152 protein-coding genes, 7 tRNA genes, 2 rRNA genes and 1 pseudogene are annotated in these 166950 nt (G+C 41.2%); 86 read left to right on the top strand and 76 right to left on the bottom strand.

All coding sequences use genetic code 11. The features are described from left to right. Positions 1-361: 361 nt before the first annotated feature. Both NSE_RS03965 and coaD read left to right on the top strand, forming a co-directional pair. Positions 362-979, top strand: coding sequence for a hypothetical protein (locus NSE_RS03965; RefSeq protein WP_227028956.1), 618 nt, complete (start codon positions 362-364; stop codon positions 977-979). 3 nt (positions 980-982) lie between these two features. Further along, positions 983-1468 (top strand): pantetheine-phosphate adenylyltransferase, encoded by a 486-nt coding sequence (coaD, locus tag NSE_RS03960; protein ID WP_011452340.1) that lies wholly within the window; start codon positions 983-985, stop codon positions 1466-1468. A gap of 25 nt (positions 1469-1493) precedes the next feature. Here the strand turns inward: coaD and nadA are convergent, their stop codons facing one another. The 3 genes from nadA to terL all read right to left on the bottom strand — a co-directional run bounded on the left by nadA (position 1494) and on the right by terL (position 5269). Continuing rightward, on the bottom strand, positions 1494-2441 hold the full coding sequence (gene nadA / locus NSE_RS03955) for a quinolinate synthase NadA (RefSeq protein WP_011452339.1): 948 nt from the start codon (positions 2439-2441) through the stop codon (positions 1494-1496). Positions 2442-2490: 49 nt separating this feature from the next. Continuing rightward, positions 2491-3465 carry a uroporphyrinogen decarboxylase gene (gene hemE / locus NSE_RS03950; RefSeq protein ID WP_011452338.1) on the bottom strand — a complete coding sequence of 325 codons (975 nt, stop codon included), beginning with the start codon at positions 3463-3465 and terminating at the stop codon, positions 2491-2493. 406 nt (positions 3466-3871) lie between these two features. After that, positions 3872-5269, bottom strand: a complete 1398-nt coding sequence (gene terL, locus NSE_RS03945; protein WP_011452337.1) for a phage terminase large subunit — start codon at positions 5267-5269, stop codon at positions 3872-3874. A gap of 78 nt (positions 5270-5347) precedes the next feature. Between terL and NSE_RS03940 the strand changes: the two genes are divergently transcribed. Beyond that, a complete protein-coding gene (locus tag NSE_RS03940; protein ID WP_011452336.1) occupies positions 5348-5983 on the top strand; it encodes an SDR family NAD(P)-dependent oxidoreductase in 636 nt (211 codons plus the stop codon). 79 nt (positions 5984-6062) lie between these two features. Here NSE_RS03940 and NSE_RS03935 read toward each other — a convergent pair whose 3' ends face one another. Next, positions 6063-7112 (bottom strand): 5-(carboxyamino)imidazole ribonucleotide synthase, encoded by a 1050-nt coding sequence (locus tag NSE_RS03935; protein ID WP_011452335.1) that lies wholly within the window; start codon positions 7110-7112, stop codon positions 6063-6065. Between the two features lie 397 nt (positions 7113-7509). Here NSE_RS03935 and dcd point away from each other — a divergent pair, with 397 nt between their 5' ends. Continuing rightward, entirely contained in the window at positions 7510-8067 is a 558-nt protein-coding gene (gene dcd, locus NSE_RS03930) for a dCTP deaminase (RefSeq protein WP_011452334.1), read from the top strand. Positions 8068-8220: 153 nt separating this feature from the next. Here the strand turns inward: dcd and NSE_RS03925 are convergent, their stop codons facing one another. Next, positions 8221-9393, bottom strand: a complete 1173-nt coding sequence (locus tag NSE_RS03925) for a hypothetical protein (protein WP_041917537.1) — start codon at positions 9391-9393, stop codon at positions 8221-8223. 164 nt (positions 9394-9557) lie between these two features. Between NSE_RS03925 and acpS the strand changes: the two genes are divergently transcribed. The 4 genes from acpS to era all read left to right on the top strand — a co-directional run bounded on the left by acpS (position 9558) and on the right by era (position 13703). Beyond that, the gene (acpS, locus tag NSE_RS03920; RefSeq protein WP_011452332.1) at positions 9558-9923 is read left to right on the top strand and encodes a holo-ACP synthase; all 366 of its coding nucleotides are present in this window, start codon (positions 9558-9560) and stop codon (positions 9921-9923) included. A gap of 40 nt (positions 9924-9963) precedes the next feature. Then, positions 9964-11703, top strand: coding sequence for a DNA primase (gene dnaG, locus NSE_RS03915; protein ID WP_011452331.1), 1740 nt, complete (start codon positions 9964-9966; stop codon positions 11701-11703). Positions 11704-11786: 83 nt separating this feature from the next. After that, positions 11787-12710, top strand: a complete 924-nt coding sequence (fabD, locus tag NSE_RS03910; protein WP_227028955.1) for an ACP S-malonyltransferase — start codon at positions 11787-11789, stop codon at positions 12708-12710. A gap of 66 nt (positions 12711-12776) precedes the next feature. Then, the gene (gene era / locus NSE_RS03905) at positions 12777-13703 is read left to right on the top strand and encodes a GTPase Era (RefSeq protein WP_011452329.1); all 927 of its coding nucleotides are present in this window, start codon (positions 12777-12779) and stop codon (positions 13701-13703) included. Between the two features lie 196 nt (positions 13704-13899). Here era and gyrA read toward each other — a convergent pair whose 3' ends face one another. Then, positions 13900-16509, bottom strand: coding sequence for a DNA gyrase subunit A (gene gyrA / locus NSE_RS03900; RefSeq protein WP_011452328.1), 2610 nt, complete (start codon positions 16507-16509; stop codon positions 13900-13902). A 294-nt stretch (positions 16510-16803) separates the two neighbouring features. Then, positions 16804-17253, bottom strand: a complete 450-nt coding sequence (dut, locus tag NSE_RS03895; protein ID WP_011452327.1) for a dUTP diphosphatase — start codon at positions 17251-17253, stop codon at positions 16804-16806. 342 nt (positions 17254-17595) lie between these two features. Between dut and NSE_RS03890 the strand changes: the two genes are divergently transcribed. Further along, positions 17596-18543 (top strand): malate dehydrogenase, encoded by a 948-nt coding sequence (locus tag NSE_RS03890; protein WP_011452326.1) that lies wholly within the window; start codon positions 17596-17598, stop codon positions 18541-18543. Positions 18544-18632: 89 nt separating this feature from the next. Continuing rightward, a complete protein-coding gene (locus NSE_RS03885; RefSeq protein ID WP_011452325.1) occupies positions 18633-19133 on the top strand; it encodes a crossover junction endodeoxyribonuclease RuvC in 501 nt (166 codons plus the stop codon). 8 nt (positions 19134-19141) lie between these two features. Here the strand turns inward: NSE_RS03885 and NSE_RS03880 are convergent, their stop codons facing one another. The 3 genes from NSE_RS03880 to ubiE all read right to left on the bottom strand — a co-directional run bounded on the left by NSE_RS03880 (position 19142) and on the right by ubiE (position 22595). After that, on the bottom strand, positions 19142-19912 hold the full coding sequence (locus NSE_RS03880; protein ID WP_011452324.1) for a bifunctional hydroxymethylpyrimidine kinase/phosphomethylpyrimidine kinase: 771 nt from the start codon (positions 19910-19912) through the stop codon (positions 19142-19144). 196 nt (positions 19913-20108) lie between these two features. Further along, entirely contained in the window at positions 20109-21443 is a 1335-nt protein-coding gene (locus NSE_RS03875) for a pyruvate dehydrogenase complex dihydrolipoamide acetyltransferase (protein ID WP_338037079.1), read from the bottom strand. A gap of 459 nt (positions 21444-21902) precedes the next feature. Beyond that, positions 21903-22595 (bottom strand): bifunctional demethylmenaquinone methyltransferase/2-methoxy-6-polyprenyl-1,4-benzoquinol methylase UbiE, encoded by a 693-nt coding sequence (gene ubiE / locus NSE_RS03870; RefSeq protein ID WP_011452320.1) that lies wholly within the window; start codon positions 22593-22595, stop codon positions 21903-21905. A 183-nt stretch (positions 22596-22778) separates the two neighbouring features. On the opposite strand from ubiE, the gene rpsB reads away from it, so the two are divergent. The 6 genes from rpsB (at position 22779) to NSE_RS03840 (ending at position 27351) form a co-directional block, all read left to right on the top strand. Further along, positions 22779-23675, top strand: a complete 897-nt coding sequence (rpsB, locus tag NSE_RS03865; protein ID WP_011452318.1) for a 30S ribosomal protein S2 — start codon at positions 22779-22781, stop codon at positions 23673-23675. Between the two features lie 22 nt (positions 23676-23697). Next, complete coding sequence (gene tsf / locus NSE_RS03860; protein ID WP_011452317.1) at positions 23698-24570, top strand: translation elongation factor Ts; 873 nt, start codon at positions 23698-23700, stop codon at positions 24568-24570. Between the two features lie 6 nt (positions 24571-24576). Next, a complete protein-coding gene (gene pyrH, locus NSE_RS03855; protein WP_011452316.1) occupies positions 24577-25278 on the top strand; it encodes a UMP kinase in 702 nt (233 codons plus the stop codon). A 12-nt stretch (positions 25279-25290) separates the two neighbouring features. Then, positions 25291-25848, top strand: coding sequence for a ribosome recycling factor (gene frr / locus NSE_RS03850; protein ID WP_011452315.1), 558 nt, complete (start codon positions 25291-25293; stop codon positions 25846-25848). Beyond that, the gene (uppS, locus tag NSE_RS03845) at positions 25845-26537 is read left to right on the top strand and encodes a polyprenyl diphosphate synthase (protein ID WP_011452314.1); all 693 of its coding nucleotides are present in this window, start codon (positions 25845-25847) and stop codon (positions 26535-26537) included. The genes frr and uppS overlap by 4 nt, the downstream gene beginning before the upstream one ends. 196 nt (positions 26538-26733) lie before the next feature. Then, a complete protein-coding gene (locus NSE_RS03840; protein ID WP_011452312.1) occupies positions 26734-27351 on the top strand; it encodes a phosphatidate cytidylyltransferase in 618 nt (205 codons plus the stop codon). 77 nt (positions 27352-27428) lie between these two features. Here NSE_RS03840 and NSE_RS03835 read toward each other — a convergent pair whose 3' ends face one another. From NSE_RS03835 to NSE_RS03825, 3 genes are all read right to left on the bottom strand, one after another. Continuing rightward, complete coding sequence (locus tag NSE_RS03835; protein WP_011452311.1) at positions 27429-27677, bottom strand: succinate dehydrogenase assembly factor 2; 249 nt, start codon at positions 27675-27677, stop codon at positions 27429-27431. Positions 27678-27681: 4 nt separating this feature from the next. Continuing rightward, positions 27682-28812, bottom strand: coding sequence for an iron-containing alcohol dehydrogenase (locus NSE_RS03830; RefSeq protein ID WP_157858692.1), 1131 nt, complete (start codon positions 28810-28812; stop codon positions 27682-27684). A gap of 146 nt (positions 28813-28958) precedes the next feature. Then, on the bottom strand, positions 28959-30443 hold the full coding sequence (locus tag NSE_RS03825; RefSeq protein WP_011452309.1) for an HlyD family type I secretion periplasmic adaptor subunit: 1485 nt from the start codon (positions 30441-30443) through the stop codon (positions 28959-28961). A 513-nt stretch (positions 30444-30956) separates the two neighbouring features. On the opposite strand from NSE_RS03825, the gene NSE_RS03820 reads away from it, so the two are divergent. Then, a complete protein-coding gene (locus tag NSE_RS03820) occupies positions 30957-31259 on the top strand; it encodes a DUF2610 domain-containing protein (protein ID WP_011452308.1) in 303 nt (100 codons plus the stop codon). A gap of 54 nt (positions 31260-31313) precedes the next feature. Here NSE_RS03820 and NSE_RS03815 read toward each other — a convergent pair whose 3' ends face one another. The 6 genes from NSE_RS03815 to dapA all read right to left on the bottom strand — a co-directional run bounded on the left by NSE_RS03815 (position 31314) and on the right by dapA (position 36634). Beyond that, positions 31314-31922 carry an MlaC/ttg2D family ABC transporter substrate-binding protein gene (locus tag NSE_RS03815; RefSeq protein ID WP_011452307.1) on the bottom strand — a complete coding sequence of 203 codons (609 nt, stop codon included), beginning with the start codon at positions 31920-31922 and terminating at the stop codon, positions 31314-31316. Then, a complete protein-coding gene (locus tag NSE_RS03810) occupies positions 31906-32673 on the bottom strand; it encodes an MlaA family lipoprotein (protein WP_081430827.1) in 768 nt (255 codons plus the stop codon). Before NSE_RS03810 ends, NSE_RS03815 begins: the two co-directional genes overlap by 17 nt. After that, positions 32663-33406 carry a uracil-DNA glycosylase gene (locus NSE_RS03805; RefSeq protein ID WP_157858732.1) on the bottom strand — a complete coding sequence of 248 codons (744 nt, stop codon included), beginning with the start codon at positions 33404-33406 and terminating at the stop codon, positions 32663-32665. The genes NSE_RS03810 and NSE_RS03805 overlap by 11 nt, the downstream gene beginning before the upstream one ends. Positions 33407-33500: 94 nt before the next feature. Further along, the gene (locus NSE_RS03800; protein ID WP_011452304.1) at positions 33501-34145 is read right to left on the bottom strand and encodes an HAD family hydrolase; all 645 of its coding nucleotides are present in this window, start codon (positions 34143-34145) and stop codon (positions 33501-33503) included. 296 nt (positions 34146-34441) lie between these two features. Continuing rightward, positions 34442-34963 carry a cytochrome b gene (locus NSE_RS03790; protein ID WP_011452302.1) on the bottom strand — a complete coding sequence of 174 codons (522 nt, stop codon included), beginning with the start codon at positions 34961-34963 and terminating at the stop codon, positions 34442-34444. Positions 34964-35707: 744 nt separating this feature from the next. Beyond that, the gene (gene dapA / locus NSE_RS03785) at positions 35708-36634 is read right to left on the bottom strand and encodes a 4-hydroxy-tetrahydrodipicolinate synthase (RefSeq protein ID WP_011452299.1); all 927 of its coding nucleotides are present in this window, start codon (positions 36632-36634) and stop codon (positions 35708-35710) included. A 240-nt stretch (positions 36635-36874) separates the two neighbouring features. On the opposite strand from dapA, the gene NSE_RS04070 reads away from it, so the two are divergent. The 3 genes from NSE_RS04070 to NSE_RS03775 are packed head-to-tail and all read left to right on the top strand — an operon-like array spanning position 36875 to position 38590. Further along, the gene (locus tag NSE_RS04070) at positions 36875-37009 is read left to right on the top strand and encodes a ribosomal protein bL36 (protein WP_011452297.1); all 135 of its coding nucleotides are present in this window, start codon (positions 36875-36877) and stop codon (positions 37007-37009) included. 49 nt (positions 37010-37058) lie between these two features. Beyond that, positions 37059-37802: a hypothetical protein gene (locus tag NSE_RS03780; RefSeq protein WP_011452296.1), complete on the top strand. Its 744-nt coding sequence runs from the start codon at positions 37059-37061 to the stop codon at positions 37800-37802. A 23-nt stretch (positions 37803-37825) separates the two neighbouring features. Continuing rightward, on the top strand, positions 37826-38590 hold the full coding sequence (locus NSE_RS03775) for a hypothetical protein (RefSeq protein WP_049821618.1): 765 nt from the start codon (positions 37826-37828) through the stop codon (positions 38588-38590). 153 nt (positions 38591-38743) lie between these two features. On the opposite strand, the gene purD is transcribed toward NSE_RS03775, so the two are convergent. Beyond that, a complete protein-coding gene (gene purD, locus NSE_RS03770; protein ID WP_227028954.1) occupies positions 38744-40048 on the bottom strand; it encodes a phosphoribosylamine--glycine ligase in 1305 nt (434 codons plus the stop codon). A gap of 7 nt (positions 40049-40055) precedes the next feature. On the opposite strand from purD, the gene NSE_RS03765 reads away from it, so the two are divergent. The 5 genes from NSE_RS03765 (at position 40056) to rnc (ending at position 43874) form a co-directional block, all read left to right on the top strand. Further along, positions 40056-40739, top strand: coding sequence for an outer membrane protein assembly factor BamD (locus NSE_RS03765; RefSeq protein WP_041917535.1), 684 nt, complete (start codon positions 40056-40058; stop codon positions 40737-40739). A gap of 94 nt (positions 40740-40833) precedes the next feature. Continuing rightward, positions 40834-41487, top strand: coding sequence for a tRNA (guanosine(46)-N7)-methyltransferase TrmB (gene trmB / locus NSE_RS03760; protein ID WP_011452292.1), 654 nt, complete (start codon positions 40834-40836; stop codon positions 41485-41487). A 130-nt stretch (positions 41488-41617) separates the two neighbouring features. Then, positions 41618-42508: a 16S rRNA (cytosine(1402)-N(4))-methyltransferase RsmH gene (rsmH, locus tag NSE_RS03755; RefSeq protein WP_011452291.1), complete on the top strand. Its 891-nt coding sequence runs from the start codon at positions 41618-41620 to the stop codon at positions 42506-42508. A 404-nt stretch (positions 42509-42912) separates the two neighbouring features. Continuing rightward, on the top strand, positions 42913-43215 hold the full coding sequence (rsfS, locus tag NSE_RS03750; RefSeq protein WP_041917589.1) for a ribosome silencing factor: 303 nt from the start codon (positions 42913-42915) through the stop codon (positions 43213-43215). Further along, on the top strand, positions 43206-43874 hold the full coding sequence (gene rnc / locus NSE_RS03745) for a ribonuclease III (RefSeq protein WP_011452288.1): 669 nt from the start codon (positions 43206-43208) through the stop codon (positions 43872-43874). The genes rsfS and rnc overlap by 10 nt, the downstream gene beginning before the upstream one ends. Positions 43875-43912: 38 nt before the next feature. Here rnc and NSE_RS03740 read toward each other — a convergent pair whose 3' ends face one another. Continuing rightward, positions 43913-44602, bottom strand: a complete 690-nt coding sequence (locus NSE_RS03740) for a hypothetical protein (protein WP_041917534.1) — start codon at positions 44600-44602, stop codon at positions 43913-43915. Between the two features lie 260 nt (positions 44603-44862). Here NSE_RS03740 and NSE_RS03735 point away from each other — a divergent pair, with 260 nt between their 5' ends. From NSE_RS03735 to NSE_RS03715, 5 genes are all read left to right on the top strand, one after another. Further along, entirely contained in the window at positions 44863-46218 is a 1356-nt protein-coding gene (locus NSE_RS03735) for a carboxypeptidase (protein ID WP_011452286.1), read from the top strand. After that, on the top strand, positions 46175-46774 hold the full coding sequence (lspA, locus tag NSE_RS03730) for a signal peptidase II (protein WP_338037078.1): 600 nt from the start codon (positions 46175-46177) through the stop codon (positions 46772-46774). The genes NSE_RS03735 and lspA overlap by 44 nt, the downstream gene beginning before the upstream one ends. Before the next feature lie 12 nt (positions 46775-46786). Next, positions 46787-48100, top strand: coding sequence for a M16 family metallopeptidase (locus NSE_RS03725; protein WP_011452284.1), 1314 nt, complete (start codon positions 46787-46789; stop codon positions 48098-48100). Between the two features lie 2 nt (positions 48101-48102). Continuing rightward, a complete protein-coding gene (locus NSE_RS03720; RefSeq protein ID WP_011452283.1) occupies positions 48103-49449 on the top strand; it encodes a M16 family metallopeptidase in 1347 nt (448 codons plus the stop codon). Positions 49450-49588: 139 nt separating this feature from the next. After that, positions 49589-49662, top strand: a tRNA-Arg gene (locus tag NSE_RS03715). Positions 49663-49874: 212 nt separating this feature from the next. Here NSE_RS03715 and ychF read toward each other — a convergent pair. The 7 genes from ychF to NSE_RS03675 all read right to left on the bottom strand — a co-directional run bounded on the left by ychF (position 49875) and on the right by NSE_RS03675 (position 57004). Further along, positions 49875-50927, bottom strand: coding sequence for a redox-regulated ATPase YchF (gene ychF / locus NSE_RS03705; protein ID WP_011452281.1), 1053 nt, complete (start codon positions 50925-50927; stop codon positions 49875-49877). A gap of 413 nt (positions 50928-51340) precedes the next feature. Continuing rightward, positions 51341-52339, bottom strand: a complete 999-nt coding sequence (locus tag NSE_RS03700) for a hypothetical protein (protein WP_011452279.1) — start codon at positions 52337-52339, stop codon at positions 51341-51343. A 674-nt stretch (positions 52340-53013) separates the two neighbouring features. Then, the gene (locus NSE_RS03695) at positions 53014-53214 is read right to left on the bottom strand and encodes a hypothetical protein (protein WP_041917532.1); all 201 of its coding nucleotides are present in this window, start codon (positions 53212-53214) and stop codon (positions 53014-53016) included. 291 nt (positions 53215-53505) lie between these two features. After that, positions 53506-54303, bottom strand: a complete 798-nt coding sequence (locus NSE_RS03690; protein WP_011452276.1) for a hypothetical protein — start codon at positions 54301-54303, stop codon at positions 53506-53508. A 241-nt stretch (positions 54304-54544) separates the two neighbouring features. Then, positions 54545-54856: a hypothetical protein gene (locus tag NSE_RS03685; RefSeq protein ID WP_227028953.1), complete on the bottom strand. Its 312-nt coding sequence runs from the start codon at positions 54854-54856 to the stop codon at positions 54545-54547. A 416-nt stretch (positions 54857-55272) separates the two neighbouring features. Further along, on the bottom strand, positions 55273-56046 hold the full coding sequence (locus NSE_RS03680) for a DsbA family protein (protein WP_011452273.1): 774 nt from the start codon (positions 56044-56046) through the stop codon (positions 55273-55275). 271 nt (positions 56047-56317) lie between these two features. Then, positions 56318-57004 (bottom strand): thioredoxin domain-containing protein, encoded by a 687-nt coding sequence (locus NSE_RS03675; RefSeq protein ID WP_041917531.1) that lies wholly within the window; start codon positions 57002-57004, stop codon positions 56318-56320. A gap of 70 nt (positions 57005-57074) precedes the next feature. Here NSE_RS03675 and recR point away from each other — a divergent pair, with 70 nt between their 5' ends. From recR to trxA, 6 genes are all read left to right on the top strand, one after another. Then, a complete protein-coding gene (gene recR / locus NSE_RS03670) occupies positions 57075-57665 on the top strand; it encodes a recombination mediator RecR (protein ID WP_011452271.1) in 591 nt (196 codons plus the stop codon). 111 nt (positions 57666-57776) lie between these two features. After that, positions 57777-58076 carry a 50S ribosomal protein L21 gene (rplU, locus tag NSE_RS03665; protein ID WP_011452270.1) on the top strand — a complete coding sequence of 100 codons (300 nt, stop codon included), beginning with the start codon at positions 57777-57779 and terminating at the stop codon, positions 58074-58076. 48 nt (positions 58077-58124) lie between these two features. Next, complete coding sequence (gene rpmA / locus NSE_RS03660; protein ID WP_011452269.1) at positions 58125-58373, top strand: 50S ribosomal protein L27; 249 nt, start codon at positions 58125-58127, stop codon at positions 58371-58373. 15 nt (positions 58374-58388) lie between these two features. Further along, positions 58389-59066 (top strand): tRNA (guanosine(37)-N1)-methyltransferase TrmD, encoded by a 678-nt coding sequence (trmD, locus tag NSE_RS03655; protein ID WP_011452268.1) that lies wholly within the window; start codon positions 58389-58391, stop codon positions 59064-59066. Positions 59067-59089: 23 nt separating this feature from the next. Continuing rightward, positions 59090-59452 (top strand): 50S ribosomal protein L19, encoded by a 363-nt coding sequence (rplS, locus tag NSE_RS03650; RefSeq protein ID WP_011452267.1) that lies wholly within the window; start codon positions 59090-59092, stop codon positions 59450-59452. 9 nt (positions 59453-59461) lie between these two features. Further along, the gene (trxA, locus tag NSE_RS03645) at positions 59462-59770 is read left to right on the top strand and encodes a thioredoxin (protein ID WP_011452266.1); all 309 of its coding nucleotides are present in this window, start codon (positions 59462-59464) and stop codon (positions 59768-59770) included. 35 nt (positions 59771-59805) lie between these two features. On the opposite strand, the gene metG is transcribed toward trxA, so the two are convergent. Continuing rightward, positions 59806-61317 (bottom strand): methionine--tRNA ligase, encoded by a 1512-nt coding sequence (gene metG / locus NSE_RS03640; RefSeq protein WP_011452265.1) that lies wholly within the window; start codon positions 61315-61317, stop codon positions 59806-59808. Positions 61318-61567: 250 nt separating this feature from the next. Between metG and NSE_RS03635 the strand changes: the two genes are divergently transcribed. Then, positions 61568-62308, top strand: a complete 741-nt coding sequence (locus NSE_RS03635; RefSeq protein WP_011452264.1) for an alpha/beta hydrolase — start codon at positions 61568-61570, stop codon at positions 62306-62308. Positions 62309-62322: 14 nt separating this feature from the next. On the opposite strand, the gene gpmI is transcribed toward NSE_RS03635, so the two are convergent. The 3 genes from gpmI to NSE_RS03620 form a co-directional block, all read right to left on the bottom strand. Further along, positions 62323-63795 (bottom strand): 2,3-bisphosphoglycerate-independent phosphoglycerate mutase, encoded by a 1473-nt coding sequence (gene gpmI / locus NSE_RS03630; protein WP_011452263.1) that lies wholly within the window; start codon positions 63793-63795, stop codon positions 62323-62325. A 68-nt stretch (positions 63796-63863) separates the two neighbouring features. Next, positions 63864-64604 (bottom strand): tetratricopeptide repeat protein, encoded by a 741-nt coding sequence (locus tag NSE_RS03625; protein WP_227028951.1) that lies wholly within the window; start codon positions 64602-64604, stop codon positions 63864-63866. A gap of 120 nt (positions 64605-64724) precedes the next feature. Then, a complete protein-coding gene (locus NSE_RS03620) occupies positions 64725-65351 on the bottom strand; it encodes an OmpA family protein (RefSeq protein ID WP_011452261.1) in 627 nt (208 codons plus the stop codon). 396 nt (positions 65352-65747) lie between these two features. On the opposite strand from NSE_RS03620, the gene NSE_RS03615 reads away from it, so the two are divergent. Both NSE_RS03615 and guaA read left to right on the top strand, forming a co-directional pair. Further along, on the top strand, positions 65748-66488 hold the full coding sequence (locus tag NSE_RS03615) for an Mrp/NBP35 family ATP-binding protein (RefSeq protein WP_011452260.1): 741 nt from the start codon (positions 65748-65750) through the stop codon (positions 66486-66488). 134 nt (positions 66489-66622) lie between these two features. Continuing rightward, a complete protein-coding gene (gene guaA / locus NSE_RS03610) occupies positions 66623-68179 on the top strand; it encodes a glutamine-hydrolyzing GMP synthase (protein ID WP_041917529.1) in 1557 nt (518 codons plus the stop codon). A gap of 62 nt (positions 68180-68241) precedes the next feature. On the opposite strand, the gene NSE_RS03605 is transcribed toward guaA, so the two are convergent. Further along, on the bottom strand, positions 68242-69978 hold the full coding sequence (locus tag NSE_RS03605; RefSeq protein ID WP_011452257.1) for a monovalent cation:proton antiporter-2 (CPA2) family protein: 1737 nt from the start codon (positions 69976-69978) through the stop codon (positions 68242-68244). A gap of 21 nt (positions 69979-69999) precedes the next feature. Next, complete coding sequence (locus tag NSE_RS03600) at positions 70000-70530, bottom strand: thioredoxin family protein (RefSeq protein ID WP_011452256.1); 531 nt, start codon at positions 70528-70530, stop codon at positions 70000-70002. 380 nt (positions 70531-70910) lie between these two features. On the opposite strand from NSE_RS03600, the gene infA reads away from it, so the two are divergent. The 3 genes from infA to NSE_RS03585 are packed head-to-tail and all read left to right on the top strand — an operon-like array spanning position 70911 to position 72270. After that, positions 70911-71192 carry a translation initiation factor IF-1 gene (infA, locus tag NSE_RS03595; protein ID WP_011452254.1) on the top strand — a complete coding sequence of 94 codons (282 nt, stop codon included), beginning with the start codon at positions 70911-70913 and terminating at the stop codon, positions 71190-71192. Positions 71193-71234: 42 nt separating this feature from the next. Continuing rightward, the gene (locus NSE_RS03590) at positions 71235-71855 is read left to right on the top strand and encodes a Maf family protein (RefSeq protein WP_041917528.1); all 621 of its coding nucleotides are present in this window, start codon (positions 71235-71237) and stop codon (positions 71853-71855) included. Continuing rightward, entirely contained in the window at positions 71845-72270 is a 426-nt protein-coding gene (locus NSE_RS03585; protein WP_011452252.1) for a transcription antitermination protein NusB, read from the top strand. Before NSE_RS03590 ends, NSE_RS03585 begins: the two co-directional genes overlap by 11 nt. 8 nt (positions 72271-72278) lie before the next feature. On the opposite strand, the gene NSE_RS03580 is transcribed toward NSE_RS03585, so the two are convergent. After that, positions 72279-74222: a hypothetical protein gene (locus tag NSE_RS03580; protein WP_157858685.1), complete on the bottom strand. Its 1944-nt coding sequence runs from the start codon at positions 74220-74222 to the stop codon at positions 72279-72281. A gap of 190 nt (positions 74223-74412) precedes the next feature. Here NSE_RS03580 and NSE_RS03575 point away from each other — a divergent pair. Beyond that, a tRNA-Ala gene (locus NSE_RS03575) sits at positions 74413-74485 on the top strand. An 81-nt stretch (positions 74486-74566) separates the two neighbouring features. Here the strand turns inward: NSE_RS03575 and NSE_RS03570 are convergent. The 7 genes from NSE_RS03570 to NSE_RS03540 all read right to left on the bottom strand — a co-directional run bounded on the left by NSE_RS03570 (position 74567) and on the right by NSE_RS03540 (position 81673). Next, complete coding sequence (locus tag NSE_RS03570) at positions 74567-76213, bottom strand: CTP synthase (RefSeq protein WP_011452250.1); 1647 nt, start codon at positions 76211-76213, stop codon at positions 74567-74569. Beyond that, positions 76206-76529, bottom strand: a complete 324-nt coding sequence (secG, locus tag NSE_RS03565; protein ID WP_011452249.1) for a preprotein translocase subunit SecG — start codon at positions 76527-76529, stop codon at positions 76206-76208. The genes NSE_RS03570 and secG overlap by 8 nt, the downstream gene beginning before the upstream one ends. A gap of 60 nt (positions 76530-76589) precedes the next feature. Further along, on the bottom strand, positions 76590-77330 hold the full coding sequence (locus NSE_RS03560; RefSeq protein WP_011452248.1) for a P44/Msp2 family outer membrane protein: 741 nt from the start codon (positions 77328-77330) through the stop codon (positions 76590-76592). Between the two features lie 365 nt (positions 77331-77695). Further along, the gene (locus tag NSE_RS03555; protein WP_011452246.1) at positions 77696-78610 is read right to left on the bottom strand and encodes a P44/Msp2 family outer membrane protein; all 915 of its coding nucleotides are present in this window, start codon (positions 78608-78610) and stop codon (positions 77696-77698) included. A gap of 323 nt (positions 78611-78933) precedes the next feature. Continuing rightward, complete coding sequence (locus NSE_RS03550; protein ID WP_011452245.1) at positions 78934-79719, bottom strand: hypothetical protein; 786 nt, start codon at positions 79717-79719, stop codon at positions 78934-78936. Between the two features lie 125 nt (positions 79720-79844). After that, on the bottom strand, positions 79845-80702 hold the full coding sequence (locus NSE_RS03545) for an alpha/beta fold hydrolase (RefSeq protein WP_011452244.1): 858 nt from the start codon (positions 80700-80702) through the stop codon (positions 79845-79847). A 104-nt stretch (positions 80703-80806) separates the two neighbouring features. Beyond that, positions 80807-81673: a hypothetical protein gene (locus NSE_RS03540; RefSeq protein ID WP_011452242.1), complete on the bottom strand. Its 867-nt coding sequence runs from the start codon at positions 81671-81673 to the stop codon at positions 80807-80809. A 360-nt stretch (positions 81674-82033) separates the two neighbouring features. Between NSE_RS03540 and NSE_RS03535 the strand changes: the two genes are divergently transcribed. From NSE_RS03535 to NSE_RS03500, 8 genes are all read left to right on the top strand, one after another. Further along, complete coding sequence (locus tag NSE_RS03535; protein WP_227028950.1) at positions 82034-83146, top strand: patatin-like phospholipase family protein; 1113 nt, start codon at positions 82034-82036, stop codon at positions 83144-83146. A 128-nt stretch (positions 83147-83274) separates the two neighbouring features. After that, positions 83275-85038: an ABCB family ABC transporter ATP-binding protein/permease gene (locus NSE_RS03530; protein WP_011452238.1), complete on the top strand. Its 1764-nt coding sequence runs from the start codon at positions 83275-83277 to the stop codon at positions 85036-85038. 332 nt (positions 85039-85370) lie between these two features. Continuing rightward, positions 85371-85667 carry a type IV secretion system protein VirB3 gene (locus NSE_RS03525; protein ID WP_011452237.1) on the top strand — a complete coding sequence of 99 codons (297 nt, stop codon included), beginning with the start codon at positions 85371-85373 and terminating at the stop codon, positions 85665-85667. A gap of 2 nt (positions 85668-85669) precedes the next feature. Beyond that, a complete protein-coding gene (locus NSE_RS03520; protein ID WP_011452236.1) occupies positions 85670-88081 on the top strand; it encodes a VirB4 family type IV secretion/conjugal transfer ATPase in 2412 nt (803 codons plus the stop codon). Further along, positions 88078-90699 (top strand): type IV secretion system protein, encoded by a 2622-nt coding sequence (locus NSE_RS03515; RefSeq protein WP_011452235.1) that lies wholly within the window; start codon positions 88078-88080, stop codon positions 90697-90699. The genes NSE_RS03520 and NSE_RS03515 overlap by 4 nt, the downstream gene beginning before the upstream one ends. Then, positions 90689-93235 (top strand): type IV secretion system protein, encoded by a 2547-nt coding sequence (locus NSE_RS03510; RefSeq protein WP_227028949.1) that lies wholly within the window; start codon positions 90689-90691, stop codon positions 93233-93235. The genes NSE_RS03515 and NSE_RS03510 overlap by 11 nt, the downstream gene beginning before the upstream one ends. 10 nt (positions 93236-93245) lie before the next feature. Beyond that, a complete protein-coding gene (locus NSE_RS03505) occupies positions 93246-96755 on the top strand; it encodes a type IV secretion system protein (RefSeq protein WP_011452233.1) in 3510 nt (1169 codons plus the stop codon). Next, complete coding sequence (locus NSE_RS03500) at positions 96709-100134, top strand: type IV secretion system protein (protein ID WP_227028948.1); 3426 nt, start codon at positions 96709-96711, stop codon at positions 100132-100134. The genes NSE_RS03505 and NSE_RS03500 overlap by 47 nt, the downstream gene beginning before the upstream one ends. Positions 100135-100146: 12 nt before the next feature. Here the strand turns inward: NSE_RS03500 and yidD are convergent, their stop codons facing one another. From yidD to rpmH, 3 genes are read right to left on the bottom strand one after another with little or no spacing between them, the layout of a single operon-like run. Beyond that, positions 100147-100455 carry a membrane protein insertion efficiency factor YidD gene (gene yidD / locus NSE_RS04065; RefSeq protein WP_011452231.1) on the bottom strand — a complete coding sequence of 103 codons (309 nt, stop codon included), beginning with the start codon at positions 100453-100455 and terminating at the stop codon, positions 100147-100149. Positions 100456-100460: 5 nt separating this feature from the next. Then, on the bottom strand, positions 100461-100802 hold the full coding sequence (gene rnpA, locus NSE_RS03495; RefSeq protein WP_011452230.1) for a ribonuclease P protein component: 342 nt from the start codon (positions 100800-100802) through the stop codon (positions 100461-100463). Beyond that, positions 100793-100927, bottom strand: a complete 135-nt coding sequence (gene rpmH, locus NSE_RS04060) for a 50S ribosomal protein L34 (RefSeq protein WP_011452229.1) — start codon at positions 100925-100927, stop codon at positions 100793-100795. The genes rnpA and rpmH overlap by 10 nt, the downstream gene beginning before the upstream one ends. 181 nt (positions 100928-101108) lie before the next feature. Here rpmH and NSE_RS03490 point away from each other — a divergent pair, with 181 nt between their 5' ends. Beyond that, positions 101109-102128 carry a COX15/CtaA family protein gene (locus tag NSE_RS03490; RefSeq protein WP_227028947.1) on the top strand — a complete coding sequence of 340 codons (1020 nt, stop codon included), beginning with the start codon at positions 101109-101111 and terminating at the stop codon, positions 102126-102128. Between the two features lie 42 nt (positions 102129-102170). Here NSE_RS03490 and lgt read toward each other — a convergent pair whose 3' ends face one another. Together lgt and NSE_RS03480 are read right to left on the bottom strand one after the other, a co-directional pair. Then, positions 102171-102971 (bottom strand): prolipoprotein diacylglyceryl transferase, encoded by an 801-nt coding sequence (gene lgt / locus NSE_RS03485; protein ID WP_011452227.1) that lies wholly within the window; start codon positions 102969-102971, stop codon positions 102171-102173. Positions 102972-103073: 102 nt separating this feature from the next. Further along, positions 103074-103691 carry a riboflavin synthase gene (locus tag NSE_RS03480; protein WP_227028946.1) on the bottom strand — a complete coding sequence of 206 codons (618 nt, stop codon included), beginning with the start codon at positions 103689-103691 and terminating at the stop codon, positions 103074-103076. Positions 103692-103989: 298 nt separating this feature from the next. Here NSE_RS03480 and purC point away from each other — a divergent pair, with 298 nt between their 5' ends. Both purC and NSE_RS03470 read left to right on the top strand, forming a co-directional pair. Continuing rightward, complete coding sequence (gene purC / locus NSE_RS03475; protein WP_011452225.1) at positions 103990-104712, top strand: phosphoribosylaminoimidazolesuccinocarboxamide synthase; 723 nt, start codon at positions 103990-103992, stop codon at positions 104710-104712. A gap of 285 nt (positions 104713-104997) precedes the next feature. Beyond that, the gene (locus tag NSE_RS03470) at positions 104998-105510 is read left to right on the top strand and encodes a peptidylprolyl isomerase (protein ID WP_275450025.1); all 513 of its coding nucleotides are present in this window, start codon (positions 104998-105000) and stop codon (positions 105508-105510) included. A 62-nt stretch (positions 105511-105572) separates the two neighbouring features. Here NSE_RS03470 and NSE_RS03465 read toward each other — a convergent pair whose 3' ends face one another. The 3 genes from NSE_RS03465 to NSE_RS03455 form a co-directional block, all read right to left on the bottom strand. Further along, positions 105573-106742, bottom strand: coding sequence for an aspartate aminotransferase family protein (locus NSE_RS03465; protein ID WP_011452223.1), 1170 nt, complete (start codon positions 106740-106742; stop codon positions 105573-105575). Beyond that, a complete protein-coding gene (locus tag NSE_RS03460; RefSeq protein ID WP_011452222.1) occupies positions 106727-107461 on the bottom strand; it encodes a class II aldolase/adducin family protein in 735 nt (244 codons plus the stop codon). Before NSE_RS03460 ends, NSE_RS03465 begins: the two co-directional genes overlap by 16 nt. A gap of 153 nt (positions 107462-107614) precedes the next feature. Then, positions 107615-107691: transfer RNA gene (locus NSE_RS03455), tRNA-Asp, on the bottom strand. Between the two features lie 92 nt (positions 107692-107783). Between NSE_RS03455 and NSE_RS03450 the strand changes: the two genes are divergently transcribed. Further along, positions 107784-108833, top strand: a complete 1050-nt coding sequence (locus tag NSE_RS03450; RefSeq protein ID WP_227028945.1) for a mechanosensitive ion channel family protein — start codon at positions 107784-107786, stop codon at positions 108831-108833. A gap of 9 nt (positions 108834-108842) precedes the next feature. Here NSE_RS03450 and NSE_RS03445 read toward each other — a convergent pair whose 3' ends face one another. The 3 genes from NSE_RS03445 to tsaB form a co-directional block, all read right to left on the bottom strand. Beyond that, on the bottom strand, positions 108843-110042 hold the full coding sequence (locus NSE_RS03445) for an MFS transporter (RefSeq protein ID WP_011452220.1): 1200 nt from the start codon (positions 110040-110042) through the stop codon (positions 108843-108845). 188 nt (positions 110043-110230) lie between these two features. Further along, on the bottom strand, positions 110231-111373 hold the full coding sequence (locus NSE_RS03440; RefSeq protein ID WP_011452219.1) for a branched-chain amino acid transport system II carrier protein: 1143 nt from the start codon (positions 111371-111373) through the stop codon (positions 110231-110233). Between the two features lie 18 nt (positions 111374-111391). Then, the gene (gene tsaB / locus NSE_RS03435) at positions 111392-111982 is read right to left on the bottom strand and encodes a tRNA (adenosine(37)-N6)-threonylcarbamoyltransferase complex dimerization subunit type 1 TsaB (protein ID WP_011452218.1); all 591 of its coding nucleotides are present in this window, start codon (positions 111980-111982) and stop codon (positions 111392-111394) included. A 181-nt stretch (positions 111983-112163) separates the two neighbouring features. Between tsaB and NSE_RS03430 the strand changes: the two genes are divergently transcribed. The 7 genes from NSE_RS03430 (at position 112164) to NSE_RS04140 (ending at position 117707) form a co-directional block, all read left to right on the top strand. After that, complete coding sequence (locus tag NSE_RS03430) at positions 112164-112781, top strand: superoxide dismutase (RefSeq protein ID WP_011452217.1); 618 nt, start codon at positions 112164-112166, stop codon at positions 112779-112781. A 35-nt stretch (positions 112782-112816) separates the two neighbouring features. After that, positions 112817-115384 (top strand): TRAP transporter permease, encoded by a 2568-nt coding sequence (locus NSE_RS03425; protein WP_011452216.1) that lies wholly within the window; start codon positions 112817-112819, stop codon positions 115382-115384. Then, on the top strand, positions 115385-116056 hold the full coding sequence (locus NSE_RS03420; protein WP_011452215.1) for a CvpA family protein: 672 nt from the start codon (positions 115385-115387) through the stop codon (positions 116054-116056). It begins immediately after the preceding gene. A gap of 32 nt (positions 116057-116088) precedes the next feature. Further along, positions 116089-116547: a 50S ribosomal protein L13 gene (gene rplM / locus NSE_RS03415; RefSeq protein ID WP_011452214.1), complete on the top strand. Its 459-nt coding sequence runs from the start codon at positions 116089-116091 to the stop codon at positions 116545-116547. Between the two features lie 2 nt (positions 116548-116549). Next, complete coding sequence (gene rpsI, locus NSE_RS03410; protein WP_011452213.1) at positions 116550-116987, top strand: 30S ribosomal protein S9; 438 nt, start codon at positions 116550-116552, stop codon at positions 116985-116987. A 96-nt stretch (positions 116988-117083) separates the two neighbouring features. Further along, entirely contained in the window at positions 117084-117320 is a 237-nt protein-coding gene (locus NSE_RS03405; protein WP_011452212.1) for a hypothetical protein, read from the top strand. A 93-nt stretch (positions 117321-117413) separates the two neighbouring features. Then, positions 117414-117707 carry a hypothetical protein gene (locus NSE_RS04140; RefSeq protein WP_011452211.1) on the top strand — a complete coding sequence of 98 codons (294 nt, stop codon included), beginning with the start codon at positions 117414-117416 and terminating at the stop codon, positions 117705-117707. Between the two features lie 62 nt (positions 117708-117769). Here the strand turns inward: NSE_RS04140 and NSE_RS04000 are convergent. The 4 genes and pseudogenes from NSE_RS04000 to miaB form a co-directional block, all read right to left on the bottom strand. After that, positions 117770-118351, bottom strand: a pseudogene (locus NSE_RS04000) (FAD-binding domain-containing protein); the annotation flags it as partial. A gap of 12 nt (positions 118352-118363) precedes the next feature. Then, positions 118364-119179 carry a deoxyribodipyrimidine photo-lyase gene (locus tag NSE_RS03995; RefSeq protein WP_049821612.1) on the bottom strand — a complete coding sequence of 272 codons (816 nt, stop codon included), beginning with the start codon at positions 119177-119179 and terminating at the stop codon, positions 118364-118366. 568 nt (positions 119180-119747) lie between these two features. Then, positions 119748-119837, bottom strand: a tRNA-Ser gene (locus NSE_RS03395). A 362-nt stretch (positions 119838-120199) separates the two neighbouring features. Then, the gene (gene miaB, locus NSE_RS03390; protein ID WP_041917583.1) at positions 120200-121534 is read right to left on the bottom strand and encodes a tRNA (N6-isopentenyl adenosine(37)-C2)-methylthiotransferase MiaB; all 1335 of its coding nucleotides are present in this window, start codon (positions 121532-121534) and stop codon (positions 120200-120202) included. Between the two features lie 445 nt (positions 121535-121979). On the opposite strand from miaB, the gene NSE_RS03380 reads away from it, so the two are divergent. From NSE_RS03380 to rpsU, 3 genes are all read left to right on the top strand, one after another. Next, positions 121980-123608, top strand: coding sequence for a ribonuclease J (locus tag NSE_RS03380; RefSeq protein WP_011452205.1), 1629 nt, complete (start codon positions 121980-121982; stop codon positions 123606-123608). Position 123609: 1 nt separating this feature from the next. Beyond that, entirely contained in the window at positions 123610-124017 is a 408-nt protein-coding gene (locus tag NSE_RS03375; RefSeq protein ID WP_011452204.1) for a cytochrome c maturation protein CcmE, read from the top strand. Positions 124018-124093: 76 nt separating this feature from the next. Further along, entirely contained in the window at positions 124094-124288 is a 195-nt protein-coding gene (rpsU, locus tag NSE_RS03370; protein ID WP_011452203.1) for a 30S ribosomal protein S21, read from the top strand. Between the two features lie 28 nt (positions 124289-124316). On the opposite strand, the gene hemA is transcribed toward rpsU, so the two are convergent. Both hemA and NSE_RS03360 read right to left on the bottom strand, forming a co-directional pair. Next, entirely contained in the window at positions 124317-125537 is a 1221-nt protein-coding gene (gene hemA, locus NSE_RS03365; RefSeq protein ID WP_011452202.1) for a 5-aminolevulinate synthase, read from the bottom strand. A 14-nt stretch (positions 125538-125551) separates the two neighbouring features. Continuing rightward, a tRNA-Gly gene (locus NSE_RS03360) sits at positions 125552-125624 on the bottom strand. A 394-nt stretch (positions 125625-126018) separates the two neighbouring features. Here NSE_RS03360 and NSE_RS03355 point away from each other — a divergent pair. After that, positions 126019-127263 carry a metallophosphoesterase family protein gene (locus NSE_RS03355; RefSeq protein WP_227028944.1) on the top strand — a complete coding sequence of 415 codons (1245 nt, stop codon included), beginning with the start codon at positions 126019-126021 and terminating at the stop codon, positions 127261-127263. Between the two features lie 118 nt (positions 127264-127381). On the opposite strand, the gene NSE_RS04105 is transcribed toward NSE_RS03355, so the two are convergent. Continuing rightward, positions 127382-128074 (bottom strand): hypothetical protein, encoded by a 693-nt coding sequence (locus tag NSE_RS04105; protein WP_011452200.1) that lies wholly within the window; start codon positions 128072-128074, stop codon positions 127382-127384. 159 nt (positions 128075-128233) lie between these two features. On the opposite strand from NSE_RS04105, the gene NSE_RS03345 reads away from it, so the two are divergent. Next, positions 128234-128320: transfer RNA gene (locus NSE_RS03345), tRNA-Ser, on the top strand. 47 nt (positions 128321-128367) lie between these two features. On the opposite strand, the gene NSE_RS03340 is transcribed toward NSE_RS03345, so the two are convergent. From NSE_RS03340 to NSE_RS04055, 3 genes are all read right to left on the bottom strand, one after another. Continuing rightward, positions 128368-129264, bottom strand: coding sequence for a bifunctional 5,10-methylenetetrahydrofolate dehydrogenase/5,10-methenyltetrahydrofolate cyclohydrolase (locus tag NSE_RS03340; protein ID WP_011452199.1), 897 nt, complete (start codon positions 129262-129264; stop codon positions 128368-128370). Continuing rightward, the gene (nuoI, locus tag NSE_RS03335) at positions 129248-129730 is read right to left on the bottom strand and encodes an NADH-quinone oxidoreductase subunit NuoI (protein ID WP_011452198.1); all 483 of its coding nucleotides are present in this window, start codon (positions 129728-129730) and stop codon (positions 129248-129250) included. The genes NSE_RS03340 and nuoI overlap by 17 nt, the downstream gene beginning before the upstream one ends. 210 nt (positions 129731-129940) lie before the next feature. After that, complete coding sequence (locus NSE_RS04055; protein WP_011452196.1) at positions 129941-130327, bottom strand: J domain-containing protein; 387 nt, start codon at positions 130325-130327, stop codon at positions 129941-129943. Between the two features lie 80 nt (positions 130328-130407). Between NSE_RS04055 and NSE_RS03325 the strand changes: the two genes are divergently transcribed. From NSE_RS03325 to NSE_RS03310, 4 genes are all read left to right on the top strand, one after another. Further along, on the top strand, positions 130408-130950 hold the full coding sequence (locus tag NSE_RS03325) for a NifU family protein (RefSeq protein WP_011452195.1): 543 nt from the start codon (positions 130408-130410) through the stop codon (positions 130948-130950). A gap of 165 nt (positions 130951-131115) precedes the next feature. Continuing rightward, positions 131116-132033, top strand: coding sequence for a ribose-phosphate diphosphokinase (locus NSE_RS03320; RefSeq protein WP_011452194.1), 918 nt, complete (start codon positions 131116-131118; stop codon positions 132031-132033). Next, entirely contained in the window at positions 132005-133963 is a 1959-nt protein-coding gene (locus NSE_RS03315; RefSeq protein ID WP_011452193.1) for a biotin carboxylase N-terminal domain-containing protein, read from the top strand. The genes NSE_RS03320 and NSE_RS03315 overlap by 29 nt, the downstream gene beginning before the upstream one ends. 104 nt (positions 133964-134067) lie before the next feature. Beyond that, positions 134068-135375 carry an AmpG family muropeptide MFS transporter gene (locus NSE_RS03310; protein ID WP_227028943.1) on the top strand — a complete coding sequence of 436 codons (1308 nt, stop codon included), beginning with the start codon at positions 134068-134070 and terminating at the stop codon, positions 135373-135375. 559 nt (positions 135376-135934) lie between these two features. Here NSE_RS03310 and NSE_RS03300 read toward each other — a convergent pair. After that, on the bottom strand, positions 135935-138775 hold the full coding sequence (locus NSE_RS03300; protein WP_011452190.1) for an AIR synthase-related protein: 2841 nt from the start codon (positions 138773-138775) through the stop codon (positions 135935-135937). A 246-nt stretch (positions 138776-139021) separates the two neighbouring features. On the opposite strand from NSE_RS03300, the gene smpB reads away from it, so the two are divergent. Together smpB and NSE_RS03290 are read left to right on the top strand one after the other, a co-directional pair. Then, positions 139022-139465: an SsrA-binding protein SmpB gene (gene smpB / locus NSE_RS03295; RefSeq protein WP_011452189.1), complete on the top strand. Its 444-nt coding sequence runs from the start codon at positions 139022-139024 to the stop codon at positions 139463-139465. Between the two features lie 446 nt (positions 139466-139911). Next, positions 139912-139987: transfer RNA gene (locus NSE_RS03290), tRNA-Arg, on the top strand. 96 nt (positions 139988-140083) lie between these two features. Here the strand turns inward: NSE_RS03290 and pstB are convergent. The 3 genes from pstB to NSE_RS03275 all read right to left on the bottom strand — a co-directional run bounded on the left by pstB (position 140084) and on the right by NSE_RS03275 (position 142250). Beyond that, positions 140084-140851 (bottom strand): phosphate ABC transporter ATP-binding protein PstB, encoded by a 768-nt coding sequence (pstB, locus tag NSE_RS03285; RefSeq protein WP_011452187.1) that lies wholly within the window; start codon positions 140849-140851, stop codon positions 140084-140086. A gap of 101 nt (positions 140852-140952) precedes the next feature. Next, the gene (locus NSE_RS03280) at positions 140953-141411 is read right to left on the bottom strand and encodes a flavin reductase family protein (protein WP_011452186.1); all 459 of its coding nucleotides are present in this window, start codon (positions 141409-141411) and stop codon (positions 140953-140955) included. Next, positions 141408-142250, bottom strand: coding sequence for a 4-hydroxybenzoate octaprenyltransferase (locus tag NSE_RS03275; RefSeq protein ID WP_011452185.1), 843 nt, complete (start codon positions 142248-142250; stop codon positions 141408-141410). The genes NSE_RS03280 and NSE_RS03275 overlap by 4 nt, the downstream gene beginning before the upstream one ends. Positions 142251-142613: 363 nt before the next feature. Here NSE_RS03275 and NSE_RS03265 point away from each other — a divergent pair. From NSE_RS03265 to ispG, 5 genes are all read left to right on the top strand, one after another. Beyond that, a 23S ribosomal RNA gene (locus NSE_RS03265) occupies positions 142614-145391 on the top strand. Positions 145392-145444: 53 nt separating this feature from the next. Continuing rightward, positions 145445-145553 (top strand): 5S ribosomal RNA (rrf, locus tag NSE_RS03260). 55 nt (positions 145554-145608) lie between these two features. After that, positions 145609-146577 carry a pyruvate dehydrogenase (acetyl-transferring) E1 component subunit alpha gene (gene pdhA / locus NSE_RS03255; RefSeq protein ID WP_041917525.1) on the top strand — a complete coding sequence of 323 codons (969 nt, stop codon included), beginning with the start codon at positions 145609-145611 and terminating at the stop codon, positions 146575-146577. Positions 146578-146678: 101 nt separating this feature from the next. Further along, on the top strand, positions 146679-147377 hold the full coding sequence (locus NSE_RS03250) for an inositol monophosphatase family protein (RefSeq protein WP_227028942.1): 699 nt from the start codon (positions 146679-146681) through the stop codon (positions 147375-147377). Positions 147378-147428: 51 nt separating this feature from the next. Continuing rightward, positions 147429-148673 carry a flavodoxin-dependent (E)-4-hydroxy-3-methylbut-2-enyl-diphosphate synthase gene (gene ispG, locus NSE_RS03245; protein ID WP_011452180.1) on the top strand — a complete coding sequence of 415 codons (1245 nt, stop codon included), beginning with the start codon at positions 147429-147431 and terminating at the stop codon, positions 148671-148673. Positions 148674-148768: 95 nt separating this feature from the next. Here the strand turns inward: ispG and NSE_RS03240 are convergent, their stop codons facing one another. From NSE_RS03240 to NSE_RS03230, 3 genes are all read right to left on the bottom strand, one after another. Further along, the gene (locus tag NSE_RS03240) at positions 148769-150079 is read right to left on the bottom strand and encodes a TolC family protein (RefSeq protein ID WP_011452179.1); all 1311 of its coding nucleotides are present in this window, start codon (positions 150077-150079) and stop codon (positions 148769-148771) included. 177 nt (positions 150080-150256) lie between these two features. Further along, a complete protein-coding gene (locus NSE_RS03235; RefSeq protein WP_081430829.1) occupies positions 150257-150805 on the bottom strand; it encodes a hypothetical protein in 549 nt (182 codons plus the stop codon). A 122-nt stretch (positions 150806-150927) separates the two neighbouring features. Further along, positions 150928-152427, bottom strand: coding sequence for a carboxyl transferase domain-containing protein (locus NSE_RS03230; RefSeq protein WP_049821611.1), 1500 nt, complete (start codon positions 152425-152427; stop codon positions 150928-150930). A gap of 486 nt (positions 152428-152913) precedes the next feature. Between NSE_RS03230 and NSE_RS03220 the strand changes: the two genes are divergently transcribed. Then, entirely contained in the window at positions 152914-153636 is a 723-nt protein-coding gene (locus tag NSE_RS03220) for a TerC family protein (RefSeq protein WP_227028941.1), read from the top strand. A 44-nt stretch (positions 153637-153680) separates the two neighbouring features. Here NSE_RS03220 and pyrF read toward each other — a convergent pair whose 3' ends face one another. Next, entirely contained in the window at positions 153681-154367 is a 687-nt protein-coding gene (gene pyrF / locus NSE_RS03215) for an orotidine-5'-phosphate decarboxylase (RefSeq protein ID WP_011452174.1), read from the bottom strand. A gap of 454 nt (positions 154368-154821) precedes the next feature. Here pyrF and rpsT point away from each other — a divergent pair, with 454 nt between their 5' ends. The 3 genes from rpsT to hemH all read left to right on the top strand — a co-directional run bounded on the left by rpsT (position 154822) and on the right by hemH (position 157247). Next, on the top strand, positions 154822-155085 hold the full coding sequence (gene rpsT, locus NSE_RS03210) for a 30S ribosomal protein S20 (RefSeq protein ID WP_011452173.1): 264 nt from the start codon (positions 154822-154824) through the stop codon (positions 155083-155085). 104 nt (positions 155086-155189) lie between these two features. After that, positions 155190-156134, top strand: coding sequence for a hypothetical protein (locus tag NSE_RS03205; protein ID WP_227028940.1), 945 nt, complete (start codon positions 155190-155192; stop codon positions 156132-156134). Positions 156135-156269: 135 nt separating this feature from the next. Next, the gene (gene hemH, locus NSE_RS03200) at positions 156270-157247 is read left to right on the top strand and encodes a ferrochelatase (RefSeq protein ID WP_011452171.1); all 978 of its coding nucleotides are present in this window, start codon (positions 156270-156272) and stop codon (positions 157245-157247) included. Between the two features lie 17 nt (positions 157248-157264). Here hemH and NSE_RS03195 read toward each other — a convergent pair whose 3' ends face one another. The 3 genes from NSE_RS03195 to NSE_RS03185 all read right to left on the bottom strand — a co-directional run bounded on the left by NSE_RS03195 (position 157265) and on the right by NSE_RS03185 (position 160116). After that, positions 157265-158086: a hypothetical protein gene (locus tag NSE_RS03195; RefSeq protein ID WP_011452170.1), complete on the bottom strand. Its 822-nt coding sequence runs from the start codon at positions 158084-158086 to the stop codon at positions 157265-157267. 162 nt (positions 158087-158248) lie between these two features. After that, positions 158249-158785, bottom strand: a complete 537-nt coding sequence (locus tag NSE_RS03190; protein WP_011452169.1) for a hypothetical protein — start codon at positions 158783-158785, stop codon at positions 158249-158251. Between the two features lie 14 nt (positions 158786-158799). Beyond that, positions 158800-160116, bottom strand: a complete 1317-nt coding sequence (locus NSE_RS03185) for a hypothetical protein (protein ID WP_227028985.1) — start codon at positions 160114-160116, stop codon at positions 158800-158802. 295 nt (positions 160117-160411) lie between these two features. On the opposite strand from NSE_RS03185, the gene mtaB reads away from it, so the two are divergent. Then, positions 160412-161662 (top strand): tRNA (N(6)-L-threonylcarbamoyladenosine(37)-C(2))-methylthiotransferase MtaB, encoded by a 1251-nt coding sequence (gene mtaB / locus NSE_RS03180; protein WP_041917521.1) that lies wholly within the window; start codon positions 160412-160414, stop codon positions 161660-161662. A 122-nt stretch (positions 161663-161784) separates the two neighbouring features. Here the strand turns inward: mtaB and lepB are convergent, their stop codons facing one another. Then, positions 161785-162543: a signal peptidase I gene (gene lepB / locus NSE_RS03175; protein ID WP_011452165.1), complete on the bottom strand. Its 759-nt coding sequence runs from the start codon at positions 162541-162543 to the stop codon at positions 161785-161787. A 319-nt stretch (positions 162544-162862) separates the two neighbouring features. On the opposite strand from lepB, the gene NSE_RS03170 reads away from it, so the two are divergent. From NSE_RS03170 to hisS, 3 genes are all read left to right on the top strand, one after another. Continuing rightward, a complete protein-coding gene (locus NSE_RS03170) occupies positions 162863-164110 on the top strand; it encodes an MFS transporter (RefSeq protein WP_011452164.1) in 1248 nt (415 codons plus the stop codon). Between the two features lie 82 nt (positions 164111-164192). After that, positions 164193-164480, top strand: coding sequence for a BolA family protein (locus tag NSE_RS03165; protein ID WP_011452163.1), 288 nt, complete (start codon positions 164193-164195; stop codon positions 164478-164480). Then, positions 164461-165702 (top strand): histidine--tRNA ligase, encoded by a 1242-nt coding sequence (gene hisS / locus NSE_RS03160; RefSeq protein ID WP_011452162.1) that lies wholly within the window; start codon positions 164461-164463, stop codon positions 165700-165702. The genes NSE_RS03165 and hisS overlap by 20 nt, the downstream gene beginning before the upstream one ends. A gap of 186 nt (positions 165703-165888) precedes the next feature. Here the strand turns inward: hisS and NSE_RS03155 are convergent, their stop codons facing one another. Beyond that, positions 165889-166890 (bottom strand): NAD(P)/FAD-dependent oxidoreductase, encoded by a 1002-nt coding sequence (locus NSE_RS03155; protein ID WP_011452160.1) that lies wholly within the window; start codon positions 166888-166890, stop codon positions 165889-165891. Positions 166891-166950: the final 60 nt, after the last annotated feature.

Below are 166950 nucleotides of genomic sequence, written 5' to 3'. Positions count from 1 at the left end.
GTTCTATTCATAGAAAAACCTACTTGTGTCATATACAATTATATACGCAGTACGTGTAGATTCTAATACATATGAAGAGTAGTTCTTTGAAATTCAAAATATTGTTCCACGTGGAACATTGTGGAATTTTCTTTTGTAATTACACATCAAACAGATGAAGAGATTATTAAAAATCATATTTTTCTTACTCCTACTATTCATATCATCTCTTTCTTTGGCTGTTTACCTAAAAAACTCAGATAAAGAGAATAAATACGAATTGCAGTTAAACAATCGAAATAATATATTTGTCTCTATTGGTTATTACATTGTTAAACCAATAATAGAACTGTATATAGACTCGCGGTTAGATAATTATGGATTGTTCGATGGTATAAGAAGTAGACTTTTCTATGACCGACTAATTACAAAATCGTTATTAAAAGCGGGAGAAGGAAATGAAATAAAATGTGGTGATAAAGTCAAAATCAATGCTTACGGAGGTACGATAGGAAAATTAGAGCAGCTTGAATATATTGTAGGAAAAAATCATCTTCCTATATTAAACATGATTCCAATAGGTATGAAAAAAGGAGAAGAAGCACAGATTGGAGTACCGGGTTCGATAGTAAATGAGGTCTTTTTAGATAAAAAAAACAACGACTTTACCTCGTTCAAAGTTGAAATTCTAGATGTAGAAAATAAAAATGTCCCGGACTTTGAACTGAATCCTATAATACTGAATGGAAGGATAACAAATAAAAAGCCAAAGTTTTGTGGTGATAATGCACACATAAACTATGAGATATATGATATCCGGGGAAATAAAATTATCTCAAAACGGATTGAGATAAAGATTGGCAGCGGGTTGTCACCAATTGAGAATTTTGTAATAGATATGCAACCACTTACTAGGAAAATAGTCATAGCAAATGGTAGTTTTCTAGATAAGAAACTGGATGATGAATTAAAAATCTTAGTAATAGAATTAATTGAGTAACATATGAGGATCGGAGTATACGCTGGAACATTTGATCCAGTAACACTAGGTCACTTAGATATAATAAAGAAGGCACTCTTAGTGGTGGACAAGCTTATAATAGCTGTTGCGGAGTGTACATCAAAAGCTCCGACATTTTCAAGTGAAAAGAGAAAGAGCTTCATTCAAAATTCTATAGCAGAAATTAAAGGAAAACTTGAGATAAAAACTTTCAAAGGTCTTTTAGTTGATTTTGTTAGGCAAGAAAAAGGTAACACCATAGTACGAGGCCTAAGAGCCGTATCAGACTTCGAATATGAGTTCCAAATGAGTTGGGTAAATCATAAATTGGACGATAGAATAATAACAATATTCCTTCCAGCCTCACACGAAACACAATTTCTCTCATCAACTTTTGTCAAACAAGTAGCAATCCTTGGAGGAGACCTTTCTCAATTTTTACCGCATCAAATAATAAATGATGTAAGATCACATCTATTTAAACAATAAACACAAATCATTGGATTTGTGTCCTCTATTTATTCAGGTAAAAAAACATGTTCTCAACAGCAGATCTTGCAGCATCAAAGATTGATGGATCTATTTCTATTGATGGTTCTTCCTTGTCTAAGCAGTGATACAACTTCTCCATTGTGTTTAGTCTCATGTGGGGACACTTGTTACACATAGCACATGTCCCAGATGAATTAACTGATTCCACTGGAAAAAAAATACCGTGTGGAAGAATCTTTTTTGCCTGGTGTATTATTCCAGGCTCAGTCAGAACTATAAACTTTAGGAAGCCCGATTTTTTTATATATGAAAGTATTTGCGATGTTGATCCAACAAAATCCGCGTATTTGATAAGCACATCAGGACATTCTGGGTGAGCAACAACTTTTGCATCTGGATTTTCTAATTTAAGTGAGATAGCATGCTTCTCAGAGAAACTTTCGTGAACGATGCAGGTTCCTTGCCAAATTTTCATTTTTCTGCCTGTTCTTTTCTGTAAATAGCTCCCTAAAAACTTGTCCGGAGCAAAAACGATATTTTTCTCTTTTGGTATACTGTTTATTATTTTTTCAGCACTAGACGAGGTACATATTGAATCTGATATTGCCTTAACATGAACTGAAGAATTTATATATGTCAAAACAAACGGGTTCTCAACAGGACTTATAAATTTTTTCAAATGTTCAACTTTGCAGGAATCCTCTAAAGAACAACCAGCTGCCATATCTGGCACAATAACTTTTTTTCCTGGGCTTAGCAGCTTTGCAACTTCACCCATGAATGTCACTCCACAGAAAACAATGATTTCAGCATCCGTATTCGAAGCCTTTTTAGATAAATCAAGAGAATCACCGACAAAATCGGCTATATCCTGTAATTCATCATCTTGGTAGTAGTGTGCAAGTATTACAGCATTTTTCTTTTTCTTTAGCTCCACAATCTCTCTCTCAAGATTTTTAAGGAAGCCCACTTTTAGGTAATTACAAGAGACACGGGTGTAGTTGTAACAAATTTACTTATTAATTCCTAGCTCTTATAAAATCTAATACTGCTTCCACTGAGGAAAGCGGAGTTTCCTTGTAAATACCATGACCAAGATTGAAGATAAAATTCTTTTCTGAGAAAGCATCTACTATTCTCTCTGTTTGCAGAAGTGCTTCTTTTTTATTAAATGCCAGAAGATAAGGATCAAGGTTTCCCTGTACAACAGCATGAGTTTGAAGATTGTCTGCTATCCAATCGAGTGGTAGAGAATGGTCAGTACTTATTACGTCAACTGAAGTTTCTTTCACATATTGAAGATAAGACACCCCAGCTCCTTTAGGGAACCCTATAACTGGAACATCAATAGATGAAACTATTCTTCTCGTCGGTTCCACTATGAACTCTTTAAACTCGTTTGATGATGCTGCCCAAGCAAAACTTTCAAATATTTGTATAAAGTCCGCACCGTGTTTGAGTTGTTTATTTAAGTATTGAATTGTTGCATCAGTCAAAATCGATATTATTTCTTTGAACTCATGGTACCTTTTGTTAATGAATTCTTTTGTTCTTAAAAAAGTCTTATCCCATCCACCTTCAATGATATAGAGCGCTACTGTCCACGGTCCTCCAGCAAAACCTATTAGGCTCTTATTTTGTGGAAGAGATTTTCTTGTTATAGCAATCGTATTTAGTGTTGGAGAAATTTTCTCCTCGAACGCATCATATGTTAACCAATTTGGGTTATTTATCCTCTCTATTACGGGACCAGTACTTTTTTTGATATCTATATTACAACCAAGAGCTCTTGGTAGGACAAGAATATCAGAAAATACTATTGCGGCGTCAAGGTCAAATCTTTTGATAGGTTGTAGTGTTATTTCTGATGCTATTTCAGGTGATTCACACATCTGAAAAAAAGTCATTTCTTTTGATATTTTGAGATATTCAGGGAGATACCTTCCTGCTTGTCTCATAAACCATGTGGATATTTTTTTATCTAGCAGTGACACAATCGCTTTGAAACTTATAGGTAAGTTACTGTAACGTAAGTTCTAATTCTACTACATACTTACTTTATAGATATATATTTTATTATTAATGTGATTTTAGGGGAAAGTGTTTATCAAATCTTTTTCACAGTTTTTTGAACAAAGTCGGAGTTTGTTAATTGCAGTAAAAATATAGACTCTAGTGTTGCATAGATTGGCGTATCTTGGGCATAGTAATATATTAACAGTTTGCATTAACGAGAAAAATTTCAACTAAAAAAGGGATAAGACACTCACTCAAACAAATTTGTTGAAATTCTCTTAAAAATCCTGAACGATTTTAAAAACAACCGGATCTATTAAAGATTTCAATAAACAATAAACCCTGTATAAACAGGTTTTACACGTACTTATCAACATTGTGATTCTAGAGAAATCTTATACTCAATTGGGGATAACTTTTCGTAATTTCGTAGTTCAAATACTGTGTAAGACTGTCTATTTGGTCATCGTAAATCGATCCTGGAAAGCTAAAAAGCTCCAGTTCGAAATTTGTCAGCCATTCACTGGAATACGGTAAATAGAACTTCCCTGATTCAAATATTGAAACGACACTGTAGAGTCTTTCTATTTTTTTTCTAACTGGGGTAACAGAAACTATTGGTAGAGCTGTTGAGCTTCTGAGCTCTTGTACTAAAGCTTGTCCACTTGATTTGTTCTCAATAAGAACGTAATTTGCTTTCCATTTCTCTGCGTTTTCAACAATTGCTCTTTTTATTTCAGGATAATCTAGTTTTTCTCTATACACGTCTAAAACATAAAATGCTGTTTTCGATCTCGCAAATGTAATGCAGACTGTATAATCACTCTGTTGAGTATTAAAAGCTGCTGTATCCCAGCTTTGAGATATATATAATATTTCACTTATCTCTTCTTTTTCTAAGTAACGCTTTATCCACTCTCTTCTAATAATCGAGTTTATATTTGAAATTGGATTTTGTTGGTACTGTGAGGCAAAAACGTATGTGCCTATCTCTGCTTTCAGTTTTGGTATATTTTCGTGTTTTAAATAGTTTCTATTTAAAATTTCGCCTTCCTTCCTTTTTAAAAGAATCTTTTTTGAGTTTATAGAAGTAATTTTTTCTTTCCTCTCTGCAATAAGTGGAAGTGATATAACATGCCACTTGTCCGAAGTTCTTGTTAAGTGACCACATATATCATCGTAATGAAGCCTCTGCATAACAATGATTACTATACTCTTTTTACTATGATTTAGGCGTGTCATAAATGTGTTTAGGAACCAAGTCTTTGTCCTTTCTCTAAATGTGTTACTGTTTGCCTGTAGTGCATTTATTGGATCATCAGCTACTATGATGTCTGCTCCTTCTCCAGTAAGTGTTCCTGAAATTGATGTTGCAAGCCGGAATCCTAACTTGGTAGTTAAAAATTTATTTTTTGTGTTGTGATGTTTTGATATGACAGTGTCTTTGAACTTTTTTTTGTACCACTCAGAAGACATAACGAGTTTTGTTTCGAGTGAATGTTTAGTGCTTAGTAGGCTCGAATAACTTGCTACTATTATTCCTTTTGAGGGTTCTTTTGAAAGAACAAAAGCTGGGAACACAACACTAACTAAGGTGGATTTCATATGTCTAGGAGGAATGTTGATTATCAACCTATTGATTTTCCCGTTTAAGCAGGCAACCAATCTGTCTGATATGACATTTATGTATCCACACTTTACGAACTTTTTGGCAGGGAAAAGAGTTTTAAATGATTCTTTAAAGAATTTTAGAAACTCCTCCGTGGAATACTGTCTTTTCACCTACACGTTTTGTAGAGTATTAGAAAGTAGAAAATTCTATTTGTATTTTGTCTTTTAAAGAAGCAAAATTTACTTACTTTGGAAAGGAAAGCGGCTTTAATAACGGGCTCAGCAAGAAGGTTGGGAGCTTTTATTTCTGAAATTCTTGCAAGTTATGGATATGACCTGATCCTACACTACAACAAGTCCTATGGTGATGTAGTTTTATTAAAAAATAGATTAGAGGAAACATACAAAATACGAACTCATATATATCAGGAAGATCTAATTCTTTCCGGGCATCTCGGGGGAATAATAGATGAGTCATTTGCCTTTTTTCCGTATCTTAATCTACTTGTAAATAACGCATCGTTTTTTGTACAAGATAGTGTAGAGACATCTAGTCAAGATCTGTTTGATAGCTATTACCGGATACATGTTCTTGCACCACTTATTCTGATGCAAAGATTTATTTCTCATAATCCTAAAGGTGGGAAAGTCATCAATATCGTCGATGCACTAGTTAAGAACCGCGGAAGCAAAAAGTATTTCTCCTACTTATTTTCGAAAAAGTGTCTATATGAACTTACGCTTATGATTAATGCTTCGGTCCAAAGTGGTGGAATCAGATTCTACTCAGTGAATCCGGAGATCGTAATAAAGGACGATGGAAATTTCGAAGAGAAAAATCTAACAAAATTTAAAGATGACCTTGAGAATATCTTGCGGACGTAAAATGTTTGTAAGTTACATCTTTCTTAGGATGCTTGTTCTCTCTTACATGAATCAAGTAAAACAAACACTTGAGGATGTCTTACGGATGCAGAATGTTTATATGCCCCATTTTCCTTAGGATTTTAGGCTGTTCTTTACCATAGTTGTAGAGTTTTACATTTTTTTGTAGGAATAAATCTTTCCAAGTATTTATTTCATTGCCAAGAATATTCTTCATTGTGCACGGAACTACGAGATTAGGCTTTTTGAGTTTATTACCTGTAATTGCAAGAACCAGTTCTTCAAATTGGTCAATGTCGCAGCAATCCATGCTCCAGTGACCAGAATTGTGTGGTCTAGGAGCGATTTCATTCACAACTAGCTTGTTATCTTCGTCGAGAAAAAATTCTACACACAAGAGACCCTTTATTTCTAATAGATCTGCTATTTGAAATCCTATGTTTTTTATTTCAAGTGCGACATGATGAGGAAGTACAGCTGGCACGCTGGATGTTTTGAGTATTCCATTAACATGAACATTTTCTGCTATCGGAAAACACACACTTCCAGTTTCATTTCTCGAAACTATTATGGAGAATTCTTTACTTATCCTAAATAACTTTTCTGCTATTAGAGGGAATTTGAGGTTTCCGGCTTCTCTTCTTACATAATCATGATCCTCTAGGAGGAATTGTCCTTTTCCATCATAGCCACCATTGATTGTTTTTAATATTGCTGGAAAATCTACACTATCAAGGTCCTCCTCCTTTTCGATGTACCAATATTCGGTAGTTGGTATTCCATTTTTCCTTAAGAATTCTTTTTCTAAGAACCTGTCCTGTGCTACCTTAATCGCTTTAGTATTTGGAACGTCGAACTTATCGTGGAGTAGATCAAGCGTCTCTGTTGGTATGTTTTCGCTCTCAAATGTTATAGCGTCTACATGTTCTACAAAGTTAAGAATCCCTGACCTGTCGAGGAAAGGTGAAACAACATAATCTCTGGCTACATCTATAGCTGGGGAGTTCTCCTTCTCTGCTAGGACACAAACTTTAAAACCCAGGTTATATGCAGCTATGGCTGTCATTTTTCCTAGCTGTCCGCCTCCGATTATTCCAATGCGCTGCATTTTCCTACTATAAAGGTCCATCTATTTTATTTATAGTTACACCAAAACTAATCTGAATACGAACTACCTTAATGCAAAAGGATAGCTACTTGTTTTCAGGTCATTGAAACTTACTAGTTCAGAGTCTTGATAAACGTGCATGAAAGGGATGCTGTTTTTTATAGTACCTTGGTTTCGTAATGTGGGATTATTTTTCCTCGTGTATTGGGCATTTTTAGAAAAAAGTCATGGATCCAATACTCTGTTGTTGAACACAATGTGTTTTTCTTTTTCTACTAATGCTTAGAATTGATCAAAGAGAGTTACTTTTACCTACAAAATAAAATTTGTGTGAGTCACATAAAGCCAGTTTGTATGGAGGTTTTAGTCATATTGATGTATAAGAGTTAGGTTACTTCTAGGAACTTCAAACCTTAAAATGCCCGTAATGCCTGATCAATGGATAAAGTCCAAGGCTTTAGAATCTAGGATGATAGAGCCGTTTGTGTCGTCCAAAATCTCTACTGGTGTTATTTCTTATGGGCTTTCCTCATACGGATACGATGCGAGAGTATCAAATAAATTCAAGATTTTTACGAATCTTGCAGTTTCGCAGGTCGATCCAAAAAACTTTGACGAATCAATGCTCATAGAGAGGACAGGAGATTTCTGTATTATTCCACCGAACAGCTTTGCACTAGGGTGTACGATCGAATATTTTAGAGTTCCTCGTGGTGTCATAGTCATCTGTTTGGGGAAGTCTACATATGCTAGGTGCGGAATAATAGTAAATGTAACGCCCCTTGAGCCTGAATGGGAAGGTCATGTTACCCTTGAGTTTTCCAACACTACACCATTACCGGCAAAGATTTACTCAAACGAGGGTGTGTGTCAGATGATTTTTCTAAAGGGTAGCACTAATTGTGATGTTTCATATAAAGATGCAAAAGGCAAATATATGGGTCAAGCTGGCATTACGCTTCCTATAGTAAAATAATACTCATTCTTTTTAATTTCTGCATGGACTTCTTTTCGAAAGCTATGAGAGTGCTAGACTTTTGTGGCTGTGATTACACACTCCTCTCTTGTAAAGTGAGTTAGAGTTAATCTCTGCATCACTGGTATTCCATCTCCAAGCACAGAAAAACTACTAGATCTGCACCTGCACTTGCGTTCTTGCAGCTAGGTTACAACGCGCTGAAGAGAGGATATCACTTGGTCCTCCTAATCTTATAGCGGACTGTGAGTAAGAGAATTGTAATGATTGACTTGTCTCAAGTACACTACTACAACAAGGACATCCACTCCCATGGCGATGGGAACGGTGTTCGAAAATATGCCCATGTTGAATATGAGAATCTTGACCAAAAGGATTTTCTGCTCTCCTGCTACTAGAAGCTGTCGCTGTTTGCATCTGCATGCCAACTGTAGCTGTGCCTAAAACCTCCGCGGAAAAAGCCGCGATTATCCTGTTCTTGACTTCAGAGAAGAGATTTTTCAGGGTGGCCGGCATATTTATCCCCTTCAGAATCTGTAGGTCATCTATCCATGTATGAGACTGAGACTCACTAAATACATAATACGCCGGAAAGAAACTAGGAGGACATTCACTTCTTGGGTCATATGGTTTGGTTTGGCTTTGTGTAGCTGAATGCGAAACCTGTACATCTTTAACAAGCTGTGTAGTAAGGAACTTCGACTGTGCTGAAGCCTGGTGCTGATAGCCCAAAAGCTTTTGTAGATCTGTCTTTCCAGAACTCTCCCTAACTGCCGTACTGAGACTTGAAATCAAGCTACTTTGGATAGCCGAAATTCTATTCAAGGACTCTCTACCTATGTTTCTACTGAGCCTGATTTCCCTTAATAAAGCTGCTATCCTAATCTGCAAGGAAAGTTTTTCCTTGTGCTTCAGAAGAGCAAGAAGAGACTTGATCGTCTTGTTTCCAGCCTTTATTTCTAAAAGAAGCTGATCAACGGACTTTCCACCGAACAAACTCCTAAGGCTAGATATGACTTTTGCCCAATTGGATGGACGAACAACAAAAGAGAATTTATCAGCGATTACTCTGAAAAGTCCCTTTCTTCTAGATACTTCTACTTTTTTTTCAGCTTTTAATTCGTCTTCCTCGTTGATATCAGATGCAAAGTCTCCACGAAACTCGATGTCGCTTATGCCTTCGGTCTTTTCTTTGAAACTCTCTTGTAACTTTTTTAACTCTTCTAAATGATTCTGTTGCTGTTCGGTCATCCTTGCCCTGTACCGGGCATCCGAAGAACTTTCATCAGTTTTATTTTCTAGTTTGTCATTTATCAACTTTTTCATGCGTGTTAGTATTTTGGCTAAGTCTAACAAAGAGTTTTAAATCTGCAAAATGCTAGGACAATTATCTTCCCTTTTAACAATCATCGGGATTTTAATTTCCGTGTTTTGGGCACAACAGTATAGTCACAGCAAAAAGTATTATGGATTCAGGTAATTCTCAATAGATGAGGAGAAAAATCAGCATAGGAGTCGATATTGTGAAACTATCTCGCATCGAGAAAGTGCTAGAACTTTACCAGCAGAAATTTCTTTCGAGATTTTTCGACATGAACGAAATAAAAGAAGCCGAAACCCACCGTGGGAAGGGTATGATCTCGTATTTGGCAAAACGTTTTGCTGCAAAAGAAGCCATAATAAAAGCCCGAGGACACGCTATAGGCCTAGCAATTAAACAGATCTCGATAAGGAATAATTATAAAGGAAAACCATTCATTTACTTTAAAGACAGGATGCTTCGGAATTCCCAAATTTCTCTTAGTGATGATGGGGACTATGCAATAGCCTTTGTTGTTCTTGGTGATAGAATATGAGGAACTTCCTCTTTTTTCTTAGGTCGCGTGTTTTGTCTCTGTGTTAAAAAAATACATAGAACTAATTAAAGAAAGGATTCCTGTTTCCGAGGTTGTAAGTAGGACGGTTAAACTCAAAAGAGTTGGATCTAGACTTATTGGAAGATGTCCATTCCATCAAGAAAAGACGCCTTCGTTCTCGGTGAATGATAAAGGTAAATTCTTTTATTGTTTTGGTTGTGGTAAAAGTGGCGACGTTATAGATTTTGTTTCCCTAACAAAACGATTAGATCTGAGCGAAGCTGTTGAAGAGTTAGCTTCCAGCATAGGCATAAAAATAGACAAGAAAAATTCTGGGACAGAAAGTTTTATCCAAGTATTCCAATTTTTAGAAGAGTTAAGAGATTGGTTTTGTAGTAATTTGAACTCTAGAGTCGGTCAAGAAGCAAGTTACTACATAAGAAACCGTCTAGATGATGATGTGATTTCTGAATTTAAGTTGGGTTATTGTCCTTCTAATTTGACCTCCTTCATCAACAAAACTAAGAATTTTCCTAGCACTGTGATTAAAAATTCTGGAGTCCTTGATAAACTGGGTAGATGTTACTTCAGAGATAGACTGGTTTTTCCAATACACAATATACAGGGAAAAGTAATTGGATTTGGAAGTAGGGTTGTAAAGGAGGGTATTTTCCCAAAGTACATAAACTCTTGTGAAACGGAATTTTTCAAAAAGAGTGAACTGCTTTATAACATTGATAAGATTCCGAAGAATTCTGAAGAACCCATTATATTAGTAGAGGGATATATGGATGTTATATCTCTCTGCCAATTTGGGTATAAAAGTGTTTTGGGTATCTTAGGAACGTCTATAACGTCACATCATCTTAAACTACTCAACCGATTAAGGAGAAACCTAATATTTTGTTTTGATGGTGACAATGCTGGAATAAAAGCTGCTGGTAGAGTAGTGGAGCTCATCATGGATGAGTTCATAAATTCTCTAGAGATAAAAACTACTTTCTCTTTCTTACCCATAGGTAAAGATCCCGATGATCTTGTGAGAAGTGATAGAGCTGCGTTTCAGCGTGTTTTAGATGGTGCCAGAAGTTTATCTGATACAATATTCTTTTTAGCTAAATACGGGAGGCAATGCAGTTCGCCAGAGGACTTTATAGAGTTGGAAAAGATCTTAGAAAAATATCTGATAAACGTGAAGGACTATAAAATTAGAAAACATTTCCAAGATTTTTTTCAGCAGCAAATCTTTTTACTTAAAAGGAGTCTTCGTCAGCGTAATTTTATTCCTGCGTATAGGGGTGGCGAAGACGCCACGCATTTTGTAGATGTTAAAAAACTTTCTTCCTCCGCCAGTATACACGTAGATAAGAAAGTCTTATTGCTGAAGATAGTTATAAAATTTCCAGAAATTCTGCGGAATGGTGATCGTGAAGAATACTTTTCTTTGTTAAAATTGAGCGATCCACGACATGTAAAACTCCAATCCTCCATAGTGCAATTGCTCAACACCTCAATCGATATTAGTGGTGCATCTCTTGAAAGGGCATTGCTTGCAGACAGCGAGACAGAAGCGTCTTATAAGCTTCTGAGTGATTTAGCTTCGCTTCCGGATGATATAGAAAAAGCAACCTTTTTATGGGATAGACTGCAGAAACAATTATGGCGCGACGAACTCCGAGAAGAGTATCGACGAATGATTCATTCATCTGATCTAGATGAGAACAAAATGGAAGAAGCTCAAAGAATCTTGGTAAAGATTCGGGAGGCAGAAAAAGAATGAAGTTCATCTAAATTTGACTGCCATTTCTGTAGGGTATAAGTTTTGGTATTGCAGATCAGATCCTATTTAAAGTCTCTATGAATATGTTTTTATTTCCCGGACAAGGTTCCCAGCGTGTCGGTATGGGCAAAAGTTTGTACGAGAATTTCTCTGTTGCCCGTGAGGTTTTTTCCGAAGTCGATGAATCTCTGGGTATGAAGTTATCAAAAGTAATATTTGAGGGACCGGAACTTTCGAATACTGAGAATGCTCAGCCTGCCCTTATGGCAACCTCTATGGCGGCACTTAAGGTTCTTTTATCAGAGTCTGGAAAAAGTGTTTCGGAATTGTCCAAGTACTTAGCTGGACATTCACTTGGGGAATACACAGCACTGTGTGCGTCTGGTGCCATTACGATCTCTCAAGTTGCCAGAATCTTAAAAATTAGAGGAAAGTCGATGCAAGAAGCTGTGCCTATGGGTGAAGGTGGCATGCTTGCTCTGCTTAAAGTAACTTTTGAGGAAGTACAGGATCTCATAGTGGAGTCAAAGGCAAACTGTGAGATTTCGAATGACAATAGTAATGAGCAGGTTGTTGTTAGCGGTTTGACTACTGAGATAGAAAAGATTGAACAGTATGCAAAACAAAAAGGTATAAAGCGCGTGGTGCGGTTGAATGTGAGTGCGCCGTTTCACTGCAAGTTAATGCAGCCCGCTGTTATGCCAGTGAAAGATGCCCTCGATACTGCAGAAATTGTCACACCTTCTGTTCCAATCGTGTCGAATGTTACAGCAAGTCCAGTAACGGAGGTTCAAAAAATAAAGGAGCTTCTAGTGCAGCAAATCACAGGCTGCGTACGATGGAGGGAGAGCATGCTTTTTGCAATAGGAGCAGGTGTAAAAACTTTCATAGAAGTGGGATCAGGCAATGTTTTGAGCAAAATGCTCTCTCGAATGAATCCAAATGTAACAACATTAAATCTCGAAGGGGTAGATGATCTAGACAGAATTATTGCTACAATTGGATGAGCTAAGTCGGAGATCTACCGATTTGCATGTATTCTGTTATGAAAGTCCCCTTTTCAAAAAGTCTCAATGAGTAGTCCCGAGTATAATAGCAGCGATTGCCTGCAGACTGGAGAAAATTTTAGTACTCGCTCCGCTTTTGTTTCTCTCATTGGGAACAGTAATGTTGGCAAGTCCACATTGTTGAATGCCCTTATTGGAAGCAAGATATCTGCGGTTACACATAAAGTACAGACCACAAGAACGAGAATCAGAGGTATATACACAAAAGATGATGTTCAATTGGTTTTCGTTGATACTCCTGGAATTTTTATTCCGCGATGTCAGCTCGAAAGGGTCATAGTGAAAAACGCCTGGAGAGCATTCGCTGGAACAGATATTTTTTGTTTTATAATTGATCCAAGGCGCCCTATCTCGGACAGTACAAAGGATATACTCAGGAAAGCTAATGGCAAGTTGGTACTGGTAATAAACAAAATAGATCTTGTGGAAAAACCAAGGCTGCTAGAAGTTGCTCAAGAACTAAACAGCTTGGGCCATTTTGAGAAGACATTCATGATTTCGGCTCTCAAAGGTAATGGAGTTGCTGACCTTATGAACTACCTTCTTAAATCTGCTCAACCGGGACCCTGGTATTTTGATAAAGAAGATGAAACCGATATGCCGCTTGGCTTTAATCTTTCTGAAATTCTCCGGGAAAAGTTGTTTATCAGACTACATCAGGAACTTCCTTACTCACTGACCGTAGAAACCGAAAATATTGAAATCCTTGATAGGAGCGTGAAGATCAGACAAGTACTCCACGTAATGAGTGAATCGCATAAAATGATCGTAATAGGTTCGTGTGGAAAAACAATTGGTACGATCAGAAAATCCGCTGAGAGAGAAATGGCAAATCTTTTTTCTGGGAGAAAAGTGTACTTGTCAATATTTGTAAGGGTGAGTCCAAACTGGGGGGAAAAATCTGATATTTTAAATACGATAAATTACATCTAGCCAGATCTAGCCGATAAAACAAAGCTTTCATGAATTTCAGCGGTTTCCAGTTATCTCGTAATCTCTGCCTTCTGCTCTATGTACAAAACTGAAGAATAAATATAAGCCCCCAATGCGTTTCAACAACTTTTAGCTATCTTTTAATCCTCAGTTTCCATTTCTTCTGTGCAGACAGCTGGTGAAGTAAGGATTCAGCCTAATTATTGTCTTGGCAATTTTCAGTTGTTTCAGAGTCATCATCTTCCACCTCTTCTACTTCTGTCACCGAAGCAACCCTTTCCTCAGCCCTGATGGAAAATAGACGTACTCCTTGTGTGTTACGACCAAGGACCGGGATGTTGTTTGCTTCTATCCTTATGACCTGTCCTCTATTTGTAACAAGCATTATATGGTTACTAAGTGTCACCTTGAAGCTCGAGACCACCTTACCGTTGCGCTCGGAAGTCGATATATTGATTATCCCAACGCCTCCTCGGTTTGTTATCCTATACTCATAACTCGACGTGATTTTGCCATAACCATTTTCGGTAACTGTAAGAACAAACTGTTCTTCATGATTTTCTGGATTTTGGATTCTCTCGAAGAACTTAGTTTTCATGTACTCAGCTTTGTCCTCTGGTGAAAGAACCTGCTTATTCAGTATTGAGAGGGAAATAGCGTTATCATCTTTTCCTAGGGTTATTGCTTTTACACCTTCAGAACTTCTACTCTTAAGGACTCTCAAATCCCCAACCAAGAACCTTATACATTTTCCATCCCTGGTGGAAATAAAAACGCAGTCTTCATTTTGAGCAGTTTTGACAGATATTAATGCGTCGTTATCGTTGAGCCTTATAGCTACCTTTCCATTTGCTGGGACATAGGCAAAGTCACTCATAGAATTGCGTTTGACCTTTCCTTGAGCAGTCAAGAATATTAAGTTCTCAGCATCGGAGCTTTTCAAAGGAAGAATGCTCGTAATAGACTCATCATCAGCAAGATCAAAAATGTTCACCAAAGCTCTTCCGCGCGATTGAGGTTCACCTATAGGCAACTTGTACGCTTTTAACTTATAGACTTTACCTCTACTGGAAAAGAAGAGGATCTCATCATGCGTACTGAGAACGAAAATCTGTGCCAACTGATCCTCAGATTTTATGTTTTGTGCGATACGCCCCTTACCTCCTCTTCTCTGAACCCTGTAATTTGAGATGTGGACACGCTTTATATACCCAGAATATGTCGCTGTAACGACGACTTGCTCACGCTCGATAAGATCCTCTTCTGCGTACACGGCGTTGACATTTTTTAAAATTATACTCTTCCGTGCTTGTGGGTACTTTGCCTTTATTTCATTTAGTTCCCGCACTATCACATTTGTCAAAACAGCTTCACTTCCCAGTATTGAGGCACATTCTTTGACAATGTCCATTTCAGCATGAATCTCAGCGACCAATTGTCCTTTTTCGGTATTGGTTATACGTTGCATTTTCATCTCTAAGATTGCCTTAGATTGCGCAGTACTGAGCTTGTATTCCCTGTTCAGGAGCTTAATGTTTGAGATAGTTTCTACAAGTAGCTCAAGTTCTTCGTCTATAGCCCAGTGTTTAGCAGAAAGTGCTTTTATTGCAGCCTCGTTATCTCCAGAGGATTTTAAAATATGTACAACCTCATCAATGTTGAGAATCGCTACATACAGTGCGACTAGAACGTTAGCTTTTTCCCTAGCCTTGGCGAGTCTGAATTCTGTTCGTCTTGAGATTACTTCTTTTCTATGAGCAATGAAGGCTGCCAAAATGTCTCTGAGAGACATCAGAGTAGGTCTCATGTTGTCAAGAAGCACCATATTCGTGCTGTATGATGTCTGAAGCTGTGTCATCTGGAAAAGTTGGTTCAGAACCACTTCAAAGGAGGCGCCTCTTTTTAACTCTATTACAACACGTATCCCTTCCTTGTTTGACTCGTCTCTCAGATCACTGATCGAATCAAGTCTCTTTTCCTTCACCAAAAGAGCTATGTTTTCTATTAACTTTGCTTTATTAACCTGGTACGGGAGCTCATCAACGATAATTGCTTTTCCCGCTTCAGTTTCTTCGAAATGTGTCTTGCTCCGTATGATAATGGAGCCTCTACCGCTCTCAAAAGATGCCTTTATTCCTTCCTCGCCGATGATCAATCCACCTGTAGGGAAGTCGGGACCTTTTATGACTTTTAGGAGTTCGTCGGTTGTTACGTTATTGTTTTCTAAGTACAACTTGCACGCCTCTATTACCTCGGATAGGTTGTGAGTTGGCACATTCGTTGCCATTCCGACTGCTACCCCAGCTGTTCCATTGACCAGGATATTTGGGAATTTTGCCGGCAGAACAACAGGCTCCGTTTCTGAGTTGTCATAGTTTGAACGGAAGTCCACACTGTTTTCATACAGATCGTCGAGTAGAAACTTGGATATATACTCCAGACGTACTTCTGTGTAGCGCATCGCTGCAGCCGGATCACCATCTATAGAACCAAAGTTTCCCTGACCGTCTATCAATGGTACGAGTAGGGAAAAGTTCTGTGCCATACGAACCAGAGCATCATATATAGCACTATCACCATGCGGGTGATATTTACCAATAACCTCCCCAATCACTCTAGCCGACTTCCTATAAGGCTTGTTCCAGTAGAAAGAAAGCTCATTCATAGAATACAGAATTCTCCTATGTACAGGTTTTAATCCGTCTCGTACATCGGGAATGGCCCTGTTTATAATTACGCTCATTGCGTAAGAGAGGTAAGAGGATTTCAGTTCCTGCTCTAGATTTACCGGTATTATGGTCGACATACGCACTACTCCGAGGGAAATGATAAGTTAATTCGTCCGATATTTATAGTCACTCCATTTTAAAGTATTTGCGAGATGACATAGCTTTCACCGAAATGTTTAACAGGTGGGATCATACAGAAGGGCGCTAAATGACCACAGATGACTGGAATGAAATGTCCATTTTGTCATCTCCATTTGTTTCAGATGAAACCTTCAAATTCGATCAGTCTCTTCTTTTAGTTGCTTACTTAACGAATCTATCTAGCCTTTGAGATAATCTGGACTCACTGCTAGTTTTGGCCACACCCAACCTTACTCAGTTCCAGTTGATCCAAAACTCCCCGAAGCTCTCTCTGTTTCCCCAATTTCTTCTGCTTCCACTAGCAGTATTTGTTCTACTTTTGCTATTACCATTTGAGCTATCCTGTCGCCCCTGTTGATAGTAAATTCATTCTTAGACAGATTTACTAAACAGACTTTTATTTCTCCCCTATAGTCCTGATCTACAGTGCCAGGACTATTAAGAACCGTTATACCAAACTTTGCTGCGAGACCTGAGCGTGGCCTTATTTGCGCTTCTAATCCCTCGGGTAGTTCGATGCAGATGCCCGTGGGTACCAGCTCGAACATTCCAGGTTTCAAGGTCATGCTTCCTTCTATGGCCGCACGAAGGTCCAATCCTGAACTTCCCTTACTTGCATATCTTGGTATTTCCAAATCCTTACCATGTGGCAAAAGAAGTATCTTTGCGTGCTCTTGCATGTAGATTTTTTCTCCTAGGTTCCCCTCACTCTAACAAGTATGTCACCGAATGTAAATTTTGCGGCGAAATGAGCACGATTGAAGTGCTACCGAATAGAAATCAGTCTACGAGAACGTGTGAGTATGGTGCCGAGCATAAATATTCATTAGTGGCAGACGTAACGGAAACAGCTGCCAAGTAGAATCCGTCTATGAGAGGGTGCAAGTGTGACAACGAATGTAGGTTTCATTAGAGAGCCGAAACAATGGGAATGCTACTAAACTAGAGCCTGTCATGGAAACTATGTATATTAATGAACTTCTGTTCTAGAATTGGCAGTTGGGTGATAGGAGTGGGTTCGAATGAAAGTAAGTTTAATTGGTGCTGGCAATATTGGTGGGACCTTGGCGTATTTAATAGCCTCGAAGAAGTTGGCTTCAGAGGTCGAATTAATTGACGTTAACGGAGATCTTGCAAGAGGCAAAGCATTAGATGTTTCACAAACTCTTCCACTCATTGGTTATACAATGAAGATCAATGGTAGCGCCAATATGGAGAGAATCAAAGGCTCTTCGGTAATTATCATAACTGCCGGTATTCCACGAAAGCCTGGCATGACACGTGAGGAACTCATTGATGTGAATGCTGTTGTTATGAAAGAAGTAGGGGAAAAAATAAAAAAGTTTGCCCCGAAAGCGTTTGTGATAGTTGTGACTAACCCGCTAGATGTAATGGTTTGGGTCCTTTACAAGGCAGCCGAAATCAGCCCTGACAAGATTGTTGGTATGGCAGGTGTACTCGATGCAAGCAGAATGAATCTTTTTCTTGCACAAGAGCTAGGTGTTTCAGTAGCGGATGTTAAATCGCTGGTATTGGGTAGTCACGGTGACTCTATGGTTCCCTTGTTTAGGCACTCTACGGTTTCTGGTATGAGCCTACCTGAGTTGGTTAGTGTGGGTTTAATAACGAAGGATAAGGTGGACTCAATTATTGAACGTACTCGTAGTGGTGGTGCCGAGATAGTTGCCCTCTTGAAAACTGGTTCAGCCTACTACACTCCTGCTGCGTCTGTGCTGGAAATGGCTGAGGCATATCTGTTGGATCAGAAAAAAACGCTCGTGTGCTCCGTGATGATGAGGGGTCGGTATGGAGTGGAGGATGATATCTTTTCTGGTATACCAGTTATCATGGGATCAGGTGGTGTGGAGCGTGTAATTGAACTTGATCTGACTCCTGATGAGAGGAGGATGTTTGAAAATTCTGTTGCTGCAACGAGAAAATTAGTGCTGGAAGCGCGAAAATACTTTTAGAAAGCTGTCTGTTTTTATTGACGGCAAATTAGTGTGTGTAAGGGTTCCTGCATGCGTTTTGTGGTATTTGAAAAGAATTTTCCTGTTTGATGAGCTATGTAGCATTAGGGGTTGATCCGGGTCTCCTTCGTACGGGCTGGGCTGTAGTCGAGTATGATGGCCTGTGTAACGTGCGTTATATTGATTCCGGAATAGTAAAAACGGCTTCCCAAGGGAGTCTTTCAGCCAGACTAGAAAAGATCCATCGTGGTATTAGTGATGTGATTGAAAAAGTAAATCCATCTGTTGCCGTTTTAGAGAAGGTATTTGTTAATAACAATCCATATTCTTCGCTTAACTTAGCTTACTGTCGAGGTGCTCTGATACTTACGCTAGCCCTGAAGGGTCTCTTTATAGTTGAATTCGCGCCCAGTGTTCTAAAAAAGCGCATAACAGGGAACGGTCGTGCTACTAAGGCTCAGGTTAAGTACATGGTAGAACAACTGCTCGGGTTGGATCCTTGCTTATCAAAATACTCAGATTTGTATGATGCGCTAGCATTGGCAGCTTCGGTGACTAGATATGACATTATGGAAGCAAAGGGCACGTGAGCAAGCCCCTACAACCAAGTATCAGTACTGTATAAAACTCCCATGCGGATGATCTCATTCCTTAGGAGATCCGAAGCAAGATGAATTGACTCCCTTAAGGATTTGCCCATCGACATATGGCATGCAATCGCTGTGGATAATCTACATCCAGAGCCATGAGTTATATTTATCCGTATTACTTCATTCTGAAATTCCATGGTGGTGCCTTCCTGTGAAATGAGCAAATCCATGATTTTCCCTTCTTTAATGTGGATTCCTTTTACAAGAACGTTTTTTGCTCCTAGTTCGAGGATTCTCAACGCGGCAATTTTTGCAGATTCAGCATCAAAAACTTTACTTCCTGATAGGACGCCTGCTTCAAAGAGGTTGGGAGTAACCAAGTGTGAGATAGAAATAAGCTTTTTTAGTAGCACTTGCACTGCACCTTCATCAGCGAGCTTGGAATTTGAAGTAGATATCAAGACAGGATCTAATACAATTGGGATTCCTGCATCCTTTAAAACATCATAGACTACCAGTGCTATTTCGCTATTACCCAACATCCCTATTTTCACCGCCTTAGGTTTCCTAGAGAGTGCACAGATTAATTGCTTCGATACGATTTCCCCAGATAAATACTGAATTGCATGTACCCCTCTCAGGTCCTGGGCTGTAATGCACGTGACAACATTCGATGCACTACACTCTAGTAATGCAGCGATCCTAAGATCTGCTTGTAGTCCAGCTCCACCTATAGAATCTGAACCCGCTACGATGCAGACTTCCGGTATCTTACGCATACACCTTACAGAATATCATTTCTACGCTCCTCTTACTGCCTTTCTGGTTGCATAAATCTCATTTGCTATGGTAGCCAGACCCTGCCTTCCGCAGGCTAGCATGATAATGTTACGCGATTCCCAATCACTTTTCGAGCAACTCCGTAAATCTTGCTGCAAACGTTCCACTTAAAAAGTTCTGTGGTTACAGGAGGTATCACAACATTATTACAGGGTCTTCTATTGCCTTTTTAAGCGATTGCATAAACCTCGCTGCCAATGCTCCATCGATAACCCTATGGTCACAAGATAATGTCAGCGTCACGACGTCGCTAACTACGACCGCATCCGCAGAAACAGTTGGAACTTTTCGCGCTGCACCTACGGCAAGGATTGCTGCCTGAGGTGGATTAATTATCGCTGTAAATTCATCTATGCCATACATACCGAGATTGGAAACAGTAAAAGATCCGCCCTGGAATTCCCGTGGTTGAAGTCTGCCTGCTTTTGCTTTATCCACTAATTCCCGAACCTCATCTGAAATAGATGAAAGCGATAGTTTATCTGCTGAGAAGACTATAGGTGTAATTAGTCCGTCCGGGATCGCAACGGCAACTGATATATCAATAGTTTGATTCTGCCTAATAAATTCTCCTTCCCACGACACATTCATTGCTGGATTCTTATCCAAAGCAAAAGCGCATGCCTTTATAACGAAATCATTGACTGTGACTTTTGTTTCCAAACAGTCGTAGAATTTTTTTTTGGCCGATAGCAGATGCTGCAAATAGCAAGTCACGGAAAGGTAAAAATGAGGAACATTTTGCTTCGATTCTACGAGTCTTTGCGCTATTACACGCCGCATTGGAGAAATTGGTATACTGGTCTCGGTGCAATGTCCGTGCATTTGAACTTGTGGTGCGTCATCAAGCAACTTAAGCAAGTCATTTTTTACGATCCTACCGTCAGGGCCACTTCCACTTCCGATAAGTGATAAGTCAATACCATTGATGGACGCAATCTTTCTTGCAAGCGGAGTTGCAATTACCCTGCCCTGTTGCTTATCAGCTGGCAGACTGGAGGGATTATTTTTGATTTTATCTCCATCTGATGTTTCTGCTTTATTGTCCGTGACAGTGGGTTTGTCTATCGTGGATAGAAACTTCTTTAGTTCTTTTTCGCCTTCACCATCATCGAGCAGAACGGCTATTGGCTGATTTACCTTTACGCCTGCGGTTTTTGCCGGGATGAGTATTTTTCCTAGTACTCCCTCGTCGACAGCTTCAAATTCCATCGTGGCTTTATCAGTTTCTATCTCCGCTATTACTTGTCCTGCTTCTATCTTTTCACCCTCACTCACTAGCCATTTTGCGAGCGTACCCTCTTTCATTGTTGGTGATAGTGCCGGCATTAGTATCTTTACTGGCATAAGGACGCGCTTTTGAAAACATCGGGAATTATCTATCTTTTTGTGGAGGTTGTCAAAATTTTGGCGAGCTAATGGGGTTTTTAGAGCACTTATGAGTGGTGCCAGACTGTACTCCAAAAACATCGCGACCTATTATTCGTTTTGCAGAAGTTGGTAGAGTTTTAGTGAACGGATGTGAGCTCTTCTAAGGTCGCTAAAAAATATGCGTTTTTCCGCGTACAAGGGAGAAACTGTTTTCTCATAAGGTAAAACACGCAATCAAAAGCTAAAAAGGAAATTCGCCTTGTTATAAGAGGCTCCTAACACAGCCAAGACAACACTTGAACATGTAAACGAATTGAGAACACCTCCTGTGTGAATTAGCGCCGATACCGCTCCCTGCGATGATACATAAAAAGATTCAAAGAGAGAAAATAACAATACAAAGCGGGCGCGTCTGTTCTACACCTATGAGTCACAAGTGTTTTTAATATTGATAAACAAGATAAGCACCTGCATTGTGCGATAATTTTATCGAGCTCCTCTTGCTTGTTTGTACTGAAGCTACCTCGCAATTATATTCAGGAAACTTTAACTTAAACATCATAGTTTTGTCGCTGTGTGAATCGCTGCTACCCCAAACGTTTCCCTTCTGTATTTAGTTCTTCCGAATCCCGCACTACGAATAATTTCACAAAAGGTCTCCGCGTCAGGAAAGTCTTGTATACTTTCGATTAGGTATGTATAAGCTTGCCTATTCTTAGTTATCTTCTCTCCCACCCATGGAATGAAGGTGTGTGAATAAAGATTATACAGCGAATTCATACACTTGTTTTTTACCTTGCTGAACTCTAAACAGGAGAACCTTCCGCCTGGTTTCAAGACTCTGTAAGCTTCTGTTAGAGATCTCTCAATATTGGAAAAATTGCGCACACCAAATGCAACGACGTAATGATCGAAGCTGCAATCTTCGAATGGTAACTGTGCTGCATCAGCTGAGACTACCTTTAAGTTCACATAACCTTCATCAAGTAGGCGGTCCTTTGCTATTTCCAACATCTCATGATTTTTATCACATAGGATTATTTCTACTGGAATGTGTGTCTTTAAAAGACGTAGCGTGATATCTCCTGTTCCCGCAGCCATATCAAGTACACGTTGATTCGGAAGTAAGCCAATCGACTTCACTAAGTTGCGTTTCCAGAGTCTGTGTATGCCCCCACTCATTATGTCATTCATCAGATCATATTTCTGTGACACTGAGGAGAATATTTCATTTACAAAGTCCTTTTCCATTTCTATTTAAATCAAAACCTGGGAGCGTGAAAACCCAAGCACTCCTAAAGGTATTTCCAAGGCGCCTTCTTATGTTTCTTATCTTTCCACTGTTGGTGGGTTTCTTCTCTTGATAAGGGAGCTTTTCTATACTAACCTTAATCCCGAGGATAAACTAGTTGGACATTTGAAAACCGGAATATAATGCAGTCCATATTTGATAGGGTAACGGTAAAGAACCTTTTTGAGGTTGGTGCACACTTGGGCCATAAGACGCGCTTTTGGAATCCAAAGATGGTTTCCTACATATACGGTACGAGCAATGCCAAGACCCATATAGTGGATTTGCAAAAGACTGTCCCGATGCTCAGAACGGCCCTGAATGCAATAAGCGATGTCGCTGCAAATTCAGGTAGGGTGTTGTTCGTTGGAACGAAAATGCAGGCCTGTGACATCATCAAAGAAGAAGCAACGAGGTGTGGTCAATATTATGTTAATCTTAGATGGCCTAGTGGGATGTTCACTAACTGGAATACCGTTTCGAAATCTGTGAAAAAGCTTGTTCACTATGAGAAACTGCTTGAACAAGAAGGCGATGTGTTGAGTAAAAAGGAACGGCTTAGCATTAACAGGAAGAGAGAGAGAATAGAGAAGTATCTCGGTGGCGTGAGAAAAATGGGTGGTCTACCGAATATTATTTTTGTAATCGATCCGAAGAAGGAGCACATAGCAGTCGAGGAAGCGTGGAAACTTGGTATTCCTGTGGTTGCAGTCGTTGATACCAACTGTGATCCAAGTAAGATAACTTACGCGATCCCTGGAAATGATGATTCTTTAAGGTGTATAGAATACTATTGCAGTTTGGTTGCTGATGCGGTCCTAGTTGGTATAGAAAGTGAGCTTCAAAGGAAACAAAGTAAAGAGTTAGATGATAAGGCAGATGAAAAAGCTGCTAAGGTTTCTCACTCAGATGGGCAGAAAAAAGGGGCTTCTATTCGTGCGGGAACGGACAAAGCCGCTTTGCAGAAACGAAAAGTTTCTCCGAAATCGGAAAAACAAGATAATGTGGATGCAGCTAAGCTTCCTGAGAACAAAGGTTGATGTATAAGGCAGTGTAATTTCAATGAGTAAGATAAACTTGGAAGATCTAAAAAGTTTGTCAAAGGAGACTTCTGCTGGTTTGGTCCATTGCAAGCAGGCTCTGAGCGAGGCGCATGGTGATCTGACTAGAGCAAGGGAAATACTAAAGGAGTTAGGGCATGCGGTTTCTGTGAAGAAGGCCAATAGGGGTGCTCGAGATGGTGTCGTTGGGGCTCTCTCTTCTGGAAAATTTGGTGTTATACTTGAGCTGAATTGCGAGACGGACTTTGTTGCACGTAATGAAAAATTTCAGCAGTTCGCACAGTCGGTGCTTGAAGCTGCGTGTGCTGCCAAAGTCAAGTCAGTTGAAGAGTGTCTTAGTACTCCGTTGCCAGGAGGTCAAAAGGTCCGCGACGCAATAGTGGAGCAAGTCGCAGTTTTTAGGGAGAATATAGTTCTTTCGAGGTGTGTTACTTACGAGGTTTCTCAGAGTGGTTTGTTGGGTGTCTATGTTCACAACAAGTACACCGAAAATCTTGGTAAGATAGGTGTTGCAGTTGCGGTGGTGTCAGAAGCTGATCCTTCCTTTCTTTCCACTGTTGCAAAAGATATTGCTATTCAGGTGATGTCGGAGTGTCCATGCGCAATCGATGTCGCTCGTATACCACCAAACCTTCTTGAATCTGAAAAGCACAAATACAATCTGGAGGTCGAGGGAAAGCCTGCTTCGGTTGCTGAAAAAATTATTGCTGGCAAACTGAGTAAATTCTATAAAAAAGTTGTCCTCCTAGAACAGCCTCTATTTTCAGATCCTGAGAGGTCCGTAAAGCAATATATTTCTGACAAGGAAATGGAATCTTCAGCTAAGATTGATGTAGTTTGGTATGAGGTGTTTGTTCTAGGAGAAGCTAGTTGAGTCTCTATGCGGAGAGTTCTGCTGAAAATCTCAGGGGAAAGATTGGCTGCACGTGGGGTCTCTGTTCACGATGCTGAGGTCATCGGTATGCTTGCTAGGGGCATAAAGAGAGTTCATGAAATGGGTATACAAGTATGCCTTGTTATTGGTGGTGGGAATATTTACAGGGGAAGTAGTGGTATTCCAAACATAGACAGAGCTACTGGCGACTATATGGGGATGCTTGCAACTGTTATTAATGCCCTTGCTCTGCAAGGTGCTATAAACAATTTGGGTGTGGTTTCGAGGGTGCAGTCTGCTATTCCTATGAGATCTATATGTGAGCCTTATGTGCGTCAGAAAGCGATTAGTCACATGGAGAAAAACCGGATCGTAATATTTGCGGCGGGAACGGGCAATCCATTTTTCACGACCGATACAGCTGCAGTGCTTCGTTCTGTTGAAATGGGATGCGATGTGATGCTTAAGGGTACACTTGTAGACGGGATATATTCTGATGATCCCAGAACAAATATTAATGCAGAAAGAATAACTAAGCTCTCCTATACAGATGTGCTTTCTAAAAAGCTTAGGGTGTTGGATTCTTCTGCTGTTTCAATAGCACGGGATAATGGTATGCCCGTGGTAATCTTTTCATTGGACAGTGAAATGGCGTTTTACGAGGTGATCAATAAACAGGGCAACTATAGCACCATAGAGGGTGAATGAGTTTTTTTAGGTATGCTAGAAGATGTAATTAAGGAAACAAATGATAAACTCCGTTCGTCGTACGAGGTGTTTCTCTCTGACTTGAAGGGTATTAGGTCAGGGTCTCTTAGCGTGAGTATATTGGATGGCGTAATTGTCTCGACTCACATGGGTAAGCTACGCCTGAATCAAGTTGCTAGTCTGTCGGTAGTCAATAATAAGATGCTGTCCGTTCAAGTATGGGACAAATCCACAGTCGGTGCTGTAAAAGATGCGATTTTGACTTCTAATCTCGGTATGAATCCGATAGTTGAAGGATCAGTCTTACGTTTGCCGGTTCCTGATCTTACGGAAGAACGTCGTAAGGAGTTGGTTAAAGTTCTCAAAAAGTACGGTGACAGAGCTAAGGTAGCTGTTAGAAATATCAGACGCGATGCTATTTCCAGGATAAAGGTTTTGGAAAAGGCGAAGGAGATATCAGAAAATGATATGCACGCTTTGCTCAAGAAGATAGATAAAATTATTTCTGAAGAAGATGCTAGAATTGATGATGCTGTGAGCAAAAAGGAAACCGACATCTTGAAGGTATGATTGGAAAAGAGCTTCCTGTTCATATTGCAATAATAATGGACGGGAACGCGAGATGGGCCAGAGCGAGAGGTCTGTGTAACTCCGATGGATACAAGATGGGTGTCGAGGCTGCATTCTCGGCTGTGAGGGCATCTTGTAATGCTGGGATTCGTTACCTTACGCTTTTCCTTTTTTCGACTGAAAATTGGAAAAGAAATCCAGACGATGTGCACCTTGTCTTTAGCATTTTTGAAAAAGCTAGTGTTACTGCGTTGGACGAACTATGCGATGCTAATATAAAAGTAAAAGTCATAGGGGAACAGGTAGGTTTAGGTGAAAGCGCAAAGCAAGTGATAAAAAACCTAGAGTCGGGAACGGCAAAAAATAGTGGTATGTATTTGTGTTTTGCCCTAAATTATGGTGGCAGATCTGAGATCATAAATGCGGTTTCAAGAATGATAAGTGATGGTCTAAGGGCTGAGGAAGTGGATGTACAGAAATTTGCAAGCTATTTATACACAGATGGCATTCCTGATCCAGATTTGATTATAAGGACAGCTGGTGAAAAACGACTTAGCAACTTTCTCTTGTGGCAGAGTTCGTACTCTGAATTGTATTTTTGCGATACGCTTTGGCCAGATTTTACAGAAAAAGATTTAGAGATAGCGATGGAAGCTTATAAGGCTAGGTGTCGCAGATATGGGAAATAAATTCTTACGTTTTATTTCTCATGATCTGAGATTGGTACCTCTACTACTCGGCACATTTTTTCTATCCTTTTTGGGTGTTGTTCTTGCCTAAGCGTTCCGTCCTTATACCTAAACCGGGGTATCAAAGTTAGGTATGTGTTCCTGGTATTTTTTATGTTAACCTTTGGCTGCGGTTTGCCTATCTAATGGGAGTTCTATGAAACATTATTGCGATTTGAAGGCCAGGGTTATCTCTGCGGCAGTACTGCTTTTTTTGTGTGCCTTGGCAATCTGCAGTGGTGGCTATGCTGTATACTCAAGTGTATTACTTTTAGCAGTGCTTTCGTATCAGGAATGGCAGGATATGACAGCGAATAAGGGGGTTGTGTTAAGATGCCTTGGTTTGTTTGTGGCAATTTTACCCAACGCAGCACTTATAGGTATACATATTGAAGATGTAGAGATTCTTATTTGGTTGATAGTTTGTGTTGTAAGTAATGACGTGGGTGCCTATTTTATCGGACGCATCATAGGTGGTGTTAAACTTTGCAAGAGTGTCAGTCCAAATAAGACCGTAAGTGGTTTCCTTGGAGGACTCCTATCCACCTTTGTTTGCGGTTCTACTTTTGCAATAGTTCTTGGACTGAGTATGAATTTTGTTCTTTTGACCCTTCCAATTGCTGTTTTGGCGACTATAGGTGATCTATTTGAATCGTTTATAAAGCGTACGTGCTCAGTGAAGGATAGCGGAACGCTGCTACCAGGACACGGAGGTATACTGGACCGTGTCGATGGATTCATTTTTTCGGCACCCTTCCTGTTCTTTTGTCTTTGAAATGTGCTGGGTTCTTAGTAGTTTTATTCATATAGAGTGATGCTGCGCATTGCGTTGGTCTGGGGCTTTTGTTTTTCTTACCTATTTTCCTCCTGTACCATCCGCTTCAATATAGGGAATTCTTCAGGCGGTTCTACCTTGCCCTGGTAGCAGTCAAAAATAAAAGAGTCCGACAATTCTAAGATACATTCAACTTGTTCTACTTCTTGCTCTGTTAATTTGCTTAGATTTTTTGTTATAAAACTTCCAAGTAAAATGTCTATTTCTTTGCAGCCGCGATGTGTGCTTCTGTATAGGATTCTTTTTTTTCTTAGGTCAATATTCATTTTCTTACAAAGTGATTGTATGGTAGCCAGCTAAGTATGCTATATCAAGGCAGGTAAAATTACGCTTTAAAAATACTGCTTCACGGAGTAGATTATGTACTTTTGGCAAGGTTATAGCAGTACTCCCAATGTGCCTTCTCAGTTGTGTGTGTTCACTGACCATTGAGCTCAATACCGGTGATAACATGCGTAATTTTTGAAAAGATTCTGCAAAGCTGTCGATTTTTGATGGGTATAATCCCTTTAACATTACGTATTTATTGAGCACCTGTGTATTAAACTCGATTTTTTGTTCTTTTTTAAAAAATCTCTCCTGTAATAGCGAGGTTGCTAGCATACCTGCAGCCACCATTTCTCCATGTAAAAAATATTTTCCGGAGGCTTTTTCCAAAAGGTGAGCTAGCATGTGTTCTCCTTGGCTCGCGCTTCTGCTATCACCATTGAGCCACATTCCAAGGCCAGAAAGATTTAAAGCATGCATTAGTATGCTTACTAGGGTGGTGTCACCTCTTATTAGAAGTTTACTGTGTTTTAATAGGATTTCCTCGTATGGGAGCAATTCTTCAAAGATTTTGCCGATATAAGAGTGCTTTAAGGTTATTGATGCAATAAAGTAGTCCACCTTAGCAGTCCTTGAACATAGCAAATCATAGAGACCGCTTAGGATCATTCTTGGTGGGACACTTTTTAGAATCGTATAATCCAAGTATATACACGTGGGCATTTTTGCCTTAACAGAAACCTTTCGTGTTTTTTCCAGAGATATAATTGAAGCCGTTGGTGATGTATATGCATTAACAGAAGGTGCTGAAGGAAAAAGTACAAGTTCTTTCGTAGTTAAGTTTGCAAGATATTTACATATGTCGGTTATTGTTCCTGAGCCCAATGCGACTATTAACTCACAATTTCTTACATGTATGGCCAGTTTTCTCACCAGTGCCTCATAAGGCCTCACATTTTTTGGTAGAACTATTAATTTGAAGTTTTTTTCACCTTTTATCCATGCTGGAAGGAAACGAAATGTGTTTTGATCACAGACAACTAAGGCCTCACGAAGTTGTATAAGATCTTGCAAATTGCTTATAAGGTGGTTTCCAGATAAGATTTCCTTTATACCAGTAAGTTTATAATTCAAAGGTATCAAACCTAATCAGGTAAGAATGAATGATATCACATGTACCTGGCTGTCGCATGCAAATTTTCGAACAGGGTCCCTTAATAATGGAGTTTTTCGGGAAATCTTTTAAGTAGAAACTCTTACCAAACAAAACTTTCTGTTTTTCAACGTTCTCTGAAGGCTGTATCGAAGGTTCCTATGATAGGTGCAAGTAGGTATGAAAGAAAACTTCTAGACTCAGTTGTAATGAAAACAATGGCGGGCATTCCTGGATAGAGCTTGGTTCTGGCATTTATCATAGCTATTTCTGATTTTGGGATCCTTATATGCGCTAGATAATAATGCATTCCTGTTCGTGGGTCTAAAATCGTGTTTGCAGAAATGTACGTCATTACACCTTTTAATATTCCTACTTTCTTTGAATTAAATGCTGTTATCTTGACTCTTGTCCTTACCCCTATGTAACCTTCAACTTCGCTAAGATTTTTCTTAACGAGTCTCGCAGATACTATCGCCTCAATATTATTTGGTGCAACCTTTGCTTCTATGAACATATCTTCGTTTTCAGGGACGATTTCCATTAACGATATAGCTGGAGGTATCACGCCACCGATGCTTAGCGAGCGCAAACCGGTCACAATACCTGATTGTGGAGCTCTTATGATTGTCCTTAACATTAAGTCATACGCTGCGGTGAGTTTCTGCATATTTTCATGAATGGCATGCGAAACCTCTTTGAGTTGTGCTGCAAGCTCACTATTGAAACTATTCTCCACCTGAATTTTCTCCAGTTCAGCTTCTGTAACGTGTTGTTCCCCTCTAGCTATCAGAGCTTTATATTCGGCAATTTTGCCATTCCAAGAGATTCTTTCCCTTTCTAGAGATACGATCTTGGTTTTGTCTATGACGTGTTCATCATATAGAGACCTCTTTGCTTCAAGTTCCTCTTCGAGAAGCTGGATATTTTTTTCGGCTGATTCCAACTGTGCCTTCAATGCGAGGACCTCATTCTGTATCTGGCCGATTTTCTTGTCTATGATTCTGACCTTATTAGCAAAAGATTCTTTATTGGATTCAAATAGTAGCACCTGATTTTTGATAGTATCGCTTTTCTTTTCTTCAGTCACATACTCTAATTTTTCTATATTAGGGAGCTCCATATTTGCTTTTCTGCCTATATGTGCGAGGAGCCTCTGTTCGGTTGCTAGAAGCGAGATTTGATTCTCCTCGAGTATTGAAAGCTGTGCCTTATTACCGACGTTTTTGAGAGTCATGAGTACCTGTCCTTCAGTAACATGATCTCCTTCATGGACGAAGATCTCCTCTATTATTCCACCTTCAAGATGTTGGACGGATTTCTTATCAGAGCTGATAACAATTTCACCCATTGCAAGACTCGCACCGTCAATTGGGGCAAAGACTGCCCACATTCCAAAAATTCCAAAGAAACCTATAAGAACGACTGTTCCAGTAATTCGTGCGTTTTTTGTGAGTGCTTTAAGTTCGTTAGTTTTCTTGTTTTGAAAAAATGAAATACTTTGATCAACAATTTTCACGCTGCTGTGAAGTGTCCTTTTGAATCCGGAGGTAAGAAAGTCTAATATTTTTAGTTTTCCAGATTTTGCAGAATCAGTAATTTTTTTTATCATTTCTCTGACACACGAATGCTGCCTTGGTCGGCTAATCCTATTACACAATCACTCTACTTTGTAGGTTAGTGAGCTTAAATTATTTTAATTTCTTTTTCTTTAGATCAGAAGGTATCTATGCTTTAGATAATCGCCATGAAATAGGTGATCTGCCAAAATTGCTTTTGACCACGCACAACATGCAAATACACTTCATATTTACGCTTGTGTTCAGTTTATGGAATTTAGCAATCCCAGACCAGCTTGCGCTTGTAAGTTGTTTTTGTGGGGCTTTTTTAAATATTCAGTAGTATACTCCTGTCAGCGGCTGTATTGGAATGTTCAGCGATCCTAGCTTAACTTGCAGGTGTTAGTTGTTTTCATAGGGCTTTTTTAAATATTCAGTAGTATACTCCTGTCAGCAGCTGTATTAGAATGTTCAGCGATCCTAGCTTAACTTGCAGGTGTTAGTTGTTTTTGTAGGGTCCTTTTAAATATTTAGCGGTATATCCCGCAAGATTATCTCTATAAGACGTGAAAAAGTTTACAGTACCTTGCCAATTTGGTTCCCAAACTGCTCCTTTTACAATATATATTGGCTCTCCCAGACGGGATACGCACCCCATTTACAATCAGGCTACGTGGTTGTCAAAAGAACGTGGGGGGGTTGTTCCACAGAAGGTCATGGACAGCCTCTCAAAATTAAGAGAACTTGCTGAGGAGAACAATGTTTCTTTTGAGGATTTGTGCGTTTATGCACTAAAAGTGGCTGAACAAGAAGAAACCCAGCCCAAGGAAGAAGAATTTGCTTTTGACGGTAAGCAGACCAACGAGTAACTCCGTACAATCCAATCACTTCTAAGCCGAGGCCAGCAGGTTGTACGCAACCTCCTATGTTTTGTCACTTGGTTGTGTCTCTATAATTTTCGCTAAAAGTCCTTCTGATGTATTGTCCTGGAGAAAGCTCTCTATTTCTTCCCGATCCGCCATCGCCATGCTTATACTTCCGGAAATGATTATATCGAGAATTTTGTACTTTTTATCCTCCACCGTAACGAGGTAGTCTATCCTTAGTGGTACACTGCTCTCGAGCTTTTCCTGGAGGACCGTCTGGACTAGATGTCTTTGATTGCCTAAGTTTTCCTCACGCAGGATTTTATAGTACCTAAGCTTCTTAATCATGAGTTTTGCGTATTTAATGGAAGTAGTCCTTTTATAGCCCTCGGTAAACGCCTGTAATTCTTCGAGTGATAGCTTGTTTATGTTCCTTCCCAATACGAAGCGCACAACTCTTTGGAAGTCAATGTTTTCCTCAATTAGATTCGTCATATGCTGTAGTTTGTCTAGCTCTGAGATGTTGGAATTGCTGATGGTTGTTACATCTGTATATAGGGATGAGATAAACTCACCTGTGGAGCCTTGTGCAAAGATCCTCGAAGGAAAAAAAAGCGTTATAAACAGTAGCCAAATTAGCCATTTTTCTTTATTTGAATGCCGCATCGTAATTTACCAAAAAGGTGCGCAGTTTTATATAAGGGTCAATGCTGTTTTCAAAAACTATGTCGTAGTAATCAATTTCTCTAGCAATTTGGGAGCAATTGTATACCGTGAATGGTACAAATTTATGTTGTATCACGAGATTCAATGGATTCGTAAGAATTTCAAGCAGGGCAGCAACACTGTTCCTTAGTGATGTCGCACCAAACAGTGGGAACATTATGAATGGTCCATTTTTTATCCCATACATGATGAGTGTCTTTCTATAGGAAGTTGTCTTCTTCTCTAGACCCAGAGTCTGTGCTATGTCGAAGGTTCCGAATATACCAAGTGTGGAATTGATAAAAAACCGCCAAAATTCTACCACAGCATTTTTTGGGTTACCCTGTAGAAAATGGTTAATCACATAGCTCGGTTCGGAAAGATTATCTGCAATGTTAAGAAGTAAATACTTTGCGGAGTCCATACCTTTACGACCTGCACGAGATTTTCCAGGATTTGTTCCTCGGAAAAGTTTTTTATTAGCGGAAGATTTTAGGTACTTGAAAAGTAGGCTATTCATTTTGAATATCCTCCTATTAAGTTTCTCCATGGGATCATAGACTTTTGTTACCACGGTGCTTGTTGTTTTTGGGTAGTAGAATAATATATCGAGTTCTTCAGTTGTCTTGCCCAGGCGCGGTGTGAGAGTTAGGGACGCTAGTGCAAAAAGAATAAGAAAGAATCTATTTACTCCACTAAAGTTAAAGACCATGGGTGTCAATATATGAACGAATAAGTTTTAAATCTTCCCAGGCCAATTTTTTCTGAGCAGGCTGTCTCAAGAGATACGATGGGTGAAACATTACGGTCGTAGTAATTCCCTCGCGAATAAATGGATTTTTATACTCGTGCAATTTATTTCTCAATGTAGAAATTCTGTCTTGGCTTTTTAAAACCGAAGAAGCAGCCGTAGAACCAAGTAGCACGATTAACTTGGGTAATACAAGGCGTATATGGTGTTCTAAGAATGGCTTGCAAATCTCTATTTCTTCGGGGGTCGGTCGTCTATTTCCAGGTGGTCTCCAGAAAACTGCATTTGTTATGTATACCTTCGTTCGGTCCAGTCCTATAGCTTGAAGCATTTTATCTAACAAGTTACCGCTCCTGCCACAAAAAGGAATTCCAAGCTTATCTTCTTGTTCTCCAGGTGCTTCACCAATTAACATAATTTTTGCATCCGGATTGCCATCACAAAAAACTGTGTTTTTAGCACTCTTTTTAAGCTGACAGCCTTCAAAATTGTAGACGAGCGCCTTAAGCTCGCCGAGAGTTGTTACGTATGTCAGATCTCTTTCCGGAGTTTTATGCTTACGTGCTGTGCTTTCAGCGGACTCTTTCATATCAATGGGCATTCCACCAACTTGCGTGATAGATGCTTGGTTAGGTGAGGAAATATCAGCAGTCATAGTATCCATGCCGAGTCTATCATAGAATTTGAGAATCATGAGATAACTCGATTTGCTATACATGCAGATAAGGTAAGACTAGTGCCATTTGATTACATTGAAGTGCTCTTTGTCAATAGGACCTGGTATATCCTTAGGGTATTAATATTTTTGCCTGGTCATAATGCCGTATGATTGGTATATTCTCAAAGCCTTCTATTGGAGTCGCTCGATATGCAATACCACGTACAGTTGCATTCCTTGCGCACTCCATGTCCGTTGCGCTGTCACCGATAAAAAGAACAGTTTCTTTCGATGGAGTAATGTTACCTATCGATAGAGCGTACAGTAGTGGTTTTGCTGAAGGTTTATCCTGGTCTGTATCACCTGAGCCGACTATGACATCAAATCGATCCGTTAGTCCGAGAGAATCGACCTCTTTTTTGAGTAGTTCGTTATATTTATTGCTGACTATACCCGTAAATATGCGCCTTTCAGCTATCAAATCCAAAAATGATGTGAATCCTGGAAATATCTGTAGCGGTCCCGGGTTCTCGGATCTAAGGTGATCTGTGAATAGCGAATAAGCGAAAACCCATTCCTCTCCAAAAGTCTGTTTAAAGAAATCCATTCTTTCCGGTGCATTCATGTCTCTATCAAGCGCTGGTTTGCCAAAGTGACTCAGCGTTTTGTTAACTGCATTTAGGATCATGACTCGTGTATCAACAATAGTGTTATCCCAATCAAATAATATTGCTTCAGGAGTGACTTTTGCCTTGGTGTTCAATTTTTCATTCATTATGTTGGGTATGATTGTCAGTACTATGTGTTCTAATGCAATCCTTCAGTGATATTTCATCACAACTTATTAAAGTTTTGGCTATGTTATTTGTCACAGCGATACAGAAACTTGCGCCTGCGGCTATCCATTTAGTTCCGCGTGCCAGCGTCACAACGCCCCGAAGTACCGACTCGAAGAAGAGAAACCCGAGCCAAAGAAGAGACTTCTGCCTCAGTGTCCTAAAAAACAAATCAATCAAGAAAAAGCCCAACGTACAAAAGACCTCATAACATGCATAAGGTGCTGGAGCCACGCTAAAATATTCGTTTAAAAATATTCTCCTTATCAATAATTAAATGCTTCAGGGTTGCTAAAATATGAAGCACAACCAGGCAAGCGAGAAGATATATGATGACCTGATGTGCATCATGTGCTATTTTTGCGATATCTGGGTTTTGTTGAAACAACGATGGGAATTCGAAAATTCCAAACCAGGAAACAGGTTTGCCGGCACTGCAAGACATTAAGTATCCTGAGAAAACAGCTCCAATTGTCAAAACATAAAGCAAAGAATGCACAACACCCAACACAATATTTTCCAACCTGGAAAATTGTGTTTCTGGGATGTTAAAACACACGCGAATTGCTAGCCTTATGATCATCAGAACACCAACCGTCATACCAATCGCCTTGTGCTTTCCGTAAACAATGAACTTCAAAGGTGGAGTCAGATAGCTGCTCATAGTGAATCCGCTTACGAGCATAGCGATCACCGCAAACGCCAAGATCCAATGCAGGATCCTTAGAGTTAGATTATACTTTTCAGGACTAGGCATATCCAGTAAACTCGGAATCAGATCACGCTATGGTAAAATAATTCTGTGGCATTGTCCAATGAGTACTGGGTTGTACTCCTCTCCTCTATTTTCGTTCCTGAAGCTCTTGTCCTGCGGATGCTTCGCTGTTCTAGCAGATCCTTCTTGCACAATTTAAAATAATTTAAGTTGCAAGGATAAATAGTCTGGATTCTCGGTCTGTTTGGAGTATTTTGTTGTGTTCCATAGTACCGTTAATTTTATTCTGCTTTAGGGGCACTGTATTCCGATTAATCCACCAAGTTATACATTTATGCATACACTCTAATCTAGCAATTGACTCTTCCCTACAACGATTCCTTTAAACACAACTTAGTGTGTTCAGTTCTGGTAAAAGAAGTGCTCCTTTGTCGGATTTCCCATGTTGCAGGTGGTGGCCTTCTGTAATTAGGTCTAATTCGTTATGATTCTATGTTCTCTTCCTGGGTAGATTGGTGATCTTGAATATGATGTGACAATTCTTGTTATAGCGTGTGTGCTCATGTTGATTGTTCATGTATTTGGAAAGCTAAAAGACGAGTTGGAACACTTATTTTTGCTTAAAACGATTTCGTTCTGCAAGATAAACTGACTACCCTGAGCGGTATTCTGGTTCTTGTGGCAGGTAGAGGAAGATATCTGGCTTAGAAAGCCGGATAGATGTGAATGCTCTGCCTAGAGAATGTTTGGGGAGAAGTATTCGTTAGGATTGAATCTTTTTTCCAATCAACTTTGTATCAGGGATAAAATTTCGTGTTCTTGTTTCTCCCTTTCTAAGTTACTTAGAAGAGTATGTATTAACTGCCTAGTTAACGTAGTTGCATCAGTCAGTGGGAGCCTGACATTTGGTGTGACGTACTTGTAGATGCAACTGACGGCATATTTTAAAGGTATTGGGTTAGTCTCGCAGGACATAGATTTGGCAAGTGGAAAAATAAGTTTATGTAACTTCTTGATGTTTTCGTAGTTACCTTTATAGATTGCTCTCTCCAACGTGACCATTTCTTTTGGAATTAGGTTGCTTAGTGTGGATACTATTCCATCTCCTCCGTTGAGTCTATGGGCTGCATATGTCGTATCATTCCCTGTAAGTATGGGTACGCGGTCATTTTCTCTACGCAGTATTGTTGGATATTCAAGATCTCCCGATAAATCAACAATTGCTGATATAGCCGGCAGATCCATGATTTTCAGTGTTGTTGCATTTTCTACATTGATAGCACATCTGTGTGGTATGTTGCACATGATAATGTTCGCCTTTGTTTTGTTTGTAATCTGTCGATAATGCTCAAAGATTCCTTCTTGTTGTGGGCGTAGATAATACGGTGCGGCAACAAGGAATGCTTCAATTGTTTTGTTTTTTAGGTGAGTTATTACATCGATAGCTTGTGTCGTAGAACAGTGTGGCACACTTACAACTAGAGGCACCCTATTTTTAAGCACTGCTGCTACGTTTTTTACCAGGGTACAATACTCCGATTGAGATAATGAATGTCCTTCTCCGGTCGAGTCCGCTATTACGATACCATCTACGGCACTAGCTACTTGAATTTCGATTAATCGTTCTAAGCTTTCTACATCCAGAGTGTTGCGTTTAAAAGGTGTGATTATAGCAGTGAAAATCCCTTTGAAGATTGATCTTAATCCCTGCATTCCAGATAAAATTTGCGTCTAAAATTATTAGTAGCACCTTACTTAAAAGAAATAAAATTTTTGACTTTCGCTGATAAAAAGGACTTTAGTTATCTGTTCCAGGACGTTGAATTAAGGTTTAATGCTGGTTTTAGTGAAACTTATCCTTGTTTACCGGTTGAGGTTGTTCGAGGACTTTTTTTAATGTACAATGTGCCCGTCTGTACATAGTGGGCTATTTGCGAGCTGAGTAGTTGTTTTATGAAAGTAATAGGTTCTTTGAAGTCAGCGAAAAAACGTGATGCCCGCAATTCGTACGTTGCTAAGAGGGGTAAGCGTATATACGTATACAATAGAAAAAATCCGCGTTGTAACGTAAGGCAAGGTTCCAAGTAGCTTGGTTTTGGTTTTCTGCAGCCTTTAGTTAGGTCTCTAGCGTCGGCTTATGTTGCTTTCTTTCTTTTTAGTTCCTCTTGTGTATGCATCTTTTGCGGGTGTTGTTGCGTTCGCTGTTGCACCGTTGCAGTACCTGAAGATTATTCGGCAGGAGACAGCAGCTTCTTACTCTTCCATTTTTTTTAATGCGTTTGGAAAAAGCGGAGCGGTGGGAGTTTTTTTCAGTGGCGTGTTTCCGTACGTTACGATGAACTTTCTTGCTAATCTTTCATTCGGTTTGAGTGACAGGATCTCGGAGATTGTGCTTCCAGTTCAGTACGGTATTTTGGTTGGCATCTTCGTTAGAGCGTTCCTCGGAGGAGCGATAGAGACTGTGTTGACTATATATCCGGAAGTACGTGAGATTGTGAGGAACAAGGGAGATCTTGCCTTTGGTAAAGGTCGAGCTTTGAGTATACTTTTCCCAGCTTTCTTGAGAAATTCGGTTGCGTGGTTAGGTGCGACTTCATCCTATGAAATTGCGACTAGGCTTTACCTCAGCATGAACATGTCACTGCTTTTATCGATTATTCTAGGACTTGTTTTTGGTATTCTTTCTATTCCATTAGATGTGATGGTGACACAGAGTTGTGCTGCCAAAGAAGAATTGACATTGGTAAAGCGCGTGCTTCTGGTAGCAACTGATTCTAGTAGTAAATTTCTTTTGGGCAGTACAATTAGGATATTACAAATCAGTATCTATACTGCTGTGACCGTTTTGACGACGTTTATTCTGAGATATTTCGGTATTTAATTTAGAAGCATTCGGAAGAGTATATGTTCCTGCAACTTTATGATGTCATTTTAGGAGGAGTATTTTTCGGTTCGTTTGCTGCAGTTGCGGCTGTGCTGATGTCTCCGTTGCAGTTCCTAAAGATAATGAGACAACAGACACGAGCTTCGTATCGCAAGATAGCTTTAGATGCTTTGTCTGATGGTGGTGTAGCTCCTTTTTTTAGAGGTGCGCTTCCATATGCAGTGATGAATTTTCTGAGTTCTATGTCTTTTGGCATTTCCGAGGCTGTATCTGGTATTGTACTAAAGTTATTTTTTCATCCCACTATACTTTTCGTTGTGTTTTTTCGTTCTATGATGGGAGGGTTTTTGGAAACGCTGTTTTCGATGTGGGCGGAAATGTGCGAGATCAGTAGGAATAAGGGGGCCTTAATGGAGAATAAAGCAACTTTCAGGGGTATTGCGTTACCAATACTTTTGCGTAACATGATTTTCTGGTCTGCTTCTGTAGCCTCATACGAGATTTCAATTGCGTACCACATGAACCTATTTGGCGGAACAGCTATTGGTCTTGTTTTTGGGATATTTGCTGCATTATTTTCTATACCTCTTGACGTATTAGCAACTAGGAATTGTGGAGCTCGGGTGAGACTTGGGATCTTAGCCTGCGCTAAGTCCGCACTTCTTGGTGAAGAGGATGCGAGATATCTTCTGTATGGTACAGTAATAAGGGTAATCCAGATAGCTATGTTCACGCTCGTAACACTTCTTACGATGTTTGCATTCGAAGCAGTTTTCCACTCTTAAAACAGTGGTCTGCTCAACAAAGCAACGGGTTCAGCAAGCTTCTATTGTTGAAATTTTGACTGTGCCGAAGCCGCTATGCACTCGTGAATTCCACAGACGATATAGCTATGGCGTCTCGGTGAAACATCGCTGTGAAAAGGCTCTCTCTGGGTCTTACACTACGACTAATTCATCTAAGTAAACTCCCTCTTTCCAGTCTATTAGTTCCAAGCCACGTTTGACTTTACGTTTGCACTCCAATAACGTTGGGGCGCTTACAACTAAGTTTAGAACACGACCACCGTTAGAGATCATCCGTCCTTCTGCATCGTATCTCACAGCAGCGTTGAGAATCTGGAGTCCTTCAACGCTTTGCAGTGCCTTTTCTATATTATCTATGCGGTATCCGGTTTCATAGGAGACTGGATACCCACGGGTTGCCAGAACAACAGACATACACACTTCTTTCTTGAAGGAAATCGTAGCTCTGTCAAGACCCCCATCTAATGTTTTGAGCATAAGATCAAGGAGATCGGCATTGAGGCGTGGTAGTATTGCTTGGGTTTCTGGATCACCAAATCGGACATTATATTCCAATAGTTTAGGTCCAGAGTTGGTCAACATGAGTCCGGCAAAGAGGACTCCCTTGTACTGAACGTTAATTGCTGACAATGCATTGATAGTTGGATATACAATCTTCCCAAGTATTTCTTGTTCAGTTTTTTTGGAGAGCAGCACGGGCGAGTATGCTCCCATTCCACCGGTGTTATACTTTTTTCCGTTGTATGAGATTTGTTTGTGATCCCTCGCGTGGCCAATTGGAAGAATAGTCTGTCCATCAACCAGGACAAAATAACTTAATTCCTGCCCATATAAGAACTCTTCTATTATTATATTTCTGCCTGCTTCGCCAAATAAACCATTTAGCATTGCTTCACCTGCTTCTAGTGCTTCTCCCATAGTTTCACACACTATGACGCCTTTTCCGGATGCAAGTCCATCGGCCTTAATAACCAGAGGGAAACTTCCAATATTTTCAATCTGCTTTTTCAGGTTGTTGATGGATGAACAAAAACTGTACCTGGCTACAGGTATACCGTTCATTTCTGCTATTTCCTTAGCAAAAAACTTCGACGATTCTAATTTTGCTGCATTTTTTGTGGGCCCAAAAACAGGAATACCTTCAGCCGTAAGAGCATCCGTTATGCCTCTTGCCAAATGTTCTTCCTGCCCTATTACCACTAGGTCTATTCCTTCCGTCTTGCAAGTAGCCGACGTGTACAAATAATTTTCTAGGTTTGTATCAAGATATTCTGCGAACTGACCGAAATTCGAGTTCGTAGTATAAACCTTGTCAAGCATCGGTGATTCCTTGATTTTCGTGATCAAAGCGTGCTCCCTTGCGCCGTTTCCGACGATAAGAACTTTTTTTAATTGCATTGCCGGATTATAATCAACGGTCATATTGTAGTTCGTCATTACCCGAATGAGAAGAAAGCTATATAACTTTTTGTTTGTCTGTTTTCTTTGTGTTCTCTCTGGCTGTGGTGTCGGGAAATCGAAAAAGATTTTGAACAACAAAGTGCGGGAAGATGAACTGTCAATGTACAACAGTGCGGTTCTGTCACTTGAGAAAAAAAACTACAAGGTTGCAAAGGAACTTTTCGAAAAAGTGGCTGATATTGCCCCATTTTCTTCCATAGGGGAAAAAGCAAAGGCTTCCTACACCAAGATACTTTACGATGAGGGAAAGTTCGCTGCGGCAGCAGGTAGCGCCGAAGGATATCTTTTGGACTATCCAGACGGTGAAAAAATGGATCAGGTTCTCAACATAAAGGGCAATGCCTATTTTCAGATGTCAAAGGGTTGTACCAATAGTAGTGAATTCGCAGATAAAGCTAGGGACGCATTTACGGTTTTAATACAGACTTTTCCTGCATCCGAGTATGTGACAGATGCACAGAAGAAATTACTCGAGATAGACGAAATTATGGCAGAAAAAATCTTTTCCATAGGATCCTTTTATTTTAAAGAAATGAGTTACCATGCTGCCATAGCGAGGTTCGATGAGTTGATACGTGATTATTCTAGGACGAAGCTCTACGATGCTGCTGTGTCGAAGAGAGCGGAGGCATACAAAATGCTTGGCATAGACCCGTCCTCGTCGTAGGAGACCTGAGACTGAATAATAATGAATTGTGAGGGTATTATACTTTTTCTTTTCAGGTGTTAGCCTTTCGTTTTTAGGTGATCTTTGAGTCGGTGTGTTTGTACACAATGAAGTAAATCTGCGGCTGGAAAAGAAACAGTTTCTCAGATCTTATGGGAGGCGTCGTGGTCGTAATTTTAGGGAGAATAAGCTTGTCGGTTTAGAAAGGTTTCTTGCGTCTCATGAGAAACTCGAAAATCTCAAGAGTGAGATCGTATTGGAGGTTGGTTTTGGTTTCGGTGAACACATATTAAAGAAGGCTATAGATTATCCGGACAAGGTATTCGTCGGCGCTGAAGTATACGTAAATGGTATAGCCAGGCTCCTAGAGCAAGTGGAGCTTCATGAACTATCAAATGTTCTAATTTGGAATGACGATGTTCGTCTTCTGTTGGAAAAGTTGCTTTGTAAAGTTTTTCATAAAGTATACATACTATTTCCTGATCCCTGGCCCAAGAGGAGGCACCACAAACGTAGGATTGTAGATGTGCCATTTTTTCAGCTCCTGAGTCGTAGCTTGCATCCATTAGCTGAGGTTGTCGTTGCAACTGACGATCACGATTATGCTCAGCAAATATATCAATCTGCCTTGGAAGTCTTTTCTAAAGTTGAGAATACGGAAATACCAAAGAATGCCAGCCGTTTCGCATCAAAAGCAAGTAACAGGATATTCGGTTACAAGATGGTATATGACGCAACTGACGCATGAATTTTTTCGTTTAGTTCTGTTCTCTTATTTGTGAATAGAACGCGTACCAGGTGTGTTTCGGAACTACCAGAGCATTCTCCAAGACTTTTTGCTACATTGTTAACTGGATAAAGTGTTCTTGAGTGCTCAAATGAGTGTTACTGGTGGCTCAAAAGATGAGATATTACACAAGCCAGTTCTTTTGAGCGAAGCTCTGAAATTTCTTGCTCCGAAGAATGGTGGTGTTTATGTAGATGCAACATTTGGTGCAGGCGGTTACACCAGAGCTATTTTGAGCAGTGTCGATTGTTTTGTGTACGCTATTGACCGTGATGAGACAGTAAGACGATTCTTCCAGGTTATAGAGAATGATTTTCCCAAGCGTACAAACTTCATAAATGGTAATTTTGTGGATATCGGATCTTTGCTGGGTGAAGTGAAGGTGGACGGGATTGTGTTTGACTTAGGTGTTTCAACAATGCAATTGAAGGTTGCTGATAGAGGTTTCTCTTTTCTTCACGAGGGTCCTTTAGACATGCGTATGGATAGAAGTACTCTACTAACGGCTGAGACAGTTGTTAATAGTTACACTGAAGTGAAAATTGCCTCCATTATCTACCAGTTTGGTGAAGAGAGAATGTCAAGGAAAATAGCTCATGCAATTGTTAATGCAAGACGCAAAAAAAGAATCACGACAACCAGCAGTCTAGCAGAAATCGTGCGATCTTGTTTTCCGAAAAGATACTATAAGATAGATCCGGCGACAAAGACTTTTCAGGCCCTGAGAATTTTCATAAATGATGAATTGGGTGCCCTTGAATGCGGACTGAGAACAGCGCTGACAATGCTGAAAGTTGGAAGTAGGGCAGTTGTTGTTAGCTTCCATTCTCTTGAAGATAGAATAGTCAAACATTTATTTAGAAGTGTTCATGGAAATGGGTTTAATTTGCTCACGAAGAAGATTGTTGTTCCAAGTAGAGATGAAGTGAGAGAGAATCCAAGCTCCCGTTCCGCAAGAATGAGAGTGATAGAGAAGGTATGAAAAGCTCACGTTGTGCTCATGAAGTACAATTCTTAGAGCTTCGTGCTCATTAAAATTGTTTTTGTACTAATTTTTGGATTAAGTGTTGTAAATCGCGCATAAATTGAACAAAACAGTACTAAGTGTAATACCTTAACACTGACAGCGTAATTCAGCTCATAGGCGAGAATTTGCATAAGGATCTCTTGTTTTATTTGCCAGGTTCCCAGCAGTTCGAGTTATCTTTTTGACTGCGGACGAATGCATAGATCAAGAGAATATGTACCACGACCGGGTAACTATCAATATTTCTATGTCACCAGGAACCCTTGTCAGGAGTTGGTCCTGGATGAATAAGTTTTTCAGGGTTTCGTATTGTTCTGGCTTTCTGTAAAATGGTTAGTACTCCCTCTGCATGTAGAAGAATGGAATCCCAAATAGTTTCTTTAATCCTGGAAAGTTTATCTGTCCATAAGGGGAGAGATATTAAGATTTATGGTGGAAGAGGTATAACAGGTTGCATGGTTGTTGCTTCTTCTGATTCACATAAGCACGTAAAAACTCTGGCTGACTTTGTCGTAAAACTAAGCAAAGAAAAAGGAATATCCGTAAAGACCGAAGGCTACGACTTAGGTAATTGGGTGTTGATCGACATGGGTGAAGTTATAGTGCACATCTTTAAGGATGACGTCAGAAAGTATTATGAAGTAGACGCTCTATGGAACTAGAAGAACTACAATCCTTACTTGGAGTGTATTTTAAAAACAAAGACTTACTTGTCGAAGCTTTAACGCATCCAAGTGTTGAAAAGTGTCCATCTTACGAGAGATTAGAATTTCTTGGGGATGCAGTGTTAAATCTGGTTATTGCTTCGATGCTTTACGATCTTTTTCCGGGTGATCCTGAAGGTAGACTTTCTCATAGGCAAAGTGCACTTATTTGCAAGAACACTCTCGCTATGCTTGCTCGTCAGATGAATTTAGGTGATTATATTCGCCTTTCAAGTTCGGAGGAAGCGGGCGGTGGACGGGACAAAACAAGTAATCTAGAGAATGTTTTAGAAGCCCTCGTAGGAGCTATTTTCCTGGATGCAGGTCTTGAAACAGTTACCTGCTTCATTAAGAAACGTTGGTATGGGTTGGCTGTTCAATCAGATTCTATTGAGCCAAATCCAAAAAGCACACTTCAAGAGCTGCTTCAAGCAAAAGGAATGAAGCCACCGATATATAACGTCATAAATAGATCAGGGCCAGCACACCTACCCATTTTTGAAATAGAAATCCGCGTAGATGGGAAAAAAAGGCGAGCTACTGGCAAAAGCAAAAAGCTAGGTGAGGAAAATGCAGCAAGGATGATGCTTGAAGAATTGAAAGCGGAAACCCGGTAGGAACAAACTGTTCCAAACCCGAGTTTCCATTTTTGCCCTCATGCAAGGAATGCTCCAAAGGTAGTTGAAACACCAATTTTAACCGCGTGGGCAAAAAGAGCCGGAGCATTCGCATCCCCTGTTGCTGATTTTCCTTTGTCACTACTTTCTTCAAACGAAATCTTGCCAAGCGGAGAGTACTGTAATGAGTACCCAACGGTACCAGAAACATATTCAGTAAGCGCGATAGAGAACGATAAATCACCAACAGCAGTCAAACTCAACTTAGAGGAAAGCGTCCTTTTATCAAAAGGTTTTCCATCACTGCTTGTTGGTTTACCAAAGGTGACATACGTAGGGCCTATGCCAATTCCACCAGTCAATCCAAGATCATCCATCAAGGTAATCTTTTTTTGCAATTTCAAAATTCCGGAGTAGAAGACTGCCGAAGCGAGCATATCAGCTGCTGTTTTTTCACGATCCAAGAAAAGAGCTTTCGGATTTAATACATCGACTTCAACACCTATATCTGCGATTCCAGGTACCTGGTAGTAGAATCCCAGGTTTCCGCCATGATTAAAGGTACTGTATTCACTAAGGGATTTCTGATTTCCCGCGAAAGCCGATCTGTAGGACAAAGCTACAGAAGCGTTAGAAAAATCACTAGAGAAGCTGTCCGAATCATCCGCATAAGACGGCTGGACAAACATCTGTAACAGGAGGATCGATGCAGCGAACGATTTCTTCATGAGATTTAAGAGAACAAAAAACAAAACCAAACAGAGAAGTCCTGACAGGCGATACACTCTGAGTTTAGAAGCTCGCATGCCATAACTATGTAAGCAACTATAATGCTTAGTGTGGTAAAATCAATAAGTTGAGTACCTTTTTGTAAAGCGTGTTAAGTCCTAGTGAATATTTTGTGCAATTGGGGTGGAAATAGTGCTACCGTATCGTATACAATTGCCGGCGTGATGTGCCGTAATCAAGGAGAGAGGCTCACAAAATAATGGAAGAGTATGAAAAGTTAGAGAAAATATTCGCAAGAATTGACAGCCTGCAAAAAACTTTATGTTTTCTTGATTTTGATGCAAGGCTCCATAGTGAATTCGCGAATGAAAAATTGCTCCAGGTAATCACCCTGAAAGAAATCATTCACGATGTTGCAACAAGTGACGAGCTGTATTTTCTGATTGAGCAGGCAAAGCTTAAGGTCAAGGACTTGAATGATTGGCAGAGAGTGAATTTTGGGTTTATGCAGGATTTCTGCACCAGGAGAAGGGGATTACCGTTTGATGTTGTGAAAAGCTTCACAGAGGCCTCGTTTACTTGTAGGTCTGCTTATGCAGCAGCAGGAAAGGCAAGGGACTTTTCTCTTGTAAAGGAGGAGTTCAAAAGACTTATTGAAGTGGTTGCACAAATAGCAGCTCTCTATGCAAAGGATTCTGGTCTGGATAAATACTCAGCTTTGTTGAGAGCCTATCAGATCGATCCAGAACACCTTGAACAGCTTTGTATAGGTGTGAGTCCATTGTTGAAAGCAAAAGTCCGAGGTGTAGGAGAGATTGCCTTGAATAAATCTCAGGAAAAAGGAGGCGCTAAGAACAGTCATAAGCGCGTGGTCGAGAAGTTTTTTCCAAAGAATGTGGTTAGGGTTTTTTACTCGGATCATTTTTACCTATCGGGCGGGGAAAATGAGCTCAAGTTGATCATACAAAACGGTGGGAGTGCATTCTTCCCTACATTGTTGTTTCTCTTAGGGCAGGGACTGTATATAAGGAATCTTCCATACGATAAGTGGAGAACACAGCCAATTTGCAATCCGACCAGTATCTCTATGTACGCGGTTCAGGGTTTTCTATTTTCTCATTTTCTTTTTGAAGAGAAGAACTTTGCTCAATTTCTCGGTGTAGAGGAGAAATCTGAGTATTCGAGCTCAATCATGGGTGCAAACAAGTTCGTTGCTCTTACCCACTTGATGATACTGTTCTCAATTGAGAAGTCGCTGATAAACGGTGAAGTGTCTGTTGATGATGTTGAGAAGCTTTTTGTTGAGGATCTCTCGTATTATTTTGGTGCAAACGACCCACAAGTAAGTATTCTTGATAATCATCATTGGTTTTTTGGTGAATTTTGTTATTATCCCTCTTACTTAAAGGGCATGATTGCATCTGGACAGATATTCCACATATTGAAGTCTGAATTTCCTGGGTTAAGAGAAGGAAAATCATTAATAAGAAAACTAGTTGCGTGGTTGGGTGCTAATGTGTATACTAAGGGGGCGCGCTGTTCCATGGACGAGTTAATCACAAGGCTTACTGGTGAGCCGCTCGACTGCAGATTTTTTAAGAAGTTTGACCAGTAATTTGTCCTCGGGTTCTTTGTTTTCAAGGTGCGTTTTACAAAGTGTGGTTTGCGTGTTGCGAAGAAAGTTGTTCGAGGGATCCGTTTTCTTTCGGCGAGTTTTAGTGATTCTAGGTGCGTGTTGCGTGACCTCCTTGGACTTATACACTAAGCGTCTATGTGCTTCAATGTTTGAGAATATCACTGAGGTAAAGCTTTTGCCCATTCTTAATTTCGTCAAGGTGCACAATACTGGCATGAGTTTTGGGCTTTTCGCTGGGTACCAGTTCTCGAACCTTTTTTTTCTTCTTATCAATGTACCCGCAGTACTAGTTGTGCTGTTCCTTTCTTTTCGTGAAAAGAGATTGGTTGCTTGTGTTGCGTGGAGTTTTATTCTTGGAGGGGCTGTTGCTAACGTGACTGACAGAGTGCGTTTTGGTGCTGTGCGCGATTTTATTGACTTTCATTTTTTGGATCTCCATTGGCCGGTTTTTAATGTTGCTGATGCAGCGATTTTTCTTGGTGTTGTGTTTGTACTTTTTCATTCAACCAGTGAGAAAGTCGGTAGCATAAATTAGATAAGAAATATTATGAAGCAGCTTTTATCTTGTTTGCTCTGTGTTTTTTCATTTTTCTTTTTGAGCCTTGGGCATTCGAAAGGGGATGAGCGTATCCATTATACACTGAATAATGGGTTGGATGTTTATTTGATAAGGGACACTTCTCTACCCATTGTGTCACATGTTCTGCTTTATAAGGTTGGAGGTGCGAGCGATCCTAGGGGTAGTTCCGGGCTTGCACATTATCTAGAGCACCTAATGTTCAGAAGTTCAAAGAATATTCCGAGTATTAGTAAGGAGATAAATGGATTGCGTTCTTTGTATAACGCGTTTACCTCTGATTATCATACGGTTTACCATCAACTTTTTCACAGAGACAAGTTAGAGAAAGTCATTCGTCTAGAGGCTGAGAGGATGCGGAATCTCGTGATTAGTGATGAAGCTGCAGGATTGGAACGCAAAATCGTGATAGAAGAGCGTAAAATGAGAGTAGACAACAAACCAGTTGTAAAACTCGAAGAAGAGATGATGGCAGCATTTTATCGCAGTGAGACAAGTTGGAATGTTATAGGTTGGGAGGAGGAGCTTGTGCTCTTCGATGCTGCACTGGCGCAAAGAATGTATAATGCGTGCTATCGGCCGTCGAATGCGGTACTTCTGATTCTTGGCGACATCGATGTCGATGAGGCAAAGAAATATGTAGAGAAGTATTACGGTGTCTTGACAAACTCGTCTTCCCGGTGGCGTTCGTGTTTTGGTAGAGTTGTGGAACCAGCACACCATTCGGACATAGATGTCAGGATGATCAACGATAAGACAGAAGACAGGGCTTTAATATACTTTTTTCCAGCGCCTAATGTTTCGGCTGAAGGGCATGCTGCGATGTTAGTAGCTTCTCAGGTATTAGCGGGTGGTAAGACAAGTGTGCTGGGTATGGAGCTCATTCATAATCTCAGGCTCGCGCTCAATGTTTCGGTAGATTATGATTATCTCACTTTTCGTAAGGGGATTGTTGAAATAATTGTTACTCCACTGAATGCGGACGTGAAACTGGAAATTCTTGAGAAGAGTGTTTCAGGTGTTATGTCGGAGGTTGTAAAAAACGGCATTGGTGCCGACGATATTGAAGCTGCAAAAATGACGCTGAAAGTCTCCTTGATGGAAGCTTTGGATGGTTTCAATGCTAGAAGCATTAGTCACGTTGCTGCCTTGTCCGTAGGTGCTGATTTTGATCACTTTCAGAAATTGGCAGAACGCGTATCAGCTGTAACGCCGGAACAAATTAACAGTGCGATTATGCAATTGATGAATGCAAAGAAAGTAATAGGGTACTTAGATAAATAGATATGCTTAGGGGTATTATCTTCGTTTTATTTTTCTTAGTGTGTGGGTTTTCTCATGCAGTTGATAGTCAGACCTTATTCAAGATTACAGAAGTTGAGAGTAAGTATGGTGTGAGAGCGTGGTTTGTTCCCAAAAATAATGTTCCATTGGTCTTTTATAGTTTTGTGTTCAAAGGGGGAGGTTATGCATATGATCCAAAAGCAAAACTCGGGTTGGCAGCTCTCATCGTGGAAGTTCTTAACGAAGGTATTAGTGGTACAACTAACAGAGATTTTGAAAAAAGTCTCGAAAAAATAGGTGGTAAAATAGTATATGACCTTGGAGCAGATAACCTTGTAGTCACTGTGAGTGCTCCGAAGGAATCTATAAAACAGGCGATTGAGCTTTTTTGTGCGTCAGTAGCAAAACCAAAATTGGATGATGAGACTCTGTCAAAAGTGAAAGGTAGACACATTTCACAACTTAAGAGGGATAAAGGTGATCCAGTGTCTATTGCTAAGACAGAATTTTTCAAGGTTGTGTTTCCAGATTCGGGCTATTCAAACGTGCGTTGGGGACGCGTTGAAACGGTCGATGCAATAAAAGCTGATGATATAAAGGCGAAAATCGTCAATGTTTTTAACAGAATCAACATGAGCATTGCGGTTCTTGGAAACACGCATGCTGATGATATTAAGTCCGTGTTGGACGATTACCTCATAGAGTTCCCTCTAACGATGATGGAGGTCAAAAAGCCTGAACAACCTGTCTTTCGTACCTCAGGTGAATGTATTTCGGTTGAAAAAAACATTCCACAGAATGTTATTTTGTTTGGGCACAGTGGGCTGAGTCCAACAGATGAGGACTTCTACAACCTGGTAGTATTAAACCACATTCTTGGAGGTCCTGGGCTTGAATCGTTGTTGATGCAGGAAATTCGTGAACGCAAGGGTTATACGTATGGTATATATACAAAGCTATGGCACTCGGCGGTTAATTTCTTGTTCGGCTTTGCTACAACAAGCAATGATAATGCTCCGCAAGTAAGGGAGGGCATATTAACCGTATTGAACGAGCTAAAGCGTTCAGGGTTAACTTCTGCGAGGGTTGAGGAAGCTAAAAGCCATTTAGTTAATATGTTTGTCCTGAAAATGGATAAGTCGACTAATATGTTAGGTATGCTCGTGCAGATGCAACAGGAAGGTTTGGGGATCGATTACGTAGAAAAGTATTTAGAAGGAATACGTAGGGTAAAGGTCGAAAATCTAAACTTATTTATAAAGAGCTTTTTGAATCCTCAGTCTGTACTTTTTGTTAATGTTGGCGCAATAGTTTCACCAATTACTGGTGCGAAGGTTTGTCCAAAGTAATAGAAAGTTGAAGGTGTTTGAGACTTTTGTTGTATACGTGGATGAGCGTGGCTCTTATGATACGCAGTGTGTTAATCGCGTTAATTTAACAGGGGTTCTAGCCTTTTTGTGGATTCCGGTGTAGAATCTGGCCATGCGTGCACCCTTAGCTCAGCTGGATAGAGCGTTTGACTACGGATCAGAAGGTCAGGGGTTCGAATCCTCTAGGGTGCTGTTTGTCCTTAGTTTTCGAGTGCTAATCTTTAGTTTCGATCGGCGATGCCGTTCCTTCATGTCCTGAAGCAGTGCTTCTGGGCGGATTTCCTTCCTGTAAACGTGTGGAACAGCTGTCTTTAGATAGTGCACTGTTTTTGCGTTTTTTCCGTCTTTGTATGTTTTCTCTCAGTCTCTTTGCTAGGATGTCCTTGCTGATCTTTGGCATGGTACTACCCGTGTTTAAAAAGGATTATATCTCCATCTTGTACGACGTACTCGCGACCCTCTGAACGAATTTTGCCGAGTGCTTTACATTTTTGCTCACCGCCGAAGGTGATATAGTCTGTGAAGCTTATTGTTTCAGCCTTAATAAACTTTTTTTCGAAGTCTGTATGAATCGTTCCAGCTGCCTGAGGCGCTGTAGAACCTCTTTTTATAGGCCAGGCTCTTGCTTCTTTTTCTCCTGAAGTGAAAAAGACAATGAGGTTGAGGAGCCTTGAACTTGCCCGGATTACCTTATTCAATTGTGATTCTTCTAAGCCAAGTTCATTCAAAAAAAGTTTGCGGTCTTCTGCTGATTCTAACAGTGAGATTTCCGCTTCTATTGCTGCAGAAACTTTAACTGCTTCAGACATGCTGTCCTGTGCGAATTTTTCTGCTTGTTTGCTGAAATTGTTTCCTGAGACGATATCTTCTTGAGGGACATTACACACATATAGAACCGGCTTCGCACTTAATAGATGCAGTTCTTTAAATGCTTGATCCATTAGATCATATGGAAGAGGATTTTTTTTATTTAATATCTCTAGAGCCTGTTCTATTATCTGACTAGAGGCTTTACTTTTTTTGAGACGATTTTCCAGACTCTGAATGTCCGCGAGGAGCAGCTCAGTCTTTATGATTTCTGCATCGTACACAGGGTCTACCTTTCCATGAACGTGTCTTATATTGTTATCTGGAAAACATCTCAGCACGTGTATTATGAGATCTACTTCTCTTATGTGGGAAAGGAATTTATTACCTAATCCCTCACCTTTATTTGCTCCCTTAACTAGCCCTGCGATATCAACGATTTCCAATTGGCTGAATATAATTTTTTGTGCCGATGAAATCTTGGCTATTTGAACAAGACGTTCGTCATATTCTGGTACCTTGGCAATGTTTGGTTCTATTGTGCAAAAAGGATAGTTTGCAGCTTCAGCTGCTTGTGTTTGCGTCATCGCATTAAACAATGTCGACTTTCCAACATTTGGAAGCCCGACGATTCCGCACTTTAAGCCCATATCTAGAATTCACTACCTGGTGGGAGTCTACACTTTTTGTTGTTTTTACGCAACTTTTACAATGGAAAGCGTAGTGAATTGCTTTACCTTGGAAAGACCTTATGAGTTTTTTGTGCGGGTAGCTGCCTTTCTAATGAGACAATTAGTCATGAATAATCAGTAAGATTTTTCTCTACTGGAAACACAGGAATTTAGTATCTTTTAAAGGCCCGAGCTAAATAGTGGTCTTGTTATGGTAACGTGCTCGTACTAAATAACGCTTATGGATATTCAGTCGTGATGATGATTGTCTCATGACATATCCTCACATTTGGAATTTAGCTTTCTATCTTCAGAGCTGTGGCACCAGCTTTGGCTTGAGCGTAGATTAAGCTCTAGTTTCTTGAGTGGCTGGTGCTTTGGTGATGTGTTTGTTAGTTTGTTGATATCATTCCTAGTTCTTTAAGTTTCTTAGCGAAGCTATTTGCGTCTGCCAGACTATTATTGCTAAATAGCTCTTTTAGTGCTGAATTTGTGAGTAATTTTTTCAAATTGGTAGCTACCTCATTATCTTCAAGTGATGTTTTGAAGTGAGGAGAGGTTAAGATGTTGGTTACGTGTCCAGCCGTTGTTTCATTTTTGAACAGATTCGTAAAATGTTGATCGTTTACCAAGTCATTCAACTTGTTGTGTTGAAAAAGTTCTGCAAAGTTATCACCAGCGAACAAATTTTTTACACGTTCAGCTTTTACTGGGTCGCTAAATAGTTTTTTAACAGTTCCGCCGGTAAGAGTCTCTTTTAATTTTTCGGCACTTTCTTTATTCTCAAATGATGCCTCGAAATTTCCGTTAATAAGTATATCTTTTATTTCTTCATTACCTGGACTTTCGAACAGCTTTTTGAAAATCTGATTTGTAAGAACATTTTCCACTTTATCTTTTCCCACACATTCAACGAGTCCTTTGAAAGTGCCAGTGCTATCTGTGAGGATGTTTTTTATTATGTCTTTGCCTGTGCCTTTCAAAGTTTCTTTAAACTTGCTGTTTTTTAATATTTCCTTCGCTGTCTCATCCTTTAGTACTTCAGTCGCATTGCTATCCTTGAGTAACTCAGCTGCATTTGCATTTTTTAGCACTTCTTTGGCGTTATCATTCGTTATAACAGCACTAGCTGTACCATCGGTAAGAACATCTGTTGCATTTTGGTTAGTCAGTATGGTTTTTGCAATGCTAGCTTTAGCTTGATTTTCAAATAATTCCTTAAAGTTTTCACTGGTGAGTACATCTTTCAATTCTGCCTTACTCACGCCTTTTGATGCACTAGTAAAATTCGGATCCTTAACCAAACTAAGGAAGATTCCATCGGTTAAATTTTGAAAATGTGTTTCATCGGAAAGTACGCTCAAAAGTGTATCTTCTACCATAAAAATCATTTATCTTAAGAAATCTACTCAGGGATAGTAGCCCTAACTCGTGAAAAATGTATAAAATTATAATGTATAGAATTACTAAATTTTATATTTCTTTTCTATTATAAAGTGCCATGTAAAACATTAATTCCCTTCTTCATATAAGAGATATGAAGTTCAGCATAAAGTGTTCGCTCTAAAATTAAGATATAAAGATTCGCAGAAGTACCGAAATGGCGATTGTATCCGTTAGTAGGTGTTTTGAGTGCTGGGTATTCCAGAATTATTTTTCGTGTTTTTGCGGCAGAAATGAGTATTTCAGTATGTGATTCTTAGTAATGTAAATTGTTTGTAGATTGTATTCTTGATGTGCAGTAGCAAATTTAAATTGGTGTTAGCGCAAGCTTGGATGGCCCAGATGTATCTTTGAGGTAATGTGGATGTCCGGTTCGATTGTGGTTCCAGTTAGGGAGCTGTATTGAACTTAATAGTAGGGGCAAGATTGATACAGCTCTTTTTGACTTGGACAGTGTAACCAGCTTTGTTCTTTGCTAATTCTTTTTCTTTTCCGAACCTGAATTTTTTGCCTTTTTCAACTTCTCTCCAAAGGCTTTTAGTTTTTCATCGTGCTGACTATCTTCACAGTAGATTAGATCTTTTAGTTCACTTATAGTCTTTACAAACGGTGAGCTACTACTCTATTCTCTTTCACTCTTTACAAATAAATTCCAGAAGTTTGGATCTGTTAGTGCGTTCTTAACGTGCTCAGCTCGTACAATTTGCTTAAATAGTTTTTGAAAATTCTCGTTTGTAAAAGTCTCTTTTAGTGCGCCCTTACCAGCACTTTCTACAAGCCCTTTAAAGTTACCTGAACCGTCCGTAAGTATACTTTTATACATTCTTACCTGTACTTTCTATAAGCTCTTTAAACTTACTAGCACCCATCTCTGTAAGGATGTCTTTTAATTCTGTTTTTCCCCCACCTTTTACTACTTGATTGAACATCGCATCCTTAATTAAGCTGAGAATGAGTTCATCAGTTAAGTTATTAAAATGTGTTTCATCGGAAAGAACACTTAAAATATGTCATCTTGCATAACAATGTGGAGATAAATCCTAAGATCTCAATAATAGAGAGAAAGTTATCTGTGTAGTTCTGGCCAAGTGGTGGAAAACATCTTATTCTACAATTATTTAGTCTCACTCGTGCTATCGGTAACTGTAAAACTGCACTTTAGACTATCATCAGCGCTGCTATTTAATTCCTTTCTTTTATTGCAGAAACTCTCTCCAAAGTCTTGTAATTTTGTTCTATAATCTCCGTTACTAGCTGTAAGTAGATCCTTTAGCTTCTCTAAGTTTTCTTTGAGTGCTTTGGCTTTCTTTGGACACTTCTTGCATTCCTCAAGTAGCCCTTTAAATTTATTATCGGTAAATATTGCTTTAACGGCTTCGGCAGTATCTGCTTCGTCAAATAATGCTTTAAAGGTGTCGTTAGTAAGTATATCTTTTAGCTTGTCCTTAGCCGTACTTTGTATTAGCCCTTTAAATTTATCACTGGTGAGTATCTCCTTAGCTGTATCATTCTTCAGTACCTCCTTTGCCGTTTGATTTGTAAGAATTTCCTTAGCATTGGTGTCTGTAAGTACCTCTTTTACGTGACCGGCTTTCGTATTGTCCTCAAATAATTTTTTAAAATTCTCATCTGTAAGCAATTCTTTTACTTTATCCTTGCCAGCACTTTCTATAAGCTCTTTAAACTTCTCATTAGTGAGTACATCCTTTGCCTGTACTTTACCTTCTCCTTCTATAAGGCCTTTAAAATTGCCGGTATTGTCTGTAAGTATGCCTTTTAATTCTGTTTTTCCCTCACCTTTTACTACTTGATTGAACATCGCATCCTTAATTAAGCTGAGAATGAGTTCATCAGTTAAGTTATTAAAATGCGTTTCATCGGAAAGTACGCTTAAAAGTGTTTCATCTGACATAGGGATTTTTCGTTTTAGAAATTTTATGCAACGAGAATAGTTCCCTGTTATGAAAAATTTATAAAATTACTAAATTTTATATCTATTTTTGTTATGAAAAATCATAAAATTTAACATTCTATTCCTTTCATAATAGAAAATACAAACCCCCAGCGTATATTATCTAAAACCAATTACAATGCGTTGACCTGTTACTTTTCAGTCCTGACTGTATTTTTCAAGTACAGTCAGTGCTATTGAATTATTGTTTTTTCTTTTTTGTTTTTTCAGCCTTTGCATCCGCGTCCAGCTTTTTCAGAACATTCATTATTGCCTCGTTTTCTTTTCTTTCCTTGTCGTCCTCAGGAAGTGAGCCATCTTTCTTGTCATGTTCAAGAACTTTTATTGTTTCTAGTAGAGTTGGATTGTATTTTGGATCATGATCTAAAACATACGAGACCTCATCCTTTATTCGCAGATTTGCAAGTTCGCGTGATAAATCTTTACCGTCACAAATTAGAGTAAAATCTGCTATATTGCCATCAACGGAAACATTTGCATCGTCGTCATGCAAAGGAAATTCTAATACCACCATACTTGTAACCCTTTCCAGTTTATTATTTTTGAAGTTGCTTTTTTGTCTTGAAAGTCTGCTCGACAGTTAAATTTTCCCTGCCACGCAGAATTATCTGGCCAGAGTCTAGCCCGGAAAGCTGAACATTCGGTTAATTATTTCAAAAAGAATATAAAACTTTATCCCTTATAATTGTTTAATTGCAAATTTATTGTGGAGTGATTCCATAAAAGAAGACTGTCCTGAAACTAAGGAACAATCTCACAGAAGTTCCAGGCAAGAGACAAAGTCGTAGAAAACTTATGGAAGAAGGATAAGTGAAAATCCAAACAAAGAACTACAAAACCAAACCGACAAGCGGCTCAGAACTGTTCAAAAAGATGCCAAACGACCAAACTAAAGTAATAAATTGTTACTTATGATACCTTTTCGAGCATCTCGCGAAGTCCAGCCTCATTTACACCCTGCACTATCTTATCACCAACGATAAATACGGGTGTTCCCTCTAGTCGCAATTTTTGTGCAAGTTGTACGGTTGCCTCGACCATACCGGAGATTTCACCCTCATTTTCCTCGATGAATTTCAATACTTCTTGTGGATCAAGGCTGATTCCAGACAGTATTTCTTTGACGACCTCTGGTGTGTAAACACCCTCATGAGCCATTAGCTTGGAATGAAAATCAGAGTACTTCGAATCTTGAATGCCTTTCTCCTTCATAAAAAGAAAAACCCCGGTATCATATTTTGCAGCAACCAACGAGCTCTGTCCAAGAATAGGCAAACTCCTCAGAGTGTACGTGACGTTCGGGTAATCACGTTTTAACTTCAGCAAAATTTGTGAGGCGAGCTTACAATAACCACACGAAGCATCGAAGAATTCAACCAAGGCAGCCTTTCCATTTTTTGCAACAAAGGATGGATAACGAGTGTCAAAAACCTCGTTTTTGTGCTGAACCACCAACTCGCTCATTTCCCGCTCTTTCTGTTTTTGTTGTTCCTCAAACTGTGCAAGACGATACTGATTTACGGACTCTAGTATCTTTTCTGGATTCTTCTTTATGTACTCTTCCACGACCTTCTCTGTTTGTGAGATCGCATAAGAGTCCTTGACGTGCCCGTAATACCAATTCGACACAAAAGGAAGACCCGCTATAGCAACAAGTGCAAGTACCAACAAAAAGGTTCTCATATTTCAGGACAGTAGAACAGGAATAAAAGCAACAACGCAGTATTGTCTTAATTAACTTGCGTCATGTCAACATTGGCCAACCATACGCATAGTTTGTAACCGCACGATTTGTAATACTGGTGAATCTACACTTTTTAAAGCTTTGTGTAAACTAGCACATACTGCTCCTCATAAGCTGAGTATTACACACATAGGCAGTCAAGTTCCAACTAATTGAGCCAGAGAGATTATCAGGAGATAAGTGAACCCCAACTGGATGAATAGCCCGATTTTACCTGCTATTGTTCAGGATCTTTTCTATCTTCTTCTCAAAAGAAGAAAACTTAAAAGGTCCCGTGTACCTCTCACCATTGATGAAAATCATCGGGGTACCGTCAATACCTATCTTCTTGATTCCGAACAGCTTTGAATATAAAACATCATCCTTGACACCAAGGTCCTCCACGCAGGAGAGAAACTTCTCTTTTGTGTTCCCCTGAAGATTCGAATCCGAAACAATACCGTCAAACGCTTTTCCGGCATCTTCCTTGTTTTTTGAGCCATTTCCGATATCAAAGAGTTTTGTTATTAGTTTGATCACGCGTTCGTCATCAGGCATTATGGTTTTACGATAGCACCCAAGGAAAACAGATGCATCGAACGACAACTTATCAAGCGGAAAGTCCCTCATGATTAGCATGACTTTGCCCGTCCTAACGTATTTTTCATACGTAGGCAGGATAAGCCTTTCAAAGGCAGCCTTGCAGTGTGTACACGAGAAGGACGAGTAATCAACTATAGTAATGGGCGCATCTATACCACCTATAGGTAGATCAGCGGGAAAAAGAAGGTTTTCACTTAGCTTAACTGTTCTAGGATTGAATTTTAATGCATCGGAGTGTAAGGACGATGGTGCAGAAAAAGCAAGCGAAAAAGAAATCAGAGCAACTAAGCCGCACAGAAACAACTTATAAGACATACACAAACACAGAATGTGCGCAGACGCAAAACCCGGATATCATTATACACGCGATTGAACGATAAAGTTAATGGACAAGAAGATAAAAGCTCTAATAAAACTCGCTGAAAATTTACCAGGATTGGGACCCAAGTCAGCTAGGAGAATAGTCTTGCATTTATTGAAATCGAGGGAGACAACTTTAATTCGGTTTATCGATACGATGCAGCTTCTTTATGAGACTATCAAGCACTGTGAGCTGTGCGGAAATCTTGAAAGTGAATCACCGTGTTCAATTTGTAGAAGCACTAAAAGAAGCTCAGATATTGTATGCGTAGTCGAAGAGATTACTGATCTCTGGGCAATAGAAAAGGCCGGGGTACATAATGGAAGATATCATGTGCTAAATGGTGCATTATCCATTGTGGATGGTATTACTCCAGAAACGTTACAGATAGAAAAGTTAAAACGGAGAGTTTCTTCCGGAGCTGTAAAAGAGCTGATCATTGCTACCAACGCGACTGTAGAGGGTCAGACGACAGCACAATACATAGTCGAGGTTTTAAAAGGTACACAGGTAAAATTGTCGTTTTTAGCGCATGGCATACCTGTGGGCAGTGAGATGGATTATCTAGATGAGGGAACGCTAGGAATAGCATTCGCGAATCGGAGAGCTGTATAAGTTGTGTTGATATATAGATGCGCAATATCTAGGCCTTGGCCTGTGAGGCTGTACTTTACTTTTTTTGAGTCAGGATTTACAATCTTGTCCAGTGGTGTCGAGGATGCCTTTATGCTTGCAGTAGTTGAACAAGGGAGTAAACAGTACCTTGTCAGGAAAGGACAGGTTATCAGTGTGGAGAAGATCTCTGCTGAGCCAGGGAAAGAAGTTGAGATTTCTTGTGTGAAGTGCGTTCTTGACGAGGAGGCCAGGCCTCATTTTGGTGTTGGTACCGTTAAAGCCAAGGTTTTGGCACAAGAAAGGGGTGAGAAGCTTGTTATTTTCAAGAAGAGGCGCAGAAAAAATTCACGTAGGCGGAATGGGCATAGACAATATGTGACGATCCTCAGAGTCACGGATGTTACTTTGTAGTTGGTTTTCCAGCTCAAGGTCTGTTTTTATTGTTTTTCGTAAAATCTTATGGCAACGAAGAAAGCCGGTGGTAGTAGTAGCAACGGTAGAGACTCGATAGGTAAAAGGTTAGGTGTGAAGAAATTTGGCAGTGAGAGAGTAATTCCGGGTGACATAATAGTCAGGCAGCGCGGAACGAAGTTTCATCCTGGCAGAAATGTCGGAATGGGTAGCGATCATACCATTTTCGCTATGAAGTCTGGCTCTGTATCGTTTTCTGTCGGTCTCAGGGGTCGGCGTTTTGTTCACGTGGTATAGTAGACCGTTTCTGTTGTGCGCTTTGTCGTCCTGACAATGTTTCCAGAGGTTTTTCCTGGGCCTTTGGGCGTGTCTGTAATCGGTAGAGGGTTGGCCAATGGGTATTGGTCCCTTGAAGTGATTCCGATAAGGCGTTTTGCTGTGAATAGTCGCGTTGATGATGCTCCTTACGGTGGGGGACCTGGTATGGTGATGCGTGCCGATGTACTGGGAGAGGCGTTTGAGTATGCGAACTCCACCTATCAAATAAAGAGACGTATATTTCTCAGTCCTAGGGGTACGAAATTCGTACAGAACTCTACCGCTAATTTAGTGGAAGCTGATAATGTCCTGTTAATTTGTGGGCGCTTCGAAGGAGTTGACCAAAGATTCTTGAATTACTACAATGTTGAAGAGCTCAGTGTCGGTGATTACGTACTTTCTGGTGGTGAGATTGCTGCCATGGCGGTGATAGACAGTTGTGTCAGGTGTATTCCCGGGGTTTTGGGCAATCTGCAGAGTCTCGAGTGTGAGAGCTTTGTTGGTTCCTCGTTGGAGTACGACCATTATACGCGGCCGAACTCTTGGAAAGGATTGAGTGTCCCTGAGGTTCTTATGAGTGGGAACCACAGGAAGATAAGTGAGTGGAGGGTTAACTCCGCTGCAACCGCAACGGGTAGAAATAGGCCGGATTTGGTTGAAGAAGAAAGTTAGGTTTGATTTTATAACAAGTCGATATGGGTATCTTAGCTAAATTTAATGAGGCTCAGAGGAAAGCTCTTTCTGAAGGTAGGAACTATCCCGAATTCAGAGCTGGTTACACTATGAGTGTAGAGTTTTATGTCCAAGGTACCTCTGGACGTACTCAAGTTTTTAAGGGTCTTTGTATTGGAAAGAGTAACAAGGGTGTGCATTCTTCTTTCACTTTGCGTAAGCTCTCTGTGCACGATGTTTATGTCGAGCGTACCTTTCGTTTGTACTGGCCTTCAATCAAGTCCATTTCGGTTGAGAGAGAGGGTAAAGTGAGAAGGGCTAAGCTTTACTATATTAGGGCTCTAACTGGAAAGGCAACGAGAATAAGGAAAGAATATCGTAGTTAAGAGTCTCTTATGGATGAACTGAAAGATTTTTCAACACAGGTTTCTGGGGTTTCAGGGCTTGTTCTTTTGGATTTTTGGGCGGATTGGTGTGCGCCATGTAAGCAGTTAATTCCTATACTTGAGGCTTTTGCGGAATCCGCTGAAAATGTGAAGGTATATAAAGTCAATATAGATGGTCCTGGTCAGGATTTGGCTGTCTCTAATGGTGTAAGGGCTGTTCCAACGTTGATCCTGTTTAAAGATGGGAAAATCGTGGATCGTAAAGTTGGGTCTCTTTCGTTGTCGCAACTCAAAGAATGGGTTGCCACGTTCTCTTAGTCTTGTTTCCCTCTGTATTTGTGGAGTTACAACAACTATTGGTGTTTTCTGAACAGTGGTGAGGCCGGCAGCTTGATCTGTGTGCCGGGTCTTATACGTGATTCCTTGTTCATGTTTGCTAGTTTTCGTTCTTCTGGTGGAACTGCAAGCAGATCGAGCATAGTACTTGCAGATTGTGGAACAAATGGCTGAAGTCCTATAGCAATTATTCTGAGTGCTTCCAGTACTGAATGTAAGATTCTACCTGCTGTTTCAGGTTTTTCCTTTAGTTTCCAGGGCTCTTCCATGGATATATATTCGTTTGCCTTATTGGAAAGTTGTATTATCCTGTCCAAACTGCTATTAAGGTCGAGTAGTTCGATGTCATTTTTGTACTCTGTAGCTAGCGAGTACGCAAATTCTAGGAGCTCATTTTCTGATTCGTAGATCTCACTCACTTTTGGGCCGAGTAACTTAGCTGTTAAAGTGAGTGTCCTATGTAAAAGGTTTCCTATATTGTCAGCTAGTTCACTATTGATTCGTTCTTTTAAATTTACCTTGCTGAAGTTACCATCTTTCCCAACTGTTATTTCTCTTATAAAGAAATATCGTACTGGATCTACACCAAATTCAGAAATTAATTCGAATGGGTCTATTATGTTTCCAAGTGATTTCGAAATTTTTTCGCCATCATTAAGCCACCAGCCGTGTGCAAGTATCACATCGGGCGTTTTCAAATTTGCTGCCGTAAGGAAGGCTGGCCAGTATATTGAGTGGAAGCGTAATATGTCCTTTCCTATTATGTGTATTATGCGTGCATTGTCCCAAAAAGCGGAAAATAAAGAGTCAGCACTTGTATTAGGGTAGCCAACGGAAGATATATAATTCGTTAGTGCATCAAGCCAGACATACACTGTGTGTGTTGGGTTATCTGGAACATTTATTCCCCACTGGACTCGAGTTCTAGAAATGGATAGGTCGTGCATACCAGTATTAAGGAAGGCCAGCATCTCATTGAATCTACTTTTTGGTTGTATAAATGTTGGATTCTCAGCATAAAGCTTCTTTAGCGGTTCAGAGAATTGAGAGAGTTTAAAAAAGTAACATGCTTCTTTTGTCCACGACACGGGTGACCCTGTTGGAGCAAGGCTGTTCTGCAGTTCGGCTTCTGTATAAAAGGCTTCGTCTCTCTCGGAGTACCATCCTGAGTACTCACCCAGGGAAATAGAGTTATTCTTACTTAGGGTGCTCCACAATGTTTGAACAGCTTCTTTATGTCTAGTTTCGGTTGTGCGTATGAAGTCAGAGAAATCGTAATGCATTGCCACGCATAAATCACGAAAGCGTCTACTTACATGGTTTACAAAGTCTATTTCACATTTTCCATGTTTTTTGGCTGTATTTTGCACTTTTTGTCCGTGCTCATCGGTTCCTGTTGTGAAACGTACTTCATGACCGGCTAATCTAAGTGCTCTTGTCAGTACATCAGCTATCAAGCTGCTGTATGCGTGACCTATATGTGGATTATCATTTACATAATACACTGGAGTGGTAACGTAATAGCGCATGGGATGAGCGAAAAGAATTGAGGCCACTCTAACATATTTGTTGCCTCCTTTCATAGGTTGCGTATTAGAGACTTAGTAAGGCGCAAGGGTTATGTGAAAAAGTTTAGCATATTGCTTTTTTACTCAGTTAGTTAGAAAATGTATGTTTGTTTGTGCTCTTTTGAGCTAGCAAACAAGTGGTGGCGGTTCTGCACTGTGTGTCGCCTGATTTCCAGATGTGCAGGTTCGCTGGGGTGTTTTTGTTCATATTATGAAAGGGGAAGGTTCTGAAATACTTTTTGCCAGCTCTTTAGGCAAGCTCCATGGGTATTATCATGATGTCCCCGGTGCTCAGTCTGTGGCGCTTGTTCTGCCGCCTAATCCGAGGTATGGCGCTACGATGAAAAACAAAGTCGTGAAGTGTATTTACTCTTGTTTTGCTAACAGGGGGTTTTCGGTTCTCAGAATGAATTATAGGGGGGTCGGATATTCTTCCGGTCAGGTTAGCGTGCGGGATGAGGATTTGATTAGGGATGCTAATGCCGCTATAGAGTGGCTGCAGTCGTGTTATCCGTTGGTAAGTTCGTTTTGGGTCTCTGGCTTTTCCTTTGGAGCCTGGCTTGCATTGAATCTGGTTATGCGAAGACCTGAGATTTCAGGCTTTGTGGCAGCAGCCCTTCCGTTGAAAGTATGCGACTTTTCTTTTTTGTCTCCGTGTGTTGTGCCTGGCCTGATTGTTCAGGGGGACCAAGACCAATTTTGTGATGTTGCCGATTTAGTTAAGCTCACCTCTCCCGTTTCAGAGAGGTTGAGCAAGTTTAAAGTTGAGATTCTTGAAGGTGCTGACTGCCGCATGAGCGATAGCGTCCACTTTGGGCTTTTGCAGCAGAAGATTGACGATTACTTGTCATTTGCTCTCTCCCCGTCTTCAGTACGTGTACCGTACGAAGAGGAAGAGATCTATCATGACACTGATATTGAGGAGCGGATCCTAGTTGAAGAACAGGTTTAGGGGTTCCGTGTCGATTACTCGAAGCAAATAAGGTCATTAGCTAGTTCTGTTGGCTTCTCTATACCGAGAAGCTTGAGGACAGTCCCAGCGATATTATATAGGCCTCCGTTGTTTACATGCTTCACCCTCTGTGACGCTACGATGAATGGTACTGGGTTCGTTGTGTGAGCTGTGTTTGAAAGCTTTGTAGAATGGTCGTACATACATTCTGCGTTACCATGATCTGAGGTAACTATCATTTCGTACCCATTAAGTTCACAGGCCTCTTTGTATAGTTTGCCAAGGCAATTATCTAGTGTCTCTATTGCCTCGATAGTTGCTGACAAGTTTCCGGTGTGGCCTACCATATCGGCGTTTGCGTAGTTGACCACAATGAAATCAAATCTTTTTGACTTTATTGCCTTGATAAGGGCATCAGTTACTTCTAAGGCTGCCATTTTTGGTTCCAAATCATACGTCTTTACGCGTGGCGAGTTTATCAGAATACGCTCTTCTCTTGCAAAAGCTGCTTCTTTTCCTCCATTGAAGAAGTAACTCACATGAGCATATTTTTCGGTCTCCGCTATTTTGAGCTGGTGCATTCCGGCACCTGAGATGATCTCCGATAGAGTATTCTTAATCTGCTGTCGTAGGATTAATGATGGTAAGGATTCTTCAAAGTACTGGCTCATTGTCATCATTTCTGAGAATTTTATCTTGTCTTTGCAGAAGCTTGTTTTACCAATAAGCTCAGAGGTGATTTGTCTTGCTCTATCCGGACGGAAATTTGCTATAAAAAGTCCGTCCCCATCTTGTGCACCTTCATAGTCACCAATCACTGATGGTGGAATGAACTCGTCGCTTATGCCCTGAGAATAGTAATATTCTATGGCCTCATCTGCTTTTTCGAAGATTCTTTGCTGCTTTGATGGTTTCACAATAACACGATACGCTTCGACTGTTCGGTCCCAATTTTTATCTCTGTCCATACCATAGTAGCGCCCAGCCAGAGTCGCAATTCTTCTTGTGTTCTCTTCTGTGATATATCGCTTCGCTGCTTTTGGTGCTGTGTCACGACCATCTAGGAATGCGTGTATGCATACAGCTACTCCACGCGATGTGAGGTAGTTCGAGATTTTGTTTATATGTGCGACGTGAGAGTGTACTCCTCCATCAGATAAGAGTCCAACAAGATGACACCTCTTTCCTTTGAGTTTATTTGCAAAGACATTTAGCTGAGGGTTTTTGTCAATTTTTTCGAGCTCGCGGTTAATTCGAACAAGATCATGATATATAATTCTGCCACTACCTATCGTCATGTGACCAACTTCTGAATTACCCATTTGCCCCTCTGGCAAACCTACTTCTAGGCTACTTGCAGAGAGAAGTGAATGTGGAAACTTTTCTAACAGTGTGCAATAGTGCGGAGTTCTAGCTTGGTAGATAGCATTATATTCATCTTGGGGTAAGACACCCCAGCCGTCTAGTATACACAAAATTAAAGGCATTTACTGGGATCAAGCGAACAAAAGGTCCAACCCGGTGCAGTTGAAACACCCGGGCGGATTGTAACATATCACTCGAATTCTTGCATTATATTTTCACAGTGTGGCGAGAGAATTTCTTTCTCCTTCTTGAGCTGTGTTTTGACAGTAGAGTTAGATGAGAATTCTTTAAGAGCCTTCTGCAAAATTGAGCATGCGTGATTATAGTCTCCTGTTGATCTTAATATACTAATTGATTTCACTAGTGCTAGAGGTGCCCGAATTCCCATCTTGTCTGCTTGATAACTTTTTATAAAGCTAACTAACGCAGCTTTGTATCGCTTCTTGTTCAAATGGAGGTTTCCGAGGAAATAATATACATCGTCTAAAAAACTGCTTTCAGGAAATCGTCCAACAAACTGGTTTAAGCTTTTTTCAGCTTCTTCACTTTGTGATTGCTCTATCAATAAAAGGATGTTCTTGTAATGATTTCTCTCCGAAACATCTGGCGAACCTATTTTTTCTATCTTGTTGATATTGGATGGGGCTGTTTTGTCTACGTTGTGTAAGTTGCTCAATTCAGGGTCATTCCTCTTAGGACTCTTTTCCCGTGTGATTTGAGGTTTTTTGGTTGGATAAAGCAGAACTCCTTCAGATGCAGTATCTCCCTTTTTCAACTCTCCCAGAAGGACTTCAATTTTTGATATGCCATCTCTTATTGCTTCAAGCTCTTTTACCACAGAGTTGAGATCCACATTCTGCTCAGCTACTTGTTGGACCGCAAAAGCTACAGACCCACAAGAAAAGTGAATGCAAAGAGGAAGAGATAACACAAACCGAAACAAAAAAGACCTCATGCACCCATACGTAGAAATACGAAGCCGTTGAAAAGAGCGGATAGAGAGAAGAGAACTCGAAGACTTCCCAAGCTTCACCATACTGATTCCAAGACACTACCCTTGATCACATTCTTGTACAAACTCTATAATTACCCTACGATTTCTTGCGTGAGCCTCTTCTGTATCACCCTCGTCAACAAGCTTATCCTTACCTGCGGAAGCTGTGCAAAAATGGTTTCTTAAAACATCTTTTGAAAAAGAAACTGCTTGTGTCACATTATCCAAATCACCCGTGCTTCCTGAATTGTCTACCTTTTCAGAAGAGATGGGAAAACTCCCGAATTCTTGAGCAAGATCGTTTAGGTTTTCAAAGACGTCTCCCAATAAGTATTCAAGAACCGTAATGGCTCTCTCTTTGCCAAGCCCAAGGCTGTTCTCCGGAGTTTCAAGCTTGTCAGTGTGACCTGTAATTAAAACTTTTAGGTTAGGATTCTCGCTAATTCTCAAGGCAATACACTCAGCAATGTTCTCATAAATGAGCTGTCTTGCCTCAGGTAGTGCAGTGGATTCACCAGACCTGAAATGAATTATGGCCACTGTTCCGTTTTTTGCTGGACACTGGCACTCCACATCGGCAAACTGTGAAGAAGCAGGACCACCACGTCGCGATGTGTTTATATGCAAGCAGCCGGACAGCAATAAAAGTGCTGAAAATACTGCAACACTAACGATCCTTGACATTGTATCCCCCTAGTTCCCAACATCATAAAATTCTCAGCTAGAGTGCCCACCGGCATACATGTAACCCAGAAAGCAAACCCGCCGAGATGGTACCCAACCCAGCTTAACTAAAGGTTAATATGCATTAAAAGTCAACTGCAGATATATGCCATTTTCAATATGCACATGTAAATAAGGCAGGTAGGGGCGTAATGTCATTTGATGTGAGCGAAGTGTTTTTCCTAGACAGCTGATAGGGTAGATCGACAATTGATTTTTTGCCGTAACGAAAAATAGCCCTCTTGTTTCAAACTACGGGTATACAATACCATTTGATCTGAACAAAATGTTCCATTTAACAGCCGATACAGAGGATTCTTTAGAGACCTTTTTTATAGCGGAGTGTTCGGATTTGATATGCCAAAAACTATTATTATTGCTTCTGGTAAGGGAGGTGTAGGAAAATCGACGGTCGCGTTAAATCTTGCTGTTTTACTGGCGCGAAGGTTCAAAACCGGCCTGATAGATGCCGATATCTACGGACCCTCTCTCTCGTTTATGCTAGGAACGAAAACAAAAATTACAATGACTGAACGAGAAACGTTAGTTCCTGTGGAAAAGTTTGGACTTAAATATGTTTCAGTTGGTGCAATGGCTGAACCAGGTGCGCCAATACTCTGGCGTGGGCCAATGCTGTCTAAGATTCTACGTACCTTTCTTACCAACACTGAATGGGGCGAGTTAGATTATCTTGTTATCGATACTCCTCCTGGTACCGGTGATGTTCATATTACACTCTGCAGTGATTTTAATGTTGATGGTGCAGTTCTGGTAACAACTGCACAAAGAGTTTCCATACAGGATGTTTCAAGAGCATGTGAAATGTTTAGGAAATTAAAAATTCTTGTTCTTGGTGTAATTGAGAACATGAGTTGCTCAAATTTATATAAAGACGAGCAGTATATTATTGGAAACGCAGAAAACACAAGGGAATTTTCAAAAGCTTTTTCTATTCCAGTGCTTGGTAGAGTTCCATTTTTGAGGCAAATCTCATATTCGTGTGATAATTCTATACCCGCGGTGTTAGACGCTGAAATCACCACGATATACAAACCAATCTTAGACGAATTGCTTCTTAGGCTAAATGAAAAAGTGTGATCAGAATTTGTGAGACAAACTAAAGGGGAATATTCACACGGCAAGGTGTATTTCTTTACTTTTAACTGTGCTTCACTAGATTTTGTTATCTATCAGCAATATAATCTGCCTGTGTACTCCCGTAAAGCGAGATGATGCCCGAAATAGCCATCATTGATCTAGGATCGCAGTTTACCCAGCTGATAGCTCGAAAGTTAAGGGAAAATGGATGCTGCTCGTGTATCTATAACCCCTCTGGCTTTACTTTCTCCAATGACATAAAGGGTGTTATATTATCCGGTAGCCACCAGTCTACCAGTGAGTATGCGAACTACAGAGACCTAATCGCAATGGTTCTGAGCCTGAATTCTACGCATGGTATACCAGTGTTAGGAATCTGCTACGGAAAGCAACTCCTAAGCGATTTCTTAGGTGCTAGTGTGGTCTCTGGTAAAAACCGCGAATATGGAAGGGCTAGACTCCAGATCGTTGCAGAAAGCCCGATTGTGAGCAACATCAGTGCCTCGGATTTTACGGTCTGGATGAGTCACGGTGATGCGGTTGTGACGCTTCCTTGTGGTTTTAAATGTGTCGCAAAGACAGACGATTGCCAATTTGCACTAATTGCTGATGAAAACAGGAAGATATATGGCTTTCAGTTTCATCCTGAGGTCTCACACACTGAGAATGGTGGTGTCTTACTACGCAATTTCATATCAATTGCAGGAGTTGAAAATACCTGGGATCTACAAGTTTTTTCCGAAGAAGAAAAACGCATGGTAGTTGCTACCACTGGTGATGCAGGTGTTCTTGCTGCAGTCAGCGGAGGTGTTGATTCAACAGTTGCAGCGAAATTTATGCACGGAGCAATAGGTGAAAGGCTTCATTGCATTTTTGTAGATACAGGACTTCTAAGAAAAAATGAAGCTAATGAAGTGAAGGAATCATTTTCATCGTTGGGAATACCGCTGAAGATTGTTTTTGCAGCTGATAGGTTCTTTAAAAAGCTTGCTGGAGTTGCAGATCCCGAACAGAAGAGAAGAATTGTTGGAGAGACTTTTATTCAAGTATTTGAAGAAGAGGCTCTAAAAATCCAGGGTGTGGAATTTCTTTTACAGGGCACTTTGTACCCCGACGTTATCGAATCGGGTGGTGGAGGTTCCCATACAATTAAATCTCACCACAATGTGGGTGGGCTGCCCAAGAAAATGGGGTTAAAGTTGCTTGAGCCTTTTAGATTGCTCTTTAAAGATGAGGTGAGAGCAATTGGGCGTCAGTTAGGTGTGAGTGAGGTCCTTTTAATGCGGCATCCGTCACCAGGACCTGCTCTGGCGATACGAATCCTAGGAGAAGTAACTCAAGAAAAAGTGGCTGTGCTTCAGGATATCGATGAGATATACATCTCGACAATGAAGGAATACAATCTGTATTCTCACATATGGCAGGCTTTCAGCGTATTATTACCAGTTTGTTCCGTTGGTGTGATGGGTGATAAGCGCTCTTATAACTATGTTTGTGCGCTACGCGCTATTGTTTCTCACGATGGAATGACAGCTAGTGCCTATCCATTTGAGGCTCATGATGATGATAAATTGCGCTTTCTTTCCTTTCTGAATGAGGTTGCAACCAAAATACCCAATCGTGTGAGCGCAGTCTCTCGTGTAGTATATGACATTACATCCAAACCGCCAGCCACAGTTGAGTGGGAATAAACCTTGATATCACAGCGCTTTGTGCATACGGGCTAAGCTCTCGGTACTTGTGCGTGTGGTCTCTAAGAAGGTGGTTCCTCTTCTTTGGCGATGCTTTTTGGAATTGCATAATCACACGCTCTGAAGCGTTCTTTGAGTGAGGCAATTGCAAAAGATCCTAGGCCGACTGACTGTAACACTTCTGCTCCTATTTGCAGACCAGTTTCGTAGGTTTCTGGTACAAGCTTATGTGCGCCTAACTTTCTATAAGTCTTGATATCGGAGAAATCTGCCACGCGTGCGACAATAGTAGCATGAGGGAAACTTTGCCCTATAAGGGCGACCGCCTTTTTACTAGTAACCCCGTTTTGCATTGAAAGCACTATAGTGGAAGCTCTGTCTGCGGCGATTGCATCTAAAGTGGCACGCTTGTTGATGTTCCCTTTAAAAATAGGGAAACCTTCATCCTGTGCCTTTTCCACAATCTTAGAATCCACATCAATGGCAATGTAGTTGATTCTTTCCTCAGCTAGCATTCGCGCAACCATTCTACCCACCCGGCCAAAACCCGCTATGACGACATGGTTATCAATATCAGCGACACTAGCACGCATTAGTTGAATGAGTTCGTCTTCCTCGACTATTCTATCAGGTGCCTCAAGTTTATTTGCAACCATGGTTCCAATGCTGGAGAAAAGTGGTGTAAATGCCATGCTCATCGTAACCGAGGAGACCAGTATGTTAACCATTGAAGCATCAAGGATTGTAGTGCTGCTGTCCAGTTTAAACAGGATGAGTGCAAATTCACTGCCCTGTGCTAACAGCAAACCAGCATTTATTGCAGGACCAGTTTTAAACCCAAACAATTTTGCTAACCCTATTACAATTGATGCTTTGAGTGTCATTAAAGCTAAAGCTATACCGGTAATTAATCCTATGTTTTCGACGAGCATCCTGAGGTCTATCGACATACCAACTGTCATAAAAAACAGGCCCAGGAGCAAACTCTTGAATGGGAATATTACTTGCTCGACTTCGTGACGGTATTCCGTTTCTGCAAGCAAAAGACCGGCCACGAATGCGCCCATCGCCATTGATAATTCAAGTTTCTCGGTTATATAAGCTGCTCCGAGTACTATGAGTAGCGTCGTGGCTATGAATAGTTCACTACTCTTAGTGGAAGCAATAATCTTAAAGAAAGGCCTTAGCAACAACCTACCAGCAACAAAAATTAGCAACAACACTAAACCAGCCCTGATTAGTGACATGGCAATAGGAAGGAGAAGATTCTGTGGTGCGTTATTTCCCAAAAGTGCAACGAGTACTAACAGTGGCACAACCGTAAAATCCTGCATTAGCAAGACAGCTATTGAAAGCCTTCCTACTTGGTTTGATTCCATTCCGGTTTCTTGCAGCACTTGAAGTACTATAGCTGTTGAAGAAAGGGCAAACGCACACCCTATTATGATTGATGCACTCGAACTATTACCAAATATTCGACAGATTAATATGATCAGAAGCGCAGTTATTATGACCTGTAATGTTCCTAAGCCGAAAACATGCAGCCGCATGGACATGATTCGATCTAGCGTAAGCTCCAGCCCGATCAGGAAAAGTAAAAAGACGATACCAAATTCAGCGAAGGTCTCCATGGGTGAGGAAAACGTGACTATCTTGAACCCATGTGTACCAAGTACTGCTCCGGCGACAAAATAACCCAAAATTGGACTTATATTTAACTTCAAGAACAACGCTACCACTAAAACAGCGGTTGAAAGCAGCGCTATTACCTGGAACAAAGTGATGCCATCATCAAACATGCAAAGGTGGTACCGTCAAAATTATTTCCACTTTATTGAACAACCAATACTGGGCTTCTGTTTTCTCGAAACTTTTCTACCGCCAGCGATCTCAAGCATCGCATCGAGCAGGTCATGTGTTCCCGATGCAAGGTCAATGAATTGGCCACGGTATTGTAATTCAAGGTTTCTGTCAAAACCGAAAAAATCCGGTGTACAAACAGCCCCATAGCTTGCGGCAATTCTTTGGTCGGCATCATAGATGTAAGGGAACGAAAACCCGTACTCTTGTGCAAAGTCAGCCATCTTTTCCGGTGAGTCTTCTGGATACGAAGAGACATCATTGGGCATGACTGCCACTACACCGATACCCCTCTCCTGCATCAATTTTACATCTTTGGAAAGTTGGCGCACTATCTGTTTTACATACGGACAATGGTTGCAAATAAACATCACTAGCGTGCCGCTGGGACCAGCAACACTCGAAAGCGAGTACATGGAACCACCAAACTCGATCGAAAAAGGAGGCGCCTTGAAGCCAAGCGAGGCTTCTGGAGTATTCATCCTTACCATAATAGAAAACGCCAGAGACGGTGAGGTATGATAACCCAAATAACCCTAAATCGCAAGAGTATCAAGAAGAGCAACCCTTTCATTAACCAAAGAATTTTTTTATTCAGATCTTATGGATGCAAAATCTCACATCCTAAGGGAATGGCTTAAGGTATGTCCCAAGTTAGCGTTTAATTATCTAAATATATAATTTTTTTCATAATTCAGCATTTGGATTGCTCTGTGCTGGGTCAGGGGAAGTTGTTAATCCAAATTTTAACAATTATCATACAGATGAAGTCATTACTTGGTATGAAGATCAAGTTAAGATTTCATATAAGTTCATTTGACAGAGTTAAAGTTGTAAGTTTGTAAAATCCGTATGTTGAGGAAGCATTGTTATGCCTAGAGAAGATGAAAGGCGCTTCGTAGGTGAGGTAATCGAGGTCCTTAGGGGACCCGAGTTTCGAGTAAGACTTGAAAATGGGAGAGAGATACTAGCGCATTCCTGTGGTAAAATGCGCAGAAAAAAAATAAAAATTATCCTTAGTGATAAGGTAGTTGTCTCGATGTTTCTTCAGTATGACACAAACAGGGGGATCATTGTCGAAAGAGAGGGATTCCGGAAGAAGCGTATGGATGATCTTGGTGAGGGAACTACTAAAGGTAAGACACGAAAATGAATCACTCAGTCACGTTGACCCTCTACTTACCTGTTGTGTGATATGTATTCCGACTTTATTCTGGGTTCTTCGTCAAAATGCAGGAGTCAGCTTCTTGAGGTCCTTGGATTTTTCCCGAAGAGATCCATTGGACCAGAAATAGATGAGTCACCGAAGAAGGGTGAGCTTCCTCTTACCTATGCTAAGAGAATGGCTTACGAAAAGGCACTTAAACTTAAAAGAGTTTGTCACGAAGAAAACGTAATAACAGCTGATACCGTAGCTTCCTGTGGTAGACGGATACTTCCCAAGGCGTGCTGTGACGAAGATGTGCGTTATTGTCTCGAGTTTCTAAGTGGAAGGCGACACAGACTTTATACTTCGCTTTGTTTGGTTACAAAGTCTGGTGAGGTAAGACAAAGGACGGTCATGACTGTCCTAAAGTTCAAAAGGCTCTCTAATGAAGAAATAGAATTTTACCTGGCAACAAAGGAAGGTATTGGCAAGGCAGGCGGCTATTCGATACAAGGAATGGCGCAGGGCTTCGTTTTATTCATCAGGGGTTCATACTTCAATGTTGTTGGACTTCCAGCATATGAAGTTATCTCACTTTTAAGGTCTGTAGGTGTATTTCAGCAGAGTAGGGAAGCTCTCTACTCACAAGGAGTAAAAGATGCCAAGTGAGAAAAGGGTTGCCAGATTACTGTCTATTGAAGTGTGCTACTCAAGTTATTTTTCTGATTTGCCGCAATCGGAGCTTATTAGTAGGGCCTTGGAGCTGCAAGAGATGCCCTATATGAAGCGATATGATCTTGAGTTACTCAATTCTATCTTGGATTTATGTCTCGCTAATGTAGAAGCGGATACAGAGCTTATAGGACGCTTCTTATCTGAAGAGTGGGAGATAAATAGAATAGATAATCTCAAGTTATCGCTTTTGAGGGTTGCCATATCTGAACTACGACTAAGCAGTGTTGGGCAAAGAAATCTTGTCATTAACGAATATGTAAGCTTGGGAGGACTCTTTCTGTCAGTAAAGGAGGTTGGTTTTGTCAACGCAATACTGGAGAAGCTGGCAAGCGAAATTCAAGGAAAGTAGATAAAGTTTTATCTGGAGGCTGACTGCTCTGTTTGTTGCTTAGGATCAATTCCACGTTGTACAGTTGGACCTGCGAGATCTGTAACAGGGTGTCTTTCTTGGTGTGAACTACCAATACTAGAAGATAGAGTGGAAAGCGAACTAGAAGATGAAGCTGTGCTTTCTCTCCTTGTCCGTGTTGATTGGCACTGTGGTGCCTTTGTAGGCACACTCTTGCCATCTGTATTGGCCAAAGAAATTGAGCTACTGCTTCTTGCAGCATTTGTAAACAGAGATACACAGTGCTCTCCTCCTATTCCTTCGAAAGCATCTACTTGTACTGGCTTTAGGCCGAAGCATCCTGTTTTTCCTCCGCTGTGTGAAGCAAGGAATTGCACATGACCACTGCCGGTTAGTGCTTTTTGTATTGCTTCTGGTTGCGACTTAGGAATGTACGCTGCGCATGCAATTGCGTCTGCTACCATTGATGTATATCCAGTGCGATCCTTACCACTTTTACACGAGACACATAAAACATCATTGTCACATACCTGTTCCCACAGTGCAGTGACCTTAGCTGCGAGCCTTGCGTTTCTGTTTCTAGGAGTACCTCTGAGTTTTGATGCCAGCACTTCAAAGAGCGAAGTAAGTCTACCCAAAAGGCCGCTTTGTTTAATCTCAAGCCTCCTGAGCTCGACCATTTCCTTTGCCAGAGCTCTTTCTTCTTGGGTTTGTAGATTAAGTAAGTTGGCGCATGCTTGCCTGTAACCTCTTGTATTCCAGCGACTAGTATTCTGTGTGAGGTACTTTAATAAGGCTTGCTGTTCGGGGTTTGTACTTATTCCAGATTTTTCAACATATGCAGCTATTGCCTTGTCGCAGGTACTGCGTATTGTATTTCTACTTATAAATCTGAGTGCGTTAACTGGTATTATGTGGGTATTTTCCCTGCCAACAGCGCTTCTCGTAGTGTCGACCACATAGGTGTCTAGGGCACTTGAGCTCGCCCTAGGAAAAAATCTGTCGATGAGTCCCTGGCATGGAACTCTCGAACAGAGGGTGAGTACGTTCACATTTTTTCCAGGGTTAGCATTACATAGTTGTTGATAGTTCTCATTAGCCAGCTGTAATCTTTCTGTTCTGTTACCCTGTGTACCAGCGACTGCTGCGCTGTGCGTGTAACTAGCCAGAACTGTTTTATTGGTGATATTACCCGAATCGTCTAGGGTGAGCTTTGCAAGTACTTTTCTATAACAATTACGCAGACCGGGTATCTCTCTTAGATATGCTGAGGGAATATGCTTGCCATCCGTTAAGGCATCTACATGCCTTCTAAAGAGGGCTTGTTCAACAGGATGTAAAAGCTGATACCAGGACTGAGTGCTGTAATTCTCTAAAAGTTGCTTCTGATGTTCCGTTGTTCCTGTAATTAGAGTATCACTTTGAGAAACAAGGCTGTCTCCAATTTTTGTAATTGTTTCTACTGAATAGTGCTGTCTTTCTCCTAAAGGGGCATAAGACTCAGCTTTTCTCAGCAGCCTGGAAATTTCTTCTAGTGAGAGTGATGGCAGTACACGTTCCTTGAGAATTGTGCAAACTTCGGAGTTAAAGTTTTTCAAAAATCCCTTGCATGCCTTTTCATTATGTCGCGGAAATCCACTTATTAGGACAATCAGGGCTCTCCTTGTAAGCTGACTTCTTAGCCTTTCCTTCTCAGGAGCATCGACTATAGCAGCAACTATCTCATCGGCCCCCCTGAACATATTCATCACCTGTAGCAGGTAGTCATGCGATGAGAATAGAGGTTTTGGTTCTTCGTTTTGCGCTGATGAGAGATCGAACCGTGTTATCCGTCCCTTATTCTCATCTTTAATCCATACTATACCCCTATCGGCATCTGCAGCCTCCTTAAGTATGAGTAATGCTTCCTCATAGCTAAAGTTTTGTTCCGTGGTATGCACAATGAAATTCATCAACGACACAGTTGCGTGTAGTGGGGAATGTGAACTTGGTGATTGCATATGTTTAATAGGATCTTGGTCTCAGTCTGCTTCTGATATTTTAGTTTTAATAAATTTACAAAACGTGAAGAATAAACTTCGTAATGAAAAGGGCATCATCTCAGCTTGACATCTACACCGTGATAGTTTCTAATGTGCCAGAGGGGGTATAGCTCAGCTGGTAGAGCATCTGGTTTGCACCCAGAAGGTCGCAGGTTCGACTCCTGTTGCCTCCACGGTCTTTAATGGCACCCCCATCAGGCTAATTGTAGCATAGATTCACGTAAGAGACTAGGTTTCCTGTGTGTGCGTCTGTATCAGCTGTATTTACGTAGCAGTCCTGCTCTTACGAATGATAAAAACAGCGGATGTGGTTTAAATATCCTGGATTTGAATTCTGGGTGAAACTGTACCCCCAGAAACCAAGGATGATCTTTGAGTTCGAGGATTTCTGGAATATCGCAACCTTTCTCTGAATATCCAGAAAAAAGCATACCTTTTGCCTCCAGTTCAGGCAAATAATGTGGATTGGCTTCGTATCTGTGTCTGTGTCGTTCTGAAATTACCTCTGTTTCGTTGTAGATCGCGTAAGCTTTTGATTCCTTTTTTAGAACGCAATTATATCCACCAAGACGCATCGTGCCCCCAACTTGTGAGGATTGACGGCGCCTTTCCACAGATGAGTCTGAACGGTGCCACTCGTCCAAAAAGCAAATTACAGGTGCTTTACAATTTTTGTTAAACTCCGTTGAATCAGCATCTTTAATTCCGACAACATTCCTCGCAAATTCTAAAATTGCTAACTGAAAACCAAAACAAATACCTAAAAAAGGAATATTGTTGATTCTTGCATGCGTTATTGCTAATAGCTTGCCGTCTATTCCATTATTACCAAAACCACCCGGGATGAGTATCATGTCAAATTTTGAAAGGTCGGACATGTCTTTTCCTCGTGCGTCTATAATTTGGACAGATAAATTTACTCCTACAGCGAAAGCAGCATGCTGCAAAGCAGAATCAACCGAAATGTAAGCGTCGCATAAACCTGAGTACTTACCAATTATCGCTACAAAAAGTTTTTTACCACTGTTTGCAAGAGATCGTGTTCTTCCTACAATCTCTTTCCAGTGAGATACGCCTGCTTCTAGTGGACCGCACCCAAGAAGCGCACTTATTTTTGTGTCAAGCCCCTGCTCTTTATAGATCAGAGGGATCTTGTATATGTTGTCTACGTCCTGCGCTTCTATAACGTTACCCTCCCTAATATTACAAAATAGAGCTATCTTCCTTTTGTCTGCAGCAGACATTTGTGCTGATTGTGTTCTGCATATTAAGAAATCAGGTTGTATACCTAAAGCATTCAATGCCTTGACAGAGTGTTGAGAAGGTTTTGTTTTAAGCTCACCAGAAGCTTCTAAGTAAGGAACAAGGGTAAGATGTATGTATATGACATTTTCCTTCCCAACTTCGTAGGCAACCTGCCTTGCGGATTCAAAAAATGGCTGCCCCTCAATATCTCCGACTGTACCACCAATCTCACACAGTATCACATCATACTGGTCAGACCCGGAGTAAATAAAGTCCTTAATAAGATTCGTGACGTGTGGAATAACTTGAACAGTTGCACCAAGATACTCACCATTCCGCTCGCGTTCTATAAGGTCAACATATATCCTCCCTGCCGTCGTGCTATCACGGTGGGTGCAGTTTATACCAGTAAATCGCTCGTAATGACCAAGATCAAGATCAGCCTCAGTACCATCTTCAGTGACGAAGACCTCACCGTGCTGCAGTGGGCTCATAGTTCCAGGATCGACGTTAAGATAGGGATCCATTTTCCTGATGCAAACACGAAACCCCATAGACTGCATCAAAGATGCCAAGGCGGAGGTCGTAAGCCCCTTACCAATAGACGACGAGACACCCCCTGTAACAAATATGAAGGCACAGGATCTCCTATTCAAAGGAGGTATAGTCGACATTTTCAGCTTCCCTATGATCTGCTTCTAGGGCCCTCTCTAACTCTTCTTCCACTTCATTTGTTATAACCTCGGTGTTCGAAGTAAAATTCAGCCTTCCGAGGAGTATTGTATTTAGAAAGAACACGAGCAGGAGGACCCAGGTGAACCTCACAAACAAGCCAGATACACTTCTGGCAGGAAAAAGACCCCTACGCCCAGAGGTAAAAGTACCAGCGACATCGGAGCCTGAACTTTGACACAGGACCAACGTCACAATTAGGACCGCAACAATGAATTGTAAAACAATCAAAAATAACATGCGCACCCACACAGAATCAGCGGTATGGAAACTCCACCTCGCAGCGATAGGAACTAAGAACTATGCATTCATAGGCACCATCACACCAACCTCAAAGTTGTGTATCATATGTGCAACCTTAGGTGTAAAAGCGGTAGTACCATCGTCTGCTTTTGCGCCCGTATACTCTCTTTCGTTGAGATATGTAAACCTATATCCAGCATAAGGCACAACAGAAGTCAGACCAGTCACATTAACACCAGCTTTCAACTGAGAAGCGAGGTGATACGCTGTAACCGAATTAGATTTCTCAAAATCCAAAGCCACCCTGTGCGCGCCAAAACCTACACCAAAGTATGGACTGATATAATCAGTGATTGCAACGTCATAGTTTACACTAAGCATGCCACCAACAAAGGTTGCACCCTTATAAGTTGCAGTATCTGCATTCGCATCACTTCCATTGCTAGCAGGAACCTTTGTACGTAACTTGGTATCTTTTTTAGCAGTAATTTTGTGTACGCTACCCTCAATCTCAACCCTCATACCACCAAAGTAATATCCGAGAGAGCCAGACCCGCCCATGAGTCCGAAATCATATTCTGGCTTGAATGCTTTTTTTTCGGTTGCAGTAGCATTATTGGCATATGCTTCACCACTCCACTCAGTCTCCTGAATCATGCCAGGAGCATAGCTAACTTTAGCATAAAACACATCCGCCTCTTCAGCGAAACCTTCCGCACCGCCCTGCGAATAAGAAGGAGATGCGCTCGCAAGTACACCAAAAATGGCAAGACTCACTAGGAACTTTCTATCTATCATTTAGTTCACCTCTTTGAAGTTTCATAGGAAAAGTCTATATCATGTCCTTCAAGAAGTCCATCGTCAAGGGCTTCTGAAGTAGATTTTTTTGATTTTTTGAGCGAAAAACTGCTCAATTAGGGTGATAAGCTTACCTATATGAACACATCTCAGATTTAGGTGAATCCATAAACAAGCATCTGAAAACGACTCTCAAATTGGGCAAAATAAAAAATGCAAGCAGGGTCCTTTTTTATGATTCCACTCTGCGACATTCATCCAACATAACGGAAGTCTTATCCGATATACATCAACCAGATATAATTTCACATTAAGGAAGATAGATTTCATCGGAAATCCATCTTCCAGTTTGAGCGAATAAGTCATTACGCATCAAGTAAGAATGTGAAGCCTACCTCTAGGTTGTGAAGCAAGTGCTTTGCTGTAGGCACAAAGTTTATTCCTTCTACTGGTTCTGTTTCTACTTGATAATCAGCAATAAAGGCTAGGCTAGGTGACTTAGACCTTATTACACCCAAACCTGTCACTGGTTCTTTGGTCTTTGCTTCTCCAAAGTAGCGTGCAGTATACCCTAAATAGGGCACCACACCAGCCTTTTTCAGATAATCAACATCAAAAGAAATACCAATCCTACCCTGCATAACAAAAGGTGTACTAACTAGGTTTTGTGCCTCGGACAATTTGTATTTAACCTTAGCAAGTCCGACACCCCCTCCTACGAATAGATTTAATACTTTTCCAGCACTGAAGTCGTGGTAGACATTCAACAAGCCGGCCTTGTAACTAAAATCTGTGAATTGCATAGGCCCAACAGGGAGAAATTGTATACCTTCTAATTTCTTGTTGTTTTCCTTGCTAGTTGCCCAACCAGATGGTACATCTGCGACACCATAAAAAGATTCTTCTGCTCTTTCAGCAAGTTTACCTGTACCGTTTATCAGGGCTTCAAATTCTATTCTTGTTTCTTGGATATGGTAGCCAACTGCTAGACCGACACCCATCATGCTGAATCCATGTGTAGGTCTGAATTCCCTTATCACAGTACCATTAAGATAGCCGTCTGGTCTGGTTGTATGGGAGTCATTCCAGGCATTTATCGCTGCACGGCCAGTATCCATGAAATTACTTTCCCCAGAAAGCTTTGCTATATTGAAGACCCTTCCATAAAGTCCAGCTTCTTCTTTCTGGGTTTCAGCTTCTGTGGCTTTGGCTTCATATATGGGGGCTAGAGCAAGCAAACAAAAACATGCAGCACTTCTTAGAAAATGATAATTGATCATTTGTAAACCCCCGATGGTTCAGTAAAATGCAAAGAACTAACCTAATTTTGTAAAAAAAATATTACTTTTTTTTGTATTAATCTAAAATTAGCTCCATAAATAGTATAAAAAACAAGATTTACTTGGAATTCAAGTGCATAAAATCTGAAAAAACTTACTTGCCTCTGAAATTTCAGAGCAAACAGAAATTCATAAAATGAGATTGGATATTGGTTTTCCTAGCACTAAGCCCAGTCCTTCAAGGAAGTGCTGAGCTACGATAGAACTTACGTGCCAAAACGTAGTGTAAGAGGAGTGTCAGAGGCTACTTTATCTAGGCTGCATTAGTGCATATAGAAAGCTATACCAGCTTCAATATTGTGTGAAACATGACTCATGCTACGGATCACGCTCACCGCTTCCTTTATTTTATCCACAATACCTAGACCTGTATCTAGACGACTTGTAACTATTGTGGGGACATCAGTCAGCCTTTCTGTGCACATGCTTGAAACAAGCATTAACCTGTATCCAAAATACGGTTTTACTGATAGTGAGAATAATTCAAGATCCGATTTTAATCCTGTTCTTAGTTGTGTTACGAGTGGAAATCCATAATTCCCATCATCTCCTTCAATGAGTATGCTGCCACTCCCGACCCCGAGGCTTAAGTAAGGACTGAATAACGTCACCCCTGAGAATTCCAAGTTGGTATTTAGAATCCCTAATAGGTATACATATCCCCCATTAGTCTTTCCATCACTGGCTGAGATAGTCTTAGTTTTGTGTGCAGGATCATTGGTTTGACTTGATAAACCTGAGGAGGCAGTTCGTCCATATAGGCATTCTGCTTCTACGCTGAGACCCGATACGGTAAATCCGATTTTACCACCGAAACTCTCAAGTGTGCTATCCATAAGTTTCTTCTTGGTTACAGGGAAGAAGAGCTTTGCTTTTTCTGTGTTAATGTCCCTATGTATATCCTCTCCACTGATTTTACCGGCTACAAAAGCGTTGTAGTTAGCACCAACATAAAATTTAGTGCCAGACTTAGCAGCAGGAGATGCGCTGGCAAAATCACCCAGAAGAGCGAGCAGTAAAGCCCAAATCATAGATCTGAAAATATTCATGAAGACTAAGACTGAATTTTCATTCCAGAAGGAGAATGTATCATAAAGATATTTCTTATCAACAAAGACGGTAGTGATATATCAATATTAGTGACGATTTCCAGGTTTTGCGCATCCGTGATGCTTCAATTTTGTTTTTCCGAACTATTTGCGAGCAACCAGGATTTGATGTCTTCTAATTGTTTGTGGTCCATGAGTGAAGGTGCATGTCCTACACCAGTGTATTCTAGGCACGAAATTCTCTGGTGTGACTGAGCCATTTTGGTGAATGTTTCTTTTGATAGCATGCGTGAGAGTTCGCCTCTCAATGCAAGTATTGGAATGTTCTGATCAATATTGTGCCATATTTCCCATAAATTTCTAGATCCAGTTATTTTTTCTCTGTGATTCCTAAAAATTTCTGGGTCGAAGTCCAACACATATTTTCCTTCCTCAGTATTCCTGAAGGAGTGACGCAGCATGTGCTGCCAATGTTTTTCTTTGAGTAAGCCAAGTGGTTTTAACATTACTCTTAAGAATTTGTTTGCTTCGTCAAGCGATGAAAAAGTTGGGTACATGCAGAGATATTTGCTTAATACAATCATCGCCGAGTAATCTGTATATGGTCCTATGTCATTTATGACAAGTGCTTCAATTTTTTGAGGAATAGTGGATGCTAACATCATTGATATTATTCCCCCCATTGATGTTCCCACTAAAATGCATCTCTGTAGATCTAGTCCGTTTATAAATTCCAAAAGAATTTTGCCATAATTCTCATATGTATACAGGTCTGCTTGCATGTATTCGCTTTCCCCTCTTCCTGGCACATCTATAGCTATGACCCTAAAATCGCTTCTAGCTAGTGTTTTAGCTAGATAATCAAAGTCACGTTTGTTCCTATTGATCCCGTGAATACAAATTACAGGTCCAAGTTTACCTTGGTGGTTCCAGTCCAGATATATTATTCTCCCGAAACTGGTCGCTATACTTCTTTTTTCCACTTTCTCTTTCCGTTAAATTTCTTAAGCTCGAAAAATAGCCTACGAAGGAGGTACTTTCAATGTTGGATAGGCGAAGCACACACGTACTGTATTCTCAAAGTGCGCTAGATAGACAGGGAAACCACGGGAGTGCAGAGACTTTCCAAAGAAGTAGAAGTAGAATTTTCTGGTGTTTCCGAAGGGCTTTCCTTATTGGTGCTACGCGTCCTTGTTTCACACAGAGCAGATATAACCAGAAAAACTAGGACTACACAAAAAAGGGCCATTGAGGCGGAAAATACTCCCAAAATGCAAGATTCTACTTTTGCAGTGTATTTTTCGAAAAGGACGTTTTTTTTGAAAGTTTCCTTAACTATGCCCTTTAAAATTTCAGCCAGTGGATTATCACGAATATCGTAGAACCTAAGCACAAAGGTCAGAGTGCTTTCAGGTTTTTTGTTAGGCAGCAGAAAGAATGGTATAAGCAATAAAATGGTGACTAAGGCAGTTCCAGCTGTAAATCCAAGTGCAAACTGTGCTCCTTTTTCAGCGAGCTCCTTTCTTCTTTTTTGTTTTAACTGTTTTTCCACAGTGTTCTTTCTTCTTTCAAACGCACTTGCCACTTCATAGGAGATCAAAAGGATAAGAGCTCCAACGACAATCATTGTAGTGATCATACTGACAAGAATTACTCGACTGAAAAAAGACCTGCTAGAACAAAGCAGAGACTTCTTGTTCCACAAAAGAAATTGCGCCAACGGGTTCGAGGGTTGAGAACTGTAGAGCCCGTCCACGGTGCCTTCTATGAGCTCATAGAGGACAGCAGAGTCATGAAGGTATTTTATCAGCGCTAAGACAATAATGCTTTGTGGCACTGTCTGTACCAGAAATCCAAGCAGAACACGAAAAAGCGCACCAAACCTCCTCTCTTTTTGTACCGGGCCTTCCAGACTAACATAGCCCGGAGAACCCGTACGACACTTTAACTCCACCTTCTAGAAACAAAACCAAGCAACATGTTGTGTGTTCAAGAACGTGCCTATAAACCCATGATGGCAATAAGGTCATGCATACAAAATACCACGAGACGTAGGCAAGCACACACATGAAATATTATACACTCTATGCGAATGAAATGTGAAGATAGAGACGCTTAGCAATCCAGGATTCGACAATTGTGGGGTAATGTGTTATGATGTCCGCATTGCTTGCGGTGCGGGTGAGGAAGAGAATTCGTAAAGATTTCTTTTGGGTCCTGGGAGCATTGCGAACGTGGTCCAAGGTGGCTTTATTGGGTCGATGTTTCGTTTTTGTCTGCTCCCGACAAAAAAAAGTGCTTCCTTTTATGAATATTGAGAAAATATACTGGTGCTGTGTTATACAAAAATTTAGTCTTTAAAGGTGGTGGCGTAAAGGTTCTTTACAGTGTTGGGGCTATGGAAGCCCTAGAAGAGCGTGACGTCCTACATTCCATAGAACGGGTTGCTGGTGTTTCATCAGGGGCTGTGCTAGCACTTCTTACGGCTATAGGTATGGATGTGAAAGAGATGAGAGATTTTTTTCTCGAGATCCCTTTTGCAGAGGAAGTAGATGCAGTGTGTTTGCCTGAAGAGACCAACAGGTTTTTTGAAGAGTATGGTAGATATACTGGTGATAAGTTGCTTGGGCGGTTGCGTGACCTACTAGAAGAGAAGTGTGGTAGTTCGGACATTACCTTTGCCGAGATGCATGATCTTGGTTTTAGGGATCTCTATGTCTTTGCTACAGATGTTACGAACAAGAAACTTGTGCAATACTCGTGGGAGGATACGCCGGATTACAGTGTTGTGGATGCTGTAAGAGCTTCTGCTTCTTATCCGTTCTATTTTGTTCCATGTCGTGGGCCAAATGGAGAACTTTTAGTCGATGGAGGTCTGCTGGATAACTATCCACTTTGGCTTTTCGATCAACCTCAATTCCTTTCCAATCCAGATGCCAAGTACAATGAGGAAACCCTTGCTATCCATATAGGTACATGTGAAGAGCAGCAGACCCTGTGGTCGCATAAAGATTTGGTCTTCATGATGCAATTGTTCAACGATATGCATGCTGACACAATTTTCGAGAAGGTTAAAGATTTAGATTTTTCTCAAGTGGCTTCTAAGGCTGATGCATACCATGACCTGCTTGGGTACCTGATATGCATTTTTGATGCTGGTAAGCTTGCTCCACCTAGGTATCATCATCCTAATTTTGCGGGAGAGATTAGTATCGATACAAATTTTGTTAGTTCGAACGGTAGGGTATTAACCACTTTTGATCTTGATCTCAGTGAAGAAGTTCGCTGTGAGCTCATGGACCACGGAAGAAAGGAAGCACACAAATTTTTTGAGAAAGAGTGTCTCCTCGGAACGGAGTTTTGTTATCCGTTAGGAGATCCTGCACAACATGATCTGTTGTCGGGTGTTGGCTCAGAATTAGTATAGTAGATTGAGGATTAGATATCTATTCCCAAATATACTAACGTGTAAGTACCGACTGAATACATTGCACAGTATCAGGCTAGTTGTTATATGTTACGCTTTTTTGGCAGTCGAAGCTTGTTACACGATATATGACGACGCTGTCTCTGATTTTTGACTTATTATGGAGTAAGAGTTCGATTAGGCTGCGTTCTGCTTTTATTGCTGCGTTTGGGTTTCTCTGTTTGGCGAAGATAGCCAGCAGCCTTGTACCATTCATTTATAAATTCCTTTTTGATGCAATTGAGAAATTTGAGTCGGTACAGAATTTTTCCGTTGGATCAGTTGTTTTAGTTATCTTCGCTTATGCAGGAATAAGGTTTCTATCTCAAGTTTTAAATGAGCTAAAGGAGATATATTTCGTCTTAGTTGAACAAAATGCTGCTAAAACATTAGCTTTAAAAACCTTTTCTCACCTCCAGTACATGGGGATAAGGTTCCATGTAAGCAGAAAAATAGGTGAAGTGTCTAAAGTAATGGAACGTGGTGTAAAGGGAATCGAAACGTTCTTGAGATTTGTAACCTTCAGTATATTTCCAACTTTCCTTGAAACAATCTTTGTTTGTATACTCGTACTTCTTTTCTATCCGTACTACTACTTTGTGCTGCTTTTTCTGACACTGGCTCTCTACTGTATTTACACGATATTGATCACACAGTGGCGGACTGGCTGCATAAGAGAAATGAAGCTAGCTGAAACAAAAGCTGCATTCAAAGCGGTCGATAGTCTGATAAATTATGAAACTGTCAAATATTTCAATAACCAAAACTATGAGGCTAATTGCTATTCTAACTTTCTCAAAAACTATACAGAACTTGCAGTAAAAAACAGGAGGAGCTTGTCCGTTCTTAACATTGGCCAGGCGTTAATCATTGCTCTTGGTTTAATTGGAATAAATCTTGCGGTTATCCTTGACATCGTTGCCAATGCTGCAACGATCGGTGATTTTGCTTTGGTTAATACATACCTTTTGCAACTTTATATTCCTTTAGGAAATCTTGGTTTTGCGTATAGGGAAATGCGTCTTGCTTACCTAGATGTAGACTTAGTTAGAGAATTGTTATCGGAAGAATGCCACGATAATGTGCAAAATCACCGGCCTGAGTTTGTATTCAAGGAGGGGGTAGTCGAATTCAAGAATGTGAGTTTTGGATATTCTGATGATTGCCAAATTTTAAAGAATCTCTCTTTTCGCTTGGAGCGTGGGAAAACTCTTGCAATAGTTGGAAAGAGTGGTGCTGGTAAGTCAACAGTGTCGAAATTATTATTTGGATTTTATTCTCCATCCGAAGGGCAAATCCTTATAGATGGTCAGGATCTTAGCACTTTGAAGCCCGAAAGTTTTCAACGATATATTGGAGTTGTTCCTCAGGATATTAGCCTCTTCAACGATACCATTTTCAACAATATCGCGTATTCTAATCCGCAAAATACCAAGTTAGATGATGTAATCAGGGTCGCGAATCTTGCAAGTATTCACGAGTTTATTACTCATACGAAGGAACAATATCAGACCGTTGTTGGAGAGAGGGGTCTAAAGCTTTCTGGTGGTGAAAAACAAAGGGTTGCTATTGCACGTGCGTTACTCAAAAAAGATGCAAAAATTCTCGTATTCGACGAAGCTAGCTCTTCACTTGATAGCAAAACAGAATCCGCAATTAAAGAGAGCATCATGAGTGCTGGGAAAGACTGCACGTCTTTGATTATCGCGCATAGATTGTCTACGGTGGCCTATGCGGATGAGATCATAGTTCTTTCTTGTGGTGAGGTAATTGAAAGGGGGACTCATTCGACCCTTCTTGCCATGAAAGGTGCGTACTACACACTATGGCAGCATCAAAATCGGTTCGGGTAAAAAGCTGTTTCATATTCTAGAAATAAGATAAGCTATAATATTGTATGCTATTTAATGCATAACTGATCTGGTGTGGGATACCTTGTTTGTCTGTTAGCAAAAAGTGCTGTGTTACTTCTTAGATGTAGATTTTCTATGTGCTCGTGGCTAGAATTTGTCCGACCGGGCCCCGTGTAGTTGATAGTAGTGGCGAGAATTCTTGGTTTTGAGTATTTTACTAGGGCCGCGTTTTGATAGTTGTGTTGGGAAATACTTAACGATTAGGTAATAGTGTGTATCTGAGTGGGTGTGGTGTATCCATGGTGTCATGAGTTGATAGCAAAATTTGAAGTATGGGTGTAGGTAGTTTAGGTCTTGATCCGCTCTTTAAGGGTCTTACGCGTCCGGCCATGTTCCTCGGTGTGAGTTTTACTTTTAGTGCAATGAATCTGATTATTTCGTTGCTTGCGTACATACTGACGAAAAACCTTTTTATCCTGCTCTTTTTCATGCCGACCATACACGGGATAGGGTACCTTATCTGCTTCAATGAGCCGCTCTTTTTGGAGCTTTTTCTAGTAAGGAATCAGAAATGCATGAGATGTAAGAATCGTGCTTACCATGATGCTAACTCTTACGATGTGTTCTAGGGATGTTCGATTTTGCCGTTTTTAAGAACTATAAAGCTAAAGTTGCTTCCTCGGAGTATCACGCCAGAAATTTTGTACCCTATAAGGATCACTTAGATTCCAGTACCATTCTTCTGAAGGATAACTCCATGCTTAAGGTTATAAGGCTGGTCGGTTACCCCTTCGAAACTGCCGATGATGAGGACGTAGACATTCACAAGGCATTAAGAAATCAGCTTTTTAAAAGTGTCTCTTCTGGTCATTTTGCTCTTAGTTTCCACTTAATCCGCAGAAGAGAAGGAAGTCAGGCTCGTGCTCTCTTTTCTAACAAAATACCCAATTACTTTGCTGACTATGTCAGAAAGAGATGGCGCCAGAAACATGGGAATAAAAGCTCTTTTGTGAATGAGCTATACATAACAGTCGTGAGGCGTAATGACAAAAAAGTCGAGCTCTTCAACGATCTTTATAGAAAAGTAACTCGTAAGGACACGAAAGAGGGTCGTATTGCCGATTTGAAAATTGCCCACGAAGAATTAGAGGAAATGACAAACAAGCTTTTGGTAAGCTTGAGGAACAATACGCCCCATCTTCTTGGGTTGAAAAAAGTTGGCAATGTTACATACTCCGAAGTTCTAGCTTTTCTCTCTGGGATTGCCAATTGTGGTGTGGCGCAATCAGATTTTGTTCTTCCTTACGGACCACTTGATGAGGCTCTCTGTGGTTGCAGGATGTATTTTGGAAGGAAATCGATAGAGATAGTTACACCATCCAGAAGTGAGTATGCTGGGATTATAAGTCTGAAGGAATATGGTCAGAATACTTCAGCTGGAATGCTCGACAATTTTCTGCAAGTCCCATATGAACTTGTTATCACGCAGACATTTCAGTTTGTGCACAGACAGGTTGCAATCAGTAAGATGCAGGTTCAGCAGAGCCGAATGTTACAAACTCAGGATAAAGCTATTTCGCAGGTTGCTGAAATAACTAGAGCTCTCGATGATGCTATGAGCGGTCGAATTGCGTTTGGGCTGCACCATTTGACCATACTCTGTCGTGAAAAAACTGAAAAAGGACTTGAGAATGCACTGTCGCTAGTCGAATCTGAGCTAACAAATGCTGGTGTGTATGCTGTCCGCGAAAAGATCAATCTTGAACCTGCTTTTTGGGCCCAGTTACCCGGAAATTTTGATTATATAGTTAGAAAAGCTACGATAAGTACACTAAATCTGGCGGGCTTTGCATCACAGCACAATTACCCATTTGGGAAGATGGAGGGTAATCACTGGGGGGATGCAATCACTGTTTTTGATACTACTTCGGGTACGCCATTTTACTTCAATTTCCACTGTAAAGATGTTGGGCACACGCTAATAATTGGCCCGACTGGGGCAGGTAAAACTGTCTTACTCAACTTTTTATGTGCACAGAGTATGAAGTTCAGGCCACGGATGTTTTTTTTTGATAAGGATAGGGGTGCTGAGATTTTTATTCGTGCGCTAGGTGGTATTTACACAGTGATAGAACCAAGGAGCAAGAGTTACTTTAACCCTCTTCAGCTTGATGATACACCGGAGAATAGAACCTTCTTGACAGAGTGGTTGAAGATTCTAGCCTCTGTCAATGGAGATAAGTTCACTGCGGCGGATATTGCGACACTGAATGATGCGGTGGCAGGTAATTTTAAGCTCGACAAAGCAGATAGAACTCTGAGCAATCTTTCTGCGTTTTTTGGGTTGGAAGGTGACAATAGTTTGGCTACTCGCCTATTAATGTGGTATGGGAATGGTTCGCATGCAACGCTTTTTGATAATCAGGAAGATTGTCTCGATTTTTCAAAGGCTAGTGTATTTGGTTTTGAAATGGGACACCTCCTTAGAGACAGTGCGGCGCTTGCGCCTGTTTTGCAATATTTGTTCCATAGAATAAGCATCTCGTTGGATGGGTCCCCTTCCATGATTGTGTTAGATGAGGCTTGGGCCCTTATAGATAATCCAGTTTTTGCGCCCACAATTAAGGATTGGCTCAAGGTTCTAAGGAAGCTAAATACGTTTGTTATATTCGCTACCCAGAGTGTAGAGGATGCAAGTAAGAGTGCGATAAGTGATACTTTAGTTCAGCAGACAGCGACGCAGATTTTTTTGCCAAACCTTAAAGCAACAGATGTTTACAGATCCGTGTTTATGCTTAGCGAGCGGGAGTACATGCTTATCAAACACACAGATCCAGCTACACGGTTTTTCTTGATAAAACAGGCTATGAGTGCTGTTATAGCGCGGATCAATCTCAGTGGAATGGAAGATATTATCTCAGTCTTATCTGGACGCGCGGATACGGTACTACTCCTGCACCGGATTATGGAAGAGTATGGTGAAGAACCAGTAAAGTGGCTTCCAGTTTTTTATGAAAAAGTGAAGGAGTTGGATCAGCAATGAAGCTTTTTCTCAGAGGAATACTTTTACTCTTAGCACTCAACCTTTTAGACAATAATATACTGCTTCTTAAGAGCGGGTTCTTCTTTTCTCACGCGTATGCAGAAGAGGTTGTGCTACCCAAAGTAATGCCGGGTGAAGCATCTTATCCTGAATGTGGAACCGACGTAGCTTTTGCACTCATTGGTCTGATTGCTGGTATTGTAGCTGGAATAATGATTATTGTTGGCAGCGGTGGAATTATAGTTGCTGTTGGTCTTGGATTGATAGCTGCTGCGGTAGTTTCAGCGATGCAACTGGTAGGCTGTCTTTGGTCATTTGTTAGAAACCCGGTTCTTAGAACGCGTACTGGATACTATAAATACTGCCAGGATGAAGGTGCGGGAGCTGAGGTCTGCTCCGATGAGAAAATGGTCTATTGCGAGAAGAAGGAGAGCAATGAAATCAATAGTAATGCGGGGGGTTGCACGTATGCTTGGCCACGCAACAGAGCAGAGAACGGAAAATACATTGAAATATGTTACAGAGAACCTTTTGATTGGGGTTATATCTCCAGAGCAGGGCAGGAGACTCAATTGGATAGCAGGGAAAGTAGTTTCACTGCAATTAATCTTGGTGTGTTGGGTGGTGAGAACAAAATCCAAAGTTTGGATACCCTTATAGACATGAAAAGAAAGGTAAGTGTGCGCTCGATACAGTGTGTGACACTGAAAAACATGGAAAGTAGGAGAATAGGTCCTTATGTTTTTTCTGCTGAGTACGATGGATCCAAGCTTTGCGGCTATGTCACGTTTTCTAGAAGGGCGAAAGTTGGCTGTCATTTGAGAGATCCCGCCGACCCTTCCCCTATGTGTATCAAATCGAAGCCGATTTATGATCCTGACGATCTTTCCAGGGTGTTAAGTTACGATAATTCAGGTTGTTTCAGTTGTTACATAAGTAGCGCATGTTACGGTGTGACAGGCTTGATTGCGAAGGCCCAGTTCCCGATGACATCTTTGGTGGTCCAGTGTATTAGGGAGTCATTGAGAAACATTTTGGTTTCGGACTGTAAAGAAAGTGAGGGTTTCTTAGTTATTGCACAGAAAAAGTTAAAGGCTGCCGTAGAGGCTGTATTAGTTCTCGCGGTTCTGCTATTTGGCTTCAAACTTCTTAGTGGTGGTGTAAGCGGTCTACAAGAATGGACAATGTTTGTCCTTAAAATTGCTGCAATTGCTTATTTCACGATAGGTGATGGAATGATCGTCTACTATGATAGATTGCTCACGCTCTCTACCGGTCTAGCGGATATCGTCTACAGCGGAGGAGGAAAAAAAGATGTGTGTGACTTCGACTCATCCGAATATAATGAACTTGTGGTTACAAAGCCCCTATCTGCCGAAGAAAGGGGGTGCTTTGAGGCTTTTGTCAAGTCAGGGCATAAAAGAGACTTTGCTGAATTGAAGAAGTTTATTGATTCAGGTGTTTTAAGTTGCTCCTCACTGAAACTAGGACAAGGTGGTAACTTACCTATATTCTCAAAGTTAGAATTGAAAAATCTCTCCTACATGACTCTTTGGGATAGGTTAGATTGTAGGGTGGCTTTCTACTTGGGTAGTGCTCTTGGTAATCCGACTGTTGCAGGTGGTGGTGTAGCGACTGTCATAACGGCTGGTGCGATAAGTGCGCTTGGCGCAGGGATATATATGGTACCCGTATTGATCTTGGCATTCTTTTTTGCAGGACAGTTGGTAATTGCCTTGTTGGTCCTAATGTACGTGATACTCATGTTCCTCATTATCCTGTGGATAGTACATCTTTTCATACTGGCAATAATCGCGCTTACGATACTGATACTTTTTTCTCCGATTTTTATCCCGATGATTTTGTTTCAGGTAACGAAACCTTTCTTCGAAGGCTGGTTGAAAGAAGTGATGGCTTACTCGCTGTATCCTATAGTTTTGTTTGGATTTTTAGCCCTTGTTTTTTCTGTTTTTGACAAGCTCTTCTTTGATGATCTGACCTTCCAGCGCGTTTCTAAGTTAGATGGTGTACGGAGTTACTACAGCTATAAGCTTGCGAATCCAAACCAGTGTAAAGAGAAAAATGCAGACGGAGAGTTGAGGGATTCTTCAGTTCTTGCATGTGTAATTCAGGAAATGTCACTTACACAGAAACCGTTACTTTTTGGTATTTATGTCACTACGATTGCGAGTGACCCTTCATCCACTAGTGTTTTATGGATAAAGCTGGGCATGATGGCTTTAATGCTATTCTTGTTTTTCCACTTCCTTGGTATTTTAGGTGGCTTGGCTGCAGAGCTCGTTGGCAACTTCCGAGCAGATCTTTCAAGACATGTCAGCAGTCCTCAATCCATGGCAAAAAAACTCGCTGCTATTTCACTTAATACTTCTAAGACCTTGGTTGAAGGAGGAAAGAACATAGGCAAGAAACTTGGAGGAAAACGTGCGGGACCAGAGGGCTCTGGTGATCAAACCGTTAAAGCTAAGACCTTGGTTGAAGGAGGAAAGAACATAGGCAAGAAACTTGGAGGAAAACGTGCGGGACCAGAGGGCTCTGGTGATCAAACCGTTAAAGGCGCTGGAGAAGGTGGTGCAGGCGGAATGGGTGGTGCAGGTTAAGCAAATAGTATACAAGATGCTGACTAAGGTCAGAATCAGAGCTGGAGGGGTTGCTGTGCCCAACAAAGGTTTTGCACTTGTTTGTTTGTTGCTCCTTCTTTGTTTGTCTGGGTGTGCCGGAGACTGTATTTCCGGTGCCAGCTCTAATGATGTCAAAAAAGGTACTTTGCGAGTCTGTCCCAATCCAGGTGATGTAGGTGATAGGAATTGTCTGGAGTATATGGGTGTTGCTGAAGGAGAAGTACCTGATGCTAGGACTCACTGGGTAAATGTGGGTATCAACCTAGAAAAGGGTGATATATTTGAATATCAGATTAAAAGGTCTGATGATTATTCACTTTGTTATCCTCCCTGTCCTGATGATTGTTTGAACGAAAATGGTGAGAATCTTTGTGATACTCCTAGTTGTAGGTGGGTGGATCTTGAGTTTCCAGGTGGCAAAGCTGAGGTCGATCTCAATCTTCTTGAAGGTGATGAAGTTCTAATAGGTTTGAGGCCCGCGCTGGAATCCGGGTTGATTAGTAATGATATTTGTGCGGGTAAAGATGCGAGAATCTACCCGGGAAATTATCAGGAATGTATGAAGCATAGAGGGGAACCCTATGGAGGTCTTTTTGCGCCAGGGATTAATCTGGTAGTTGATAAAAAGGGTGCTCTAGATAAGTTTAAGGTTGTCTACAGCCTGAATGGGGGTATAGACCGATCGATTGGCACAGTCGATTTGTGTAGAGCTGTAGTTTTTGGAGAAAGTTTAGATCGGTATAGCAAGGAAGTAGAAAATCTAAGTAAAAGAGTTCCTGGAATCGCTCTTCATAGGTACTGTAAAGCGCTTATAGAGCAAACTGGTCAATTTATTAAGCGCAATGAGGCCTTAGTCGAATTCGAGGGTAAAGATCTCGTTCTGCGGTGGCTTCATCTCTATTTGAAGGATGATAGTGGACAGTTGTCTTACTTGTGTTACGACGATAAGGATATTCCTGGGCTCTGTCGTGCCAGTAATGACGATTATTTTTTTAACCGTACAACAGTTCCACTAAATAAATTCTTTAGGGTGTCTTCAAGATCCTTCAAGTCAATGCAGCTGCAATTTAGTTCACTTGATGAAACGGTTGCGCAAAATGGTATTTTTAAGCTCAAGGTAAGTAGGAAATGCGATATTCCCGATTTTAAGGGAGTAAAAGTGTACATCTCCGAAGAAGATCCCAACTTTGAACCCTCAGTTCAGGGTGAAGGGGGTGCATTTTTAGTGCCAGACTCCACCAACATAATAGATAGGAAGGGATCTATGTACGTGGGAATAGTAGATCAACGAGGAGATGGGAAGGCTGAAAGCCGGGGTTACATATCGCTACATTATGTTCTTAAGCGGCAGAACGGTATAAAGCTTTTTAGTAAGGCAACGAACAGTGTAAAGAGTAAGATAATAAGGATTTTGTACGGCAAGACAGTCGATGAATATGGCAGGTTCAGCGAGGGTGACGATGTTGCTGGCGCGGTAGGGGGTGTCTATAAAGCAGTAGCAGGAAGTACGCTCACAATCGCGGTGCAAGCTTCTATCGTACTTTACATCGTTATCTACGGTTTAGCCTTCTTATTTGGCCTTGTTAGGACGCCCCAGGTTGATCTGGTAATCCTACTTGTGAAGCTTGGCATAATCGCGGTTCTTTTTGGTCCCAATAGTTGGAAATTTTTCAATGAGAATTTGTTTCAACTTTTTGTAGAGGGTTCTGGGCAGTTAATTAATTACTTTTCGGGCAACATGAATGGTGTGGATTTTGCGTTTCTTGATAAAGTACTTGCTCCTTTTAGCACACAAGAGAATTGGCTCAGGATCTTTAGTTTTTTGTTTTCTGGTGGTTTAGGAATCCTGTATTTCTTGTTGATAATCGTGGGCTTAATACAGATTTTTATGGCCATGCTCAAGATCATCGTTGCGTACGTCATGTCGCTTGTTATGGTGGCAATACTTCTTTGTCTTGCACCAATCTTTCTCTCCATGATTTTCTTTAAGAGGACAAAATCCATTTTTGATAACTGGATAAAAAACTTGGCACAAGTAGCCGTGACCCCCGTTATCACGTTTGCTGCATTTGCAGTATTGGCAGAGGTTGGATTGGGAATAATTTATGCACTTTTTGATTTCCAGATTTGTCCTAGATGTGTAATTGAACCGGATTTTGCGCTATTCAGATTCTGCCTACTTGCTGTGTATTTGCCAACTTCATACGATTTCGGAGGAATAATGGTTGCGCAAAATGCAGGTGGGATGCCAGTAGGCATAAGTTTAGTGGTGTCGTTTATCGTGATTAGTAACGCGGTTGTCGCCTTCACTTCAAGAGCTGCCATTCTCTCTAGTTCAATTTTTGGTGCGATTGCATCTGACGCTACGGTTCCTGCAGAGCAATTCATGGATAGTATGAAAGCAATTGTAGGCCAAGATGCTCAAACGCAATATCAAAAAGCGCATATAAGACACACCAAAGAGCTCGATCACGAAAAAGATGAGCCTGAGAAACCACCAAAACGTAATAGATAGTGGAGTATTTATGCGTAGAGTAGTTCTGGGCTTATTGCTTCTTTTAAGTGCTTGTGACATGGGGTGTATTTATCCTGGCGATGGTGTAAGTGCAAACTTTACAAATGTCATTGTGCCAGCCTATCTAGAAGGTATGGATCCCTCCAAGCCTAGTACATTGTGGGTAGATTCAGGCATCAAAATTAGAGAAGGTGAAGAGGTACCCTTTGGTGTAATTGGTGACATAGATCTATGTGGAAAACTTTTCAATAGAAAGGAATTTGAAATATGTTCTGAATGGAATTGTCAAGTAATCGAGGTAGGTAATAGATTTTGTGCTAATGGTGCTCCTGCAGGCATACATAATCCATCAGACCTTTCGGATGCTAAGAATAAAGAACCTCTATGTGAGAAAGCGTCAACAACTCACGAGAGGTACTATGTTGATACTTACCTAGAGGTTTCACCGGGAGAGAAGGTGCTCTTTGAGTTGATACCAGTAGTCAGCGTCAATCTAGTGGATTGCGACAATATACCACTCGGGTTTTCCTGGTATAACAATGAAGATCTCAAGGACGTAAAGGGAAAAAAGATGCAACTTGTTTCCGGAGGTGAGGTGGATCCGGTTGCTATATGCAAAGCCGGTGGGGAGGTTCATCTACAAAGGGGTGGGAATAAGTTGCAAGTGTTTCTTCCTCCTTCTTTGAAGGGGGAGTTGTTGAATTCAGCTCTTGTTGGGAACGGCTATACCCCAAGAAGTAACAGAGTAATAGTTGGTAATGGGGAAGGTAAGTGGATAGAGGCAGCTGCAGTCGATATGCGGGTTATTGTTCCACATATTTTCTCTGATGAAAAGTTTTGTGATGCTGGTTTCAAGAGTCAGGTTGATCACGAAGAAATTCGCAAAGGGAAGAAGATAAGTTGGGAATACAAGTACAAGGATTCTTGCGATTCGAAAAAGGATGAGGGGAAGCTTAAGAGGTTCGAAACGTACAAGGTAAATAAAATGTGTGGAAATTTTATTTCAGACAGTACGTATAAAGATGGAATATATAGTATCAGGTATGATGAAGACTTTGATAGTTTGAATCCTTGTTTTCGTGCACGCAGAAGGAACAAGTCAGACTTAGAGAGAGCGTGGGCTGATTTACTTGTTGCGAAAATAGGTAGAGCTGGCAAGGATAAGTCTACACTATTGCTAAGTGACGATGAAGCTCAGTTGTGCATTTATAACATTGGTACGGAAGAAACAAATCTCTACGGTAATAGGGTAAAAAGATGTGTTGATGTCGGTGAGTATGGTGGATCTGTACCATCATTGGAGTTGAATACATGGTTTACCATTCCGCGCAGTATCAGTGGAGGAAGTCCGCTGCTCCTTGGGATTGCAGGTAATGAAGATTCTTCAAAAAATTCTGTATATTCAGGTTACCGTGTAAGAGTGCGAAAAAGTTGCTCATACCAAAACGGGGAAAAACTTTATGTCTATATTGGTGACGGTCCGCCAAGTATCGCCCCTGGTGTTTCACATCCAAATGTGCATGAGCTTCGTTTCAATGCTGATACTCCGAAGAGGGCAGTTGTTAATCCACTAAATATCGATTCGAGCACTTATAGTCTCTCTTTCAACGGGAGTGGAAAGGTCTATTTTGGTATAGCAGGGGCTGCCGATAGCAGTTTGGTGAAAGCCGTAAAGACGGGAAAATACCTGCCTAGTGAAGACAATAAATACACGGTCAGTATAGTGCAAGAACGGTGGTATCCAAACTTTTCCGGCCCTTTTAACACGATCTATCATGCTATCGTAAAACTGTTTTATGGGAAGGGTCAAAAAAATCCATATGGTAAACCCGAAGCGACAGGAGTAATAGTACAAATTTATAACGCAATTGTTGGGAAAATTGCACCTGCTGTTCAGGCATTGATAGTGCTTTACCTCGTCACTTATGGGCTGTCCTTTCTACTTGGGATAATCAGAGATCCAAGGTCAGATGTTGTAATGCGGGTGATGAAGGTAGCATTCATTTTGCTCTTAGTGAGCGATTATAGCTGGAAGTTCTTTGGCGAAACAATTTTTGATCTGTTTGTTAATTCTTCTAATGAGCTCATCTACTATTTCACTGGTAACCTTAGTGGGAAATATTCTCCGGATAGTACATTTGAATTTCTGGATAGAACCGTTGGCGTGATAATAACAAACCAGTTTTGGTTAAGGATGCTAGCTCTTTTTCTTTCGGGTCCTGCTGGTTGGTTTATCATGTCGATCATACTGTGGGGTGTGTTTCTCTTTTTTAGTTGCATCATCGAGGCAATGGTGATCTATCTCATGATATTGATTGCGACAGGTTTACTTTTTTTGTTGGCACCTATCTTTATAACTTTCTTGATTTTCCAGAGAACAAAACCATTGTTTGAGGGTTGGCTGAAAATGTTGATCTCTTTTGCTCTGCGTCCGATTTTTATTTTTGGAACCCTCGCATTATTAAATGCAGTAATGATGGCAACGCTATACGGGGTGAATAATTTTGGTGTCTGTCCTGGTTGCGTTGTTTCCACGGATATATTCGGGAGTGACTTATGCATCATTAGTTCGCTCATACCTATGGGATTTGATCCCGGAATGGCTAGTATGGACCGTTTCCTTATTCCTGGCAGTACCAATTCTGGCTTCATGGGTCTTCCTGTGTCGTTGGTTTCAGTGATAGTTTTTCTCTTGGTGGCTCATGCTATGAAGAGCTTCCTGAAAATAACGGATTCTATGGTGGACATGATCACGGGTACAATGATGGGTTATACCGGTGTTACAGGTGGTGGTAGTCCTTCAGATGCAGGTCATGCTGCATATCAAGCTATGTTGTCTGTTGTTGGTTTGGATGATGCAACTCAGTCCGAAATAGGGCAAGCACTTAGATCACGTGCTCGTAGCCGCCGCAGTATTACTTTGGAAGTTGCCGAGGATGCTGAAAAAGTGCCTTCAAGTGAAGATGCTGCACTTGAGAAAGCTGAACGTAGTTCTTTAAAGGATTCTCTCGAAGATCCGAATATAAAATCGACATCTTTGAACAATGAGGGATCGTCAAATGCTCCTGTTGTGACTAGTGGAGCGCAGACTGATACAAATAGGGAACAGGGCATCTATAGTCTGGCTGGTGCTCCTGGGGTTAGACCTGGAGAGGAAAGTATACCTAATCCTATCTACGAAGGTGCTCCTCCTGGTGGAGAACACATTCATGCTGGAATAAATGATGTACGTGGCCAGACTCCTTACAGCTTGGCTGGTGCTCCTGAGGTTAGACCTGGAGAGGAAAGTATACCTAATCCTATCTACGAAGGTGCTCCTCCTGGTGGAGAGCACGTTCATGCTGAGATGGGTAAGCAAAATACTCATACTTTGCTAGGTCCTTCTGGAGCAGAAATAATTAGAGAAGATGGTTCACAAATCTCTCCAGCAGTAGAGAGTACAGACTCTAATGAAGAGACTGCCGAACCGGATAATGGAATTCGTACCCAGAGTCAGGCAGGTGATGATGAAAAAGATTAGGGTAGCGAAAGTGAGTAATCGTATAGCAAGATACTGTCCAAGTGGTTTGAAGCGTGTGCTTGTACTCATGCTTGGACTGTTTTTACTGTCTGGCTGTGAAAAATGTGAAAATGTGTGTCCAAGATGCATAGCAGCAGACGATTTTGGTATACCTAAGTCAAGTGCTGCTGCGTTAATTGAGTATGATAGCCCACTTCTTAAGTCAGATGCAGCACTGCTTGGTCTAGAGGACAATACTTCAGGCAGACAACTAATGCGCTGGGAGGATTCCGGTTATGTTACTTCGGGTGAACCAATCACTTTGAATGTCGAGGGGCGGTGGTTGTTTATGCCTGCGCGTAGCGTACTCCGTTTTTCTAGGGACGAAATACAAAAGGTTTTCCGTTGTGGGGATATTGACTACGAGGCTTTGAAGGAAGCTGATGAAGAATTTAAAAAGAATTTCCCAAACCAGTCCTGCACCTACTTAGCGACACAAATGACCGATATTACAACAGGTTGCTTGATCAATGGTGCAAAAATAGATCCTAAATTCTCCCAGTCTGGATGTATATTAGAAAAGGGGTATGGATTATATCTACTTTTTTACCGTCCTGGTGACCCTAATCCTAATACTACTTTTTCCTCCATTGCAACCCCTGCCTCTCCGGCAATGCATATTGGATATACCGGTGATAGTATCACCATAGAGTCGGTTTTTACAAGCGATTGCACGCGTTTAAACTTGGAGCCTGGCTGGAAAATCTACTACAAACTTATGGACGTGTTCTACCAGAATAACGTGGGTGGTTATTCTCTGGAATTTCGTACAGGGGTGATTGATCCAAAAAATACTGCGAAGTTTTTTGAAAGTGTACGTTCCATGCTACAGGATCTTCTTACCGGACAGAACGAGGCAATATACAAGGCCATTACGTCTAATAACGACTATGTTTCATTAGTGAAGGCTCTAATAGTTCTGATGATTGTTCTCACAGGTCTTAGATTTCTTATGGGAATATCTGAAAGTCCGCCAAGTGAATTACTGATAAAAGTTTTAAAAATGGCAATTATTCTTCAGCTAATTTCTCCGAGTAGCTGGGATTTTTTCTATAATAATTTGTTCCGTTTGTTTATAGATGGACTAAACGAAGTTATAGCAGTAGTGAACTCTCATACTGGTGCTGGTTACCAGCTAGATCAACCTTTTGCTTTCCTCGATGATACCGTGAACATTTTGTTTAAGATGCTTGTTTCGACAAAAGTCAAGGCGATCATACTTGCGTATCCATTGGGAGTTTTTTGGTGGTTAATCCTTTTCTTTATACTGGTGATCTACGTTGTCCTTGTTGCATATGCTTTTGTTGTTTACCTAACCGCCCTTATTGGACTATCAGTGCTAATTGTCTTGATGCCGGTCCTATTTTTGGGAATGCTATTCGGACAGCTTAAACATACTTTCGATAACTGGTTTACCCAGGCACTGAGTTTCTGTTTCCAAGCAATAATGATTTTTACTGTAGTTTCGCTGTTTTCAGCAATGATAAAGGACCAATTTTACAGAAACACAGGCTACACGATCTGTTGCAACAAGTTCTGGGTTTTTCCATTTAATATTTCTGTTTACGCCTGGACACCTGGACAGAAATTTATGCCACTCACTATAACTCACATGTGGGAGAGTAAACGCGTTGAGTTTACTGGTGGTGCAAAAGTGATTGATATACCACCTTATTACAAAGAAAGGGGTTGTAGATTTGTTGATTATCCATTCTATGATCCACAAATTAGTAATGCTAATTGTGGGATTGCTGGTTTTGCTGGAAAAGGAGCAGATTGGGAGCGGATAGAGAAGATAAGAGAATCTGATTCTGGCCTACTTGATATGGCCGAGGTATTTGTGCTGTTGCTTCTTTCGGTGATTATGTTCCACATGAGAGATCTTTGTCAGTCTATAGGGGCGTCGCTTGTCGGTGCATCACCGTTCCAAGCTGTCATAGGTGGTGCTTATGCTGCTCAGGATGGTATAGGTGGACTCTACAGAGCTGGGAAAATGGTTATAGGTGCGCTTGCCGACAAGCTCCCTGTGCTTAGTGGAGTACGTAACAGCGCAGATGATATAGCTTCTCTCAGAAGTCGTGTTGGTGAAAGTATTGCAGCCAAATTAAACGAGACAAACTTGGGTGAAGCCACAATGAAAGTACTCTCCACTGTTGGTGATGTCTCCAGCGGTATAGTAAAAGGTACAGGTTATCTCTTAGGTGTGAATTCAGAGCTCAGTGATCACTATTATGAGAAAAAGGCCTTTAGGCAAATCAACTATACACAGGCTCTTATGGGGTACCATCTTGTATCGATTGTAGGTACCAGGGATTTAAGTGATTCACCAGGAATAAAAATGCTTTTTGGTGGTCTCAAACATATGTCGGATAAGTATTTTGTTGGAGCAAAGGAGGAAAGTCTTTTTGGTGGTTTACGTAAACTTTACGTCTGTGAACGGGAAAAAATTCATGATTACTATCTCGGCATTCAACGTGAGAAATTACCAGAATGTATGGATGATATCAAACGGAACGAAAAGCCAACTGCTGATTTTTCTAGTTCTACTGAGGATGGTCTTTCGATAGATAAAAAATCAGACGCTAATGGAAATCTATCACATCATCCTAATTCATTACCTCCTTCATATAGCGAGATCGAATTCGAAAACACAACTCCTGATATTTCGTTGGAGCTGCCTGAATTTGTTAGTACTGGTGAAACGTCTCCAGGGTTAACGCCTCAAACGGCTGTAGAAGAAGCACATCGTGATTCCGTTGGAGAGGAAAGTAGTGCTTTTGATGTTTCAAGAGGGTCAAGTGAAGATATGAGTGCTGGTGAAACGTCTCCAGAGTTAACGCCTCAAACGGCTGTAGAAGAAGCACATCGTAATTCCGTTGGAGAGGAAAGTAGTGCTTTTGATGTTTCAAGAGGGTCAAGTGAAGATATGAGTGCTGGTGCAACGTCTCCAGAGTTAACGCCTCAAACGGCTGTAGAAGAAGCACATCGTGATTCCGTTGGAGAGGAAAGTAGTGCTTTTGATGTTTCAAGAGGGGTGACTAAAAATACTGCTACTGATGAAGCCGGTCTCGAGTTAGCATCTCATGGTAGAACAGAACAAGATACAGCTGAAGCTTCTAACGCAGAAGACACTGCTTCTGCGTTTTCTAATGTCACTCAGGATGGTGGCGGTATTTTTGGCTCCCTTATAGAGGGTGCTGTAAGCAAACAAGGTACATCTAAAGATCCTTCGCATAGTGTTACTTCAGCAGAAGAGCAGGCTAAGAAGCCTACGAAAAAGCCTAAAGGGCGAAAATTGCCAGGCCAGTTTGTTGAAACTGAGGAAAACTCCGAGGAATAACACTTGATGGTACTATTTCGGGAGGTGCTTATTAAAAGTCTTCCTTGTACGGTTTTGTTGGAATTTATGTTGTGCAAACGGGTGACAACTCAGAAGACGCTTTAGAGAGAGGAATATAGCCTTTGGTAGGGGATGTGTATTTAACATTTCCAACGCGTACTCCGAACAAGTATGTTCGTATATACAACATCGTGGTTTCAACGGTGATATTGCATATTTATAGAAAGTTATTGCAAGTACCGCGAGAGTGGCGAAAAGGCCTCTGCCGTTTTGCAGATACAACAGGACGTAGCAAAAAACAAAGGCAAAGATGGACGGCATCATAGCTAATGCGAGCGACCTGCTCTTTCCAGACAAGACAAAACATCCTCTCTCATTGCTGAAAAGTCGGAAAACACAGACGCAGGCGAAGGAATGAATATATAAGCACGATTCAGTAGCTTCTTCATGGAAACAAGAAAAGGGAGCAATCCACGTAGTTTTCTGCGAACCTTATTTCGCTTAACCGCAGAACCGACCTTTTTTGTCACTATAAACCCCACCACAGGTTCCACGGTCGTCCCGCGCGATATAAGTAGCAGAATACTCCCAGAACGACAGCCAAAGCTATTACACTGATAATACCGAAATGTTCTGCCAGAAAGAATCTTAACTCCTCTTAAGCGCACAAGACATGTCTACCCTTTCTTCTCCTATTATTGATTATAGCCCTGCCACTTTTGCTCGCCATCCGAGCTCTAAACCCATGCCGTCTTTTACGTACTATTTTACTTGGTTGATAAGTCCTTTTCATTTCTAGCTCCAACAGCAGGAACACAACAGCGTAGATTCTACTATGTATTCATGGATGGTTTCAATGTCTTCATTAATCCGACTCAAAATTACTTATTCGCTTTCTTTATCAAATTTAGTTTTAAGAGCTTGCTTCTCCTTAGGTGTTTGTACGTGCGAACTTTTTCATTGCACAGTTTTATGTGATCATTACTGTCTTGAAGTTGCTAAAGAGTCTAATTGCGATGTCTTATAGAACATGGCTTGCTGTCTGTATACTTCTGATATTGTCAATGGTGTCAATTGGTGGTTTTACGAGATTAACTGAGTCTGGATTATCAATTACTGAATGGAAGCCAGTAACTGGAGTGATTCCACCACTTAGCAAGAATGCATGGCAAAAGGAGTTTGATAAGTACAAAAATACTCCTGAGTATAAAGTACGTCACTTTTCCATTTCCTACGCTGAGTTTCAGTTCATTTACTTGGTAGAATATTTTCACCGGCTTGTTGGAAGGATACTGGGGTTAGTCTTCTTTATAGGTTTGGTTTATTTTTTCGTTGTAGGTAACCTAGCTAGGGAGTCACGATTAAGACTGTGCTTTGCTTTGGTCCTGGGAGTAATACAAGGATTTGTTGGTTGGTACATGGTTAAAAGCGGTTTATTGGATGTGCCAGCTGTTAGTCACTATAGACTTGCTTTGCATCTTTTTTGCGCATCTTTACTTTTCATGGTGTTGGTTTATGAATTTCTATCACCGACAGTAATCAAGGGATCTGTGTTCAAATGGCACTTAGTTGGATGCTCACTTATGTTCCTCTTGAGTATGCAAATTATACTTGGAGGCCTTGTAGCTGGGCTGAAAGCTGGCCTCATATGCAGTACATTTCCTCTCATGAATGGAGAATTTTTTCCCGCTGAGATATTTCATGAACTAAGTTTAAATTGTTTCAATGATCCAGTTGCTGTGCAGTTTTTGCATAGAATGAGTGCTTTCTTACTGACCTTTATATGTCTTGTATGTCTGGTAATTTCATTCTTTTATGATAGAGCCTTTCGTGCGAGAGTTTTTTTGGTAGCATCGATGATGTTACTGCAAATGTTTTTCGGTGTTCTAACGCTGCTTTTCCATATACCAATTGATATTGCGTTGTTGCATCAAATAATGGCTTTCATTCTGCTTGGTATTTGTGTTTCCTTTTTGAGGGTGCGGTCCGGATAAAATTTCGTATTGTCAAGAGCTGTGCCGAAGGGTTGCTGGGTCTCATTTACCTGGGACATACTCATTGAACGTCTTCGTTGCGATTAAAATCATCACAACGCCCATTCCTATCATGGGCAAGGACAGAATTTGTCCCATAGTAATAAAGTGAAAAAAATAACCAATTTGAGGGTCTGGTTCCCTAAAATTCTCTAGAATTATCCTTGTCGAGCCATATAAGCTGAGCCAGATTCCGGATAGCATTCCAGGGTATTTCAATATAGGTGTCTTGAAGAAGAGTAGTTGCGTAGCTAAGAAGAGAAGAAACCCTTCAAGAAATCCCTCATAGAGCTGTACAGGGTGTCTAGGGAGACCATCACCGTTTGAGAAAATGACACCCCAACTACGCGTTGTTTGTCTACCATATAGTTCAGCATTCACGAAGTTTCCGATCCTTCCAAGAAAAATACCTAGGCTCGCAGTGGGAGCAATTAAATCTGTAAGGTAGAAAAATTTGTACGAGTGCTGATACGAGAAGAGAAACAACGCTAGTATCAGTCCGAGAAGGCCCCCGTGAAATGACATACCTCCACGCCATAGCATCAATATTTCAAGTGGGTTTGCGATGTAGTAGGTTGAATTATAAAAAATTACATAGCCTAACCTGCCGCCAAAGATTATTCCCAATGTAGCCTGGTAAAAAAGAGTATCTAGCTCCTTGCGTGTGAGATTCGAGTGCTTCGAAACAAAAAGATAACCGTAGACTATGCCAAAAATATATGCAAAGGCGTACCATCGCACCGTGATAGGACCGAAAGAAAAGGCAACCGGGTCAAGATACGGTAAAACTATGGAACAGGTCACCAGCTGAGTTGAGTCACTACAGAGTGAAGTTAGTAAGCCTAAATAGATAAGAAATCAAGTATAAGCGGCGATCCCGCACCATCGCGTACAGATGTAACAGTGCTATATCACAAGTCTGCTATGCTCAAACAATCGCTTTAAGTAGCGAGCTAACAAATCGCTCTCCACATTGACCTTATCACCAACTTTCTTGCTGTGAAAAATAGTCTGGCTCCAAGTATATGGAATGATGTTAACACTAAACTCATTTTCAAATACTTCATTAACCGTGAGAGACGTACCGTCGATGCAGACGCTACCCTTGTACGTTATAAACGGTGAAATCCCTTCTGTAAGGGCAAACGTGAAAACGTGTGATTCACCAGTTTTTTCTATTGCAGTAATCATAGTAGTTTCATCAACATGGCCCTGTACAAAATGTCCGTCGAGTGTATCGCCGATCCTGAGAGAAGTTTCCAAGTTTACCTTCGAACCTTTCTCAAGAGCATGGAAATTGGTTCTGCTAAATGTTTCTTGCGAGACATAGAATTCTAATTCCGTGTTGGTGATGGAAGTTACTGTGAGACAAACACCATTACATGCTATGGAAGAACCGAGTTCCACACTCTGTGCCAATTCTTTTGCATCAACTGCAAGGAAAATTTGTTTATCCCTCACGATTAACTTTGTTACTAAACCTAGTGTTTGCACTATTCCCTTAAACATAACTTCGTCGTTCAAAACCAGCTATAAGAAGCATTTCTGTTATGAGTACATAATGGAAGTTTGTTTACACTATACTCTAACTACAAAGTGAAAGGTACAATTAAAACCAGTCCAAACTATATGTCGTATCTTGCTTCTTACATTTCTGAGAATAGTGTGAATCCGGATCACACGTTTATTTTGTAAAAGAAGGACTCACTTTAGAGTCATATCTGGTAGTCAAAGTCAAAATAAACTTTCCCCACGTCGTTAAGTAGATTGCTTTGTGGTATAATTCTGATACCCTTTGGGGTTTTTAGGTGTTGGGTTGACAATGAGGGAAAGGCGAAAAATTTATGAGGGGAAAGCTAAGATACTATTTAGTTTTCCTGACAACCCTAACCTTGTAACGCAGCATTTTAAGGATGATGTTACGGCTTATAATAATCGGAAACATTCTGTTATTCCAGGTAAGGGAGTAATCAATAACTATATATCCGCCTTCTTCATGCAAAACTTGCAAAATGTCGGAATTAAAACACATTTTGTGAAAGTGCTGAACATGAGAGAACAGCTTGTAAAAAAGGCTGAATTAATACCCATTGAAGTCGTCATACGTAACATAGTTGCAGGTGGTCTTGCAAAAAGGCTCGGTTTGGAAGAGGGCATGATTCTTGATGCTCCGCTGATAGAGACGTATTACAAAAGCGATTCTCTTGGAGACCCGATGGTCACCGATGATCATATTCTTTCATTTAATTGGCTCAAACTGTCTGAGATAGAGGAAATGAAAGTCATGGCATGGAGGATAAATGATTTTCTAAGTGGCGCGCTGTCATCTGCCGGTATCATACTTGTAGACTTGAAGCTAGAATTCGGTTTCTATGATGACCAGATTATTCTGATTGATGAAATCAGTCCGGATACTTGTCGTTTTTGGGATACTGAAACAAAAGAAAAAATGGATAAGGACCGCTTCAGAAGGGATTTAGGCGGAGTAAGTAAGTACTACAGGGAAGTCGCTAGACGTTTAGGTATTCTAAATGGTTCATTCTGAGCGCTGTGTCAAGAAAGTTAGGCTCTATATAGCCCGCACGTGTGGGCCAGTGTTATAGGCTTATCGGATCTGGATTTTCTGTTAATAGCTTTTTATTTAATTGCGAGTACTACCATATAGTACTTTCAATTTTAGAGTATGATGAGGGCCAGTGTCACAACTATTACTGCGTTTGTTCTGTTCTTTTGTGGTGTTTGTTGCTCACATGCCTCTGTGGTATTCCTGCAGTCTCAAGAAGGTGTATTATCATATCCTGAGCACGTGAGTTTTAATAAGATTCAGCAAATGAAAGAGAAGAATGCAAATCCCGTAGTAGGTCTCGAGATAGGTGCTGGTGCTGAGATGTTGGGTGAGATAGAGATTGAGCTCGCAGCAGATGTGGTACCTAGAACTGCAGAAAACTTTCTTCAACTCTGTACTGGTAAGAATGGGTTCGGCTACAAAGGTTCTATATTTCATAGGATAATACCTTCCTTCATGATACAAGGCGGTGACTTTACTCAGGGTAATGGTACAGGTGGCCACTCGATATACAACAATGATGTTTTTCCCGATGAAAACTTTGTCATAAAACACACTGGTCCCGGAAAGGTCTCAATGGCCAACCGTGGTCCGAATACCAATGGATCACAATTCTTTATTACTACAGTAGAGACCCCCTGGTTGGATGGTAAACACGTTGTTTTTGGACAGGTTATTAGGGGAATGTCAGTTGTGAAAAAAATAGAAAGTTATGGTTCCAGCAACGGGAGACCATCAAGAATTATAAAGATATTGGATTGTTGGCAGGTGTCGTAGCTATGCAATAAAATAGAGAAGATCGAGGTTAGCCAGTAAGCTGCAGCTGTTGGTTCAGTCTCCTAACTTTTCAGGTGCTTGTAAAGCACTTCGACCGCGAAGTCTATATTACTTTTCTCTACAATCAATGGGGGTAGAATCCTTAGAACCTGTTTTTTTGATGTGCGATTTAGCGCCAGCCCAGATTTTAGGCATTTCAGCAGCAGATCCCATGTATCTACATTTTGAGCTATCTCTACTCCCATAAGCAAGCCTCTACCTCTAATATCTGTAATCTGGTCCGGAAGGAGTGCTGCAATCTCTTTTAAAGAGCTTGACAGATATTCTGACATCTTTGTTACGTTATGCAGAAATTCTTTGTTTAGTAGATCCAAAGTTGCATCGACAGCGGCCATGGCAAGTGCGTTTCCCGAGTAGGTTCCCCCGTGAGCACCTAGTGGAAGTACAGAGGCAATATCTTTGCTCACTATACACCCACCTACTGGAAATCCGTTACCCATTCCCTTCGCGCACGTGAGTAAATCCGGTTCTACGCCGAGATTTTCATAGTGAAAAAGCTGTCCAATCCTTCCGAAGCCTGTTTGTATTTCATCGAAACATAAGAGAAATCCGAATTTCTCCCTTAGTATTTGTAAATTTTCTAGGTAATCATTTGTTATTTCGTAGATTCCACCTTCGGACTGTATAAGTTCGAGCACGACTGCTGCTGTGTTATGACTCACCTTTGCTTTCAGTTTATCTACGTTATTTGCTTCTATCTGTGTAAATCCCTTTACTAAAGGTGCAAATCCACGGCGTGCTTCCTCCGTGCCACCAGCTGAAATACCAGCGGCGCTCCTTCCGTGAAAACCATTTTTCAGTGTTAGTATTTCGGTTCTGGCTGTGTCACCACATTCATAAAAGTACCGTTTTATGAATTTGACTGCCGCTTCTATTGCTTCTAGACCAGACGAGCAAAAGAAAACTTTGTCTCCAAAATTTGTTGAATTAACTAGTTTTGTGGCAGTTTGTTCTTGGATTTCACTCGAAAAAAGATTCGAACAGTGCCACAACGTATGAATTTGTTCACTGATTTTTTTGTTTATGTACTCATTGCAATGCCCAAAGTTAACGGTCGCAATACCACTTGTGAAGTCACAATACTGTTTTCCATTGGAGTCGAAAAGATATATACCTTTGGCTCGTACTATCTTTACCGGAAATTTCCTTGAAAATCCTAGGACTGCAGACATAGACTCAATGGGTCAGATCCTTTTTCAAATAACTTCGAGAGAGCTTTCCAATCGCGTTCGCCTAATCTCTCCTCAAATGTAAGCATATCCTGCCTTGCCTTTCTACATACATCCGGTCCTGGAAGTATGTATTTCTGTTTTGTGGAAAGAATTGCAACTTGCGTTCTACAAGCTTGCTCTAGAAATCTGGTATAGAAAAGAGCCTCTTGTAGGTTACTACCGCATGTTAGCAAACCATGTGAACGCATCAGCATTGCTTTGTAAGAACCTAGGCTATTCACTAGATCCGCTCCTTGAGTCGCTTTATCCAAAGCAAGAGAGTCATATTTGTAATAGGAGATGTTCTCAAAAAAGGGCATCGCAAACTGGGAAAGTGGTAAGAGTCCACACTCCATAACGGAGACCGCAATACTTGCCTGTGTGTGCAAATGGTATACCGCATTCACGTCACTACGGCTGTTATATATGGAGCCATGTATTGTGTAGGCTGTTTTATTGTATACGACCTCTTCTCCATCGAGAATTTCGCCGTTCAAACTGACTTTGACTAAATCACCGAAAGTGACCTGATTAAAAAGAACGCCAAACTTTGCTATGTAAAAGAAATCTGCATTCTCTGGGCGGACAGTGATGTGAGTATAGGTGAGATCATCCATACCAAGATAGCCGATAATTCGGTATGCGTACAAAAGGTCTTTCTTGATAGGAAGATCAGGCATAGATTAACAAATAAAACCACGCACGGGTGAACGCATCACACAGCGCAAGCAGGCACCTAACTCGTTCATGCCATTATCACTGTTTTTTCTTTGTTACACCTTGTTTCGAGGAAAAGCGTCCTAAACAAACCTACGAAATTAGTGTCCCCAAGATGGCGGGGATGACGAGACTCGAACTCGCGACCTCCGGCGTGACAGACCAGCACTCTAACCAACTGAGCTACACCCCCAAAAACAACGGGAAGAGTAAGCAGTAACGCACATGCTGTAGCCTTACACAACCCAGTGGTGATAGTATTACACGTAGAGGGAGGGTGTCAATATGGGAGAAGCATCGTTTATTGGGTATATTGGATTGATGGGCAATTTTGTTGAGACATATGGTGGTATTTTTATTGCCTTAGGGGTGGTGTTGGTAATTTTACTTTGTGATTTTTTGATCCGTTCGAAAATTCAATCAAGCTCGGAACAGCATATTTTTTTCCGCCTTCTTAAAAATGTTAGATATCCTCTACTCATTGCGATGATTGTAGGTGGTTTTTTGCTCTCTCTTAAGAGTAGCACCATTTACGAGAAATTCTGGGCTTTATGCATGACGCTAGAAGTTGTGCTTATTGGATGTATTGGTTGGGTATTTATTCGAATAATCAAAACTGTTGAGAATCATTGTGCACTAAAGGAAGAGAATTATTCTTTTGTGATTGGTGTTCTTACAACAGTCACAAAAAGTGCACTGCTGTTGGTGGTAGGCTTAATGATACTGGACAAACTAAACGTCAATATTAGTGGGATTTTGGCTGTTGGTGGTATAGGTGGTGTTGTTATTGGTTTGGCTTCAAAGGATTTATTTTCAAGTTTTTTTGGATTTATAACAATTCTTTTGGATCGGCCATTTAAAGTCGGAGATCTTATTTATTCGAGCGACAGAAATATCATGGGGGTAGTTGACAAGATCACTTGGCGTTTTACTCGAGTCATTACCCTTGAAAAAAAACCCATGTATATTCCAAATGCGATTTTCTCAACAATCGTTATTCAAAATGAGAGTGAAGTTCTTGCAAGACGTATCGATGAAGTCCTGAAATTTGAATTTCGTGAGAGTGAAATGATTCCGCAATTTACAAAGGAAATGAATTTGTTTCTTGAGAACAATGAACTGCTCAATCAACAATTTAAGGCAACTTTTAATGTGAGTAAGATAGGAAGTGGAGTGGTCGGAATTAGGTTGATTGCATACACAAAAGCGAGGGTTTGGACGGAGTTCTCTTCAACTCGACAGGAAATTCTTCTTGCAATCTTCGAAACCGCAAGAAAAATGGATCTCAAACCCATGTATCCAGAAACAGAGATGTGCCTGTACGACAGCCGTTGAGCTGCCCTTTTATGTTGAGAGAGGACTTTTATTCTTTACGCAAAGCCTCCAGAAGAGTGGTAATGCTAGAACCGCAATTGCTAGGCAATACGTGATAACTGAAAGTCCTGCTATAATTCTGTCAGGATCCGCTACGCTACCTCCAATCACGATGCTTATTGTTGAGTGAAAGAAATACCCAAAAGCCATCATTATCATATTGGCACATGCTGCGGCAGTTCCTGCACAATTTTTTGGTACCATGCAAGAAGCAAGCTGTATTATTAATGTTTGGTAGCAGCAAGCTACACCTACTGTGAACAGCACGGCGGATAATAAGTTGAGTGATAATTGGGCATAGAATAACAATTGGAAACCTAATAACATCACACATCCGCAGAAGGTGAGGATCGAATAATAGTTGTTGAAACGTGCAACTATCAGCCCAATAATCGGCGATCCAACTGCCAACCCTAACAGTATCAACGATGGTAGAAAAGCCGCCATCGAAGGTGCAATGCTAGGATAAACTACAGCAAAGAACTTGGTTGCCCAATTATCCGCAAAACCTTCCATAGGACCTATCATCAACCCACCTATCAGTGAAATAACTAACCACCTCTTAAACGAAAAAAGCTCTGACAGCGCTTTTGTAGCTGTATTTACACTGGTTTGCTTTTCTTTTGTAGGAATAAAAATGTAGGCAGAAGCTGCAATAGCAAGACCTGCACCCAAAAGCACAGAAAATGCGTTATACCATCCAAATGTTTGTATGCAATAATTCAACGGCTGTCCAGCATACATTGCTCCCACTAATGCAGCAGATACTGAGACTCCCAAGACGAAGGAGAAATTCTCTTGTGTGAAAAGATCCCTGATCACTTTCAGCAGGCCAAGTATGCCAATTGAAGACGCTCCACCCAGAACGAGCTTCCCCACGATCAAGAGCTCTATAGACGAGGTATAAACTAGGGGCAGCATTCCGATAACTACTAACAAAGCACCAACAAAAATCACCGTTCTTGCACCAACGCGGTCCAGCATCATTCCCACTGGTATGTGGAGTAAAGTATATGCTACATAGTAGAGCCCATTTACCTGTCCCAGGGTGGCAGACGAAATATCAAACCTCGTCATTACATCATCGACTATTATGTTTGGCAGAACGCGAAGTATGTACTGGTACATGAAGAACAGAGTTGCTATTAGCCACGGAAGGATATTTCCCATATATACTTACCTACCAAATAAAGTTGCGGATAAAACGACAAAGATCCCCTCACCACAACACAGAAGCAGCTTGCCTCTTGGTGTACTAAAGGTTACCCATTTTTGAAACCACCGGCGAGAATCATGATAATATCTCTTTCAGAGTAATATCAAGGCTGTCTTTAATATTTTTAACCTTTTTGGTGGCTTTATACCCCTATACTTACATACGCACTAACCGCTGCTGTGAGCCAGAAGATCACTGGAGAATACTTGCGCACGTACTGCGAACTGCTAGAAGCTAAATTGCATAAGATGAGTACAATAAGGGCAGGATAAAGTAAGCTCAAGATACCCACCAGAAAAGTGGTTAAAGCCTGAAATCCAAACGAAGCGGAAATCATGCTACAAATGACAGTGCCACAAACAGATAGTCTAAGGTCAATGCCAGTGCGCTCTGTGAGCCATTTTGATATTAATTGTACCAATGCAATCACGGTGGTAAGACAAGCAAAAAAGACAGTAAATGCCACCACCACTGATGATGCTTTGCCTGCAACCAGAGATGTTAGAGAGTTGAATAAGCTTGCTTTTGGTATTTCGTCGAGATTAGTTGCGTACTTTGCGCCCAAGAAAAGCAGCGCTGCATATACAATTCCCAAAAGGAAAAAGCCGAGTATCGAAGAAAGTAAAGAGTAGTTCAAAGCATTACCTTCTGGCGCTTCCTTCTTAAAGTAATCCAGTATGATTTTTGCGAAAAAAATTGCTGCACACGCGTCCATCGTTTGATAACCCTCGAAGACTGCAAATGTAAACGAAGGAAATCGAGAAAGTGTAGCGTCGGACATTGCCTGATTTGATGATATCCCAGCAATTACTATCACTAGTATTCCCATTATCAATGCAGGTGTGAGCCACTTACCAACGATCTGAACAACTTCACTATCGCGTAGGACAAGCAGAAATGTCAGCACGCCGAAAAATAAATTAAAATGGAGAAAACGGATGCTACTGCTCATAACTGTGAGTGCGTCGAAAGAAACTATGATGCACCTAGGGATTCCACCGAGTGGTCCCATTAATAGCAGTATTAGCATCACTAATATTGTGCCAACTTGCTTTCCTGCCAAGGAGAAAAATTTATCCATATTGCATCCAGCCTTGATCATGCTTATCAGCGCCAATAATGGTAAGAAAATTCCTGTGGATGCAAATCCAAGAAAGCCATATGCGAAGTTACTTTTTGTTTCCAGGCCAACAAAAGTTGGATATATGAGATTTCCTGCACCGAAGAAAATCGCGAAAACAGTTAAAGAGGCAATAGCGACTTGTGTTGATTTGGAGACAAACATAGAAATTTGTGATCTTGGTTATATGTACAGTGGGACAACAGGTTGAGATTCATTTTTGAAATCTTTCTGTTGAAGTGCTAGTAGAGCCAAATCTTCTGCAGAGACCTTGCAAATATGTCCACAATCAGGGACATTGGTCAGTAAAATATCTGAGCAAATCTTTCCTAATTCTTTCCGGTCTATTCTGGCAATCTTTGCATGTTCCTCAAAATTTCTTTTGAACTCCTTAAGATAACAAAATGAGTCGTTATATCCACGCAATGCTATTGCAATTGTGTCCAAGTTTTTCGTTTTCTCACTATTGTTTTTCTTGAATTTGTCGAGCATAACGGAGAAGGTATCGAGACCTATAAGCTTCTTATTCGAGAAAACCGACAGTCCTTGGAGAGCAGCTATCGCTGCCCTAATGCCAGTATAGCTTCCCGGTCCCGTATTTACAGCGAACAAATCAGTTTCATCGAAAATTTTCCTTTCTAGAGAAAAAAGGAAGGGGAAAAAGTGTTCGGAAAACCTACCTTCAATTGCCTTAGAGGACGTTATTTCGCCATCTCTGAGGACCGCTACAGAAAAATTAAACTCTCCTGATGAGTCAACGGATATGACATTCATGAGTTGTCATTCAAATGTTTACATGCGAAAAATCAGCCTATCCAAACTGATGTACTGTGGATTTACAAACTTAAAAACTGCCACAGACTCGGATCATCTACTTCATCGCACATTGTGCTAAGTTTTGCAAAATATGTTTCGAAGTGGTAGTATCCTGCTTTGTTGATTGATGATATCTGCAATGACAGTTATACTGCCGAGTCTGCCTTATCACAAAGATGCCCTGGAGCCACTCATCTCCGAGAAGACTTTGAGCTTTCATTATGACAAGCATCATTCGGGTTATGTGAATAAGCTAAATGAGTTGTTGGTCAAAAGTGAGTTCAGTCATGGGTACGGGTTAGTTGATATCATACGAAAAAGTTATGGAAGAGAAGGTTGTGAGGGAATTTTTAACAATGCTGCACAAGTTTGGAATCACTCATTTTACTGGAATTCCATGTGCTCTCCATCGTATAGACCTCAACCAGACGATGCTTTTATGAAACAGGTGATACGGGATTTTGGCAGTCTTGACATACTAAAGGAGCAGCTTGGTCTTGCTGCTATAAGTCAATTTGGTAGCGGATGGGCGTGGGTAGTTTTTGATAAGTTCAAAAACAAGCTTGCGATTCTCAAAACGTCCAATGCTGAAACACCATTAACTGTGGAGGGCTTGTCTCCATTGCTCGTGATTGATGTGTGGGAGCATGCTTATTACCTAGATTATCAGAATCGTAGGCCCGATTATGTAGCAGCATTTTTAGGTCAGTTGCTTAATTGGGAGTTTGCTTCCGCAAATTATGCTGCATCCATATAAGTGTGCAGCTTCTCTTTTTCTTGTAGAGTTGTTTTATGGTTCGAAGGGAAGATTATGAACATCTGACCGAGTCTGAGCTCGGTTCTCGCCCGCCTAAGGGTACATTGTTGTACATGGTTATTTCTGGTGTGGCACTGGCTTGGGCGTTTTTTCAGCTTTGGGTCGCATCTCCTCTGCAGTTTTATCTGGCGAATTATGTTGGGTCGACTGTATTCATTTTCAATGATTTTCAAGTGCGTGCTATACATCTTGCATTTGGACTTTTCTTGGCTTTGTCGATGTTTCCAGCCTTTTCAACCTCGGAGAAAAGATATATTCCTGTTGCGGACTGGATACTGAGTCTTCTAGGTGTATGCGCATGCTTGTATCTAGTAATCTTTTACGAGCAAATTGCGTTGAGACTTGGTATTCCGACAATAGTTGATCTGCTGATTGCTGCGTGTGGGATGTGCGTTCTCCTTGAGGCTGCACGTAGGACAGTAGGCTTTGCGGTTGTAGCTGTTGTGTTGGTGTTTCTTTTTTACTCCAGATTTGGTGAAGTTATGCCAGATGTTATTGCTCATAAGAACTACATGTTCTCAGCGATTGCTTCACAGCAGTGGTTTTCTACCGAGGGTGTTTTTGGGACAGCTATTTCCGTATCTGCAGACTTTGTCTTCTTATATGTTCTTTTTGGGGGTCTATTGGAAAAAACAGGTACAGGGAATTTCTTTATCGAACTTTCGTTTCTACTTTTAAACAGGTTTAGGGGCGGACCTGCAAAGGCTGCTGTAGTTTCCTCTGGACTTATGGGAATGATTTCCGGTTCTTCAATTGCGAATACTATTACTGTTGGTTCATTGACCATTCCTATGATGAAAAAAATGGGCTTCAGCGCTGAAAAAGCTGCTGCTGTCGAAGTTTCTGCTGGAATAAATGGTCAGATTATGCCTCCGGTAATGGGAGCTGCTGCGTTTTTAATGGCAGAGTATCTTTCAATTCCTTATATCGAAGTTGTAAAGCATGCTTTTCTACCGGCAATTTTAACGTATATAGCGCTTCTATATATAGTCCACGTTGAAGCCTGTAAGCTTGGTATCGCACCTCAAATCGTTTCGGATGCCAAGAATATGAAGTTTTCTGACATGATTTGGCGTTTGCTGCTTATTTGTGCATCCACGGCAGTTCTTATTTCAGGTATCTATCTCCTTATGGAGGGATTTTTACAGTTCTCGGGGTTGAAGAGAATCACTGGTTCGCATGTTATGCCCGTTATGGGGGGATTATGTGGGTTAGTATATATTTTGCTCCTGTGGTACCAGCACACACTGAGCAAAGCGACGGATGTTGATAAATCCAGCGTGGCCTTCAAGCTGAAAACGGGCTTACATCACTTTTTGCCCTTAATTATTTTGGTGTGGTGTCTTCTTGTGGAACGAATGTCTCCAGCGCTCTCTGCTTACTGGACGATACTTTTTCTATTTTTTGAGCTGCTTACAAAAGAAGTCGTTCTAAATGCTCTTGAGCGTAAGCAAGGGTTTTACTTAGCAGTGCGTGGCGGTTTCATTAACTGTGTTAATGCAATGATAATGAGTTCAAAGAACATGACAGTAGTAGCCGTTGCAACTGCAGCAGCAGGAATCATTGTTGGTTCGGTTTCTTTGACAGGCATAGGTTTGAAAATTGGTGGTGTTCTCGACATTGTATCTAACGGAAACCTTCTATTAACCCTGTTCCTTACAGCAGTCATGTGTATAATCCTAGGAATGGGAATGCCTACCACAGCATGCTATATCATTGTTTCAACTCTGATGGTCCCTGCATTAATGCATGTGACAGATAAGAGTGGGATAGTACTTCCACTATTTTCCGTTCACTTGTTTGTTTTCTATTTTGGTCTCATGGCTGATGTTACACCCCCGGTTGGTTTAGCTTCGTATGCAGCTGCAGCTATAGCGGGTGGTAACGCAATCATGACGGGAGTGCAGGCGTTTTTATACAACATTAGAACCATGTTACTTCCCTTCTTGTTTGTTCTGGATCCTCAGATCTTGGGATTCAATCTTTCGAGTCCTCTAGATTTGTTTCAGGTTGTTGTTTTCTCTATACTGGGAATAATATGTGTAACAGCGGGGTCACAGGGTTACTTCCTTATTAGGAGTAAGTTTTACGAGTCAGTACTGCTTTTCCTGATAGGAGTTGCTTTTTTAGCACCTTCAATTTTCATCAATCTTGTTACACGGGAATACCTGCCCCTTGAAATGGATAAGCATGTCTTGGAAAGATTTAATGACTCTAAAAGGCTCAGAGTCGTGCTGCAGGAACGAAGTTTTTTTGGCAATCCGGAAATAAGAAAGATCACAATACAGAACAGTACTGCTGGCACAGTAGGTCAACAGCTTCGTTCTTGTGGAATAGTAGCAGCGTATGATGGAGACTGCGTGTTGAACATTTTATCAGTCGATTATGGTGCGACGAGTCAGTGTGCAAAGTTCGATACCTCTATGAAGATTATTCGAATTATGATATCCCAGCAACAGATGCCAAAGTGGGTCGTGTATGCTACATCTTTTTTACTATTTTCCTGTATCTTCCTGGGCCAAAGGAAGCGTAAAATGTCCTGAATGTTCGATTTAGTATTGCTATTTACATTCCTTCTTACGATTCTTGTCGGTGTACTTAGGGGTGCAATCAAAGAAGTATTTAGTGCTGCTGTTGTCGTCATCTCTGTAATGGTTACTTACCATAATGCTGATATCTTTCTCGAGTTGTTTGATGTCAAACCTGGACCGATTGTTGTTCCGCTTTCAGGGGTGTCCGTCTTTATCACTAGTTTTGTTATTCTGAGTCTTGTCAATAGCTGGATTCTGTATCTTATTTCGCCAGTAAGATTAGGTCCTGCAGATAGGGTTTTGGGCGGGGTTTTTGGCGTACTTCGGGGGATTGCGTATTGCTATTTGTTATTTGCCGTGCTCAATATTTTCTACTACGCACTGAACGGGGATGAGATAGGAAATAGTTCAAGAGAGCCTGGGTATTACCTCCCCATATGGTTAAAAAATGCTAAGAGTTTTAGTACACTTAACTACCTTGACAATGCTGTTAATTCGCTTATTCCAGATGAAGTTTTTGCCTCTTTGCGCACCTATTCAGCAACTTTTAGCAACGATTCCACGGAATTAAGTAGAAGCGATGAGAAGGCCTTTCTCCCGGGGTTGTTAGACTCTCTACTTGACGAAAGGGCAGAGTTCAGCGAAAAAAATGAGTATGAGGATGGCATGCAAGCTGCTAGTTGACTGGCATTGTACGTGATATTAGAATCACCCCTATGAGTACGTTTTTTTTGAAGCAAGCGCAAATAGAGAAGCAGTGGATCGTTGTAGATGCGACGGATGCTGTTGTTGGGAGGCTTGCTGCCTTTGTTTCCACTATCTTGCGTGGTAAAACTAAGCCCACATATACTCCACACATGGATTGTGGGGATAATGTGATAGTTGTGAATGCCTCCAAGGTCAAATTTTCTGGTTCCAAGATGTCCGATAAGGTGTACTATAGGCATACGGGATATCCTGGTGGTATTAAAAGTACAACCCCAGCTAAAATACTTAGGGGGAAGAAACCTTGTGAGGTTGTCAAGCTTGCTGTTAAGAGGATGCTGGATGATGGTCCGATGGCACGCAGAAGGCTTAAGAACCTTTATGTTTACGCTGGTCCTGAGCACAGGCATGAGGCTCAGAAGCCGAGTATTGTGGAGTTTGCATCATTAAATAGAAAAAATAGAAGGTGATTATGCTTGGTAGCGAATCTCAGGTTAAGAGAGTGCCGGTTGTCGATAGGCAAGGCCGTGCATACGGCACAGGACGCAGGAAGACGTCTGTTGCCAGGGTTTGGGTGAAGGCTGGTACGGGGAGCTTCCGTATAAACGGGGGGTCTAACCTTGCGTCCTATCTGCGACACCAGTATCTTTGCCAGGATGTGTGTCTCCCGCTTCGTGTTTGTGATGTTGCAGGAAAGTTTGATGTTTTTGCGACTGTCAAAGGTGGTGGGATTTCAGGCCAAGCTGGTGCACTACGGCTTGGGCTTAGTCGGGCTCTTCAAAATTTCAATCCTTGTTTTAGGGGCGCCCTGAAAGAGGAAGGCTTGTTGGTTAGGGATTCTCGTATAGTTGAGAGAAAGAAGTACGGTAGGAAAAAGGCTCGCAAAAGCTTCCAGTTTTCCAAGAGGTAGTGTTGTTTTGGGAATGTTGCGGGGGTTTGTTGCTGTGCTTTCTCTTCTGCCTAAGCTTCGTGCCCATCTTGCAACACTTTCCGATGATGGTGGCGTGTGCCTGCTTTTAGTGGGCTGGCTACTCCCGATAGGATTCTTGCAGCAGGTATTCAGGCTGCGGCTGATGTTGCTTCCTTCTCAGAATGCCGTGTGCTCTGTGTCGTTCACACTCCCAGGGAGACGAGTCCTCTAAGAATTGCTGAAGATCTGAGATCACTTCGTGAGTGCAGGGAGTCTTTACCTTCACTCTTAGGAAAAGGTATTCCATTAGTTGTTGTACACAATCCCTCCTAAAGTAGCCCTCTTCATAAAGAAAATCTTGAGAAGTATCCTTCTTTTCTTGATGTTGTTACAAGCGAGTCTATTTAAGAAAAGAGTAGAGCCAGATTGATTGTATCCCGAACTGGATCAGGTCGCTGTTTTTATTTTGAAGTTAGTGCTCAACGAGTAGATGCATCTGCAACAGACGCTGGTCTCTCATTTAAGTTTGGCGATTCGTCCGATGTGCGGATTTCTGATTTAGTGAGACAACGTATGGACCTACTTGAGAGTATCCCAGTAAGACTGCCGGCTTCTACGCAAGGGGGGAAGGAAGTCTCTTTGTCTGAGTTTTTAGGTAGCGTAGGGTTGTCCTTTCCGGTGCCTCTAGAGCCGCCTCGGTCAGTTATTGAGACTGGCTAGTGCAAGTTCTTTAAGAACGAAAGAAGTATAATACCGTGTTTTCCCTAGAAACGTTGTAGATGTCACAAGCTCTTCCTGTATCTAGTGTTTGCAATTCTAAATGCTGTTAGAGCTTTATTTCTTGACTCCTTCTCGTTTATTACTGGCGCAACTGGTGTCTGGGGTTTTTCTTCTAAGTGAACCGGAGTAAAACACATACTTCTGTACTCAGGAAGCCATTTGTGTATGTATCGTAGTTGGGGGTCGAATTTTTTTGTCTGCGAGGTTGGACTAAAAATTCGGAAATATGGTACAGAATCTACACCAGAGCCTGCAACCCACTGCCAGTTGAATGTGTTGCTTGCAGGGTCAGCATCTACTAAATATTCCCAAAAAAATTCTTCTCCATATTTCCAGTGTATCAAGAGATTTTTTGTGAGGAATGATCCAGCAATCATTCGGACTCGGTTGTGTATGTATCCGGTGCTTAGAAGTTCCCGTATGCCAGCATCTACGATTGGATATCCAGTTGCTCCTCGAGACCATAATTTGAATTTTTCTTTATCATTTTCCCAGGGAAAATAATCGAATTTTCGCTGTAAATTTTTAGAATCTAATTCTGGGTTTGCGCTTAAAATGCTGTAAGCGAACTCTCTCCAAAGTAGTTCGGTAAGAAATTATACTGGTTGAGGTAAAAATCGTACAAGAGCAAACCAAATTCGGTTTGGTGAAATTTGTCCAAAATTTATGTAAGGTGAAAGGGTCGATGTCCCATTTTTTCCCGGATAATCACGATCGATATGATAATTTTCTAGTTTTTTATCAACAAAGTCCCGTAACAAAGTGTGTGCATCCTTTTCGCTTATCTTCCATTTTCTATATATTCCCTGCTCAAAACGGTGGTCTTTCTCTTTAATAATGTTTCTCGGTGTAACTGAAACTAATTCTGCTATTTTTATTTCTTTGCAGTAACGTATTTCTACAGGAGAGGGGATTGGAAGACGAGGTTCCAACTGTTCTTCCATGACTTTATTTTTGAATGCTGTGAAAAGTCTGTATGTATCTCCGTTCTTCTTGCAGAGTTCAGATGGGTTCCACAACAACCTAGCATTAAAATACCGAACGGTAATATTCGGGTAGTACTTTAGAATCTCTGTTTTTATTTGTTCATCATATTTGTCTTGTTTGGGGTCATAAGTGGTGTTCCAGTATAGCGCTTCTGCTTTGTAGCGAGATAATAGAGTCTTTAGGATGGTTATCGTATCACCGCTATAAATTTTTAAATGATAGTCAAGGGATTTGTTCAAATCGATTAAACTTTCTGTGATCCAAATTCTAGCAGCTTTTCCGGGTTTTCGAATGCTACAGTTGTTTTCATCGATTATATACACAGGAAGGATACTACAAATTTTTGTGGCCTCAAATAACGCTGGATTGTCGTCAGTGCGAAAATCTTTCCGGAACCATACTACAGCTGTCTGAGAAATGCTCATTTGTTGTGAGATGCCTTGTTTCTATCCGTTTTAGCATAGTCTTATTATTTGCACGAAAAGTGATTCCAGATAATTGTGTGAGTTGATTTCCTATAGTGGAATATATTCACAATACTTGAATAGAAAAACATCGGATATAGGAACTAGGTTATCTACATGAGATCCACCTAATTTTTGCAATTCATAGAAGAGTGAAACACTATGGAGCTTTGCTCCGTCACACGGATACACTCTTGCACGCTTGAGTTGTGTATTGTTCTAATGTTTAGGTATAGAGGGATGCTTTCTCGAAAGCTTTGTGTTTCCTGTATTATCAAGAGTGGGTACATCTTATGATGGCATTCTTTTGTGGATAGGTGAACCTGTCACAGAAGAGATAGCACTGGCACTCTTACAGCATGTCTCTGGTGAGTATTTTGCGGATTTGAATCAAATCCCCATCCATAGAAAGCAGAGGGACCGATATAGGAGCAGAACCAGTTAAGATGTTGGCAAAATCCTTTTAAGACGGTGTACAGAAAGGAACCCTTTACTGTATGTCCACTATAAACGACAAGTGAATTACTCACGGAGAGGGAGGGATTCGAACCCTCGATACGACTTTTGGTCGTATAACGGTTTAGCAAACCGCCGCCTTCAGCCTCTCGGCCACCTCTCCAAAACTGCCTCTTGTGTAACTCTAACTGAAATCACTATTGATGGCAAATACAACTGACTTGTTCCAGAAGTAACTAGTGCAATGTAAGCACCAGGAAAATATTCAGTAAAATAAAAGCCTTATACGAATAGTTATACTGGTCAACCAAAATGATTCTCAGAGAAAGAACAACCTACCAACTGATTTCTATGAAAGACTAGGATGACGCCAGTCATATCGTGCAATACTCTGGTATTCTTCAAGTCTTATTCCGACGTGCATTTCGATGCACGTTCTACCAAGGTATTATTTATTTTGCCAAGCGGATTAGTGTTGTAGCGGAAGATTTGTTGCGCGCATTTGAACCATATAAGATATGCTCACTAGGTCGAAATGATGTCTTCTGCAGTGCATTTTAGCGTGAATGTCGATGCATCTTCTACCCGCATGGTGACTATTTTATCCAGCAAATTGCTATCATCAGAAAAGACTTGTTGCATATATTCGGTCCTTCCAGAGATTTTGTCTGGGTGCTTTTTGTCGAATAGGACCGTAACGGTTTTTCCAATCATTTTTTTGTTGAACTCTAATTGTTTTTCCTTGAGCAATTGTTGTAGTTTTTGGAGCCTTGTGTTTTTTGTTTCTTCAGAGATTTGTGGATAAGTAGCACCTGGGGTACCAGGTCTTGGACTGTATTTAAAGCTATAGCATTGTGCGTAGTTTACTTGTTCTATCAATGCGAGTGTCTGCTGAAAATCGTCGTCGCTTTCACCGGGGAATCCCACTATAAAATCCGATGAAAAAGCGATATCGCTTCGTGCGTTCTGGAACTCGTTAATGATTTTGAGATAGTCTGCGGTGGTGTATTTCCTGTTCATTTGTTTTAGGATTTTGTCTGATCCGGATTGGACCGGTAGATGTACGAATGGCATAAGCTTACTTTCATTAGCGTGTGCATCATAAAGCTCTTTATGCATATCGACAGGATGTGAGGTGGTGTAGCGTATTCTCTTTAATGATGGAATCTTACCTAAGCGTGAAATTAGTTGTCCTAAGTTAAGTACCTTATTTCCCGAGTCCAATGTCCCATGGTAGCCATTCACGTTTTGTCCAAGTAAGGTGATCTCTTTAACGCCTTTGGTTGTTAGGCTTAATGCCTCGCGGTAGACTTCTTCTGTTGATCTGGAATACTCAGCTCCTCGTGTGTACGGGACAACACAGAACGCACAGAATTTATCACAACCCTCTTGTATAGAGAGAAAAGCTGATGACTGAGGTACCCGCCTTTTCCTAGTTTCTTCTGCTAAGTAGTCAAATTTTTCTATAGGGTCAAATTCCATTTTTATTGCTTTTCCGGATTGTCTGTTGACTTTTGCAATAAGTTCAGGCAACGAGTGGATGCTCTGTGGACCAACAACTACGTCAACATTTTCTGCTCTACGCATTATCTCTTCGCCTTCAGCTTGTGCAACACAACCAGCAACCACGATGAGAATTCTCTCTTGCTTCTTTTTTTGTAGAAGTCTTATCTGCCCAAGCTCTGAGTAAAGTTTCTCAGCTGCTTTTTCCCTAATGTTACAGGTATTTAGAATTATTAAGTCTGCATCCTCAGCTCTTTCTGAGAGTGTGAACCCAAGTCCGCTAACGATTTTTTCAATCATTTCTGAATCGTAAACATTCATCTGGCAGCCATAAGTCTTAATATGGAACTTTTTCAGACTGTTGTTTTTTTTCTCTATTTTTTCCATGTAAACCTTCGCGTGAGAAAATATGACTACGTCTGCTAAGTATAACAGCAAAGCGCAATTCTTTAAGAAGTTTGGTTTGTGCTAGTGCAATATAGACTAGCTGATTATTTTATGATTTTTCCAAATAGTACCGAATCTGTACTTCTTCCTTTTTTGTGCAGCTTTCATTGTGTGCAATTTCCAGAGATTTTGTTATAATTCGTGGATTCCGGGGATTGGTGTGGCAAAGAAGTCCCTCTGCATAGTGGACCCGAGCGTCTTTACCTTGTTTTTTGTTTTCCGCGTCCGTGGACTTAGGGGGTGTTACAAATCGCATTCACTGAAAAGCTTGTAGGGAATATTCGTGGTGTGGTTTTTCTGGGAATGCTTGCTTAAGACACAAGTATAGTTAGAAAGTAGATATTGTTGGTGATAAATGACGGATAATAATTTAATATTTTTGCCTCTTGGGGGTACTGGTGAAATAGGAATGAATGTCACCTTGTATGGATACAAGGGTCGGTGGATCATGATCGATTGTGGGGCAGGTTTTGCTGACGCGGAATTGCCTGGGATAGACATCGTTGTTGCAGATATCAGTTTCATCGAAGAGCGCAAGGATGACCTTTTAGCTATAATTATCACTCATATTCACGAAGACCACTGTGGGGCACTTCCGTATTTGTGGGATAGATTGGCTGTTCCTGTATATACTACCCAGTTCACTGCGAATTTCCTGCTAAAAAAAATTGGCCGTGATAAGGTGCAATTTCCGATTCATGTTGTGGAGCCGGGGAAGTTGTTGCATTTGGGAGATTTTACGCTTGAATTTATTAACATGACCCATTCGGTACCCGAAATGAATGCAATTGCAATTCATACTGCCGATAAAGTGGTGATTCATAGTGGGGATTGGAAAATAGACGATGATCCCGTTGTTGGAAAGACATGTGATTTTAAAAGACTTGAAGAACTCTCGGAAAAGGGAGTTCTGGCAATGGTGTGTGATTCAACTAATGTGTTTTCTCACGGGAGGTCCGATTCTGAATCCTCATTGAGGGAGCCACTGATGGAGGTTATTTCCAGTGCCAGTGGAGCGTGTGTTGTGACGCTTTTTTCTTCGAACATTGCAAGAATAGAGACTGTGACAAGGATAGCAAATGAATACGGAAAGACGGTTGTTGTTCTAGGGAGATCTCTTCTTTCTGTAATTTCTGCTGCAAAAGAGACTGGCTATTTAAAAGATCTCAACTACATAGATGAGATTGGATTGGCTCACTATAGTGGCAGTAGAAAGTCGCTGATTATTCTTGCAACGGGATGTCAAGGAGATGAGCTGGCTGCCGTTAATAGGCTTTCACAGGGTACGCATAATAGTTTCGCCATCAATGCTGATGACACTATCATCTTTTCCTCGAAAATGATTCCAGGAAACGAAAAGAGGATAGCAAAGATGATTAATAGGTTTATTGCTGTGGGTGTGAATGTTGTGACTGAGAGAACGCATTCCGTGCATGTTTCGGGACATCCATACAGAGACGAGTTAAAGCAGCTATATCAGTTGCTTAAACCAAAGATTCTTATTCCCGTGCATGGAGAAAATCTACATCTTCACGAGCATGCGAAATTTGCACTGGAATGCGGTGTGGAAAGCGCTTTAATTGCAATGGATGGCGATATAATTGAGATATCTTCCACGTCCGGTGCACGCAAGGTCGATCAGACAGAAGTTGGCTTCTGGTGTGTGGATAATGATAGGTTACAACATCCTGACAGTCACGTTATCAAGACAAGGAGGAAGTTGCAATTAAGTGGAATGATTTTGGTAATCCTTGTGATGAACAAAAAAGGAAAATCACTAAAGAGGCCTACTATTGTTTCATTTGGTTATAGCGAGGAAGGAGGATGGAAGGAAAATGCCTTGGCTTCGATCGAGAGGAGCTTGAAAACGGGTAAAAATAGTGATTTTAGGGCAGTCACGAAGACAGTGAGGAAGATTGTGCGTGGTTCACTGGCGAGCAGGATAAAGATTCCATTGATAGAAGTGCAAATAGAAAGGGTATAGCATGCTACTTCTCCGGTGGAAGAGGTTTTGGTTTTTATCATTAGGCATTCTACTTTTTTCTGGAGTTGTTTCGTTGATGTTATTTAATCTCAGTGAGAGTATCTCCTTTTTCTATCTGCCAAGTGATGTTGCGCGTGTTGTTGCTTCAAACAGGGAAATAAAAGTAGGAGGAATAATCAAGGCTATAAAGAAATCAAAAGATGGTGTGAGATTCTTGCTCTCTGATGGTGCAGCCGAAATAGAGGTGCTTTATGAGGGTATCCTACCTTCACTTGTGCAGGATGGGATAAATGTCGTAGTTGTTGCTCGATTTGAGGGCGGGCTGCTTCTTGCTAAAAGAGTCCTAGTCAAACATGATGAGCGGTACTATCCCCCAGAGGACTTTATTAAATCTGTTCGAGGAGAGTAAATACCCTTGGTGAGATGGTGTTTTTTAGCTCTGATATGTTAGAATCTCCGGTGTTATCTTGAACAGGAGGCATAGTTTGGGACAAGTTTTTATGGTTCATCATGGAGATGTTGAACAGGCGCTTCGTAGGCTGAAGCAACATTTATCAAGAGAAGGTATAACACCAGGAAGGAAGCGTATTTTTGAGAAGCCTTCTGAAAAGAGGCACAGGAGGGCTGTAGAAACTAGGCGCAAGATAAGAAAGCAGAAGCTCCGTGTGGTGCCGTACTGAGTCAGCTCCGCCCTGCCCGGGTGCGCAGTTAAATTGCACCCCTTGCGCTTTTTTTGTGTTGTATTCTCCCGAGTACTTCTTTTAGCGCGAACACAAGTTCTTCCATCATTGTATCGGTATGCTGGGGTGTTGGTGTGATCCTCAGGCGTTCTGTGCCGCGTGGAACCGTTGGATAGTTTATGTGCTGGATGAAAATCTTGAATTCTTCTAGCAAAGTTTTAGATGCGTATTTGCACTCCTCTGGGTGCCCAATTATGACAGGTATTATGTGTGTTGGGGCGTCCTTATATGGGATACCATTTGCTTTAAACATCGCTTTGAGTTTTGCAACATTCTCCTTTTGTTTTCTTCTTTCCTCATCACTGTCATATAGATGTGTGATGCTTGCTCTGCCAGCGCTTGCGATTACGGGTGGAAGTGCTGTAGTAAAAATGAATCCGGACGCGTGGCTTCTGATGATGTCGATTATATCAGCCTTAGCTGCTATATATCCGCCTATGACGCCGTATGCTTTTGCAAGTGTTCCCTGGATTATATCTACTCGATCCACCAGATCCATTTCCTCTGTGATTCCTCCACCGTGTTTACCATACATCCCTACGGCGTGCACTTCGTCGATGTACGTAAGGGCATTATATTTCTCCGCAAGATCACAAATCTTTTTTATTGGTGCGACGTCCCCGTCCATTGAGTATACCGACTCGAAAATTATTATCTTATAAGCCCCTTTAGGAACCTGTGAAAGCAACTTTTCTAAGTGATTGACATCGTTGTGGCGAAAAATTCTCTTCTCGCAGCGACTTGTTCTGATACCTTCTATTATCGATGAGTGATTATACTGATCAGAAAACGCGATACAATTCTCCATGAGCGAGATAATTGTGGATATCGAAGCAAGATTGGCAACGTAGCCACAAACAAAAGACAAAGCAGCCTCTTTCTGATGTAACTTCGCAATTGTCTTTTCTAGGAGAACCACTTCCTTATTATTTCCGGAAATATTCCTAGTACCACCAGCTCCGGCACCCATCCTGTCGATGGTCTCTTTCATGGAGTCACAAACTGTAAAGTTCTGTCCCATTCCTAGATAGTCATTGCTGCACCATATGACTATTTTTTCGTTTGTTTCCTCGTTTATAGCACAGGGGAACTCACCAGAGATTCGCGCAAGGTTGACAAATTCACGGTAACGCTTTTCATTCTTGATTGTATCGAGAGCTCGAGCAAAGACACTACTGTAGTTAGACATGTGCAAAAAAAGGGAGCGGAAAAAGGGACTCGAACCCTCGGCCTCAACCTTGGCAAGGTTGCGTTCTACCAACTGAACTACTTCCGCCTGGAATTGAGCAAAGCAATACGCCAGAATTGTAGCACTTCTGTAAGAGTGCAACAATCCACCTGGCGTAATAAACATTCCTATATACTGAAATTTTCTGCTGAACAAGAGTATGCGGTGAAATATTGATTGCATGGAAAGTAGTTCAATGCGATTCGAAGACTATCTATCAGCTTGGATACGTTTCTCATACATTTGCCGACTGATATGGCGAGAGTAGTTCTCTGGATGAATTGCTAAATGTATTTCTATCGACCTCCGTCGGCAGTAGCGGGAAGCATCCTACTTAAGTAACGATGCAGCTCCAGCAGGGTGTTTTTTTCGTAGTTTAGATTATATAAAAATTATTTACCCTTTGTGTTCATATTTTTGTAGTTACACTTGGCAGTTTTGTGTGAGTGTACTCTTGTTTTTTGTGTACGGTAGGTTCGTTGTCTCAGTGACGTTAAATTCTAACGTGCGTGGAACTAGTTTCTGTGAAAAAGAGAAGGGTGGTGGATTTTGGAAAAATATTGTGTCTTTTTTGGGTTCCCTCTTTCGAGAGTCAGGTATGAAATGGACGATAAATGTTAGTTTTCTTTGCTTTTTACTATTTGGAAGCGCATCTGGTGAAAGTTTTCACTGGTTCCAACTCATGGGTGATAATCAATTGTGGTTCCGTTTTGTAGTTGAGGAGGCAGATGTTTGTCCAAAGGTTGTGGTCGATGGTGTTGAGCATTTAATGGATCAGCATCATGCTGCAGATGGCTCTTTTCCATTGAGTTGTGTTTATAAATTGAATCTTGAGGATCTTCCCCAATCATTCATTTTTGGTAATAAAGAGATTCTTCCACGATTCAATAAGGACGCGGTTACAAAAATAGCCGTAATTGGGGATACGGGCTGCCGTAATAACCATTTTTTCTTTCCACAAGATTGTGGAAAAGAATGGTTTTTCAAAGAAACAGTGGATGCTGTGCTAAAACACGATCCGGAGATAGTTATCCACGTTGGAGACTACGTTTACAGAGAGGGAAATAGAGTAAACAGTTGGAGGACATGGAAAGAGGATTTTTTCCTTCCAGCTGCCGAGTTGTTGCGCTCTAACACTCCGTTGCTTTTGGCAAGGGGAAATCATGAGTACTGTAGCACTGGCGGTAAAGGCTGGACCTATTTTCTCGGTAGTGTAAAGAAGTGCTTGGATTATGAGCCCCCGTATACAGTTTCGCTTAATGGGTTCGATATTGTAATAACGGATTCATCGATTGAAGAGAAACTTTGTGAAGACATTGCACATATCAATGATCTTAATAATGGTAAAAGGACTTGGATTGTGACACATAGACCTCTGGTATTTAAAAATAAGAAGGGCCTGTATGAAGGAAATATAACAATCTTCAAAGATCTAAGGAAAGAAATAGAGTTAATAATGTCAGGGCATGTGCATGTCGCACAATTTGTTAGGTTAGATGGACACGTACAGTTTATTTCGGGTAACAGTGGAGCCCTTCTTTCACATTGGAAAACTGCTAATGCTAGCGACTCACGGTTGGAGTATGGATTTGGAATTATTGATCTCCTAAATGATAATGTGAAGATCACCAGCTACGATCGCTTCAATAACGAAATGATGTCCGTATATTTGTCAGAGAATAATTAGCTCCATACTTTTGATACCACATTTCCTATGCTACGTCGTTTAGTGGGGGATAAGTTAAATGTGGTTTCGACAAGTATGGGTGCACTTTTTGGATCTTCTTACTACTCGTTTTTCCGTCTTATTGGTGCCCTTTTCCTGAGTTTGATGAATGACTTTGACTTTCAGCGTGGGCTAATTTGCTTCTAGGTGTGGTTTGAGTTTTCCCTGTAGGATCTATAGAGCCATCACTAGAGGATCCGCTTGATCTTCTTTGTTTCGATGTAACAGCAGCACAACTGGCACCTGATGTACTGGGCTGTCCGTCGTCTTGAGAGGTTGTATCTAATTTTCTGTGTTTACTTTCCGGAGGGTTAAAGCTTGCTGTACTTATGCCACGTACTAGAAGACGGACACCTTCTGCCGCGCGACGACGTGGTTGAGAGCGCTGTGGGGTGGGTTCTGTCTCCGGCGGAAGAGCTATATTCAGATTCCGACATTCTTCCTTGAACTCTGATGACGCCAGAACTGCTTCGGAAGTCTGCTCTAGCCAATTCCATGCCTCATTCACATTGCCGCCTGTCTCGCAAGTCAGAATGGTTCGGCAGTAATCGTACACTTCCGCCAGGTCTGGCTCATAGTTTCCAGGTAAGTTGTCAGGTCCAGGTGCGGCATACGGGTGGTCGTGTTTAGGGTTTCCGTCACTTCCGGAGCCTCCTCGATCGTCAGTGGAGGCAGATATAGGAGATGAAGGTGTTGATGCGCTGGATCTTGTTGGTGGAGAAGTATCAGAACTACTAGGATCTTCAGGAGCTGACTTTTTAGGATTATGCATTTTTTAGATTTTATTGGAACTTATGTTAATTTACTTATATTACAATATAGCAAAGATTTTAATTAATATTCGTTATTTCCATCCTCTGGAACAGGACTGTGATGGTTCTTTTATCCGCATAGATTGCAAGATAATCTGCTTTATGTTAACTTCCTCGGTGGATGGGTGGCCGAGTGGTTTAAGGCAGCAGTCTTGAAAACTGCCGTATGTGGAAGCATACCGTGGGTTCGAATCCCACCCCATCCGGTCTCTCGCTCTGCTTTAGGTTTGTGGTGTCAATCAATTGGCCTGCGCTAGAGTTTCTGGATTACAGTTCCAATCACCTCTTGATGCTCCAACTTGTTTTGCAAGCATGTCGTAATTACCGTGTTTAGCATGAGAAAAGCGATTGTCATTGGACCGACGCCTCTTGGTACAGGTGTAATGAACTTCACTTTTTGAAGAACGTCTTCAAAATCAACGTCGCCGACTAATTTACCATCCACTTTATTCATTCCGACATCTATAACAGTCGCTCCGGGCTTGATGAAGTCTTTTTTTACAAAATGCGGTATGCCAACAGCTGAGATGACGATATCCGCTTGTCTGGTTTTTTCTTGTATATTCCTAGTTTTAGAGTGTGTGAGCGTGATAGTGCAATTTTCATGCAACAGAAGCATCGCCATTGGCTTACCAACAATGTTCGAACGCCCTATGACAACGGCATCCATACCAGACAAATTGTCTCCCAAAGCCGATTTTATTAGATATAGAGAGCCTGCTGGGGTACATGGTTTTAACAACGCATCTTTACTGAGAGCTAGTCTGCCCACATTCTCAGGATGGAAACAATCAACGTCTTTTTTTGAATCAATTGATTCAATAATTCTGGTCGGATTAATATGAGGAGGCAATGGTAGTTGGACGAGTATAGCATTTATGCTGGTGTCGTCGTTCAAGGAGTTTACTAACCTTATTAGTTCTACCTCACTTGTATCTTTCGGTAGTGCTATAGTCTCTGCGTCTATACCAAGCGACTCTGCTTTTTTCTGTTTACTTCGAACATACACTTGACTTGCCGGGTTTTCACCAACAATGATGACTCTCAGACTAGGTACTAAGCCATTGTTTTTCCTGAGGTGTGCTACAGAAGTTGCAATAGATTCACAGATACCTGCGGCAATTCGGAAACCATCAATGAGTTGTGTCATTTCTATTGAGCATCTTAATTAATGCACTTTCCCATTTACTGCCATTATCGAGTAATTTTTTTTTGTCATAGAGCAAATCTTCACGATTTTCCCTTGCAAACTCAAAATTCGGTCCTTCAACAATTGCATCTACAGGGCAAGCTTCCTGACAAAAGCCACAATAAATGCACTTAGTCATATCTATATCGTATTTTGTGGCACGCCTACTTCCATCAGATTCTCTGGGAGCTGCTTCAATCGTGATTGCCTGGGCAGGACAGACCACCTCACATAACTTACAAGCTATGCAACGCTCTTCCCCATTTTTGTAGCGTCTTAGCGCGTGTTCACCTCTGAAACGCAGACTTATGGGTCCCTTCTCTTGTGGATATTTTATCGTAACCTTTGGTGCAAAAAAGTACCACAAGACGGTCCTGAAACCAACAAAGAAGCGGGTCAGCTGCATCTGGCTTAGGAACTTAAACATACACCGACCAAGAACAGCGAAATGCTAACATATGTGGTTTGTTAAGTAAAATGTGTGTTCTACAAAACATCACTTGGTACATGAAACGGTTTTGGGTGGTGCATCATGCGGAAGGTGAGCTGGCCTCCGACCAACTGACAACATAGAGGAGATATAAAGTACATGCGCCATCTTAGCACATGCAAGGATCACATCAAGTAACCTTCAATGCTACTTTACAAGCGTATCCCGGGCTTTGTTAAGTTGCTGTGCGAAATAGTGTGAACCACCCTTATCAGGATGTACTTTCTGTACCAGGGCGTGGTACGCCTTATTGATTTCTGCCTTGCTGGCATTCACAGATACCCCGAGAATTTCTCGTGCCTGTGCCTTAGACATTTTTCCTGTTGAATCAGAAAACGATACTCCTTGCTGAAACTGCTGTAAATTCTCAAAGCTGAAGTTTCCGCTTTTCATCATTTCGTAAACGGTATCGTATATCTGTGAGAAATTTTCAGAAAGTTTAAACTTCTTCCTGTAGATAAACGCAACCACCAGCAGAAACAATATCGGCAAGAGAATCACTAGCAGCAAAATCAGCAAGATCGTAAAGAACATTTATGAGCGTTGAAACTAGTAGGTATTGTATATTATAATCCGGCCGTAGTTAACAAGTAATTGTCCGGTGCACTTAAAGTATGTTTATCCAAACTGAGCACACCCCGAATCCGAACGTACTAAAATTTTTTCCTGGTGTAAAAATACTTGATAGTGGAACTGCTGATTTTGTCACGTTTAGTGATGCCTCTGGTCATAAACTTCCTGAGATGCTTTGGGAAATACAAGGTGTCTGCGGTGTAATGCTTGGGGTGGATTTTGTATCTGTGAGCAAAACTGAAGATGCAGAATGGGATGTATTGAAGCCACAGATCTTTGGTGTGCTGGTTGAGTATTTTACTACTGGATCCGATTTTGTTCGACCTGTCACAGAAGACGAGGAAGTCGAATGCACCGACGAGGTTTCTAAGAAAATACAGGAAATTATAGATACTAAAGTCCGACCTTCCGTTATCGAAGATGGTGGTAACATTGTATTTAAGGGTTATAAGGATGGGATTGTATATCTGAAACTTCAGGGTGCGTGTGCCGGTTGTCCTAGTGCTTCTGTCACTCTCAAGGATGGTATAGAGAATCTGCTTCAGTACTATATTCCTGAAGTGAGAGAAGTTCAGCAGGTTTGATGGATAGGTTCCTTGTTGCATGGGTATCTTTTCAGGTTCGTACGTCGGTACGGTGTTCTTTTTGTGTTGCCGTTTCTTTGAGAACGTGACCCCTTGTGGTGGATTTGTTTTACCGTATTCGATATCCTTTTCTAATAAATTCAACGTGGCTGTTGTGCTAATAACATGAAAGTCCTCATGGGTAGCAAAGCTGGGAAACTTGGCCAGGAAATAGCGTCGCTCCTTAACCTGGCTGTGGTTCGTGCACAGGCAAATAGATTTCCTGATGGCGAAAGTGATGTTCTTGTGCACCATGAAGATGTTATTCCTGGAACTAAGGTGCTCGTCATCCAGAGTCTTTGTAGTGATGCTGACATAATGGAATTTTTATTCATCGTGGATGCTTTGAACAGACTAGGGGTACGTGATATTGCTTTAGTCTCCCCATATTTTGGTTATGCTCGTGCCGATAGGATTGTCGCGCCTGGCTCTGCCATTTCAGCAAAAGTAGTTGCACGCCTTATTGGAGAGAGGATTTCATTGCTTTTTGTCTTAGATGTACACTTTCCTCAATTTGAGGGTTTCTTCGAGATCCCAGTGTACAACATTCTTCCGTGGACGCTGCTTAAGGAAAGTGTGCATGTGGGTCACAATATGGCCCTTGTTGCTCCCGATGTGGGTGCTGTAAAAAAGTTAAAGCCTCTCTCCGAAGAGCTGGGCACAAATCTTGTTATCATGAATAAACGCAGGCCCAGAGCATGTCTATCCGAGGTTACTGAGGTGGTTGGGGAAATTCATGGTAGAGACTGCATAATAGTTGATGATATCGTCTGTGGTGGGGGGACCCTCTGCAATTCGGCTGCTAAACTTAAGGAGCTTGGTGCAAAATCTGTTGCTGCGTTTGTTACCCACGGCGTATTTTCTGGTAGCGCAAGACAGAAAATTATGGACTCACAGATAGATAGGATTGTTGTCACTAACAGCATACCTGGACCTGGGTGTGAGGCTAAAGGGAAAATAGAGATCATTAGTGCTGCAGACTTGCTTGCAAGAAAAATTCATTCAGTTTACCTAGATGTCAATACAAAAAGTCCTAATTGCTAATCGCGGGGAGATAGTATCAAGGATAGCACGTACCTTAAAAAAATTGGGTAAGAAGAGTGTTGCTATTTATTCCGATCTCGATGTTAATGCGGAGTATATTCGGCATACAGATGAAGCAATCTACATAGGGGGTGTTACCGTTAGTGAGAGCTATAACAATATGGAATCCATACTCACAGCGGTCAAAAAAAGTGGGGCAGATGCTGTACATCCTGGGTATGGGTTTTTGTCTGAAAATCCTAGTTTTGCCCGATCTGTTGAGCAAGCTGGGTTTACCTTTATTGGTCCTAGCTCAGAGTGCATCTCCATGATGAGTGATAAGGTGATGGCAAAAAAGATTGCTCAGGAGGCCTCAATCAATCTTGTACCCGGGTATTTAGGGGAAATCTCTGATTATGAACAAGCTGTCTCTATTGCGAAAGAAATAGGTTTCCCAGTTCTGATAAAGGCTGCCGCCGGAGGGGGAGGTAAAGGAATGCGGTTGGTCAATAGAGAAGAGGAGTTACGCGAAGCTATGCAGCTTGCTTGTCATGAGGCTCTGAATTTCTTTGCTGATGAACGAATTTTCATTGAGAAATATATAACGAACCCCAGACATATAGAAATACAGCTGATTGCTGACAAAAATGGCCACGTTATTTGTTTGGGTGAGCGAGAATGTTCGGTACAGAGGCGGCATCAAAAGGTTGTTGAGGAGGCTCCCAGTCTTGCACTTGATCGGGGACTCAGAGAAAAGATGTATGAACAGTCTATTAGATTAGCCCGTGCAGCTGGTTACACTTCTGTTGGGACGGTGGAATATATACTAGACCAGGAGCGAAATTTCTACTTTATGGAAATGAATGCTCGCATCCAAGTTGAACACCCGGTAACCGAAATGATTACTGATATTGATATAGTCGAAGAGATGATCCGCATCGCTGAGGGCGATGATCTATCAAAAAAGAAAAGTGTTACGAAGTTTAACGGTTGGTCATTTGAAGCACGCATATATGCAGAGGATCCCATGAACAACTTTATGCCAACGAGTGGTTTCGTATGTTGTGCTGATTTTCCTACTGATGTCAGGGTTGAAAGTAGTGTAGGTACGGGCTCCAAGGTTGGTATGTTTTATGATCCAATGATGGCAAAGATTATCGTGAAGGGTAGAACGCGTTCTGATGCGTTAGAAAGAATGTGTGAGGCGCTTCAGATGACGTGCATAGTGGGTGTAAAGAATAATTTAGTTTTTTTAGAATCCCTGTTTCGTAATGCTGATTTTATTAATGGAAATATAAGCACCCATTTTATAGAAAAGCAGTACCAAGGGGTAAGTTGGTATGAGTCTCTCGATAAATGTGCGGCCCTGCGCTTTATTGCAGTGACTTTATATGCCATGTTAGACATATGGAGTGGTTCGTTTGAAGAAAGTCGTCCCTTTATTGTAAGACTTGGGAGTCAGGAATATGAAGTTGATGTCTCTATTGCTATGGGTACATTTAGCTTCACTCTTGCTAAGGAGCGATATATTGTTGAGTCTCTGAGAGCAACAAAAGAAGGCCTGTTTCTTGCAAAGATCAATGATGAAGCGTTTGCCGCGAGGTTCTTCAACACTGATCAATTATACAAACGAGTTGAGTACGATGGTTTTTCATTGCTATGTATTGCTCTTCCTAAGGAAGTGTATACGAAGTGGGTATCCGTACAAAAGAATGCTTCAGGTATACAACAATCAGATAAAATTATGTCTGCAATGACAGGGGTCGTAGTAAGCATTTACGTTAGTGTTGGTGACATGATCAGACCAGGTGATCCGTTGTTTTTAGTCGAAGCAATGAAAATGCAGAACACCATCACTGCCGAACGAGCTGGTACTGTGAAGGAAGTCTGCGTGATGCACGGTCAAAATGTAAGCGAGGGTGATTTATTATTGAAGTTTTTAAAAGTATAAGTAAAGATCTGGATTTTATTTAGCTCCAAAAGCGGTTAATCTAATGATAAACGATTATGGGGTTCTTCTACGATTTGTCCCTGCGTGTGTAATTCCTGTACAGAGTGAGAAGAGGGAAGTTGTTACTAAATTTCTACATGAAGGTCGTTGCTGCCTTTTTTCTTGGGTTTTCCTGTGGTATCCCAACTGTCCTCGTCGCGCCCACTCTAAGTGTGTGGCTAGCAAAGGCTGGTGTAAACTGTTCGAGTATTGGGTTGTTTGCCCTCGTGGGTATACCATACATAGTAAAGTTCCTATTTGCACCATTTTTTGACCTCTATACTGTCCCAATACTTGGTCGATGCTTCGGGCAAAAAAGAGGGTGGATACTGCTATTACAGCAGTGTGTTTTTTTCTCAATTGTCGGACTGAGCTTCACGAATCCCTTAAGAAATATATATCTTATGGGCTTTTTTGCTTTGGTCGTCGCATTTTTTTCTTCCCTTCAGGAAGTTGTGATTGATAACTATCGAATTTCTATTTTGAGAACAAAGGAGCAATTAATAGGTTCTTCTAACGTTTTACTTGGATGGAGGGTCGCACATTTGATCAGTGGCGCTCTAACCCTTTTTCTAGTTGATTATCTTTGTAACTCATATGGATTGTGTGAGGATTTTATTAATTGGAGGATACTCTATATCTTCTCAGCCTTTTTAAGCTTGAGTGCTAGTATAACGGTTTTGTGCATGGGTGAACCAAAACTGAAAGCTTCACAAAAGGAAATGAGTACCAATTCACGATCTTTCCTTCCTGAAACAATCATCCAACCACTTAGAGAGATTCTACAAATAAAGAAGAGTGTTTATATCATCATTTTGGTTGTTATATATCGTTCTTGTGATTCACTCATAGCGACGATGATTTCTCCATTTCTTTTAGACATCGGCTTTTCACTGACTGAAATTGCAGTTGTTGCAAAAACATTTGGTTTGCTTTTTCTTATTGTTGGGGGTGTTATTGGTTCAAAAATTGTCTATAGGTATGGGATTATCAAGGGGCTTGTTTTTGGAGCCGTAGTGCAGATGCTTTCAAATGTGATGTTTGTTGTGCAGTCAAAGGTAGGATACAATCTTCCGTTGCTGTACATGACCATAGCAACGGAAAATATTTGTGGGAGTATTGCTACCACGGCCATTATTGGGTATATCTCGGGACTGGCAAGTAAGGCTCGCTTTTCCGGGAGCGTATATGCAATTTTCAGTTCTCTATTTATAGTAGATCGTGCGGTTTTACCCGTGATTGCAGGGCTAATTGCTGACTACTTTGGTTGGACGGCACTGTTTGTTACAAGCATTGTCTTAGGTCTTCCAGCATTGTTTTTGGTCTTATTTCTAGAGAAATGGGCTAGAAGCGAAAGGTCTCCAGGGTGGTGAGTATATCTTATTTGTTTTTACTCTGTGAGGTTGATGCGACGGATTTATGTGTCACTAACTTGCTTTTAAACCTTCGGTTAGACCCTTATGGTTGATAAACGGTCTTTTGTCTTCTAGCAGAGTGCTTTCGTCTGAAGACTTGTCTACGACGCGTGAGGCAAGTGTGCATAGAACTGGTAGCAGAATTTTGAGTGTAAAGAAAGCTTCCTATGACTTACACTTTTGTGAAAAATTGTTTTGTAAAAGAGTGTTTTGGTTTACCTTCTATGGAGTCTTTGTGACACCTAGAAAAATAGATCTTCTATACAAAGATGCGGCAGATTAAATTTCTGGCTTTGGCATTCTTTCAAGTACAATTGAAAATTTTCCGCGAACTTGCAACGGGCAGGCACTTTTTCTATGAAAGTGTGGGATCTACAAGAACTTGTTACACCGGTGCTGCATACATAACACCTATCAAGGGTTAACAGCCGTTCAAAAGAACTAACGAAGTTTGCACGCACTCACAGTGCTCAAATTGATACTTCTTTCTCTCTGTACCATGCCTCTGTAAGTCAAACTAGAGTAGGATGCGCTTGTATAATGACAATAGTGCATCAACCTCTATCTTGGTGGATTTTCCTATTTCCACTGCCGCTTCACGTGTAACCGTACCAATTTTTGTAATCTCTGTATCCAAAAATGTCTCCCTGAAAGCTAATTCGTTTTTTGGTGCAACAGTGACAACAATTTCATGTGATTTTTCAAGATTGTCCTTGTTGTTTTCAAGGAAGATTGTTCCCCCATGGCCGTTGGCTATAAGCATTTTTGCGATTGATACAAGCCTTCCACCCAGCCCCACTGGAATAGCGGAAGCGACTAGTTGATTTTTTAGTGCCGAGTAGTAGCGTCCGAAAATTTCCAAGGCCCTTTTTACTTCCACTTTCATGTCGATTAGGTATATTAAATCCTCCGGGTATTTTGCATCCAGTGAGACTATATCTTCATAATCATCTATTATTCCGACTGCGGTTATTAACAATGATGGAATGTTGGAAACTTTGACTTTCGCACCTGAGGTAGTATATCCACTAAAATCATTAAACATGCTGTCCTTTCCGGAAATGAAAGGCGTGCCTAAAGCTATAGATGTATCGTGACAAGCTCTTCCAGCTTCTTTTAGTAACCATAGTTTTTCTGGGTCATTCGAGTCGGACCAACAAAAATTATCTAGAAGAGCAATCTTTTGAGGGTTTACTCCAATTGTCACCAGGTTTCTTACTGCCTTTTCAATCGAAGAACACGTATCCAAGTATGGATCGCGTGTTATAATTGCTAGGTCTTGTGATTGCCCTATGCACTTCCTAGAGTTGTACAGCGGTTTTATTGCTGTTACGTCTGAAAAAATTTCATTTTTTCCTTGTAGTGGTTTTAGTATAGATGTCCCCTGAACTTCATGATCGTATTGCTCTGCTATGAACTTTCTACTACAAACGTTTTTATCTCTAATTGCTTCCTCAAGGGATGAGAAACTCACATGAGGCTGTCCTCGCATTTCTCTTGGTTTTTTAGTTTGTAAATGGATTGTAGGGTTTCCATCATGCAGAAAGCATAATGACAAATCAAAGACAGTCTTGCCTTCAAAAGTGATAAGTCCCCGGCCGGACCTGTTAAATTCGCCTATGACGGCAAACTCAACGCCATGTTTGGTCATAATGCGCCCAAAAGCCTCTAACTTTTCACGTGGAATCGCAAATGTCATTCTTTCTTGAGACTCAGAGATCCATATCTCCCACGGTGCGAGTCCTATTGTCTTCAAAAGCACTTTTTCTAGATGCACCACAAAGCCATTTTTTCCCATTTCTCCAACAGATGAAGATAAACCACCGGCTCCATTATCGGTGATGGCGTTACAGAGATCTGCGTCTCTTACTTCACGTATTATTGCATCGGAAAGTTTTTTCTGCGTAAAAGGATCGCCTAATTGAACCTCAGTACCTTTGACATTTGAGTCTGTTATCCCAGTCGAGGAAAAAGTTGCGCCATGTATGCCGTCTCTTCCAGTTCTTCCACCTGCTATGACAATCAGGTCCCCGTCTCTTGGTGCTTTTACCCAGGATTCTTTTTCTGCAATTTTTGCTGGAATAATGCCTGCACATCCAACAAACACAAGTGGTTTTGCTCTGAATGCACTACTGAAATAAAGTGCGCCTTGTGGGGTTGGAATGCCAGAACAATTACCTCCAGCGTTGACACCACGAATTATTCCTTTGAGGATGGTTCGCGAATCCAGTTTGGGCTTTGTCTTGTGTGAATCATGGTACAAGTCTTGGTTTTCGGTGTCTGGATCTTCAACGCAGAAGGCATAATAATTTGCTATAGGTTTTGCTGCAAGGCCAAAACCCAAGATATCTCTGTTAACTCCGAGAATCCCTGTCATTGCGCCTCCAAATGGTTCTAATGCAGAAGGGCTATTATGTGTTTCAACTTTCACGCAGATGAGATAATCCTTGTCGAACCAAATTGCACCTGCATTATCAGTGAATACGGAAGCACAGATATGATTTGGGTTATTTCTGATGATTGTTTCAGTTGATTTCTTTATGTATCCCCGGAATATTCCTTCTTGTAGGTCATCTATAGGATAAGACATGATATTGTGCTTGCAGTGCTCAGACCAAGTCTGTGCGATAGTCTCGAGCTCTATATCCCGCACGTAGCTCCTACCTTCCTGCAGCCTAAAGTACTCAACTATTTTGGACAGCTGAATGTCGCTGAGGTTTAGTGCGTTCTGACAGTTGAAAGAAGCTAATTCCTCTAAAGTCAGATCTTTTGTATCGCCAGAAAAAGTGACGCTGTCCATTTCATGGGAATAACAAAAGGCAACTTTTTTGCTATGGACCTTTTCCAGTGAGAGCTCTTCAATCATAGGGTTGTACAGTAGGTTAAGGTCAGGCAACCTACCTGTTCCTATCATTAGTAGGCTCGTCTCTACTTGTATGCATTGTTCTATTGCGTTGATACCCTTTTGTTGCAGTAACGTGCTCACAATGCCTAGGATCACTTCCGCTAAAGAGTTTTTTACTCCTTGGAGAGGCTGTTTTTCTATTATCCAGAAGTTGCTTGTATAGCATCTTCTGAAATCCCATAGAATACTATTGCCTTCGTGGTAACTTGTTTTGTTGGTCTCAAGAATTTCTATTTTGTTTTTATCCGGCTCGTAAATGAAGCATCTGAACTGTTCTGAGACATGATTAGTTAATGCGTGCGCGATCTCTAAGAGATTGTCTTTCAAAGAACAATCTGTAGAATAGAATCGGTACGCATCGACGACTTCTCGAATATTGATAACACCATTACTTTCAAGTGTTGTGATTCTCGGGTCTGAGTATGGTTTGCGAACTTCGATGATTGCCTGCATTTCGTGAGAACTTCTACTACTTTATTATCACCGTACTTGGGATCAGTCATGATTAAATCGCTTTATTATGACCAGGTCAATGTGATAACAGTCCTAGTGTATAGGGTTACTCGATCCCGATGGTAAAGATGATAATTGTAGGATGCAGCTTTGTAGGGATCTTGTCTTGCTGATAACGTAAAAATGTTCTCACTTTCTCACCAAGTAATAGAGTGTTAGGATCTACGTGCAGGTAGCGTCCACAGAATGAAAGTCATTGCAATCAATAAAAAGGCCCGATTTGATTACTCACTAATTGATGAATTTGAAGCCGGGATTGTCTTACTTGGAACGGAAGTTAAGGCTTTAAAGTATCATTCAGCTTCATTAAACGAGGCCTTTGTTGCCTTTAGGCGTTTTGAACTGTGGCTTAATAATATGCATGTTCCACCCTATAAGCCTGCAAGTAGGTTCAATCACGTTCCCACTAGATCTCGGAAATTACTTGTTCACAAAAGACAGCTAAATAAAATATCTGGCGCAGTAAGAACCAAAGGACTAACTCTAGTTCCATTATCTATATACGTAAACGAAAATGGGCTTATAAAAGTGAAGTTTGCCTTAGCAAAAGGTAAGAAAAAACATGATAAACGTCAGGACATCAAGGATCGTGATTGGGCAAGAAAGCAAGCCCGGCAAGATTTCAGCTAGGTGTGCATGCATCTATCTGTTTGTGAAGCAATTAGTTTGCTTTGTATTGCTACAACTCTATGCGCAGGTGAATCAGTTTCTCCTGGGTATCCGAGGCTTCATGATTTTTGTATTTAGCCATTCCAGGTTTTTAGGTGGAGCAGTCAGAATGCGTACAAGACCTTAATGGTTGACACATGTTTTGGTCTGCTTGGGTTGATCCTCCTTACAGTGATGTAGAATCATTGATGTGGCTCCACAATTTCTTGTTGTTCACGTCTGTATGTTGTTGTGTTAACTAAAAAGATGGTAATTTTTTCTTGGTAATGGGCGTGCTTAGACCAAACTTTTTATTTTCGCAAGAATTTGATTCTTTATGACAGCAGTTCAGGATATATGGTTCTACCATCAGTGTGGGTGGATCAAGTTGTTCTAAGTAGTCAACTGATGTGCTAGGATCGCTGTACGCACTTGTAGCTCAGTGGATAGAGCGTTGCTCTCCGGAAGCAAAGGCCGTAGGTTCGATTCCTATCAAGTGCACCACTGACCATTTAAAGTAGAAAACGAGACAGTAAGTTTTTGCTGGGTGAAGTGAGCTTTTTGCTAGAGGTTTGCTTTCAAGCTTATCACCGTTTCCCATCAATCGTTTGTGCTAAAGTAGTTTCTCATAGAATCTTCTTTCAATTTTTTGAATACTTCCTCTGTCTGTCCATATTCCACAATTTTTCCTTTTTCTAGGTACACGATTACGTCTGAGATATTCCTGGCTTGCTTCATGGAATGTGTCACAATTATGATGGTGAATTTCTTTTTTAGTTCTATTACAAGGTCCTCTATGAGTTTTGTTGCTTTTGGATCAAGAGCAGAACAGGGCTCGTCCATTAGGAGTATAGTTGGTTTAACTGCTACAGCTCTAGCTATGCAGAGTCTTTGTTGTTGTCCTCCTGAAAGTTCCATTGCATTTTGATGCAGATTCTCGTGTACCTCTTCCCAAAGTCCGCTCCGTAGAAGACTCTTACAGACAATTTCGTCTAATTGACCACGTTTATTTGTTATTCCTTGGAGCCGCGGACCGTAAGCGACATTATCATATATGGATTTTGGAAAAGGGTTTGGTTTTTGGAACACCATTCCAACTCTAGCACGTAGCATTACCACATCTACCGTTGGAGCATAGATATTATAATTGTCTATCAGCAGCTCACCCGTGATCCTGCAATCATCAAAGAAGTCATTCATTCTGTTGAAGCATCTTAGAAGGGTTGTTTTTCCACATCCGGACGAGCCTATAAGCGAAGTTACGGATTTTGAATAGATGTTGAAGTTTATATCTTTAAGAACATGTTTTGCTTTATAGAAAACGTTCAGATTTCTTACGGATGCTTTGATTTTTTTATCTAAGGACATGAGAGCCAGATCTATTAACCACTATGAGAGACACCACTTACACCTCACCGCTGTTTTGCTGGAAACTTGATGCTTTTTGGGCTTTTAGCTGTTGCGTCTATCTACCTGATTGAGCAGTAACCCTTCCTATAGTAGACCAAAGGAAGGGGTTTTGAAACATTAAGCTTTTTTTTCTCTACCGCGGCGACGATGATTTTATGATCGCCGGCATCGTACCGATATCTGGTGCGACAATACACCCAACACAATGCTTTTTTTAATTCCAAGCCCGTTGAAAATTCTTCTTTCCATGCTTGGGTATTATTCTGCGAGAATGAAATTGAGGTTTGCTTAGCTGTTTCGTCTAATACGCTCACCACAAACTCTGCCGCGGAGAAGAAGACGTCAAACCTACTTGAATTTCTATCGAGGCAGTACGAGATTAGTTGTGGTTTCAGCGATACTGAGCAGAGTGAGCTAACTGTTATTCCATACTTTTCTCCCATGAAACTGGTTGCTACAACTGATATTCCTGTAGCAAATCGACTCATACACTCTTTAAATAAGGCTTCGTCGCTCATAGTCTACCTAGTAGAATAATAAGGAAAATGAGCACGCCAACAAAATTCATTCGCTTGAACGCCATTCCGCAGTTTTTTGGATCATCTAAGTTTATAGATTCCGTAAATTTTTCCTCCACAAGGAATAGAGCTGCTAAGCCAATGTAATACAGAAGGTTAAGTCCAGGTAGCACAGCAGAGAAAGCAAGAAAGGAGAGTGCCAGCCTTGCGTATTTCTTCAACCATTCCCTCGAACCAAACTTTCCCAGTGATAAGGAATGTACACCGAGTGCCACATCGTAGCATTTGTCTTGGTGTCCGTATATTGTGTCATAGTAAAGCGTCCAGAAAAAACAAGCCAAATAAACAAAAAGCGCTGAGGCATGGATAGAATTAACAACTACAATCGATGCGAAAAGAGCTCCGACATTGAAGATAACTGCGAGGAGCAATTGAGGATAAGCAAAATATCTTTTGGAAAATGGATAAACCACCACTCCTACAATCGTGAATGCTCCAAGGGCGGTTGCTTCGAGAGGAAGGAAAGCCAATAACACCGTTGCTAGTACGAGTAGAATTAAAAACAGCAATACCGCTTCGGTAACTCTTACCTCTCCAGATGCTATAGGTCGTGAAGCCGTTCTTTTAACTTTTCCATCGATATTTCGGTCGGCAATATCATTTGCGATACAGCCCGCTGATCTTACAAGGAAAGCACCTAAAAGAAAGAAGGGAATCCACAAGAATGAGTAGAAACTATTTCCAAGGAGCGCAACCACGAATAGAGCGGGAAAAAAACACAACCACATCCCACCAAGACTCTGGAACCGAATCAGGGAAGCATACTTTTTAATTTTCATTTTTCAAGGTAGTTCTGTCGAGAAGTTGTAGATTTGAATCCGTTCTTGTAATACCACGCAAAGGAGTGAAATTCGAGTATGCAAATTTGGAAGATAAGATATTCATTTGTGAAAACTTGGGGTTCAGAGCAAGTTGATTGTTGCATAGCTTTGGTGAAGTCGGTAAAAATTGAACCGTTGACATTGTTTTTCTTTCCATGTAACCTGGGAGCACGTGCTTTCAAAAGTGCCGGTTTCGGTGGACTGCACGGCCGTCGCTGTTTACGCAGCGTGTTGTTTGAAAAGTTCGAAAGATTAATAGGTCTCAAATAAAACAGAAGTATGATAAGTAGGTTTTGTTCTGTACATAACCTAAGATGTATACTGTAAAAAACTAAGAGTGTCTGATGGATGCCTTGGTGCCAAGAGGCGAAGAAGGACGTGTTAGGCTGCGATAAGCCGCGGGTAGTTGCCAAAAAACGTTTATCCGTGGATTTCCGAATGGGGGAACCCGGCTAGCTTGCTAGTCATTGCGCATTGAATTCATAGGTGTGCAAAGCGAACCCAGCGAACTGAAATATCTAAGTAGCTGGAGGAAAAGAAATCAACCGAGATTCCGCTAGTAGTGACGAGCGAACGCGGACCAGGCCAGTGGCCTGGACAAGAAAACTAGAATGCTCTGGAAAGGGCAGCAAGATAGGGTGATAGCCCCGTATAGGTAATGCTTGTTCAGGTCCTTGAGTAAGGCGGGACACGTGAAATCCTGTCTGAACGTGGGGGGACCACCCTCCAAGCCTAAATACTACTTGGCGACCGATAGTGAACTAGTACCGTGAGGGAAAGGTGAAAAGAACCCCTGTTAGGGGAGTGAAATAGATCCTGAAATCGGACACTTACAAACAGTCGGAGCCTGAGCATCGTCCTTCGGGGTGGTGTCTGCGGGTGACGGCGTACCTTTTGTATAATGGGTCAGCGACTTAATTTATTGAGCAAGCTTAAGCCGTATCAGGTGTAGGCGTAGCGAAAGCGAGTCTTAACAGGGCGATTAGTTCAATGGATTAGACCCGAAACCAGGTGATCTAGCTATGGCCAGACTGAAGGTGCGGTAAGACGTACTGGAGGGTCGAACCCACTGGTGTTGCAATACCAGGGGATGAGCTGTGGCTAGGGGTGAAAGGCCAATCAAACCTGGAAATAGCTGGTTCTCCGCGAAATCTATTTAGGTAGAGCGTCGCATAAATATATTGCTGGGGGTAGAGCACCTGATGGGTTAGGGGGAGTAAAATCTTACTGAGCTCAGCTGAACTCCGAATACCAGTAATAGTTCTGCGGCAGACACACTACGGGTGCTAAGATCCGTGGTGAAGAGGAAAACAGTCCAGACCGCCATTTAAGGTCCCCAAATTGCAACTAAGTGTGGAAGGATGTTGGAAGGCCAAGACAGCTAGGAGGTGGGCTTAGAAGCAGCCATCCTTTAAAGAAAGCGTAACAGCTCACTAGTCTAAACAAGCTTTCCTGCGCCGAAGATGTACCGGGGCTAAAGTTGCATACCGAAAATGCGGATTGTTGCGGGTATTCCCGTGACAATGGTAGCGGAGCGTTCCATAAGCCGTCGAAGGTCGACCGTGAGGTCGGGTGGAGGTATTGGAAGTGCAAATGCTGACATGAGTAGCGTAAGGAGTGTGAAAAACACTCCCACCGAAAACTTGAGGTTTCCTGTTTAAAGTTAATCTGAGCAGGGTTAGTCGGTCCCTAAGACGAGTCCGAAAGGGGTAGTCGATGGAAACAAGGTTAATATTCCTTGACCTGTAGGTAGTGACGGGTTGCTGTGGTGGTATTCTCTTATTGGATTGAGGATGCTGCTTATGTGGCTCCAAGAAATAGCTCTTACATATAGGCCGTACCGCAAACCGACACAGGTAAGTGGGTAGAGTATACTTAGGTGATTGAGATAATGATGTTGAAGGAACTCGGCAAATTGCATCCGTAACTTCGGGAGAAGGATGGCCTTGCTGTGGGTAACCACGGTAAGGCGGCACAAGCCAGGGGGTAGCGACTGTTTACTAAAAACACAGGGCTCTGCGAACACGTAAGTGGAAGTATAGGGTCTGACGCCTGCCCGGTGCCGGAAGGTTAATAGGAGAGGTGAATAGCTTTGAATTGAAGCCCCGGTGAACGGCGGCCGTAACACTGACGGTCCTAAGGTAGCGAAATTCCTTGTCGGGTAAGTTCCGACCTGCACGAATGGCGTAACGACTTCCCCGCTGTCTCCAACATCAACTCAGCGAAATTGAACTCCCCGTGAAGATGCGGGGTACCTGCGGTCAGACGAAGAGACCCCGTGCACCTTTACTGTAGCTTTACATTGGTATCAATGACGGGATGTGCAGGATAGTTGGGAGACAGTGAGACTCAGACGCTAGTCTGAGTGGAGTCGTTGTTGAGATACCAACCTTCCTGTTATTGGTATCTAACTCCGCTTTCTTATCGAGAGCGAGGACAGTGTATGGTGGGCAGTTTGACTGGGGCGGTCGCCTCCTAAAGAGTAACGGAGGCGTGCAATGGTAGGCTCAGGCTGGTTGGAAATCAGTCGTCGAGTATAATAGCATAAGCCTGCCTGACTGCGAGGCTGACAAGCCGAGCAGAGACGAAAGTCGGTTATAGTGATCCGGTGATTCCGCGTGGAAGGGTCATCGCTCAACGGATAAAAGGTACGCCGGGGATAACAGGGTAATAGCGTCCAAGAGTTCATATCGACGACGCTGTTTGCCACCTCGATGTCGACTCATCACATCCTGGGGCTGCAGAAGGTCCCAAGGGTTCGGCTGTTCGCCGATTAAAGTGGTACGTGAGTTGGGTTTAGAACGTCGTGAGACAGTTCGGTTTCTATCTGCCGTGGGTGTTGGAAATTTGAGAGGAGCTAACTCTAGTACGAGAGGACCGAGTTGGACATACCAATTGTGTACCAGTTGTCCCGCCAGGGGCACCGCTGGGTAGCTACGTATGGGAGGAATAACTGCTGAAAGCATCTAAGCGGGAAGTCCACCTCAAAACTAAATTTCCCTATAGGGCCGTGGGAGACTACCACGTTGATAGGCTGGGTGTGTAAGCGCGGTAACGTGTTGAGCTTACCAGTACTAATAGCCCGATTGATTTACAGTTTAGTCTTAGATTCTATGTACAGGACTGAGCCTACTTGTCTGTGATTTCATGGGTCTAGTGATAATAGCGAAAGTGAAACACTCGACTCCATTCCGAACTCGAAAGTGAAACCTTTTTGCGCCGATGGTACTGCTTGTGTGGGAGAGTAGGTGGTTGCTAGGTCCTTGAAATTACAGACGTTTTGCCTGGTTGCGTATTTGATTGGTACCTCAGATGTATGTTGCTTGAACCTTTAGATTCGTCGGTTCTTTTGCCTCTTTATGAGAAAATGCTGTTGATCCGGCGCTTCGAAGAGAGGGCGGGGCAGCTCTACAGCATGGGCGAGATATGCGGTTTTTGTCATCTTTACATAGGACAGGAAGCGGTTGCTGTTGGTCTGGACTACTGTTTGAAGAGGGAGGATTCTGTCATTACTAGCTACAGGGATCATGGTATGATGCTTGTCCGAGGTTCTTCTCCCGACGTGATGATGGCTGAACTTTTAGGGAAATCCTCCGGTTGTTCTAATGGTAAGGGTGGGTCTATGCATATGTTTGATCCTGAGAGGAATTTCTTCGGGGGTCATGGTATTGTTGGTTCGCAAGTCTCCTTAGGGACAGGTATAGCTTTTGCTGAGAAATACAGAGACTCTAACGCTGTTGTTGCGAGTTGTTTTGGGGATGGCGCGATTAACCAGGGGCAGGTCTATGAATCTTTTAATATGGCTGCCCTGTGGAAACTTCCTATACTTTATGTTGTGGAAAATAACATGTACGCTATGGGTAGCTCCGTTGAGAGCGTGTGCGCGAATTCTTCGCTTTCCAATAGGGGTGAATCGTTTGGAATACCTGGCTACTCTGCTAATGGTATGGATCTGATGGATGTGATTCGTGTCACGATGAATGCAGTTGAGGGTGTGCGGGGCGGAAGCGGTCCGGTTCTTGTAGAGTATAAAACTTATCGATTCAAGGGGCACTCCATGTCTGATCCAGCTTCTTATAGGTCTAAGGAGGAGGTTTCTTCCTTCAAGGAGCGGGATCCTCTGAAAAGTGTGGAAACCTTGCTTCTGCAGGCAGGCGTGTTGCACAGCGAGCTAGAACGTGTGCAAAAGGCAGTTAAAGATCAGGTATCGAGTAGTGTGGCTTATGCACGCGCCTCTACTTTTCCTGATAAGGCAAGTCTCATGACGGATGTTTATTCAGAGTGAAAGTAACTTTCTCATGGAAAGTTGTGGGTTTTCGTGTGGCTTGCAATTTTTCTTCGTGGTGTTAGCATTTCGGTGTTTCCGTGTGGAAACTGAGGATGGTGATGCGCTCGAGCATTGTGAGAAAAGTAAGCGAAGCAATTCGCAAGGTGTGTAATCCGCTTGTCAGAGATTTCCATGAGATACAGCGTTTACAAGGCTATCAAAATTTATCATCGTTTGTTCATGTAACGCATGAACGTGTACGATCAAAGTTGTTGTTCGAGCTTGATAGTTATAACGCTGCTGGATCCAGGTACGAGCTTGTTGTTTTTCCAATAGATGGAAAGGAAAATTTTTTTCGTGGTATATCGGACTTTGCGGTTTCTGTACTGATAAAAAAAGATGGCAAGGCCTTTGCTTGTGTTGTTGAGCTTCCTATGACTCATACTACGTTTTTCGCGGAGTTGTCTTCAGGGGCTTATCTTGAAGATCTTGGAGGAACGATGCGTCTGAAAATAAAAAACTGTGTAGCTTTTGACCTCACTAAAGCAGTAGTCTTTCTTGATTACATGGAGAACCGATTAAATCTTATTGGACGCAGAATGTTAGGTTGCGATAGCCTGGCTGCCTGTTACGTTGCTTCCAGTAGGGGAGATGCACTACTCCTAAAAGTAGGAGATGTTAATCCGGAGTTGTTGTTGCTGATAAGATTGCTGATAGCAGAAAGTGGTGGAAAAGAGTTGTGGTTTGAGGATGTGGTATTATTTGCTCACCTGGATCTATGTGAAAAATTCAGGCAATTATTAGGTGCGACTCAGTAAGGGCCGACCTGATTTTCAGGTGAAGCTATAATCAGTAAGTTTGAGATTGTGATGTCTGAGCTCGATAGGAAGTCGCTTGTTGTTGATGTAGCGGGCGTTAGGATAGGGGGGGGAAACCCGATAGTTGTGCAGTCCATGACCTCTGGCAGCAGAACAAATCCAAATGATGTATCAGCAATAGCTGTAGATGAATCCCGCGAGGCTATAGCTTTGGCTAAGGCCGGCTCTGAGCTAATAAGGATTGCCATAAATAGTGAGAAGGCTGCAGCGGCGATTCCTTATATAAGGGAAAATCTAGATAAATCCGGCTTTGAAAAAGTTCCGCTTGTTGGATGTGGTCAGTATGAGATTAAGCGCGTACTTGAAACACAGACAGAAGCTATCAGATCCTTGGGTAAGATAAGAATTAATCCAGGTAATATAGGATTTGGTTCAAAAAGAGATACAAATTTTGACAAAGTAATTGAGTTGATTTGCAAACATGATCTCCCCATTAGAATTGGCGTTAACTGGGGAAGTCTAGATCAATCGGTGCTGCGTCAAATAATGGATGATAATGCAAAAAATGAGAAACCCAGCTCCTATAATGGAGTACTGAGATGTGCATTGATTCAGTCTGCTTTGGCTAGTGCGAAGCGTGCTGAGGAAGTTGGACTATCACCAGATAAAATTATACTTTCGTGTAAGGTAAGCAGTTTTCAGGATTTAGTAGCGGTTTACTCCTCCTTGGCCGAACAATGTCGTTATCCACTGCACTTGGGTTTGACAGAAGCAGGTATGGGTACTTCAGGAATAATAAAAACTACTGCAGCACTCTCAGTACTCCTTAGTAGGGGTATTGGTGATACAATACGTGCTTCTTTAACACAGAAACCTGGTGAATCAAGGGTAATAGAAGTAGAAACCTGTCAGTTGATATTGCAGTCAATGGGTTTAAGAGTCTTTGTTCCTCAGGTCACTTCATGTCCTGGTTGTGGAAGGACGAATGGAAATTATTTCCAGCAGATTAGCAGTGACCTGAATGACTTCATAAAGGATAATCTAGTCGATTGGAAGAGGCTTTATCTAGGTGTTGAGAATTTCAAACTTGCTGTAATGGGTTGTATTGTTAATGGTCCGGGTGAGAGTAAACATGCAGACGTGGGTATTAGCTTGCCTGGTTATAATGAAAATATGGTAGCGGCGGTTTTTATTGACGGAAAACCTTCAGCAAAACTTATTGGCGAAAACATTCTCGAGGAATCAAAGCGGATCATTTTAGAGTACATCAAGAACAAATATGCTCCACGAAGTTAAGTGAAGGACCTCGTTGGGCATCAAAGCGGACTATCTTAGAATACATTAAGACTAGTGCGTTTGATAAAGTGAGACCGGATCTACTTTTACGGAAGTCATGATTTTTGTTGTGTGGATGCGTTGAAATCTTCCCTAAGCAACATGTCTAGTGTCTCGTTTCCGTATATCATAAAAAGAAGTTTGTAAAATGCACCTACCTTTGCGGCTTCTGCCTGCCTGAGTTGCGTCTTGAACTTTAGTAACTCCAACTCAGCATCTATCACGTTTAGATTGCTTTTAAGATTAAGATGTGCTTCTTGTCTGATACTATCAACGGCAATATTGCTTGCTTTGACAAGTTCTTTTAATGCAGAGGCGAAAAGTAAGGCATTGTGGTAATCATTCCATGTATTTCGTACTTCTTCCTCTAGAAGTTTACTTTTTGCGTGATATTCGTGTTCCTTAAGAGACTTGTCTTCATACGCCATTGCTACGGCTAGAGTGTCTCTGCCTCCTGTGAAGAGCGGTAGACTGATACTCATTGTTGTTTGTGTACTAATATTACGAAACCCACCAGATATGCTTTTTTTAGCGGGCACATAATGTAATTTTGCCTCGAGGCTCATTGCAGGAAGCCACCTTCCCACACTTTCTACTATTTTCAATTTTGCCGATTCTATGGCGTTCCTTGCCGCTTTTATAGGAGCGTTATTTGCAAATGCAAGAATAACACACTCCTGTAGAGTCTGTGGCAGATATTCCACCTTCAAGATAGGGTCTTCGAGCTTTGTTTGTATGCTTTTTCTTCCAACTAGGTGGCAGAGAGAAGCTCTACTACTTTCGGCTTTACTTTTACTTTCCAGAAACTGAGATCGTGCCGATAAGAGTTTGGCTTTTGCATATGCTAGCTCTCCCTTTGTACTTTCGCCCAATTTCAACGACTTTTGCACTGCATCTAGATTTATCTCCAGTGCGCGCACGGTTTCTTTGTGCAGTGCAAGAACCTCTTCAGTTTTGATTGCTTCCAGGTAGGCATGCATGACATGCAACATAACATTGTGGATAGCATCGGCGTATAGGAAGGTCGCATTGAGATACTCATGTTTTGCTAGGAATAACTTAGACAGTGGTGCAAAGGGATTACTAATACTCTGTGTCACAGTCAGCCAGATTACAGGATTTGTTTTAGCGCTTCCTACGGGTGCCCAAAACTCTCTGTCAAAATCATGTAGTAATCCAAGTGAGGCTGTTGGAAGGAGTTCTGAAACAGCCATTCTTCTTCCCAGAAATGCTAGCTCGTGCTGTTGGGATAACGATTTTACTGTATCATTATTGAGCAGGGTGTCGTGAAATGCATCTTCCAGGCTGTAAGAGTATGCAAAATCCACAGATGTAAACCACAACAGCAAGAGAATCAAAAAGCGCATTTTCGCATGCAAGGGACAAAGTGCAATGGTAGCACCTATAAACCTACATTTCAAAATATCATCACGAGAATCTGTGATGCTTTCAGAATTTGAATACTACGAGAAGCCCTTTTAGCTTACTTCCAAGGCAACAAACATGGATATCCATATTCATGCTTCCGAAGTGAGACTAGCGTGTTATTCAATGATTTTCACATCATCGTTTCTGTCTGAGCCATTTTTAGAACGATTAGAGCGTCTGTTGTTCGGATTATTGCCGTTATTATCGTAGCGCTGTCTTTGGGTATCACTTCTCTTGCTAATTCTATTTGAGAGTGAGGTTGTGCTAGTACTAGGGCTATTCGCGCTTCGATGGAGTCTATTTTCAGCTTGACCCTTGCACCATCTTGTTGAATCAGTATTTCTCGCAGCATTAATCAGAGCCACGCCAAAGGTTGCAGAGGGACAAGCGTTGCAATAGAGAACAGCCCTTTCAAGTATCCTAGTCACCTGTTCAGTGTCTATAGAATTTTTTCCCACTGATTGTATGGCTGCAAGGGTAGGTGCAAGCACACGTAAAAACTGTGTCCTTCTATTGGAGTCACCAAGTCGTTCAACAACGGACGCGCAAGGCTCCATACCACCCTCCACATAACTCATTGTTAAAAAGTATTCCATGATAGGATTTGCAGTAGTAAATTCCGCACTTAGAACTAGAATGGCAAGTAATAAGAAAGGCAGACGCATAGGCAGCACAGACGATTCTACGCAATGCTATCACATAAAAACTAACTAGAGTATAATTCGGGTTTCATACAGACGTTACGGTCTGTCATAACTTCATCGGTTCGTTTGACCTATGGTGCTGGCTAGAGTGGAAGGTTGTCGTGTTTTTTCCATGGTTTTTCCATCGTCTTGCTAGCCAGCATTCTGAAGGCTTCTACTATTTTTTTTCTGCTATCCGAAGGTTTGATTATATCGTCCAAATATCCACGTGCAGCGGGTACTCTTGGATTTGCAATCTGTGTTCTGTAATCTGCTGCTAATTCCGCGATTTTGTTTGGTGTATCGATTTCTCGCCTAAATACGATTTCTACAGCTGCTTCCGGCCCCATCACAGCAACTTCTGCATTCGGCCATGAAAAGTTCACGTCTCCACCAAGATGTTTCGATCCCATCACTATGTAGGCACCACCATAAGCTTTTTTTATGATGAGTGTCACTTTTGGGACCGTTGCTTCGGCATATGCATAAAGCAATTTTGCTCCGTGTTTTATAATGGCATTTTGCTCCTGAGAAGATCCAGGCAAGAAACCTGGTACATCGACGAGCGTAAGGATCGGGATGTTAAAGGCATCACAGAAACGAACAAAGCGCGCTGCTTTCCTGGAAGAATTGATATCAAGGCAACCTGCTAGAACAGATGGTTGGTTTGCAACGATACCTATACGAATCCCGCCAATATGAGCAAAACCAGTCAATACGTTTTTTGCAAAATCAGGCGAAAGTTCAAAGAACTCCCCATCATCGACTATTGCCCTTATGATATTGCTCATATCATACGGTAAGTTTGATACTACCGGAGTAGCACGATCTAGCCATTCGATCTGCCTGCAGACGGGGTCGGTGCACTCTCTCTGACGTGGGGTTTCGGTGTTGTTTTGCGGTAGAAAATCAAGAAAATTTCTCACCGCAATAAGCAGCTCAACAGAATTTTCAAATGCTCTGTCGCATACGCCTGATTTTTTCGTGTGTATCTCGGAACCACCAAGCTCATTTTGTGTAAGATCTTCCTTGAGAACAGTCTTTACGACTTTTGGTCCGGTAACGAACATATAGCTCGTCTCTTTAACCATGAAAATAAAGTCGGTCAATGCGGGTGAGTACACAGCACCACCAGCACATGGCCCCATAATCAGTGAAATTTGTGGCACAACACCGGAGAGTCGGACATTGCGCAAGAATATCTCTCCGTATCCACCTAAGGAGTCAACACCTTCTTGTATCCTTGCACCGCCAGAGTCATTTATCCCGATGATAGGGGCACGAGTCTTGGCTGCAAGGTCCATGATTTTGCAGATCTTCGCAGCATTCCTTTCACTGAGTGACCCGCCAAACACTGAAAAATCCTGTGAATACGCAAAGACACTTCTCCCATTGATTTGACCATGTGCTGCAATTACACCATCTCCATCCACAGATTTTTTTTCGAGTCCGAAATTGGTACACCTGTGGCGAACTAGGCTATCAATCTCCACAAATTTCCCATCATCGAACAGGATTTCCAATCTTTCACGGGCAGTAAGTTTGGAAGTTGTAGCTTGTGCTTTTGTTGACTCATCTAGGGAAAGCTGAAGAGACTTTTGCATGCTAAAGGTGCCTGACAGACAGGTTGTATTATACCTAATTGATCTATTTACGGTCAATAAGGCAGTTTAAAAGGTGTAATAATAAATTATCAAAATAAATATAATAATATCAACCTTATCTGTGCTTTGCGTTTTCCTAACCTACAAGTAGCGTGTGGGGTTTTGCAATGTGTGATACCTACATTATGTTTCGTATTCTTTTCTTTGAGGTAGACGCAAATTATGCTTTGTCCGTGTCTGGTACCGTCGGTGTTTTATCAATCCTGCTCTCTCTAGATACAGGTATGGTATTATGTAATAAGAATATAGTGCTGCGTAATAATTTTTTCAGATTTATCTGACAAAAAAAGCAAATCTGTGGAAAAATCAGTATGAAATTAGGTGCTTTTGAATTTAGGTATTATATCAGCCTTGGTATCTTGATAGCGCTTTGTACCATCTGCTAGAGTATAGTGGTCTGATTTGTTGCTTAAGTAGTTTTAGCCTTTGGCGTGTGGGCGGCGGATTTTCGTGATTTTTGGTTTGATTGTCAAGGTGTTTTCTGAGCTGGGCGTCTTAGTAGTCCTTTTATTTCTTGAGATAGTGCTTGGCGTAGATAACATCGTGTTCATCGCAATTATCACAGGTAAAATGCGTAATGGGTGCATTATAAGGTATATTGGGCTCGGACTTGCCCTTTTACTACGTCTGGTTATGCTCCTCTGCGTCTCGTTTGTTCTAGCGCTTAAAGAGCCGGTGTGCTACTCACTTTCATTGCAGGATATAATTTTTCTCGCTGGTGGGGCGTTTCTCCTGTTTAAAGGTATAAGAGAACTTGTGCAATGTGTTAGTCTGGAAGATATTCACTACGAAGCAAAAAATGGTTTTCTTGCTGTGTGTTACGTTGCATTTATAGATCTCGTTTTTTCAGTAGATTCTATTCTTACAGCAGTTGCGATTACCAAGAATACTTTTCTTATAGGGTTGGCTTTCACTTTAACGATCATTTTTATGATTGTCATGGCAGGCTCTGTATCTAAATGGATAGAACGCTTTCCAGAATTAAAAACACTTGCGCTTGTATTCGTTGTATCTATAGGTGCTCTTTTGTTCTTGGAAGGGTTGCATATCGAGTTCGAGAAGTCCTACTTATACTTCGCATTTGCTTTCTCACTGATTGTGCAACTGTGCAATGTTGCGCAAAAACATAGGAGCACTGACGAGAAATAGTTTCGGTGCTTCTGACCGGTGCACATTGAATATATTGTGGCAGCCTATTCCCTTGTGAGTGAAGAAATTATTTCCTTGGTTGCTTTTACCGGATCTGATGCACGTGTTATAGCCCTCCCAATGACTACATAATCGGAAACGCTGTTTTTTAGTGCTGAAATTTGAGAGACCCTTTTTTGATCATCAGAGTATTTACTTGCAATTCCTGGCGTGACGATTATGAATTCCTCTCCACAAGCATCTCGCACCGTGGGAGCTTCTTGGTTTGAGCATACGACACCGTCTAGACAGCATTTTTTTGCAAATACAGACAGTTTTTTTACGTATTCTAGCAGGGGAATCTCAATACCGTTATTTTCCAGATCCTTTTGTACGAGGCTTGTCAGAACAGAGACCCCAATTAAGAGTATCTTAGTACCTTGAAGTGCTTCCTTAGCAGCTGCAAGCATTTCCATACCACCAGTGATATGGACGGTAAGGAACTCAACACGTTCAATCTGTTTGATAACGCTGATAGTCCTAGCAACTGTATTGGGAATATCGTGCAATTTGAGGTCCAGAAAAATTGGCAGCCCAAGAGCAGCAACTTTCTCAATACCTGCAATACCGCATGAAGAAAAGAACTCTAACCCAAGTTTTATGACATGCACGTATTCCAATATGCTGCTCACTAGTGAGTATGAATATCCAAAATCAGGATTATCCACTGCACAGATGATTTTTGGTTTCACTCTTTATAGCTTTCTGCATCCATTTTGGTACATGTAACACAGTATTCGATTTTCTACACGATCCATAGTCGAGTATTTGTACATGCGAGTTTACACATTTGTAGTCATACGGTGGAGCGTTAGCAATTTTGCTAGTCAATGTTTGTATTAGGGCCTTTTTGGGAAGTCGCTCAACTGATTTGTCCATCAGTGAAAAGAGCTTTTTGCGTTTCTGACCAATTTTTTACGTAGAAAAAATTGCTGTTGAGTACAAATGAAGCCGGTTATAACATCAATTGCTGATGCTAGGAAGCGCTTATCAAAGGTAAAGGTTATATGACTGCTGACTGTTGTATCAGAAACAAGATTATTGAAATACCGTTATAGGTGTTGTACCATGGCAGCTGCAGGCTTGCGGTTGATATCAATCAGTTGTCTTGTCGGCATTAGAGTACAAAATAAATGATGTAGAGGAATGGCAAACACTGCTAGCGCGAAAAAGATGGTTCGCAAGATCAAGCGAAGGACTTTGGTCAACAAGATGCGTATGAGCCGTATAAGGACTTTTGTGAGGAAGGTAAGAAAGGCGATCGCTGTTGGTCCTAAATCGGCTGCTGCTGAGGCGTTGCGGGTTGCCCAGCCGGAGATTCACAGGGGTGTTACGAAGGGTGTTCTACATAAGAACAGGGCCGCCCGGATTGTTAGTAGACTTTCTGGCCATATAAAGAAAATGGCTTAACCTTGGGTCGTTGTGTGATGTGCTAGCTGTCTCCTAATTTTGTTGGAGAGGTCCGTTGGTTGTGCTTTTAGTTGAGTGGTTTTTCTATTTTTTCTGTTTATCTCATGCAAAAAGTAAATATTAAGATGCTGCAAAAGTCCATTTTGTGCGGCTTTAGGGGAATAACCAATTTCTTCATCGGTGCCATTGTTGCGAGTAATGGTGCTGTTATCAGATCTGCCGTGCCTGGAGGTGGATCAGGACCTCAAAAAAAACGTGAGGGACTCTATGCAATGTATAACAATTTCGTCCCAACGCTGGAAGTGTTGGTGTGTATGGGCGTTATATGTGTCTTGCTAGAGCGTCTCGCCTTCAAGAAGGCTATCACTAATCCGTGGGCGAGAGTAGCGACCGCAGTGGTAATTTGTATGGCGCTCATGATGCTGATCTGCACCTTGCTTAGGGTACTTGATAGGCGTAGGGACTGTTGTGCGGACTATGACTATGATCAATCCTTTAACAGGATGGGTGGTTATGGCATGCACTTTAACATTCCTGGTCATGTGGAAAGCAGGAACATGTTGTGTAAGCTTGTTCCTGGCATGAGGTTGTCAAGATTTTTTGCGTTCGATAGGCATGTTCCTGAGCCGGAAGAGCATAGTTGTCCGGTTGTTACTCCTGGGGAAAAAGCCTTGCACTGTCTTGGTGCATTGCTTTCTGTGCCGTTTTGGGTTGCGATGCTTGCACTGAACATTATTGAATTACCTATTGCTGTTATCATTGATAGTCTTGCTTTATGTACTCGTAACGGGCGAGAATATCCTTTTGGTGGTTCTCGTGATGTTGTGTGCCAAGCAATATATAGTTTTTATCAACTGATCGAGCCAGTTACCTGCGTTTTACCAGAGGGTATGCAAAGAGGCATTGGCGCGGGCTTTGGTGCTGTTGTGCGAAGAGTCTTGGGTATGCCTGGTGAAGGGCGTCGCACAGGAGAAAGAGAGCCTGGGTGCCAATTAGAGAGCGCGGAGGTGCTTCAAGAAGCTGAAGGAAGGTGCTCGAGCTGCGCATGATGGTTTTCCTTTCCTGCCATTAGTTTGTGTGAGACTATTCCTCCTTGCGGCCACTTATTGTTGGGCGTGTGATCGGTGGTGTCGGGTCCAGCCGTTAGTGTTGTACTGTGCTAGATTTGAATTTAAGGGTACTGTATGAGTAAAGTAGCTGTGGTCTTGCTTAATCTTGGGGGTCCCGACTCCCTTGATGCTGTGCGGCCCTTTTTGTTTAATCTCTTTTGTGATCGTAGGATCATTAATTTGCCCAACCCGTTCAGGTTTTGTCTTGCTTGGTGGATTTCCCGTAAGAGATTTCGCGAAGCTTGCAAGATATATAGCAAGATGGGTGGTAAGTCGTCGATATTGCCTGAGACAAATATGCAGGCGAAGCTTCTTGGGGACTTACTTGGTCCCCAATATGAGGTTTTTGTTGCTATGCGGCATTGGCACCCGTTTATTCAGCAAAGCGCAACCAGAATCAATGGAGGAGAATTTGCAAAGGCTATTCTGTTACCACTTTATCCTCAATTTTCCACCACTACTTCTTTGTCATCAATAGAACAGTGTTTAAAGGTCTTGCGTATTCCAACGCAAGTTGTGTGTTGTTACTATGATAACCAGCTCTTTATAGAGGCACATGTGGAAACTATTCTACCGATTTACGCCGAGGCATGTGCTTTTGGGAAACCCATTATTTTATTTTCAGCGCATGGCCTGCCGTTGAGTGTTATTAAGGCTGGTGATCCGTATAAATTCCAAGTAGAAGAATTTGTAAGGAGGGTAGTTGCAGCCTTGAAAATAGAAAACTTGGACTGGGAATTGTGCTATCAGAGTAGAGTTGGTAAAGCAAAGTGGCTTTGTCCTGACACGGCGAGTACTATACAATCTCACTCAGAACGACCTATAGTGGTTGTACCAATAGCATTCGTTTCCGAGCATTCAGAGACACGCGTAGAACTAGATATCGAATATGCGTTACTAGCTAGGGCAGGATACTTCAGAGTTCCTACTCTTTCCTCTCATCCAAAATTTATACGTTGCCTGGCTGAATTATGTCTTAATTTCTGTGAAAAGGTTGAATCAGAGTGCTCTATGAAACATAAGATGTGTTTTTGCAGGTTTGAAACTGGGTAGTTCTTACATTTATCGCTCTAAGAGGGTCTGCAGTGTCCCACTCCACTTTCTTGAGGGAAGGCACTTGTTACCTCTAGGGGTTCTTCGTATTCCATGACCGGTTTGACTAGCTCTATTTCCATCCCTTTTTCCTGTAGATACTGGTTACACAATCGTGCTAACTCTCCTACTGATACGTTATGGAGTGCAAATAATTCGCTCCGCACGCAACTAAAATTGGTGTTTGCTTTTTTTATCTCCTTTTTCATGCAAAATGTTGCAACCGCAAAGGCGATTGATAGAGCAGCAAACACAGCTGTGAGTGCAATAAAAGTTGGCAATCCGTATCTTCTTAGTGAAGAATTATTGGTTAGAGCGGCACCTATTGATGCAGTTATTGCAATGATAAAGTACACGCAAAAAACGATGCCTAAAATTCCAAAAATCTGTGATTTTCTCCTTAGCCCACTAAGGTTTTTTATTGCTATCTCATAGCGACTTTTTATTCCGGGGGTGCATCCATCTTCCTGTGAAGCAATCCTGGATAAAATCCATGCAGAAAATGTGTCTGAAGGAGTTACCGAGACTGTTGTGTCATACAAGAACCCAAAGTGCTGCCCGCTTGATGCAAGCGGGACGGGTTTAGCGTGCGCTTCAAAAATGATTTGGACCTTGATGATAGTACTGGTGTCAGGAGCTAAGATGTCTGCTAAGATTACGCCTGCATTTTGCGTTCTGACACGTATGTATCTTGACTCTACTCTCCCGAAAAACTTTTCAAGAACTTCTCCTGCTACTTTGTGCGCAGAATCTCCAAGTGACAATACAAGTTGTCTCTTAAGTTCGTATGTTGGTAACATCAGTGTTTATAGCTGCGAAATTCATATTCTTGGGCAACAAAGTAGCAAAGTCGGATATACTAATTCAAAACGAACTATGAAACGGCTGCTTCCTATAATTCTGATTATAACGTTCTTTACTCAATATACTATCCCTATTAAAGTATACAACATTTTCATAGATTAAAGGTTTTTTACACTTAGTGTATAGATTCCGAGGTCCAGAACCGCATATAGGGTGTTTTCTATCATTGTAAAGGCTACTGATTTAATGTGTACATGCCCTGGTATCTTGCTAATAACCTCATCCAGAAACATATAGAGTCTCATTCTGGAATCCGTACTAAAAGAGAGTGTTACATCAGTTAAGATAACGTCATAGAATGAGGATTGCTTTACCGTGTCTATCTTGATGGAGTTTTTAACAAGGAAGTTATAATTTTCAAGTTCATAGTCATCCCTGATAAGTTCAAATAAGAGGTTTAGATTCTCTATTTTGTTTGCGAAGATAATCTGTGTTGCGAGAGAGTCCTCTGTTATTAATTTTCTGATTTCAGCTTTCGTCCTTTCGATGTCAGACTGTTGCTTAATGGTTTCCCACTTATTTAGTCTTAGCTGATGGGTAACTTCCAAAATACGGGTATTGTAGTATAGTGCAGACCCACATAAAAGAATGAGCGAGAGTAAAAGTAAACCATACTTTAGACAATATCTGGACACAGTGTGTTTCTCCCCTACTGCGGTGCTATCACCTTACCATTTAAAGTTAAGCAATGATTCGTATAGTATTTCTTTAACTCCTCCGTTATTGCAGCTATTTCCACGTATGCGTTTCCTTCAACGTATAGTGTGATTCGCTTCTCAGGATCTACGTTTTCCTCGTCATATTCGATGCGTACTTTCTTTAGCGAAACTTGATTTTCTAGTTTTCTTAAGTAGTCTACGGGAGATTTATTAGGGCTTTGGAAAACTTTATAGAGCTTTATTTTTTCTTTAGACCGTGCATCGTAATTATCGAGATCCAGTCTTAATTTTTCTATTACTTTTTCCAGGTGGAGTATCTCCTTAGAAATTATGTTGTTTTTGTTTGCATAGTTATGTAATTTTATTTCACCAAAAAAGACTATTAGGGCTATTAAGAGAAACATGAAGAGGCTTCCTACAGAAAGGCCCTTTTCCTTAGAACGTTGTCTTTCCATGAGTGCATGTTTTCTTGGTAATGTTCTATATTTTGTTTTTCCCAAGAGTATGTTTGTAGCAAAAAGTAGCTCACCCCTTTCCTCATCTTCTCTAAAGAATTTTTCAACTTTGAGTAGTATCGCTGCTTCGTATGGCGTAAGTAAAAACATGTCAGCAAGTTTTTCTTCGCCTTTTATGATTTGATTTATCGTTTTAGTTGCTATAACGGCAATATTGCTGCTTTTCCTGAGAGAAAGATCTTCAATTTTCTGCAATATCTCCCCGCCAATTCTTGTTGGGGTATTTTGCTCTAGTTTTATGTTTATTATTTCTAGTGGGATATGCTCTTTAGTGAGTCGAACGACAGTCAAGGTGCGTGTAGGACTGTAGACGAGAACCACATTCTCTCTTTGTAATCTGTTGAAGGGGCCAAATATATTTTTTGAGATCTCTCCCATTTCTAAAAAGGGGAAAAAGATTCCCTTGCACTTTTTACCCGCACTATTAATGAATAGTTCAACTTCTGGGTTTACATTCGAGCATACAAACGAGTAAAACAACCTATTCGCGGTTTTGCTACTGGGAAAGTATTCGCATAAATCGTAGTGTCCGCACTCTTCTTCGAGTATTGTTCTTTTCAATAAGGAGTTTATGTTGATATACGATATGAAGGGAAAATCCCTTGTAAAAAATCTCTGACCAGGCTTTGAAGGGCAATATATGATGTAACAAGTAGCGTCACTGAAGTTTACTATCTCCGCGATTTTTTGTAGGTCTACGCTTTTACATGAGATGATGTTGCCGTCTTCGCTTGTCGTCTCGAATAGTGTAATGCTTTCTTCGGAAACGTATATTATTACTTTGTCCAACACGGCTAATAATCTGTGTCTTTTCATCGCCCATTTGAATAAAAGTAGTGGCAAAGAGTAAATAAATAGTTCAGGCTATGAAGCCTCCAGGTGTTGCTTTGGCCTTCTATTTGTAACGACTATTATAGTTTTGGTTGAATTTTTAGCAATGCAAGACTGTGAACAAGCTTAGTTAGTCTTGTCAAAGTTGAGTATTCCTGTAAAAACAGGATTTTGTACATGATCAAATTTTGCAAGGGTATCTTTTGTCACAATAAAGGTGGTAATTTTTAACCTACCTGGCTTTTCCAATAAATTCATGGTGAAAGTTATTACTTTTGGGTGTCGTCTGAATTTTTATGAGAGTGACCTCATTAAAAACCTCGTAGGTATCCGAGATAGTAGAGAGTGTATCATCATTAATACCTGTGCTGTAACAAATGAAGCTGTGCGTCAGGTAAAACAAAAGATAAGAAAGTGTCACAAAGATGAACCTAGTAAGAAGATTATAGTGGTTGGTTGTGGTCCTCAACTTGACCCTCATGCATATTCACGTATGCCAGGAGTTTTTAAGGTTCTTGGTAATGTTGAAAAACTAAAAGCCGAAAACTATGCTTCTGAACAAAAGATAGCAGTTGCCGACATAACTGATGCATCCGAGACTGCTTTTTCTAGCACAATGATGCCTGTGGTTTCCGCTGTGCGTAAACGGGCTTTTCTTGAGATTCAAAATGGATGCGATCATGATTGCACCTTTTGCGCAATCACCCTTGCCAGGGGTAAGAATCGCTCTTCAGATGCTATGACAATTGTTTCGGAAGTGCGTAAAATAGTCGCTTTTGGTATAAATGAGGTCGTGCTTACCGGGGTTGATATTACTGATTATGGGAAAGATCTTTTTGGGAAACCGGCGTTAGTTTATTTGCTAAAAAAGATACTAAATGATGTTCCAGAGCTAAAGAGATTGCGTTTATCTTCTGTGGATGTCTCTGAGCTTAGTGATGATTTCATCGAGTTATTTGCTACCGAGGCTCGTCTAATGCCGCACTTGCACTTAAGCATACAGTCAGGTGATTCCATTATCCTGAAGCGGATGAAAAGGAGACACACTCCTGAACAGGTTGTTGAATTTCATTCAAAGATTTTGGCTGTTCGGCCGGAAACTGGTTTTGGTGCCGACATAATCGTGGGGTTTCCAACAGAGAGTGAAGAAATGTTCCATAATAGTTATGAGTTAATCAAAAGGCTCGCTATTCCATACCTACACGTTTTTCCTTTTTCGCCTAAAAAAGGAACAAAGGCTGCCTTAATGCCTCAAGTAGACGGAGTAGTAAAAAAGGGACGTGCGAGGAAGCTTATAAAATTGGGAAAAGAGAATTTGCAAATATTCAATACCATGCAAGTCGGTAGCATACATAACCTTGTACTTGAGAGAGATAATGTTGGAAGGAGTGAAAATTTTTGTCTCGTGAGACTAGGTAGCGCCGTAAGTGATGATACTGGTATCATACGCGCCAAGATAACTGGTTGTAGTGACGCGGAGACGCTGTCGGGGCAGATTATAGCATGATGTTTTGTGTTAAGATGCTCACTTCTGGCCTAATAGATGATATAACGCTTTCGCTTCCAGTATAGGAAAGGTAGGGTTCCAAGAACTTACTACTCGATCTGGTCATGCCTTCCTAGGTAGTTTTATCTCTTTTTTTGGCCGAGCTCCTCTGGACGAAGCGATTTCCATGTTCTTTCCAAGCGTAGTTTTATCGGTATGAATTTGCTCTCTCCTATACGGAACGAAAACAGAACACGCTCTGCTCTGCCGACCAAATACTCTGCTGGAATGAAGCCTACAGCTGCGAGGAATCTACTATCTGTAGAATCATCTCTATTATCACCAAGAACGAAAAAATGTCCTTGTGGCACATAGTACACACCGGTGTTGTTTGCTGGTCCATCAGTTGTTTTCTGTAGCACTGGGTATGCAAGCCCGGTATCAAGAATTTCTGTGAAACTTTGTACTTCTGGTGTGCTAGAGTCCATAAAAATTCCGTCTTCAACTCTTTTTATAGGCTTGTGATTCACATAAACTCTGCTACCAATCAGTTGGATTCTATCTCCTGGTAGTCCAATGACTCTTTTGACATAATTTGTGTTGTCCTTGTGCGGGTTTCTGAATATGACTACGTCTCCGCGTTTTGGCGGTTTATATAGAATTCTTGGGTCTCCCTTTATAAAAGACGGAGAGAAGGGAAACGAGTACTTGCTATATCCATACGCATACTTAGAAGCCACTATATAGTCCCCAGCCAGAAGCGTCTTCTTCATCGAGCCCGAAGGTATGATGAACGGCTCGTAAAACAGACTACGCGTAGCTACAAGACCGATTATCAACCAGACCGTTTTACTCCTACAAGCATTCCTGAGTGTGTGTAAGATTCTTGATGAATGTGCCATTTATATGGAAACGGAGCCTCATCTACTGATAGCAGAATACTTATGCCCTAGTCAATTCAACTCCACCCTGAACAGTGACAGCATGTTTCATGTCAGGAGAGGAACTACTAATGCTTTATATCTTTACATAACAATGGACATGTAAAGCGTTTTAAGCTACCTTCTAGTCCAAGGGTTTTTGGAATCTAGAGCTTGGCCTAAGAAGAGAGTAGTTTCTCATTCGGGTTTTTATCCTTTGTTTGGACTTGCTCTGGTAATATGCTATATCTAGAAAGTCTAGATTTTAGTTTATCTATCCGATCTACTGTAGTAGCGTGCCGTGTCCGAGAAGTCTGGGTTCATTAAACAAATTATTGTAACCCTTCTATGTAACAGCCTCGTGTGGTACGACTATGCACTTTATGGTCACCTTATAGGTATCATTAATATCTTATTCTTCCCTGAAATTAACCCGGTAACACAACTCCTCTCATCTTTTGGAACATTTGCTGTTGGTTTCTTGATGAGGCCAATAGGGGCGGTTTTTTTTGGGCACATAGGAGACAAATACGGTAGAAAAATTGGGGTTCTGCTATCCCTGATGATGATGTTCTTGCCTGTGGGGATGATAGCGGTTTTACCGACATATCACAGTATTGGTACGTCGGCGATTGTCCTGCTTATTTTGATTAGATTAATTCAAGGATTTGCTCTTGGTGGGGAAGTTGGAAATGTACTCTTCTTGATAGAATGCAGTCCTCAGAAGTATAGGGGATTCTTTGGCAGTTTTGAGGTGCTCAGTGCAGTGATAGGTGCTGCAATGAGCAGTGTCGTGGTTCTGATATGTAGAAACATAATTCCTGAGGAAGCGTTTTTGAGTTGGGGTTGGAGAGTACCTTTTGTTATAGGAACATGTGTCGGTGTCTTGGGTGCAGTTCTTAGAAATACACTTGGCGAAACGCCAGTCTTCGAGAGTGTCAAGAGGTCTGACATCCTACCTGTAACGAAACTCTTTGGTGAATATAAGAAGGCATTTTTTGTTTCAATTGGAATAGACAGTTTGGAAGAAACAAGTCTGTATCTTTTTCTTGTTTTCTTGGATGTTTATTTTGCAAATAAAATGGGGTTTTCTGGTGCAACCGTTGGATTAGTACATCTAATGTTCTTGCTTTTGCTTGCTGTGTTGACCTTGTTTTCGGCGCTACTATCTGATTTCTTCGGTAGGAGACTAATACTCTCATTAGCTGCAATACTCGCGATTGTGTCTGCGTATCCGATCTTTTTTCTCATAGAAAGCGGGGGGTTGGGGAATATTATTATTGCAAAAATCTTGTTTGTGGTGATAGTGGGGTTCTCATTGGGGCCCGTGAGCACCGCCGTGTATGAAATATTTCCTGCTGAGATTTCTTATACAGGACTGGCAATCTCCCGAAATATCTCAAGTGCGCTGTTTGGAGGTATGGCACCAGCTTTTACAATGTTTCTTATTGCAGTGACAGGTAATAATCTTTCAGCTGCGATTCCTTTGATTCTTGTTGGGGTTTTGACTTTAGGTTCTCTATATTTTTATTCAAAAGTATTACACTAGCTCTACAAAATTGCATTACAATGTACCTCATCTGGTAGTAGGTGTTTCTGACTTTGTATCCAAGGCGGGTTATTTTAAAACTATGTCTATTGATGAGAGTGCGAGATCTGAACAAATTAAAAATTCTATATGCAATTTCCTGAATGTTATTTTCTGTGAAGTGAAAAATGTTTCAGAGGATCACATGGGACATGTTAATCACTCTCAAGCTTCTCACTTCGAGGTAATTGTTGTATCACCTTCTTTTAGGGGTCTATCAAAAATTTCTAGACACAGAATGGTTTTCAAAATACTTGAGGCGCACTTCAAACTTGGCTTGCATGCGTTATCTATGAAACTATGGACAGAGGATGAGTATAAAAATCAATAATGTCAAAGGGACTAGGGATCTGTTTGGTGAGCAGTTAGAAAAGATGCGTCTCATTGAGCAGGTAGCCAAGAATCTTTCGATTCGGTATTTGTTTACTGAGCTTGAGACTCCGATAATTGAGCATACAGAGCTTTTTATTAGGAACCTTGGTGAAACGTCAGACGTAGTAAATAAAGAGATCTATTCGTTTCAGGACAAAAGTGGTCACAATATTTGTCTAAGACCAGAATTTACCGCTGCTGTCACTAGAGCATTCGTGGAGAATTTTCAGCATATTCAATCACCTGTTCGGTTATTTTCTTTTGGTCCGCTATTCAGATATGAAAGACCACAAAAAGGGAGATATAGGCAATTTCATCAGGTGAATTTTGAATGGATCGGAGCAAAGCATTATCTTTGGGCTGTTGAAGCTATAGTTTTAGCAAAGTCGTTCCTTAAAGAAATTGGAATAAGGTGTGAAATACGTGTTAATTCACTTGGTTGTTCTAGAACTCGTGAAGAGTATAAACTTGCACTCATCAACTATTTTCAACAGTACAAAGAGCACCTTTCAGCTGATAGTTTGCTCAGATTGAAAAAGAATCCGTTGAGAATATTAGACTCGAAGGATCCATCTGAGAAGGAAATTGTGGTGGGCGCGCCAAGAATTCTGGATTACCATACTGATGATGCTCTAAAGGAATTTGAATCAATTTGTGATATACTGAAGCTCCTCGATATTGAGTTTTCTGTAGATCATAGGTTGGTCAGAGGATTAGATTATTATTCTGGTTTAATTTTCGAATTTACTAGTCCTGATCTCGGTGCGCAGGATGCCCTCTTGGGAGGTGGAGCATATGAGCAACTTTCAGAGAATTTGGGCGGAAAAAAAGTACAATCAATTGGGTTTGCTGCGGGGATTGAGCGTTTAATCGATATAATGCCAGTTTTGGCACCTACGAGTGATAAGATCGTTTCGATTGTTCCCATCGGGGAAATTGCAGAAAGGGAGGCGCTAAAACTACTGTTTTACCTGCGCAGTGAAGGATTATGCGCCGATATGTGCTATGGGCTCAGTGTTAAGTCGAGAATGAAACGTGCTGAAAGAAGCACAGTTACAGTCATTCTTGGTGAGGAAGAATTTTCAAGGGGTGAGTCGACCGTAAGAATAATGGAGACTGGTCAACAAATGACTGTTGCGCACGAAAAACTCCTATCAACATTGAGGGAATTGCTCTGTTGAAGGTTGTTCTAGATGAGTTGCATCTGTTAGGGTGCCAGTAGAGATTCCAAATATTAATCCTGGTATCACACAGCAAGGTTTGGCTCTCAAACGGGACGGTTGGCCTCTGACTCTTCTAACTTAACACTAGTTTAGTAAAACAATTAGAAGACACGTTCTAGCGCCAGGATAGAGCTTGCATATTTCTCATCTGAAGACTTCGTTCATGTTTGTGGAGTAGCGAAAATTGTACACATCTCCGCCTATAATTGTTTCGCGGATGTGATGGCATGCAGTTGCCGCTTCGGAAAATCCAGAAAGGATGAGTTTTAATTTTGAGTCGTAATGTGCTACATCCCCAACTGCGTACACACCCTTAATGTTTGTACTGCAGGTAAGTGGATCAACATTAATGCAATTGTGAGTGATCTCTATGCCCCACTCTTCGAGATGTCGTAACGATGGCTTGAGGCCAAAAAAAGCTAGTAGATAATCAGCCTCTAAGGTGACTGATTCACCAGTAAGCCCACCAAGCTCGATGTGGGAGATTTGGCCTCCGCTTCCCCTTAAACCAGTAATTTGATATGGTGTGAGTATCTTAAGTTTCTTTGTTTCTTCTAGGGACTTTAGGTCTTTAAATGTACTGTCTGAACACCTAAACTTCGAACGTCTGTGGATCAAGTACACCTTTCTCGCTAGCTTAGACAGGATCAAACCCCAATCCGCAGCAGAATCTCCACCACCGGCTATAACAACAACCTTACTAGTGAAAATACTCGGATCCTTCACGCTATAGAAGAGAGATTTTCCTTCATAAACATGACTCGATTCTATTGGAATCCTATTATAATCAAATGCGCCTGCTCCTGCCGCTATAATGACTGCTTTAGCGGTAATCTCAATTTCCTTGCTTGTTTTCACTACAAAGGATGTGTCCAACCTATCCATGTGTGTGGCAAACTGATCAGTATGGTATGTTGGATTAAATCTCTCAGCCTGCTCGGCTAGATTCGAAATAAGCGCAGCAGCAGTGATCTGTTTATACCCAGGTATATCGTATATGAATTTTTCCGGGTAAAGTGCCGTACACTGGCCACCGATCGAGAGTAGCGAATCAATTACGTGCGCCCGCATACCTAACATACCAGCCTGAAAAGCTGTAAATATCCCGACAGGACCAGCTCCTATTATGATAACGTCAGTGTTCACCTGATTAGAATTCCAATTTCCAGGTATGATAACAGGTTATCGATCGTTTTGAACATTATC

Origin of the sequence: Neorickettsia sennetsu str. Miyayama (genome assembly GCF_000013165.1) — a bacterium.
GTDB classification, from domain to species: domain Bacteria; phylum Pseudomonadota; class Alphaproteobacteria; order Rickettsiales; family Anaplasmataceae; genus Neorickettsia; species Neorickettsia sennetsu.
This window is presented reverse-complemented; position numbering and strand designations above follow the sequence as displayed.

Bases quoted from the DNA above. Each gene is read 5' to 3' on its own strand.
- rsmH (WP_011452291.1), top strand. From the start codon at position 41,618: ATGAGTGTTACTGGTGGCTCAAAAGATGAGATATTACACAAGCCAGTT.
- rplM (WP_011452214.1), top strand. From the start codon at position 116,089: ATGAGTACGTTTTTTTTGAAGCAAGCGCAAATAGAGAAGCAGTGGATC.
- NSE_RS03380 (WP_011452205.1), top strand. From the start codon at position 121,980: ATGACGGATAATAATTTAATATTTTTGCCTCTTGGGGGTACTGGTGAA.
- NSE_RS03780 (WP_011452296.1), top strand. From the start codon at position 37,059: ATGTTGCTTTCTTTCTTTTTAGTTCCTCTTGTGTATGCATCTTTTGCG.
- NSE_RS03525 (WP_011452237.1), top strand. From the start codon at position 85,371: ATGGGTGTAGGTAGTTTAGGTCTTGATCCGCTCTTTAAGGGTCTTACG.
- NSE_RS03530 (WP_011452238.1), top strand. From the start codon at position 83,275: ATGACGACGCTGTCTCTGATTTTTGACTTATTATGGAGTAAGAGTTCG.
- NSE_RS03325 (WP_011452195.1), top strand. From the start codon at position 130,408: ATGTTTATCCAAACTGAGCACACCCCGAATCCGAACGTACTAAAATTT.
- NSE_RS03205 (WP_227028940.1), top strand. From the start codon at position 155,190: ATGCAAAAAGTAAATATTAAGATGCTGCAAAAGTCCATTTTGTGCGGC.
- tsf (WP_011452317.1), top strand. From the start codon at position 23,698: ATGAGTAAGATAAACTTGGAAGATCTAAAAAGTTTGTCAAAGGAGACT.
- NSE_RS03735 (WP_011452286.1), top strand. From the start codon at position 44,863: ATGGAAGAGTATGAAAAGTTAGAGAAAATATTCGCAAGAATTGACAGC.
- NSE_RS03465 (WP_011452223.1), bottom strand. From the start codon at position 106,742: ATGTCTGCAGTCCTAGGATTTTCAAGGAAATTTCCGGTAAAGATAGTA.
- rplU (WP_011452270.1), top strand. From the start codon at position 57,777: ATGCTTGCAGTAGTTGAACAAGGGAGTAAACAGTACCTTGTCAGGAAA.
- rsfS (WP_041917589.1), top strand. From the start codon at position 42,913: ATGGAATCCCAAATAGTTTCTTTAATCCTGGAAAGTTTATCTGTCCAT.
- infA (WP_011452254.1), top strand. From the start codon at position 70,911: ATGCCTAGAGAAGATGAAAGGCGCTTCGTAGGTGAGGTAATCGAGGTC.
- NSE_RS03505 (WP_011452233.1), top strand. From the start codon at position 93,246: ATGCGTAGAGTAGTTCTGGGCTTATTGCTTCTTTTAAGTGCTTGTGAC.
- hemH (WP_011452171.1), top strand. From the start codon at position 156,270: ATGAGTAAAGTAGCTGTGGTCTTGCTTAATCTTGGGGGTCCCGACTCC.
- nuoI (WP_011452198.1), bottom strand. From the start codon at position 129,730: ATGTTTAAGTTCCTAAGCCAGATGCAGCTGACCCGCTTCTTTGTTGGT.
- metG (WP_011452265.1), bottom strand. From the start codon at position 61,317: ATGCGCTATTACGTTACCACTCCAGTGTATTATGTAAATGATAATCCA.
- hemA (WP_011452202.1), bottom strand. From the start codon at position 125,537: ATGTCTAACTACAGTAGTGTCTTTGCTCGAGCTCTCGATACAATCAAG.
- NSE_RS03340 (WP_011452199.1), bottom strand. From the start codon at position 129,264: ATGACACAACTCATTGATGGTTTCCGAATTGCCGCAGGTATCTGTGAA.
- NSE_RS03425 (WP_011452216.1), top strand. From the start codon at position 112,817: ATGGTTCGAAGGGAAGATTATGAACATCTGACCGAGTCTGAGCTCGGT.
- pyrH (WP_011452316.1), top strand. From the start codon at position 24,577: ATGCGGAGAGTTCTGCTGAAAATCTCAGGGGAAAGATTGGCTGCACGT.
- NSE_RS03935 (WP_011452335.1), bottom strand. From the start codon at position 7,112: ATGGACCTTTATAGTAGGAAAATGCAGCGCATTGGAATAATCGGAGGC.
- NSE_RS03615 (WP_011452260.1), top strand. From the start codon at position 65,748: ATGCCAAAAACTATTATTATTGCTTCTGGTAAGGGAGGTGTAGGAAAA.
- era (WP_011452329.1), top strand. From the start codon at position 12,777: ATGAGTAGTCCCGAGTATAATAGCAGCGATTGCCTGCAGACTGGAGAA.
- NSE_RS03520 (WP_011452236.1), top strand. From the start codon at position 85,670: ATGTTCGATTTTGCCGTTTTTAAGAACTATAAAGCTAAAGTTGCTTCC.
- NSE_RS03885 (WP_011452325.1), top strand. From the start codon at position 18,633: ATGAGCTATGTAGCATTAGGGGTTGATCCGGGTCTCCTTCGTACGGGC.
- rpsI (WP_011452213.1), top strand. From the start codon at position 116,550: ATGCTTGGTAGCGAATCTCAGGTTAAGAGAGTGCCGGTTGTCGATAGG.
- NSE_RS03800 (WP_011452304.1), bottom strand. From the start codon at position 34,145: ATGAATGAAAAATTGAACACCAAGGCAAAAGTCACTCCTGAAGCAATA.
- rnc (WP_011452288.1), top strand. From the start codon at position 43,206: ATGGAACTAGAAGAACTACAATCCTTACTTGGAGTGTATTTTAAAAAC.
- frr (WP_011452315.1), top strand. From the start codon at position 25,291: ATGCTAGAAGATGTAATTAAGGAAACAAATGATAAACTCCGTTCGTCG.
- NSE_RS04055 (WP_011452196.1), bottom strand. From the start codon at position 130,327: ATGTTCTTTACGATCTTGCTGATTTTGCTGCTAGTGATTCTCTTGCCG.
- NSE_RS03275 (WP_011452185.1), bottom strand. From the start codon at position 142,250: ATGAAAATTAAAAAGTATGCTTCCCTGATTCGGTTCCAGAGTCTTGGT.
- NSE_RS03720 (WP_011452283.1), top strand. From the start codon at position 48,103: ATGCTTAGGGGTATTATCTTCGTTTTATTTTTCTTAGTGTGTGGGTTT.
- NSE_RS03440 (WP_011452219.1), bottom strand. From the start codon at position 111,373: ATGTTTGTCTCCAAATCAACACAAGTCGCTATTGCCTCTTTAACTGTT.
- purD (WP_227028954.1), bottom strand. From the start codon at position 40,048: ATGACGAACTACAATATGACCGTTGATTATAATCCGGCAATGCAATTA.
- NSE_RS03430 (WP_011452217.1), top strand. From the start codon at position 112,164: ATGACAGTTATACTGCCGAGTCTGCCTTATCACAAAGATGCCCTGGAG.
- NSE_RS03835 (WP_011452311.1), bottom strand. From the start codon at position 27,677: ATGAATATTGACCTAAGAAAAAAAAGAATCCTATACAGAAGCACACAT.
- NSE_RS03280 (WP_011452186.1), bottom strand. From the start codon at position 141,411: ATGAGCGACGAAGCCTTATTTAAAGAGTGTATGAGTCGATTTGCTACA.
- rpsT (WP_011452173.1), top strand. From the start codon at position 154,822: ATGGCAAACACTGCTAGCGCGAAAAAGATGGTTCGCAAGATCAAGCGA.
- NSE_RS03875 (WP_338037079.1), bottom strand. From the start codon at position 21,443: ATGTTTTTGGAGTACAGTCTGGCACCACTCATAAGTGCTCTAAAAACC.
- gpmI (WP_011452263.1), bottom strand. From the start codon at position 63,795: ATGCCTTTAATTTTGTGTATACTAGACGGCTGGGGTGTCTTACCCCAA.
- yidD (WP_011452231.1), bottom strand. From the start codon at position 100,455: ATGCCGTCCATCTTTGCCTTTGTTTTTTGCTACGTCCTGTTGTATCTG.
- NSE_RS03840 (WP_011452312.1), top strand. From the start codon at position 26,734: ATGAAACATTATTGCGATTTGAAGGCCAGGGTTATCTCTGCGGCAGTA.
- guaA (WP_041917529.1), top strand. From the start codon at position 66,623: ATGCCCGAAATAGCCATCATTGATCTAGGATCGCAGTTTACCCAGCTG.
- NSE_RS03460 (WP_011452222.1), bottom strand. From the start codon at position 107,461: ATGCCTGATCTTCCTATCAAGAAAGACCTTTTGTACGCATACCGAATT.
- mtaB (WP_041917521.1), top strand. From the start codon at position 160,412: ATGGTGAAAGTTATTACTTTTGGGTGTCGTCTGAATTTTTATGAGAGT.
- NSE_RS03590 (WP_041917528.1), top strand. From the start codon at position 71,235: ATGTATTCCGACTTTATTCTGGGTTCTTCGTCAAAATGCAGGAGTCAG.
- ychF (WP_011452281.1), bottom strand. From the start codon at position 50,927: ATGGGCTTAAAGTGCGGAATCGTCGGGCTTCCAAATGTTGGAAAGTCG.
- dapA (WP_011452299.1), bottom strand. From the start codon at position 36,634: ATGCAGGGATTAAGATCAATCTTCAAAGGGATTTTCACTGCTATAATC.
- rplS (WP_011452267.1), top strand. From the start codon at position 59,090: ATGGGTATCTTAGCTAAATTTAATGAGGCTCAGAGGAAAGCTCTTTCT.
- trxA (WP_011452266.1), top strand. From the start codon at position 59,462: ATGGATGAACTGAAAGATTTTTCAACACAGGTTTCTGGGGTTTCAGGG.
- NSE_RS03300 (WP_011452190.1), bottom strand. From the start codon at position 138,775: ATGCAGGCAATCATCGAAGTTCGCAAACCATACTCAGACCCGAGAATC.
- NSE_RS03925 (WP_041917537.1), bottom strand. From the start codon at position 9,393: ATGAAAAAGTTGATAAATGACAAACTAGAAAATAAAACTGATGAAAGT.
- dcd (WP_011452334.1), top strand. From the start codon at position 7,510: ATGCCCGTAATGCCTGATCAATGGATAAAGTCCAAGGCTTTAGAATCT.
- NSE_RS03240 (WP_011452179.1), bottom strand. From the start codon at position 150,079: ATGCGCTTTTTGATTCTCTTGCTGTTGTGGTTTACATCTGTGGATTTT.
- NSE_RS03605 (WP_011452257.1), bottom strand. From the start codon at position 69,978: ATGTTTGATGATGGCATCACTTTGTTCCAGGTAATAGCGCTGCTTTCA.
- NSE_RS03740 (WP_041917534.1), bottom strand. From the start codon at position 44,602: ATGAAGAAATCGTTCGCTGCATCGATCCTCCTGTTACAGATGTTTGTC.
- NSE_RS03315 (WP_011452193.1), top strand. From the start codon at position 132,005: ATGTCAATACAAAAAGTCCTAATTGCTAATCGCGGGGAGATAGTATCA.
- NSE_RS03700 (WP_011452279.1), bottom strand. From the start codon at position 52,339: ATGATTTTTATGGTAGAAGATACACTTTTGAGCGTACTTTCCGATGAA.
- recR (WP_011452271.1), top strand. From the start codon at position 57,075: ATGGACAAGAAGATAAAAGCTCTAATAAAACTCGCTGAAAATTTACCA.
- NSE_RS03585 (WP_011452252.1), top strand. From the start codon at position 71,845: ATGCCAAGTGAGAAAAGGGTTGCCAGATTACTGTCTATTGAAGTGTGC.
- gyrA (WP_011452328.1), bottom strand. From the start codon at position 16,509: ATGTCGACCATAATACCGGTAAATCTAGAGCAGGAACTGAAATCCTCT.
- fabD (WP_227028955.1), top strand. From the start codon at position 11,787: ATGTTTTTATTTCCCGGACAAGGTTCCCAGCGTGTCGGTATGGGCAAA.
- NSE_RS03995 (WP_049821612.1), bottom strand. From the start codon at position 119,179: ATGAGCATTTCTCAGACAGCTGTAGTATGGTTCCGGAAAGATTTTCGC.
- NSE_RS03450 (WP_227028945.1), top strand. From the start codon at position 107,784: ATGGGAGAAGCATCGTTTATTGGGTATATTGGATTGATGGGCAATTTT.
- tsaB (WP_011452218.1), bottom strand. From the start codon at position 111,982: ATGAATGTCATATCCGTTGACTCATCAGGAGAGTTTAATTTTTCTGTA.
- NSE_RS03635 (WP_011452264.1), top strand. From the start codon at position 61,568: ATGAAAGGGGAAGGTTCTGAAATACTTTTTGCCAGCTCTTTAGGCAAG.
- ubiE (WP_011452320.1), bottom strand. From the start codon at position 22,595: ATGGAAAAGGACTTTGTAAATGAAATATTCTCCTCAGTGTCACAGAAA.
- NSE_RS03825 (WP_011452309.1), bottom strand. From the start codon at position 30,443: ATGATAAAAAAAATTACTGATTCTGCAAAATCTGGAAAACTAAAAATA.
- NSE_RS03195 (WP_011452170.1), bottom strand. From the start codon at position 158,086: ATGTTACCAACATACGAACTTAAGAGACAACTTGTATTGTCACTTGGA.
- NSE_RS03165 (WP_011452163.1), top strand. From the start codon at position 164,193: ATGTCTATTGATGAGAGTGCGAGATCTGAACAAATTAAAAATTCTATA.
- rpmA (WP_011452269.1), top strand. From the start codon at position 58,125: ATGGCAACGAAGAAAGCCGGTGGTAGTAGTAGCAACGGTAGAGACTCG.
- NSE_RS03765 (WP_041917535.1), top strand. From the start codon at position 40,056: ATGAGAAGAAAGCTATATAACTTTTTGTTTGTCTGTTTTCTTTGTGTT.
- uppS (WP_011452314.1), top strand. From the start codon at position 25,845: ATGATTGGAAAAGAGCTTCCTGTTCATATTGCAATAATAATGGACGGG.
- NSE_RS03580 (WP_157858685.1), bottom strand. From the start codon at position 74,222: ATGAATTTCATTGTGCATACCACGGAACAAAACTTTAGCTATGAGGAA.
- rpsB (WP_011452318.1), top strand. From the start codon at position 22,779: ATGCAGTCCATATTTGATAGGGTAACGGTAAAGAACCTTTTTGAGGTT.
- NSE_RS03250 (WP_227028942.1), top strand. From the start codon at position 146,679: ATGCGCTCGAGCATTGTGAGAAAAGTAAGCGAAGCAATTCGCAAGGTG.
- NSE_RS03515 (WP_011452235.1), top strand. From the start codon at position 88,078: ATGAAGCTTTTTCTCAGAGGAATACTTTTACTCTTAGCACTCAACCTT.
- NSE_RS03725 (WP_011452284.1), top strand. From the start codon at position 46,787: ATGAAGCAGCTTTTATCTTGTTTGCTCTGTGTTTTTTCATTTTTCTTT.
- acpS (WP_011452332.1), top strand. From the start codon at position 9,558: ATGAGGAGAAAAATCAGCATAGGAGTCGATATTGTGAAACTATCTCGC.
- lepB (WP_011452165.1), bottom strand. From the start codon at position 162,543: ATGGCACATTCATCAAGAATCTTACACACACTCAGGAATGCTTGTAGG.
- purC (WP_011452225.1), top strand. From the start codon at position 103,990: ATGAGGGAAAGGCGAAAAATTTATGAGGGGAAAGCTAAGATACTATTT.
- NSE_RS03805 (WP_157858732.1), bottom strand. From the start codon at position 33,406: ATGATTCTCAAATTCTATGATAGACTCGGCATGGATACTATGACTGCT.
- NSE_RS03620 (WP_011452261.1), bottom strand. From the start codon at position 65,351: ATGTCAAGGATCGTTAGTGTTGCAGTATTTTCAGCACTTTTATTGCTG.
- coaD (WP_011452340.1), top strand. From the start codon at position 983: ATGAGGATCGGAGTATACGCTGGAACATTTGATCCAGTAACACTAGGT.
- NSE_RS03445 (WP_011452220.1), bottom strand. From the start codon at position 110,042: ATGGGAAATATCCTTCCGTGGCTAATAGCAACTCTGTTCTTCATGTAC.
- NSE_RS03500 (WP_227028948.1), top strand. From the start codon at position 96,709: ATGGAATTCGTACCCAGAGTCAGGCAGGTGATGATGAAAAAGATTAGG.
- NSE_RS04070 (WP_011452297.1), top strand. From the start codon at position 36,875: ATGAAAGTAATAGGTTCTTTGAAGTCAGCGAAAAAACGTGATGCCCGC.
- NSE_RS03775 (WP_049821618.1), top strand. From the start codon at position 37,826: ATGTTCCTGCAACTTTATGATGTCATTTTAGGAGGAGTATTTTTCGGT.
- NSE_RS03230 (WP_049821611.1), bottom strand. From the start codon at position 152,427: ATGCAAAAGTCTCTTCAGCTTTCCCTAGATGAGTCAACAAAAGCACAA.
- NSE_RS03810 (WP_081430827.1), bottom strand. From the start codon at position 32,673: ATGGTCTTTAACTTTAGTGGAGTAAATAGATTCTTTCTTATTCTTTTT.
- NSE_RS03880 (WP_011452324.1), bottom strand. From the start codon at position 19,912: ATGCGTAAGATACCGGAAGTCTGCATCGTAGCGGGTTCAGATTCTATA.
- NSE_RS04105 (WP_011452200.1), bottom strand. From the start codon at position 128,074: ATGCATAATCCTAAAAAGTCAGCTCCTGAAGATCCTAGTAGTTCTGAT.
- NSE_RS03600 (WP_011452256.1), bottom strand. From the start codon at position 70,530: ATGGTAAGGATGAATACTCCAGAAGCCTCGCTTGGCTTCAAGGCGCCT.
- NSE_RS03235 (WP_081430829.1), bottom strand. From the start codon at position 150,805: ATGCGTCTGCCTTTCTTATTACTTGCCATTCTAGTTCTAAGTGCGGAA.
- NSE_RS03550 (WP_011452245.1), bottom strand. From the start codon at position 79,719: ATGAATATTTTCAGATCTATGATTTGGGCTTTACTGCTCGCTCTTCTG.
- NSE_RS03695 (WP_041917532.1), bottom strand. From the start codon at position 53,214: ATGTATAAAAGTATACTTACGGACGGTTCAGGTAACTTTAAAGGGCTT.
- secG (WP_011452249.1), bottom strand. From the start codon at position 76,529: ATGTTATTTTTGATTGTTTTACAATTCATTGTTGCGGTCCTAATTGTG.
- hisS (WP_011452162.1), top strand. From the start codon at position 164,461: ATGAGTATAAAAATCAATAATGTCAAAGGGACTAGGGATCTGTTTGGT.
- NSE_RS03470 (WP_275450025.1), top strand. From the start codon at position 104,998: ATGAAAGAGAAGAATGCAAATCCCGTAGTAGGTCTCGAGATAGGTGCT.
- NSE_RS03690 (WP_011452276.1), bottom strand. From the start codon at position 54,303: ATGTCAGATGAAACACTTTTAAGCGTACTTTCCGATGAAACGCATTTT.
- dut (WP_011452327.1), bottom strand. From the start codon at position 17,253: ATGCAAGAGCACGCAAAGATACTTCTTTTGCCACATGGTAAGGATTTG.
- pstB (WP_011452187.1), bottom strand. From the start codon at position 140,851: ATGTCCTTAGATAAAAAAATCAAAGCATCCGTAAGAAATCTGAACGTT.
- smpB (WP_011452189.1), top strand. From the start codon at position 139,022: ATGAAAGTCATTGCAATCAATAAAAAGGCCCGATTTGATTACTCACTA.
- rpmH (WP_011452229.1), bottom strand. From the start codon at position 100,927: ATGAAAAGGACTTATCAACCAAGTAAAATAGTACGTAAAAGACGGCAT.
- NSE_RS03815 (WP_011452307.1), bottom strand. From the start codon at position 31,922: ATGCGGCATTCAAATAAAGAAAAATGGCTAATTTGGCTACTGTTTATA.
- NSE_RS03680 (WP_011452273.1), bottom strand. From the start codon at position 56,046: ATGAGAACCTTTTTGTTGGTACTTGCACTTGTTGCTATAGCGGGTCTT.
- NSE_RS03790 (WP_011452302.1), bottom strand. From the start codon at position 34,963: ATGCCTAGTCCTGAAAAGTATAATCTAACTCTAAGGATCCTGCATTGG.
- NSE_RS03375 (WP_011452204.1), top strand. From the start codon at position 123,610: ATGCTACTTCTCCGGTGGAAGAGGTTTTGGTTTTTATCATTAGGCATT.
- NSE_RS03320 (WP_011452194.1), top strand. From the start codon at position 131,116: ATGAAAGTCCTCATGGGTAGCAAAGCTGGGAAACTTGGCCAGGAAATA.
- NSE_RS03890 (WP_011452326.1), top strand. From the start codon at position 17,596: ATGAAAGTAAGTTTAATTGGTGCTGGCAATATTGGTGGGACCTTGGCG.
- pdhA (WP_041917525.1), top strand. From the start codon at position 145,609: ATGTTGCTTGAACCTTTAGATTCGTCGGTTCTTTTGCCTCTTTATGAG.
- NSE_RS03555 (WP_011452246.1), bottom strand. From the start codon at position 78,610: ATGATCAATTATCATTTTCTAAGAAGTGCTGCATGTTTTTGTTTGCTT.
- NSE_RS03420 (WP_011452215.1), top strand. From the start codon at position 115,385: ATGTTCGATTTAGTATTGCTATTTACATTCCTTCTTACGATTCTTGTC.
- NSE_RS03560 (WP_011452248.1), bottom strand. From the start codon at position 77,330: ATGATAGATAGAAAGTTCCTAGTGAGTCTTGCCATTTTTGGTGTACTT.
- NSE_RS03675 (WP_041917531.1), bottom strand. From the start codon at position 57,004: ATGTCTTATAAGTTGTTTCTGTGCGGCTTAGTTGCTCTGATTTCTTTT.
- ispG (WP_011452180.1), top strand. From the start codon at position 147,429: ATGTCTGAGCTCGATAGGAAGTCGCTTGTTGTTGATGTAGCGGGCGTT.